Source organism: Faecalibacterium sp. IP-1-18, from assembly GCF_023347355.1.
GTDB classification, from domain to species: domain Bacteria; phylum Bacillota; class Clostridia; order Oscillospirales; family Ruminococcaceae; genus Faecalibacterium; species Faecalibacterium prausnitzii.
Window position 1 is genome coordinate 1489796 of record NZ_CP094472.1, and the last position, 229784, is coordinate 1719579.

Genomic DNA, 229784 nt, shown 5'->3' on the forward strand with positions numbered 1-229784 from the left:
CGCCCGCAAGATGGTCGAGCGTGCAAAGCCCGAAGTCTGGGACAGCCTCGAGACCGTTATCAAGGGTCACCCCGTGCTGCTGAACCGTGCACCTACCCTGCACCGTCTGGGCATTCAGGCCTTCAACCCCGTGCTGGTGGAAGGCCGTGCCGTCAAGCTGCACCCGCTGGCCTGTACCGCATTCAACGCCGACTTCGACGGCGACCAGATGGCAGTCCATCTGCCTCTGAGTGAGGATGCCTGCCGTGAAGCCAAGATGCTGATGCTGGCTTCCGGCAACCTGCTGAAACCCTCTGACGGCGCACCTGTTACCGTGCCTACGCAGGATATGATTCTGGGCAGCTACTACCTGACCACCGTCCGCGAGAACGACGAGGGCGCAGGCAAGGTGTTCCGTGATGAGAACGAGGTTCTGATGGCTTACGCCGAGCACGTCATCACCCTGCACGCGCCCATCAAGGTGCGCCGCACCATGACCATTGACGGCGTGGAGCGCACCGGTCTGGTGGATGCCACCGCCGGCCGCATCATCTTCAACAATCCCATTCCCCAGAACCTGGGCTATGTGGATCGTACCGATCCCGAGCACTGGCTGGAGTACGAGGTCAGCTTCCGCGTGACCAAAAAGACCCTGCCCGAGATCATCTCCCGCTGCATGACCCGCAACGGCACCCGCAAGTGTGCTAAGATGCTGGATGCCATCAAGGCACAGGGCTATAAGTACTCCACCCTGTCCGCTATCTCCGTGGCTGTGTGCGACGCTGTGATCCCGCCCCAGAAGCAGGAGCTGATCGCCGAGGCCGATAAGGAGATCGCCAAGGTCGGCAAGCTGTTCAACCGTGGTCTGATCTCGGATAACGAGCGTTACAACAAGACCATCGATATCTGGCAGAAGACCACCGATAAGGTCTCCAAGGCTCTGGCAGACAACCTGCCCAAGGACAACGAGATCTATATGATGGCAGACTCCGGTGCTCGTGGTTCTATGAACCAGATCAAGCAGCTGGCTGGTATGCGCGGCCTGCTGGCAAACACCGCCGGTCACACCATCGAGATGCCCATTCGTGCAAACTACCGCGAAGGTCTGAACATTCTGGAATATTTCGTTTCTGCCCGTGGTGCTCGTAAGGGTCTGGCTGATACCGCTCTGCGTACTGCCGACTCCGGTTACCTGACCCGCCGCATGGTCGATGTTTCTCAGGACGTCATCGTCCGCGAGATCGACTGCGGCACCACAGATGGCCTGTGGGTCTCTGAGATCCACGAGGGCAAGGAGAAGATCGAGAGCTTCCGCGAGCGTCTGATCGGCCGTTTTGCCGTGGGCGATGTGGTCAATCCCATCACCGGCAAGGTCATCGTGCCCGAGGGCAAGATGATCGACCTGTACGATGCCAACGAGATCGAGGCAGCCGGTATCACCCGTCTGAAAATCCGCAGCCTGCTGACCTGCCGTGCAAAGACCGGCGTCTGCGCACGCTGCTACGGTTCCGATATGGCCAACGGCGAGCCGGTCCGTCTGGGCGAGTCTGTCGGTGTTATCGCCGCAGAGTCCATCGGCGAGCCCGGTACTCAGCTGACCATGCGTACTTTCCATACCGGCGGTATCGCATCTGCCGAGGATATTACACAGGGTCTGCCCCGTGTTGAGGAGCTGTTCGAGAGCCGCCGTCCCAAGAGCATGGCCATCATGAGCGAGATCTCCGGTGTGGTCTCTCAGGACGACACCAAGAAGAACGTGGTCATCAAGGTCACCGGCAAGGACGAGAACGGTGCAGAGGAAGTCAAGAGCTACTCCATCCCGTTCACCCAGCATTCCCGCGTGATGCCCGGCGACCGTGTGGAGAAGGGCGACATCATCACCCGCGAGGGCGTGCTGTACCCGCAGGATATTCTGGCCATCAAGGGTCTGGAGGACGTGCAGAACTACCTGATCAACGAGGTCCAGAAGGTCTACCGTCTGCAGGGCGTTGAGATCAACGATAAGCATATCGAAGTCATCGTCCGTCAGATGTGCCGCAAGGTGCGCGTGACCGACTCCGGCTCCTCCAACCTGATCGGCGGTGCTCTGGCAAGCCGTCTGGAGGTGGAGAACATCAATGCCGATCTGCAGAAGCGCATTGATGCAGGCGAAGAGGGTCTGAAGCTGGTGGAGTACCAGCAGGTGCTGCTGGGCATCACCAAGGCTGCTCTGGCCAACGACTCCTTCCTGTCCGCTGCATCCTTCCAGGAGACCACCCGCGTGTTGACCGAGGCCGCCATCAAGGGTAAGGTCGACCCGCTGTCCGGTCTGAAGGAGAACGTCATCATCGGTAAGCTGATCCCCGCCGGTACCGGTCTGCCGGAGGTGCGTGAGGATCTGAAGAACCGTGAGGCTGAGCGCGATGCCGAGATCGCAGCCGAGCTGGCTGCCTCCGCACAGTAAGCGCGGCATCTGTCAGAATCTGATCCGTTAAACAAAACCGCTCCGTGGGCGAAAGCCTGCGGGGCGGTTTTTGCGTGCCAAAGGCAGCGCAGCAGGGGATGGAAAAGGCACTTTTTCTGCCAAAAACTGTCTGAAAGAAAAAATCTGGAATAAATACAAAAAAATTTGCAAAAACTGTTGACATCCGGCCGCAAAGCGGGTATTATATAACTGTTGCGCGTCCCTCATGGGGATAGTGCGGCAAAAAAGTCGGAAAATCTTCCGATGTTCATCATTAAGAAAGGAGAAACAAAATGCCTACTTTTAACCAGCTTGTACGCAAAGGCCGTGAGGTCCTGACTACCAAGAGCACCGCTCCCGCTCTGCAGAAGACTTATAACTCTCAGAAGAAGCAGTACTCTGATCTGAGCAGCCCCCAGAAGCGTGGTGTCTGCACTGCAGTTCGTACCATGACCCCCAAGAAGCCTAACTCTGCTCTGCGTAAGGTTGCTCGTGTCCGCCTCACGAATGGTATCGAGGTCACCTCTTACATTCCCGGTATCGGCCATAACCTGCAGGAGCACTCCGTCGTGCTGATCCGTGGCGGCCGTGTTAAGGACCTGCCCGGTGTGCGTTACCACATCATCCGTGGTACCCTGGATACTCAGGGTGTGGCAGGCCGTAATCAGGCCCGCTCCAAGTACGGCGCAAAGCGTCCTAAGGCCGGTGCTGCAAAGAAGTAATTGAGGACAACCGCCATAAACGGCTTTCCTTTATATAAATAACAAGTCCGCTTAAAAGCGGAGGGTAACGGTTTATGTAAGGTCAGCTCTTTGTGACACAACGGGAGTTTTATTACTTTCGAGTACCGATGATATCATTCTGTGAAGGAGGGAAGAAAGATGCCTAGAAGAGGTAACATTGCTAAGCGCGATGTCTTAGCTGATCCTATTTACAATTCCAAGATGGTCACCCGCTTGGTCAACAGCGTCATGCTGGATGGCAAGAAGGGCGTCGCTCAGAAGATCGTTTACGAAGCTTTCTCCATGATTCAGGAAAAGACCGGCAACGATCCTCTGGAGACTTTCGAGAAGGCGATGGAGAACATCATGCCCAGCCTCGAGTGCAAGACCCGCCGTGTTGGTGGCGCTAACTACCAGGTTCCCTTGGAGGTCAGCCCCGCTCGCCGCGAGACTCTGGGTCTGCGCTGGCTGACTGCCTACAGCCGCACCCGTGGTGAGAAGACCATGGCACAGCGTCTGGCTGCTGAGATCATGGATGCTGCCAACAACACTGGTAACGCCGTGAAGAAGCGTGAGGACACTCACAAGATGGCAGAAGCTAACAAGGCTTTCGCACATTTCCGTTATTGATCTGTTCTGTAGGAGGTTAATTTCATGGCTACACCCAGAGAAGTTTCTCTTCAGATGACGAGAAATATCGGCATTATGGCTCATATCGATGCCGGCAAGACGACCACTACCGAGCGTATCCTGTACTACACCGGTATCAACCATAAGATCGGTGAGGTCCACGATGGCGGTGCCACGATGGACTGGATGGTTCAGGAGCAGGAGCGTGGTATCACCATCACTTCCGCTGCTACCACCTGCTACTGGTCTCACTCCGAGACCCAGAAGGATCCGGTCGCGTTCAAGAAGAATCGTCACCGCATCAACATTATCGACACTCCGGGCCACGTGGACTTCACTGTTGAGGTCCAGCGCTCTCTGCGCGTTCTGGACGGTTCTGTGACCGTTCTGGCCGCAAAGGGTGGTGTCGAGCCTCAGTCTGAGACCGTTTGGCGTCAGGCTGATGAATACAAAGTCCCCCGTATGGTGTACGTCAACAAGATGGACACCATGGGTGCTGACTTCTTCCGCTGCATCAAGATGCTGCATGATCGTCTGCACGCCAACGGCGTGGCCATCCAGCTGCCCATCGGTCAGGAGGATACCTTCCGCGGTATCGTTGACTTGGTCGATATGAACGCTGAGGTCTACTACGACGACATGGGCAACGATATGCGTACCGAGCCCATCCCCGAGGATATGCTCGAGCAGGCTGAAGAGTACCGTAACATTCTGGTCGAGGCTGTTGCCGAGAACGACGAAGAGTTGATGGAGAAGTACCTTGAGGGCGAGGAAATCACCCGCGAGGAACTGAAGAAGGCTATCCGCAAGGAAACCATTGCAAATACTCTGGTTCCCGTTGTCTGCGGCTCTTCCTACAAGAACCGCGGTGTGCAGAAGTTGCTGGACGCTATCGTTGACTATATGCCCGCTCCTACCGATGTTGAGGACATCAAGGGTGTGAATCCTGAGACCGAAGAGCAGGAGACCCGTCCGTCTTCCGACGACGCTCCCTTCGCAGCTTTGGCTTTCAAGATCGCTACCGACCCGTTCGTTGGTAAGCTGGCATACTTTCGTGTGTACTCCGGTAAGGTTGAGGCAGGTACTACTGTTTACAACTCTGTGAAGGACAGCAAGGAGCGTATGGGTCGCATCCTGCAGATGCACTCCAACCACCGCAAGGATATCGACTGCTGCTATGCAGGTGATATTGCTGCTGTTGTCGGTCTGAAGAACACCACCACTGGTGATACTCTGTGTGATGAGAATCATCCCATCATTCTGGAGTCCATGAAGTTCCCCGAGCCCGTTATCCGCGTTGCTATCGAGCCTAAGACCAAGGCTGGCAACGAGAAGATGGGCATCGCGCTGGCAAAGCTGGCCGAAGAGGACCCGACCTTCAAGACCTACACCGATGAAGAGACCGGCCAGACCATTATTGCTGGTATGGGCGAGCTGCACCTGGAGATCATCGTTGACCGTCTGCTGCGCGAGTTCAAGGTTGAGGCAAACGTGGGCGCACCCCAGGTTGCTTACCGTGAGACCATCCGCAAGGAGGCCAACCAGGAGACCAAGTACGCACGTCAGTCCGGTGGTAAGGGCCAGTACGGTCACGTTAAGATCAAGATCGAACCCAACGAGCCCGGCAAGGGTTACGAGTTCGTCAACGCTATCGTTGGCGGCGCTATCCCGAAGGAATACATCCCTGCTATCGACAACGGTATTCAGGGTGCAATGAAGGCTGGCGTTCTGGCAGGCTATCCTGTTGTTGATGTCAAGGTCACCCTGTGGGATGGTTCTTATCATGAGGTCGACTCCTCTGAAATGGCCTTCTCCATCGCTGGCTCTATGGCATTCAAGGATGCTATGCGCAAGGCTGATCCTATCATCACCGAGCCCATCATGAAGGTTGCTGTTATCGTTCCCGATGAATATCTGGGCGATGTTATCGGTGACCTGAACGCTCGCCGTGGTCAGATCCAGGGCATGGAGGCTATGGCCGGTACCCAGCGTGTCAACGCATTTGTGCCTCTGGCTCAGATGTTCGGCTACGCTACCGACCTGCGTTCCAAGACTCAGGGTCGTGGCCAGTATGTTATGGAGCCCTCTCACTACGAGCCGGTTCCCAAGAACATTGCTGACCAGATCATTGCTGGCCGTACCAAGGGCTAAGCGCTGAAAAGCATAAGAATTTTGCCGGGGTAGTGTAACTCCGGCAAAATTTCCTGTAAAAGCACTTGATTTTACAGGGCAAATTTAGTAGAATAGCCTTGCAATGCAATGTCTGCATTTTGCAGGGTTGTTGTAACCAATATCAAAACCTAAATTAAGGGAGGATATTCCAATGGCTGAAAAGGCAAAGTTCGACCGTTCTAAGCCGCATGTTAACATCGGCACCATCGGTCACGTTGACCACGGCAAGACCACTCTGACCGCTGCTATCACCAAGTACCTGGCTCTGAAGGGTGATGCAGAGTTCATGGACTACGCTAACATCGATAAGGCTCCTGAGGAGCGCGCTCGTGGTATCACGATCAACTCCGCTCACGTTGAGTATCAGACCGAGAAGCGTCACTACGCTCACGTTGACTGCCCGGGCCATGCTGACTACGTTAAGAACATGATCACTGGTGCTGCTCAGATGGACGGCGCTATTCTGGTCGTTGCTGCTACCGATGGTCCCATGCCCCAGACCCGTGAGCACATCCTGCTGGCTCGTCAGGTCGGCGTGCCCTATATCGTTGTGTTCATGAACAAGTGCGATATGGTCGATGACGAAGAGCTGCTGGATCTGGTCGAGATGGAGATCCGTGAGCTGCTGAGCGAGTACGACTTCCCGGGCGACGACACCCCGATCATTCGTGGTTCCGCTCTGAAGGCTCTGGAGGCTCCCAACGATCCCGAGGATCCCGCTTACGCTTGCATCAAGGAACTGATGGATGCTGTTGATTCCTACATCCCCAACCCGGATCGTGAGGAGGACAAGCCCTTCCTGATGCCCATCGAGGATGTCATGACCATTTCTGGCCGTGGTACCGTTGCTACCGGTCGTGTTGAGCGTGGTATGGCCAAGGTTGGCGATGCTATGGAGATCGTCGGCATCAAGCCCGACCGTCTGAACACCACCATCACCGGTCTGGAGATGTTCCGTAAGTCTCTGGACTTCGCTGAGGCTGGCGATAACATCGGCGCTCTGCTGCGTGGTGTTGATCGTTCCCAGATCGAGCGTGGCCAGGTTCTGGCTAAGCCCGGTTCTGTGCACCCCCACAACGTCTTTGAGGCTCAGGTCTACGTCCTGACCAAGGACGAAGGCGGCCGTCACACTCCCTTCTTCTCCAACTATCGTCCTCAGTTCTACTTCCGTACCACTGACGTGACCGGCATCATCACCCTGCCCGAAGGCACCGAGATGTGCATGCCCGGCGATAACGTCATGATGCACGTTGAGCTGCTGACCCCTGTTGCTATGGAAGAGGGCCTGCGTTTCGCTATCCGTGAGGGTGGCCGTACCGTTGGTTCCGGCGTTGTTGGCAAGATCATTGAGTGATTTTGTCCTTGAACGTAAGTTCCAAGGCTAATTAGCAATTTATAAAGACCTTCCCGTTCCGGAGAGCGGGAAGGTCTTTTTGTTTATGGCAGCTGCAAACGGCTTTGTTTCACAGCTCCTTTACTGGGTCAGGGTGTTATAGCAGTCTGCAAAGGCGTGCAGAAAGGCGGTCGCTTCCTCTTCTGTGGTAAGGTGGCTCAGGCTGATGCGCCAAGAGGAAAGGGCGTTGCGCCGGTCTTGACTGACTGCAAGCACTGCGCGGGAAGGCAACCCATCGGACGAACAGGCGGATTTGACCGAGACGCACACCCCGCGTGTGTCCAACTCCCGCTGGAACACGGTACCCTTTACGCCCTGCACACTCAGGTTCAGGATATGTGGCACAGCGTTTGCCGGGCTGTTGATGCGTACTTTTGGATAGCGGGAAAGCTCTGCACGCAGCCGGTCATTCAGGCTGCGCACAGTTGCGGCGCGGGCTGGCAGCTCCGCAGTAGCCTTTTCCAAAGCCAGCGCCAGCGAGCAGGCAAGGGCTATGGTAGGTGTGCCGCTGCGGTAGGGGGTAGTGCTCTCTCCGCCGTGGATGAGGGGCGGCAGTGCCAGCCCCAGCCGCTTTACCAGCACACCGATGCCGTTGAGCCCGTAAAACTTATGGGCTGTCAGGCTCATGGTGTCCATGCCCTCAAACTGCACAGGAATTTTCCCCACAGCCTGCGTGGCGTCCACATGGAAATGGCAGTTGGGGTATGCCTTTAAAAGCTCTGCAATCTCTGCAATGGGCTGCACTACACCCAACTCGCTGTCCACGGCAGTCACAGCAACCAGAACGGTGTCCGGGCGCAGCCGCTTTTTCAGGTCTGCAAGGTCTACTGTGCCGTCCGGCAGGATGTCCAGCAGCTCCACCTCGTACCCCTGCTTTTGCAGTGCCTCCAGACTGCCGCTGACGGACGAATGCTCCAGCGGAGAAGAGAGAATGTGCCTGCCTGCCGCACCTCCCAGCGCTGCCAGCCCCTTCACGGCAAGGTTGTTGGCTTCGCTTGCACCGGAGGTATAGATGATGCCCGCAGGCGGTGCGCCCAGACAGCGGGCAATGCTGCGGGTCGCCTCGTTTATAGCAGCCTTTGCGGTAGCGCCTGCCTGATGGTGGGCATTGGCATTGCCCGGGTAGCGCCGCTCAGCTTCGCAGAAGCATTGCAGCACCTCCTCGTCCACAGGGGTGTTGGCAGAGTAATCCAGATAGAGCATAAAGCCTCCTGTAATATCAACACATTATAATGGTAGGAAATAAGAACAGGCTCTATTATAGGGCATTCCGTCCAAAAGCGCAACCCCCGCAGTCCGCAGCGCGGTGTGACAGGTAAGAAAAAGCTGTCAACACCTTGCTGGAAAGCCCAAAATCTGCTATACTTAACAAAAAGGCTGCGGCGTTGCTGCTGCCTTGCCGGAGCGGTTCCGGTTGTTGGAAAGAACACAAAAAGAAGGGGAGGAGCACAATGTTCAAGCGCGAGCGACTGCATGGCTGCTTCTTTCCCGTTTTTGTGTGGAGGTCTTGTTCCTGAAATTCAGAGGCACTGCTGTTTCAACGGCAATGCCTCTTTTTTTGGGAATAACAGGATAGGAGGTTTTCTATGAGCGAAAAGATCGATTACTCCAAGGGCGTATACGACGCCAAAAAGCTTGGCACAGGCCGGATGTTTATTCTGGGTGTGCAGCATATGTTTGCTATGTTTGGCGCAACGGTTATGGTGCCGCTGCTCACAGGCCTGAGCGTTTCCACCACTCTGCTGTGTGCCGGTCTGGGCACGCTGCTGTTCCACCTCATCACCAAAAAGAAGGTCCCGGCATTCCTCGGCTCCTCCTTTGCGTATCTGGGCGGCTTCTCCATCGTGGCTCCCATGCTGGCTGATGCCGATGGCAACCTGACCGTTGCCAACACCAAGATGCTGCCGTATGCCTGCGCTGCCATTGCATTCTCGGGTCTGGTCTATCTGGTGGCCAGCCTGCTGATCTCCACCTTTGGCATCCGCCGCATCATGAAGTTCTTCCCGCCGGTGGTCACCGGCCCCATCATTATCTCCATCGGTCTGATCCTTGCTCCCTCTGCTATCACCAACTGCCAGTCCAACTGGCTGCTGGCCTTTGTGGCACTGGGCACTGTTATCGTGTGCAACATCTGGGGCAAGGGCATGGTCAAGATCCTGCCCATCCTCATCGGTGTGCTGGTCTCCTACGCAGTGGCACTGGTCACCGGCGCAGTGGACTTCCAGAAAATCTCCGAGGCCGCCTGGCTGGGCATCCCCCTGCACAAGGAGGCTATGGGTCTGTTTGCCATTGACGGCAGCCCGGAGTTCATCAGCGCTCTGTTCACCATTATCCCCATCGCACTGGCTACCATGATGGAGCACGTTGGCGATATTGCCGCCATCAGCGCCACCGTTGGCCACAACTATATCAATGACCCAGGCCTGAACCGCACCCTGATGGGCGATGGTCTGGCCACCACCATGGCTGGTCTGCTGGGCGGCCCCGCCAACACCACCTACGGCGAGAACACCGGCGTGCTGGCACTGAGCAAGATCTACGACCCGCTGGTCATCCGCATTGCCGCTGTGCTGGCTATCATCTTGAGCTTCAGCCCCAAGTTTGAGGCCGTCATCAACACTATCCCCACCGGCATCATCGGCGGTATCAGCTTTGTGCTGTACGGAATGATCTCCGCTATCGGTGTGCGCAACGTGGTGGAGAACCGCGTGGACTTCACCAACAGCCGCAACCTGATCGTTGCCGCCGTCATTCTGGTGTGCGCACTGGGCTTTAACTCTGTGGGCGGCGTTGGCTTTACCGTTGGCAGTGTCACCATCAACCTGTCCGGTCTGGCTGTGGCTGCGATTGCAGGCATCCTGCTCAACGCTATCCTGCCCGGCAACGACTACGAGTTTGACGCTACCGCCGGTTCTGATGCTGCTACCAGCGGCAACCTGCAGGTCTGATTCCGGTAATGCGTCCAGTTTTCCATAAGGAAATTTGGGCATCCTGCCAGATTTTAATAAATAGGAATAATTCTTAAAAATATACTTGACTAACTAGGAATTATTCGCTATAATAGAGCCATGGAAAGGGAAGTACACAAAGCCCCCTTCCATGGCTCTTTCTATACCCGGCAGCGCGGCTGCCCAGCATAGAAGCAACAGGCGGGTGGTTTCCGTCCTGTATCATTTTTAACAGATCGAATGGAGGTAAATTCTTATGAAGAAATACGTTTGCACCGTTTGTGGTTATATCGCTGAGGGTGAGATCCCCGCTCAGTGCCCCGTTTGCAAGGCTTCCGCTTCCGCTTTTGTGGAAAAGACCGGCAACACCTACGTCACCGAGCATGTTGTTGGCATCGGCAAGGCAGAGGGCGTGCCGCAGGAGATCGTTGATGGTCTGCGCGCAAACTTCGAGGGCGAGTGCAGCGAGGTCGGTATGTATCTGGCTATGGCTCGCGTGGCAGAGCGTGAGGGCTACCCCGAGATCGCCGAGGCCTACAAGCGCTATGCTTACGAAGAGGCTGACCATGCATCCCGCTTTGCAGAGCTGCTGGGCGAGGTCGTGACCGACAGCACCAAGAAGAACCTGATGATGCGTGCCGAGGCCGAGTGCGGTGCCTGCGCCGGTAAGATGGATCTGGCAAAGAAGGCTAAGGCGCTGAATCTGGATGCCATCCACGATACCGTCCACGAGATGGCAAAGGATGAAGCCCGTCACGGCCGTGGCTTCGAGGGCCTGCTGAAGCGCTACTTCAACACCGAAGTCTGATAAGGGTTCCCCGGTTATCTATTCTGCCCGCTGTAAGGACAATCTGCCTTGCAGCGGGCTTTTTGCGTTCTAATTGCGGCAACGGCTTTTGGGGAAAAATGGAGCACCGGAGCGTCCGCAGACGCTCCGGTGCTCTAAAATAAAAAAGAATCTTTCCTCTGAAGATGCGCAAAGCGAATGCGGCGCGCATTCAAATCGTCCCGCTACAAAAGAGGCAGCTGCGCAGATTTTTGCGCAGCTGCCTCTTGCATTTTGTGGTGGCTGATACCCTTTACTGGATGCTGGTAACAGGGTAATCCTGTGCCTCCACGGCTTTCTTCAGCACTTCATCATCCACCTCTGCGTTCAGGGTAACGATGGCAGTACCGGCTTCATGGCTGACAACAGCCTCGTCCACCTGCGGCAGAGCCTCCAGCGCCTTCTTGACGCGGGCTTCACAGTGGGGGCACATCATGCCTTCTACGGTCAGGGTCTTTTTCATAGCGGTCTCCTCCTTTTGAGTTGTATCTTCCTCCGCTGCGGGCTGCACAAGGGCAGCGGGCAGGGCAGGGACGTGTTTGGGCGGGTGGTCACGCTTTGCGCTGTGCAGGTCAAACAGGTTCAGCCGCAAGGCGTTGCTCACCACGCAGAAGCTGGAAAGGCTCATGGCAGCTGCGCCGAACATGGGGTTCAGCGTCAGCCCCAAGGGGATGAACACACCGGCTGCCAGCGGAATGCCGATGATGTTATAGATAAACGCCCAGAACAGGTTTTCGTGGATGTTGCGCAGGGAAGCGCGGCTCAGCCGGATGGCGGCGGGCACGTCCGACAGCTTGGAGTTCATCAGTACTACGTCTGCGGCGTCAATGGCTACGTCTGTGCCTGCGCCAATGGCAATGCCGGTGTCAGCGCGGGTCAGGGCAGGGGCGTCGTTGATACCGTCACCCACCATAGCTACCTTGCCGTACTTTTGCAGCTGCCGGATGACGGCCTCCTTGCCCTCGGGCAGCACCCCGGCAATCACCTCGTCCACCCCGGCCTGTCGGCCAATGGCCTCGGCGGTGCGCTGATTATCGCCGGTCAGCATCACAACCCGGATACCCATATTTCGCAGCTCCCGGATGGCCTGCGGGCTGTCCTCCTTGATGGTATCTGCTACCGCGATAACGCCCAGCAGACGACCTGCGCCGCCAAAGAACAGGGGCGTTTTACCCTGAGCGGCCAGTGCAGCAGCCTGCGTTTGCAGCGCAGCGGGGATAGAGACCTTTGTGCCAATAAAAGCAGCGTTGCCGCCAAAAATCTCCTTACCCTCCAGCTTGGCGGTAAGGCCGTTGCCCGGCAGGGCAGTAAAATCGGTAACAGAGGGCAGCTCCAGCTGCTTTTCCTCCGCATAGGCCAGCACTGCCCGCGCCAGCGGGTGCTCGCTGCGACCCTCCAGCGCGGCTGCCAGCGTGAGCAGTTCGGTCTCGGTCACGCCTTCAGCGGGCAGAAGGTCGGTGACGGTAGGCTCGCCGCAGGTGATGGTGCCGGTCTTGTCCAGCGCCACGATGCGGGTGCGCCCGGCCTCCTCTAGCGCCGCAGCGGTCTTGAACAGGATGCCGTTCTTCGCACCAAGGCCGTTGCCCACCATAATAGCTACCGGCGTTGCCAGACCCAGCGCACAGGGGCAGCTGATGACCAGCACCGAGATGCCCCGCGCCAGCGCGTAGCCTACATCCCGCCCCAGCAGCAGCCAGACAAGGGTGGTGACCACTGCAATGCTGATGACCGCAGGCACAAAAAAGCCGGATACGGTATCTGCAATCTTTGCAATGGGTGCCTTGGTAGCAGCGGCATCGCTGACCATGCGGATGATCTGCGCCAGCGTGGTGTCCTCGCCCACGCGGGTGGCGCGGCACTGCAGATAGCCGGACTGATTAGTGGTGGCAGCGCTTACCTTATCGCCCACGGCCTTGTCTACCGGGATGCTCTCGCCGGTCAGCGCGCTCTCGTTCACGGCACTGCTGCCCTCCAGCACAATGCCGTCCACCGGGATGTTCTCGCCCGGGCGCACCACAAAGATGTCCTCCTTCTGTACCTGCTCAATGGGTACGGTCACCTCGGTGCCGTCCCGCAGCAGGGTAGCGGTCTTGGGGGCAAGCTTCATCAGGCTCTTGAGTGCATCGGTGGTCTTGCCCTTGGAGCGTGCCTCCAGCATTTTGCCCACGGTGATAAGGGTCAAAATCATGGCGGCAGACTCAAAATAGAACTCCATCATATAGTGCATGACAAGTTCTTCGTTGCCGTGCAGCTGCGCATCGGTCATGGCAAACAGGGCGTAGGTGCTCCACACAAAGCTTGCCATCGAGCCCATAGCCACCAGCGTATCCATGTTGGGGGAGCGGTGCACCAGCCCCTTGAAGCCGTTGATGAAAAACTTCTGGTTGATCACCATCACGATGCCTGCCAGCAACAGCTGTACCAGTCCCATGGCAATGTGGTTGCCGTCAAACCAGCGGGGTAGCGGCCAGCCCCACATCATGTGCCCCATGGAAAAGTACATCAGTACCAGCAAAAAGCCCAGCGAGGCGATAAGCCGCCGCTTTAGCTTGGGTGTTTCGTGGTCGGCAAGCGCATCCAGCTCTGCGCTGGTGCTGGCCGCTGCGGCGGCTTTTTTGGGGCTTGCGCCGTAACCGGCCTGCTCTACGGCACGGATAATGGCAGCATCCTCAGCGGTGCCTTCTACGCCCATGGAGTTGGTCAGCAGGCTTACCGAACAGCCGGTAACGCCCGGCACGCTCTTTACGGCCTTTTCTACCCGGGCAGAGCAGGCCGCGCAGCTCATGCCGGTAACGTTGAATTGTTCCATTGTTGTTTCTCCTTGTGGTCAGTCTGCCCGGCGGGCGGTCATTTCATCAGCTTGGGCAGCAGCCGGAGCAGCTCCTCCAGCTTTTCGTCACTGCCGGCACGCAGGTCATCCGCCACGCAGCTGCCGATGTGCTGTGCCAGCAATTCCCGGGAAAAGCTGTTCAGCGCCGCATTGGCTGCGGCCACCTGTACCAGAATGTCCACACAGTAGGCGTCCTTTTCCAACATCCCGCGGATGCCGCGCACCTGTCCTTCAATACGGTTCAGCCGGTTGAGCAGAGCTTTGTGTTCCTCCGGGCTGCGCACTTTGTGGCGGCAGCAGCAGGGGACAGCGGTATCTGCCGCAGCGTCCGCTTCCGGCGTATCAACGCAGCAGCAACAGTGCTTTTTGGTCTCTTCCATATCGGAATCGCTCCTTTCATAAACCCCCATGGGGTATATTTTCTTGCAACAGCAGTATAGCATATAATATCCGACAATTCAAGTAGGAAATGAAATATAAATAGTACAGCTGACAAAAAAATGGTTCGGAAACGCCGCAGGCGTTTCTGAACCATAAATTAAAAGATGAAATTCCGCTGAACATGGCCGGAGCGCACGCGAGAGTCATTCAAAACCGTTGCACATAAGAAAACGAGGGAAGCCCACAGGCTTTCCCTCGTTGTAAGCTCTTACTTTACTTCCAGAATGCGCGGTGCAAACAGGCTCCACATCTTGCCCCACCAGTACCAGTCGTGGGAGACGTCACCGCCCCAGATCTCCAGATGCGCGGGCATACCCTGATCCTTCAGTAGATCAGCCAATGCCTGCGTGTCGTCCAGTGCATCGCCCTCGTAGGCACCCTGACCGGCGCAGAGGATCAGGCTGTTCTCCTCAGCCTTGGCCAGCGCAGGCTTGTTGGCAATGCCGTTCTCCTGCAAATAGGAAAGGGGAGCGCAGCGCAGCACCATGTCATCGCTGTCGGTGCCCCAGAAGCGGGTCAGGTCGTAGATGCCGCCCATGCCCACAGCACCTGCAAACAGGGTGGGACGGCGCAGACGGCAGTGGACGGCGTGGTATGCGCCCAAGTCTACACCGGCAGTCCAGATCCGGGTGCCCTTTTTGGCGTTGTTCAGGGTCAGAATACGGGGAGCAAGCTCAGCGGTCAGGTAGACGAAATACTTCTCCTGCAGCTCGGCGCGGCGGCGCTGGGGCAGATCACCGTTCAAAAGGCCTTCGCCGTCCATGGCATCTGCGCAGAACAGCTGCACCTTGCCCTCGTTCAGCAGCTGGGCAATGGCGTCGGGCATTCCGTTGTTCTCCCAGTCATAAAAACGGCCGCCGCGGGCGGGCAGTGCCAGCACCGGCACACCGGCATGGCCGTACACCTTAAACTCCATCTCACGGCCAAGAACCGTGCTCCACTCTTTGTAATAGGTACCCTGGATCATAAATCAAGCACTCCTTATTTTATCATTCACCGGCCCGGGCACAGTCGCTGCGCACCGGTGCCGGATTTGGAAGCTATAATCAGACAAACTGGTTGCGCTGCGGGTCGTAATCGTAGCCCACAGTGTGCAGTTTTGCGCACAGACCGGCCTTGTCGGCCTCCAGATCTTCGCACAGCGCATCGAGATCCTTATACTGATCCCGCAGTTTCAGGTTCACCACGCTCAGCAGCATGATGGGATCAACAGGCAAAGACATTTTATTCCTCTCCTTGCGGCAAATAAAAAAGCCGGCCACTCGACAAAGTGACCGGCCACATACACCAAATTAGACAGCGCGGGTAACTTTGCCAGCGCGCAGGCAACGGGAGCATGCGTAGACATACTTGGGAGAGCCCTCCACGACCGCCTTGACACGACGGACATTCGGCTTCCAGGTACGGTTGGAACGGCGATGAGAGTGAGAGACCTTGATACCAAAGGTAACACCCTTGCCGCAGCATTCACACTTAGCCATGGTAATTGCACCTCCTACAGTGAAGTATGGAATCAAAATAATCAGCTTGACTATTTTACCAGAGTTACAAAGAAAAAGCAAGCCTTTTTTAAAATTTCTTGCAGCTTTTTGCATTCCCGGTGCTGTGGGGCTTGTGCAGGGCACAAAAAAATAGTATTATAAAGGAAGAAATTCGTTTTGACAGGAGATTTACATGACCGCACAGGCAACCTATTATATCATCCGCGCACTGGTGGCACTGGTGGCCATCCCGTTCCACGAGGCTGGCCATGCGCTGGCAGCATGGCTGCTGGGCGATGCCACCGCCAAACGCGAGGGGCGTCTTTCGCTGAACCCCTTTGCCCACTTTGACCTGCTGGGCACCCTGTGCATGGTGTTTGCAGGCGTGGGCTGGGCAAAGCCTGTGTCCACCAACCCCCGCAACTTCAAAAACCCTAAGTGGGGCATGGCGCTTACGGCACTGGCAGGCCCTGTGGCAAACCTTGTGCTGGCTTACCTTGGCATGGTGGCATGGAAGGTAATGTACTACTGGGCGCCGGTCAATAACGCTACCATTTACATTGCCATGTTCCTGCGCTATCTGGTGCTGATGAACGTCAGCCTTGCAGTGTTCAACCTGATTCCGGTGCCGCCGCTGGACGGCAGCCGCATTCTGCTGGTGGTGCTGCCGCAGCGCATCTACTTTGGCCTGATGCGGTACGAAAAATATATCATGATCGTCATGCTGGCAGCGGTTTGGGGCGGCTTTCTGGATACGCCGCTCTACTACCTGAATAACGTAGTGTGGTCGCTTTTGGGCGCAGGCACCGGGTATATTGATAAGATCGCCTACGCCGTTTATGCCAGCAGCCTTGGGGCGGTGATCTGAGTGGCAGAGGAATTGACCTTCCATCTGGAAGATTTTGACGGCCCGCTGGAATTATTGCTGGCTCTGGTGGCCAAACATAAAATGGACTTGCATAATATCCCCATCCTGCAGCTGATCGACCAGTACACCCGCACCGTGGAGCAGGCTGACCCTGACCCCGAGACCGCCAGCGCCTTCATTGAAATGGCGGCGCATCTGGTGGAGATGAAAAGCTTTCTGTTGCTGCCCCGCAGCGAAGAGGGTGAGCGCATGAAACAGGAGCTCACCGGCCAGCTCATCGAGTACGACCAGTGCCGCCGCATGGCGGCTCTGCTGCGCGCAAAAGGAGAGGCTGCTCCGGTATTCGTGCGCCGCCCCATGGAAGTGGAGTGGGATAACACCTACGCATTGCACCATGCCCCGCAGATCTTGGCGGACTACTGGCAGGCGTTGGCAGGCCGCACCAAGACCCGCCGTGTGCCCACCCAGCAGCAGTTTGAGCCGCTGGTCACCGCGCCCATGGTATCGGTCACCAGCCGGGTGGTGTACATCCTGCGCCGGATGCTGGGCGGCACCGTGGCAAAAATGGAGCAGCTGTTTTCCCGCAGCCAGAGCCGCAGCACCAACGTAGCTACCTTTCTGGCGCTGCTGGAACTGGTGCGCGGCGGACGCATCGCGCTGGACGACCGGGGAGCGTTGACCATGCGCCGCACCCGCCCGGAACGCAATAAGGAGAACCCATGAACCAGAAACAAACCCTTGCCGCCGTGGAGGCTATGCTTTTTGCCTGCGGCGACCCCATAGGTGCCGATAAGCTGGCACAGGCGGTGCAGCTGCCCCAGTCCAGCGTGGATGCCGCACTGGAGACCCTGCACACCCGCTATCAGCGGGAAGACAGCGGCCTGTGCCTGCTGCATCTGAATACCCGGTGGCAGCTGGCTACCAAGACCCAGTGGGCAGACTGTGTGCGCCGCGTGCTGGACAGCCGCCGCGCCGTACCGCTTGGCCCTGCGGCTATGGAGACCCTGACCGTCATCGCCTACAACCAGCCGGTGTCCCGCGCCTTTATTGAGCAGGTGCGCGGCGTGGATTCCTCCTCCAGCGTGTCCGGTCTGCTGGAAAAGGGGCTCATCGAGGAAGCCGGACGTCTGGATCTGCCGGGTCGCCCGGTCAGCTTCCGCACTACCGATACCTTTTTGCGTGTGTTCGGTCTGTCCAGTCTGGCAGACCTGCCGCCGGTGCATAGCGACGCACCGGCAGATGATCCGACCGAAAGTGAGGGCTGATCCATGGGCATGGTTCTTTCCGCAGTGGGCGCTTGTCTGCTGTTCGTCCTCAAGGCGGTGGGCATCCTGCTACTGATTTTGTTGGCGCTTGCAGCGCTGTTGCTGCTGTGCCCCTTCTGCGCGGATGTCTGCTGGGAAAATGATACCCTTACCGTAAAAGCCGGGGCATTGGGCATTACCTTTCCGGTGTTCCAATACCCCAAGCCTGAAGCTCCCGCCCAGCCGGAGGAGTCCAAGGGCTTTACCGGCAGGCTGAAAGCAAAATTCCGTGCATGGCGTGCAGAGCGTAAGCGCAAAAAAGCTGAAAAAAAGGCTGCGCAGCCCGCAAAGCCCAAGACCGAAAAGCCGCCCCGCCAAAAGGCAAAGATCACGCTGGATGTGATCTGCACCATGCTGCGGGGCGTGGGTACGCTGCTGCGGGCAGTGTTTGGCGCGCTCCGCTTTACAAGGATTTCGGTCTGCCTTGGTGTGCGCGGGGACGACCCCGCCGCAGCTGCCCGCAGCTACGGCAAGCTGCAAGCGTGGCTGTACCCGACCCTTGGCGTGCTGGACCATTTCTTCTTTCTGGAATTTGACCAGCTGCGCGTTCTGCCGGACTTCGGCAGCGCCCAGCCTACTGTGCAGGACAAGGTGTCCTTCCGGGTCAGCGCACAGGCGCTGTTCATCGTCATTGCCGCTGTGCGGGTACTGTACGAGTTCTGGCGTAAAAAAGTATTGGACATTTTTATTTGAAGATGATACACTAAATCTATCTCAGAATGCTTTCCGGCGGCCTGCTGCCTGCACGGATGAATAAAGGAGAGTTGTTTTATGGCAGAGCATCCTATTCAGGGCCTGATGAACGTTACGATGGAGAAAATTCACCAGATGGTGGACTCCAACACCATTATCGGCAAGCCCATCACCACCGAGGATGGCATCACCATCCTGCCGGTGTCCAAGGTGAGTTTTGGTTTCGCCTCCGGCGGTACCGATTTTAACGGCAAGAACGCTGCCAACAAGGATCTGTTTGGCGGCGGCTCCGGTGCCGGTGTCAACATTCAGCCGGTGGCATTTCTGGTCATCAAGGATGGATGCGTGCGCACCATCCAGCTGTCGGATAGCTCCAACAGCATCGACCGTGCCCTGACCATGCTGCCTGAGCTGGTGGAAAAGCTTACCACTCTGGTCAAAAAGGACGCCAAGGCACCCGCAGAGGAGCCCAAGGCAGAGTAACCTTTTATACAAATCAAGCCGCAGCCGCAGATCTTTTGGTCTGCGGTCTATATAGCCGCGCACCGTGCCCCGCAAAAGCAGGGGAGCGGTGCGCATTTTGAGCGCCGTGAGGCGCACAAGGAGTAATATTATGGCAGAAGAACGTATTCAGAAGATCATGGCCGAGCAGGGTCTGTGCTCCCGCCGCGCCGCCGAGCAGATCATTGCCGAGGGCCGCGTCAAGGTGAACGGCCACCCGGTCAAGGTGGGCGACAAAATGGACCCCAACCGTGACGTGCTCCATGTGGATGACGAGCGCATCTACATCCAAAAGAATCAGCAGTTGTATTATCTGGCGCTGTACAAGCCCCGTGGCTATGTGACCACCGCTAGCGATGAGCTGGGCCGCAAGACCGTGATGGACTTGGTCAGCGACATCCCCGCCCGCCTGTACCCGGTGGGTCGTTTGGATAAGGACAGCGAGGGTCTGCTGCTGATGACCAACGACGGTGCCTTTGCACAGGCCGTCACCCATCCGTCCGGCGGTATCTCCAAGCTGTACCGCGTTACCGTGCAGCCCCGCGCCGACGAGGCCACCATCCTCAAGCTGAGCAGCGGCGTCGTGCTGGACGACGGCACCAAGACCATGCCCTGTGCCATCAATGTGGTCACTGACGAGCCTGGCCGCACTGTGATGGAAATGACCCTGAAGGAGGGCAAGAACCGCGAGATCCGCCGAATGTGCGAGAGCGTGGGTCTTGAGGTGGTGCGCCTGAAGCGCAACGCCGAGGGCGTGGTCAAGCTGGGAATGCTCAAGCCCGGTACCTACCGCGAGCTGACTAAGGCCGAGGTGAACGGTCTGCGTGCCGCAGCGGTCAAGGGTCGTGCACAGACCCGCTCTGCTGCGCAGCAGTCCAAGGCTGCCGAGCGCCGTCCTCGCGGCCCCGTGGGCAAAAACACACCCCGGAAGCAGAAGTAAGGAGTTATCGGATCATGGAACGAGAAACTCTGAAATCCCGTCTGGGCTTTATTCTGCTTTCTGCAGGCTGTGCCATCGGCATCGGCAACGTGTGGAAGTTTCCGTATATTGCCGGGCAGGGCGGCGGCGGTGCTTTTGTACTGTTCTACCTGATTTTTCTAGTCATTCTGGGTCTGCCTATCATGACCATGGAATTCGCCGTGGGACGCGCCTCCCGCAAAAGCCCGGTGCGGGCGTATCAGGCACTGGAAAAGCCGGGGCAGAAGTGGCACATCCACGGCTACTTCACCCTCATCGGCTGCTATCTGCTGATGATGTTCTACACCACCGTGGCGGGCTGGATGCTGCACTATTTCTACATGACCGCCGTCGGCAAACTGGCGGGGCTCAACGCCGAGCAGGTGGCCGGTAAGTTTACCGAAATGCTGGCCAGCCCCGCTACTATGACCTTCTGGATGGTATTTGTGGTGGTAGTGAGCATTCTGGTGTGCGCCAAGGGTCTGCAAAGCGGTCTGGAGCGCGTGACTAAGGGCATGATGATCGCCCTGCTCCTCATTATGGTGGTGCTTGCCGTCAACAGCCTGTTCATGCCCGGGGCAAAGGAAGGCCTTTCCTTCTTCCTTGTGCCGGACTTTGCCCGGATGCAGGAGGTGGGCGTGGTCAACACACTGGTCTCCGCTATGAATCAGGCCTTCTTCACCCTGAGCCTTGGCATCGGCGCCATGTCCATCTTCGGCAGCTATATCGGCAAGGAACATTCCCTGCTGGGCGAATCTGTCCGCATTGTGGTGCTGGATACCTTTGTAGCCATCACCGCCGGTTTGATCATCTTCCCGGCCTGCTTTACCTACCATGTGGACCAGACCAGCGGCCCCAGCCTCATCTTTATCACCCTGCCCAACATCTTTGCCAATATGTCCATGGGGCGGCTGTGGGGCAGCCTGTTCTTTTTGTTCATGGCTTTTGCAGCCATGTCCACCGTGCTGGCAGTGTTCGAGAATATCATCTGCTGTGGCATGGAACTGACCGGCTGCAGCCGCAAAAAGTCCAGTCTGGTGAACCTTGTGCTCATCATCCTGCTGTCCATGCCCTGTGTGCTGGGCTATAACCTGTGGGCATGGGATGGCTTTGCAGTGTTCGGCGGTGCTGTGCTGGATGTAGAGGACTTTCTGGTCAGTAACCTGTTCCTGCCGCTGGGCAGCCTGGTATATCTGCTGTTCTGCGTTACCCGCTACGGCTGGGGCTGGCAGAACTACAAAAAAGAGGTCAACACCGGCAAGGGTCTCAAGGTGCAGGACTGGATGCGCGGCTACCTGACTTATGTGCTGCCGCTCATCGTGGTGTTCATCTTTGCATTTGGTCTCTACGACAAATTCCTTGCATAAGTGATCCCAGCGTCTGCTCCGTCTTTGATTGACGAACAGGCGGAACAAGTGTAATATAAAAGCATATAGGGCGCTTCTCCCGGCGGGAAACACTGCTATATGCTTTTTTGTATTCAAAAAGGAGGAAACACACCCATGCACATTCTGGTCTGTGACGATGATGCGGCCTTCGCTGCACAGATGGACGAGTACATCTCGGAATGGTTCCGCGCCCGGGAGATTCAGGTGCAGAGCACCGTCTGCACCAGCGGTGAGCAGCTGCTGGCTACCCCGGAGCTGGAACGCTACCAGCTGGCGTTTCTGGATGTAGACCTGAAAACCACCGACGGCATTGCACTGGGACGCAAGCTGCGGCAGGTCGCCCCGGATATCGTGCTGGTGTACATTTCGGCTTATCTGGAATTTGCCCCGCAGGGCTACACGGTCAACGCTTACCGCTACCTACTCAAGCGGGATATTGCCGCCCAGCTGCCCAGCTGTCTGGAGGATATTTTTTCCGGCATGTCCGACCTCCGAAAAACGCTGGAGGTGCACCACAACCGTACCACCAGTGAGATCCCGCTGGATCAGATCTATTATCTGGAAAGCGATCTGCGGCAGATCAACGTCTACGGCGATATCCCGCACCAGCCCATCTGCACCTTTTACGGCAAGATCGCTGATCTGCCCGCCATGCTGTACGAAAACGGCTTTTTGCAGGTAGGGCGCAGCGATGTGGTCAATCTGCAATATGTGCGCTCCATCCGCAACTATAAGGTGGAGCTGCGCAGCGGGGTAGAACTGAGCGTCAGCCGACAGTACTATACAGCCATCCGCAGCGCATGGCTGGAATGGAAGGGGCAGTTCGGCGATGAATGAAGAATTCTGGCGCTGGTATATGTACGGCCACTGGATCTGCCTTGCCCAGTGGCTCGGCTTTATCATGGTGGAATATGCTTACCTTGGCAAGGGCAGGGTAAAGCACCCTCTGGTGTGGTCCGGTGTTATAACCATGCTCACGATGACCCTCTCGGTCGTGTACAACTTTGGCTTTTTTACGCCGAGGGCAGTGGCTCTCACGATCCTTTTTCTGTTCATCACCGTCATGCTATTTGGCGGCACACCGGGTCAGAAGTTTACCGCCTGCCTGATCAACGGTACCATGTGCCTGTTGGTCGAAAACAGTATGAGGTATGTCATATCATGGATCCTGAAGTGTGAACTGCAGCAGGTCATCCAACGCGCAGACTGTCTGATCATCATAGCGGTGGCAAATATGGTGGTGGGCGCAGCTGTGGCCTTTTTGGTAGGCAAGTGGCGCAGGCGCAATGCACTGGAGCCTTTGCAGGCGCTGACCATGAGCTTTTTTCCGGGCGTGGTCGTGGTGCTGAACATCCTGCTCATGCTCACAGATAACAACAAAAGGGCCACCATGGCCACAATGGGGATGACAGTGGGGCTTACGGTGGCTGTCATGGTGCATCTGTGCATCGTGGCAATGTTCAATGATCAGGTCATGCAGCGTCGCAGCCTGCATTTTCAGGCCGAACTGGAGCAGCAGCGGGCTTCGGCTCTGCTGGATTCCTACACTGCCCAGCGCCGTCTGACCCATGAGTTCACCAACCACATCAGTGCGTTGCGTGCCTTGCTGGCACAGGGAGATGTGGGCGGTGCGCAGGACTATATTGCCGGTGTGGATAAGGCTGTGGCGGCCAGCACTACCATTATGGATACCCACAACCCGCTGTTGGACTCCATCCTGACTCGCAAGTACGAGGAGGCCACCCGGCAGGGCGTAAGCGTGTATTTTGACCTTTGCGACCTGCGGGATTTCCCGCTGAGCGGGGTGGATATGGTCACCGTGCTGGCAAATCTGCTGGATAACGCCATCTGTGCCGCAGCGCAGGCATACCCACCGGAGGTCTACGTGCGGGTGCGCAAAACGGAGGTGGAATATCTTCTCTCGGTGCGCAATCGGGTGCAACGAGATGTGGAGCTGCCGCCGGATGGGCAGCTGCCCCGCACCACCCGCAAGGAGCCCGGCCACGGCATGGGGCTTTCCAACGTGCGGGACGTTTTGCTGCGCCACGGTGCGGAGTATACCCTGAGCTGCCGGGACAATTGGTTCCGCTTTACCTGTGCGGTGCCCACCGGCAATTCATGACATCTGCACCGTCAGAATATGACAATTTTTGTGCAACAGAAGCGTAACTCTGCTATACTGTGGTCAGTAAAGGAAGCCTTCCGTGCGGACATGGTCACGTTGCGGTGGGAGGGGGGGAATACCCTTCTTTTTAAAAGCTTTGTTGCTGGATGGAAAAACAGCCTGCGGTGCGTGTAAGCAGGCTGCCTACCTTTGCTTTTTTGGGCTGTGCAGGAATGCACAGTACCTTGCTGACGGGGCTTTCTGCGGCGGACCTTTTGGGGGTTGCAGTCGATAAAGTTTCTCGATGTGTCGCAATTCCGGCGCTGCCTGCTGTACGGGAATGGCATAGGCAAGCCGGGGTATCGTGCGCTGCAAAGAGTCCCGTCAGTTTTCTTTTGCACCAAAAAGGACTGCTGTACATGGGTTTTGCCCAGTATAGCAGTCCTTTTTATCTATTAAATCATCGTATCTGCCAGTCAGCAGAAAGCCGACCCGCCGCGCGACTGTTTCGGTAGAAAACCAGCGCGGCAGCTGCGGTTTCCCTCTGCGTCCCTCCCATGAAAAAGCAGCTCAGCCAAGCCCGCAGGCTTGGCTGAGCTGCAAAACTAAAATGCAATTCCTTAAACTATGCGCAGAGCGAAGCGGAGCGCATTTAAAATCGTAAAAAGCGCAGTTACTCCGGCTTTACCTGCAGCTCCTGCTCGCAGTAGATGCAGCGGTACTTGCCGTTGGAGCTCAGCTCAAAGATCTGGTCGCACTCCTCTTCAATGCTGGAGATGCAGCGGGGGTTCTTGCAGCGTACAATGTTCACCAGACGCTTGGGGGGCTTGGGCTGCTCCTTGCGGACAGCCTTGCCGTTTTCAATAATGGTCACGCTGATGTTCGGGTCCAGATAAGCCAGCACATCCAGGTTCAGCCAGGAGGCATCGCCCTCTACCTTGATGATGTCCTTGCGGCCGCTGGCCGTCTTTTTGCTGCGGGCGTTCTGGATCAGCGCCACGCTGGCAGTGCGGTTGCCCGCAATGCCCAGCAGATCCATCAGACCAACGGCAGTACCTGCCTTGATGTGGTCGATGACAATACCGTTCTGAATCTCGTCAATATTCAACATATCAGTTCTCCTCCTTCGGTGCTTTGGGGTCTGCAAGCCCCAGCAGGGTCATGATCAGTGCCATGCGGACGTAAACGCCGTTCTGCACCTGTTCAAAATAAGCGGCGCGCGGGTCGTCGTCCACGTCCAGCGCGATCTCGTTCACACGGGGCAGGGGGTGCAGCACCGCCATGGTGGGCTTGGCCTGCGCCATCTTTTCGCGGGTCAGCACATAGCTGTTCTTCAGGCGGATATAGTCCTCCTCGTTGAAGAAGCGCTCCTTCTGCACGCGGGTCATGTACAGGATGTCCAGTTCCGGCATGGATTCCTCCAGACTGCGGGTCTCCTTGTAGGGGATGCCGTTGGCCTCCAGCACGTCGTTGATGATATAATCCGGCACCCGCAGCTCCTCCGGGCTGATCAGCACAAAGCGGATGTTCTTGCAGCGTGCCATGGTCTTGAGCAGGGAGTGGACGGTGCGGCCGAACTTCAAATCACCGCACAGGCCAATGGTCAGATCATCCAGTCTGCCCATGCGGCGGCGAATGGTCATCAGGTCGGTCAGGGTCTGGGTAGGGTGCTGGTGACCGCCGTCACCGGCGTTGATCACCGGAATGCGGGAGTAGCGGGAAGCACGCAGCGGTGCACCCTCTTTTGGGTGGCGCATGGCAACGATATCGGCATAGCAGGAAACCACCCGGATGGTGTCGGCCACGCTCTCGCCCTTGGTGGCGCTGGACACGTTCTCGCTGGGGAAGCCCAGTACATGGCCGCCCAAGTTCAGCATAGCCGCCTCAAAGGACAGGCGGGTGCGGGTGGAGGGCTCGTAGAACAAGGTGGCCAGCTTTTTGTGGTTGGCAACCTCCTGATAGGCAGCAGGGTCGGCGCAGATACGGTCGGCAAGATCAAGCAGCTGTGTGATCTCCTGCTGGGTAAGATCCAAAGGATCGATCAGATGACGCATGGACAGTATACCTCCGTTTAAAGTAGTTTGCGTAAAATGGAAAAATCAAAAAAGTTTGTGTAGTAGCTCAGCGAGCGCATCACCGGCCTGCACAAACGATTGAAACACACTTCGTCCAGCAGCAGCATGGCCTCACCCGGGGCAAGACGCATGGCTGCGCGGATGGCCTCGTCGCCGCAGCTGGCCTTCAGGTGCGCCACATTGGAGGAGATCTGCTGGTGGCACTCCTGCTCCAGGATCTCAAAGATGTCGCCGGTCAGGTCGATGCGGGTGTAGTCCCGGTTGCCGAACAGGCTGCGGGGCAGGTAGTCGATGGAGTAGATCACCGGGGTGGTATCGGCAAGGATACGCTTTTTGATGCAGATCACCTCATCGCCGACCTCCAGCGCCAGCGCGTGGGCCATCTCCTCGCCTGCACGAAGAAGCATCACCTGAATGCCGTCTGCATGGGGGTAGCTGCCAAAGCTGCGGATCAGCGGGTAGTACTCCAGCTTCTGGTCCAAGCGGCTGCGCAGCCCCAGCACAGCACGGTTCACTACCGTGCCAATACCGCGCACCCGTTCCACATAACCGGCGCGCTCCATCTCGCTCAGCGCGTCACGGATCACGGTGCGGCTTACCCCCAACTCGGTGGCAAGGTCTACCTCGGCGGGCAGGCGGTCGGCTTGGGCATAGCGCCCGTTGGTCAGCTCCTCCAGCAGGCTTGCAACAACGCGGTCACTGATCACAGCGCCGCCCAAGCGGCTGGACGATGCCAGTGCGGGATCTTTCATGGATGGTTCCTCCGTTTCCGGGCGGCAGCGCCGCCCCGAACTTCATACGAACGGGCCGGGAGGATTCCTCCACAGCCCCTTCTCTCTTATTATAGCATAATTTGACATTTAGAAAAGCGTCATTTATACTGGAATCTGCTGAAAAGTACGATTTTATTTTGGAGGGCATAGTACAGATGGACTATTTTCTGCAAAAAGTAGGCGGCCGGCCCGCCCGGCAGGCTGTCACCCTACGGCGCTGCACCCCTGCCGAGGCACCGGCGGTGTTCGCGCTGCAAAACGAAGTGCGCGCCGCCATGCCGCACCCGGAGCAGTTCGTGCCGGATACGCTGGAAAACATTACCGGTTATCTGCGCACCGGGGTGTGTATCGGTGCGTGGCAGCAGGGGCGGCTGGGGGCCTACCTCATCCTGCGCCTGTGCGGGCAGAGCAGTGAGAACTACGCTGCTTTTCTGGGCGTGCCGCAAAGTCAGTGGCAACACTGGGCCAACGCAGACAGCGCAGTAGTGCACCCGGACTGGCGGGGCAACGGCTTGCAGCGCGCCATGCTGGAAGCGGCTCTGCCGCTGCTGCCGCCGCAGATCGCCCATCTGGGGGCTACCGTCAGCCCGGACAACAGTTACAGCCTGCACAACGCACAGGCTTCCGGCTTTGTCATCCGCTGCAGCCGGGAGATGTACGGCGGCTACGACCGCTATCTGCTGGAAAAGCAGCTGTAACTCTATGCAGTTTTGGTGTACAACTATTTCGAAATGTGTTATACTATACGGTATGAATAACAGCGAAGGAAACAGGTGAAACCATGGCAGCATCTCTCGGGCAGGAATTCTGCACCCTGCGTGATACTTACATTGAAAAGCAATTCGGCCGCCTGAACGATATGCAGCGGCAGGCTGTGTTTACCACGGATGGCCCGCTGCTCATCCTTGCCGGTGCCGGCAGCGGCAAGACCACCGTGCTGGTCAACCGTATCGCCAACCTCATCCGGTTCGGCTCGGCGCACGGCTCCAAAGAAACGCCCCGCCCGGTGACCGAGGAGGACGTCAAAGCCCTGCGCACCGCCATTATGACCGGTACAGATGCCCCCAGCTGGCTGGACGGGATGCTGCGCCAGAACGCGGTGCGCAGCTGGAACGTGATGGCCATTACCTTTACCAACAAGGCAGCAGGGGAGCTGAAAGAGCGTCTGCGCCGGATGCTGGGCGGCGAGGAAGGGGACGAAGTGTTCGCCTCCACCTTCCACTCGGCCTGTGTGCGCATTCTGCGCCGCTGGGCCGAAGAGATCGGCTACCCCCGCAGCTTTACCATCTATGATACAGACGATGCCCAGCGTGTAATGAAAACCGTATATAAAGAGCTGAGCATCGATGATAAATTCCTGCCCATCAAGGCCGCCATCAACCAGATGAGCCGCTGGAAGGATCAGCTGGTCAGCCCGGAGCAGGCACTTGCAGACCACGCCAGAGACGTGAAGAGCACCCAGACCGCCCGCATCTACGCAGCTTACGAGAAAAAGCTGAAAGAGGCCGGTGCGTTCGATTTTGACGACTTGATCTACCAGACCGTGCAGCTGCTGGCTGAACACCCGGACGTGCGGGAGTTCTACCAGAACAAGTACCGCTACCTGCTGGTGGACGAGTATCAGGATACCAGCGTGGCGCAGTTCCGTCTGGTCAGCCTGCTCACCGGGCCGGAGCGCAACATCTGCGTGGTGGGCGATGACGACCAGAGCATCTACCGCTTCCGCGGCGCTACCATTGAGAACATTCTCAACTTTGAAAAACTCTATCCCGGCACCAAGACCATCCGTCTGGAGCAGAACTACCGCTCCACCTCCAATATCCTCAACGCAGCCAACTGTGTCATCCAGCACAACACCGAGCGCAAGGGCAAGACCCTTTGGACGGACAACGGCGAGGGCGATAAGGTGCAGGTGTATACCGCCGAGAATGAGCAGGACGAAGCCAGCCATATCGCGGATATCATCGGCCAGCACCTGAAGGAGGGCGGGCATCTGGCAGACCACGCCATTCTCTACCGTATGAACGCCCAGTCGGCTCCCATCGAAAGCTACTTCACCCGCGCGGGTATTCCGCATAAGATCGTGGGCGGGCAGCGCTTCAACGACCGCAAGGAGGTCAAGGACATCCACTCCTATATGTCCATTGTGGCCAACCCCCGGGACGATGTGCGGCTGCGCCGTATCATCAACGAGCCCGCCCGCAAGATCGGTGCTACCACCGTGGATGTCATTGCAGACCTTGCCGGGCAGCAGGGGGTCAGTATGCTGGATATCATCAGCCATGCAGACCAATACGCGAAACTTTCCCGCGCGGTCATGCCGCTGCTCAAGTTTTGGCAGATCTACCAGCGTTTGCAGGATTCTCTTGCCACCCGCACGCTGGACGAGTTTGCCTCCGATGTCATCGAGCTGACCGGCTACAAGGCCATGTTGGAAGCAGACGCCGCCAAGGGGCACGAGGATGCCGCCGACCGTCTGCAGAACTTGGGTCAGCTGGTGAACAATGTCAAAAACTACTGTGACCAGCACGGCGAGGAAGCCACGCTGGAGGGCTATCTGGAGGATATCGCCCTCATCAGCGATATCGACAGCTACAACGAAAGCAGCGACCAGGTGGTACTGATGACCATCCACTCTGCCAAAGGCTTGGAGTTCCCCTATGTGTTCCTCATCGGCATGGAGGAGGGCGTTTTCCCCAGCGAGATGAGCAAATACTCCGAAGCAGATCTGGAAGAGGAACGCCGTCTTGCATACGTTGGCATCACCCGTGCCAAAAAGGAACTGTACATCTCCAACAGCGTCACCCGGATGTTGTACGGCCGCACCCAGCGCAACGAGCCCAGCCGCTTTCTGCGGGAGATCGAACCGGAGTATATCGAGGAGACCCGCAGCCCTGTACTGGAACAGCGTTCCCACATGGGCGGCTGGGGCTCTGAGTACAGTGATACCGTGCCCGGTGGAGCATCCGGTTACTCCGGCCCCTCCGGTTACAGCCGCAGCAGCTACGGCGGCGGTTATGGCTCGAGTTACAGTTCGGGCAACCGCAGCGGCTACCTGAACCGGGAATATAACGCCGGCGAAAGCCGTGGTTTCGGCTCTTCTTACGGAGGAAGAAACCCTGCTTCCTCCGGTTTTGGCAGTCACTATGGCAACAGCTCCACCCAGCCGACCACAAGAAGCAGCGGATTTGGCTCCGCATATTCCGGCGGAAATGCGACAAAAAATACTGTAAAGCAAACAGCCTTTACGGTAAATTCTGCCGTGAAACCGGCGGCTTCCGGTTCAAAGCACTATGAGCCGGGCGACATCGTGGAGCACAAAGTGTTCGGCCGCGGCACGGTGCTGAAGGTAAAGCCCGCTGCCGGGGATCAGATCGTAGAGATCAACTTTGAAAAAGTTGGCATCAAGAAAACGATGGCCAATTTTGCGCCCCTGACCAAGATTACGGAGGAAGAATGACCCTATGATGACTGTTCGTTTGATCGCCCACACCCCGGAACCGGAAAAGGTGGTGGCGGCTGCCGCAAAGCTCTGCTATTCCGACGCCCACATCACCGACCTTCTGGACGGGCTGGACGAGGAAAAAACTGCAAAATTCCTGACCATGCTCAGCGACCTTGGCCATGCCAGCCCCATCGAGCACGCCAGCTTTACTTTTGGCATCGAGGGGGTCAGCCGCACCTTGCTTGCCCAGATCACCCGGCACCGCATCGCATCCTTCAGCGTGCAGAGCCAGCGCTATGTGCGTCTGGATGATTTCCGCTATGTGACGCCCCCGGAGATCGAGGCTATCCCGGAAGCAAAGGCAGCTTTCCTTGCCAGCATGGAGGAGGACGCCCAGCGTTATCTCGACCTTGCCCACAAGCTGGAGGAGGGGCACACCGCCCGCCTGATGGCTGAGGGAATGCCGGAAAAGCAGGCCCGCGCTAAGGCTTCTAAACAGGCCAACGAGGACGCCCGCTTTGTGTTGCCCAACGCCTGCGAGACCAAAATGGTGGTCACCATGAACGCCCGCAGCCTGATGAACTTCTTCCAGCTGCGCTGCTGCAACCGCGCCCAGTGGGAGATCCGGGAACTGGCCGAAAAGATGTTCGCGCTGGTGTACCCGGTGGCACCCCATATCTTTGCCAAGGCCGGCCCCGCCTGCCTGTGCGGCCCCTGCCCGGAGGGCAAGATGTGCTGCGGCAAGACCGCCGAGGTGCGCGCAAAATATGCCGCCATTAAAGAAGGTGCCGCCGTATGAGCAAGGGCAAACTGATTGTGCTGGAAGGGCTGGACGGAAGCGGCAAGGCCACACAGGCAAAGCTGCTGGCAGAGCATCTCGCCGCGCAGGGTGTGCCGGTACAAAAGATCACCTTCCCGGACTATGCCAGTGATTCCAGCGCACTGGTCAAGATGTATCTGGCCGGGCAGTTCGGCCAGCACCCGGACGATGTAAACGCCTATGCGGCTTCCAGCTTTTACGCGGTGGACCGCTATGCCAGCTATAAAACCAGCTGGGGCAGCTTTTATGAGCAGGGCGGTGTGATCATCGCCGACCGCTACACCACCTCCAACGCGGTGCACCAGTGCTCGAAGCTTCCGCAGGAGCAGTGGGAGGAATATCTGCACTGGCTGTTTGATTACGAGTTCCGTCTGCTGGGACTTCCCGCACCGGACAGGGTCATCTATTTACAGGTAGACCCGGCGGTCAGCCAGCGGCTGATGACCCAGCGCTACCACGGCGACGAAAGCAAAAAGGACGTGCACGAGAAGGATACCGCCTATCTGGCGCGCAGCCGCGCTGCTGCCGAGTTCTGTGCCCGGCATCTTGGCTGGGATACCGTGCACTGCACCAGCGGGGACGCCATGCGCAGCATTGAAGAGATCCAGCAAGAGGTGCAACAGCTTGCCCGGAAAACACTGGGCTGAACGATAAAATATGATAAGAGGGGGCATCCTGAACGATGTATCGTCTGATGCAGCCGTCTGACGAGGCGGCAGTGCTGGCTTTGTGGCAGAGCCAGCATCATGATACCGAAGATTTTGCAAAAATGGTACTGGAACGCTTTGCCGGTGTGCAGAACATTTATGTGGCCGACGAAAACGACGCCATCGTGGCGGCTGCGCTGGCTGTGCCGGTCACCCTGCAGGGGCGCACGGGCAATTACCTGTGCCTGTGCGGCGAGGGCAGTCTGCTGCTGGCGGGTCTGCTGGATACCCTGTGCGCCCACCAAAAGCTGCGGGGCGCAGGCTTTACCGTGACAGTCCCGGCAGATGCAGCACAGGCCGCTCTGCTGCAGGATAAAGGCTTTGCAAAGGCTTTTGCCCTGCGTTGCCTGCCTCGTGAGGTGAGCCGCAACCTGTGGAGCCAGGCGGAATTTGACACGGTGACGGCCAAAAAGCTGTGCGAGCTGCGGGAACAGTTCTGGAAGGATACCGTGCAGCTGAGCCCGGAGCGCATGGCGGTGGTGCTGCAGGAGCTGTACGCCCGGGGCGCTACCATCGTGTCCAACGAACATGGCTACGGCATCTACTTCCGCAAGGAGGATACCCTGTATTTTGTGGAGATGATGGCCGACAGCGACCGCGCCGCCGAGATCCTGATGGAAGCCGCCCGCGAGAAGGAAGTCATCGTGGAAAAGGCGGTCATCACGGTAGGCGCTGCCCAGCCGCTGTTTCTGGGCGAGGGCACCCGGCAGGAATACGGCATGATCCGCTTTGACGCAGAGCCTTTTGACGTAAGCGAAAGCTATCTGCGTCTGATGCTGGAAAACTGAAAAAAGGAAGGTGCGTATGGCACACAACGATACACACGCAGCCCGCAAAAAGGGCGGCGCAGGCAAAATTCTGCTGGTGGTGCTTCTGCTGCTCCTTCTGGCAGTAGGTGCAGCGGTGCACTTTGCCTACAATGAGATCCACGGCAATGGTGCACCCGGCAGCACAGAGGTGACCGTAAGCATCCCGCAGGGCAGCGGCGTAGCGGCGATCGCCAACAAGCTGAAGGAGGCGGGCGTCATCCGCTCTGCCTACCTGTTTCGCTGGTATGTGGGACAAAAGGGCGCTGCCGCAAAGCTGCAGTACGGCGATTTTGTCTTGCAGACCAGTGCGATTTCCTACGACGCGATCATTGCCACCCTTTCCCAGTACGCCAAGGCAGAAACGGTGCGGGTGACCATCCCGGAGGGCACCACGGCCATTGCCATCGCCCAAAAGATGGAATCCGCCGGTCTGTGCACCGCCGAGGAGTTTTTGAAGGAAGCCAACGAGGGCGATTTCAGCGCTTATACCTTCTGGCAGTATGTCCCGGAGGATAAGGAGGCCCCGAACCGCTTTATGAAGTGTGAGGGCTATCTTTTCCCGGAGACCTACGAGTTTTTGAAGGATGATACGGTGCATAACTATGTAGCTACCTTCTACGCCCAGTTCGATGCACAATTTACCAAGGAAATGTACGCAGCGCTCAAAAAGCAGGGAATGACCCTGCCGGAGCTTGTCACCCTTGCCTCCTTTGTGCAGGAGGAAGCGGGCAACAGTCAGGACTCCAACGTGGCGCAGGTGTTCCGCAATCGTCTGGCAGAGGGCTCGCCCTACCCCCGGCTGCAAAGCAACACCTCCAGCCATATCCAGAGCGACGCCGACAACAACTATCTCTGGAACTGGGTCGCGCCCTACTACGACGGCTGGGACAATATCCCGGAAAATATCCTTACAGCCTACGACACTTACAGCTGTATCGGCCTGCCCGCAGGCCCCATCTCGAACCCCGGCCTTGCCGCCATCAAGGCAGCGCTGGAGCCGCAGCCCGATGAGGAAGCCAAGGACGCTTACTTCTTTGTGACCGACCTCAAGGGCAATTACTACTACGCCCACACGCTGGCAGAGCACAATGCCAACTGCAAAACTGCCGCAGCTGTGAACAAAAGCCTGAAAAACTGAGGAAAGGCCGCTGCACCGTTTTTTGTGCGGCGGCCCCTTTCCGGCTAAAACTGTGATACATAAGAGAGGAACCTACAAATGTTACAGATCCCGGAACTGCTTGCCCCGGCGGGCGATGCGGAACGTCTGCGTTATGCCATCAACTACGGTGCCGATGCCGTTTACTGCGGCCTGCCGGAGTTCGGTATGCGCTCGGCTCCGGCCAATTTCACCCCGGAGCAGCTGACGGAAAGCGTCATCTACGCCCATGCCCGCGGCCGCAAGGTCTACCTGACCATGAACACCCTGCCCACCAACGAGGAGGCCGACCGTCTGCCGGAGGCCATCAAGGAGGCTGCCAAGGCCGGTGTGGATGCCTTTATTGTGGCAGACCTTGGTGTGCTGGATGCCTGCAAGACCTTTGCCCCGGACATTGACGTGCATCTTTCCACCCAGACCGGCATCACCAACTGGGCAGCCGCCCGCGCCGCCTACAAAATGGGCGCAAAGCGGGTGGTGCTGGCCCGGGAGATGACCTTGCAGGATATTGCCATCCTGCGCGATAAGACTCCACCGGAATTGGAGATCGAGGCCTTTGTGCACGGTGCGATGTGCATGAGCGTGTCCGGCCGGTGTCTGTTGTCCAACTATATGGCCGGGCGCGACGCCAACCGCGGCCAGTGCGCCCAGCCCTGCCGCTGGAAGTATTACCTGAGCGAGGAGACCCGCCCCGGCCAGCTGTACGAGATCGGCGAAAACGAGAACGGCAGCTACATCCTTAACGCCAACGATCTGTGCACCGCGCCCTTCATTGACCTGATCTGCAAGGCGGGCGTGGACAGCCTGAAGATCGAAGGCCGTGCCAAGACCTTCTACTATGTGGCCAGTGTTACCGTTGCCTACCGCAAGGCACTGGACGCCTATCTGGCCGACCCGGCAAACGATAACTTTGAACTGCCGCCGGAGGTGTACGCAGAGCTTACCCGCACCAGCCACCGGCACTACTCTCCGGGCTTCTATTTCGGCCGCGAGCAGGCCAAACAGGCCACCGACAGCGCTACCTATATCCGCGAGTGGGAGTTCGTGGGTACGGTGGACAGCTGGGAAAATGGCATCGCCCACTGCCAGCAGCGCGGCAAATGGAGCCTTGGGGATACGCTGGAGGCACTGTGCCCGGACGGACGCAGCATCCCGCTTACCCCGGAATGGATTGAAAACGAAACAGGGGAGCGGGTGGAAAGCACTCCTCACGCCATGGAAAAATACACCATGCCCACCCCGGAGCTGCCGCCCATGAGCCTGCTGCGCCGGAAAACGGTGTAACAGCGTGACAAAAAAGAAGGAATCCGACGTGAAGTATAGTGACACTTCTGGCCGCTACGCCCTTCTGGACGAACTGCGCGGGTTGGATCTGGTCAGTATGATGCTCTATCACGGCTGCTGGGATCTGGTCAATCTCTTCGGTATTCAGGCCGACTGGTATTATGGTCTGCCCGGGCATCTGTGGCAGCAGAGCATCTGTTGGGTGTTTATTCTGTTGTCCGGCTTCTGTGTGCAACTGGGGCATCATACCTTGCGCCGGGGCGCACAGGTGTTTGGGGCAGGGGCGCTTGTCACGGCAGTCACGCTGCTTTTTATGCCGGAGGACAGAGTTATCTTTGGTGTGCTGACCCTGCTGGGCAGCGCTATGCTGCTGACCGGCCTTTTGGAAAAGCCACTGCGGCACATTCCACCCGCAGCAGGGTTTGCTATCTCCGCAGTGTTGTTTGCTCTTACCCGCAATGTCTCGGCAGGCTATCTGGGTTTTGGAAGCCTGCGCCTTTGGCTGCCGCAGACACTGTATGCAAACTGCGTTACAGCGTACTTTGGCTTTTATCCGTGGTGGTTCTATTCTACGGATTATTTTGCCCTTCTGCCGTGGCTGTTTCTGTTCTGGGCGGGGTACTTTCTCTACGACGTTGTAGGGCGGCAGCGCATGGAGCCCTTGCGCCGCTCGGTCTGCCCGCCGCTTGGCTGGCTTGGGCGGCACTCGCTGCTGTTGTATCTGCTGCACCAGCCGGTCATCTACGGGGTGCTGTTGGTAGTTTTCCGCGTATTAGGCGGCTGAAATACACGCTTCATGCACTTTTGAGAAAGGCGGGATTGTTGCACCGTGCAAACATTGCACGAACGTCTTGACAAGCAGGGCAGGGCTGTGGTATCCTGTTGACGGTTAGAAGATACTAACCGCAAAATGCGTCATGAAACACGGACGCATTTTTACAGAACATGAAGTTATTCTAAACTAACTACGCAGAGAAAGAGGTAGAGTTTTATGAGCAAAGTAGCAATCGTATTCTGGAGCGCCACCGGCAACACCGAGACCATGGCAAACTGCATCGCCGAGGGCGCAGGCGCCAACGGCACCATCGTACCCTGCGCCGAGATGACCCCCGCAAAGTTGGCAGAGTTTGACGTTGTGGCCTTTGGCTGCCCGGCTATGGGTGCAGAGCAGCTGGAGGAGAGCGAGTTCGAGCCTATGTTTGCTGCGCTGGAAGGCTCTCTGAACGGCAAAAAGATCGCACTGTTCGGCTCCTACGGCTGGGGTGACGGTCAGTGGATGCGCGATTGGGCGCAGCGCGCACAGGACGACGGCGCACAGCTGTTCAGCGAGGAAGGCCTCATCTGCAACGAAACGCCCGATGATGATGTGCAGGCCGCCTGCCGTAAGCTGGGCGCAGATCTGGCTGCTTGGTAAAACCCATGTATAAACTCTTGCTCCATAGGGCAACCTATGGACAAAGAGGTGATAAACATGGAAAACATCGGCGTGACCTGTGATGTCTGCGCGTGCTGCCACAACGTGGACGGCTGCAAATGTGATCTGCCGCAGATCAAGGTGACGGAGCAGTGCAGCTGCACCACCCAGCAGGTGGAGACCCCGCACTACTGCCAGAGCTACGAGGAAAAGTAAGTTCCCCACCAACGCACAGCAGCCCCTGCCGGAGAAACCTTTCCGGCAGGGGCTGCTGTTTGTTATATGAACATTCAGCGCAGCGCCACGTTACAGGTGGCAAGGCTGCGGATCAGCGTACCAACGCTGTCCTTCATCTGGATGCCGGCAAAGCCCAGCGCAAAGGCGGCCTGCACGTTTTCCAGTCTGTCGTCGATAAATATGCATTCGCTGGCCTTCAGCTGATACTTTTTCAACAAAGCCTTGTAGATCTGCGGGTCAGGCTTATTCACCTGTACCTCGCAGGAGGCTACACCGCCGTCAAACTGAGCCAGTACGCCGCGCTCGGTCAGCAGCTCCAGCACATCCTGCGGGATGTTGCTCAGGTAATACACGCAATAGCCGTGGTTCTTCAGCCGCCGCACCAGCTCCAGCATCCGCAGACGCGGGCGCAGAATGTGCATCCAGTCGTCCAGAACGCCCTGCACCTCAAAGGCACAGCCCTCGGCACGGGCGTGCTCCAGCATTCGCTGGTTGCCGTCATAGCGGGAAAGTTTGCCTGCGTCCAGCAACTGCCACTCCTCGCTGCCAAAGGTCAGGTCGTAAACTTTCTCTTCCATTTCGGCGTTGCACAGCCGGTCTACAAGGTATGCCTTGGGGTCAAAATCCACCAGTACACCGCCGATATCAAAAATAATGCTTTTATACATAAATACTGCCTCGCTTGTATTGGATGTTTTCCAGATATTTTCCATAGTATACCACAACCGGGCGGGTGCTTTCCACCCCTTTGGCATAGAAAATGCCGCCCCGGCGTATGCTGTGACAGAAAGGGGAGAGCGCCATGACGATCCGGGAACTTTGTGAGAAGGAGGTCGTTCAGCTGGAGCAGGGGATGTGCCTTGGCCGCGCGGACGATCTGGAGCTTGACCCCGCAACGGCGCAGCTGCAAAGCTTGATTTTGCTGGGCAGACCGCGGCTTTTTGGCCTGCTGGGCCGGGACGAGAGCCTGACCATCCCGTGGCAGGAGATCGAGACCATCGGCACAGACGCAATTCTGGTGCATACTGCTGTGCCAAAAGCACCGGCAGCACCTCACGGCTTCTGGCAGCAGCTGCGGGCAAAGCTTGGTCTGTGAAAAATAGGGGAATATTTTGAAAAATAAAACTGTAATTTTTGTAAAATCATGAATGGACATTTTCGGCGAAATGACTATAATAGGCACGAAAGGCTTGTGCAAATAGCAAAGCCACTTTGGAAATAGGGTTCGGGACGTGGAAAGGGGATATCGACTATGAAAACATCCAAACCGCTGTTGACCCTGCGGATGCTCTTCCCGGCGGCAGCTTCCTTTATTGTGCTGCTGCTGGGTGAGTGGATCGCGCGCGGGTCACTGACCGCTGATACCTTTATCAGCTTTATTTTCCCCCATTTCGGGGCGTATCTGCTGGCATGGCTGCTGCTGTTTCTGGTGTGGGAGCTGCTGGACTGGGTGCTGCGCATCCCGCCGCTTGCTACGCTGGGCATGGCCGTTTTGGGCTGTGCGCCCTGCGCAGTAAACTTCTATACCATGCAGCTGCGGGGTGAGCCCTTTCTGCCGTGGGACCTGATGCAGGTGTCCGAAGCCGCCGGTGTGGCCTCTGCTGCCGGGCTCAAGCTGCAGACCAGCATGGTGGTCTCCATTGTGCTGGTGCTGGCACTGACGGTGGCAAGCTTCTTTGTTTACCGCGGGCGGCTGCGCCAGCGCTGGCTGCCAAGGCTTGCGGGCACCGGTGCCTCGGCAGCGGCGCTGTGTCTGCTGATCTTCGGCGTTTATTTACAGCCTGCAGTCACGCAGGTTTTGGGCATCACGCCGGATGCGTGGATGCAGGACCGCTACTACCGTTACTACGGTGTGCTTACCGGTTTTATGACCAACCTCACCAATTTGGAGATCGCCAAGCCCGAGGGCTACTCGGAGCAGGCAGTGGACGATATTCTGGATAACGTGGCCGAGAGTGAGAAATTCTCCACCGGCCCCATGTATGCAGGCAGCTATGCCGCCACTACCCCCAAGGAGGAGCAGGCAAAGCAGCCTACCATTATTTATGTAATGGATGAATCCTACTGGGATGTTTCGGAGCTGGAGCAGTGCGGCATTACCTTTGATACCGATGTATCGCAGAACCTTCACGCTCTGCAGCAGACCAGCGCTTACGGCAGGGCGTACAGCCCCAGCTTTGGCGGCGGCACCTGTGATGTGGAGTTTGAAGCTCTGACCGGCTACTCCGTGTCCTTCCTGCCCAGCGGCAGCAAACCCTACCAGCAGCACGTCACAAAGCCCATGTTCGCCCTGCCCAATTACCTCAAGCTCAAGGGCTACCAGACCGCTGCGGTGCACTGCTTCTGGGCAAAATACTGGAGCCGCGATAAGGCCTACCCCAACCTCGGCTTCAGCGATTTTATCAGTCTGGAGGATATGCACGGTGTGACCAAGGTGCGCAAGCACTACTGGACCAGCGGCCTTGTGACCGATGACTCCATGGCCGACCAGATCATTCAGCAGTACGAAAAGATGAGCACTTCCTCTGATAAGCCCATCTTCCTGCACGCGGTCACCATGCAGAACCATACCAATTATAATAGGGATAACTACCCGGACGACGAGCGGGTACACGTTGTATCTCATCCGGTGGGGCTCAAGAGCAGCACCGTGGGCGCGCTGGAAGATTTTGCTACCGGCATCCGGGATGCAGACGCCATGCTGGGCAAGCTGACAGCGTATTTCTCTCAGGTGGACGAGCCGGTCATTCTGGTATTCTGGGGCGACCACTATAACCCCATTGATTCCAACTACGATGTCTACACCACCACCGGCTACGCAAGCGGCTCCAGCACCGACCCCCGTCTGCACCAGACCACGCTGCTGATGTGGTCGAATTACAGCCAGCAGCAGGTGGACTTTGGCACCATTGCCGCCTACGATATCTCCCCGGTGATGATGGAACTGTTCGGGCTGGAGCAGCCGCTGTACTTCCAGTTCCTCAACCGGCAGCTGCGGGTCGCCAGCCGCAGCTGCACCCGCGGCACCACCATGAATCTGGATGGCACCACCACCCAGCAGCCCACGGAGTTCCAGCAGCGCTGGACAAACGAGCACTGGATGCTGCAATACGACCTGATGTTCGGCAAGGGATACGCCCTCAACCGTATGGGTGTTGCAGGTTTGAGCGGGATGAATACGGGCAAATAAGAGAAAAAGTAAGCATTTCTTTATACAAAACAGAGAAAACCACTTGCAACCGCATTCTTTTTGTGCTATTATAACAAAGCATTACACACGCATCACTATGCCCTTTTGTGCCCTTTTGGGTTGAGGGCAGTCCGCCGGTACCCGATGTACCGTGCAGATCACGGTGTGCGGAGGCAAAACAATATCTGGAGGTATTTTATTATGGCAGTCGTTTCTATGAAGCAGCTTCTCGAGGCAGGTGTGCACTTCGGTCACCAGACCCGCCGCTGGAACCCCAAGATGGCTAAGTACATCTTCACCGAGCGCAATGGTATCTATATCATTGACCTGCAGAAGACCGTGAAGAAGCTGGACGAGGCTTACAACTATGTGAAGGAAGTTGCAGCTGAGGGCGGCGACATCCTGTTCGTTGGCACCAAGAAGCAGGCTCAGGAGTCCATCCGTGACGAGGCTCTGCGCTGCGGCATGCACTACGTCAACGCTCGTTGGCTGGGCGGCATGATGACCAACTTCCGCACCATCCGTAAGCGTATCGACCGTATGGATCAGCTGGCTAAGATGAAGGAGAACGGCACCTTCGAGCTGCTGCCCAAGAAGGAAGTAGCTAAGCTGGAGCTGGAGATGGAGAAGCTGGACAAGTACCTGGGCGGCGTCAAGAACATGAAGACCCTGCCGAAGGCTATGTTTATCGTCGATCCTCACAAGGAGCGCATCGCTGTTGCTGAGGCCCGCAAGCTGAACATCCCCATCGTTGCTATTGTTGATACCAACTGCAACCCCGATGAGATCGACTACGTGATCCCCGGCAACGACGACGCTATCCGCGCTGTCAAGCTGATCGCCGGCGCTATGGCTGACGCTGTGCTGGAAGGCAAGCAGGGCAACCAGGAGGCCGCTCCCGCCGAGGACGCAGCAAACGCCTGATTTCCCATTCCGCAACCAATCAAATAACGTGTAAGGGAGAAAACAAAAATGGCTATTTCTGCAAAGGACGTTATGGAACTGCGCAAGCAGACCGACTGCGGCATGATGGAGTGCAAGAAGGCTCTGACCGAGGCTGACGGCAACTTCGAGAAGGCAATCGAGATCCTGCGCGAGCGTGGTCTGGCTACCGCCGCCAAGAAGGCAAGCCGCGTTGCTGCCGAGGGTATGGTCTACGCTGACTACTGCCCCGCCTGCAAGGTCGGTGTTGTCATCGAGGTCAACGCTGAGACCGACTTCGTTGCCAAGAACGACAAGTTCGTTGACTTCGTCAAGGAGGCCACCAAGGTCATCATGAAGCAGAACCCCGCTGATGTCGAGGCTCTGATGGCTTGCAAGACCGAGGCTGGCGAGACTGTTGACGAGGCTCTGAAGAACCTGATCCTGGTCATCAAGGAGAACATCAAGGTTCGCCGCTTCACCCGTTACGAGGGCGTCTGCTCTGCATACGTCCACGGCGGCGGCACCCACGGCATTCTGGTCAACTTCGAGACCACCAACGACATCGATGCAAAGGACGAGTTCGTTGCTTACGGCAAGGACATCGCTATGCAGGTCGCTGCTGCTAACCCCGGCTACGTTGACGAGGCTTCTGTCCCCGCCGAGGTCGTGGCTAAGGAGAAGGAGATCATGCTGGCTCAGATGGCTCAGGATCCCAAGACCGCTAACAAGCCTGAGGCTGTGAAGGAGAAGATGATCGAGGGCAAGATCAAGAAGTTCTTCAAGGAGAACTGCCTGGTCGATCAGGAGTTCGTCAAGGATGGCGACCTGACCGTTGCTCAGTACACCGCTAAGGTCGCTAAGGACCTGGGCGGCGAGATCAAGATTGTCAAGTTCGCCCGCTTTGTCAAGGGCGAGGGTCTGGAGAAGCGTGCTGACGACTTCGCATCTGAAGTTGCAAGCATGGTGAAGTAATTTAAACTTCCAAAGACAAAAGGGGAGCCGCAGTACCTGTAACAGGGGTCTGCGGCTCCTTTTTTATGTTTATGAAAATACAAATACCGGGCAGCCCGCAGCCTGCCCGGTATTACTGTATAAATCTTCTTACGCTTCGTCCAAAACCTCTTCGGGATCCTCAATAGCATCCTCGATGGTTTCCTCCACCTCCATCGCTTCTTCAGCGTCCGGGGCGGCAAGCAACTCCTGAATCTGATCCCGCAGCCAGAGCAGACGGTTGTCCAGTGCCTTGTCCCGTGCCAGCAGCGGCGCAATGATCTCGGGCTTGTCAGTGATCAGGTCATCCACACCCAGCTGCAGCAGCTTTTCCGCATCCTGCTGGCGGTTGATGGTCCATGCAGAGATGGTCTTACCCCGCAGATGGATCTGCTGCACCATACCGGCGGTGATAAAGGTGGATTCCACACTGAAAAAGTCTGCGGCAGGCAGGTCGTAGTAGGTGCCAACGCCCAGCGCCAGAATATACCCTGTGGTAATGTCCGGGTCCAGCTCCTTTACCTTGCACAGGGTCTCGTAGCTTTGAGAGGTGACCACGCAGTCCGCGCCGTAGTCGTATGCGTGGATCAGCCGCACCGTTTCGGCCTCCAATGTCGGCGTAAAGGTGCTGGGCTTGATCTCGATGTTCAGCTCAGTCTTGCCCTTGCACAGCGCCAGAACCTCTTCCAGCGTAGGAATATAGGAGCCCGTAAACTGCCGATGGAACCAGCGCCCGGCATCCAGCTGCTGCACCTGCGCATAGGGCAGGTCGTAGATGTTGGCGTTGCAGCCGGTGCACCGGCGCAAACTGGTGTCGTGGGTCACCACAGCTACGCCGTCAGCGGTCATCTGCACGTCCAGCTCAATGCGGGGGCTGCCGTGCTCCAGCGCGGTCTCAAAGGCGACCATGGTATTTTCTGGAGCACGGGAAGAATAGCCCCGGTGGTAGGTGATCACCGGATCGGAAAGACCCAGCACGCTTTGCAGCGGCTGTGTTTGCGGGAAAAGCAGATATACCGCCGCTACGCCGCAGGTGACCAGCGCGGCGCAGGCCATCATTCCTGCCAGCACCGTCTGTTCGCGGTGCGGAGCAGGGGATGCACTGCAAATGATCGGCTGCGCTGCATCGGACTGCCGGGTCACTTCATACAGTGCCTCTGTAAGGGTGCTCTGCGCCGCCGTCATGGCACAGTCCATGAGCATACAAAGGAACGGCAACTCGATCAGCAGTGCAGCGCGGGAAAGCGCCAGCAGGGCAGCAGTGCTGGCAAAGCCGACACCAAGGATGACACAATAGAACAGTAAAGCCCCGCACAGAAGCATCAGCCCGGTGCGCACGGCAGCGGTCAGCATCCAGCGTAGTGACAGCGCAAGCAGCTGCCCGGCGCGGCCGCGCAAAACCCGCAGGCTCTCTGCAAATGCACAGCCAAAGCTTTTGCGCTCCAGCAGAAATTTTGGCAGCACCACAAGCCCGTCCAACAGCAGTGCCAGCACAAAAAGCACCGCCAATGCAAACAGCAAGCGGTTGGCAGCGCGCGCCTTCAGCAGCCCCCAGAGATATTCCGGCACGGCAAACTGGGTCAGATGATTCGCGGCAAGAAAAAAGTTCGTCAGCGGGATCAGGGCAGCGCCATACAGCAGCAGTGGAAGATTCTGCGGCAGAAACACCCGCACAAGGCTGCAAAAGGCATCCCGGAACACCGCACCCACCCGCAGCGGCTCACCGTGCCGCACCCGCGTCAATAGCTGCAGCATCGCGGCAACCTCGTATAGGCTCCAGAAGGCTGCCAGCACCGCCAGCACGACGATGCACCCGATGATGGCAGGGGAGGCAAAGGTGCGGGAAGCGGTCTTGTTGTTGAGGTATTGTATGGGCGCAAACCGCAGTGTCAGCGCCCAGATCAGCTGCAGCGCCGGTACGAACAAGAAGTTTGTCAGCACCTTATAAAACAACAGAAAAAGCAGAAACACCCGCCCCTTTGACGAAAGCAGGGAACGAGCGGCAGCGTGCAGAGAACGGTAGGTCTGCTCCTGCTGCTGGAACTTTACGGAAATTCGCTTCAAGATAGCTTCAACCTCTTTTGCATATTTGACGGGCTTTTCGTGTGCGCTATATAGGTACAGTTTGGCAGATTGCCCGGAAATATATGATTTTTTAATATAGTGTAACATAAACGCAACGGAAAGAAAACGCAGCAGACGGGTGCAGTTTTGCCAAAAAAACCGGGAAAATTTCTACACCCACAAAATGGGCGTGTGATAGCATTTGTCCAGATAAAACGTGCAAAACGATGAATCGTTAAAAATTTGAGTATCTATAAGTGACGGATGTTGAATCGCATGGAATTTTATAGAATCCCTTGCATTTTTTTGCCAGCTTCTGTATAATGAATATAATTTTGAAAGCTCACACAGACAACCAGGAGGTCTAATTATGGCTTCAAAGATCAATAAGGGAGAAATCCTCGCCAAGTTCTTCGATGACGGGGAGTACACTGCGCTGTTTGCTGATGGTGCAGTGAGCGCTGCCTGCGGCTATGCTGCAGGTCAGCAGGCTTACGCCGTTTATCAGAATGGCGAGGCTGTCACCGTAAAGGATGTTGAAAAGAACATCAAGGTTCTGGAAATGGCTGCACAGACCGGCTGCCCGGTGGTCACCTTCTATAACTCGGTTGGTGCAAAGCTGGCCGAGGGTCTGGACGTGCTGACCGCCAGCGCAAAGCTGAATGCACAGATCGCAAAGGTCTCCGGTGTTGTTCCGCAGGTGGCCGTTGTTCTGGGTGTCTGCGGCGGCACCAGCGCTCTGAGCGCTGCCAACGCAGACGTCTGCATCATGGCCGAGGGCGCAGAGCTGTTCTTCACCGCTCCGTTCACCTCCGCAGCCAAGGGCGATAAGGTCGCCGACGCAGGCAGCGCCGCTGCTGCCGCCAAGGCAGGCGTAGCTTCCATCGTGGCTACCGATGCCGCAGAGGCTGCTGAAAAGGCTGCTCACATCGTGGGTCTGCTGCCCGCCAACAACCTGACCGGCCCGGCAATCTTCGAGTTCGAGCAGCCCACCGCTGTTCTGGCCGTCGGTGCCGAGCCCGCAAAGGCTGCTGCCGCTGTGATCGATAAGGACAGCGCTGTGGAGCTGTACGCAGGCTTTGGTAAGTCTGTTTACACCGCATTTGCAACCATCGGCGGCAACGCCGTGGGCGTTGTGGCAACCGGCAAGCAGCTGTGCCACAACTGCGTAGCCAAGGCTTCCCGCTTTGTGCGCCTGTGCGATGCCTTCAGCGTGCCTGTGGTCACCATCGTGGATACCGAGGGCTTTGTGCCCAGCGTTACCGATGACGTGGCTGGCGGCATCCGCGAGGCTGCCCGTCTGGCCGCTACCTACGCCGATGCTACCACCGCAAAGGTGGCAGTGCTGGCAGGCAAGGCTGTGGGCCCTGTGTACACCACTCTGGCTGCTGCCGACCTGCGCATTGCTGTGACCGGCTGCACCGTCAGCGCACTGGAGCCCAGCGCCGCTGTCAGCGTGTTGTATAAGGATGAGATCGATGCTTCCGACAACATCATTGCCGCCACCAAGGCTAAGACTGCTGCCTACACCGCTGAGGTGTGCAGCGCTGCCAGCGCAGTGGCCGCCGGTGCTGCCGATATGAGCTGTGATGCCGCTAATGTGCGTGCTAGCGTTGTGGCTGCACTGGAGCTGCTGAGCACCAAGCGCGCTGCCCGCCTGCCCAAGAAGCATGGCAATATGGCCCTGTAAGCGTCCGAATGTAAGTTAATTGAGTTCGATTTTGAATTGGAGGATCCTTCCATGAAGTACTACAATATTACTGTCAATGGTGTTGCTTACAGCGTTTCCGTTGAGGAAACTGCCGCAGGCGCTGCTCCTGTTGCCGCTGCTCCCGCAGCACCCGTCGCACCCAAGGCCGCTCCCGCTCCTGCAGCTGCTCCTAAGGCAGCCGCCGGTGCAGCCGGTGCTGTTGCCGTCAAGGCTCCCATGCCCGGCAACATTCTGGATGTCAAGGTCGCTGCCGGTGCTTCTGTCAAGGCCGGCGACGTGCTGGTCATCCTCGAGGCCATGAAGATGGAGAACGAGATCGTTGCTCCGCAGGATGGCACTGTGGCTTCCATCAACGTGAACAAGGGCGATACCGTCAACTCCGGTGACGTTCTGGTTTCCATGAACTAAGGAAGAGGTGACAACCATGGCAAAAAAGCCGATCAAGGTGACCGAGGTCGTCCTGCGTGATGCGCACCAGTCTTTGCTGGCTACCCGTATGACCATGGACGAGATGCGCCCCATCCTGCCCGAAATGGACAAGATCAACTACTTCTCCGTGGAGTGCTGGGGCGGTGCTACGTTCGACAGCTGCATCCGCTTCCTGGACGAGGATCCTTGGGAGCGTCTGCGCATCCTGCGCAAGGAACTGCCGCATCAGAAGCTGCAGATGCTGTTCCGCGGCCAGAATATGCTGGGCTACCGTCCCTACGCAGATGACGCTGTGGAGTACTTTGTACAGAAGTCTGTTGCCAACGGCATCGACGTCATCCGCATCTTCGATGCTCTGAACGACCCCCGCAACCTGCAGACTGCCATCAAGTCTGCCAACAAGGAAGGCGCTCATGTGCAGGGCTGCATCAGCTACACCCTGAGCCCTGTGCACAACAACGAGTACTTTGCAGCCTACGCCAAGACTTTGGAGGAGATGGGCGCAAACTCCATCTGCATCAAGGATATGGCAGGTCTGCTCACTCCCTATACCTGCTATGATCTGGTCAAGAAGCTGAAGGAGACCGTCAGCATCCCTGTGGATATCCACAGCCACTACACTGCAGGTCTGGCTTCCATGTCCATCCTCAAGGGCATCGAGGCAGGTGCCGATATCATCGATACCGCCATGAGCCCCCTGAGCCTTGGCACCAGCCATATGCCCACCGAGAGCTTGGTGGCTGCCCTGCAGGGCACCGACTACGATACCGGTCTGGATCTGAAGCAGCTGAACGTCGTGCGCGCTTACTTTGCTAAGCTGCGCGAAAAGTACATCGCCAACGGCCAGATCAGCCCCAAGAGCCTGGGCGTGGACGCCAACACCCTGCTGTATCAGGTGCCGGGTGGTATGTTCTCCAACATGCTCAAGCAGCTGAAGGATGCCGGTAAGGAAGACAAGCTGGACGAAGTGCTGGCCGAGATCCCCCGCGTTCGTGAGGATGCAGGCTACCCGCCGCTGGTCACCCCCACCAGCCAGATCGTTGGTACGCAGGCTGTGTTCAACGTCATCATGGGCGAGCGCTACAAGATGGTCACCAAGGAGTTCAAGGGTCTGGTCCACGGCGACTATGGCAAAACTCCCGCTCCCATCAAGCCCGAGTTCACCAAGAAGATCCTTGGCGATGAGCAGCCCATTACCTGCCGCTTTGCCGACACGCTGGCGCCCGAGATGGACAAGCTGAAGGCCGAGGCTGCCAAGTGGGCAACGCAGGAAGAGGACGTGCTGACCTACGCTATGTTCCCGCAGGTCGCTCCCAAGTTCTTCGATAAGCGCAATGCCAAAAAGCAGGGCGTGGACGGCGATCATGTGGACTACACCAACCAGTCCCATCCTGTCTGATAAATAAGTCCCTTTCAGGGCTGCTGCACAAAATGCTGTGCGGTAGCCCTTTTTTGTGCAGTCGGCAAAGGTGCAGGGCGCACTCTGTCGCGTAATACCGGAAAAACTTCTGCTTACACATTGACTTGCCGCCCAATACCTTTTATAATGTTTGGTATAGCCGTACAATACAACAAATGATGTGGAGGAAAATGCTATGCGAAGCATCCCGGAGCAGCGCATTGCTGAGTTTCAGGAGCAGGACTATCAACTGTATTTTGGCATTTCAAAGCTGGAATTTGACCGGATGCTCAAGGCTCTGCATGAGGCTTACCGTCAGGAGCATAAGCGCAAGACCCGCTTTACCAAGATCTCTATGATGGACAAGCTCATCCTGACCTTGATCTATCGCTACGAGTACCGCACGATGGAAAGCATTGCCAAGGAATACGAGGTTTCTCTGGATACCATTGCCGACAACATCCATTGGGTGGAGCGCACGCTGCTCAATGCAGATATCCTGCAAACCAGTGTGACCTGCGTTTATAAGACGAACTGATGTTATGACCCTGCGTGAAAACGCGGGGTTATATTTTTTACAAGGGGAAAGCTTCTGGAAAAGCGGTAACTGCCGCAGCCATGTTGTTTTGGCTGCGCAGCAGTAAAAATGAAAACTGTGTTTTTTGCACGGATGCAGTCTGCACCTTGAATTTTTCAGAAAAGAATAGTAAAATGATGCTATATGTATCGTAACATGGGCTTGTGTGCCCAAAGCGGATACCTATACAGAAAAAACGAAGTTAAACCGCAAAAGAATAGGAGCTAGTATGATCTTAAGCATGACCGGTTTCGGCAGGGGGACTGCCGTGCTCAATGGCCGCGAGATCACTGTGGAACTGCGCAGCGTGAACTCCCGCTATTTCGAGTATTCCTCCCGCATCCCGCGCACCTGCAGTTCTCTGGACAGCCGCCTGAAAAAGCAGCTCAACCAGCGGATCTCCCGCGGCAAGGTAGAGCTTAGCATGACCGTCCAGAACGTGGACGCAGCGGATACCGTGGTCGCCGTCAACATGGAGCTTGCCCGCAGCTATCAGCAGGCCATGCGGGACCTGTCCGAGCAGCTGGGGGTCAAAAATGATGTGTCCACCGCCGTTCTGACCCGCTTCCCGGATGTGCTGACCACCCGCCACGCCGATGTGGACGAGGAGCAGCTGTGGCAGGATGTGTCTGCCGTCACCGCGCAGGCGCTGGATCGCTTTGTGGAGATGCGTGCCGCCGAGGGCGCCAAGATGAAGGCAGACGTGGAAAGCCGTCTTGTGTTTCTGGAACAGTGCGTTGGCAAAGTGGAGAGCCTGAGTGCAGGCCGGGTAGAGAACTACACCAACCGCCTGTACGAGAAACTCAAGGTCATCCTGCAGGATCGCGACATCGATGACGCCCGTGTGCTGACCGAAGCCGCCATCTTTGGCGATAAGACTGCCGTGGATGAAGAAACTGTCCGTCTGCGCAGCCACATTGCCCAGTACCGCGATATCCTGCAGCTGGACGAGCCCGTGGGCCGCAAGCTGGACTTCCTGACGCAAGAGCTGAACCGCGAGACCAATACCATCGGCTCCAAGTGTCAGGATCTGGATATCACCCGTATTGTGGTGGATATGAAGGCGGAGATCGAAAAAATCCGCGAGCAGATCCAGAATCTGGAATAATATGTTGTGGAGGAGCCTATGAAACTCATCAACATCGGCTTTGGCAATATGGTCAGTGCGGGGCGTGTGGTGGCAGTCGTCAGCCCGGACTCCGCACCGGTCAAACGTCTGGTGAAGGAAGCACGCGAGCGGGGGATGCTGATCGACGCCTCTTACGGCCGCAGCACCCGGGCTGTGCTTATCATGGACTCCGATCATGTCGTGCTGTCTGCCCTTCAGCCCGAAACGGTGGCAAGCCGCGCCGCCGGGCAGGAGGGTAGAGCATCAATGGAGGAAGAAACATCTCATGGCGAATGATAAATTTCTGTTTGTAGTTTCCGGTGCAGCCGGTACTGGTAAGGACAGCGTGGTCAAGGCACTGCGCGAGGCACACCCCGAGATCGAAAAGACTGTCTCTGCCACCACACGCGCCCCGCGCCCCGGCGAGCAGGAGGGTGTGGACTACTACTACCGCACCCGCGAGCAGTTCCAGCAACTGCTGGAAAACGATCAGGTGGTGGAGCACAACTTCTATAACGGCAACTACTACGGCACCCTGAAGTCTGAGGTGGAAAAGCGGCTGGAGGCTGGTAAGGTGGTCGTGCTGGTCATTGACGTGCACGGCGCTGCCAATATCCGCCGGATGTTCCCGGGCGCTACCACCGTGTTCCTGCTGCCGCCCTCTGTGGAGGAGCTGGAGCATCGCCTGCGCGGCCGCGGCACCGAGACTGAGGAAAGCATTCAGGAGCGTCTCGCCACCGCCCGGCAGGAGCTGGCCGAGCAGGATAAGTTTACCGTAAAGCTGGTCAACAACCAGATCGAGCCCTGCGCTGCAGAGCTTTATCAGGTCATCTGTCAGCGCGCCGGGCTGCAGGGCTGAAAAATCAAGCGTTGAAGGAGTTGGACGAATGCCCAAAACGGTAGGCGTTGCCGTCAGCAATGCGACCTTCCATTTTGATAAGCTGTATACCTACGCCGTTCTGCCGGAGCACCAGAATGTGGTGCGTCTGGGCAGCATGGTACTGGTACCCTTCGGCAAGGGTAGCCGCGCCCGCATGGGTGTGGTACTGGCCTGCGATGCCGAGCCGGAGCACTCCAAGCTGAAATATCTGTTTGACGTAGCCCCGGCTTCGGCCTGCTTGACCCCGGAGCTGCTGCGGCTGGTGTATTTTTTAAAGGAACGCACCTTCTGCACCTACTACGAGGCCGTCAAGGCGGTCATTCCGTATGGTGCGCAGTATAAGCCCGCCGTGGCGGCAGACGGTGTGACCCCGGTGCTGCAAAAGCAGCTTACCCGTCACACCGAAAATGCCTATAAGCTTGTGGGCACTCTGCCGCAAAAGCCAAAGCCTACGGCAAAACAGCTGGCGGCGGTGGCGCTGCTGAGCGGCGGCCCTCGCACCCTGAACGAACTGGAGGATAAGGGCATCAGCCGCGCCGTGCTGGATAACCTGTGCACCAAGGGTGTGCTGGAATGCAGCAAGGTGAATAAGTCCATCGACCTGTACGCCTCCATCCCGCTGCGTAACGACCCCATCACCCTCACGGAGCAGCAGCAAACTGCTTACGACACGCTGCTGCCCAAGCTAGAAGATGCTGCGCCCCATTCGGCTCTGTTGTACGGCGTTACCGGCAGCGGCAAGACGCTGGTGTTTTTAAAGTTGATTTCCCGCTGTCTGGAACTTGGCCGTAAGGCGCTGGTGCTGGTGCCGGAGATCAGCCTGACCCCGCAGATGATCCTGCGGCTCAAAGGACAGTTCGGCCGCCGCGTGGCGGTGCAGCACTCTGCGCTCAACCATACCGAGCGTCTGCTGCAATGGCAGATGATCCAGGACGGCGGTGCAGATATCGTGGTTGGCACCCGCAGCGCTGTGTTTTCGCCGTTGGAAAATATCGGTCTTATCATCATTGACGAGGAGCAGGAGCACACCTACCGGTCGGAATCCGCACCGCGCTACTCCGCCCACGAGGTCGCCCGGCAGCGTGCCGCCGAAAACGGTGCCCTGCTGCTTCTGGCCAGCGCCACCCCCAGCACCGAGAGCTTCCACGCTGCACAGAACGGACGCACCCAGCTGGTGCGCCTGACCAAGCGCTACGGCGGCAACCCGCTGCCCAGCGTGCAGATCGTGGATATGCGGGCAGAGCTGGCAGCAGGCAACCCTCGGGAGATCAGCCTTGCGTTGGAGGACGCCATCCGCCGCAATCTGGAAGCGGAAAAGCAGACCATTCTTCTGCTCAACCGCCGGGGCTACCAGACCATTGCCCAGTGCGAGGACTGCCGCGAGGTGCTCAAGTGCCCCAAGTGCAGCGTGCCCATGGTGTACCACAAATCAGCGCATAAGGTGCTGTGCCACTACTGCGGCTCCCAGCAGGAGCCGCCGCCCACCCTTTGCCCGGCCTGCGGCGGCAAGCTGCAGTACCGGGGCTTTGGTACCCAGAAGGCCGAAGAGGAGCTGGCAAAGCTCTTCCCGGAGGCGCGGGTGCTGCGCATGGATCAGGACTCTACCGCCGCCAAGGACGCCCACGAAAAGCTGCTTGCCAAATTTGCAGCGCATGAATACGATATCATGGTAGGCACCCAGATGGTGGCAAAGGGTCTGGATTTTGAGGACGTGACCCTTGTGGGTGTTCTGGGCATTGATTCGCTGCTGTTTGCGCAGGGCTTCCGGGCATACGAGAACGTGTTCAGCCTGATCACACAGGTGGTGGGACGCAGCGGCCGCGCAAAAGAGCCCGGCTTTGCCATCATCCAGACCACCGACCCGGACAACCCGGTGCTCACCCTTGCCGCCGCGCAGGATTACGACGCCTTCTACGAGCAGGAGATCGCCTACCGCAAGCTTGGCTTGTATCCGCCCTTCTGCGGGCTGTGCATCATCGGCTTTGCCGGTGCAAAGGAGAACGAGGTGGCGCGTGCCGCTGCCCGTTTCTCGGCGCTTTTAGGGCAGCAGGCGGCCAAGCAGCCGGATCTGCCCCTGCGCATTCTGGGTCCTACGCCCGGCAGCATTGAAAAGATCAACGACACCTACCGCTATAAGCTTACCGTCAAGTGCCGCAACGACCGCCGTTTCCGCGACCTTGTGCGCAGCACGCTGGCACTGTATGAAAAAGAAAAACTGCCGTCTAAGGCATCGGTCGTGGTAGACCTGCACTCGGACGGAGACATCTGATAAAACTGGAGGTACCATTATGGCTATCCGTAACATTGTTAAAGAAGGCGACCCCATCCTGAACAAGGTCTGCCGCCCTGTGACCAATTTTGACGACCGTCTGGCCACCCTGCTGGACGATATGCGCGAGACTATGATCGCCGCCGACGGCGTAGGTCTGGCCGGTCCGCAGGTGGGCATGATGCGCCGCTTGTTCGTGGTGTGGGACACCACCGACGCCCCGGAGGAGATCCCCGAGGATTACGAGTACAAGTTCATTGATTTCGTCAACCCCGAGATCCTTGCTGTTTCTGAGGAGGAAGAGACGGCCTACGAGGGCTGCCTGTCCTTCCCGGGGCACAACGGCGCTGTGACCCGCCCCGTTGCCGTCAAGGTGCGTGCACAGGACCGCAACGGCGAATGGTTCGAGCTGGAAGCTGACGGCCTGCTGGGCCGCTGCATCCAGCACGAGAACGACCATCTGGACGGCATCACCATCATGGAATCCAGCGAGTACTTCTATGAGGATACCGAGGAAGGCAAAAAGGCCGCCCGCGAAGCGAAAGGAAACAACTGATGCGCATTTTGTTCATGGGCACGCCGGATATTGCTGCCGAGTGCCTGAAAGCCCTGTATGCTGCCGGGCACGACATCTGTGCCGTGTACACCCGGCGGGATAAGCCCGTCGGCCGCAAGCAGGTGCTCACCGCGCCGCCGGTCAAGGAGGTGGCTCTGGCGCACGGCACACCTGTGTTCCAGCCCCGCACCCTGCGGGACGGCAGCGAGGATGAAAACATCCGTGCCCTCGCCCCGGAGCTGATCGTGGTGGTGGCCTATGGCTGCATCCTGCCGAAGTCCGTGCTGGAAATGCCCCGCTATGGCTGCATCAACCTGCACGTTTCGCTGCTGCCGAAATATCGCGGCAGCGCCCCGGTGCAGTGGTCGGTGCTGAACGGTGACGCCGAGACCGGCGTTTCCATCATGCAGATGGACGAAGGGCTGGATACCGGCGATGTACTGTACTGTAAAAAAATCGCCATTGACCCCGAGGAGACCAGCGGCGAATTGTTTGACCGCGTTACCGCTGTGGGCGCCGAAGCTCTGTGTGAAACGATTCCTCAGATCGCTGCCGGTACTCTGACGGCTGTGCCGCAAGACCACGAAAACGCCACCCTTGCCCCCATGCTGAACAAGGAGATGGCAGAGTTCCACCTGACCGACACTGCCACCCATATCCATAACTGGGTGCGCGGCATGAACCCTTGGCCGGGCGCGTGGTTCAGCACCTCCGGCGGCAAAAAGCTTAAGGTGATGTCCTGCCGTGTGGCTACCGCTCATGGCGAAGCCCCCGGCACGGTGCTGGGCACAAAACCCCTGACCGTAGCCTGCAGCGAGGGTGCTATCCAGCTGCTGGAGGTCGTACCGGAGGGCAAAAAGCCCATGGACGGCACTGCCTTTGCAGCGGGTCGGCGCCTGAAAACGGGGGATAGCCTCTGATGGCCGCAAATCCGCGTGCGGCGGCAGTCGCCGCACTGGTACGGCAGGAGCAGGACGGTTTTTCCAATCTGGTGCTGGACGCAGAGCTCAAGCGCCAGAAGCTGGAAGGCCGGGATAAGGCTTTTGCAAGTGCCATTTTCTACACTGTGCTGGAGCATCGCGGCACGCTGGACTATATTCTGGAGCAGTTTCTGCCCAAGGGGCTGGCAAAGCTGGATGCCCCCGTGCGGGAGATTCTGCGCGCTGCACTGGCACAGGCACGCTATATGCAGGTGCCTGTCTCTGCTGCGGTGAACGAGGCGGTCAAGCTGACCCGCACCTTTAAAAAATCCAGCGCCTCCGGCCTTGTCAATGCCGTGCTGCGCAAGGCCTGCGGCTATGATCTGGACGCTGCCGTTTTTACGGGCGAGATCCAGCGCCTGATGGTGCTTGGCTCTGCCGGACTGGATGTGGCGAAATTTCTCCACAAAAATTACCCGGATGAAGCACTGGGCATCCTGACCTATCAGGCCGATGGCGGTTTGACCAGTCTGCGTGCAAACCCCCTCAAGGCCAGCGCTGCACAGCTGTGCGCGCTGCTTACAGAGCAGGGCGCAGCAGAGGTGCGGCAGGGTATTGTGCCCGGCAGCGTGCTGGCACGATTTGCCGGCAGTCCGGCAGACAACGAACTGTTCCGACAGGGCTACTACCATGTGGAGGGACAGGCCAGCCAGCTGGCAGCCCTTTGCGTGGGCGCAGCCCCCGGCGAGACGGTGCTGGACCTGTGCGCTGCCCCCGGCGGTAAGACCATTCTGCTGGCCGAGCAGATGCAGGGTACAGGAGAGCTGTACAGCTGCGATGCAGCAGAGAACCGTGTGGGGCTGATCCGCACCGCGGTAGACCGCATGGGCTTTACTGGGGTGCATACCCTTTGTAATGATGCCACCAAGCCGAACCCCGCACTGCCCATGGCAGACCGCATCCTGACGGATGTGCCTTGCAGCGGCTTGGGCATTCTGGCAAAAAAGCCAGATCTGCGCTATAAAAAGCTGGAAGCTGCCCGGCAGGCAGAACTGCTTGCCACACAGGCGGCAATTCTGGATACCGCTGCGGCGCTGCTCAAGGCGGGCGGACGGCTGGTCTATTCCACCTGCACCATCGACCCGGCAGAAAATCAGAAGCAGATCGCAGCCTTTTTACAGCGCCACCCGGAATTTGCGGTCTGCGCACCGGATGTACCGCTGCCCGCCGGAATGACGGCAGGGGAGTACGGTTGCCTTTCGGTGCCCACCCGTACCGGCATGGACGGCTTTTTCCTATGCGTGCTGCAAAAAGCCACCGGAACACAATAAGCACGACCTTTATGGGTCGTATCCTGTTATAGGAGAACAGAATGGAACAAAAACGCTGTATTTCTTCCCTGACGCTGGCAGAACTGACTGATGAACTAAAAGCGCTGGGACAGCCGGGCTTCCGGGCAAAGCAGATCTTCCACTGGGTACACCAGAAGCTGGTCACCGAGTTTTCTGCCATGACCGACCAGCCCAAGACCCTGCTGGCAAAGCTGGAAGAAACTTTTTATATCGCTGCACCGCAGATCGAGCGCCGTCAGGAGGCCAAGGACGGTACTGTGAAGTATCTGCTGCGCATGGCTGACGGCAACTGCATCGAGACCGTTGTCATGCGTTACCACTACGGCAATACCGTGTGCGTGTCCACACAGGTGGGCTGCCGCATGGGCTGCCGGTTCTGCGCCTCCACACAGGCGGGGCGTGTGCGCAACCTTGAAGCAGGCGAGATATGCTCCGAGATCTACACCGCCCAGAAGGATATCGGTGAGCGCATCTCCCATATCGTGCTCATGGGCATCGGCGAACCGCTGGATAACTTTGACGAGGTGATGCGCTTTTTGGAGAATATCACCTCGCCTGAGGGCGTCAATATCGGTATGCGCAACATCAGCCTTTCCACCTGCGGCCTTGTGCCCAAGATCGACCAGCTGGCGGAGAAAAAACTGCAGCTCACCCTTTCCATCTCGCTGCACGCACCCACCAACCAGATCCGCAGCAGTATGATGCCGGTCAACGATGCCTACCCGGTGGAGCAGCTGATCCAGACCGTGCGCCGGTATCAGGAGACCACCGGCCGCCGGGTCAGCTTTGAATATTCCATGGTGCGCGGTGTCAATGATTCTGATGTCTGCGCAAAGCAGCTGGCAGACCTGATCCGGGGCATGGGTGCGCATGTAAATCTGATCCCCATCAACCCAGTGGACGGCAGTCCGTACTCCGCTACGGATGCAGCCAATGTGCGCCGGTTCCAGCAAAAGCTTGAAAGTCTTGGCGTAAACGCTACGGTGCGCCGCCGCCTTGGCAGTGAGATCAGTGCCGCCTGCGGCCAGTTGCGCCGCGACGAAATGAACGGCAAGGCATAAATAGAGGGAGAAACCTATGAAACTTGCAGGAAAAACGGACGTGGGGCGCGTCCGGCAGGACAATCAGGATGATTACCGTGCCGGGGAACTGCCCGGCGATGCAGCATGGGCGCTGGTATGCGATGGCATGGGCGGCGCACGCGGCGGGCGGGAAGCCTCGCAGTGTGCGTGCAGCGTCATCGAGCGCTGCTTTCAGGAGCAGTACAACCAGTGCATCCCCGGCGAAGAGGAGACTTTTCTGAAAAAGGCGCTGCTCAGTGCCAACCGCTATGTGTTCCAGAAGGCACTGCGGGAGGAGTCTCTGGCCGGTATGGGCACCACCGCCGTCTGCGCTCTGGTGCGCGGCGGCAAGGCCTATCTGAGCCACGCGGGCGATTCCCGCGCCTACCTGTACCGGGACGGTAAGCTGGCGCAGCTGACCCACGACCACTCCTATGTGCAGGAGCTTGTGGATTGCGGCACCATCACGCAGGAGCAGGCAGAGCATCACCCGCAGAAAAACATCATCACCCGGGCGCTGGGCGTGGATTACCGGCTGGAGCCGGAGTTCACCACCGTAGCGCTGCAGGCAGGGGATGTTCTGCTGCTGTGCACGGACGGCCTGACCAATGCCGTACCCACAGAGCAGCTGGAGCAACTGCTGCGCAGCGGGTCTTTTTACGATCTGCCGGACGTTCTGATCCGTACCGCCAACGAAAACGGCGGCCCGGATAACATTACCGCCCTGCTGGTGGGAGTAGAGCCGATGGAGGTGCGCCATGGATAACCTGATCGGTAAAAGACTGGACGGTCTGTATGAGGTGCAGGAGCTGATCGGCTCCGGCGGCATGGCCAACGTGTATAAGGCAGTCATGCGGGGACAGAACGGCCCTGTGCCCGCCGGGACTGTGGTGGCCGTCAAGGTGCTGCGGCGGGAGTATATGCACGACCCGGATCTTGTGCGCCGCTTTAAAAACGAATCCAAGGCCATCTCACTGCTGAATCACCCCAATATCGTTAAGGTGTACGATGTCTCGGTCAACGACCATCTGCAGTATATTGTTATGGAATATGTGGACGGCATGACGTTGCGGGAGTACCTCAACGAGCGGGGCGGCAAGCTTTCCAGCCGGGAGACCGTGCACTTCATCTCCCAGATCCTCAAGGCGCTGGAGCATGCCCACGCCAACGGCGTCGTGCACCGGGATATCAAGCCCCAGAATATTATGCTGCTGGATAACGGCCAGCTGCGCATGATGGACTTCGGTATCGCCCGCATTTCCCGGGCAGATAACCAGATGCTGGCCGGCAAGGCAATGGGCAGCGTGCATTATATCAGCCCGGAGCAGGCAAAAGGAGACGAGACCGACCGCACCAGCGACATCTACTCTGTGGGCGTCATGATGTACGAGATGCTTTCCGGACATCTGCCCTTTGATGCCGATGACGTGGTTGAGGTTGCCATCAAGCAGATCTCGGACGAGCCCCGCTCGCTGCACGAACTGGCACCGGAAGTGCCCTATGCGCTGGTGGAGATCACCGAAAAGGCCATGGCAAAGCTCCCCCAGAACCGCTACCCCTCGGCACGGGCGATGCTGGAAGCACTGGACACCTATGTGCAGAACCCCTCCGTGCTGTTTGAATATCAGTATATTACAGAAGAAGCGCCCGAAAAGGTGGTGAAACGTACCATGAACCAGAACCGCGCGATCCGTCAGAACGAACAGCCCGCACCCCGCAAAAAAGGCAAGGGAAAACCGGGCAAAAAACGCCGCACTGTCTTTTTGCCGGCCTTGTTCGGCATCACCATTGCCTTTGCACTGGCCTGCATGGCACTGTGCTGGATGATCCTGAACGACTCCTCCAACCTGATGAACAACAAGGCCGATGTCACCCTTGGAGACTATATCGGCATGACCAAGGATCAGGCCATGGCCACGGATCAAATCGCATCCGGCCAGATCTCCCCGGAGTGGGAAGAAGAGTACAACAGCAACTACGCCGCCGGTTATATCTATAAGCAGTCGCCGGTATCCGGCCGCACCGTCCGCGAGGGACAAAGCGTGACTTTGACCGTTAGTCTGGGCACCCAGTATGTCACCGTGCCGGACCTGACCAACTATGTGCAGACCGATGCCGAACAGCAGCTCAAGGCACTGGGCGTTTCGGTGCTGGTCACGCAGGCTGTGGATACCTCGGTGGCTTCCGGTGCGGTCATCCGCACCGACCCTGCCGCCGGTACGCAGGTGGCGGCAGGCTCTACGGTCATCCTCTATATCAGTCGTCCGCAGGTGTCCACCACCACCAAGGTGCCCTCGCTTACCGGCATGAGCGTGGATGATGCCCGCACCCTGCTGGTGCAGAACCATCTGGGGCTTGGCAGCCAGAGTGAAGAATACAGCGACCAGCCCGCAGGTACGGTGCTCAGCCAGAACCCTGCGGCAGGTACTACCGCAAAACTGAACAGCCGCGTAAACGTTGTGGTCAGCGCGGGCGCTGCACCGGTACAGGAACCGGAGCAGCCGGGTGGCGATGGCACTACTTCCGGCACCACGGGCGAAGGTTCTACCGGCGGTGAGAGCACCGGCGGCAGCAGCGAGCCGAGCTCCAGCAGCAGCTCCACAGGCGGCGGTATTCTGGACTGGTGGTCCTCGCTGTTGGGCTGACGGAGGATATGCATGAACGGTTATATCGTAAAAGGCATTGGCGGCTTTTACTATGTAAAAACGCCGGATGGCATCGTGGAGTGCAAACCCCGCGGCATCTTCCGCAAACAGAAGATCACCCCCGTGGCAGGGGATGAGGTGACGCTGGAGACCGAGAATGACGCAGCGGTCATTGCGCAGATCGAGCCCCGCAAAAATGTTTTTGTGCGCCCGCCGGTGGCAAATCTGGATGTGCTGTTCCTTGTGGCCAGCACCACCCAGCCTACCCCCAGCACGCTGGTTCTGGATAAGCTTTCGGCCATTGCGGTGGATAAGGGCGTACAGCCGGTGGTGGTGTGTACCAAAAGCGACCTTGCCGAGGCGGATTTTCTGGCAAATGCCTATGCAAAGTCCACCCTGCCGTTTATCCGCATCGACTACGAAAGCGGTGCAGGTCTGGACGAAGTAAAGCAGTGGATCAACAGCAGATTGTGCGCTTTCTGCGGCAACTCCGGTGTGGGTAAATCCACCCTGTTGAACGCATTGCTGCCGGACGCCGCCCGCGAGACCAGCGCCATCAGCCAGAAGTTGGGACGCGGCCGCCACACAACCCGTGAGGTGACCATCTTTGAAGCCTACGGCGGACGCATTGCCGACACGCCGGGCTTTGCCAGTCTGGAGGCGAATCGTGCCGGGTTCATCCCCAAGGAGAATCTGGAGCACGCCTTCCCGGAGTTCGGGCCTTATCTGGGGCAGTGCCAGTTTACCGGCTGCTCCCACCGCAGCGAAAAAGGCTGTGCTGTGCGGGCTGCGCTGGCAGAGGGCAAACTTTCCCAGACCCGGTACGACAGCTACTGCGCCATGTACGACGAGGTAAAGGATGTCAAGGACTGGCAGCGCCCGAAAGTGTAATACGGAAGGAAGAATGAGATGTCCCGTTGTGTGATCCTTTCCGCCTGCCCGGTGCAGCCGGAATTTAAGCGCTTGCTGCGCAGCGATGATTTTATCATTGCCTGCGATGCGGGCTACCGCAACTGCGAACGGCTGGGCTGCAAGCCGGATATCATTGTAGGCGATTTTGATTCCGCTCCCTGTCCGCAGCAGAATGCGGACGATATCGTCGTTTTACCCCACGTCAAGGACGACACCGATACCGAGTATGCCGCAAAGCTCGCGGCGCAAAAGGGCTTTGACGAGGTGCTTTTGCTGGGCGCACTGGGCGGCAAGCGGGTGGAGCACACCCTTGCAAACCTGTGCACCGGCCTTGGGCTGGAGCAGCGCGGCATCCGCGCTGCCTTGCAGGACGAGCGCTCCCGCATCACCTTTGTGCTGCCGGGCGAGAGCCGCCGCTATCCCAAGGAGGAGTTCTTCTACTTCTCCGCCTTCCCCATGGAGGGACGCGCCGAGGGCGTGTATGAAAAAGGCTCCTTCTATGAGTTAGAGGATGCCGTGCTCACAGCAGGCTATCCGCTGGGCGTGAGCAACGAATATGCCGAAGGATCGGACTGCATCACCATCAGCACACGGCAGGGCGCGCTTGTGGTGGTGGAGACCATCGCAGATTAAACCTCTTCCCGGAACATTTTTGCCCGTCAGACGCTATAATGGGGTAAACATGAGCGAAAGGCGGGGTGGAGATGCAGGTAGTGGTCATTCGCAGCCCGAAAGCGCTGTGCGGCATTCTGCGCAAGCTGTTCGGCATCCGCAAAGAGAACTGAATCCAAAAAAGGCCGGTGTGTGGCAAAGCTGCTGCACACCGGCCTTTTACTGCCGGCATACCGTCGCCTGCTGCCGCATACACTCTTACGGAAACGGACAGGGAAAGGAGCACACTGCACATGGAACTGAAGATATTCCGGGACACGCTGCCGCAAGGCGGGGCAGGCTGTACCGTAAAAGCAGAACTTCCGCTGGAGACCGATATCCGTATCTCGGATGACCTGCCGCCGGTGGGTAAGCTGGTCAAGTGCTTTGTCCGCCCGGTTGTTCTGCAGCGGCAGTTGCAACCGGGCAGACTTACCTTAGAGGGCTATCTGCGCTGCACGGTGTTTTACCAGAGCGAAGCAGAAAAAGACCTGTGCCAGACCGAGCAAAAGCTGCCCTTCACCCGGCAGCTGGAACTGCCGGAGCTTACCTTTACGGCATGGACAGCCGTGGTGGAAGGGCAGACGGAGTACCTCAACACCCGCGCGGCAGACCCGCGCCGTATCGAGGTGCGGGGCGCCTATGGGCTGGTGGTCACGGTGCATACCCAGTGCAAGACCGAGGTGATCACCGCACTGGCAGATGGCGGCATCGAGCAGCAGCTGCGTACATTGCAAGGCGTGCGCAGTGTAGCTGTGCTGGATAAGCTTGTTACCTTAGAGGGAGAGCTTGTCTTTGCAAAGCCCCCCGCGGCTGTACTGGATATTACCGGCAACGCCTGTGTGGCAGAGGTAAAGCTGCTTGCCGGTAAAGCTGTTGTCAAGGGGGAACTGCGGGTGCAGTGTGCATGGCGGGCAGAAGGGGACACTGCCCTGCAAAGTCAGGCGGCGGCACTGCCCTTCCAGCAGGTAATAGATTTAGAGGGCATCACCGAGGACTGCCACTGCCTGTGTGTGGCAGAGCCGGTGGGCTTTACCCTGTCGCAGGCAGAAAGCGCCGCCGCCCAGCTGACGGCAAATGTCATGCTGCACCTGCGGGCATGGCGCAGCTATCAGCTGCAAGTGGCAGTGGATGCTTTTTCCACCCGGTTTGAAACGGAACTCACACCGCAGCCACTCGTCACAGAGCAGTTGCTCTGCACCCTGAACGATACCGCCACCGCCACAGGCTCCGGACCTCTTCCGGATGCAGGGGCGCAGCTGCGGGCCTGTTTTGTGCACTACGGCCCCCAACAGACCGTCCAAAAAGGGGAGGGCTGGGTGCTTGCCGCCAAAGCAGTGGTAACTGCCCTTGCAGAGAACACCCTCGGCGAGCTGGAAAGCTACGAAAAAACCTTGGAGGTCGCTGTCCCGCTGCCCATCACGTCGCCGGAGGGAACAGTGCTTGTGTCGGAATGCTGGTTGAGCACTGAGAACGTGCAATGTACCTGTGCGGGCGGTACGCTGGAGGCTACTATCACAGTGCGGGCAGAGGGCACGATTTTAGGCTGCACCACCAGCCCGGTCATCGGCAGCATCACCCTTGGCGACCCGCTGCCCGATACCGACCCCGAGATTGCTCTGCGTATCTACTACGCACAGGCCGGAGAGGAGGTGTTTGCAGTGGCCCGGCGGTTCCATGTAGCCCCGGCGCAGATTCTTGCGGCGAATCAGCTGGAGGAGGAACTTGCCTGTCTGCCGCAGGCACAGCGGTTGCTGATCCCGGTCACCTGAGCTGCAAACTTAACTGTACCCCTTTCCCGGATGGCACAAGCTGCCGCACCGGGGAGGGGCTTTTTTGTTCGTACTGCGTAGAAAACACAACGCAAAGAATTACTGATTAAGCCGGCAAAGGAAATTGAAAAACAGAACGAATCAACGTTATAAAATATAATGAGTATACGTTTAGTATCTTGCGCTAGTGATTAAAAATCAACATTTGATGTGTACTGATATCGATTTCAACGTACGAGAGCACTTTAAAAATACGATTTGTATTTAGCGCTTTGCAGACCATCCATGGATGTGGTATACTAAGGAAGATACAAATGCAAACGACTACCGCTCGGCTGCTGTGTCCGGTGTACAGCACTGTTTCTGCCGGGAAAGCAGCACGGCGGGCGGCAAAATGATATCGCGGGAGAGTGGAATATTTGGAACTGGAACAGGCAAAAAAGCGTGTGAAAGAACTGCGCGCAATTATTGAGAAAAACAACCGGCTTTACTACGATCAGGATGCGCCGGAGCTGGAGGATTTTGAATACGATGCCCTGACGCGGGAGTTGAAGGAACTGGAAGCACGATTTCCCCAGCTGGTCACAGCGACATCGCCCACCCAGAAGGTGGGTGGCACCGCCAGCAGCAAGCTGCCCAAGGTGACCCATGCCGTCAAGATGGAAAGTCTGCTGGATGCGTTTTCCTTTGACGAGCTGCGGGACTTTGACCGCCGCGTACGCGAGGCCGGAGTAGAGCCGGAGTATGTCGTGGAGATCAAGATCGATGGCCTTTCCTGCAGCTTGGAGTATGAGAATGGACAGCTTGTCCGCGCCTCCACCCGCGGTGACGGCGTGGTGGGTGAGGACGTCACCGCAAATGTGCGCGCCATCCGCAGCATCCCTAAGACCCTTAAAGATGCACCGGAGTTTCTGGAGGTGCGCGGCGAGGTGTATATGCCACACAAGGCCTTTCAGCACCTGTGCGCCGAGCAGGAATTGCAGGGTGCAGCACCCTTTAAAAACCCCCGCAACGCAGCAGCCGGTTCTTTGCGGCAGAAGGACGCCCGCATCACCGGCAGCCGGGGGCTTTCTATCTTTGTGTTCAATGTGCAGCAGATCCGGGGCAAGACCCTGACCAAGCACTCCGAAAGTCTGGATTACCTCAAGAGCCTTGGCCTGCCGGTATCGCCGCGCTACCATGTAGTGCGTGATATCGAGGACGCCATTGCCGAAATCGAGAACATCGGCCAGAACCGTGCAAAGCTGGATTTTGACATGGACGGTGCCGTTATCAAGGTGAACGATTTTGCGCAGCGGGAGCTGATGGGTTCCACCAACAAATTCCCGCGCTGGGCCATCGCCTTCAAATACCCGCCGGAGGTCAAGGAGACCACCCTGCGCAGCATCGAGGTGGCTGTGGGGCGCACCGGCGTGCTTACCCCCACCGCCTGCTTTGACCCGGTGTTTCTGGCAGGTACTACGGTAGCCCGCGCCACCCTCCACAACGAGGACTTCATCCGGCAGTTCGGGCTGTGCATCGGGGACACCATTCAGGTGCGCAAGGCGGGCGATATCATCCCGGAGGTCATCGGGGTCACCCATCATGCAGAGGGAGCTGAACCCTACACTATGCCCACGGTCTGTCCCTCCTGCGGTGCGCCGGTAGTGCATCTGGAGGACGAGGCTGCCCTGCGCTGCGTGAACCCGGAGTGTCCGGCACAAGCACTGCGCAATATCATCCATTTTGCCTCCCGGGATGCCATGGACATCGAAGGTCTGGGCGAGGCAGTAGCCACCCAATTGGTGGAAAAGGAACTGGTGCATTCCGCAGCAGATATCTACACGCTGACCCGGGAACAACTGCTGGAGCTGGACAAATTCAAGGAGAAAAGCGCGGACAATCTGCTGCAAGCTATTACCGCCTCCAAGCAGAACAATCTGGATAAACTTTTGTTCGGCTTTGGCATCCGCAACATCGGCGATAAGGCAGCCGCGCTGCTGGCAGAACATTTCGGCACACTGCAGGCCATCCGGGAAGCCACCGCTGAGCAGATCAGCGAAATCGACGGCTTTGGCGGCGTGATGGCGCAGAGTGTGGTGGAGTTCTTTGCCAAGGAAGGCACCACCGATCTGGTGCATCGCCTTGCAGATGCCGGGGTCAATATGCAGTGGAAGGGCGAGCCGAAGGGAGATAAACTGGCGGGCAAAACGCTGGTGGTCACCGGTACGCTGGAGACCCTCTCCCGCAACGAAGCCGAGGCGCTGATCGTGAAAAACGGCGGCAAAGCCAGTGGCTCGGTCTCCAAAAAAACGGCCTATGTGGTGGCCGGTGCAGCGGCTGGCTCCAAGCTGACCAAGGCACAGGCGCTGGGCGTGCCGGTGCTGACCGAGCAGGAATTTCTTGCTATGCTGCAGGATGCTCCGGCAGAACAGGAAACGACTTAAAGCGCCCTTTTAAATGCCGGAATACAAGTAATTTCAAAAGCTTCTGCAATGCTGTTGCAGAGGCTTTTTTGTTTGCCCGTTCCCGGTTCCCGGTTCTAATGACGCACAAAGCGCATACAATGCTAGCACAAAGCTTTCGTGGAAGGAGAAACCAAAGTGGACGAGTATTATCAGGCTGTCAGAGCCCTTCCCGCTTGGCTTGCATCGCTGCTGGCACAGCTGCCCGTACAAACGGCAGTGCGCATACAGGAGCTGCGGCTGCGCACTGGCTGTGCGGTCACATTTACCGTACAGGGGCGGCAATGCTCTGCTTCGGCACTGCCGGGCTGCCCTCCAAAGCTGGCTGCAATAAGGCTGAATGCACTGCAAATAGAAGAGATATTTCACACCCTTTGCAATGGCTCGGTGCACACCCACGAAAGGGAGCTTGCTGAGGGCTACCTGACCACTGCTGTCGGCAACCGCGTGGGCGTGGCGGGGCAGTTCGTACAGCGGGAAGGGCAGTGCATCGCTCTGCAAAAGGTCACTTCGCTCAACCTGCGGATCGCACGCAGTTGTGTTATCCCTTTGCCGCCCGCGCTGGACAAGCTGCTGGAACAGCACTTTACCGGGCTGCTGGTGGTGGGAGAGCCCGGCAGCGGCAAGACCACCCTGTTGCGCACTATCGCCCGGACGCTGGCCGAGAGGCAGCGTCTGGTGGCAGTGATAGACGAGCGGGGCGAGCTTTTCCCGCCGGAAGGGCCGCTTCCGCCGCTGGAGCGCATTGGCGGGGTGGATAAAGCCCGCGCCGTCCAGATGGCGTTGCGCACGCTGGCACCACAGGTGATCCTGCTGGACGAGTTGGGCAGTCTGGAGGAAACGATGGCACTGGAGCAGGGCTTTTTCAGCGGGGTGGATTTTATTGCCAGTATCCACGCGCCGGATGCTGCACAGGCGCAGTGCCGCCCGCAGGTGCAGGCTTTGTTGCAGCGCGGGATGCTGCGGCGGCTGGTCATCCTTGCCGGGCGGAAGACACCGGGTTGCATCCGGGAAGTGTGCGCCGTATGAGCAGCTTTCTGCACGGGCTTGGCCTGCTTTTGCTCCCGCTGTGCGGCTGGCTGGCGGGGGATGCGGTACAGGCTCAGACAACCCTGCATCTTGCTGCCTTGCAGGGCACCATCACGTTATTACAGCGCATCCGGCAGGAGATACAGTACCGCCGGGCAGACCTGCAAAGCCTCTACCGGCAGCTTTGCCGCGAGGGCCTTTTGCCACAAAATCCCGGCGGTACATTGCAGCAGTTGCCTGCACCGTGGCAGCTTTCAGCAGAGGAGCGTGCCTGCTTTGCAGAGTGCTTTAGCGGAATCGGCCGCGCAGAGACCGCACAGGAATGCGAGCGGCTGGGTTACTATACGGCGCGGTTTGAGGACTATTTACAGCAGGCACGCCGCACAGCACAGCGGCAGGCCGGTTTGCCGCACCGTCTGGGGTTGGCTGGCGGTATGATGCTGGCGCTGCTCTTTTGGTAAAAGCTGTACAGAACAAAGGAGAAACGGATGGATATCGAACTTGTGTTCAAAATTGCGGCCATCGGCATCATCGTGGCAGTACTCAATCAGCTGCTCATCCGCTCCGGGCGGGAGGATCAGGCCATGATGACCACATTGGCGGGGCTTGTGGTAGTGCTTTCCATTCTCGTCAAGCAGATCAGCACCCTGTTTGCCACCATCCGGTCTCTGTTCGCGCTATGAGCGCAGCAGTTCCGGTGCTGACTGCGCTGCTGCTGATGGCCTTTGCGGGAGTTCTATTGCAGCGGTATTCCCCGGCATTTGCGTTGCTGCTTTCGCTGGGTGCTGCGGTGTGGCTGCTGCTCCGTCTGGCACAGCCGCTGCGCGGGGTACTGCAAGCAATGGTACAGCTGGGGCAGCGCACCAATGCGCAAGCCTTTTCCTGCCTTTTGCGCAGCGCGGGCATCCTGTTGCTGGCAGATTACGTCCGCACCCTCTGCGAGGAAGCAGGAGCAGGTACTCTTGCATGGTGCGCCGGGCTGGCGGGGCGGTGTCTCGTACTGGCAGCAGTATGGCCGCTGCTGGAACAGATATTCCAGACGATCTGGGGGTTGGCAGGATGAAAAAATGCGGCCTTATCATTTGCATGGCAACGCTGGGTTTTCTGTGCAGCAAAACCGCTCTGAAAGCTGCGGCAGCAGAAGCCACACCGTGGCAAACCTATCTCGACAAGGCACCTGTACAGGCCGAGCAGTTTGCGGCAGACCCGCTTGGCACCCTTGTGCGTTTGTTTGCCGCCGAACCGGTGCAATTGCTGCGGGATACGATGCAACAATATGCCGATGTTCTGCTGTTTTTGTCGCTGGCAGCTGGACTTGCATTTCTCTTGCAGGACACTGCCGACAGAGCACTGCTGGAGCTGGCGGCTGCCGGCGGCTGCGGCGTTCTATTGTGGCAGGAGCTGGACAAGCTTGCCGCTGCCCTGTGCACCCGGATGGCCGGGTGGAAAAGTTATCTGCTGGGCTTTTTGCCGGTATACAGCGGCGTGTTGGCAGCTGGCGGTGAATGGAACGCCGGAGCGGCTGCAAACGGCTTTCTGCTCACGGTGCTGTGTTTTATCGCACAGGCGGTCACCCTCTGGCTGCAGCCGCTGCTGCGCAGCTACCTTGCCATCAGCATGGCCTGCGGCATCAGTTCCCGCAAAAGTCTGTTCGAGGGCTGCACTCTGACCGGGCGGCTGCTGCGGCAGGCCATCGGCTGGGCAGGCAAAGCGTTCGCCGCTCTGATGAGCATTCAGCGCGTAGTCACGGTGCAGCTGGATCGTTCAGCCTCCCGTCTGGGACAGCTGCTGACCGGCAGTGTGCCCATTGTAGGGCAGGCGCTGAGCAACGCGGCAGATGCAGTGCTGGCCGGGATGCAGTTGCTCAAAAGCACCCTTGGCATTGCCGCATTGCTCAGCATTGGAGCAGAATTTGCGCCCTTGTATCTCGGGCTGCTGATACATCTGCTTTTTCTGTCCTGCTGCGGCTGGCTTGCCGGGATCGGCGGGCTGGAGTATTGCCATAAGCTGCTGCAATGCTTTGCCGAAGCCGTGCGCTGCATGGCGGCTGTTACGGCCTTGTTTTTTATGTTGTTTGTGGTGGGCATCGCACTGCTGATGCTGACAGGGGGTGGTTAGATGCAGGCATTTCAGCGGGCCGCGGCAGTATTCTGCATGGCGTGCATCGGGGCGGAGCTGGTCAGTTTTTTTGCTGGGCAAAGCTGGGCAGGCCGGTGCATAAAAGCCGCAGCCGGGTTATATATTTTAGCAGTCCTTCTTGCGCAGCTGCCACGGCTGCCGGGCAAGGTTTTGACCGCTTTTTCAGGGAGCACAGCCCCGGCGGTCCTGTCTGCGATGCAGTCGGATACATTGGAAACGGATATCCTGACCGAGACAGAGACCCGGTTGGCGGAGTACTGTACCGCACAGTGCCGCCAGCAGTTCGGGCTTGATGCCAGCGTGACGGTCACGCTGGAAAAAGCCGGGCAGCAGGTCGTGGTAAAAAAGGTTGTTGCTGCCTTCCCGGCGGGCTGTACCGCCGCCCAAAAGCAGGCAGCGCTTAGCTTTTTGCAGCAGACACTGGGCACCGCTCCCACGGCAGCGGAGGGGAGCACACCGTGAAGAAGAATGAATTGCTTTCCGCTTTACGCTCTTTGCAAAACAACAAAAACCGCACCGCGCTGGCGGTGACGGTCGGCGTGATGGCAATGTTGCTGCTTTTGCTGTCGGAACTTTTACCCAGCGGCAACACGCAGAAAACCGCGGCATCTACTGTCCGGACTGCTGCCGTCAGCCAGTACCAGACCCAACTGGAGCAGCAGCTGGAAGAGCTTATCAGCCAATTGCAGGGGGCAGGACGCACCACGGTCATGGTCACCCTGACCACCGGAGAGGAGACTATCTATGCAGTAGATACCCAGACCGGAGATCTGCAACAGCAGGAGAAGCACGTTCTTTTACAGGATGGGTCTGCGCTGGCCGAGACTACCTATCTGCCGCAGGTCTGCGGGGTTGCCGTGCTGTGTGAGGGCGGGGGAGATGTCCGGGTTGCAGCCCGCATTACTGAGCTGCTGCATTCGCTGTTGGATCTGCCCGCGAACCGCATCTGCGTGGAGCAACGCAAGTGCTGAGCTGCTGCTTTGATCGAGTACCAAAACTATTTACCCAAAAACAAAGGAGGAAGCGTTTTATGAGAGCACTTTCCAGAAACACCCGCAGGGTCACCGCCCTGACACTGGCGGCGGCGCTGGTCATTGCCGTCTACTTAAACTGGCAGTATGCCCGGGCAGACATTACTCCGCAGACAGAGGACGACACCCTCATGGTCTCGGCAGAGCCAGTGGAGGCAGAAGCGGAGACTGCCATCACGGATGCGCTGCCCACAGAGGCGGAGGCCGCCTCCGGTGTCAATAAAAATTATGGCGAAGCACAGCTTGTCAGCGTAGCAAACGACAGCGGCACCCGCTTTTTTGAACAGGCTCGGCTCAAGCGGGAAAAGGCACACGACGAAGCGATGGATACCCTGCAAAAGAGCCTGAAGTCCTCCTCCCTGACAGCGGAGGAGAAAAAGGAGTACACCGCACAAATGGCGGCAGGGCTGGAGGATCTGAACGCAGAAAACGAGATCGAAACGCTGGTGCGCGCCAAGGGCTTTGCGGATTGCCTGTGCTTTTTGCAAGCAGGGCGGGCAGACCTGACCGTGATGACAGCGGGTGAGCCGCTCACGGCGGCGCAGGTGGCACAGATCCGGGATGTGGTGATGAACAAAAGCAGCGTGACCGCCCAGAATATCACGGTGGTGGAGGTAAAGTAAGCACTCTTTATCTATGCGGATATCCCGGCGGCGCAGGCGCAGCTTTTCTTGCAGGCAGAAAGCCGTATGCGCTGCCGGGATGCCATTCTATGCTGATTTCCATCTTCTTTTCCAAACAAGTATTGAAATTACCCCCGCATTGATGGTATAATAACTCTATCAAAAATGAATGCTGCGCGCCTTTATGCACTGTACAAGGGCGCGTTTGAACACAAAAGGCAGGCACGGCAGACCGGTTTCAGGGTTTTGAAACCGCTGCAGGAGCAGCCTTTGGATGGAGGACAGCACAATGGATTTACAGAACATGGATCTTCAGGGCGGCAGCCTTCAGATTTCGACCGAGGTCGTGGGTAAGATTGCCCGCTGCGCCGCACTGGAAGTGGACGGCGTTGCCGAGGTGTCCTGCGGCGTGCAGAATAAAAAGCTGAAAAGCCTGCTGGAATCTGCCAGTATCCAGCCGCCTGTGGTGGTTGAGATGCGGGACGGCACGGCCAGCATCACTCTGCACCTGATGATGCAGTTCGGCGCACGGATTCCCTCTGTGGCTGAAAAAGTACAGGAGAACGTCAAGTCTGCCGTGCAGAACATGACCAATGTGACGGTTAGCCGCGTGGATCTGGTCATTGCAGGCCTTGCCGAAGCGCAGTAACAAATTCAGCAAAAAATCATATCAGAAACGATCCTCCTCCCGGTACGCCCGGCGGGGAGGGTTTGTATTGCGAAAGGAACATTATGGAAAACATTCTGCCCCGTAGAGAAGCCCGTGAAAACGCCTTTTTGCTGGCATTTTCGCAGACCTTTGGTGACATTCCTCTGGCCGAGGCACTGTCCAACCACGCTGAGAACGACGAGGAGCATCCCGTGGACGCCTTCAGCCGTCTGTTGCTGAACGCCTACTACGATCATTCCGCAGAGGTGGATGACGAGATCCGCTCCCATCTGCGCAACTGGACTATGGAGCGTCTGCCCCGCGTCAGCCTGACTGTGCTGCGTCTGGCCGTGGCCGAGATGCTGTTCGGCGGCGAGAACAAGCCCGGCGTTGCCATCAATGAGGCTGTGGAGCTGACCAAGAAGTACGGCGCGGGCGAGGACTACCAATTTGTGAATGGCCTGCTGGGTGCTGTGGCACGCGACCACGGCCTGAGTGATGAAGCCGTCGCGGAGTCGGCTGAACAGTGAGCCGTTATACGCTCGGGGTCGATACAAGCAACTATGCAACCTCTCTGGCAGTTTTTGATACAGCCGGGGAGGTTGTTTGTGCAAAAAAGCGCTTTTTGCCGGTAAAAGCCGGGCAGCTTGGTCTCCGGCAAAGCGATGCACTGTTCCATCATACAGCAGCTCTGCCGGAGATGCTGCAGGAGCTGGCGCAGGAATTCGACCTGACAAAAATAGATGCCGTAGGTGTTTCGCAAAAGCCGCGCCCGGTAGAGGGCAGCTATATGCCCTGTTTTCTGGCTGGTGTCAGTGCGGCGACCGCCTTTGCGGCGGCACGGGACATTCCGCTGATCCACACTACCCATCAGCAGGGTCACGCTGCTGCGGCGCTGTATGCCGCAAAGGGTGAGGCACTGTTCTCCCAGAAGGTGCTTTTGTTCCATATCTCCGGCGGCACCACGGATCTTTTACTGTGCGATCAGGTGCGTGCTATCACCACCCTTGGCACCAGTACCGATCTGTACGCCGGTCAGGCGGTGGACCGCGTGGGCGTGCGGCTGGGCTTTGGCTTCCCCGCAGGGGCAGAGGTCTCCCGCCTTGCTGCGCAGTGCGCCGAGGATATCCGGCCTAAGTCCAGCGTAAAGGGGCTGCAATGCAGCCTTTCTGGGCTGGAAAATCAGTGTAACGCCCTGCTTGCGGCCGGAAAAGCACCGGAATACGTTTGCAAGTACTGCTTGCTCTGCGTGGCAGATACCGTTGTCCGCATGACAAAGGCTGCACAGAAGGAATACCCCGGTCTGCCGGTGGTCTGCGCCGGTGGTGTGATGAGCAGCGATATCATCCGCACATGGGTGCAGCAGCGTTTGCCGCAGGTCTATTTTGTGCCAGGGCAGTATTCAAGTGATAATGCCATCGGCGTATCCATTCTTGCTGCGCGGGAGGCCGGTCTATGGCTGATGTGATCTCGGTATCCGATCTGAATCATTATGTCAAAACGCTGCTGGATGTCAACGATGGGTTGTTCGATCTGGCCCTGCGGGGTGAGATCGCAAATTTTGTGCAGAACGCCCGCAGCGGGCACTGCTACTTTTCTCTGCGGGACGATGCCTGCAGCGTAAAGGCGGTGATGTTCCGCACCGATGCCCGCCGTCTGGCGTTTCGCCCGGAGGAGGGGATGCGGGTCGTGGTACGCTGCCGCGCTACCCTCTACGAGCGGGACGGTGCGTTTCAGGTCTATGTAAACGAGATGTTTCCGGATGGTCTGGGCGCGGCACAGCTTGCGCTGGAGCAGCTGAAGGCCCGGTTGGAAAAGGAAGGCCTGTTTGACCCGGTATACAAAAAGCCGCTGCCTGCATACCCCGAATGTATTGGTGTCGTCACCAGCAAAACCGGAGCGGCGCTGCAGGATATCCGCAACGTGATCAGCCGCCGCTGGCCGTCCGTTCGGCTGCTGCTGTGCCCGGTAACGGTGCAGGGCTTTGAGGCTGCCCGGCAGATCGCCGCAGCCATCCGCACGCTGGATCAGAGCGGGAAGGTGGACGAGATTATCGTAGCCCGGGGCGGCGGCAGCAGGGAAGACCTGTGGGTGTTCAACGCTGAGGAGATCGCCCGGGCGGCATTTCGCTGCAAAACGCCACTGATCAGTGCCATCGGGCACGAGATCGACTACACCATTCTGGACTTTGTAGCCGACCAGCGTGCTCCCACACCGTCCGCTGCCGCAGAGCTTGCGGTGCCGGATCGGGAGGAACAGCAGCGCATTTTTGAAAATATTGAAGAAAATATTCACAAAAATATACAAAAACGGCTTGCGTTGTGCTATAATGGTCTAGAGCAATACAACTTTTTGTTGGAGCAGAGCGCGCCGAGCAAAATCTTACAGCAGTATTCAAGCCGCCTGCAACAGGTGCAGCAGGCCATTCAGGCACAACAAAAAACGCGTATGAATGACAAAAATATGCAGTTTCAACACGCAGCTGCACTGGCTGCATCGCTGGATCCATATCGTGTGCTGGCCCGTGGCTATGCCCTTGTGACCGATACAAAAGGGAAGGTCTGCACCGTGGAGCAGCTGCAGCCGGAGCAGCCCATCTGTGTGCGCAGTCGGCAATATCAGGCACGATGCCGTGTGGAAACGGTGGAGGAGATCAATGAGAGCACCCAAAAGCTTTGAAGAAGGAATGGATCGGCTGAACACGATCCTTGCACAGATGCAGCAGGAGGACACCTCGCTGGCAGATTCCGTCAAGCTGTATGCGGAAGCTGCCTCCCTGATGCAGTACTGCCATGCAACGTTGGAAAAGACGTCGTTGCAGATCGAGGAAATCAATGCAAAGATTGCCGAGACCGTGGACACCCCGCAGGAGCAGGAGGAAGAATAATGGAATATAAGGCGCAATATCAGGAATATCTGCTGCAGGCTACGGCTGCGCTGGATGCTGCCAGCGCCCGTTTTCTGCCCGAGGAATCGGAAGTATGCAGAGCTGCCCGTTACAGCTTGCTGGGCGGTGGAAAGCGCATCCGCGCGATTCTGACGCTCAGTGTCTGCGATATGCTGGGCGGCGAGATGCAGGTTGCCGCACAGTTCGCGGCAGCTGTGGAGATGCTGCATTGCTACTCGTTGATCCATGATGATCTGCCTTGCATGGACAACGATGATCTGCGCCGGGGACGTCCCTCTTGCCATAAGGCCTTCAGCGAGTCCACGGCAATGCTGGCCGGTGACGTGCTGCTGACCGAGGCTTTTGAGGTGATTGCAAACGCCTCCGCTACGCCGCAGATCTGCGTGGCAGCCGCCCGTGCGCTGGGCGCGGGTGCAGGCAGCCGCGGTATGGTCTACGGGCAGGAGCTGGATCTGAAATATGAAGCGCTAGCGGCCACCGAGGAGCAGCTGCGCCTCATTCACCGCAACAAGACTGGTGCACTGATCAATGCCGCCGTCCAGATGGGCGCTGCCGCAGCCGGTGCAACACCGCAGCAGTGCAAGATACTGGCCTCCTACGCATACGGGCTGGGGTTGGTGTTCCAGATCGTGGACGATGTGCTGGACGTTACCAGCACCCCGGAACAGCTGGGCAAACCCATCGGCAGCGACAGCGAAAACGGCAAGACCACTTTTGTTACCCTGTATGGAACCGACGGCGCAATGGTGCTGGCGCAAAAGCTGAACGAGCAGATCTGCAATGATCTGCAGCAGCATTTTGGTGCAAAGGCAGCTTTTTTGCAGCAGCTGGCTCAGCAGCTTCTGGTGCGCAAAAACTAAAGAAAAAGGAATACAGATATGCAGTTTATTCAAAATATCTTATCAGCCAATCAGATCTTGACCGCATCGCTTCTTAGCTGGTTCATTGCACAGGTGCTAAAGACCATCATCAACTTTATTCTGCTGGGTAAGTTCCAGTTAGAGCGGATGTGGGGCGATGGTGGTATGCCCAGCGCACACAGCGCGACCGTCTGCGCCATGGCTATTGTTACCGGACGCAGCGCCGGGGTCGCCTCGCCGATTTTTGCGGTGGCCTGTGTGGTGGCTATCATCACCATGCACGATGCCATGGGCGTCCGGCACGAGACTGGTGAACAGGCAAAGGTGCTGAACCAGATGATTGCCCAGTGGATCGATGTAAGCGAGAAAAACGCTCCCTTTTTGCAGAATATGCACCTGAAGGAAATGGTCGGCCACACGCCGCTGCAAGTCGTGGCGGGCGTACTGCTCGGCTCCCTGGTAGGCTTTCTGTTCCCGGTCGTGTAAAAGGCGGCAGAGACGCCCAAAGTACAAACACATAAAGGATGTGTGAATATGGAATCGTTGTTGCTGGATAAGATCGATCAGCCCAGCGATCTTAAAAAGCTGAATGCGCAGCAGGTGGAAAAACTTTGCGCAGAGATACGGCATTTTATGCTGGAAAATATCTCCAAGACAGGTGGCCATCTGGCCTCTAATCTTGGCACCGTAGAGCTGACCGTGGCGCTGCACCGTGTGCTGGAAACGCCCAAGGATAAGATCGTTTTTGATGTGGGGCATCAGTGCTACACCCACAAACTGCTTACCGGACGCCGGAAACAGTTTGACCATTTGCGGCAGCTGGATGGCATTTCCGGCTTTCCAAATCCTCACGAAAGTGTGCACGATGCCTTTATTGCCGGACACGGCAATACGGCGCTTTCACTCGCTATTGGTATGGCTTGGGCCAAAAAGATCAAGCATGAGCCCGGGCTTGTGGTGGCGGTGATCGGCGATGGCGCTTTTACCGGCGGCATGGTGTATGAGGGGATGAACAATATCGGCGGGCTGGACAACCTGCTCGTGATCTTGAACGATAACAAGATGTCCATCTCTAAAAATGTCGGTGCACTGGCACGATATCTGACCCATCTGCGCACAACTACGGCGTATTATGATGCCAAGGATAATGTACGCAGTTTTCTGGACGGTGTGCCATTGATTGGTACGCCGATGAAAAAATCGCTGATCGGCGCAAAAACGCTGGTACGCCGCGCTATGTACCACTCCACTATGTTTGAGGATATGGGCTTTGAATACATCGGCCCGGTGGATGGCCACAACGTGGAGGAGCTGGAACGCACCTTGCGCTCGATCTACCAGCGGCCGGGTCCCCATTTTTTGCATATTGTGACCAAAAAGGGTAAAGGTTATCAGCCGGCAGAGATGAACCCAGGAAACTATCACGGTGTATCTGCTTTTGACCCGGACGGAATGCCGGACCCGGAGGTTGCGCCGAAGGAATCCTTCTCCACTGTTTTCGGCAAACTGCTGGTGCAGGAGGGAACACAAAACCCGAAGCTCTGCGCAATCACCGCTGCCATGAAGTACGGTACCGGACTGCAATTCTTTGCCCATCGTCACCCGCAGCGCTTTTTTGATGTGGGCATGGCGGAGCAGCATGCTGTCACCTTTGCGGCCGGTCTTGCCAGTCAGGGAATGCTGCCGGTGGTGTGCATCTACTCCACCTTCCTGCAGCGCTCCTATGACCAGATCATCCACGATGTCAACCTGTTGAAGGAGAATGTGGTCTTTGCCATCGACCGCGCCGGCTTTGTCCCTGCAGACGGCGAGACCCATCAGGGCATCTATGATGCAGCCTTCCTCAGCCAGATCGGCATCCCGGTCTATGCACCCTCCAATTACGAGGAACTGCAATACTGGCTGCACTATTTGCTGCAGGACACGGTCTCCGGCCCTCGAGCCATCCGCTACCCCCGCGGCGGCGAGAGTGCAAAACTGGCGCAGTATCCCTGCACAAAGCGGGAATACGACTTTTTGTATGAAACGCCCGGGGCAGAGATTCTTCTGGTCAGCTATGCGGACGAACTGGAGGACATATTGGAGGCCGCCAATCAATTGAACGCTGCATCGCAGAATGCAGACGTTCTGAGGCTTGTAAAGCTATACCCCTTTACAGATAAACTTATCGATACTGTGTCGAAATATAAAATCGTACTGTTTGCAGAAGAATGTGTTGCAGCTGGTGGTATTGGTGAACATCTGGCATATGCTTTGCAGCAAAAAGGCTGGAACGGCCGCTTTTTACACTGCGCTGTCCACACGGCCTGCCTGCCGCACGCGACTGTTCCGCAGATCAAGCAGTGCACCGGTCTGGACGCTGCGGATCTTGTGCAGGCAGTCCGGTCTGCCCTCACGAAAGGAGAAAACGAGCTGTGAAAATTCGGTTGGATCAATATCTTGTGCAGAACGGCCTTGTGCAGAGCCGGGAGCGCGCCAAGGCTCTGATCATGGCCGGTGTGGTTTTTGTCAACCAGCAAAAGGTGGACAAGGCCGGCGAGATGATCAAGGAGGACGCTGTGGTCGAGGTTCGCGGCCACGATATCGGCTATGTCAGCCGCGGCGGCTTAAAGCTGGAAAAGGCCATGAAGTGCTTCCCGCTTACCCCCAACGGCAAGGTCTGCATGGACATCGGTGCATCTACCGGCGGCTTTACCGACTGTATGCTGCAAAATGGTGCCGTGAAGGTGTATGCCGTAGATGTTGGCTACGGTCAGCTGGCATGGAGCCTGCGGACGGATGCGCGCGTGGTGAATATGGAGCGCACGAACATCCGCTATGTCACGCCGGAGGATCTTGCAGAGCCCATTGAATTTTTCAGTGTGGATGTTTCCTTTATTTCTCTGCATCACATCTTCCCGGTGGCACAGCGCATCACCACCCCGGACGCCATGGGCGTCTGTCTGGTGAAGCCGCAGTTCGAGGCAGGCCGCGAGAAGGTAGGCAAAAACGGCGTGGTGCGTGACCCTGCCGTGCATCGTGAGGTGTTGCACAATGCCATGTCTTATGCTGCGGAAAACGGCTTTGTAGTGCGCGGGTTGGATTACAGCCCGGTCAAAGGGCCGGAAGGCAATATCGAGTACCTGATGTTTGTGCAGAAGAGCGACCAGCCCGCAGTGCTGGACGACGAAGCCGCCGCACAGGTGGTGGCAGCAAGCCACACCACGCTGGATCGCTGAGACTTCAACTGTCAGCAAAGGAGAAACCGGTATGACGATCTACATTTCGCCCAATCCGGGCAAGACCTCTGCCAGCGAAATCGCGCTGCGTGCGGCGCAGATCCTGCTGACCCACGGCGCAGCTGTACTGATGAGCGATGCTCTGCGGGAAAGCTGCAACACGGCAGGGGTCATTTACCTGCCGCTGGAGCGGTGTCTGAAGCGTGCTGACGTGATCCTGACCATTGGCGGGGACGGTACCATCTTGCACGAAGCGAATCTTTCGCTCCGGTACGCAAAGCCCATCCTCGGCATCAATCTGGGACGCTGCGGCTTTCTGGCTACCTGCGAGATCGGCGAAATGGAAACGAAGCTGGCCGCTGTGGCGCGGGGCGATTTCCAGCTGGACAACCGGATGCTTTTATACGCCCGGGTGCTTGGTCAGGACGGCTGGGAGGGGCACGCCCTCAATGATGTGGTCGTGACCAAGGGACGCCTGCAACAGGCCATCGACTTCAGCATTTACTGCGATGATATTCTGGTAGAGCACTACCGGGGCGATGGCGTTATCGTGGCGACCCCCACCGGCTCTACGGCCTACTCGCTGGCAGCCGGCGGCCCGATTCTGGATTCTCAGACCAAGGGCGTCGTGGTGACCCCCATCTGTCCCCACAGTCTGGCCAGTCCGGCCATGGTATTTGCGCAGGAGCGCAAGCTGAACGTCTGTGTGGGGCAGGTAGCAGACGATGAAGTATTTATCAGCTGTGACGGCGGTACGGGCTACCCCCTCAAGGCGGGTGCCACCGCAGAGATCCGCCTGTCCGATCAGAACGTCAAGCTTATTACCTTTGGGCGGGCAGACCAGTTTCAGGCCATTGACCAGAAACTGCGCAAAAGACAATAACACGGGAGGCGATTTTTAAGATGGCACGCAGCCGCAAAGAAGATACAAAAACAAAAGCGGAACGTTTGCAGACGATCCTACGTCTTGTGCAGGAGCATCCCATCAGCCGACAGGAGGTGCTGCTGGAGCACCTGCGGAACGAAGGCTTTGAGGTAACGCAGGCCACCGTTTCCCGCGATATCCGGGAGCTGTGCCTTGTAAAGGCAGCCACCACCGAGGGCTACCGCTATGTTTCCAGCCGGAACGAAAGCTTCAATCCCAAGACTCAAGGGCGCTTTGAGACCATCTTCCACGAGTCCGTTCTGGGGGTAGATTACGCCGGACATGTTGTGTTGGTAAAATGCTATTCCGGCATGGCCAATGCTGCCTGCGAGGTTTTTGACGCTTTACAGTGGAAAAACGTTGTCGGTACTCTTTCCGGTGATGACACCTTTTTAATTGTTGCGCGCTCGGAGCGCGATGCTAAAACCATTTGTTCGGAGCTGACCCGTTATGTGGGGCAGAGATGACGGTAGGAGAACGAAGCCATGCTGAGCAGCCTGCAAATTGAAAATGTTGCCGTGATCCAGAAGGCAGAGGTGCACTTTGAACCGGGGCTGAATGTGCTGACCGGCGAGACCGGTGCGGGCAAATCCATCTTGATCGACTCCATCAATGCGATCCTTGGCAACCGCACCTCTAAGGACTTGGTGCGTACCGGGGCTGCAAAGGCGGTGATCCGCGCCGCCTTTGAGCAGGTGCCGCCTGCTGTGCTGGATAAGCTGGAGCAGTCCGGCTACGAGCGCTCCGAAGCACTGCTGCTCAGCCGTGAGATCACCGCCGAGGGCAAGAGCAGCTGCCGCATCAACGGAATGCCGGCTACGGCAGCCGTTCTGCGGGAGCTGTGCGGCGGTCTGATCAACATCAACGGCCAGCACGATTCGGTGGGTCTGCTCAACCCGGCGCATCATCTGGGCATTTTGGACGATTATGCGCAAAACCGCACTGTTTTTCAGGAGTACTATGCCCTGTACCGGGAGCTGGTGCGGGTCAAGCGGGAGCTGGATGCCCTGATCACTGACGAGGCCGAAAAGCAGCGCAAGATCGACCTGTTGCAGTATCAGGTGCAGGAGATCGAGGATGCCGGGCTGACTGCCGGTGAGGAGCAGGCGCTGGAAAACCGCCGGAAAGTGCTGTCCAATGCGTCTGCCATCCGGGATCGTCTGGCGCAGAGCTATGCGCTACTTTCCGGCAGTGATGATGCCGCAGGCGCTGTGGATCTTCTGGGGGAAGCCTCCAACGCGGTGGATGCCGCTGCGCAGTTAGACCCTGCGCTTACAGCCGCCGCCGGGCAGCTGCTGGACTTATACTATAACGCCAAGGATGTGGCCGCAGATCTGATCGGGCGGCTGGACACCTACGACACCAACGATGCAGAACTGGACGAGGTGGAGCAGCGACTGGATCTTTTGTACCGACTGAAGCGCAAATACGGCAGCACAGTGGAGGACGTGATCGCTTTCGGGCAAAAGGCCCGGGAAGAGCTGGATAACATTCAGCATTCCCAGCAGCGCTATGATGCATTGCAGGCAGAAAAGCTGCGTCTTTACACAAAAGCGCGGGAAAAGGCAGAGGTTCTGACCCAGACCCGACTGAAGGCCTTTGAGGAACTGAACACCCGCATTTCCGGCACGCTGGACTTTTTGAATATGCCGGGTGTACGTATGACCTTGCGGCATACCCGCGGTCCGCTGGCCAGCCATGGACAGGACAGCGTTGAATTCTACATCTCAACAAACCCCGGTGAAGCACCCAAGCCGCTGGCCAAGATCGCATCCGGCGGCGAGCTGAGTCGCATCACCCTTGCAATCAAGAATGCAATGGCCGATAAGGACGCCGTGCCTACCGTGATCTACGATGAAATCGACAGCGGTGTGTCCGGCAAGGCTGCCGGACGCATCGGCGAGGTGCTGCGTCAGAGTGCGCAAGGGCATCAGATCCTGTGCATCACCCATACGGCGCAGATTGCAGCACTGGCTGATTGTCATCTGCTCATCCAGAAAAATGTGTCCAACGAGCGCACCTATACCGAGATCCATCCGTTGGATGAAAATGGCCGTGTAGAGGCCTTGGCGCGCCTCATCTCCGGCGACCACGTTACCGAGCTTTCCCGCGCCAATGCACGGGAAATGCTGCAGGAGCGCAAGCACGGCGGATGATGCAGCGGAATGCATTTTTGCAGAAAGGACAGCTCTTGACAAGGCGGCGGTCTTGTGATAGAGTAGACAATGTTAATGGCGATGAAGGGAACAAGTACCCTGAAGTGTTCTGTCCAGAGAAGTCCCGGTTGGTGCAAGGGATCACAGAACGGCAGGGGAAATACCTCCCGGAGCCGCAGGCTGAATGCGTAAGGCTAGTAGGCTGTGCCGCGTGCGAGCGTTAAAGACGCAGGAGTGTCGCTCTACTCTGGGGTGCGCACTCGTAAGGCCGTTTCCGTGAGGAAACGGCAAACAGAGGTGGTACCGCGAAGTTATATCGCCCTCTGCCAAATTCATTTTTGGCAGAGGGCGTTTTTTGTTTCCTCTGCCCCAAAAACAGGAGGTTTTTTCCATGACGCTGTACGAAGAACTGAAAGCCCGTGGTCTGGTAGCCCAGATCACCGATGAGGAGATCATTGACCTGATCAACAACGGCAAGGCTACTTTTTACATCGGCTTTGACTGCACTGCCGACAGCCTGACTGCCGGCCATTTTCTGGCGCTGACCCTGATGAAGCGCCTGCAGCTGGCTGGCAACAAGCCCATCGCCCTGATTGGCGGCGGCACTACCATGATCGGCGACCCCTCCGGCCGCACCGATATGCGCAAGATGCTGACCAAGGACGATATCGCCCATAATGCGGCTTGCTTTAAGAAGCAGATGGAGAAGTTCATCGATTTCTCCGAGGGCAAGGCTCTGATGCTGAACAACGCCGACTGGCTGTTGGACCTGAACTATGTTGAGCTGCTGCGCGAGGTGGGCGCCTGTTTCTCCGTGAACAATATGCTGCGCGCCGAGTGCTATAAGCAGCGCATGGAGAAGGGCCTGTCCTTCCTGGAATTCAACTACATGATCATGCAGAGCTACGACTTCTACTACATGTTCCAGCACTACGGCTGCAATATGCAGTTTGGCGGCGACGACCAGTGGAGCAATATGCTGGGTGGCACCGAGCTGATCCGCCGCAAGCTGGGTAAGGATGCCTACGCTATGACCGTGACCTTGCTGACCGACTCTCAGGGCAAGAAGATGGGCAAGACCGCCGGCAACGCTGTCTGGCTGGACCCCAACAAGACCAGTCCCTTCGAGTTCTACCAGTACTGGCGCAATGTGGGCGATGCCGATGTGATGAAGTGCATCCGTATGCTCACCTTCCTGCCGCTGGAGCAGATCGACGAGATGAGCACTTGGCAGGATCAGCGCCTGAACGAGGCCAAGGAGATTCTTGCCTACGAGATGACCAGCATGGTGCATGGCAAGGAAGAGGCCGAAAAGGCTCAGAATGCTGCCCGCGCACTGTTCAGTGGCAACGCAATGGATACCGAGCACATGCCCAGCACCCAGCTGACCGAGGCTGATCTGACGGACGGTGCCATCGGCATTCTGACCCTGATGGTCAAGGCCGGTCTGGCTGCTTCCAACGGCGAGGCTCGCCGTCTGGTAGTACAGGGCGGTGTGTTGGCAGACGGCGAAAAAGTCGCTGCTCCCACTGTCAGCTTTACCGCAGAACAGTTGGCCAAGGGCATCGTCATTAAGAAGGGCAAAAAGATCTACCACAAGGTAACGCTGTAAAAAGCATTATAAAATTTATGGGCCAGAAACGTCCGTAGGCGTTTCTGGCCCATTTTTTACATTTTAGCGCGCAACAGCTGCTGTCCGGCAGTCACCCGGCCGGAGAGCAAAGGCTCTATCCGTGCAAACCGGCTGCTGTTGGTCACGATCACGGGGGTGGTCAGCGTGTAGCCTGCCGCTGCAATGGCCTGCATATCGAACCGGAAGAGCAGCTGGCCCTTCTGCACATGGTCTCCAGTCTGTACAAATAGCTCATAGCCCTTACCCTTCAGCTCCACGGTGTCCATGCCAACATGAATGAGTACCTCCATGCCGTTGTCGCACAGCAAACTGATGGCATGATGGGTCTTGGCGATCTTTTTCACGATGCCGTCTGCGGGTGCTACCACCTCGCCGCAGCTGGGCTCAATAGCGCAGCCCTTGCCCAGCACCTCACTGGAGAACACAGGGTCCTTGATCCGGGTCAGTGCGCGGATACGTCCTGAGACCGGTGCATAGAGCAACTGCCCGCTGTCCGCAGGCGCAGCTTCCATTGCTGGGTCATCAGGGGCAAATAGCGCACTTTTCTCAAAATGTGCCAGCAGTCGCTGCCGGATGCTGTGCATAAGAGTAGCAGGTTCTTTCATTCCGTTTTTCCTTCTTTCGGCAGAGGAGCCGCCGTGGCGGTGTTTTTCTTGTCTCTACGCATTTCGCAAAAACAGGGCCGAAAGGGAAGCTGTCCCCTCGGCCCCGGCTTATGCTTTTACAGCTCGTATGCCTTTTTCAGTGCCTCATAGGCGGCGTCCTCGTTTTCCGCGTGGACGAGCAGAGAAATATCCAGATCGCTGGTGGTGATCAGCAGCACCTCAATACCGGCCATAGCCAGCGCATTCAGCGCCCGCGCAGCCACACCGCAGCTGGTGACCATATCCTCGCCGAACAGGTTCAGCTTGGAGTAACCCACACTGATCAGAGGAGAAGCCTTGGCGTCCTTATCCAGATTTGCTGCCGAGATTGCTTTCATCACCAGCGGCAAATCGCTGCTGGATGCGGTAAAGCTAAAATCAATGGTGGTGCCGTGGGGAGCGCTCTGGCTGATCATATCCACCACCACGCCGGTCTCTGCAAAGATATCCAGATACCGGGACAGACTGTTGCCCCGGAACACTACGTCCTGCACGCTGATCATCATCAGGTCGGTCTCGATATTGATCTTCGATACTCCGTACATAAAAAGTCCTCCGTTCTGCCCGGGTTGCCGGACAACGCTCAATCATTTCACATTTTTATGTAAGTGCTAAAAAGGATGCACTGATATTATTTTGCGCGATTTTTTGTATCCTGTCAAGGCTGAAATCAGAATAATTTGCCCGCACACCATGCGCTGCCGCCAATTCCTGCGTGTAATCGCGCAAAAGGTAGGTGCGCACATTGGTTTTTCCGGCATCATAATGGGTCACGGTGGGGTGCAGCTGCGGCGCAAGCACTTCACACTGCACCGAGCCGTTCGGCTGGGTGGTCTTTTGCAGCTGCAAGGTCAGGATCGCACCCACCAACTGATCCGGGTGGCTCTGGGTGCTGAGGAAATTGCCCAGCGAGAAGGCGACAAAACTTCTCCGCCCGTCCGCTGCGGTCAGCCACTGGGCATCCTGCAGCACATGCGGATGGGTGCCCACGATGACATCTGCGCCCCAGTCTGCCAGATTCTGCGCCAGTGTGCGCTGACTGTCCACGACGGCGTGGCTGTTCTCTACGCCCCAGTGCACTCCCACCACCACAAAATCTGCCTGCTGACGCGCCAAGCGCACCTGATGCTCGATCACATCGGTCTGGCTGGTGTAGATGACATTGGCTGTCATATTCTTGTTCTGGCGGATGCCGTTGGTGTGCTCAGTATAGGAGAGATAGGCGATGGTCACACCATTGACGGTTTGCAGCGGGATACGGTCGTAGTCCTCTTCGCCGCACCACAGACCGGTGGTGACTACATCCTCCGGCATGGACTCCCAGAATTGCAGAGTAGCCGCAATGCCGGACGCGCCCTTATCATAGGTGTGGTTATTGGACAGGCTGAACACCCGCACCCCGGCACGGTACAGCGCCCGCGCACAGTCGCCGGGGGTGGAAAAGCATGGGTAGGTGGAGGGTGCAAGGGTGTCGCTGCAAAGGGTCTCCTGATTGATCCAGTTCACATCCTGTTTCGCATAGAAAGGAGCGATGTGCTCATAGCAGTAATCAAAGCTGTACTTTCCGTCTTCGCCTGCCCGGCGGGCGGCCTGATTATAAATGGGTGAATGGATCAGGTTATCTCCTGTTGCGGAAAACCGGATGGTTTCCACCACAGGCTGCGGTTCAGGTTCCGGCTCGGGGGTCACAACAGATGAAGTAGGGGATAACACCTCCTCCGGCGGCTCGACGCCGCCCACCGGTACATCTTCTCCCGGCAGCCTTGTCCAGATCCCCAGACACAATGCTATCACGCTCACAGCCAGAACCGACAGCACCACCGCCTGGAGCGTTTGTTTTTGGCCGCGCTTACGGGCAGCCGGACGCCGCCGCTTTAAAGGCTCCTGCTTCATCGTTCACCTCTTCTCCCAGCGTATGCCGGGGCAGCTCGTTTTTCAGAAGGCGGCGATCAGGTCGCCCATATCGTACAGACCCGGCTCTTTTTTTGCCAGATAGACCGCAGCATTCACTGCACCGTTGGCAAAGATGCTGCGGGAATAGGCGGTATGCCGCAGGGTGATCACCTCGTCCGGGCCGCAGAACAGCACCTCGTGGTCGCCCACGATGCTACCGCCGCGCACAGAGCTGATGCCGATCTCCTTCGGGTCACGCTTCTGGCGCACGGAGGAACGGTCGTACACATAGTGGTACGCGCCGTTATTTTCCTCGTTGATGGCGTCGGCCAGCATCAGTGCCGTTCCGCTGGGGGCATCCAGTTTGTTGTGGTGATGCTGCTCCACGATCTCGATATCATAGTTGATACCCAGCACAGCAGAGGCGCGCTTGCACAGCTCTGCCAGTACATTAATGCCCATAGACATATTGGCGCTCTTGAATACCGGAACGCTGCGGGACAGCTGCACTACCTTCAGCTGCAGCTCTTCAGAAAGGCCGGTGGTGCACACCACGATGGGCAGCTTGTGGGTCTGGCAGTAGGGCAATGCCTTTTCCACTGCGGCAGGGGAACTGAAGTCGATGATCACATCGCCCTTGCCGTTCAGCTTTTCCAGACTGTCGTAGACCGGAATGCCGTTTTGCTCGCCGTCCTTCATATCAATACCGGCCACCACACAGCAGTCCTCCCGCTGTGCGATCATATCGCACAGCACATGGCCCATGCGGCCGCCAATACCCTGAATCACGATCTCTGTCATTGCTGTTTCCTCATTTCTATAATATGGCAGAATGCCCGGAAGCTGAAGATCCCGGGCATTCTGTACGCTGTTGTTATTCCTTGATCAGACCTGCAGCCAGCAGAGCCTGCTCGATCTTTGCCTTGTGGGCATCGCTGGGCTCTACCAGCGGCAGACGGCATTCGCCTGCGTTCCAGCCCAGCACGTTCATGGCATACTTGACCGGAATGGGGTTCACCTCGCAGAACAGAGCCTCCTCCAGCGGCAGCATTTCCAGCTGCAAAGCGCAGGCCTTGGCGGTATCTCTGTCAAAGAAAGCCTGACAGCAGTTATGCACCAGTTCCGGCGCAACATTGGACACCACGCTGATGACGCCCTTGCCGCCCAGTGCCAGCAGGGGAACCACCTGATCGTCGTTACCGGAGTAAATGTTCAGCGCATCACCGCACAGTGCAGCCACCTTGGCCACCTGAGAAATGTTGCCGGAGGCCTCCTTGATGCCGTTGATGAGCGGGTGCTTGCTCAGCTCCAGAGCAGTCTCGGGTGCAATGTTCAGACCCGTGCGGGAGGGTACATTGTACAGGATGACCGGGATGCCGCCGGCCTCAGCCATGGCGGTAAAGTGCGCCACCAGACCGGCCTGCGAGGTCTTGTTGTAGTAGGGGGTGACCATCAGCAGGGCATCGGCACCGCAGGCGGCAGACTTTGCTGCCAGTGCGCAGCCGTGGTCGGTATCGTTCGAACCGGCACCGGCAATGACCGGTACGCGGTGATTGACCGTATCCACGGTGAACTTGATGGCGGCCAGCTGCTCCTCGTCGGTCATGGTAGAACACTCGCCGGTGGTGCCGCAGATGATGATGGCATCGGTGTGGCGGGCGATCTGATCCTCGATAATGCGGCCCAACTCGTCAAAGTTGATGCTTCCGTCCTCGTACATCGGGGTGATGATAGCAACACCCGCACCGGTAAAGACAGGCTTCTTCATAGTAAAAAACTCCTTTGCTGCGTGTATCGCGCAAAAATTCAGGCATTAGTCCATATAGCCCTTTGCTGCCAGCAGCTCGGCCAGCAGCACAGCACCGCCGGCAGCACCGCGCAGGGTGTTGTGGCTCATGCAGGCAAACTTGTAATCAAACAGGGTGTCCTCCCGCAGACGGCCGATGCACACTGCCATACCGTTTTCGGTGTTGCGATCCAGCTTGGGCTGCGGACGATCCGGCTCAGTAAAGTAGTGCAGGAACTGCTTGGGAGCGCTGGGCAGGTTCAGTTCCTGTGCAGGGCCGCGGAAGTTCGCCCAAGCTTCCAACATCTGCTCCTTGGTGGGCTTTTTGTCAAAGCTTACGAACACGGCTGCGGTGTGGCCGTCCGAAACAGGCACACGGAAGCACTGTGCAGTGATGACCGGCTTCTCGGCATTGACGATCTGGTCGCCCTCAATGTGGCCCCACAGCTTCAGCGGCTCGCGCTCGCTCTTTTCCTCCTCGCCGCCGATGTAGGGGATCACGTTGTCCACGATCTCAGGCATCCGGTCAAAGGTCTTACCAGCACCGGAAATGGCCTGATAGGTGCACACCAGCGCCTTGCTCACGCCAAAGTCCTTCATCAGGGGATGCAGGGCAGGCACATAGCTCTGCAGGCTGCAATTGGACTTGACGGCGATGAAACCGCGCTTGGTGCCCAGACGCTTGCGCTGGGCAGGGATGATCTCGATATGGTCGGCATTGATCTCAGGTACCACCATGGGAACGTCCGGGGTGAAACGATGGGCACTGTTATTGGAGACCACCGGGCACTCTGCCTTGGCGTATGCTTCCTCCAGTGCTTTGATCTCGTCCTTGGGCATATTGACAGCGCAGAAAACAAAATCCACCTGCGAAGCAACTTCCTCTACCTTGGAAGCGTCCAGAACGGTCATCTTCTTCACGCTCTCCGGCATGGGAGTAGTCATGGCCCAGCGGGAGCCCACTGCATCCTCATAGCTTTTGCCCGCACTGCGGCCGGATGCAGCCAGCACGGTCAGTTTGAACCAGGGATGATTCTCCAGCAGAGTCACAAAACGCTGACCCACCATGCCAGTTGCGCCTACGATACCCACTTTATACTGTCTATCCATTTCCAGCACCTTTCCTTTCAAAAAAACAAACAGCAAATCTTATCATTGTGCACAACACGGCTTGCAAACCGGACAGCGATGCAATATAATAGATACTGTTTATACAGATTCTATAATATCATTGATACGTTGTCCGTGTCAATCATCGGAAAGGCAAATGCACAGTATGTTAAAAAAAGATTTTTGGTATGATTTACCCAAAGAGCTCATTGCACAGGAACCTGCGTCCCCGCGGGATGCGGCACGGCTGATGGTTCTGAGCCAAAAGGACGACAGCATCCAGCACAAGGTGTTCCGCGACCTGCCGGAATTTCTGGAGCCGGGGGATCTTTTGGTGGTGAATAATTCCAAGGTTCTGCCCGCCCGCATCGTGGGCGTCAAGCAACCTACCGGTGCCGTATGCGAGTTGCTGCTGCTGCGGCAGGTGAAGGGCGACCAGTGGGAGTGCCTGGCAAAGCCCGGCAAGCGGATGCAGCCCGGCACAAAGGTAAGCTTTGGCGACGGCAGCCTGACCGCTGTGGTGGACGAGACCATGGAGGACGGCAACAAGTACGTTACATTCTATTATGATACCGAAACGCTTTATGAAAAGCTGGATGAATTTGGCAAGATGCCGCTGCCGCCCTACATCACAAAGCAGCTGGAGGATCAGAGCCAGTACCAGACCGTCTATGCCAAGGAGCTGGGCAGCGCAGCTGCTCCCACCGCCGGGCTGCACTTTACCCCGGAGCTGATGGACACCATCCGCGCCATGGGGGTCGGCATTGCCGAGGTCACCCTGCACGTTGGTCTGGGCACCTTCCGACCTGTGCAGGAGGACGAGATCTCCGACCATAAGATGCACAGCGAGTGGTACTCCATCAGCGAGGAGACCGCCCGGCGCATCCGCGAGACCAAGGCCGCAGGCCACCGGGTCATCGCTGTGGGCACTACCAGCTGCCGCACACTGGAGGCTGCCGCTGCCAAGTACGGCGAGATCAAGGCTTGCAGCGGCAACACCTCCATCTTCCTGTACCCGGGGGTGAAGTTCAACTGCATCGACGGTCTGATCACCAACTTCCATCTGCCGGAGAGCACCCTGATCATGTTGGTGTCCGCCCTGTACGGCTACGAAAAGACCATGCACGCCTATGAGGTAGCTGTGGCAGAGAAGTACCGTTTCTTCTCCTTTGGCGATGCTATGCTGATAGTCTGATACAAAATTCGCGCTTTTTGCGATATTTGTATGTGAAAGGTAAGGATGCGATCTGCATCCGCCGCTCCCTTTACAATTACGGCAGACCGCTGCTGTGATCATTCTGATAACTTGCAGGCTCGTGGCCTGCATCGAGGCTGCACGGCTGTTTTCCGTGCGCAGAAAGGAACGAATAATCATGCCTTCTTTGACGACTTACACCCTGCTCAAGCAGGAGCACAGCGCCCGGCGGGGCGAGTTCAAAACCGTGCACGGCACGGTGCAGACCCCTGCCTTCCAGAACGTTGCCACCGCTGGTGCCATCAAGGGCGGCCTGTCGGCGCAGGATCTGAAGGATATCGGCGCGCAGGTCATGCTGTGCAACACCTACCATCTGCATCTGCGTCCCGGCGACAAGCTGGTAGCGGATATGGGCGGCCTGCACAAGTTTACCCGCTGGAACGGGCCTATCCTGACCGACAGCGGCGGATTTCAGGTGTTCAGTCTGGCAAAGCTGCGCAAGATCACCGAGGAGGGCGTGACCTTCGCCTCCCATCTGGACGGGCACCGCATCTTTATGGGGCCCGAGGAGAGCATGCAGATTCAGGCAAATCTGGGCTCTACCATCGCCATGGCCTTTGATGAGTGCGTAGAGAACCCCGCCCAGCACGATTACTCCAAGGACAGCTGCGAACGCACCACCCGCTGGCTGAAGCGCTGCAAGGCCGAAATGGCACGCCTGAAGCACGAGGGTATCTCGGTCAACCCGGATCAGCTTCTGTTCGGCATCAATCAGGGCTGTACCTATGCAGACCTGCGCGTGGAGCACATGAAGCAGATTGCAGAGCTGGAGTTGGACGGCTACGCCATCGGCGGTCTGGCTGTGGGCGAGCCCACCGAAGTGATGTATGAGATGATCAGTCAGGTGGAACCGCACATGCCCAAGGACAAGATCCGCTATCTGATGGGTGTCGGCACTCCCGGCAACATCATCGAGGCCGTAGCCCGTGGTGTGGATTTGTTTGACTGCGTTATGCCCAGCCGCAATGCCCGCCACGGCCACCTGAATACATGGAGCGGCATCATTAACATCAAGAATGCCAAGTATGAGCGGGACGAGCGTCCCATTGATCCCGCCTGCGGCTGCCCGGTGTGCCGCAACTATTCCCGCGCCTACATCCGGCACCTGCTCAAGGCAGATGAGATGTTGGGTATGCGCCTGACCGTGATGCACAATCTGTGGTTCTACAATCATCTGATGGAACGTATCCGGGACGAACTGGATGCCGGCACCTTTACCGCCTTCCATGACAGATACGTTAAACTTCTGGATACCCGAATTTAAACTTTAGCCTTGCAACAAGGCTGATAAGAGGGTATAATAGCATTATCTGAATTTTTGAGAGGAGATTTTGCCCCATGCAATTTCTGACTACCACGTCCGAAGGCTATATCAGCCTGTTCTTCACGCTGGCACTGATGCTGGTCCTGCTGTACTTCATGATCTACCGTCCTCAGAAGAAGCAGGAAAAGAAGGATGCCGCTATGCGCAGCAGTCTGGAGATCGGCGATCAGGTCACCACCATCGGTGGTGTCATTGGCCGCGTTGTCGCCATCAAGGATGACACCTTTGTTCTGGAGACCGGCGCTGACCGCGTGAAGATCCGCTTCACCAAGTCTGCGATCTCTTCGGTCGAAAAGCTGAACATGGACAAGGCTCCTGCCGACAAGAAGTAAGCGTTTACACCGTGCATACATGAACCGCCTCCCTGCATAGACTATGTGCAGGGAGGCGGTTTTGTTATGTCTGAGTCTCGAGGTTTCCCGGCGGAGCTTCTTTCGTTTCTGCTTTTCGGGGTGCTGGGGGTAGCTGTAACGGCGGCAGCTTTGGCATGTTTTGCGCAGCTGATGGCCGGGCAGGGCTGCTCCGGCAGTGTAGTGCCGATACTTGCCACAACAGCCGTGTGCATGGGCAGCCTGCTGTGTGCACTGACGGCAGCGTTTCGTAAAAAGGCGCGCGGTCTGCTGACCGGACTGCTCCAAAGTACATTTCTGGCAGTGCCGCTGGCGCTTTCTGCTATATGGAACGGCACAGCCGCTGAGCCTGCTGTGGTATGCCGCCTTCTGGCGGTGCTACTCTGCGGTTGCATTGGTGGGCTTCTTGGAGTCACCCTGCGCAGTCGCAGACACACGCTTCGTTGATCGATCCGGCAAATCGAATCCATCAGAGGGAGAAAACAGCGTATGTGGATCTATGAACAGACAAAATCAGAAGAAAACTTTTCTTTGCTGCCGCAGACGGTCGGCCTACCGGTGCAAACAGCAGAGTCTGCCCTTCCGCCTGTACCGGCACAGGCAGCTGAACCGGCAGAGCAATTGACGCAAAAAGAGCCCTGCATCCCGGCAAAGCGCCACGCCACCCAGGATTGCTGGCTGCTAGCTGCGGCGTTTCTGGTGGGGTGTACGGCAGCCGGTGTATTGCAGGCCGTATGCGATGCCCGGCAGACAGAACTGCTGCAGTATTATCTGGAAGCGTGGCAAAGGCTGTTTGCGCCGGGCAGTATGCAAGGAGCGGTACAGCTTTTCGGCATGGAATACCTGACACTCGGCCTTGTGGTCAGCCTATTTCTGGTATTGGGGCTGTCTGCCCTTGGCCCTGTAATGATCTTTGGCAATATGATGTTGTACGGCTTGGGCAGCGGGCTGCTTATGGTACAGCTATGCACAGCTGGTGGGTGGAAAGCAATACTTCCGGCGCTGCTATGGACAGGCTTACCGGCGGCAGCAGCAAGCGGTTGTCTGTGCTTTTTCGGGGCCTGCGCTTTGCAGGTCAGCAGCCGAATCCACGCATATTCTTTCCGCAAGCATCCCGGCGGACAAGCCCGCCCCGGGGTGCAGGCACTGCTGGGGCAGTATCTGCTGACCATGGTGGTGCTGCTGCCGCTTTGCGGTGCAGCGGCAGGACTTTCGTATTTGGGCAGCCGCCTGTAAATGGCATCCTTTTCTTGCGGGTTTTGGCGCAGTGTGTTACAATAACAAAAGACCATAATAAATGAGGGACAGACATGAAACTAAAATCCGTCTATGTATGCTCCAATTGCGGAGAGACAAGCCCCCGCTGGATGGGGCGATGCCCCAGCTGCGGCAGCTGGAATACCATGAACGAGGATGTTGTTGCTGAAGCGCCAAAGGCGGGGACTCCTGCCGCCCGTCAGGCTGCCGCGGCTCGTCAGGAGGGCGTGACCACCCTGACCGCCCGGCGGCTGTCAGAGATCAGCACCACGGAGGAAAAAAGCCGCATCCTGACCGGTATCTCGGAGCTGGACCGCGTATTGGGCGGCGGTATCGTGCTGGGCGGTGTAGTTCTTTTGAGCGGTGAGCCTGGCGTGGGTAAATCCACTATGCTGTTACAGCTGTGCGGTGCCATCTCCAATCAGCACAGCGTGCTGTATATCACTGGCGAGGAGTCTGTCCGGCAGGTCAAGCTGCGGGCAGCGCGGCTGAAGGTACCGCAGGATAACATCTTTCTGGCGGCGGAAAATGACGTGGATGAGATCTGCGGTCTGATCGAAAAAGAAAAGCCGGACCTTGTGGTCATTGACTCCATCCAGACCATGCGCTGCATGGATATCTCGTCCTCGTCCGGCACGGTCAGTCAGGTGAAGGAGAGTGCCGCCCGGCTGCTGGCGGTAGCCAAAAAGCAGGAGATTCCCATGTTTATCGTGGGTCATGTGAACAAGGACGGCGCAATTGCAGGCCCCAAGGTCATGGAACATATCGTGGATACGGTGCTCTACTTTGAGGGCGACAAGATGCTGCCGTACCGCATTCTGCGGGCAGCCAAAAACCGCTATGGCTCCACCAATGAGCTGGGAATGTTCGATATGACCGGCACAGGGCTTGCCGAGATCGAAAATCCCTCCCAGATGCTGCTGGAAGGACGTCCGCTGGGGGTTTCCGGCAACTGCGTGGCCTGCACCATGGAGGGCAGTCGTCCCATCCTGAGCGAGATACAGGCACTTGCCACCAAGACGAATTTTCCGGCACCCCGTCGCGCCTGCAGCGGATACGACTATAACCGCATGAACCTTTTGATCGCCGTGCTGGAAAAGCGGGCAGGGTACTTCTTTGGCAATCTGGATGTCTATGTCAATATAGTGGGCGGCATTGCACTGCGGGATACCGCCTGCGACCTTGCAGTCTGCCTGAGCATGGTCTCCTCGCTGCTGGACCGCCCGGTCAGCGATAAGCTTATCGCCATTGGTGAGGTAGGTCTGGGCGGGGAAGTGCGCAGTGTGCCCAATCTGGAACAGCGCCTGCACGAGGCTGAGCGTATCGGCTTTGAGCGGGCTGTTATCCCAAAGCACAGCCTTGCACACCTGAATGCCGCAGATTATCCCGGCATGAAGCTGGTCGGTGCAGCGTATATCGCAGATGCCATCAATGCGCTAAAAAATGACCGCCTGTGATGAAACGAGGAACCTATGTCGATTTATCTGGACGAAAGAAACCCCGGCAAACACGCACCCTTTGAGGATGCCGCGCCGGATATTGTAGAATATGTGCGTTATCTTGAAGTGATCGCCGGCAAAAGTGCCAATACGGCGTTCAGTTATTACTGTGACCTGCGCTCCTTCAGCCGCTTTATGAAGCGCCGCCGCGGGCTTGTGGCCACGGATGCAGAATTCAAAGAGATCGATCCCAAGGGGCTGGATACGGCCTTCTGGGGCAGCATAACAAAAGAGGATATCTACGAATATCTGTATTTTCTGAACCGGGAGTGCGGCAACAAAAAATCCTCTACCGCCCGGCGGTTGGCCAGTCTGCACGGCTTTTATGATTATCTGGTCAATCAGGTCAACCGCTTATCCGAGGACCCTACGGCGGCCATCCGCCCGCCCAAACAGGATAAGGTCTTGCCCAAGTACCTGACGGCAGAGCAATCCATTTCGCTTTTGGAGAGCACCCAGACCCAGAGCGATTTCCCGGAGCGGGATTATTGCATGGTGGTGCTGTTCCTCAACTGCGGTATGCGTCTTGCAGAGCTGGTAGGCATGGACCTTGGAGACATCGATTTAGAGCAGCGTCAGATCCGCCTGTTCGGCAAAGGCCATAAAGAGCGTATGGTCTACCTGAATGATGCCTGCGTGGAGGCACTGCAACTATATCTGCGCAAGCGCAACACCATGGAGGGACTTTCACCCAAGGAAAAAGCGGTGTTTATTACCCGTATGCGCAAGGAACGTATTTCGAACCGCAGAGTAGAACAGCTGATCTCCGGTGCAATGAAGGCTGCGGGGCTGAAGGGCTTTTCCACCCATAAGCTGCGGCACACCGCCGCAACGCTGATGTATCAGACCGGCAATGTGGATATCCTTACCCTCAAGCAGCTTCTGGGGCACAGCAGTGTGGGAACAACACAAATTTATACGCACTTACAAGAATTTCAGGTGCGCTCTGCCATTGAGGAAAACCCGCTGGGCAAGGTACTACCCATCAATGCTGCAAAAGCAAGTTTGGATACAACAGATGCAGCAGGGGAGACATCTGTTGAAAATGACCCAGCGGGAGAGGACGCTTCTGAGCCGTCCGGCCCTATGGCGGCCTTTGAGGGCGCTGCACAGGATGGCTTCCGGGCAGATATCTCGGCAATGTCCAACGAAGAAACCAACGATTCATAGATCGATACTTAAACCTGCACAAAACGTCTGAGACGATTCAAAGACCTATGGCGCGATCCGGCTTGACCGGATAACGTCATGGGTCTTTATAATTTACATTATAAGCAGTCAGCAGCAATACATACAGGAGCATCCATAGAAACGCGCAACGTAATGTCTACACAAAAACAAATGTTATAAAGCAAGCACCTAGATGCTTACTGGATGCTTACTGGAATAAAATGAATTACAAATGAACCGATGCAGCAGCACATAACACAGGAAGCATCTGTAAGCATGAGACAAATAAAACCATAAAATATGATAAAAATTGCAGAATGTGCAGAACGGCTGAACTAAGCCCGAAAATGAGCCAGCTGAGGCTGGAACGCCAAAAATCCGGGAAATGGGCATTTTTCACTTCCCTAAGTTTCGCATAACGTGCATTATACGAAACATGTACAATTAAAAAGAGAAGCTGCCCTTCTCTCTTTCTGTCAGATTTTCGGCAGCTTCTGTGGATGCTATTCAGTTTACACATGCCCGCTTCTGCGCCGCTGGACGTATTACCAGCATGTTCAAGCGTTCAACTTATGCCTGCAGTATCGTTTCTTTTCCTTTGGTGGTGCGATGTTCATTTCACCGGTAGCGGTTCTGTGCCGAAGTATGTACAGATGGCTTCGTAATAAATGCGTGCCACAGTCTTGCAGCCCTGTTCACTGCCAAAATGCTCCACATCCTCATCGTTCGTCACAAAACACTGCTCTGCCAACACTGCCGGACAATCCACATCCTCCAGCAGCGTAAAGCTGCGCTCAGGCCGAACCTGCGTGTAGGTATTCTCCACCAGCTGCTTCTGGTCGTTTTCCAGATAATAAATGTAACGCACTCCCCCTCGCCCGCGCAGCCTTGCGCCGATGCTCTGCATTCCACCGGCCAGCAGTTTTGCAAAATAAAAACTTTCCTGATGCCATGTACGCCCGGGCACTGCCGGATAGCATTCAAACCCGGCTGCCGTAGAGCCATTGGCTGCGGAGTTGCCGTGGATGGACAGCAGCAGCTGCGGGCTTTGAGCGCTGGCTACGGCTGCACGCTGGGCAGGCGTGGCGGTTGCATCAAAGCTTTCCCGGGTCTGCAGCGGAATGTAATTCGGGTCCTGCTCTAACCACTGAAGCAGCGCAGCAGCCGTTGCTGCTGTGACCTGTTTTTCCTCGACTACTCCCCTTGCGCCTGGGTCGTTGCCGCCATGTCCGGCGTCCACTGCCACACGGTACGGCGGGTCGCCCACCACAGGGCGAAAGTCCTCCGCTGAGACTGAGACTGCGGATTCTGCGGGTGCGTTCAGTTCCAGCGCCGCCTTCCATAAAAACAGGCCGAAACAGAGCATCAGTGCCGCAAAAACAAACAGCAAACCGTGTAAAAACCGGTTCCTCATTTTGCAGCGGTGCGTTTTACGTTTGCTATGTTTATTTACTGGTCTGCGCTGACTGGTTGGCATAAAGTTTTACTTCCTGTTCGTTTTACATTTATAATACGAGTATACTCGCCTTTTCCCTGCACTGCAACAAAAAAAGACTGCCAATTTTTCAAAAGGCAGTCCTTTGGGGTTATTTCAGTTCTACAACCGTCACGCCGCTTTCGCCTTCGCCGTAACGGCCAAGACGGAAGCTTTTTACCATGCGGTTGCCGCGCAGATGCTTATGGATGGCGGTGCGCAGTGCGCCGGTGCCGTTGCCATGGATCAGATAAACCACCGTCTGTCCGTTCAGGATGGCGCGGTCAATAAAGGAATCCACCTCCGACAGTGCCTCATCCACCGTAAGTCCCAGCAGATTGCACTCCATTTTGGCGGTGCGCTGTACGCGCTCTACCCTGCCGTTGGGACGGTTGGTATCGCCGGTCAGGCGGGAATACCGCTGCTGCGCCTTTGTCTTAGGCGCAGTGGATTCTTTTACCAGCTTTTCCGGCTGCTTCAGGCCCTTGAGGGGCACCTTAGTCTTGATGATACCGGCACGCACCAGAACATCGCCGTTTTTGTCTGGCAGCGCCAGAACGGTGGCCAGCTGGTTCAATTCTGCAATGCAGACCTCCTGTCCCACCTTTACATCCTTCAGCGGTACAAACTCCTTGACGGGGTTATGCACCACCTCCGTACCGGCAAACAGCTTTTCGGTCTCCTTTTTGGCAATTTCGCGGGCACGCTGCGCCTTCTGCTGGGCGCTCATGCGCTCGTCCTTTTGCAGCTGGCGCAGTTCATCGGTCAGTGCGTAGGCCTGCGTTTCCACCTGCTGTGCCAGCGTGCGCGCCTTGGCACGGGCAGCTTCCAATTCATTTTCGCCCTGCTGGATCAGTTCATCCCGCTTTTTGCGGGCTGCTTCCAGCTGATGGGAAGCTTCGTTGCGCAGCTGCTCCACTTCGTTCTGACTTTCCTTCAGCTGCAGCTTCAAGTCGTCCAGCTGACCCAGAACCGCATCCAGACGCTTATCCTCGGCAGACAGATGCTGCTGAGCCGCTTCAATGACGCGGCTGGGGATGCCCAGCTTTTCGCTGATCAGGAATGCGTTGGATTTGCCCGGTACGCCCACACTCAGCTTATAGGTGGGACGCAGGGTCTCCAGATCAAACTCGCAACTGGCGTTGACCACACCCTTAGTCTCCAGTGCAAAAACCTTCAGTTCCGCATAGTGGGTGGTCGCCATCAGCAGCACACCACGGCGGCGCAACTCCTCAATGATGGCAACTGCCAGCGCGGCGCCCTCGGCGGGATCGGTACCGGCACCCAGCTCGTCCAGCAGCACAAGGGTGTGCGGCATAGCCAGTTCCAGAATACCGGTGATTTTTTTCATGTGGCCGGAGAAGGTGGAAAGGCTCTGCTCAATGCTCTGTTCGTCGCCGATATCCACCAGAAATTCATCAAACACACAGATCTCGCTGCGCTCGTCAGCAGGAATCAAAAAACCGCACTGTGCCATGGCGCACAGCAGACCGGCGGTTTTCAGGGTGACCGTCTTACCGCCGGTGTTCGGGCCGGTGATGATAAGGGAATCGTATTCCCCGCCCAGTGCAATATCCACAGGAACACACTTTTGCGGATCGATCAGCGGGTGGCGGGCACGGATCAGATTAAAGGAAGAATCCGTCCGCACAGCGGGCTTGAAGGCCTTCAACTCCAGTGCAAGCCGCGCCTTTGCCAGCAGGATGTCGATTTCCAGCATGGCCTTGTAGCTGTACTGGAACTGCGGCTCAATGGCGGCCACCTGTGCGGTAAAGGCCACCAAAATGCGCTCGATCTCCTGTGCCTCCTGTGCGCGGTACTGCAGAATGCGGGCGTTTGCCTCCACCACAGCCTGCGGTTCCACGAACACCGTAGCGCCCGTAGAGGATACATCGTGGATGATACCGCTCACCTCGCCGCGGTATTCGCTCTTGACCGGCACAACATACCGGCCGTTGCGCATGGAAACCACACTCTCCTGCAGGTATTTGGAGGTGTCCATATTGCGCACCATGCTTTCCAGCCGGTCGCGGATGCTGTTTTCGGTGGCGCGGATCTTTTTGCGCAGCTCTGCCAGCGTGCGGGAGGCGGTATCCGCCATGGCATCCGGTGCCAGAATGGCGCTGGAGATCTGCTGCTCAAGGCCTGGCTCCGGTGCCAGCGCGTAAAACAGATCATCGGTCGGCAGCGCGTCATGCTCAGAGGAGCCGTACCAGCTGGTCAGGTGCTGAAAATTGCGCAGCGCACCGGCCACCATCAGCAGTTCGCCCATGGAAAGCACGCCGCCCTTTACGGCACGGGCGGCAAGCTGACTGACCCCCTCTACCCCGCCAAAGCGCGGCGAGCCGTTTTTAATCAGCAGGGTGTTGATGGCGTCCGTCTGCTCCAGTGCGTAGCGCACCTCGTCCGGGTCGCACTGCGGCTCAATGGCCAGCAGCATAGCACGGGCTTCCTTGCATACGCAGCCCTCCGCTGCACGCGCAATGATCTTATCCAGTTCTAATGTTTTTAAGTAGCTTGTTTCCATACTGTTCCTTTTTGGTCAGGGCAGCACGCTTTTCAAAAAGGCATAGCTTTTCAGCGGCTTATCCAGATGCGTCAGAGCATAGTTTTCAGCCACTGCGGAAAGCTTTTCCAGACTGCCCACAGAGATCTTGAATGCAAATATTTTTTTGTCCTCTACCAAGCAGATGTGGCGCAGTGCAAACAGCGCAGCCTTGTCCAGATTGCAGTTCTTGCCTGCCTTTGCCGCACAGGACGCACAGAGCAGATGCCCTTCCTGTGCGTCCAGATAAAAGGCATCTCCTTCATCGTAGGTGCCACAGTCCCGGCAGCAGACAATCTGCGGCATAAAGCCGCACTCACTCATGGTGCGCAGCTCAAATACTGCCTTGATCACCCGCAGGTCGGTGCGGTGCTCGTTGATCATATACAGACTGTTCAGCACCAGACGCAGCTCCCGGGCTGCTTCCTCTCCGGTAGGCGAAAGCGCAGCGGCCAATTCGGTAAGATACATGGCAAGGCTTACCCCTTCAATGGAGGAGGAAATGCCATGGAAGATGTTCTGCACATCGGCTTCCCGCACGGTATACATATTGCGTCCGGGCACCAGTGTAAACTCCGAATAGCAGAACAGCCCGCAGGCACTGAACAGCTTGCTTTTCAGCCGCAGGCTGTTTGCAGCCATTGCTGTGATCACGCCCAGTTTCGGGGTAAGGATCGTCAAAATGCGGTCTGCTTCTCTATAACGGGTCTCCTTCAGTACCAGACCCATGGTCACAAATGGTTCCATCGTCCGTTTCTCCTGCCGGATGCTCGGCGGGCAGCTGCACCAGTTGTTTGTAGTCGAGATAACGGAGAATGTTCCCCGTGCAGGCAAAGGCCTGCCAGCTTGCAGCAGCATCCATCTTCAGCACTCCTTCCCTTTTCTGTGCACAGGCTGCTTTTGTTATAGTGTCAGCCTGATTCTAGCACAGCATACAAGGGAAAACTGTCCTGCTTTGGCATCACTCAGCGGTTGGAGGAATTCTGCTTAAAGCCGAAGTTATTCAGCAAAAATTCGTTATCCCGCCAGTCGGATTTTACCTTGACCCAGCACTGCAGATTGACCCGGCAGCCCAAAAACTCCTCGCAGTCAGCACGGGCAGCGCTGGCGATTTTTTTGAGCATGGCACCACCCTTGCCGATGACCATGCCCTTGTGGCTCTCCCGCTCGCAGTAGATGTTCACATCAATGTCGATCAGGTCTGTGCCCGGGCGCTCCTTGAAGCGCTCCACCACTACCGCAATGCCGTGCGGAATCTCGTCCCGCATAAAGAGCAGTGCCTTTTCGCGGATGACCTCAGCCACCAATTCTTTTTCCGGCATATCGGTATAGGCGTCATCATCAAAGTAATGGGGGCCTTCCACGGCATAGCGGCTCAAGGCATCGAACAGTTCCTCACTGCCTTCCTTATTGCGCACACTGATGGTGTAAATCTCATCGAACACGCCCAGCGCCTTCAGCTCTGCCTTGCGGGTTTCCAAATCGGCAGGTTCTTTAACAAGGTCGGTCTTATTAATGACTGCAATGGCCGGGCCGCTGCGGTGCAGCGCCTCCACAAGTGCCATCTCAGATTCGTTCAGCGCGCCGTAAGGCTCGAACAGCATCATGGAAACATCCACATCCGCAATGGAATCGCTGGCGGTCTTATCCATGCGCTTGCCCAGCTTGTTGTGGGCTTTGTGCACACCGGGGGTGTCCAGCAGCACATATTGCAGCGGCCCCCGGGTGATCACGCCGGTAATGCGGGTGCGGGTAGTCTGGGGCTTAGAGGTGACGATAGCCACTTTCTCGCCGACCAAGAGGTTCGTCAGGCTGGATTTGCCCACGTTCGGCCGTCCGATGACAGCAACGAATACAGAGGAGGTGTCGTAATGCTCCTGAACGGGTGTTGTAGTACTCAAAGCGAACTCCTGTCTTGTTTTTATGTTCTGGGATATCATTCCGTATAGCTGACCGTGCGGGGCAGACCCAGCTGCAGCAGCACAGCCTCTTCTTTTTCGCGCATACGCATGGCCTCCAGACCGCCGTTTTCGTGGTCGTAGCCCAGCAGATGCAGCATGGAGTGAACGGTCAAAAAGGCTACCTCCCGCTGCAGCGGATGCCCATACAGATTGGCCTGCTCCATGGCGCGCTCCATGCTGATGACGATATCGCCCAGCATCATGCAGCCGTTATTCTCGTCGATATCGTACTTGCCGTTCTCGCCCAGAGGAAAGCTCAGCACATCGGTGGGCATGGGCTTATTGCGGTATTGGTTGTTCAGCTCGGCAATGGCAGCGTTGTCCACAAAGGTAACGCTGATCTCGGCGGGACGGTCGAAATGCTCATATTCCAGCACGGCATTGCAGGCACGGCGGATCAGAATGCGGAGCCCGGAGGGCACCTTAACAGCTTTCTGGGAGTTGGTGATCAAAACTTTATTGGACATATCGGTCCACTCCTTTCAGGGATTTATTTAAAATTCTTATTGTTTTCTTTATTTTCCGCATCGGCAGCCGGATGTGCGGCACGCTCGTAAGCCTTTACGATCTCCTGCACCAACCGGTGACGCACAACGTCTTTATCGGTAAAGTAGCATTGTGCAATGCCGTTCACATCCTTCAGCACCTTCAGCGCGTCCACCAGACCGCTGCGGGTGCTGCCCGGTAGATCGATCTGGGTCACATCGCCGGTAACGACCACCTTAGAGCCTACGCCCATACGGGTAAGGAACATTTTCATCTGCTCCGGGGTAGTGTTCTGCGCCTCGTCCAGAATGATAAAGGAATCATCCAGTGTGCGCCCGCGCATATAAGCCAGCGGGGCGACCTCAATGATCTGCTTTTCCACCAGACGCTCGTAGGTCTCTGCGCCCAGCATATCAAACAGGCCGTCGTACAGCGGCCGCAGATAGGGGTCTACCTTCTGCTGCAGGTCACCGGGCAGAAAGCCCAGCTTCTCCCCTGCCTCCACCGCCGGGCGGGTCAAGATGATGCGGGATACCTCCTTGGCCTTGAAGGCTTTCACCGCCATGGCAACGGCCAGATAGGTCTTGCCGGTACCCGCCGGGCCGACACCGAAGGTAATGGCATTGGAGCGGATGGCGCTCAGGTATTCCTTCTGTCCCAGCGTTTTGGGGCGGATTGGGCGTCCCTTGACCGTGACGGTAACAAAGTCCTCGGTCAGCTCCTTTACCCGCTTCTCTGCGCCATCATGCGCCAGACTGATGCAGTAGTGCACAGTCTGATCTTCCAGCGGGGTGCGGTTCTCGATCAGAAGAAGCATTCCCTCCACGGCGCGGTTCGCTGCCGCCACATTGGCAGGCTCGCCGGAAATGCGAAGCTGTGTGCCGCGGCAGACAGCGGTAACAGAAAACTCTTTTTCCAACAAGCGAATATTCCGGTCACAGTTGCCAAAAACAGCCGCTGCGATCTCTACACTATCCAGTTCAATACACTTTTCCGCCATGGAGCTCCTCCCGAATTGCAGAATTTGATAACTATATTGTACCACCAAAATCTTCAGAAGAAAACTATGAAAAGTGCACAAAATATTTTCCTGCATTCCATCGGTTTTTCCATACGAACTGCGTTTTAAAGCTTTTTGATGGCCTTTTTCTGAAAACGCTTGACAAAGTATATCGGGAGACGATATACTTTAAACGCAATATATCGGCTGACGATATAAAGACGTCCGATAGAATCCATGGAGTATTTCAGTATGGAAAACCTTGCATTGACCGAATCGACCTATTATATCCTGTTGTCTCTTTACCATCCGCAGCACGGCTATGGCATCATGCAGCAGACGGAGCAGCTTTCCGGTGGCAGAGTCCATCTTGCCGCCGGGACACTGTACGGAGCATTGACCTCCCTGTGTGAAAAAGGCTGGATCCGTCCCCTGCCCGCTGAGAGCGGCAGCCGCAAAAAGGAATATCAGCTTACCGCAGAGGGCGTACAGGTCTTAAAGCACGAGCTTGCCCGTTTGCAGCAGCTTGTGGCAAATGGTGAGAGCATCCTGAAGGAGGAAACCTTATGAGGGAAAAGAAAACCGTTTTCAAGCTTTTCTTTGTGTGGGATTTTGAAAAAGAAGAGCGCTGGCTGAACGAGATGGCGCAGGAGGGCTGGGTACTGGACAATACCGGTTTTTCCTTTTACACCTTTGTGCGCTGCGAACCGGGCGAATATATCATCCGCTTGGAGATGAACCCCAGCAGCGATTACCGCGCCTTTGTAAAGGAACTGGGTGCAGAATATATCGGCGGCTGTGTCAACTGGGTGTACTTCCGTCGGAAAGCGGAGCTTGGCAGCTTTGAGCTGCTCTCGGATATTGACTCCCGTCTGACGCATCTGAGCCGCATCGACCGGATGCTTTCCCTGATCTGTCTGGCAAACCTGATCCTTGGCATAACGAACTCTTTGAATCAGGCTCGCTACGGCTGGCTGAACCTGTTGTGCGCAGCAATGCTCTCCTATGCACTGGGGCGTATCCACGGCATGAAAGCAGCGCTGGAAAAGCAACGCAGTTTGCACGAATGATTTGTCAATCCCTTCTTCGCCACAACTGCAGAGAAAAAAGAGGCGTATCTTTGGATAAAAAGACCATAGCAAACCGTTCTCCATCGTGATACAATAGCAAGCGTTGTGTGCCGCCGCCCGGCGGCCGTTTGGACTGCTTGAACACAAAGGAGAAGGAACCATGGAACAGCTTTTTTTGATGCCCGGTGAAGAACGATACGAGCGCTTCAAGGATGGCAATGGTGTTCCTAAGGTGCACTACTCCTACTGCTCTATGCGCGGTGCCTTCTTTGACTGCGAGAGCCGCAGCTTAGAGGAAGCCCAGCGTCTGTGCGAAAACTGGCTTGTAGGACAGGATCGCTGCTACCGCAACTAACATAGAACCTTAAAACCCCTGCCGTATTTGCAGACCTTTCCGCAAAACGGCAGGGGTTATTTTTATATAGGTTTTACTGCCACACCTGCGCACAGACAAGTTCCAGTACACTGCCGGCAATACAGCGAGATTTATCTGAGATCAGGAAACAGTTGGAAAGCTCCTCCCGCCGGGGGTCGATATCCGCAATCTTAAAGCCCGGCGTAACCGGATAGCCGCTGCGCAGCAATCCGCGCAGAATGCCGGGAATCTGTGCTGTGACCGGGATTTCTGCCCCCTCCGGGGTGCGGATGGTGGCAATAGTCTCACCCTTCTCTACTAAATCGCCGATTTTACGCACATTCATAAAAACACCGGCGGCCTGTGCATGGATCACCCGCTCTGCACCGTACCCGCCAATGACGCCGGGAATGCCGGTATTGGGGATAGCGCTCCCCTCCCGGATGATCCGGCCAAGCCGGTGGCCGCGCTTGGTTTCTACCACGGCATCTACGTCCTGCCCGGCTACAAAGCCGGGGCCAAGGGCAATAGTCAACGGTGCCATATCCCGGCTGGTGCCAAGGTTGCGCTTGGCCAGAATGGCATCCACTACGACCTCCGGCTTTGCCCGGGCAATACAGGCCCCCTCTGGGTCAACGAGCACCGGAACAGCGCCCTGCGCCCAGACGGACTGTGCCTGTTCCAATGCTTCAATGCGGACAGCGCGCAGACCCTCAACAGTGGCTTCGCCTTCATACACTGCTTCACACAGAGCTACCTGACGGCGGATGGCTGCGGGCTGTGTCGTTTCCAATACCAGCACTCGCAGCCCGGCGCTACACAACCGGTGGATGGTACCGGTGGCAAGGTCGCCGCCGCCGCGCACGATAATTAGGGCGTCCTTTTTCATTTTATTTCCTCCCCGGAGAAAAGTGTCTGCAATAGCACCTCCATGGAGCCGCCACAGGCAGCAATGGCTGTGTCCTCGTTTTTGCCGTCAGCCGAAAGCTGTAAGCATTGCAAGGCGGGCACAGCCTGTGCTAACAGCTTCTGAGCCGCCTGTACCGTGTAATGCTCCATAATGCCGCCGCCCACACTGCCCACTATACTGCCATCGGGCAGAACGAGCATTTTTGCGCCCACATCCCGCGGGGTGGAGCCGTGCCGCGCAATAATAGTAGCCAGTACCGCCGGGGTATGGGCTTTTTCTGCCTGCACCATCGCATCCAGCAATGCGACGGGATAGCCCTCGGTCTGGGGGCGGGCATTTTTGACCTGCACGATCTGCGCCAGAATGGAAAGCGCGATCTCCGCAGCCGTCTGTGCGCCAATGGCAAGGCCGATGGGTGCGCAGAGTGCATCGATCCGCTGGCTGTCCAGACCGTTCTCCAACAGCTGATGGCGCACCAATGCGGCACGGCCTCGGCTGCCCATCATGCCCACATAGGCCGCAGGCTTTTGCAGAATCCGGGTAAGGCAGTCCAGATCAAAGACGTGGGAGCGGGTCAGCACCGCAAAATAGGTCTCCGCCCCGCCGGGCACACCCTGAAGCGCCTGCGCAAAGGGAGCGCAGAGCACGGTATCCGCTCCGGCGGCGCGCAGCTGCTGAGCAAATTCCTCCCGATCATCTATGGCAAGCACTGGTATGCCGAGAAGCTTTGCCTGCTTTACAAGGGCAGCAGCAACATGACCGCCGCCGCAGACCACCAGCTGCGGCACCGCACCAAAGCGCTCAGCAAATACCCGCTGACCTTCCAGTGTAAGAAAGCCCGTAGCGGTACAGGCCTGCAGGACGGCAAGCTGACGCTGCAAAAGTTCGGCACTCTGGGTCTGCCACAGGGCGTCTCCGTCCCGCAGCAGCAGCTGACTGCCTGCCTCTGCGCCTTCCAGCACGGTAGCCAGCGTATAGCTGCCGGTCTGGTTTGTACTTTGCAGAACGTCTGCAAGCGTTTGTCTGTTCATTGGTGTTTCTCTCCCTTAATTATTGCTCCACAGGTGTTACCTTATCAAACTGTGTCTGATCCAGTTCTGCCTGCCAGCTTTGCCAGTCCTCCGGCAGCATACGCCATGCAAGCCCGCACCCTGCCGAGATCTCACGCGGCAGCGGGATCAGCCGCCCGGGCACCTGCCGGGCATTGCATTGCTTTTCCCACTCCATAGCCTCTAAGGTGGTGCGGAAGGAAAGCACGATATAGCTTCGTTTTACTCGCATAAAATCTCCCGCGCAAGTGCACAGACTGCCTGCGCTGCCTGCTGTACCTCCTGCTCCGTATTGAAATGGGAAAAGCTGAACCGTACCACGCCCTGCTCCACAGTGCCAAGGGCCTTGTGCATCAGCGGAGCACAGTGCGCTCCGGCACGCACGCAGATGCCGTAGTCCTCCCACAAGATATCTGCCACCCGGGCAGAATCCTCCTGTGCGATGTTCAGCGCCACAATGGGCGCACGAGGCTGCATAGCCATATCACCATACACTGTTACGCCCGGCGCAGTACGCACCTGCTCATAAAACAGGCGGGCAAGGGCGGCTTCCCGGGCAGCAAGGTTTTCTACGCCCTGCTCCAACAGCCAGCGCACCCCGGCGCAAAGCCCCGCAAGGCCGTGCACGTTCAGCGTGCCAGCCTCCAGTGCGGTGGGCATCTGCAAGGGGTGCATTTCGTCAAAGCTGTGCACGCCGCTGCCGCCCACAAGGAGCGGCGCAACGCGCAGGCTGGGGCGCACATAAGCTCCGCCGGTGCCCTGCGGCCCCAGAAGTGCCTTGTGGCCGGTAAAGCAGAGGGCATCAATGCCCAGCTGCTGCACATCAATGGGCTGTGCACCGGCAGTCTGAGCAGCATCTACGATGAACAGCAGACCGTGCCGGTGGGCAAAGTCCGCTGCGCGGGCAAGGTCGGTGCCATTGCCGGTCACGTTGGAAGCCCCTGTCACCACCAGTGCACGGGTCGTGGGGTGCAGCAGCGTTTCCCACTGGTCGTAACAAAGCTGTGCAGCTGCATCCACCCCGGTAAAAGAGACCTCTACCCCCTGTGCCCGCAGCCGGTACAGCGGACGCAGAACAGAATTATGCTCGCATACCGTTGTGATGACATGGTCGCCTGGATGCAGCACGCCGTTCAGTACTGTGTTCAGCGCCATGGTCGCATTGGCGGCAAAAAAGATGCAGGAAGGGTCCGGCACATGGAAAAGTTCTGCCAGCGCCAGACGGGTGTCCAGCACGATCCGTGCGGCGTGAAGGGTGGGCTCGTGTGCGCCGCGCCCGGGGTTGCCTGCCGTGTGCAGTGCCTCCAGAATAGCCTGTTCCACCTGCGGCGGTTTATGCAGAGTGGTGGCCGCGTTATCCAGATAGATCACGGTTTTACCACGTTTCCGGCCTGCGTCAGCTTTTCGGCAATGGTGTACATATTGGTCACGCTGCCCACAGCCAGCTTCTCGGTAAGGCCGTAAAAGTTCAGACAGGTACCGCAGGTCAGGATCTCTACGCCCTGTGCTTCCAGCGCCTTGAGATCTTCCAGCATGGCAGAGCCTTCACAGGTTAGCGCTGCGCCGCCGTTATAGAACAGAATGGTCTTAGGCAGCTTATCCTGCTGGGTCAGCGCAAATACAAAGGCCTTGAGCAGGGTCTTGCCCAGTTCCTCGCTGCCATCGCCCATAACGGCAGCGGAAATAGCCACCACCGTATCAGTGCGGGCATCAGAGGTGCAGACAGGAGCATCTTCTGCTGGGGCGCTTACTACTTCGCCCAGCGTGAACAGCACACGGTATTTGCGCTCTTCCAGCTTTTCAGCGCTGTACTGATAACCCTTTTGCTGTGCCATCTTGGTCAGGTTTTGCACAGCGATCTCGTTGTCCACCAGTACCTCCACCTGTCCCGCGCCCTGCAGCTCGGAAATGGCCTTTTTCGCTTTGACGACAGGCAGCGGGCAGGCATCGCCCAGTGCATCCACTTTGATAAATTCAGCCATGCTGATTACTCCTCTCATTTGTCTGTTACGGTGATCTCAATTTCCTGCTTGGGCAGGATCTCTCCCACGATGCTCGCGGGCAGACCTGCGGCGCGCAGTTCCTGTTCCAGTGTTGCTGCATCTGCCGGGTCTACTGCAAATAGCAGCCCGCCGGAGGTCTGCGGGTCGAACAGGACTTCCTCCATGGCGAAGCTTACGTTTTTAAACCGGACGAACGGCCCGGTGTGGTTGCGGTTGCGCTGCCCGGCGGCGGTGTACAAAAACGCATCGGCTGCTTTTTGGGCGCCCGGAAGCACCGGCACTGCATCCGCATGGATGATGCAGGAAAGCTTGCCGCCCATCATCTCATGCAGATGGCCGAGAAAGCTGAAGCCGGTCACGTCCGTAGCGGCATGGACGCGGTATTTGCGGCTGATCTCTGCCGCTGTTTTGTTCAGAGTGGTCATGGAGCGGATGGCGGCTTCCATCTCCTCCGGGGCGGCTTCGCCCACACGGTCTGCCGTGCACAGCAGCCCCACACCCAAAGCCTTGGTCAATACCAGCTTGTCGCCCGGCATACCGGTGTCGTTCGTATACATCCGTTGCGGGTCTACAAGGCCGGTTACAGAAAGACCGTATTTCACCCCGCTGTCTGCAATGGAATGCCCGCCTGCAAGGCTGCCGCCGGCTTCTGCCACCTTTTCAGCACCGCCGCGCAAAATCTCGCCCAGCACATTCAAGTCCATATCCTCCGGAAAACAGACCAGATTTAAGGCAGTTTTTACCTCGCCGCCCATGGCGTAGACATCGCTCAGGGCGTTTGTGGCTGCGATCTGCCCAAAGGTATAGGGGTCGTCCACCATCGGCGGAAAAAAGTCCACAGTCTGCACCAGTGCAATGTTGTCCGTAATGCGGTAGACTGCGGCATCATCCCGGCTGTCATAGCCGACCAGAAGATCCGGGTCTTTTTCGCCCCGGGGCAGCTTTTCCAGAATACGGCTCAGCACCCCGGCACCCAGCTTTGCGGTGCAGCCGCCGCCGGTACAGAACACGATCTTATCTTCCTTGCTCATGCACGTTCTTCCTCTTCAAAATGCGTCAGCACGCACTTTATACCATGCTGACGCAAAAGCTGTTGTATCTGTATGCCCTGCTGCTGCAATTCCGGCGTGTCGGCCTGATTGAGTACAGCGTAAAACTGTCGGTCGCCCACCGCCTTGCGACCACCCTGCGTGCTTGCAAGCAGCTGTGCCAGCACAGGGGGCGTAAGAGGTGCATCCGGCGCAGCCGCTAAAAACTGCGGACGGATGGTATCGTAGCGGAAGCAGACCTCCCGCAAGGGCCTATCCAGCGCCGAAAGCCCTGCCAGCGCCAAAACGATATCGCTTTGGGGCAGCAGCACCGGCTCGTGCGCCGCCGGGACCTTGCAGGGGTAGTGCTTTGCCCCGTCCGCCTCAATGAATACCGCATCTGTCTGTGCCATCCGGCGCAAAAGCTGCGGCTGCGGCAAAGTCAGCTTTCCGTTTTCAGCCGGGATTCCGATCACTGCATAGTGACCCGCTTGCCATAAGGCGGTAAGCGCTGTGTCATCCGGTGCATAGCAGGCTGCCGGTTGCCGGATGTGGGTAGTCGTGGTCACAAGCACCTGCCATCCCTTGCGGGCACAGTGGTCTGCCATGGCATACAGCAGGGTCGTTTTTCCCCCGCCGCCTACCAGAGAAACGATATGCCCTTTCTCTGCCAGAAACGGAAGCTCTTTTTCGTTCAGCATCTGCTATTACTGCTTGGCTGCAACTGCCATTGCGATCTGCTCCGGGGTAATGGGCAGCTCGTAGAAGCGGGTGCCGATGGCGTTGTAGATGGCGTCCGAGATGGCGGGCAGCGGCGTATTGATGACCACCTCACCGATGGACTTTGCGCCAAAGGGGCCGTTGGGCTCGTAGCTGTTCTCAAATTCCACATGGATGTGGCCGATATCGTTGCGGGCAGGGATCTTATACTGGAACAGAGAGTTCTCTTCCGGGTATCCGTTTCTGTCGTAGGTGATGTTCTCGGTCAGGGTCATACCGATGCCCTGCAAAATACCGCCCTCTGCCTGCACACGGGTCAGGTTGGGGTTGATGGGGGTGCCGCAGTCCACGCAGGCGTCAAATTCCAGCACCTTCACCTCGCCGGTCTCGGTATCCACCTCTATCTCGGCAGCACCCACCATATACGGCGGCGGCGACAAGGGCGAGGTGTGGGTCTCGGTAAATTCCAGCGGGATCTTATGGCCGAACTGGGAAGCAAAGGCGATCTCGGACAGAGTCTTTTGGCGGGTGGGGTCGGCGCTTTCAAACACGACCTTGCCGTCAAACTCCACGGCATCCGCCGGGCATTCCAGCAGCTCTGCGCCCAGCTTGCAGATCTGTTCCCGCAGCTTCAGTGCACACTTTTCGGTGGCCTTGCCGGTGACATAGGTGGTGCTGGAAGCATAGGAGCCGGAATCGTAGGGCGAAGAATCCGTATCCGCGCCAAAGACGGTAATGTTATCCAGCGGGCAATCCAGCACCTCGGCGGCGATCTGTGCCAGCGTGGTGTCGCAGCCGGTGCCCATATCGGCAGCGCCGATCATCAGGGTATAGAACCCGTCATCGTTCAGTTTGAGGGTAGCGCTGCCCACGTCCATGCCGGAAATACCGGAGCCCTGCATGGCCATACCCATGCCCACGGCACGGATCTTACCGTTGCCCATATCCCGGGCAGGATATTTGTGCTCCCAGTCGATCATCTCGCGCACCTTGAGCACGCACCGGTCCAATGCGCAGCTGGTATTTACCGCGCCGTAATAGGCGGGCATCACATCGCCCTCCTGCACGGTGTTCTTCAGGCGCAGTGCAATGGGGTCCATGTTCAGCTTGTGTGCCAGCTCGTTGACCGCAGATTCCACCGCAAACAGACCCTGCGTAGCACCATAGCCGCGGTATGCACCAGCAGACATATGGTTGGTATATACCACATCGCTGACAAAGCGGAAGGCCTCGGCCTTGCCGTACAGCGGGATGGATTTGTGACCAGACAGACCCACAGTAGTGGGGCCATGCTCGCCGTAAGCGCCGGTGTTGGACAGAGTGTACAGGTCGATGCCCTTCACGATGCCGTCTCTGGTAGCTCCCAGACGGACGTGCATCTCCATCTCGTGGCGCGGCGAAGAGGCCGTCTGGCTTTCCACCCGGCTGAAGATGAGCTTGGAAGGCTTTTTGGTCATCCACGTCACAAAGGCCGGGTACACCTCGCTGACAGCGGTCTGCTTTGCGCCAAAACCGCCGCCGATGCGGGGCTTGGAGACACGCACCATGGATTTGGGGATATGCAGTGCATTGGCGATGTTGCGGCGGGCATGGAAAACGATCTGGGTAGAGCTGAGCACATTCAGCCGCCCGTAAGTATCAATGGAGCAATAGGTGCGGAAGGTCTCCATCATGGCCTGCTGGCAGGCCTTGGTGTGGTACACATGGTCGATGACCACATCACATCCGGCCAACACAGCGTCAATATCGCCGCTGCCGCACGCATCGTGGGCGCAGAGGTTGCGCTTGTTGTCGGCACCCACGGGGGCAAGGCTTTCCCAGTTGTCCTCCGGGTGCACAAGGATGGGGTTGTCCTTTGCGGTGTGGAAATCCAGAACAGCTTCCAGCACCTCGTAGTCTACTTTGATAAGCTTGAGCGCCTTATCTACGCACTTTTCATCTTTACCGGCTACGATAGCCACCACATCTCCCACAAAGCGGACGTGGCGGTCAATAAGCAGACGGTCGTAGGGGCTGGCCTCCGGGTAGGTCTGGCCGGCCTGTGTGTAGCGGCGGGCATCCTGCGGCACATCCTCCCAAGTGAAGATGGCTTCGATGCCGGGCACCTTTTTGGCAACAGCGGTGTTGATGCTGCGGACGATGGCGTTTGCATGGGGCGAGCGCAGCAGCTTGACGATCAGACAGTCCTGCGGGATGATATCATCCATATAAACAGGCTGGCCGGTGACCAGCTGCATCGCGTCTTTTTTGCGGAACGGTTTGTTGACGGTTTTCACTGTGCGCCCTCCTTCTGCTTTTTCCATGCCAGAAAGTTCATGATGCCGCGCAGCTGGCCTTCGTAGCCGGAGCAGCGGCACAGGTTTCCGGCAAGGTATTCCTTCACCTGCTCTTCAGTGGGGTACGGCTGCTCCCGGAACAGAGCCAGCGCGTTCATGATAAAGCCCGGGTTGCAGAAGCCGCACTGCTCTGCGCCCTGATCTGCGATAAAGGCACCAAACTCAGCAGCCTCTTCCTGCAAGCCCTCCAGCGTGGTGATTTTATGCCCATCGGCACGGGCTGCCAGCACGGAGCAGGACAGCACAGGCTTATCGTCCATAAACACGGTGCACAGACCGCAGTTGGAGGTCTCGCAGCCGCGCTTGACGCTCTTGCAGCCGTGTGCGCGGACAAAATCGATCAAAAGCATATCCGGGGCGATCTCCTCGGATACCCGGACACCGTTCAATGTAAGTGTGATCTGCATTTACTTTTCCTCCTGCATTTTACGCTGTTCCAGTTCCAGCACCGCGCGCTTTGTCAGCACGCCTGCCAGATGCCTGCGGTACTCGGCGCTGCCGCGCATATTGGAGCCGGTAACGATCTGCGCCTTTATGCTTTCCGCAAACTGTGCGGCAAGCTGTTCTGCCGCAAGGGCAGGCTCTGCCGGGAGCTCGAACCGCACAGCGCGCAGCGGACGCGCACCAATGGCGATGCGGTAATCTCCGGTCTCCAACCGGGCAGCGGCGCAGGTCAGCACCGGAATATCGGTCTGACTGTTGCGCACCGACTGGTAATAGAGCTGCATCGGTGTCTTTTTTACGATCAGCCGCACCAGAACATCCCGGTCATAGGGGCGCTGGGCATATTCATGCAGCGGCAGGATACCGCCTTTGTACAGCTCTACATCACAGTCCATGGCTAGGAACATGGTCAGCACATCCGAAAAACCGAACCGGCTGTAAATGCTGCCGCCCACGGTCGCCAGATTGCGCAGCTGTACGCCCACGATATGGCGCACAGTCTCCCGCATAGCACCATGAGTATAGGCGGCAAGCCCCGGATGCTTTTCCAGCTGGCGCAGGGTGACCATAGCGCCGATGGAAAAGCTGTCCTCGGTCTCCTCAATGGTATCCAGTCCCAGACCGGAAAGGTCGATGGCGGTGCCGACATTGATGGTTTCCATCTTCAGCCAGATCATGCCGCCCAAAATGCGGTTTGGTTTTTTCTGGTTCAGCTGCCACGCTTCCTCCAGACTTTCTGCCCGCTTATATTCTCGGATCGTCATCATGTGCAGTACCTCTCTTTTCTATCGCTGCGATATCTCTTCTTTTATTTTAGCACAGCTTTCGGTATAATACTATTATAAAATGCTGCTGAAGGAGTGTTTTTGTATGAAGAAGTCGCTTACGGTCGGCTGTGTGATCATGGCTTCCGGGCTGAGCCGCCGGTTTGGCGCAAATAAACTGCTGGCAGATTTTTGCGGCCAGCCTATGCTCTGCCGGGCTTTTGCCGCCACTGCCACACCCGGTATCGCTGCCCGCATCGTGGTGACCCGCTCGGAAGATGTACAGGCACTGTGCAGGACGCAGGGCGTCCCGGTGCTGCTGCACAGCTTGCCCGGCCGCAATGATACCGTTCGGCTGGGGCTTTCGGCGCTGCTGGAGCAGCTGCCGGAGCTTAGCGGCTGTATGTTTCTGCCCGGGGATCAGCCCCTGCTGCGCCGGGAGACGGTAGAAGCCATGACAAAGCGCTTTTGCCACGAACAGACATCCCCGGCAGAATGGCAAAAAGAAACAGAACGGGAGATCTTCCGTCTGGGTGCCGTGGCCGATAACGACCCGACACCTCTTGTTGGAAGTCCCGTTCTGTTTGAAAGCAGTTTTTTTTCGGAACTGCTCACCCTGCCGGAAAACAAAGGCGGCAACGTACTGCTCAAAAAGTACCCTGCGCAGGTACGCACGGTCTGTATTGCAGCCCCTATGGAGCTGCTGGATGCAGACACCCCGGAGGTGTTGCAGCAGCTGGAAGTCCTTGCCCGGCAAAAAGGCTAAAGCTTACTCTGCCATATCGTTCTTGGGCAGCAGCACGTTCAGCAGAATCGCCACAAAGGCGGCCGGAACGATACCGGACTCGCCACAGATCAGCTGGAGAGCCTGCGGTGCCTGTGCCAGAATGCCGCTGTTGGCACCCATGCCGTAGCCCACGCCCAGTGCCACGGACACGATGGTCAGGTGGCGCGGGGTCATCTTTTCCTTGGTAATCAGCTGGATGCCGCTGACCACGATGGAAGAGAACATCATAACGGCAGCACCGCCCAGAACGGCCTGCGGCATGATGGAGATCAGCGCGCCCAGCTTGGGAATCAGGCCGCAGAGGATCAGGAACACAGCGCCGGAAGCCAGTGCCATGCGGTTGACCACCTTGGTCATGGCCACCAGACCCACGTTCTGGCTGAAAGAGGTGTTGGGCAGCACGCCGAACAGTGCGGCAAAGGTAGAGCCGAGACCATCACAGATGACGCCGCCGGACAGCTCCTTATCAGAGGGCTCACGGTTCATGCCGCCCTCCATCACGCCAGAGATATCGCCCACCGTCTCCACTGCGGTGACGATGAACATGATCAGCACCGGCAGGATCGCACGGGCGTCAAATACCACCTTGACCGGCATCAGCTTGGGCACTGCGAACCAGGAAGCCTGCGCCACCTTACTCCAGTTGAGCACCCATGCCTTGGTGAACTCTACGCCATCAGCAGTCACGCCAGTGGTGGGCAGTACCAGCCCCATGATGAAAGCAACCACATAACCGGCCAGAATGCCGATAAGGATGGCGGAGGAGCTGAGGAAACCGGTGGTCCAGTGCTTGAAGAACAAGATGACCACCAGCACGAACAGTGCCAGCAGCAGGTTCTCCACAGAGCCGAAGTCCTTGGCCTTGTTGCCACCGCCGAAGGAGTTGATACCTACCGAAATCAGCGAAAGACCGATGGAAAGCACCACCGTGCCGGTGACCACCGGCGGGAAGAACTTGCGCAGCGGCTTCAGGAAAAAGCCCAGCACGCTTTCAAAAATACCGCCGATGATGGATGCGCCCATAATCGCGCCATAGGCCAGCACACCGCCGCCCATCGTGCCCACAACGCTGTTGAACACGCCAATAAAGCCGGAACTGGTACCCATGATAATAGGTACTGCGCCGCCCACGGGTCCGATGGTGAACAGCTGCACCAGCGTGACGATACCTGCCACGAACATGGCGCTCTGCAGCAGGGTGACCTGCAGGTCTGCAAACTCGCCGCCTGCAATGCCGCAGGCGCTGGTGATGATCAGCAGCGGGGTCAGGTTGCCCACGAACATGGCGCAGACGTGCTGCAAGCCCAGCGGAATGGCCTGCCGCAGGGACATTTTGGCTTCAAACTGATAAGCCGCTTCTTCAAGCTTGACTTCCTTCAAAAATTCCACTCTCCTCAAGGTTTTAAAGGTTTATGCGGTTCGGATGCTTTGCAAAAAAGCGAAAACATTATAGCAAAATGCAGATAAGATGTAAAATAAGTATGACTTTTTTACATGAAGAAATGCTGCATCCTATAAGCGAACTTTTCTCCGGCAGATAAGCAAAAAAGCAGGGTTTCCGTATGATTTGTCCCACCCTGTCGGGCTGGCAGCATACAGAATCCCCTGCTTTTTTCGTGCTTTTCTCTGTTTTTTGTGCGATACGGAAAAATTTGATTCTCTGAGGTCAGCGCAATCCATAATCCCGCAGACAACGCGTAAGACCGGTCTGTGTGGTGTCAAATACGATGCCCTGCGCCCGCAGCTTGCTGCAATCCATTGCAAGATTCCGTGCCCAGTCGGCTTCCTGAAGATCGACCGTGATCCCCAGTGTCTTAGCAAACTGCCGGGCGGTCAACACCATATTTTCAGCGTTCTCACTGCCGAAGTTATAGACCCCGCCGGGCAGGGTCAGGGCAGGCTCCAGCAGCGCCACCGCCTGACGGACATAGGTGATGCCCCGGAAATCCTGGACAGAAAAGCGGAGAGATTCTCCCCGCTGTGCCGCACGCAAAAGGTTCAGCAGCAGGTTGCCCCGGATGGGCAGCCGGTAGCCCGGCAGGTCGTACATCCATGTGGCGCGCAGCAACACGGCGCTCGGGCAGAGCGCCTGCACCTGCTGCTCCATTTCCAGCTTGCCCTGCCCATACACATTGGCAGGCTGCAGCGGAATGGTTTCCGGCAGTGGACCGGACTGCTCTACACCGGCATAGACCTGATCCGAGCTGAAAGCCACCAGCTTTGCGTCTGTTTCCGCTGCGGCACGGGCAAGCCAGACCGGCAGCTCCACATTGGCGCGGTAAGCCTGCTCCGGGTGGTCGGCGCAGTAACCGGTATCCGAAATAGCTGCGGTATGCAGAATGACATCCGGGCGCCGCTGAAAAATAGCCTGCCGCACGGCATCCTCCCCTGCTGCTGCCAAAAAGCCTTTGGGAAAGGCGCACAGCTCGTAACGCCCCGCCCATTGCTGCATCACGCGGGATCCTACAAAGCCGCCGGCACCGGTTACAAGGATCTTTTTCATTTTGTTCTCCTGTTATAAGATTTCAGATGAAAAATTCCAGCACGAACACCACGGCACAGCAGCCCGCAGCCACCTGAAACAGACTTGCGCCAAACCATGCGGCGGCAATGCCGACTACCAGTGCAACAGCACCTGCTGCCGGGCTCTGCGTTGCCTGAATGATGGCCGGGAAGGTCATCACAGCCAGCGTTACATAGGGCACATAGTACAAAAACGACTGGATGAAGCGGTTTTTGATCGGTTTGCGGATCAGCGTCAGCGGCAGGATGCGGATGGCATAGGACACCAGCGCCATGACCGCAATATAGATATAATTGTTATGCGTCATCTTCGTTTTCCTCCTGCCTGACCGGGAACAGCACCGCTGCTGCACCGGAGATCGCCACTGTCAAAAGGATGGTGCGGGTGCCTTCGGAGAGTGCCGAGATGCCCGGCAGATAGCTGCACAGAAAACTCAGCGCAAAGCTGATGACGACCAGCACCGCAACGATCCGATCCTTGCGGGCCGGCGGGATGATGATGGCCAGAAACATTCCGTAAAGTGCCACGCTCAGGGCGCTGACTACCCGCAGCGGCAGCAGGTTGCCCGCTATAATGCCCAGCGCCGTACCACAAGCCCAAGCCGGCGCTGCCAGCAGGATAGCGCCATAGGTATAGTACGGGTTCAGGTTGCCCGGGCGGGCGATAGTAATGCCGAACAGTTCGTCCGTGACATCATAGCCGATGAGCAGCCGATGCCAGAAGGGCGTTTCCGGAGCAAAGCGCTGTGCCAGTGCACAGCTCATCAGCAGATACCGCGCATTGGCGATTAAAGTAATGACCGCCACCTCAAAATAGGTGGCGTTTGCCATGATCAACGCAAATGCGGCATATTCTCCTGCGGAGGCATTGTTCAGCAGGCTGACAAGAAACCCCTGAAACGGCGTAAAACCCGCCTTGCGCGCCGCGATGCCCAACGAAAACGATACCGCAAAATAGCCCAGTGCAATGGGCACACCGTCCCGCATTCCGTCACAGAACACCTTGCGGCTGAACTGATCTGCCCTTCCTGTTAGGACGAGCTGCGGCTCCAAAAGCCTCTGCTTCGATTCCATAGTTGATACTTCCCCTTTCCTATTTTGTAAACAGTGGATTCTATTATACTCCCCTGCAGGCAGAGAAGAAAGGGTTTTCGGGCTTTTTTGTGTAAAATACTACGGTCAAAATGCTTAGAGTTTGCGCTGATATAGGAACCACTTTGAATGTTACGGCTTGTTTGATCGTGCTGGAAGATAAAAACACCCCGGAGGTTCCGTTTTCACGGACCCCTCCGGGGTGATGGCGCTATTGGGAATTACTCGAGCTCGATAGTTGCAGGCGGCTTACCGGTGCAATCGTAGAACACACGATTGACGTGCTTAACTTCGTTAACGATGCGGCTGGTGACAGTGCCCAGAACATCCCACGGCATATCATAGCTTTCTGCGGTCATGAAGTCGGTGGTGGTCACGGCGCGCAGCGCAACGGCGTAATCGTAGGTACGCTCGTCGCCCATAACGCCGACGCTGTGCATATTGGTCAGTGCAGCGTAATACTGGCTAATCTCCTTATCCAGACCGGCCTTGGCAATCTCCTCGCGCCAGATGGCGTCAGCGTCCTGCACGATAGCGACCTTCTCGGGGGTTACCTCGCCGATGATGCGGATGCCCAGACCGGGGCCGGGGAACGGCTGACGGCTGACCAGATACTCAGGCAGACCCAGCTCACGGCCGGCCTGACGAACCTCGTCCTTGAACAGGTTACGCAGAGGCTCCACCAGTTCCTTGAAGTCCACGGTATCGGGCAGACCGCCCACGTTGTGGTGACTCTTGATGACGGTGGACTCGCCGCCCAGACCGCTCTCCACCACGTCGGGGTAAATAGTGCCCTGTGCAAGGAAGTCTACCTTGCCGATCTTCTTGGCCTCTTCCTCAAACACGCGGATGAACTCTTCGCCGATGATCTTGCGCTTGCGCTCCGGCTCGGTGACGCCCTTCAGCTTGCTGAAGTAACGGTCGCGGGCATCCACACAGATGAAGTTGATGTCAAAGCCGTTGGCATTGCCCGGGCCAAAGACAGAGCAGACCTCTTCCTTTTCGTTCTTGCGCAGCAGACCGTGATCCACGAACACGCAGGTCAGCTGCTTGCCGATGGCCTTTGCCAGCATAGCGGCCAGCACGGAGGAATCCACGCCGCCGGACAGGGCGCACAGCACCTTGCCCTCGCCGATGCGCTCCCGCAGAGCCTTAACGTTGTTCTCTACAAAGGAATCCATCTTCCAGTCGCCGGAGCAGCCGCAGACGTTGTACACAAAGTTGCGCAGCATCTTCTTGCCCTCGGCGGTGTGCAGCACCTCCGGATGGAACTGCACCGCATACAGACCCTTTTCGGCATTTTCAACGGCTGCCACAGGGCAGTTTGCAGTGTGGGCAGTGATCTGGAAGCCGGGAGCCGCCTGCTCGATGTAGTCGTTGTGGCTCATCCAGCAGATGGTAGAGGGCTGTACATCGGTGAACAGCTTGCTCTCGGTGTTCACGAACACCTCGGTCTTGCCATACTCACGCTCGGGAGCGCGGCAGACATGACCGCCCAGCAGGTGCATCATCAGCTGGCTGCCGTAGCAGATGCCCAGTACGGGCACGCCCCAGCTGAAGATCTCGGGGTCGATGGTGGGAGAGTCCTCCAGATAAACGCTGTTGGGGCCGCCGGTGAAGATGATGCCCTTGGGATTCTTGGCCTTGATGACCGAAAGATCGGTTTTATAGGAATAGATCTCGCAGTAGACATTATTTTCTCGGACGCGGCGGGCAATCAGCTGATTGTACTGTCCGCCAAAGTCCAGCACGATGACAGTTTCATGCTGCATGATGTTTTCCTCCATTTTTAAGTGTGTTTCTACAGATAATTTTAGTATAGCACATCTCACAACAAAAAGCGACAGTTTTTGTGAAGTTTTCTGTCATTTCATTCTGCGGATCGGATGTCGCAGCACGGTTTTCAGCTTCTCCGGTGCGGTGCGGCGTGGATCTCCCAGATAGATCTCGTGATGGAAACGTGTGTCTGAAAAATCCGGGCAATATCCCTGTTCCGCTGCAAACGCATCCAGCTGCCGCAGGGTCCCCGGCTCGGTATCATAGGAGCCGATGTGCATACACTGCACGCACAGACCTTCATCATAGGTGAAAAATTCCACCTTAGAAAAGTCTTTTTTCTTTTTGGTAGTGGCCTCCTGCACTGCCCAGTCAAATTCGGCACGGGTGACAAATTCCGGCAGACGGATCATAGAGGTCCAGATAAAGGTCTCCTTGTTGGAAAAATCCACACCCTCTGCCCCGGGCTGATGCCACAGTCCCTCCAGCGGCGGAACACAACATATTCGAAATAGCCGTCTATCTTATGGCTGCCCTTATAACTCATTTTGATAGTAAATGCAATGCCGTACAGCAACTCCAGCGCTGCTTTGTATTCCCTTGCCGGGTCGTTGGGGTCGCCCTTGCCCTGCACCGCAGCAAAATTCATCGCAGGAACGGTGATGATTTGCGGTTTCTTCGGCGGGAGATAGAACTCTTTATATTCTTTCTTGTAGTCAAATGGCATCCTTCTTTTCCCCTTCCAGCAGCACGCGCTGCTTCTTTTTGCTGAAGCTGCCCAGCACCAGACGATAAGATTTTTCCAGCATCTCCCGCAGCAATGCGTCCGGCACATTTCCCTCTGCTTTTACGGAGTTCCAATGCACCTTATTCATATAATAGCCCGGAATGATATCTTCATACTGTCGGCGCAGAAAATCGCCCTCGGCGGGGTCCAGCTTGCAAGTAATATACACCGGCTTTCCCGTGGCATCATCCAGACAGACGGCTGCAAACATTTTGCCACCGATGTGGTATCTTATCCAGTTCCACTCTGCCTGTAAGTCTTTGGTAACGCCAGACTTTTGAAGAAGCTCTGTGTCGATCCAGCAGTATTTCATGGCAGCACCTCCGTTTTTCTCAGTATAACTGATTTGGAGGCACTTGTAAACGAAAAGTTGTTGGTTTTTACTTATAATACGTCAATTCTGAAAAATCGGTAGCAAAAAGAGCCATCCGCTCAGAAAACCTGAGAGAATGGCTCTTGCATTAAATGTTATGATCAGATGGAAATGGTGTTGCACACGTCCACCAGCACGGGGTCAAGACTCTTGGTCATTTCCAAAGCCTCGTCCACGGGGTAGTCCACCAGCTTCTCACCCTTCATGCCGACGATGCGGTTATACTTGCCCTGCTCCAGCAGGCAGACAGCCTGATAACCCATGGCAGAAGCATTCACGCGGTCGCGCAGGGTGGGAGAACCGCCACGCTGCACATGACCCAGAATGGTTGCGCGGGAATCGATACCGGTACGTGCCTGGATCTCGTTGGCGATCTCCTGTGCATGACCCACGCCCTCGGCCACAATGATGATAAAGTGACGCTTGCCGGTCTTCTGGGTCTCGGCGATCTTATCCAGAATGTCGCGCTGCATATCGAATTCCTTCTCGGGCAGCAGCACAGCCATAGCGCCGGAGGCGATGGCCACATTCAGAGCGATGTAACCGGCGTTGCGGCCCATGACCTCGACCACACTGCAGCGGTCGTGGCTCTGGGTGGTGTCGCGCAGCTTGTCGATCATTTCCAGCGCGGTGTTCATGGCGGTATCGTAGCCGATGGTGTAATCGGTGCAGCCGATATCGTTATCAATGGTGCCGGGCAGGCCGATCATGGGGATGCCGCGGTGTGCCAGTGCGCGGGCACCGCGGTAGGAGCCGTCGCCGCCGATAACGACCAGCGCATCAATGCCCAGCTCGCGGCACTTTTCAGCGCCCTTATCCTGACCTTCCTTGGTCTTGAACTCCAGGCAGCGTGCCGTATACAGAATGGTGCCGCCAGCAGAGATGATGTTAGAAACGCTGCGCAGGTTCATTTCAAAGCACTCGCCGTTCAGCAGGCCGTTATAGCCGCGCTGAATGCCGATCATACGGAAGCCCTTATGCAGGCCGGTGCGTACCACAGCGCGCACAGCAGCGTTCATGCCGGGAGCATCACCACCGCTTGTAAGCACGCCAATCGTTTTGATTTGCTTTTCCATACGAGAGATTCCCTCCAATTTACAGTTCAGTTCTTCATTTACCCTTTTGCCTGTACCCTCTTCTTCCAGAAACAGGCCAGTTGCTTTGCAACAGCTTTGATTCGCCTTTAATGATTATAGCACACCATCCAGACAAATTTCAATAGGGTTTTGAGACTTTATGCAATTCCATGCGGTGCAAAATAATGACGGTACATCGCATTATTTTTGCAATTTGTACCACTTGGAAAAATTGAAATCGTCCCATGCAGTGCCATTCGTGCACAAATATGTCATTTTGTTGCAACGTTTTCTGTGCCCAGCAGCCGCTCCAGCTCTTTGAAGAAGAGCGGATGCCCGGAAGTGTACAGCCGGCGCGGTGCGGCCAGCTTCTGCTTGGTATCTTCCAGATACAGGATCACCGGGATATCGCCATCAAAGATCTCCAGCAGGTTCACCACTTTATCGTACTGGGGGCAGCTGCGGGACGGCAGACGGATGAATACCCGCCGGGCAGCTGTTTTGACAGGGTCCGGGCGGCCTTTATCCAAGCGGGTCGGGTCGTAGCTGTCAATGGGCAGAATGCTGTCTGCCAGCAGCTTGGAGGCTTCATCCTCCCGCACGGAAAGCCGGCCATCGATGACCACAACAGCGTTTTCCTGAATGGCATCCCGGAACCTGTCCAGCACCTTGGGGAACACGATCACCTCCATGGTGCCGGTCAGATCCTCCACACTGGTAAAGGCCATCATGCTGTTGGATTTTGTCGTCATCATGCGGTTTTTGACTACTGCACACACGATACGCACCTTTTCGCCGTCCTGCACATGGGCATCCTCGCCGGTGAGGTCTTTGATGGTGTGGGAGCCGATGCGGGCAGATTTTTCCCGGTAAGCGTCCAGCGGATGGCCGGACAGGTACAGGCCGCTGACCTCTTTTTCTTGTTGCAGCAGCTCGGCAGGGGTGTACTCTGCCAAGGGGCGGATCTCGTAGACGTCCTCCTGCGGGCTTTGCTGCACTTCCCCGCTCATCACGGAGAACAGATCCAACTGTCCTTCCAGATTGCGGCGAGAGTCGGTCTCGATACTCTTGAGGATGCCCTCTACCGCCTCCACCATGCTGTGACGGTTGGAGCCGAAGCAGTCAAAGGCACCGGCTTTGATCAGGCTTTCCACCGCGCGGCGGTTCAACTCACTGCCGTGCATCCGCTTGCAGAAATCATAAAGGCTTGTGTAGGGCTTTTCCTTACGCTCGGTGACTGCGTTTTCGATGAGGTTGCGGCCTACGTTTTTCACGGCGTTCAGCCCAAAACGGATCTGACCGTTATCATCAGCGGTAAAGCCGCCGTTGGAAATATTTACATCCGGCGGCAGCACCTTGATGCCCAAACGGGCGCACTCGCCGGAATACTCAATGACCTTATCCGTATTATCCAGCACACTGGTCAGCAATGCTGCCATGAACTGGCTGGGGTAATGGCGCTTGAGGTAAGCGGTCTGGAAAGCCACATAGGCGTAGCAGGCCGCATGGCTCTTGTTGAAGGCGTAGGACGCAAAGCTGGACATCTCGTCGTAGATCTGGTTTGCCACCTGCTCCGGGATACCGTTGGCAACGCAGCCGGGGCATTCGTGGCCGGGCTCGGTGCAGCCGTGCACAAAATGTTCCCGCTCGGCTTCCATGACGGCGTGCTTCTTTTTGCTCATGGCGCGGCGAACGTTATCTGCCTGTCCGAAGGAGAAGCCCGCCAGTTCCCGGAAGATCTGCATGACCTGCTCCTGATAGACGATGCAGCCGTTGGTCACATCCAGAATGTGTGCCAGCTGCGGAGTCTTGTAGCTGATCTTGTCCGGCTCGTGCCGATTGCGCAGATAGGTGGGAATGGAGTCCATGGGGCCCGGGCGGTACAGACTGATCAGAGCGATGACATCTTCAAGGTTCTGGGGCTGCAACCCCACAAGCACCTGCTTCATGCCGGAGGATTCCAGCTGGAACACACCCTCGGTATCGCCCTGCCCCAGCATTTTGTAGGTATCCGGGTCGTCATAGTCCAGATCACGGATGGAGAACTCCGGGTGCTGCTTTTGTACCGCAACCTCCGCATCTCGGATGACAGTCAGGGTGCGCAGACCCAGAAAGTCCATCTTCAAAAGACCCAGCTCTTCGATCTCGGTCATGTTGAACTGAGTCACCGGCAGGCCGTCGTTGGTGGCAAGCGGCAGATAATAATCCGTCGGTTCCGGCGTAATAACCACGCCCGCCGCGTGGGTGGAGGCGTGCCGGGGCATTCCCTCCACCTTCAGTGCGGTGTCGATGAGTTCGGTCACCTGCGGGTCGGTATCGTAGAGCTTTTTCAGCTCGCTGGAAACCTCCAACGCCCGCTTGAGGGTCATCTTCAGTTCCATGGGCACAAGCTTTGCTACCACGTCCACCTGCTGGTATGGAATACCCATCACACGGCCCACGTCCCGGATGGCGTTGCGGGCTGCCATGGTACCAAAGGTGACGATCTGCGCCACATGATCCGCACCGTATTTGCGGTTGACGTAGTCGATGACCTCCTGTCGGCGCTCGTAGCAGAAGTCCACATCGAAATCCGGCATACTGACGCGCTCAGGGTTCAAAAAGCGCTCGAAGATCAGGTTATAGCGGATGGGGTCGATATCCGTGATGCCCACGCAGTAGGCAGCAATACTGCCCGCGCCGGAGCCGCGTCCCGGCCCCACCGGGATGCCCTGACTTTTTGCAAAATTGATATAGTCCCACACGATGAGGTAGTAGTTGGTATACCCCATGGTCTTGACCACGCTGATCTCGTATTTCAGGCGGTCGATGTTGGCCTGCGGCACGTCCGGGCCGTAGCGGCGCTCCAAGCCGTCCCAGCAGAGCTTTTCAAAGTAGGCCTGATTATCCATGCCGTCCGGGGCTTTGTAGTAAGGGATCTTGGTGTGACCGAACTCAAAGTCAAAATTGCACTGCTCGGCAATCTTTGCCGTATTGGCGCAGGCTTCCGGTACCATGGAGAACAGCTCGTACATCTCGTCTGTGGTCTTGACGTAGAATTCATCAGTCTGGAACTCCATGCGGTCGGCATCCTGAATGGTCTTGCCGGTCTGGATGCACAGCAGGATGCTCTGCATCTTGGCGTCCTCTTTGCGTAGATAATGGGCGTCGTTGGTGGCTGCCATGGGGATGCCAGTCTCCCGGGAAAGCTTGATGAGCTGCGGCAGAACGGTGGAATCCTCTTTCAGGCCGTGATCCTGCAATTCGATGTAGTAATTCTCTGCACCGAATAGATCCCGGTACCACAGCGCAGTCGCCTTTGCGCGCTCGTAGTCCCCTGCCAGAATGGCCTGCGGGATCTCGCCTGCAAGACAGGCCGAAAGGCAGATCAGTCCCTCATGGTATTGCTCCAAAAGCTGCTTATCCACACGGGGCTTGGAGTAAAAGCCCTCCACAAAACCGGCAGAGACCATTTTGATCAGGTTCTTATAGCCGGTCTCGTTTTTGCACAGTAAAATCAGGTGGTTATTGCCGTCTATTTTATTTACCTTATCAAAGCGGGTGCGGGTGGCAACATACACTTCGCAGCCGATGATGGGCTTGATGCCCGCCTTTTTAGCGGCTTTATAAAACTGCACACAACCGTACATTACGCCGTGGTCGGTGCAGGCAATAGCGGTCTGTCCGCATTCCTTCACCCGCTCCATCAGCTGGTCGATGCGGCAGGCACCATCCAAAAGGCTGTATTCCGTATGGATATGCAAATGGGCAAAGGGATGGGTATTTGCGGTGGGTTCACTCATTGTACGGCCTCCTGTCCCTCCTGCTGGCGCTGGCGCAGATTTTCCGCCAGTGCTTCCAGTTTTTTCATCCGGTGTGATAAGCCGGATTTGCTCACTGCCGGGTCAAAGCAGCCGCACAGCGCGGTAAGCGAAAGATCCGGGTATTGCAGACGCTTGGCTGCTGCCTGCTGCAATACCTCCGGCAAAGTTTCCAGCGCGTGCTGCTCCTGCAAATAGCGGATGGCTTTCAGGGTCTGGGCATTCGCCCGCGCGGTTTTGCCAAGGTTTGCGGTATCGCAGTTGGTCTGCCGGTTGGTCTGGTTGCGTACCTGTTTGAACGCCTTGAGCACACTGATCTGGGTCGCGGCATCCGCAGCGCCCATAAAGCGGAGCAGCCGCTCCACATTGGCACCGGTCTTGACGTAGATCAGGTTCACGCCGTTGCGGCGGGTGCGGTGGGGCGCAAACTCGTGCTCAGCCAGCAGCGCTTCAAAATCCCGGGCGAGGTTCGTCCGGGAGGTGAGAAATTCCAGATTATATTCCTTTTGCGGGTCGGTGACCGTGCCGCTGCACAAAAAGGCCATGGCGATATAGGCACTGACGCAGGTCTGGCAACGGATGAGCCCGGGGTCGATCTGCAAGCTGGTCTCCCTGCCGGTGGTGCCGAACAGTTCATGCAGGCGGGTGACCTGCTCCGCATCGCGGATATTGAACTCGTACAGCACACCGCTGACGCGGGGCTTTTCCAGGATCTCGCCCCGGATGCCGCAGCGGGCAAACAGCTGCTGCGCCAGCTGCACCGTATGGGGTTGCTCGGTTTGCAGCACAAGGCCGCGGGCATCAAAGTATTTGGCAAAGCAGGCAATGCCATAGGCAGCTGCACGCACACAGCATTCCTTGGTGGGGCTGCGCTGCGCGATTTCCTCCCGCGCACTGGATGCAAAACTCATAGTATTTCCTCTGTTTTCAGCGCACGGCATCCCGGTGCTGCACCCCGGGCTCGTAGCCCAGAGAGGTGCAGTATTCCGCAAGCTTGCGTGCGAATGTGATGGAGCGGTGCTTGCCGCCTGTGCAGCCCACCGCAATGGTCAGCTGGCTTTTGCCTTCCTTGACATAGAGCGGCAGGGCGTACTGCAAAAAGTTCTCGTACCGGCGCAGCAGCTCCTGTGCTTCGGGGTAGCCCATGACAAAATCTACCACTTCCTGATCCAGTCCGGTCTTGTGCTTCAGTTCCGGCACATAGAAGGGGTTTGGCAGGCAGCGCACATCCAGCACAAGGTCGGCCTCCGGCGGCAAACCAAACTTGAACCCGAAGGACATAATGGTGAGACGCATGGCATTTTTTGCCCCGCCGTTTTTCATGAACAAATCGCAGATACGCTCTTTATTCTGGGAGGTGGAGAGCAGACCGGTATTGATGGTATAGTTTGCGCGTTCCTTTAAGGGCTGTAAGATCTGCCGCTCCTTCAAAAAGGCATCCCGGGTAGAGATGCCCTCTGCAATGCTGATGGGGTGGCGGCGGCGGGTCTCGCTGTAACGGCGCATCAACACATCGTCCGGCGCATCCAGAAACAGAATCTTATAGGGTGTTTTCTGCTCGTCCAGCTGCTGCAGGGCAGTCTCGATCTGTTCCCTGCTGCGGCAGCCGCGCACGTCCATGGAAAGCGCCACCCGCTCCAGCTGGTTGTCGCCCGCCTTGGAAAACGCCGTAATGCTGGGCAGCAGCCCCGCCGGGACGTTATCGATGCAGAAAAACCCGATATCCTCCAGCGCATTCATAGCCACAGACTTTCCTGCGCCGGAAAGTCCGCTGACGATCAACAGCTCCATCTGTGTTCCACACTCCCTCTATTTGCGCAGTTCAGCGGACTACGCGGATCTCTTTTTCCAGATCATAACCGGTCTTTTCCTTTACGATGGTGCGTACTTCTTCGCACAGCGCCAGCACGTCTGCGCAGGTGGCGCCGCCAAGGTTCACCACAAAGCCGCAGTGCTTCTCGCTGACGGCGGCACCGCCGTGTCGGTAGCCCCGCAGACCGCACTGGTCAATGAGGGCTGCGGCAAAAGCGCCCACCGGGCGCTTGAAGGTACTGCCTGCGCTGGGCTTATCCAGCGGCTGCTTATCCAGCCGCTTTGCCATCAGCTCGTCCATCTTTGCGCGGATAACCTCCGGCTCGCCCGGAGTCAGGGCAAACTGCGCCGAGAGGATACAGCCGCCGTTTTCTTCAAAAATGCTGTGGCGGTAGCGCAGGTCAAGTTCTGCTGCCGCCGCTTCTTTTACTTCGCCCTCGGCGGTAAGGTACTGCACCGTGGTCAGCACATCCTTCATCTCGCCGCCGTAGGCTCCGGCGTTCATGTAGACTGCGCCGCCCACCGTACCGGGGATGCCGTAAGCAAATTCCAGTCCGGTCAGGCCGTGTTCCAGCGCCGTTTTGCACAGCGCCGAAAGCCGCACGCCCGCCCCGGCGGTGAGTTGTGTGCCGTGCACCTCCACGGTGTCCTGCATGGAGGAAATATCCAGCACCACGCCGTTGTAGCCCTCGTCGGCAAACAGGATATTGCTGCCGTTGCCCAGCAAATAGTACCGGACGCCCTGCGCTTTGCATAGTGCAACAGCACGGCAAAGCTGTGCCCGATCTGCCGGCTGCACGAACAGCCGCGCCGGGCCGCCGATCTTAAAAGTACAGTGCGCTGCCAGCGGCTCGTTTTCTTTATAAGCAATGCCTGCTGCGGTCAGCAGCTGCTTGAGTTGTTCCATAGGGTCAGGCTCCTTTTTTATCGGGAAAATCAGTCCATTTTGTCATCCAGTCCCAGCCGGATCAGCAGCTCCTTGGCTGCGTTGTAGCCCATCTTCTTCTGGCGGTTATTGATGGCTGCAGTCTCCAGCACCACAGCCAGATTACGGCCGGGAGAGACCGGGATGCTGGTGCTGGGAATGCTGACGCCCAGAATGTCGTAGTATTCACTTTCCAGACCGGTGCGCTGGTAGTTCTTGGTGGGGTCCCACGCTTCCAGCTGCACCACCAGATCCAGACTTTCGCTCAGCTTGACAGCGCCTACGCCGTACACGCGGGCCACATTGACGATGCCGATGCCGCGCAGCTCGATGAAGTGGCGGATATTTTCCGGGGCAGTGCCCATGATCTGACGGTTGGACACCTTGCGCAGCTCCACGGCATCATCTGCCACCAGACGGTGGCCGCGCTTGACCAACTCAATGGCCAGCTCGCTTTTGCCGATGCCGCTGTCGCCAAGGATCAGGATGCCTTCGCCGTACACCTCCACCAGCACGCCGTGCCGGGTGATGCGGGGCGCAAGCTCCAGATTCAGTACGCTGATCAGGCTGCCCATCAAAGTGCAGGTAGTCTCGTTGGAACGCAGCAGGGCAACCGCGTGCTTCTGCGCCAGTTCCTGCATCTCCGGGAAGGGCGCCAGCTCCTCGCTGCGGCAGACGATGACCGCCGGGGGCTGCTGCCGGAACAGCTGCTCCAGCGCTTCGTAGCGCTTTTCTGCCGTCAGACCGGACAGAAAGTTCATCTCTGCCAGACCCATGATCTGCAGGCGAAGCTTATCAAAGTAATCATAATAGCCCGCCAGAAACAGACCCGGGCGGTTGACCTCGGCGATCTCTACGCTGATCTCATCCAGCGCCCGGGGGGTGTATACCACTTCCATGCTGACGCGGTCGGTCAGCGTTTTAAGCGAAACATTGAACGTACCCATCCTGGTTCCTCCTGTATCCTTTTGCCGCGCTGTGCTGCGGGCATTCTTATTCATATTATAATAAAATTCGGCGGCAAATACAACGCCCGGGGCGCTGTTTTTGTACCCACGGCGGGAAACCGACGCTGCATCGCAGCGTGTGCACAGGATTTTTACATTTTTCTTACTTTACATGGGTTTTACATTTCGGCGATTTCAGATTTTACATTGTTTTTCTATACTTAAAGCACAGGAGAAAAACACGTCAAGAAAAGTGAGGAAAACACTTATGACCATTTTTAATGTCTTTTCGCTGCTGGGAGGTCTGGCCCTGTTTTTGTTCGGTATGGACATCATGGGCAAGGCACTGGAAAAGCAGGCCGGCGGTCAGCTGCAGAAAATTCTCAGCAAGCTGACCGATAATCCCCTCAAGGGCTTTTTTCTGGGTCTGTGCGTAACCGCCGTGATCCAGAGCTCCAGCGCTACCACCGTTATGGTGGTGGGCTTTGTCAACAGCGGCATCATGGAGCTGCATCAGGCCATTGGCGTGATCATGGGCAGCAACGTGGGCACTACCGTGACCAGCTGGATTTTGAGCCTTTCCGGTTTGCAGGGCGACAGCCTGCTCGTCCAGCTGCTCAAGCCCACTTCTTTTAGCCCGGTGCTTGCATTTATCGGCATTTTGCTGTATATGTGTAAGAGTGAGAAGAAAAAGGGCGTGGGCACCATCCTCATCGGCTTTGCTGTGCTGATGACCGGCATGACCACCATGTCCAACGCGGTGCTGCCCCTGCAAAACGAGGCATGGTTCACCAGCCTGTTCACCCGCTTCTCCAACCCCCTGCTGGGCGTTCTGGTGGGCGCACTGGTCACCGGCATCATCCAGAGCTCCAGCGCCAGCGTGGGCATCCTGCAGGCGCTGAGCGCCACCGGCGTCATCACCTACGGCAGTGCCATCCCCATCATCATGGGTCAGAACATCGGTACCTGTGTGACCGCACTGCTGTCCTCGGTGGGTGCGAATAAGAACGCCCGCCGGGCTGCCATGGTGCACCTGTACTTCAACATTATCGGTGTGACCATCTTTCTGTTCGGGTTCTACGGACTCAACGCCGTCTGCCACTTTGCCTTTGTGAATACCACCATCGAGGCTTGGGGCATTGCAATCGTGCACTCGGTGTTCAACATTCTGGCCACCGTCATTCTGCTGCCCTTTGCCACCGGGCTGGAAAAGCTGGCCATCCTGACCATTCCCGATTCCCCGGAAAAAGAGGAGTTTGCGCTGCTGGATGACCGTCTGCTGAACACCCCCGCCGTGGCTGTGGAGCGTGCTCGCGCCGCTACCGCTGAAATGGCCGAGCTTGCCCGGGTGGGCGTGGTGCAGGCCATGAGCCTGACCCACGAATGGAACGACGAACTTGCCCAGAAGGTGCGGGACGAGGAGTGCCGGGTGGACCGGTACGAGGACGCACTGGGCACTTATCTGGTCAAGCTGTCCGGCCGGGAACTGAACCACACCGACAGCCAGAGCGTGAACACCCTGCTGCACACCATCAGTGATTTTGAGCGTATCAGCGACCATTCCGTCAACCTGCTGGAATCTGCCGAGGAGATGCACCAGAAGGAGATTCACTTCTCCAAGGATGCACAGGAGGAGCTGCAGGTTCTGGAGGATGCGGTGCAGGACACCCTGAGCCGCACCACCGATGCTTTCCGCAAGGGAGATCTGCACCTTGCCTCCAAGGTGGAGCCGCTGGAGGCCGTGGTCAACGAGCTGGTGCGTGCCATTAAGGCGCGACACGTTGCCCGCCTGCAGGCCGGCAGCTGCTCTATTGAGTACGGCTTTGTGCTGGACGATCTGCTGACCAACTACGAGCGTGTGTGCGACCATTGCAGCAACGTGGCAGTTGCGCAGATCGAGGTTGCACAGGACAGCTTTGATACCCACGCTTATCTGAACGATCTGCGCCACGGCAACGACACCAAGGAAAGTGAAGAATTCCACCGCCGTCTGGGCCGCTACCGTGAGCGGTATCTGTTCCCGGACGGACAGACTGCTGAGGAGAACTGAGTTATGATCTATATCGTAGAGGACGATGCTTCTATCCGGGAGCTGGAGCAGTATGCCCTGCAATCCAACGGCTACGAGGTGCAGGGCTTTGAAAGCGCCGAGCCCTTCTGGCAGGCCATGCGCACTGCCGAGCCGGAGCTGGTGATCTTAGACGTGATGCTGCCCGGCGAGGACGGCTTTTCCATCCTGAAAAAGCTGCGCAACACCCCTTCCCTGCGTAGGCTGCCAATCATTATGGTCACTGCAAAATCCAGCGAGCTGGACACCGTGCGCGGGCTGGACTGCGGCGCGGATGACTACATTGCAAAGCCTTTCGGCATTATGGAATTTCTCAGCCGGGTGCGTGTGGCGCTGCGGCGCTCTGCCCCGGAGGTAAGACCGGACGTGCTGGCCTTTCATGAAATTCAGCTGGATAACGCCCGCCACAGCGTTACGGTAAACAGCACCCCTGTGGAGCTGACCTACAAGGAATACTGCCTGCTGCGTCTGCTGCTGGAAAACACCAGTCTGGTGGTGACCCGCGAGACCATTTTGCAGGTAGTGTGGGGCACCGACATCTCGGTGGAAAGCCGTACCGTGGATATGCACATCCGCACCCTGCGCAAAAAGCTGGGCGATGCGGGGCGTTACATCTGCACTGTGCGCAAGGTGGGCTACAAGCTGACCGATGAGGAGGCCGAAGAAGAATGAAGCTGCGCAGCATGGAAGAAAAGATCAGCTACCGGTTGTTCCTGATGGGCTTTCTGGGGCTTATATTCACCGCAGTGCTGTGCATTTTTGTGTTCCATAAGGCCTTTACGGCGCAGGCATGGTCGGCTTTGGAGCGCGAGACCGACCTTGTGCGCGCCGGGTACGAGCAGACCGGAGACCCCACACAGCTGAGTGCCTTTGTGACCGATGATCTGCGCGTGACGCTGATCAGTCAGGACGGCAGCGTGCTGTTTGAATCTGCCACCGACCAGCCCATGGAGAACCATCTGACCCGCCCGGAGATCCGCGATGCCATTGCAAACGGCGAGGGTCGGGACATTCGCGATTCCCAGACCATGGGCTACGAGACCTATTACTATGCGCTCCGGCTTTCCGGCGGGGATGTGCTGCGCGTGGCACAGGACGCCGAGACCGTGTGGTCCATCTATGATGCCACTATCCCGGCCATCGTGCTGAGCTGCGTGGCGCTGATGCTGGCTGCTGCGGTGCTGGCCGCCCTGCTGACCAAAGCACTGGTACAGCCGGTGCTGAACATGACTGAGGATCTGGATCACATTCAGGAAAATGTGCCCTACCGGGAACTGATCCCCTTTGCAGAGAGCATCCACTCCGACCGCATTCTGCGAGAAAACAACGAGAAAATGCGGCAGGAGTTTACTGCCAATGTCAGCCATGAGCTCAAGACCCCGCTGACCAGCATTTCCGGCTATGCAGAGTTGATTGAGACCGGCATTGCAAAGCCGGAGGATGTGCCGGATTTCGGCCGCAAGATCCACAGCGAGGCCACCCGCATGATCCAGCTGGTCAACGATATTTTGCAGCTTTCCAAGTTGGACACTGTAAGCGAGACCGGGGACACCCCCGTAATGGAAACGGTAGACCTTTTGGAGGTTGCCAAGGAGTGTGTGGAGCGCCAGAAACTGAACGCCCGCCGCGCCTATATCTCCCTGACTTATCTGGGCGAGAGCGCCCCGGTGCTTGGCAGCCGCGCGCTGCTGGATGAACTGTGCCAGAATCTGTGCGACAACGCCATCCGCTACAACCGCCCGGGCGGTAAGGTACAAATCATCACCACCTGCAACCGGGACGGACACTGCTCCCTGACCGTGGCCGACAACGGCATCGGCATCCCGCGGGAAGCTCAGGCCAGCGTGTTCGAGCGCTTCTACCGGGTGGACAAGAGCCGTAGCAAGGCCACCGGCGGCACCGGGCTTGGGCTTGCCATCGTCAAGCACATTGCCCGCATCCACAACGCCCGCATCAAACTGGAAAGTCAGGTGGACGTTGGCACCACCATTACCGTCACCTTTCCTACTGCCTCTTAATACAGCATGAAATGCACGTCTGTCCGCCATTGCGGGCAGGCGTTTTTTGTTGGGTCAAAGCTTGCGCCGCTGCCGCTCCGCAGCGCTGCCCGGGCTTGCAGGTGCAGCACATCCACGCCCTGCTGCCAGCAGCTTTGCAAAAGTGCGGTGCACTGCGCCGCAAGCTGTTGCCGCTGCGCCTGCGTGGGCAATGGGCTGTGGGCAGCGCGTTGACAGTCCAGCCGCACAAGCACCTGCGCCTTTTGCAAGGTGACTGAAACGATGCAGCGCCGGATGCCGATGCGCTCCCCTTCCAGCCAGAGCTGCCGGGTGCCGCCCTGCCCGGTAAGCAGCCGGTAGACCTCGGCCTGCTCCGAGGACAAGGGCGTATCGCCCGCTACGGTGTGCAGAACACCGCCCTCCTGTATCGTTATCTCTTCCGCGTTCCACCGGAGAATGGGCAGAAGCCCCGGCTCTGTATGCTGATACAGCCGGGGTGCGGTGGGTGCTGCGGCCTTTATTTGTGCCATCAGAGCATCCGGCAGGGCGGCCCGTGTGGCAAGGTGGCCTGTCTCTCCTTCTGCGCAAAGCAGCCTTGCCGCCGTGCGTCCGCAGCCGCGCCGCAGCACCAGCTGCTCGTACTCTGTTAGTAATGGCTCTTCCGCTTTTGGCAGCAGCAGATAATCACACAGGCGGTAGCTTGCGGTTTGGGGCAGTGCCTGCTCTGCCGCAGCCAGCGCCTGTTCCATCGTTTGCCCCTCTGCCTGCACAAACTGTAACGCGGCAGAGGCTTCGGCGGCATCGGCGGCGGCCTGCGGTGCCTGATAGAGCAGCCCTGCCTGATACCCCTGCCCTGTCTGTGAAAGATACACCGCCCGCACCATGCTTTTCTCGGTGCTTTCGCAGCGCAGGAATAAAAGGCACCATCCTGTTAGAAGCAAATACAGCATCGGTTTGCAAGATTTCTGTTTTCTCATGGTTGCACCTCGGCTTCCGGCTGCTGCCAGAGCAAGCGGATAGCGGCACACAGCATGGCTGCCCGGTAGACAGCGCACAGCAGCCACAGCAGCAAAAGCAGCGCATCCATGCGGGAAAAGCTGCCGCTACTCCACGCCCGCAGCAACTCCAGCCGGGGGTAGGTTTCGCTGCCAAACAGCAAAGCACTGCCCAGCAAAGCCGCAGCCTGCACCGCAAAGCCCCATACCGGCAGCCAGACCGTGCGGCGGGCAGACCGTGCACTGCACAGAAGGGCTCCTGCAAAATATTCAGCGTAGACCGGTATGTCCCAGTTTGCTGCAGTCGGCTGTGCCGGGGTAAACAGCCGGTACCAGTGCAGCTGCCCTGCAAGCCCCAACAGGCAGACCACGCCGCCCACAGCGGCAAACCACCACAGCACCCGCGCCGAAGCGTTCCAGCTTGCAGGAGGGACAGCCCACCCCGCCCAGAGCAGCAGCGGCAGAAAGCCCAGCAGCGCCATGGAGGAAAACTCTGCCGTGCACAGCCCTTGTGCCTGCACGAGGGTGTGCATCAGTTCCATAAAAAGCCCAGCTGTCAGTGCCAGCCGCACCGCAAGGGAGGGCGCTTTGTTCTGCAACATTGCCACTGCCAGCGCCGAAAGGATGCACAGGCACACCGCGCTGACCACGCCCAGCCACAGCGCCCGGCGCACCGGAACGCTTTGCGGGATGCCGTCTGCCAGCGCTGCAGTTACCAAACTGAGGGTCAACGCCGCCGGGGTAAAACGTTCTGTTTGCTGCTTCATGACCGCCGTTTCCCCCTCTCCCGCTTTTGCCAGATATTGAACCCCTGCCGGGACAGCTGCCGGTAGTTGCGGCGCAGAACGCCGTCCTCGGAAAGCGGCTGCTGCGGGAAGGGGTGCGGCGCAAGATACGGCACACCCAATGCTTCGGTGCTGACGAGGCTGAGCAAAAAGCCGAAAAACGCTGCTGCCAGTCCCACTGGTCCGGCAAGCCCTGCCAACAGCACCGTGCCGATGCGCAGCAGGGTGGCAGGCTCGTACAGACCCGGGGTGACAAAGACTGCAATGGCCGTGATGCTGGCCACAAAGATGACCGGGGTGCTCATAAGCCCGGTGGCAATGGCGGCATCGCCAATGATGAGCGCCGACACCAGACTGACCGAGTGCCCCAGCGACTGCGGCATCCGCAGCCCGGCCTCCCGGATAATCTCTAAGAGTAGGATCACCAGCAGCATCTCGGCAAACAGGGGCAGCGGGGTGGCCTTTTCGGCTGCTTCGATCTTATACAGCAGCTGCGGGGGCAGCAGCTCCGGCAGATGCACCGCCACGCACACAAAGACCCCCGGCAAAAACACCGTAAGGTAGAAAGAAAAGTACTTCAGCACCCGCAGAAAAGAGGAAAACACCGCTGTGGAAGCGTAATCGTCCAGACACTCGAACTGCTCGCTGAACAAAGCGGGCAGCACCAGCGCCGAGGGGCTGCCGTTGACCAAAATTACCAGCTTGCCCTCGCAGAGCTTTGCGGCGGCGACCGCCGGGCGCTCGGTGTAGTGTACCGGGGTGAACAGCCGCGCCTTGCCGGGCAGCAGCCACGGCACGAAATAACTGGAATCCAGCAGCAGTTCCGGCCTTGCGCTTTGCAAAATGGCGCGCACCCGCTGTACCATGGCGGGGTCTGCACGGTCCTTGCAGTAGCAAAGAGCATACTCTGTATTGCAGCAGGTGTGCGCCTGTGCGGCCTCCTGCATAAGGGTATCGGTACGGACAAGGCGGCGCAGAAGGCTCAGATTCACCCGCAGAAGGTCGGTAAAGCCTTCCCTGCTGCCGCGCAGATTGCCCTCGGCGGATGGCTCTTCCACGGAGCGGAATTTGAGCCCCTGCACTGAAAAAACAATACCACTGCTGCAGCCCTCTAAAAGCAGCACCGCCATGCCCGCCGTCAGCCGCGCTACGAGCTGCGACATATCCTGCACCGGAGTGCTCTCGGCCGGAAACGCCGAGCCGTGCAGGATATGCGCATAAGCTTGCGTACCAGTAAGCCGGACAGAAGCAGACTGCCGCCCGGCGGCGTCCAGCAAGAGTTCCCAGAGTGAATCGAGACTTGCCATGCCGTCAAACATTACGATGCACCCTGGGCAGCCATACAAAACGATCTTCTTCGCATAATAATCTGCCGATTTGCCAAACCTAGCATCAAGCGCGGACAGGTTTTCCGCAAGGCTTTGCGAAAGCTGCTGCACATCCATCACTCCTTTGTGTGTGCAGTATGCCCGCTTTGCCGCAGCGGAATACGCCGCGCACACCACCATGGAGGGTTTGTGCATGAAACTGCTGCTTTGCCGCACTATTATTTTGTATCTCTGCGTTTTGTTTGCCATGCGGCTGATGGGCAAGCGTCAGCTGGGAGAGCTGCAGCCGGAGGAGCTGGTATCCACCATCCTGATCTCTAATCTGGCGTCCATCTCCATTGAATCGGAGGATGTCCCCATCACCGCCAGCCTCATCCCGCTGTTCCTCATTGCGGCACTGGAGCTGCTGGGGTCGGTGGTGAGTTTCCGCAGCCAGAAGTTCTTCAATTTTCTCTCCGGGCGTCCCAAAACGGTCATTCTGGACGGAAAGATCGACCAGAACGCTTTGCGGATGCTGCGGCTGACCACCGCCGACCTGATGGAGGCGCTGCGCGGCAAGGATATCTTTGACCCGCGCAAGGTGTCCTATGCCGTAATTGAAACAAACGGCACACTGTCGGCGGCGCTGCGCCCGGAGCAGGAAGCAGCCACCCTCTCCGATTTACAGTTGAAAGTACAGCAGACACAGGCCACCATCCCCTTTGTGCTGGACGGGCAGGTACTGGAGGATAATCTGCGCTGGTGCGGCAAGGACCGTGCGTGGCTGGAACGCACCGCCACGGCAAACACGGTGCTGCCACAGGAGATCTTACTGCTTATCGGCAACGAGACCGAGGACTATTTTCTGCTGAAGAAGGAAGGCCGTCAGCCGGGAGGAAAAGGATGAAGCGGATCTATGCGTGTATCCTGATTGTGGCGGCGCTGCTGGCAGTATCCCTTTACAGTAGCGGACGGGTGCAGGGTTTTGCACAGGATATCTCGGCTGACTTGGACTGCGCCCTTGAGGCTGTACGGCAGAAGGACTTCCCCACCGCGCGGCAGGCGCTTGCCGAGGGTGCAGAGCTGTGCGACACCATGCGGGAGACTATGAGCCATCTGCTGCGCACGGCCGACTACACGGAGCTGGAAGCGGCACTGCGGGCGGCAGATGGATACCTTGAGCAGCAAGCCACAGAGGATGCGCTGGGTGAGTTGCGCCGCGCACAGGTGGAGGTGGAGCGGCTGGAATGGCTTGCCCGGCGGCTGGTATAAGATGAGCAAAAAAGGACACTGCACAGTGTTTCGTGCAGTGTCCTTTTTAAGTTATAGTTTACTGATTTTCCTTGTGGTCGCCCACAAGCTTTTTCAGTTCGTTAAGGAAGCTTTCCACATCCGCAAACTGGCGGTAGACCGAAGCGAAGCGGATATAGGCCACCTCGTCGATCTTTTTCAGTTCCTCCATGGTCAGCTCGCCAATGCGCACACTGGGGATCTCGCGGTCGTAGGAGCTGAACAGGGACTGCTCGATGCTGCTGACAGCACGTTCCAGCGTTTCGTAGCTGACGGGACGCTTGGCACAGGCGCGCAACATGGCGTTGAACAGCTTCTGCCGGTCAAAGGGTTCGCGGGAGTTATCCTTTTTGATGACCACCAGCGGCACTGTTTCCACCACCTCGTAGGTGGTAAAGCGCATGTGGCAGTTCAGGCACTCGCGGCGGCGGCGGATGCGCTCGTTATCTTCCGTGGGGCGGGAGTCGATCACCTTGGATTCCTCCGCACCGCAATAAGGGCACTTCATCTTTTGTTCCTCCGCCTCAGTTCTTCTTTTTGCTGCGCTCGCTCCACAGCACCCATGCCGAGGTGGAAACGCACAGAGAGGTGTACACACCGCTGATCATACCCATCATCAGCGGGAATGCAAAGGTAAAGATGCTGCCCAGACCGTAGAGCTTTGCCACGATGCACATCACACCCAGTGCCATCACGGTGGTGATGGTGGTGATCAGGGTACGGCGGGCAGACTGATTGACCGACTGGTTGACCAGCTCCTCAAAGCTGCCCTTTTTGCCCATGAGAGCGCGGTTCTCACGGATACGGTCGTACACCACAACGGTATCGTTGATGGAGTAGCCGAGGATGGTGAGCATGGCGGCGATAAAGTTGCCGTCCAGTGCGGTGCGCAGCAGCACAAAGGTGCCAAACACCACCATCAGGTCGTTGACCAGCGCCAGCACTGCCATCATACCGCCGGTCAGACCGCCGATGTTCTTGAAACGCAGGGCGATATACAGCAGAATGAGCACCAGTGCAAACACCACAGCCACCAGACTCTTCTGCAGGAACTTGGTGCCCATGGCTGCGCTGACGTTGCTCAGAGACAGCTGGGCAAACTGGTTGTCCGGGTAGTTCTCATTCAAGGAATCCAGCAGGTTCTCCACCTGCTCGGTGGTCACGGTCTCGGTGCCGGGCATGGAGATCTTCAGGGTCTGGTCGCCGGTGGCCACATTCTCGCCGGTCTGCAGGGTCAGGCCGGTGTTTTCCAGCGCCGCAGCAGCGGTCTTTTGCACAGCGGCTTGGTCAAAGCCGCCCTCGTAGGACAGGGTGATCATAGCACCGCCGGTAAACTCGGTATCCAGATGCACACCGAACACCGCGGCGCACAGCAGGATAACTGCCATCAGGCAGGCAGAGAAGGTCAGGAACTTTTTGCGCAGGGATACGAAATCCACCGGCTTCTTTTCGGCCTTCTCCTGCCCGGGCTTTGCAGCGCCGTACAGCCACGGATTGCGCAGTGCCTTGATGGCGGCTGCGCCGCGGATCATAACACGGGTAGCGAACACACCGAACACAAAGTTCAGCAGCACGCCGGTGAGCAGCGTATAGCCGAAGGCGTAGATGGTGCCTGCGGTAGAGGGGCCGAAGGCAAAGAATACAAAATGCAGCGCCTTAGCAAACAGGCCATCCGAGGGGCCGAAGGCGCCCATGAGCACGATGGCCACGATGACGATGGTCACGTTGCCGTCAATGATAGGGGTCAGGCCGCGGGCAAAGCCGCTTTTCAGTGCGCCGTCCAGAGATTTACCGTTTTTCAGCTCCTCCTTGATGCGCTCGGCGGTAATAACGTTGGCATCCACGCCCATGCCGATGGCCAGAATAATACCTGCAATACCGGGCAAGGTCAGGGTAAAGCTTTCAAACACCGGGAAGTAGCCGGACACAAAGGCCAGCGTAGCCGCCACCTGACCGGCCAACGCGATGCAGGCCAGAAAGCCCGGCAGACGGTACAGCACCGTCATGAACACCACAATGAGGGCAAAGGCGATCAGGCCTGCCAGCACCATGGCACCAAGGCTGTTTTCGCCCAGACTGGGGCTCACGGTGGAGTAGCTGTCTACGCTCAGGGCAAAGGGCAGCGCGCCGGAGTTGATCTGGCGTGCCATCTTGACCACGGCATCCTGCGTAAAGGGATTGGACGCCGAGCTGGTGATGATGGCCTGTCCGTCGGTAATGGCGGTGTTGACGGTGGCCGTGCTTACGTTTTCATCGTCCAGCCAGATGCTGATGCTGCCCTTATCGGCGGCCAGCTTGGTGGTGGCATCGCCAAAGGCCTTGGCACCCTCGGTGGTGAACTTGAGGGCAACGTAATACTCAGAGCTGCCGCCGTTGCTCACAGCACCGTACTGTGCCGAAGCACTTTCGACCATGGAGCCGTCCAAAATCAGCTCGCCGTCCTTGCTGGCTCCCTCGCGGAAGGTCAGGTAGGCGGTGGTGCCGATCTCCTGAATGGCAGACTCGGGGTCAAAATCCGTCTCGCCGGACTGCCACGGAAACTCCAGAATCAGACTGTCGGAGTTGTTGTCCACATACAGCTCGTAGTCGGTCACGTTCAACGCGACCAGACGGTTCTCGATGACCAGACGGGCGGCATCCAGCTGCTCGTCCGTGGCATCATAGCCATCCGAGGGCACAAAGGTGACGTTGACGCCGCCTTTGATATCCACACCAAAGCGGATATCCTTTGCACCTTTGATATAGGTGGTGGTCACATCGCCGTATTTTGCCGCCACGCCAAAAAAGGCGGTGTAAACAAACACAACGATCAGCAGCGCGGTAACGACCAGCTGCCATGCTTTGCCTTTTGTTTTCATAAGTCGGGAACCTCCAAAAGCGGCGGCTGTGCAGCCGCAGCCGTTTTTGTTGTGAACCGCAAGTTTTGCCGACGGTTCCTCTCCTCACAGAGCAGCCGTCGTGCCGACCTTTCTGTGATAAAACTCCCCTGCCAGCCCTGCAAAGAGCCCCGCAGAGGAGAATATACAAATTATTTTAAGCCTTAAGCCATATCAGCCAGCAGCTTTTCCACAACAGCCAGACGCACGCAGACGCACAGCAATTCGGAAGCGGTCTCCACCTCGTCCAGACTGGGGTAAGTGGGGGCGATGCGCAGATGAGAATCCTGCGGATCCTTGTGGTACGGGTAAGCAGAGCCTGCACCGGTCAGCACCAGACCTGCGTTCTTGCACAGTTCCGCCACGCGCTTAGCGCAGCCGGGCATGACATACAGGCTGATAAAGTAGCCGCCCTTGGGGTTGGTCCAGTGGGCAATATCGCCGCAGGGGGTGAGGTTGGCGGCAAAAGCGGTCTTGACGGCATCGAAGCAGGGCACCAGACGGCGGCGGTGCTTTGCCATGTGTGCCAGAACGCCCTCCTTGTTCTTCAGGAAGCGGACGTGGCGCAGCTGGTTCATCTTATCGTAGCTGATGATCATCACTGAAAAGCGCTTGCACATATACTTCATGCTGTTGTCGCTGCAGGCAATGGCAGAAACACCGGCACCCGGGAAGGTGATCTTGCTGGTGGAGGTGAACATGAACACGCGGTCCTGCGTGCCGTACTTCTTGCTCACGTTCAGCAGCACGGGGGTCTCAATGATCTCCTCGGTCAAGTGGTGGACGATGTAGGCCTCATCCCAGAAGATCTTGAAATCCGGGGCGGCGGTCTTCATCTTGGCAAAGCGCTCGATGGTCTCATCACTGTAAGTGTAGCCATCGGGGTTGGAGTACTGCGGCACGCACCAGATGCCCTTGATGGTATCATCCTCTGCTACCAGCTTTTCCACAACGTCCATATCGGGGCCGTTGGGGGTCATGGGCACGCTGATGAGCTCAAAGCCGAACTCCTCGGTGATAGCAAAGTGACGGTCATAGCCGGGCACCGGGCAGAGGAACTTGCGCTTTTCCACCTGAGACCAAGGGCAGGGAGACTCCGGGAAGCCGAACACATAGCCGATGTTGATGAGGTTATACATCAGCTGCAGGCTGGAGTTGCCGCCCACGAATACCTCGTTGGGCTTTACGCCGAACACATCTGCAAACAGGGCGCGTGCCTCGCTCAGACCCTCCAGCTCGCCGTAGTTGCGGGCGTCGGTGCCTGCATCCGTGGTGTAGTCGGTCATCTTCAACAGGTCCATTGCCAGATCCATCTGGTGGGGGCCGGGCTTGCCGCGTGCCATGTTCAGCTTCAGACCCTTTGCCTGAAACTCTTTATAAGCCTGTTCCAGCGCTGCCTTTTCAGCGGTCAGCGCATCGCGATCCATCTCGTGATAATTTGCCATTAAAAACACACTCCTTTATAGTACTCTTCCTGTTACCCAATACTATGGCTCGTCTTTTGCGGTATGCCCCTGCCAGAGAGCACATGCCGCACGATCCACACTTTGCTATTATAGTACATTTTCCTGTCAGAAACAAGAATTTGAAAGCAAAAAGCCCTGCCAAAAGCAAAAAGCTTTCGAAACAGGGCTTTTAGGCAGGAACACTCCCCTGCTGTGCGGCGATACCGTCAGCTGAGAGCGGCCTGATTTTTATAGCGTTTGCGCACGGCACCGTATTCCAGATGTGCCTCGCCGCCCTCCACGGTGTCCTCATCCACGGTCACGCGGATGATGGTGGCATCGCTGGGCACCTCGTACATGATGGGCAGCAGAATGCTTTCCATCACGCTGCGCAGACCACGGGCACCGGTCTTGCGCTCGATGGTCTTGCGGGCAATGGCGTGCAAAGCTTCGTCCGTGAAGGTAAGCTCCACGTTATCCATGCCCAGCAGCTCTTTATACTGCTTGACCAGACTGTTGCGGGGCTCCTTGAGCACGCGCACCAGCGCATCCTCGTCCAGATCATCCAGCACGGTGATGACCGGCAGACGGCCGATCAGCTCCGGGATCAGGCCGAACTTGACCAGATCGTGGGGCTCTACCTTGCGCAGCAATGCGCGCTCAGCCTCGGTGGAGTTATCCTTCAGCGCACTGCCGAAGCCCAGCGCGGACTTATCGGTGCGGCGCAGGATATACTTGTCCAGACCGTCAAAGGCACCGCCGCAGATGAACAGGATGTTGGTGGTGTCGATCTGGATGAACTCCTGCTGCGGGTGCTTGCGGCCGCCCTGCGGCGGCACGTTGCTGACAGTGCCTTCCAAGATCTTCAACAGTGCCTGCTGTACGCCCTCGCCGCCCACATCGCGGGTGATGGAGGGGTTTTCGCTCTTGCGGGTGATCTTGTCGATCTCATCAATGTAGATGATGCCGATCTGTGCCTTCTGCACATCAAAATCTGCCGCCTGGATCAGCTTGAGCAGAATGTTCTCCACGTCCTCGCCCACATAACCGGCCTCGGTAAGGGTGGTGGCATCCGCAATGGCGAAGGGCACGCCCAGCATCTTGGCCAGTGTCTGCGCCAGCAGGGTCTTGCCCACGCCGGAGGGACCCAGCAGCAGCACGTTGGACTTTTGCAGCTCCACATCGCCGCCCTTGCCGCTGAGGATACGCTTATAGTGGTTGTAGACCGAAACGGACAGCACACGCTTTGCCTCGTCCTGACCGATGACATACTGATCCAGGCCTTCCTTGATCTCGGCCGGGGTCATGATGTTGATATCCAGATCTGCAGCAGCGGGCTGGACATGGGCGCGGTTTGCGTTGCCGCGAGCCGGACGGGCGCTTTTGGGCTGATCCGGCTTGTCAGAGAGCAGATCGTGGCACAGGCCGATGCACTCGCTGCAGATATTGACCCCGGGGCCAATGATCATGCGCTCCACTTCGTCCTGATGCTTGCCGCAAAAGCTGCAAACCAGATCCTTTTCGTTTTTGCCGGAATTGTTATTTGCCATAGCTGTTTTTCCTTATCCTGGATAGATTATAGCGGTTTACCGGTGGGCAATGACCTCATCGATCAGGCCGTATTCCTTTGCCTGCTGCGCGGTAAGGTAGTTGTCGCGCTCGGTGTCCTGCTGGATCTTTTCCAGCGGCTGGCCGGTGTACTCGCTGAGCATCCGGTTCATCTTATCGCGGATATAGACCATGTGCTCGGCATGGATCTTGATATCCGTGGTCTGGCCGGAAAGGCCGCCGCCCTGACCGCCGATCAGCGGCTGGTGGATCATGATCTCGGCGTTGGGCAGGGCAAAGCGCTTACCCTTGGTGCCGCTTGCCAGCAGGAATGCGCCCATAGAGGCAGCCATGCCCATGCAGATGGTGGAAACATCGCACTTGATATACTGCATGGTGTCATGAATGGCCATACCGGCGCTGATGGAACCGCCGGGGCTGTTGATATACAGGCTGATGTCCTTATCCGGGTCCTGCCCTTCCAGATACAGCAGCTGTGCCACCACAAGGCTTGCGGTGGTATCGTTGACATCCTCGCTCAGCACGATGATGCGATCGTTCAGCAGACGAGAGAAAATATCGTAGGAACGCTCTCCGTGCGCCGACTGCTCGACAACGTAAGGAACAAAACTCATAAAGTTCGCCTCCTGAAATGGTTTAAGTTTATTGGCAAAATTGACCGATACGGGTCCCCTGTAAAGTTCAGCCGTACCGGTCAATTTTAACAACCTTTGATAAAACGCCTGCGGCGCTTTACAGGGCCCGGCACTGATTACTCAGCGTCAGCAGCCTTCTCAGCCTCTGCGGGCTTCACCACGATGTTAGCGTGGCTCTTGATGAAGTCGATGGCCTTGGTGCGAGCCAGATCCTGCTTCAGATCCTCGAGGTTGATCAGCTCACGAACCTTGTCCTCTTCCATCTTGTACTGGTCAGCAATGCGCTTGATCTCGGCATTGATCTCGTCCTCGGAAGCCTCGATGTGCTCAGCAGCGGCAACAGCCTCCAGAGCCAGACCGATCTTGACCTGCTTCTCAGCCTGCGGCATGAAAGCGGCACGGAACTGCTCCATGGACTGACCCATATACTTCAGGTAGTCCTCCAGACGCAGACCCTGCTGCTCCACACGGAAAGCAAAGTCGTTGACCATCTCGTCCATGCGGACATCGTACATAGCCTGAGGGATCTCGCCCTCCATGCTCTCGATGACCTGATCGACCAGAGCATTCTCGACAGCCAGATCGTCCTGCTTGTCCAGCTGCTCCTGATTGTTCTTGCGGATGGAAGCCTTGAACTCGTCCAGAGTGTCGTACTCGGAGCAGTCCTTTGCCAGCTCGTCATCCAGAGCGGGCAGCTCCTTGTACTTGACCTCGTGCAGCTTGATCTTAAAGACAGCAGCCTTGCCAGCCAGCTCAGCAGCCTGATACTCGGTGGGGAAGGTGACGTTCACGTCGAACTCCTCGCCGGCAGAGTGGCCAACGACCTGCTCCTCAAAGCCGGGGATGAAGCTGCCGCTGCCCAGAGTCAGGTTGTAGTGCTCAGCCTTGCCGCCCTCGAATGCGACGCCGTCCACAAAGCCCTCGAAGTCGATATCAGCGATATCGCCATTCTGAGCAGCGCCCTCACGGGTCAGCTCACGGGCGTTGCGCTCCTGCACACGCTTCAGCTCAGCGTCCACAGCCTCGTCGGTAACAGTATGGACAGTCTTTTCCACGGTCAGACCGTTGTAGCTGCCAACCTTGATTTCGGGCTTCACGGCGACCTTAACGGTCAGGGTAGCGCCCTCTGCCTCGCTGGCAGAATCCACGGTGACCTCGGGACGGCCCACGGGCTCCACACCGGCTTCCTTAGCGGCAGCCTCAAAAGCCTCCGGGAACAGCTCGTTGATGGCGTCGTAGGTAAAGACGTCTGCGCCGTACATCTTCTCGATCAGAGCCTTGGGGGCCTTGCCCTTGCGGAAGCCCTGCACAGGGTACTTCTTGCCCTCTTTTTTGAAAACATCGGCAACAGCCTTCTTGAAGGCCTCTGCGTCGATGGAGAACTGCAGTTCTGCCATGCTCTTCTCGAGCTTTTCACACTTGATGAGATTCATTTGTTTATCCTCCACTCAAATATTCTATTGCTCAGGGCAGGAAGTTTTTGCCCGGGGCAACCGCGCACCACGTCCTTGCTGTATGCACACGGAATGCGGGGACGCGCGCGCTCAATTGGGTGCAACAATCGCGTCAAAACTTATTATAGCACGCTCTGGACACAATTGCCATACCAAATTTTTAAATTTTGTCGTTTTTGCCCTTTTATACCGCTGTCAATTGATGCGGTAGGGGCAAAAACGCAGGCCGTCGGCACTTACCAGCTTGTACCGGATGCCTTCCACCTCGCCCTGTACGGCGAACCGGATGGCGTTGCCGTGCAGATGCCCATAGAAGCAGGTCCTGATGCCAAACTCCTTCAGGGTAGCTACGATCTCTGGGGCGCTGGTGCCGGTGTAGACCGGCGGATAGTGCAGGAACACCAGCTTTTCCAGCCCGGGCTCCGCTGCCTGCAAGCTCATGCGCAGACGGCCGATCTCGCGGTTCATCACCTTTTCATCGTGGGGCTCGCCCACATCAAACAGCCAACCGCGGGTGCCGCAGATGGCGTACCCCTCCACGCTGTAAGAATTATTATGCAGGATATGCAGGGTATCGAAGCCCTCGGCCTTGAGGTAGGCGTTCATCTTGTTGGCGGTGGACCACCAGTAATCGTGGTTGCCCTTCATGATGATCTTCTGTCCGGGCAGCTGCTGCAAAAAGGCGAAATCCTTGCGGGTATCGGTCAGGCGCATGGCCCAGCTGATATCCCCCGCCAGCACGATGGTATCCTGCGGGGTGATGAGCTTGCGCCAGTTTTTCTCCAGCCGGTCCACATAATCGTTCCAGCCGGGAAATATATCCATCGGCTTGGATGCGCCCAGAGAAAGATGGGGGTCGCCAAGCACAAAAAGTGCCATAGTCTGTTTACTCCTGTTCTGTCTGTCCGCAGAAGCTTATGCCTGATAGCCCAGCGCCACCTCAGCAATCTGTGCCGGGGCAATGACGGTATCAAAGCGCTCCGGCTTGCTGCGCAGAGCGGCAAGGCTTGCCGGTGCGGCGTGACCGGTGGCAGCCTCCAGCTGCTGCATGGCTTCAAAATCGTTTTCCGGGGCGGTTTTGCCCAGTGCGCTCAGCACGCTGCGGGGGAACTTGAAGGGCGATGCGGTGGAAAGCACCACCATGGGCACGCCCTGCCGCTTTTTCTGTGCAGCCACATGGAAGGCCACGGCGGTGTGGGTATCGCACAGGTAGCCGTCCTTTTCGTAGCGGGAACGGATCTCCCCTGCCACCTCGGCCTCGCTGCTCCAGCCGCAGGAGAAGGTCTCCTGAATAGCTGCCAGCGTCTCGGGACGGACGGTATAGCTGCCGGTTGCAGCCAGCTGCTGCATAAAGCCCGCCACCTCGGCATCGCTGCCGGTCACATGGTACAGCAGGCGCTCCAGATTGGAGGACACCAGAATGTCCATGCTGGGCGAGGTGGTCTTGAAGAACTCCCGCTTTGCGGTGTAAGTACCGGTGGTGAGGAAATCGGTCAGCACGTTGTTCTCGTTGGAAGCGCAGACCAGCTTGCCCACAGGCAGACCCATCTGCTTTGCGTAATAACCGGCGAGGATATCGCCAAAGTTGCCGGTGGGCACACAGAAGTCCACCTCGTCACCGAAGGTGATCTTGCCTGCCTTGAGCAGCTGGGCGTAGGCGGCAAAATAGTAGACGATCTGCGGCACAAGACGGCCCCCGTTGATGGAGTTTGCGCTGGAAAGACGGATGTTGCGCTGTTCCAGTTCGGCAGCGATGGCCTTATCGCCGAACACCTTCTTTACGCCGGTCTGGGCATCGTCGAAGTTGCCGCGCACAGCGTATACCGCCACATTAGCGCCCTCCTGCGTTGCCATCTGCAAACGCTGGATCTCGCTGGTGCCGCCGGTGGGGTAGAACACAGCGATCTCCACACCGGGGATATCATGGTAGCCGTCCAGCGCAGCCTTGCCGGTATCGCCGCTGGTAGCCACAAGGATCAGGGTCTTTTCGGTGCGTCCCAGATTCTTTTTGGCTTCCACCAGCAGCTTGGGCATCAGCTGCAGGGCGTAATCTTTAAAGGCGCAGGTCGGGCCGTGCCACAGCTCGAGGGCATAGGTGTCCCCCTCCACCGGGGCAAGATAGCCTGCCTTACCGCCGAAAGCAGCGCCGTAGGTGCTGCGGGTAGCGTCGGTCAGGAAAGCGGGGTCGTAATCGGTCAGGTACTCCCGCACAACGGCGGCTGCCAGCGCGGGGTAGTCCAGCCCGCACAGAGCTTTTACATCCACCTGCGGAAAACTTTCCGGCACAAACAGACCGCCTTCATCGGACAGTCCCTGTGCAATTGCCTGAGAAGAGGTTACTTTGCGGTTCTGATCTCTGGTACTGAAAAACTGCATGGTCATCGCTCCTTTTCGCCACGGAACGTGCCGGGCACGTTCCCGGTTGTACGGCAAAACCCTCGTTCTGCCGCATACTTCCCACCGGTGCCACGGTTTCTGCCTAAGGTTTGCAGAGAAAGGCACCCTTTATAATATGTACCATCCAGCGCCCGCTGTCAAGAGGAACTACCTCTGCAACGTCAAAACGCACCGGTTCTTCGCTTTGGCCGGTCTGCTGCAGATACCTTTGTGCAGCGCAGATCAGCCGGTGCTGCTTGGTCGGGTCTACGGCGGCAGCGGGCCGTTGCAGCATCCCTTGGCTGCGGGTCTTTACCTCGCAGATGACGATGGTGCCGTCCGGCTCCCGCAGCACAAGATCCAGCTCTCCCATGCGGGTATGATAGTTATGCGCCAGCAGCTGCGCGCTCTGCTTCTGATACCAGCGGGCAGCGGCAGCTTCTCCCCTGCGGCCGGTCTCGGCGCGGTTCATTTACCGCTCTCCGGCCAGTAGCCCTGCTTTTTGAGGAAGCTGCGGCGGTAGAACGGCTGGATGCCGTACTGCGCGATCAGCTCATAGTGCAGCTTTGTGGGGTAGCCCTTGTGCTTTGCCAGCTGATACTGCGGGTACTGCTTATCCAGTTCCAGCATATAGCGGTCACGGCTGACCTTGGCCAGCACCGAGGCTGCGCCGATGCTGGCGCTGGTGGCATCGCCCTTGACCACCGGCTGTGCCGGGATCTGCAAGCCTGCGGGGGTGCGGTTTCCGTCAACCAGCACCAGATTGGGCACGATGTCCAGCTGCTCCACCGCCTGCTGCATCCCGTCCATGGTGGCGTTCAGAATGTTTTCCCGGTCAATGACCTCCGGCCCCACAAAAACGATGCGGTAGGCCAGCGCTTTTTCGCAGATCTCATCAAACAGTGCTTCGCGCTTTTTCTCGGTCAGCTTTTTGGAATCGTTGATGCCGTACACCGGGTTTTCCGGGTCCAGAATACAGGCCGCTACGCACACAGGGCCGCAAAGCGGGCCGCGCCCAGCCTCGTCCACACCGGCAAAGCAGCCGTACTGGCTGCGCACCTCGGCGTCAAAGGCGTACAGCGGCGCCGAGATCTCCTCATCCGAGCGGCGCTTCATTCCTCGTCCTCCTCGGCAAAATCGGTCAGGTCATCCCGCTGCGGCGGGCGCTCCAGAGAGATACGTCCCCACTTGCAGGCGCGGAACTCGTCCACCAGCATGATGGCGCAGCGCTCGGTGTTCACCTCGCCGCCGCGCACCAGCAGCCCGCGCTTGCGGCCGATGGCTTCCAGCAGCTCGTAGGGCGGCAGTGCCAGCGTTTCGGCATCCAGCTTGTAGCGCTGTGCCACAAGGTCAGGATAGTTGCGGCGCACCTCGTCCAGCAGGTTCATGGCCAATTCTTCCACATCCAGAATATCGTCCTTGATGGAGCCGATAAAGGCCAGATTGGAGGCGATGGTCTTGGAATCGAACTTTTTCCACAGCACGCCGGGCATATCCAGCAGATCAAACTTTTCGGTGCTGACCCACTGCTTGCCCTTGGTCACGCCGGGGCGGTCTGCCGCCTTGGCGCGGGCAGAGCCTGCAAAGGTGTTGATAAAGGTGGATTTGCCCACGTTGGGGATGCCGCACAGCATCACCTGCGTCTTGGCACCGCCCATGCCGCGGTTCTGGCGGCGCTCCAGCAGGCCGGAAAGTTCCTTTTCAATGGCCACCTTCACGGCGTTTGCGCCGCCCTTCTGCTTGGCGCTGATGGCCACGCAGCCTGCATCTGCAGCGTGGAAGTAGCGGATCCACTCCTCAGTCACAGCCGGGTCGGCAAGGTCGGCCTTGTTCAGCGCATAGAGCTTTGGCTTGCGGTCGGTGATGCGCTCGATCTCCGGGTTCAGGCTGGAAAGCGGAATGCGCGCATCCAGCAGCACAAGGCTGGCATCAACGTGCTGGATTTCCTGCTCCATCATGCGCAGAGTCTTGGTCATGTGGCCCGGGAACCACTGAATATTGTACTGGTTTGCAAACCGGGTATCCATTTCGTTCATTTTACCACCCCAAAATCTGTAAAGGGCATAAAGCACAGCAGCACCTTGCCCAGAATATCACGCTCGTCAATGCAGCCGACATAGGAGGAGCGGCTGTCCAGCGATTCGTTGCGGTTGTCCCCCATCACAAACAGAGTGCCCTCCGGCACCGTGAACGGGAACTGCACATCGTAGCCCAGATAGGTAGGGGCTGCAATGTAGTCCTCCTGTAAAAGTTCGCCGTTCACCGTGACCGTACCGGCGTCGTAGTCGATGCTGATGGTGTCGCCGCCCTTGGCGATGATCCGCTTGACCAACGGCTTACCGTAGACGGTGTAGCTGTCCACGATAACCACATCGCCCCGCTGCGGGGTGTAGCCTGCCGCCCAGACAATGAGCTTATCGCCGTGGGTCAGGGTGGGCACCATAGAGCGCCCGTCCACCTGAATGATGCGGAAGAAAAACGAAAAGATCAGTACCAGCACCAGCGCTGCGGAGATGAGCGCTTCGTACCATTCCAGTATGCCCTGTCCGCGCACTGCGGGGGCAGACTGCTGCTGTTTTTCCATAGCTTAGCCACCAGCCTTTCCTGATTTTACACATACGCCCGGGCTTTGAAAAAGAAAAAAGGGACAACAAGTTGTCCCTTTTCTCCCGGTTTCAAATCGGGGATGATCAAATATCGCTCTTGACCTTGGCAGCCTTGCCCGTACGGCCACGCAGATAGAACAGCTTTGCGCGGCGAACCTTGCCCTTGCGGACAACAGTGACCTTCTCAACGAAGGGGCTGTTGACGGGGAAGACACGCTCGATGCCGACACCGTAAGCCACGCGGCGAACGGTGAAGGTCTCTGCAACGCCGCCGTGCTTCTTAGCAATGACAGTGCCCTCAAAGGCCTGAATGCGCTCACGGTCGCCGTCCTTGATACGAACATCAACGCGGACGGTATCGCCAACGTTGAACTGAGGCTTTTCAGCCTTGATGCTGCCTTCAGAAATAATCTTCAGTGCGTCCATTTTTGAATCCTCCATTTGTTTTTAGACGTTCATGCACGGCATAGCCGTCAGAGGACCGCCCGTTTAATGATAAATACTTGTCATTAACCCCGCTGTGGTCTCAGCGGACACTAACGCCCTAATAGGATAGCACAAAACCGGCTTGAATGCAAGCAATTTGGCGAAAAATCTTGCAAAAATTTTCTGTTTTGCCTGATAGACGGACTTTTGCGCCGCTTCAGGCAAACAGCTGCCGGTCTGCCGTCAAAAATTTGGTGCGCAGGATATTGGCGCTTGCGGCGGGCAGGCCGAACTTTTCTTCCAGAAAACCGGTGAGCAGCGAGGGGTTCAGGTTCAGCTCCTGCGCGGCGGGCAGGCAAAGTTCCAGCTGCACAGTGTCCCCCAGTGCGGTATAGCGCAGCTGCGGGATATGCTCTTTAAGGTCTATGATCTTTTTGCCGCGCTTGCTGTGCTTTTCCACAGGGGCTGTTTCCAGCGCGTTATACTGTTCCAGCACCGCAGCGGCAGCCGCCGGGTAGCTGATGCGGTAACAGGCAAAGGCGATGCTGTCCGCCTTCATCTCCACCGGAGCTACCCGGGTAACATGGATACCGGCGGGCATGATGGCGTTGAGGGCGGTCTGCCACTGGGCAAAATCCGGGGCTTCCGCCTCGGTCTTAACGTCCACGCACTCGCACTCGCTCTCCTGCCCCAGCGAGAGCGGACAGGCAAAGGTCATGTAGATATGGGGGTTAAAGCCAAGCGTATGCCACACCGGCAGACCGCTGCGCTTGAGCACCCGCTGCATCACCCGCTGCAAGTCCAGCAGGGAGATATAGGAGGCTTCATTTTTCTTTTCAAACGAGATTCTGACTGTAATCAAAGCAGGGACCTCCTAACAGATGGTTGGCACCGCAGGCGTTGCAGGCACGGTTGCAGGGCGGGGTGGTCTGGGCAGCCAGAGCCTTGTTGTACTCCCGCACCAGATACTCGTGGGTGATGCCGTAGTCCATGTGCGACCACGGGGTCACTTCGTCCAGCGCGATGGGGCGCTGGCAGTAGAAGGCGGGGTCGATACCCAGATCTGCAAAGGTCTGCATCCAGGTATCGTACTTGAAGCACTCTTCCCAGCCATCGAAGTAGCAGCCGCGCTTATAAGCCTCCACGATGACCGGGGCAAGGCGGCGGTCGCCCTTGGCGAACACGCCCTCCAAAAAGCTGGTGGTACTGTCGTGGTAGTTCACCTTGATCTTGCGGCTGTGCACGCTTTCCAGCAGGTGCTTCTGTTTGGCCTGCAGGGTCTCGGCGGTATCCATGGGCACGAACTGGAAGGGGGTGTGGGGCTTGGGCACAAAGCAGGCGCAGCTGATGGTCACCTGCACGCCGCGTCCCTTGGCGTGGTTCGTGTTCTTGTAGTAGAGGTCTACCACCTTCTGGGCGGTCTCGGCAATGCCCTCGATATCCTCCATGGTCTCGGTGGGCAGACCCATCATGAAGTAGAGCTTGACCGAAGTGTAGCCCGCATTGAAAGCGATGGTGCAGGTCTTTTCGATCTCATCCCAAGTGACGTTTTTATTGATGACGTTGCGCAGACGCTGAGTACCGGCCTCGGCGGCAAAGGTCAGTCCGCTCTTGCGCACCTTGGTTGTTTTTTCGATGAGGCTCTGGGAGAAGTTGTCCACACGCAGGGAGGGCAGCGACAGGCTGACGTGCTCCTTGGGTGCCCACTCGTTCAGATCATCCAGCAGCTCTTCCAGCTGACCGTGGTCGGAGGTGGAAAGGCTGGAAAGGCTCAGTTCCTCGTAACCGGTGTTGGCACACAGATCCTGTGCTGCCTTGTTCAGCAAACTGGCATCGCGCTGGCGCATGGGGCGGTACAGAAAGCCCGCCTGACAGAACCGGCAGCCGCGCACGCAGCCGCGCAGCACCTCGATGCTGGCACGATCCTGAATAGCACCCACCATGGGCACCACAAAGTTGGTGGGCGGGGCGAACTGGTTCAGATCCTTGATGATGGCCTTGGTGATGCGCGCCGGAATGCCCGGCTCGTTGGGGGTGATGGCCTTTACTCTGCCGTCCTCGTGGTAGGTGACATCGTAGAAAGCCGGGATGTACACGCCCGGGATCTTTGCAATGTTGAGCAGCAGCTGCTTTTTGGAGATGCCCTCCTTTTTCGCCTTTTCGATCTCGGCGCAGATGGCGGGCAGCTGGTTCTCGCCCTCGCCCAGCTGGATAACGTCAAAGAAATCCGCGATAGGCTCTGCGTTGCAGGCGCAGGGGCCGCCCGCTACGATCAGCGGCCAGCGGTCGTCACGGTCTTTGGAATAGAACGGGATGCCAGCCAAGTCCAGCATGGCAAGGATATTGGTGTAGGAAAGCTCGTACTGCAAGGTAAAGCCCACGGCGTCAAAGGCCGTGAGGGGATCTTTGCTCTCCATGGTGTACAGCGGCAGCTGCAGGCGCTCCATCTCCGCCTTCATATCCAGCCAAGGCATAAAGGCGCGCTCGCACCACCAGTTCTCGTGGCTGTTGAGCAGTTCGTACAGGATCTTTTCGCCCAGAAAGGACATTCCCACCTCGTAGGTATCCGGGAAGCAGAAGGCAAAGCGCACATCCACCATGTCCTTTTCTTTATAGATACTGCCGGGCTCGCCGCCGGTATAGCGTCCGGGCTTCTGCACCCGTCCCAGCGCTTCTTTCAGTTTGGGATCAAACATCGGGTCCTCCATAAACAATCCGTTTTTTGCGTTCTTTTTATTTTACCCCAAATGTGCCGGTTTTGCAATCGTTTCCGGCGGTTTGTGCATACTTTCCGTGTTTTTGCTGCCACAGCGCCCCTGCGCACGCTGCCATCTGTGCGCCGTCCAGCGGCGGTACCGGCAGCAGATTGAACAGCCCGGTCAGCAGATTCGCCGCCCAGAACGCGCTGCCTCGGATAGTGACAGTCTGCGCAAGACGCACCGCCCATACCCCGGCAAGGGCAAAATTGACTGCGGGCCCGGCGGCAGCAAGCACGAACCTCTGGAGTGGGGAGAACCGCTCCCCTGCCGTACGCATACAAAAACCGGTCATGGTCACCTCGATGACCGGCAGACGCCTTTGCTGGATGCAGTAGACAAGGATGTGCCCCAGCTCGTGCAAAACAGCCGCCAGCAGTCCCAGCCGCAGAAAGCCACTGGCATCAAAGTAGAGCAGCAGGTACACCACACCGCACAGCAGCACCGGGTCCCGGAATACAAGCTTCCCCACCCGCAGCCGGTTCACGGGGCATTCTCCAACAGGGCGGCGGGGTCGCAGGCAGCGCCCTGCTGCCACAGTTCCAGATGCAGGTGCGCACCGGTGGCGCGGCCTGTCTGCCCTACTGTGCCCAGCGTCTGCCCGGCCTGCACCACCTCTCCCGGGCGGACATAGAGGTATTGCAGGTGTGCGTAGCGGGTCTCGCAGCCATCCGGGTGCAGGATGCGCAGATGGTTGCCGTAGCTTGGGCTGTATGCCGCCGCAGTCACTACCCCGCCCTGCACCGCTTGCACTGCCGTGCCCGCCGCGCAGGCAAGATCAAGTCCCCGATGGAACGCAGACTTGCCGGTAAAGGGGTCTGTCCGCGCGCCGTAGGCGTCCGAGACGCGCCACGCCGTGGTATCCAGCGGAAAGCAGTGCTTTTGCGTGTTCCGGGCAGCCTGCACCGGCAAAGCTGCCAGCAGACAGAGTGCCAGCCCTGCCAACACAAGTGCCATGATACCCCACCGCCGTCTGCGTATTTTTGCTGCCTGTCCGCTCCGTTTTACCCGCATACGCCCGCCCTCCTATCCTGAAAAGTGTATGCACAAGCGGCAGACAGGAGAACACAAACAAAAAAGCAGAGCCGCCGCACAAATCTCTGCGCAGCAGCTCCGGTTTTGGTTTACATGATTTTACAGCTCAGCGCCGGAAAAAGTTCCCGATGCGTTCCAGCAGGCTCTTTTTCTTGGGCGCGGTGACAGCAGGCTTTGCAGCCGGGCGGGGTGCAGCGGGCGTTTTCGGCGCGGGCTGCGCAGCGCGGGGCTTGTTGTTCAGCATCTGTTCCAGTGCCTCGTAGTGGTCGGGCTGCTGCGCCGCCGGGGCGGCATTCTCTGCCTTTTCCGGTGCGGGTTGGAACACATGGGGCAGCTCCTGTTTGAGCTGTTCGACGGTGACTTCCTGACAGACTGCCGCCGATTTTTCCGTTTCCGGGGCGGAGGTGGTGCACTTCCACGGCTCGGGGCGCTGCCAGTCGTTGCGCAGCAGCTCGTACATACCCATCTGGCCGTTGACCAGCGGCTCACCCTCGGCGGGCTTCACCTTCTGATAGCTGCCGCTGGCATCCATGACCCGGGCGTTGACGTTATCCCGCAGCTGCAGCTGAAGGATATCGGTGAGCTTTTGCACCAGAACAGGATCCTCCACCCGCACGCCGACCTCCACGCGGCACTCAGTATTACGGGTGAGGAAGTCACCGGAAGCAATGTAGATGCGGGTGTGGGTGCCATCAAAGAAGCTGTAAATGCGGCCATGCTCCAGATACCGTCCCACCAGACTGCGGATGTGCAGATTCTCAGTCTTGCCGGGCACCTCTGCGCGCACGCAGCAGATGCCGCGCACGATCATATCAATGCGCACCCCGGCGCAGCTGGCTTCCTGCAATTTCAGGATGATATCCCGGTCGCTGATGGAGTTGTTTTTCAGGATCATGGAAGCCGGGCGACCCATGCGGGCGGCAGCGATAACGTGATCCATCTCGTCCAGCAGCACGCTTTTGAAGCGCAGCGGGGCCACCAGCATCTTGTCGCTTTCCTCGGTGAGCTGCTGCACGGCCAGATTGCGGAACACCTTGGAGGCTTCCTCACCAATGCGCTCGTCTGCGGTGATGAAGGAATAATCCGTATACAGTTCGCTGGTTTTTTCGTTGTAGTTGCCGGTACCGATCTGGGTGATGTAGGAGTAACCCTCTGCGCCCTTGCGGGTGATGAGGGTCAGTTTGGAGTGCACCTTGTAGTCCTCGAAGCCGTAGATGACGGTACAGCCGGCGCTTTCCAGCTGCTTGGACCAGTCGATGTTGTTCTGCTCGTCAAAGCGGGCGCGCAGCTCTACCAGCGCCACCACTTCCTTGCCGTTTTCGGCTGCTTCCATCAGCGCCTGCACGATCTGGGACTCCCGCGCCATGCGGTAGAGGGTCATCTTGATGGAGATGACGTCCGGGTCCTGTGCGGCCTTTTTGAGCATGGCGATAAAGGGGCGGATGGACTGGTACGGGTAGCTGAGCAGCACGTCATGCTTCTGTACCTCGGCAGCCAGATCATAATCCGGCGGCGGCAGCATGGGGCGCGCGGGGGTGTAGAACAGTGCCGGGTGACCCTCGGCCTCCATGCGGCCGGAAAGCTTGAAGAAGAAGCTCAGATCCAGCGGGCTCTTTTGCAAGAACACCCGCTTGCGGGTCAGTTCCAGACGGCTGCACAGCAGCCGCTCCACCTCCGGTGCGGGGGCGGGAGTGATCTGCAAACGGACAGCGGCCAGCTTGCGGCGGCGCCGGAGCAGCTCGGTCATGATCTCACGGTAATCGATATCGTGATCCATCATGCCCTCTTTTACGTCGATATCTGCGTTGCGGGTGACCCGGAACAGGCATTTTTCCTGAATAGAATCCTTGCCGAAGATGCTGGACGCATAGTGCAGTACCAGCTCCTCAGTGAGGGCAAACTGCACAGCGCCGTCCTTTTTGATGAAGTGCAGCCGCTCCATCTGGCTGGAGATGGGCACGATGCCAAGGCTCTGCTCCTGCGTGTGCTTTTCCTTGAGCAGCACGCCAAGATAGATCTCCTTGTTGCGCAAAAACGGGAACGGGTGGCGGTTATCCACGATCTGCGGGCTGAGGATGGGGAATAGCTCGGACTGGAAGTATTTTTTCCAGAGATGCTCTTCCTCCTTGGTCAGGTGGTCGAAATCCACCTTATGGTAGGCGTTCTCTGCCAAATTTTCCAGCGCTTTTGCGTAGAATTTATCGCATTCTTCTTGCAGCTGCGCCGTTTTGGGCATAATGGCGGCAAGCTGCTCGGCGGCAGTCATGTTGGTCTTGTTTTCCCGCTTTTCCTTTTTGGTCTTGCTCTGCTCAAGGTTTGCGCGCTCCTGCAAGGAGCCCACGCGCACCATGAAAAACTCGTCCAGATTGGAGCCGTAAATTGCCAGAAACTTGATCCGCTCGCCCAGCGGGACATTCTTGTCCTTGCCCAGCGCCAGAACGCGGCGGTTGAAATCCAGCCAGCTCAGTTCGCGGTTGATAAAGATCGATTCGTCACTCATAACAATAAATCTCCGTATTTCCTCTTTGACCAAGGCAGCAAGCGGGCTACACCCTAGCGGACATACGCCTGCCCTGCCCATGAATCCACCATTGCTTGGGTAATGCCCGGCACCTGTGCCGCATCCTCCACCTGTGCAAACGGGCCGTGCTGCGCCCGGTAGTCCAGAATGGCCTGTGCATTGTGGGGGCCGACACCGGGCAGGGTGCACAAAGCGTCTGCATCGGCTGTGTTCAGTTCCACCTGCGTATACGCTGCCAGCTCCTTTGTGTCCGGCAGTGTCTGCGGCGTTTGCGCTTGCAGCGGCACTGCAAACCGGAACGCCAGCACAGCACAGACCCCTGCGGCGGCAAGACACAGCAGCAGGAACAGCTCCTCGCGGCGTTTTTTGTTTTGCATAGGCTTCTTCTCCCATTCTACCTGATTTTTTGCTAAAAAGAAAGCCCTCTGCAGAAAAATTGCAGAGGACCTTGCATAAGTTTTACACAGATTTTTCAGCGGCACGCACCATGCGGTACAAAACCTCCACGGCAGCGCCACCGGCGGCATCCGTCAGGGTGACCTGCCCGGCGGCAAGGCGCAGTTCTGCCGGGGCATCGGCGGCCACTGCGCTGTGCTCCACAGCCTGCACCAGTTCCAGCATGGGCTGACCGCCCGCCAGCGCCAGAACCTGCTCTGCACCCACCTGCGCCATGGTGCAGACGGTGTCCAGCATTTCCCGTCCGGAGATCCGCTTGGGGGTGAGGACAAGGGTGTCCGGGGCAATGCGCTCACCCAGCAGGGCAACACGATCCCCGATGGCCTTTTCTGCCAACGAGATCAGGGGCACAGACTTGCTGTCCTGATACAGCAACACCCGCAGCACCTGCTCGGGGTGGATATCGGCGGCGTTCGCCAGCAGATACGGAGTCCACTCCCGCCGCAGATGGCGCTCCAGTGCATTGCTCATGCGCAGCACCCGGGTGGTGCCGTCCTGCATCTGCACGGCAACGCCCACACCGGGGGTATCCGGCAGGCAGGCAAAAAGCTCCTGCTGCTGGGCAAAGCTGCACAGAGGCACCCGGTTGCCGTCGGCATAGTGGTAGGCCATGGTGCCGCCGCACACCAGCGCAGGCGCAGCCAGACGCACGCTGCCCAAAATAGAGCGCACGGCACGCGGAGAGCGCTGCGAAAAAACGGTCAGTCTGCCGCCGCGGCTGCTGAACAGCTGCAAAACGTCCCGCACCACCTGGGTCAGATTGCCATCCTCGCCCAGCAGCAGGTTATCCAGATCACAGAGCACCAGAGTGGATGCCAGAGAATCGTTCATGTGTTTTTCCTCCTGAGTGTTGCGAGAAAATGGGTAAAATAGTCCGGCAGCTCGGAATCAAACCGCAGCTGCTCCCCGGTGATGGGGTGGACAAAACCCAGCGTTTTGGCGTGCAGACACTGCCCGTGCAGGCTGGTGATGCAGTTGTGGGGGCCGTACACCGGGTCCCCTGCCACCGGGTGGTGAATGGAGGCCATGTGTACACGGATCTGATGGGTGCGGCCGGTCTTTAGGCGACATTCCAGCAGGGTGAACTCCCCCAGCCGCTCCAGCACCTTATAGCCGGTGTAGGCATACTTGGTGTGGGGCTCATTTGCCGGGTAGACCGCCATTTTTTTGCGGTCGGTCTTGCTGCGGCCGAGGTTTGCTTCCACAAAGCCCTCGTCCTGCGCAAAGCCGCCGTAAACTACCGTCTGGTAGGCGCGCTCCACGCTGTGCACTGCCATCTGCTGGGAAAGGCCGATGTGGGTGGCGTCGTCCTTTGCCACCACCAGCAGGCCGCTGGTGTCTTTATCAATGCGGTGGACGATGCCGGGACGGATCTCACCGCCAATGCCGGAAAGGCTGCCCTTGCAGTGCCACAGCAGGGCGTTGACCAGCGTGCCGTCCTGGTTGCCGGGTGCGGGGTGCACCACCATGCCCTTGGGCTTGTTGACCACCAGCAGATGGGAGTCCTCGTAGACGATCTCCAGCGGAATATCCTGCGGCACGGCCTCGATGGGCTTTGCGTCCGGGATCTCCAGCAGCACGGTGTCCCCTGCCTTGAGCTTCAGGCTTTTGGCCACAGTCTTGCCGTTGCACTGCACATGCCCCTCGGCCACCAGCGCCTGCAGCGCCGAGCGGGACAGGCCGGTGTCCTCGCCGCTGAGAAAGCGGTCGATACGCTGACCGGCAGTCTCCTGCTCTACGATAAATTCACGCTGTTCCATAATTTACTGCTCCTTGGAAGCGGCGTCATCGGCGTGCACTTCGTCCAAAAAGATCACCAGCACCCACAGTGCCACGCCCACGCAAACGCAGATATCTGCAAAATTGAACACGGCAAAGCGCATGAACAGCAGGTTGATGTAATCCACCACCTCGCCGTTGAGCACACGGTCGATCAGGTTGCCGATGCCGCCGCCCAGCACCAGCACCAGCGCTGCCTGCTGCAGGCGCTTGCCGCGGCTGCGGAAAAACAGGCCATAGGCGACCGCCAGCAGCGCCGCGCTTGTGGCGATGATCAGGAACAGCTGCTTGCCGCTGAGCAGGCTGAAGGCCATGCCCTGATTGAGCACAAACCGCAGCTCCACCACATGGGGGATGAGCGGCATAGCGCCTACCGGCTGCAAAACCTGCACCGCCCACAGTTTGATCAGCTGGTCGATGCCGACCAGTGCCGCCACAGCCGCCAGATTGAAGAGTACAAATGCCATTAGCTACCTCGTTTCTGTTATAAAAAACGGCGCTCCCCGTTCAAGGGAGCGCCGCCCTTTTTACAAAACAGATTTGTATTGATGCGGGACGCTTATGCTTCCACAACGCTGGCGCAGCGTGCGCACAGGGTGGGGTGTGCGGGGTGGCTGCCGATGGAAGCAGAGTACTTCCAGCAGCGCTCGCACTTGTCGCCGGTGGCGTGTGCAGCTGCAACGCCCAAGCCCTCGACAGCGCTGGCAGCGCCGCCCTCGCCCTTGACCAGCTCCACATGGGAGACGATCATCAGGTCGGCCAGCTCGTCCATGGGGATGCTGTTCAGCAGGTCATAGACGGCATCGCTGCAGTACAGGGTGACGGAGGCCTCCAGAGAAGCACCAATGAGCTTTTCAGCACGGGCCTGCTCCAGCACCTTCTTGACCTCGTCGCGCACAGCGATCAGCTGTGCCCACTTTGCCTTGAAGGCATCGTCGGCGGCGTACTGGCCAGCCTTGGGCATCTGCTCGAACACCACATACTTGTTCATGCCCTCGGTCTTGGGCATGAAGTCCCAGATCTCCTGACTGGTGAAGCACAGGATGGGGGCAATGATCTTGTCCAGCGCAACAAGGATCTTGTACATAGTGGTCTGGGCGGCCTTGCGGGCGGTGCCGTTGGTGCAGTACAGACGATCCTTGGTGACGTCCAGATAGAAGTTGGACATGGCCACCACGCAGAAGTTGTACACAGCGTGGTAGACCTTATTGAAGTCGTACACAGCGTAGCCTGCGTTGGTGTTGACGATCAGGTCATCCAGCGCAGCCAGTGCCCAGCGGTCGATATCCTGCAGCTGGTCGTCTGCCACACAATCGGTGTTGGGGTCAAAGCCGTCCAGATTGCCCAGAATAAAGCGGGCGGTGTTGCGGATCTTACGGTAAGCCTCGCTGAGCTGCTTGAAGATGTTCTTACCGGCGCGCACGTCCACGGTGTAGTCGGAAGAAGCCACCCACAGACGGATGATGTCTGCGCCGTAGTCCTTGATGATCTCGCTGGGCTCCACGCCGTTACCGGCGCTCTTGTGCATCTGCTTGCCCTGCTCGTCCACCACCCAGCCGTGGCACAGCACGGACTTATAGGGTGCGCAGCCCTTGCTTGCAACGCTGGTCAGCAGGCTGGACTGGAACCAGCCGCGGAACTGGTCGCCGCCTTCCATATACATATCGGCGGGGAAACGCAGCTCGGGACGCTCATCCAGCACGGCAGCATGGGTGGAGCCGGAGTCAAACCAGACGTCCATGATGTCGGTGTCCTTCTCCCACTCGGAAGCGCCGCACTTCTCGCACACTTCGCCTGCGGGGATGATCTGCTCGGCATCGTACTTATACCATGCGTCAGAGCCTTCCTTGCGGAACAGGGCGCTGACAGCCTTGATGGTAGCATCGGTGATGTGGTAGGTGCCGCACTTCTTGCAGTAGAAGGCGGGGATAGGCACGCCCCAAGTGCGCTGGCGGCTGATGCACCAGTCGTTACGGTCGCGCACCATGCCGGTCATGCGGTCATGGCCCCAATCCGGCATCCAGGTGACGGTATCAATTGCCTTGTACACGTCCTCGCGGAACTTGGCAATGGAGCAGAACCACTGCTCGGTAGCGCGGAAGATGATGGGATGATGGCAGCGCCAGCAGTGGGGGTACTGGTGCTTGATGTGCACCTGACCCATCACAGCGCCGGAAGCAGTCAGGTCGGCCAGAATGGTCTTGTTGGCTGCCCACACGCGCTGACCAGCGTACTTGCCGGCCAGCTCGGTCAGATAACCGCCGTCATCCACGGGCACCGTGATGGGCACCTGCGGATACTTCTGGCAGACGTTGAAGTCGTCCACGCCGTGGCCGCCTGCGGTGTGCACGCAGCCGGAACCGCTTTCCAGCGTGACGTGGTCGCCCAGAATGACCCAGCCCTCCTTGGGCAGGTAGACGTGGTTGTAGCGCATCAGCTCGAACTCAGCGCCGGAAACAGGCTCGCCCACGATCTCGTAGTTCTCGATGTGGCAGGCGTCCATGACGCTCTTGACCAGCTCGGTGGCCATGATGTGGTACTCCTCGCCGATCTTGACGAAGGAATACTCGAACTGACCGTTCAGGCAGATAGCCTCGTTGGCGGGCAGGGTCCAGGTGGTGGTGGTCCAGATGACGAAGTAGGTCTTATCCATGGGGATGCCGTACTTTGCCAGCACACCGTTGGGATCCTGCGAGACGTGGAAGCGCACAAAGATAGAATCGCAGTCGTCCTCACCGTACTCGATCTCGGCTTCTGCCAGCGCGGTGCGGCAGTCCGGGCACCAGTACACGGGCTTGAGGCCCTTGTAGATGTAGCCCTTCTTGGCCATCTCGCCAAAGATCTCGATCTGACGCGCTTCAAACTCAGGCTTCAGGGTCAGGTAGGGGTGCTCGAAGTCACCGATAACGCCCAGACGCTTGAACTGGTCGCTCATGATGTCGATATGCTCAGTGGCAAACTTTTCACAGATCTGACGCAGCTCCAGCTTGGAGATGTCCTTCTTCTTGTCACCCACCGAGGACAGAGCCTTCAGCTCAATGGGCAGGCCGTGGGTATCAAAGCCGGGCACATAGGGAGCCTGATAGCCCTCCATGTTCTTTTCGCGGATGATGATATCCTTGATGATCTTGTTCAGGGCGGTGCCCATGTGGATGTTGCCGTTTGCATACGGAGGGCCGTCGTGCAGAATGAACTGGGGCTTGCCCTCGTTGTGCTTCATGAGCTGGTTGTACAGGTCGTTGTCGTCCCAGTCTTTGAGCATGACCGGTTCCTTTTTGGGCAGACCGGCGCGCATCTCAAACAGGGTCTTGGGCAGATTCAACGTGCTGTCGTACTGCGATTTGTTCTTAGCCAATGGTTTACACTCTCCTCTATTTTTGCGTTGGGTGCCTTACTCGCTGAACTTTACGCCCTGAAAAGCGTCGTAGTCCGGCTCGTCCGGCTTCATATCAGCAGGAGGCGGGTCCAGCTTGAGCTGGCTTTCGTCCTTTGCCCAGAAATCCTCGCTGCTGTCAGCCGCCTTGTCGTCATCGGCAGGGGCGGCAGGTTCGGTGGTTTCGGTCATTTCGGCAGGTTGCTCGGCCGGAGCTGCTGCAGCGTCGGCTGCGGGGGCAGCATCAGGCTGTGCGGCGGGCTGCTCTGCGGCAGTCTCCTGCGCAGGCTCTGCGTCCTGTGCGGGGGCGTCCTGTGCAGCTTCCTTGGTTTCCTTCTGGAACTCCGGCAGACGGCTCAAAGACTCCACATGGCTGCGGTACAAATTGAGCACATCGGCCTTGAAGCGTGTGACCTCCAGACGGACGCGGTCGTACTCCCGTTCCTCCGCCATACGCTTCTCATTAGCTTCGTTCTCGATCTCGTCTGCGCGGTCGCTTGCCTTTTGCAGCAGCTCGTTGGCATCGCGGATGATATCGTCGCCCCGCAGATTTGCGCGGTGGATGATCTCCTCAGCCTTCTGGTTTGCTTCGCGGATCACGTTTTCGCCCATGCGCTGAGCATTGATCAGCGCACTCTTGAGCATATCGCCGTCAGCCTCAAAGCTTTGCAGCTCGCCCTTGAGCTTCTGGTTCTCTGCGGTCAGATCTGCGATCTGCTTGCGCAGCTGCTCTGCCTGCGCATCGTTCTGCTGCAGCTGCTCCTCGACCTTGTCCAGAAAACGGTCCACGTCCTCTGTACGGTAGCCGCGGAGGTTTTTTTCAAATTGTACAGAGCGGACATCCTGCGGAGTCAGCATAGTCATTTCCTCCCATAGCTTTTAATATTGAAAGAACTCAATGATCGAACGATCTTTTTTACTTTTCCCGGGCAATGCGGTCAGCCGGAAGCGGCCCTTGCCGCGCACGGTGAACACATCCTGCTCGTATACGGGGGCATGGGGCTTTTCTACCGGCAGATGGTTGATCTCTACCCTGCCCGCTTCGATCAGCTCCGCAGCAGTACCGCGGCTGACGTGCAGCATGGCAGAAAGCACCGCGTCCAGCCGCAGGGAGGACACGGTGGCAGTGAGCAGCTGCCGCTCCGGCGCCGGGAAAGCCGGGATCTCTTCCGGCTCCAAAAGACGGGTGGACACCTCGGTGCGCCCCGCCTGGCACAGCTCCCGGCAGATAAGCTTTGCCGCCGGCTCCAGCGCGAACACATAGGCTGTGCCCGGCGCATCGGCGGGCAGCAGGATATCGCCCAGTGCTTCGCGCTTGAGGGCAAGCCCCATCAGGCTGCCCAGATAGTCCTTGTGCGCCGGAAGCGCCGCACCGGGCAGCGCCCGGCACTGCAGCTGTACGCAGCGCACCGGACACTCGCCGTAGCTGTACTCCGGTTCCAGACAAAGCACCCGGCGCTCGGCTTCGGGCCAGCCGCCGTCAAAACGCCAGCCGTCCCGCACACCGGCACGCCCCAGTGCCGCCCGGGCAAGATCCTGTTCCCGGTCGCTGAGGAATGCAGAGCACCGGGCTATGCCGCGGGAAAAAGCCGCATCGGCAAGATCCTCGATATGCCGCATAAGGTAGCGTTCCTCATCATTGCGGGCGGGCACAAAACCCCGCACCGCACCGGTTGCCGGATCAATAGAATGCGCCATTGTTCTCCAGCTCGTCCAGCAGATCGCCCATGATATCTACGTTGTACGGGGTAATGATAAAGGTGCTGTTGGCTACGCGCTTGATCTGGCCGTTGTTGGCATAGGCCACGCCGGACAAAAAGTCTACCAGACGGCGGGAGACCTCCTTGTTGGTGGACTCCAGGTTCAGCACCACGGTACGCTTGTTGTTCAGATGGTCGGCAATGGTGCTGGCATCCTCGAACCGCTCGGGCTTGACCAGAACCACCTTGAGCTGGGTGGTGGCATGGATGTTGACCACCTTGTTCTTCTTGCTGGTGCCCTCGGCAGGCTCCTCGGTCTCTTCGTCCATCCCGATGCCAACGCCGCTGTTGTTGTTCACCATCTGGGGGCCGTCATCGATGTACTGGTCCTCGTACTCGTCCCCTTCGCCCATCAGGCCCTTCTTAATGCTATCCAGCAAAGACATAATTATCTGCTCCTTTCATTCGGGCAGCGCCCGGCTGCCTGGCGTTCTTTGCAAAAAGAATGCAAATAGCTTTTACTATTATCTGATTTTTTTCAGCAGATGTCAATAACTACAAAAGTTTTCCGTCATATAAATTTTGTCCGGAGACGATTATTTCGTCATAAAGCCTTACCTGACTGACAGAACCGTCCGTTCCCTTGGGCAAAACAAGGATGTAATCGTCTTCCGAGATCAGCGGATGGTCGGCATCCACCGGGTCAATCTTGCAGAAACGGGCGATGTTGCCGTACTTGACGTACACGCCGGGAATATAGTTTTCGCCCTGCGTCTCGGCCTCGGTGCCGTCCTCCTTGAGGTAGTGCACCGCTGCGGCGGGAACCCGCAGGCCGGTGCTCTCGCCGGTGCTGATGCGTGCGCGGGCGTGGTTGAGGCACAGCACATCGCCGTTGATGGAGTTGCATTGCAGCACAAAGCGGGCAATATCCTGCTCTGCATCAATGGTCACCTCGGCGACAGTGGCGCGCAAGGCAGCATCGCTCTGGCCGGGGAAGCTGATTTCCACCGCCGTGCGCAGGGGCTTACCGTCCGCGCCCAGCAGCTTTTCGGCCTGCTTTGCGGAGCACACCCCGGCGTACTGCCAGCTGAACCCGGCCACCAGCTTACCTACACAGCCATCCAGCGGCATCTCGGGGTCAGAGTCCAGATAGGCTTTAAGCTGCTCCGGGCTCTGCGCCAGAATGTCCGCAGCACCGGCATTCAGCCGTCCGCTGCTGGCAGCTCGGACAAAGTAGCCGGTAGTGGGGGCGGCGATCTGGGTGGGGTTGCCCAGCTGTGCCTGCACGGTCTGTGCCTGCTGGGCAAGCAGCGCGATCTGATCCGCAAAGCCGGCGGTATCGCCGGTGGTGATCCACAGCTTGTTCTGCGCCAGCAAATAGGCATCGGTGCTTTCGTCCACATCGCTGTATTGGGCGGTGTCCAGTGCGTCCAGCAGGTCATACAGCGCACCGGAGCGCTCCTTGAGCAAGCCGTCCAGCTGGGTGGCTGCGGTGTTCTGGGAGCGCTGCAACAGGTCAATCTGGCTGGTGAGCTGGGTCAGCTGCTGGCGCAGCACCGCCTGATTGGCATCGGTATACAGCTCTGCAACGGCAGTGCCTGCCGACACCCGCTCGCCGTCCGCAACAAGGTAACCCAGATTGCCGCTGCCGGAAATGCAGGTCTCGTCAAACAGCAGCACGCCGTCCGCTTCAATGGTATCGGAGATGGTGATGGGCAGCGCCGTTTCGTAGACGTTCTGGGGGAAAAGGATGTGCGCCGCCTGCCAGCAGACATACGCTGCCGCCGCCAGCAAAAAGGTGGCCAGCACAGCCGCCAGCGTGGTAAGCGCAGAAAACTTGTGGCGCGGTTCCTGAGGGGTTTCCGGCATAAGGATCATCCTTTCAATAAAAAGTCTTGGGTCAGGCGCAAAGCGGTCTGTCGCACGTCCGCCGCCCCGGCGTCCAGCCATGTAACCCCGTCCATGTGGCGGAACCATGTCAGCTGGCGCTTGGCGTAGTTGCGGGAGGCCTGTTTGAGCTTTTCAGTGCAGACCTCAAGCGTGGCGGTCTGCTGGAAATACGGAAAAAAATCTTTATAGCCGATGGCCTGTGCGGCGGTGCGGAAGGCTTCGCGGTTATGCCAGACGTATTCTGCCTCGGCCAAAAGCCCGGCCTCCAGCATTTTGTCCACCCGCAGGTCGATGCGGCGGTACAGCGCTGCGCGGTCCGGGAAATCCAGCCCCAGCACAAGGCTGCGGTAGGGGCGCTCCGGCGGCAGCGAATCGGCCTTTTGTTCGCTGAGACGCTTGCCAGTGGCGCGGTAGTGTTCCAGCGCCCGCAGCACCCGTACCTTATTATTGGGGTGGATGGCAGCGGCGGCTTCCGGGTCCACGGCTTGCAGTTTTGCGTACATGGCTTCCGGGCCGTTGGCTTCCAGTTCAGCGGTCAGCTGCTCGCGCAGACCATCCGGGGCTTTTTCGGCGGTGAAGCGCACCCCGTACAAAAGGCTCTGCACATACAGTCCGGTGCCGCCTACCAGCAGCGGCAGATGCCCCCGGGCAGTGATATCCTGGATATACTCCCCTGCCAGCGCGGTGAAATCCGCCACGCTGAAGGTCTTTTCCGGGGTGAGGATGTCCACGCCGTGGTGCGGGATGCCGCAGGTCTCCTGCGGGGTGACCTTAGCGGTGCCCACATCCAGACCTTTGTAGATCTGCATGGAGTCGGCACTGATGACCTCGCCGGAGAACTGCTGCGCCAGCGCAACGCCCAGCGCGGTCTTGCCGGTGGCGGTGGGGCCTACCACAGCCACCACGGCAGGTTTTGCATTATACGATGCGTCCAAACTGCTTTTCCAACTCCTTTCGGGTAAGCTTGAGCACGCAGGGACGGCCATGGGGGCAGAAGGGCGGCACCTCGCCGGAGAGAATCTTCTCGGCCAGTGCCATCAGCTCCTGCGGGGAGGACTTATCCCCCGCCTTGATGGCGGCGCGGCAGGAGATGGAGTGCAGCACCCACTCGGTGTGCTCGTTCAGCGCGTCCCGGCTGCCCTTGAGCAGGCGGTCGGCGATCTCTACCAATAGATCCTCGGCATTCTGCGGCTCTACGTCCGCAGGCACAGCGCGCAATAGCACCGTACTGCCGCCAAAGTCCGCCACATCCAGCCCGGCGTTTTCCAGCAGGGGCTGATTTTCCAGCAGCGCCTGCTTTTCCTCTGCAGAGAGGTCGATGGCGGCGGGCTGCAACAACAGCTGGCTGGGCACGTTGCCGTAGTTCGCGGCCAGCTTTTCGTACAGCTGACGCTCGTGGGCGGCGTGCTTATCGATCAGACACAGCTCGTCTCCCCGCTCCGCCAGAATATAGGTGCGGAAAACCTCGCCCACATACCGCAGCGGCTCTTCCCCCTGCGGTACATCAAAGCCCAGCTGTTCCGGCTGCTCGGACTGCACCGGCTCCTCCGGCTGATAGGGCACCGTTGCAGCTTCGATCTCCGGGGCGGCAGGCACGGTGTTCCATGCTGCCATATGATCCAGCGGCGGGTCGGCTGCGGCGTCCGTCTCCGGGCGCACATCCAGCTGTGTTTCAGCAGCAGCAGCCCGGAAGGGCTGCGGTGCGGTCTGGACTTTTGTTGCATCTGCTTTTTCCGGGCTGTGGAGGGTGACCACCGGGTCCAGAATGTCCTCTGCGGGGGCAGACTGCCGCCACGAAGGCACAGCCGCCGCGCGGGCAGGCGGTGCGGGCTGTACCGGCGGGGTGTCTGCCGTAAAAGACGGGGTTTTCACCGGTGCAGCGGCAGGGCGCGGCGGCTGCGGGGCTTGCCAGCGCTGCGCGGGCAGCGTGCCGGGGTCTGCCTGACCCGGAATGACGGCGGAAAGTCCTGTAAAGTGATTATTCTTTACAGCATTTTCACTCTGAGTATCGTTTTCTTTTTCAGTTTTCTCTTTTTCGTCCGCTTCAAAGGTAAAGCGGCGTTCCCCGGTGCCGGGCTGTGCCAGCGCCAGCTTGACCGCATGGTAAACAACATCGAACACGTCATTTTCCCGGGCAAAGCGGGCTTCGATCTTTGCAGGGTGGACATTGACGTCCACAAGGTCGGTGGGCATTTCCAGCAGCAAGATGCCGCCCGGGAACTTGCCCTGCATGGTCGTTCCCTTAAAGGCCATCTCCATGCCCGCCATGATGGTGCGGTTGCGCACATAGCGGCCATTGATGTAGAAATGCTGCATACTGCGGCTGGCGCGGCAGCTCTTGGGCGGGGTGATCAAGCCGGTAACCCGGTACAGCCCTTCCTCGAAGTGCACCTCGATGAGGTCGCGGCTGAACTCCCGCCCCAGCACCGCGTAGGCGGCGCTGCGCAGCTGACCATCGCCGGGGGTGACGTATTGCAGCTTGCCTTCCCGGATGAACTTGACACTGACCTCCGGGTGGCTGAGCGCCACATGACCCACGTTATCTGCCACAAAGGTGCCCTCGCTGGAGTCCTTTTTGAGGAACTTCATGCGGGCGGGGGTGTTGTAGAACAGGTCCTGCACCCGGATGGTGGTGCCCACAGCACGGGCGGCAGGCTCCCTGCCCTGCTCCTCACCGCCGGAGATGCGGTAGCAGGTGGCAAACTCGTCCACCTCGGTGCGGGTGAGCAGCTCTACCCGCGCCACGCTGGCAATGGAAGCCAGTGCTTCACCCCTGAAGCCCAGTGTGTGGATGCTGTTCAGGTCATCCGGCTTTTCAATTTTGCTGGTGGCGTGGCGGATGAAAGCCGTTGGGATATACTCAGCATCAATACCGGTGCCGTTATCGCTGATCTCGATCAGCTTTACGCCGCCGGACTCGATGCTTACGGTGACCTGCGTTGCACCGGCGTCGATGGAGTTTTCCAAAAGCTCCTTGACCACCGATGCGGGGCGCTCCACCACCTCACCGGCGGCGATCAGCTCCGCGGTATGCTTATCCAGAACATGGATGACTGCCATGGTCTTTTCCCTCCCCTGTGGTTGATTTTTGCGGTCAGCCGTTCAGGCTGCCCTTGAGGGTCTTTTTCAGCTCGTACAAAAAGTTCAGCGCTTCAATGGGAGTAAGCGTTTCCACATCCACAGCCTCCAGTTTTTCCATCATTTCGCTGGGCACTGCCGGGGAATTGTACTCCTGCAAGGCGTCAAAATCCATCTGCTCTACCTTGTTTTTGGGCGCAGAGGCCTCCAGCGTACGCAGCACTTCGTGGGCGCGGCGGGTCACGCTGCCGGGCAGACCGGCCAGCTTTGCCACCTCGATGCCGTAGCTGTCGTCGGCGGGGCCGCGCACGATGCGCCGCAGGAAGGTGATGTCCTCGCCGCGCTTTTTGACCGCAATATTGTAGTTTTTTACGCCCTCTACGGTGCCTTCCAGCTCGGTCAGCTCGTGGTAATGGGTGGCGAACAGGGTCTTGCAGCCCAGCCCCTTGGCGGGGTCTGCGATATGCTCCACCACGGCGCGGGCGATGCTCATGCCGTCAAAGGTGGAGGTGCCGCGGCCGATCTCATCCAGCACCACAAGACTTTTGGCAGTGGCATTTTTCAGGATCTCCGCTACCTCGGTCATCTCCACCATAAAGGTAGACTGACCTGCGGCAAGGTCGTCCGAGGCACCGATGCGGGTGAAGATGGCGTCCACCACGCCCACATGACAGCTGGCTGCCGGTACAAAGGAACCGATCTGCGCCATCAGGGCAATCAGCGCATTCTGACGCATATAGGTAGATTTACCCGCCATGTTGGGGCCGGTGATGATCAGGCAGCGGTCGGTGGTGCAGTTGAGGGTGGTATCGTTGGGCACGAACATACTGCCCTTGAGCACCTGCTCCACCACCGGGTGACGCCCCTCGGTGATGGTCAGCACATCGCTGTCGTCCACCACGGGGCGGCAGTAGTTGTTTTCCGCAGCCACCTGCGCCAGCGCAGCCAGCACATCCAGCTGTGCAATAGCGTTGGCGGTGCGCTGGATGCGGTCCAGTTGGGCACCGATGCTCTCCAGCAACTCATCAAACAGGCGGCGCTCCAGCGAGATGAGCCGCTCGTGCGCGCCAAGGATCTTGCTTTCCAGCTCCTTCAGCTCCTGCGTGATGTAACGCTCGCCGGAGGTGAGGGTCTGCTTGCGGATGTAAGTCTCCGGCACAAGGTTTTTGTAGGAGTTGCTCACCTCGATGAAGTAGCCGAACACATGATTATAGCCTATTTTCAGCTTGGGGATGCCGGTCTCCTGCCGCAGACGGGCTTCCAGCTGCGCCAGCACGCCCTTGGTGTTATCGCGGATGGAGCGTAGCTCGTCCACCTCGGCATGGTAACCCTTGGCGATGACGCCGCCATCCTTGAGGGTGGAGGGTGCCTCCGGGTCTACTGCGGCATAAATGCGCGCCTTGATATCCTCCAGCGGATCGATACTTGCGGCCAGCTCGGCAAGCTCCGGGCAGCTGCAGCCCTCAGCCTGCTTGCGCAGGCCGGGCAGACGATCGCAGGTCTGGGCAAGGGTGTAGATCTCCTTGGGGGTTGCAGAGCCGTACACCGTGCGGGTCATCAGGCGCTCCATGTCCGCGATGTAGTGCAATTCTTCGGTCAGGTCGCCGCGCACCATAGTCTGACGCACCAGCGCCTCCACAGCGTTCAGGCGGTGGTTGATGAGCTGGCTGGAAATAAGCGGCTGCTCGATCCAGCTGCGCAGCATCCGCTTACCCATGGCGGTGCTGGTCTTATCCAGCACCCACAGCAGGGTGCCGCGCTTTTCGCGCCCGCGCAGGGTCTCGGTCAGCTCAAGGTTTGCCCGGGTGACAGGCGAAAGCCGCATGAACTGGGCTTCGTTGTAAGTAATGACGTTCTTTAACCGCTCCACACCCTTGATCTGGGTATCGTGCAGGTATTCCAGCAGCGCAGCCATGGCAAAGCGCACAAGGCCCTCGGCGACCATGCCGGTGGTCTGCGGCCAGTCGCGGCCAAACTGTTCTTCCAGTGCAGAAGCCACCAGCCCCGGCGCATAGCGCTCGTCCTCGACCAGTTCCACCGAGCAGCTCATGTTCTTTTTGATGTAGGCGGTCACCTCGCGGCAGTCCAGCAGGCCGGGGTTCAGCAGCACCTCGCTGGGGTGGTAGCGGCACAGCTCGGTAATGACCGCCGGGGCGATCTTATCCGCCGTCAGTTCGGTGATATGCGCCGTACCGGTGGAAACGTCCGCAAAGCACAGGCCCGCCTTTTTGCCCTTGAGGTACAGGCTGGCAATGTAGTTGTTGCGGTCGTCCTGCAGCATGCTGCTTTCAATGACCGTACCGGGGGTGACCACCCGGATGATGTCCCGCTTGACAAGGCCTTTCGCCTTGGCGGGGTCCTCTACCTGCTCACAGATGGCCACCTTATAGCCCTTAGCGATCAGGCGCGCCACATAGCCCTCGTAGCTGTGGAAGGGCACGCCGCACATAGGGGCGCGCTCCGCAAGGCCGCACTGCTTGCCGGTAAGGGTAAGATCCAGCTCCCGGGACGCCGTGACGGCATCGTCGAAGAACATCTCGTAAAAATCGCCGATGCGGTAAAAAAGAATTTCGTCCTTGTGTTGATTTTTGATCTCAAGATACTGCTGCATCATGGGCGAAAGCTCTGCCATGGTTTTTCCTCTTTCCCTTGTATGGTTCCGTCAGCCGGTTTGCGGGCTGTAACCGCCGGTGCAAACAAAACGCGGTCTGTGTTGCACAGCCGCGTTCCGGTCAAAAAAGTTTGCTCAGTGGCAGCCGCCGCAGGTGGAACAGCTGCCGGTGCAGGAGGCAGAAGGCTCCTGCACGGTCATGGGGTCGCCGCCGTTCATGGCGGTGTTGATGATGGCGTCGATATAGTTGACCAGGTTCTCGCACTCGCGCTTGGCCTCGTTGTATGCCACCATGCCCTCGTTGCCCATGATCTGGCCGTAGAGGCTGTTCACCTTCTCGTTCAGTTCAGCGATGCGGGCGTCATCGCGCTCGTTCTTGCCGATCTCGTTGTTCAGGTCCATGCGGGCCAGATTGAACTCGCCGATCAGGTTCTGCAGTTCCTCATCCTTGTCGTTTGCCTTGCGGGCCTGATCCAGAATGACGTAGCGGGGGTCGGTCTGCAGTGCCATAGCGGCACGCTTGAAAAGATCAATGCAATCCATGATTGGGTTCTCCTTGTTGTTTTTATTCTTTCTGGGGCAGTTTGCCCCGGAATCACTTTTTTATGCTTCCAGCTCGCCCAGCAGCACGGTGGCGCGGGCACCGGTAAGATGTACAGTCGCGTAGCTGCCCAGCAGTGCCGGGTCGGCGGCAAACTCCACGGTCAGGTTATTGTCCAACCGGCCGGAAAGGGTGCCTTCATTACGCCCGAAGCCTTCCACCAATACCCGGACGGTCTGCCCCACCTGCGCCTTGACCAGCGCCATGGCGATCTCGTCCTGCGTAGCCAGCAGGCGGGTCATGCGGTCGGTCTTTTCCTTGCGGGGGGTGGGGTCCGGCATTTCGGCAGCCTTAGTGCCGGTGCGCTTGGAATAGATAAAGGTGAACAGCTGCATATAGCCCACCTTGCGCACCAGCTCCAGCGTTTTTACAAAGTCCTCCTCGGTCTCGCCGGGGAAACCCACGATGATATCGCTGGAGAAGGTGATGCCGGGCACGGTCTTGCGGGCGTAGTCGATGAGCTCCAGATACTGTTCCACCGTATAGTGGCGGTTCATCTGCTGCAAAAGCCGGTCGGAGCCACACTGCACCGGCAGATGCAGGTGCTTGCACAGCTTCGGCTGGGCGGCGATGGTATCAATGAGCTTATGGCTGGCGTCCTTGGGGTGGCTGGTCATAAAGCGGATGTGGTAATCGCCGGGCACGGTGCACAGCAGGTTGAGCAGGTCGGAGAAATCGATCTGCTCCTCCAGCCCCTTACCGTAGCTGTTCACGTTCTGCCCCAGCAGGGTGATCTCCTTATAGCCCGCTTCCACAAGGTCGCGGAACTCGGCAAGGATATCGCCGGGCTTGCGGCTCTTCTCGCGGCCGCGGACGTAGGGCACGATGCAGTAGGTGCAGAAGTTATCGCAGCCGTACATGATGGGCAGCCATGCGCGGAACTCGCTCTCGCGCCGGATGGGGATGTTCTCCACGATGACCGGACGCTGTGCGGGGTCCAGCAGCACCCTCTTATGCTTTTGCAGTTTCTGGGCGATCAGCTGCGGCAGGGTGTCGATGCCGTCCACGCCGAACACCAGATCCACATAGGGGTAGCTCTTGCGCAGCTTTTCCACAACGTGTTTCTGGTTGGCCATGCAGCCGCACAGTCCGATGATGAGGCCGGGCTTTTTTTCCTTAAGGCCCTTCAGCGCGCCCACGTTGCCGAACACCCGCTGCTCGGCGTGCTCACGCACGGCGCAGGTGTTGAACAAGATCAGGTCGGCATCCTCGGGCTTATCGCACAGGCCGTAGCCGATATCCACCAGCACGCCTTTAATGCGCTCGCCGTCGTTGACGTTCTGCTGACAGCCGTAGCTGTGCACAAAGGCCAGCGGCGGGGTGTCGTAGGTCTGCCGCACCAGCTCGGCGGCAACGGTATTATGTTCAAAGTTAATGTATTCCAAGCAAACCATCCTTCTCCGCCGGGCAGGGTAGCCCCGTGCGGCGAAACTCTATTTTCTGCCATTCTATAAAAGACACTCTTTAGTATACCCTGTTTGGCCGCTGCGGGCAAGAGGAAACACGCAAATTTTATGCCTGTTTAGCCGCTGCCGCCTCTGCATCCTGCCTGCGGCAGCACTCTTCGCACACGCCCAGCAGCACCACGGCACAATCCTGCACCCTGCCCTTCTGGTTTTTGACCAGCTCCATCACCTGTTTTCCGTCCACCTCTGCATCGGTGACGCCGCCGCAGACGGTGCAGTACAAATGGCTGTGCCACGGCAGGGTGTGGTCAAAGCGGTCCGCCTTGCCGGGAATGGACACCCGGCGCACCCGCCCGGCTTCCACCAGACTGTTCAGGTTGCGGTATACGGTGCCAAGGCTCAGATTCGGGCACTCCTGCGCGGCTTTATCGTAGATTTCTTCCGCAGTCGGGTGGTCGCACAGCTGCTGCACCGTCTGCATGACAAGCTCCCGCTGTTTTGAGTAACGCATATCCATCCTCCTTTTTCACACGGTTCAGACGTTTTCTTCCCCTTTGATCTTTGCCCAGTACGCCCGGGCGGCCTGTTCGGTCTTGTTGTCGCCAAAGGTGTAGTACTTGGTATCCTTCAGCACATCCGGCAGATACTGCTGCTGTACCCAGTGGTTGGCGTAGCTGTGGGCGTATTTGTAGTTCTGCCCCTTTACCAGCGCATCCTCGCCGTCAAAGTGCTTGTTTTGCAGCTGGCGCGGGATGGGCCCGGTGCGCCCGGCCTGTACATCCGCAATGGCTGCGTTGATGGCATCGTGGGCGCTGTTGGATTTGGGGCTGGTGGCCACCAGAATGACTGCATCCGCAAGGGGCAGACGCGCCTCCGGCAGACCCACCATGTTGGCGGCATCCACCGCCGCCTTGACGATGGGGATGATCTGCGGATAGGCAAGCCCCACATCCTCGCAGGCGCACACCATCAACCGGCGGCAGGCAGAGGGCAGGTCTCCTGCTTCCAGCAGACGTGCCAGATAGTGCAGCGCCGCGTCCGGGTCGGAGCCGCGCATGGACTTCTGGTAGGCAGACACGATGTCGTAGTGGTCGTCGCCCTCCCGGTCGTAGCGCATGGCGGTGCGGCGGGTGACCTGCCGGATCATATCTAAGGTAATGCGTTTTTCTCCGTTTTCCACCGACGCTGCCGTGACCGCAAAGTCCAGACAGCCCAGTGCCTTGCGCAGATCGCCCCCGGCGCTTTCGGCCAGATAGGCGCAGGCGTCCTCGTCCATGCATACCGGCACCTGTTCCCCTTCGGAAAGGCGCTGCACGGCGTTGCGTACCCCGCGCTCCACGTCCGCTGCGGCAAGGGGCTTGAACTCAAACACCGTGCAGCGGGAAAGCAGCGCGTTATAGATGTAGAAATAGGGGTTCTCGGTGGTGGAGGCGATCAGGGTGACGCTGCCGTCCTCGATACATTCCAAAAGGCTCTGCTGCTGCTTTTTATTCAGATACTGGATCTCGTCCAGATACAGCAGAATGCCGCCCGCCGCTGCCAGCGTGCCGATATCCTTGAGCACTGCCTTGATATCCCCGGTGCCGCAGGAGGTGCCGTTGAGCTTGTGCAGGGTCATGCCGCTGTTCTCGGCAATAATGCGTGCCACCGTGGTCTTTCCGGTGCCGGAGGGGCCGTAAAAGATCATGTTGGGAATGCGCCCGCTCTCGATGGTGCGGCGGAACACCCGCCCCGGAGCCAGCAGATGCTGCTGCCCGCACACATCCGCCAGCGTTTTGGGACGCAGGCGCTGCGCAAGTGGTTCATTCATGGTGGTTTCTCCTTTCCTGCCCGCAAGGCACTTTTTATATAGTATAGCGCATTTAGAAAAGGAGGACAAGGCCTTTTCTGAAAATCATTCTCAGATAATGCCCTGCAAACATTTACAAATCCTGTCAAACATGGTATGATTCAGGTATTCCCTTTTAAAGGAGGTTTGTCCCATGCCGGTACGAAAAAAAGCCCCGGAGGATCTTACCGCAAAAAAAGCGCTGGCGCTGGAGGTCATCCGGCGTCTCAAGGCCGAATACCCGGATGCTGGTTGCACCTTGGACTACGACCACGCATGGCAGCTGCTGGTCAGCGTGCGGCTGGCCGCCCAGTGCACGGATGCCCGGGTGAACATTGTGGTGGAGGAGTTGTTTGCCAAATACCCCAGCGTGGCGGCGTTGGCTGCCGCCGAGCCGGAGGACATTGAAGCCATCGTCAAGCCCTGCGGGCTGGGACACTCCAAGGCGCGGGATATCTCGGCTTGTATGCGGATGCTGCGGGACAAGTACGACTGCCGTGTGCCCAATACCTTTGAGGAGTTGCTCGCTTTGCCCGGCGTAGGGCGCAAGAGCGCAAACCTCATCATGGGGGATGTGTTCGGCAAGCCCGCCATCGTTACCGACACCCACTGCATCCGGCTGTGCAATAAGATTGGCCTTGTGGACGGCATTAAGGAGCCGCAAAAGGTGGAGATGGCGCTATGGAAGATCATCCCGCCGGAGGAAGGCAGCGACCTTTGCCACCGCTTTGTGATGCATGGCCGTGCGGTGTGCAACGCCCGCAAGCCGGAATGCGAAAAATGCTGTTTGAAAGACATCTGCCGCACCGCCCGCGAAGCCGCCGGGCAGCAGGCAGAGCCATAATTTTTAAGGAGGTATAAACTATGATCACTTTAACGATTTTGCTCATCATTGCCCTGCTATGTGTGCTGGTGGGCTGCCTGACCGGCCTGCTGACGCTGGTAGGTGTGCTGGCTTCCCTTTTTGTGGGCGTGCTGGTGGGTGCGCTGGCCGGATATCTGGCCGGGCGCTTTATGGGCACGGAAACTTCCCTTGGCCGCAACATCCTGATGGGCGTGCTGGGCAGCTTTGTGGGCGAGTTTTTGTTCGGCCTGCTGGGCATCCACGCCTCCGGCAGCTTTTCTTCCTTTGCCATTTCGGTGATCGGTGCCTGCATCTGCATCTGGGTCGGCCAGAAGATCTCCAAGTAAGTTTTTTGGATCAATACGCCGCCGCATTCTGCTGCCGGAGTTTCCGGGCAGGGTGCGGCGGCTTTGCTTTTCCGTACAAACAAAACCCCCGAAAACCGGCTTCACAAGCCAACTTTCGGGGGTTTTTCTTTGGAGCTACTGACCTGATTCGAACAGGCGACCTGCTCATTACGAGTGAGCTGCTCTACCAGCTGAGCCACAGTAGCACATTGCACATCTGCTGCAACAGGCAATATTTTACCATATTTCTACGGTGCTGTCAAGGCCGGATTTCCTGTAAGCGGGGCAGCTTTTGCAGAGTGTTTCACAAAAAGTTGTTGCATTTTAGCCCGGCGGCTTTATAATAGAATTGATTGCGCAAAAGGCCGCGCCTTTTGCCGGAAAGGACGAGCTGCACCATGATTTTTGTTCCCCTGCTGCACTACTTTTTGTGCAAGAATGATTACAGCGGCAACGAGGCCGGGCTGCGCTACCGGCTTACCCCGGGCAAGCGCACCGTGCCGGACCCGGACGGCGGCGCGGATGCCACCAAGGAGGAAAAGATCCTCACAGTGGACTACTGGCCCGCGCCTTGGACGATCGACAAGACCGACCCCGCCCTGCGCCGCCGGGAGGTATTTCCGCTTACGGACGAAGGGCGTGCCGCCGCTGCGCAGTATCTGAAGGACGCCTACGAGGCCGAGCCGGAGCGCTGGAACAACTGCCCGGACATGATGGACTGCGACCCCTGGGAGCCGCCTGCCGAGTCGGATACTGCCAACGAATAAACCGAACGAGGAAACCATGATCTACCGTTTGAAAGAACTGAAGGGCGATACCATCGCCGTGCCGCAGCTGGTGTTCTCCAAGCTGGGCATTGCCGAAGAATACAATGTGCGGGTGGCGTTGTATGTGCTGGCCACCGGCGTGACCGACCCGGACAAGATCTGCGCCGACCTCAAGCTGCGCAGCCGCATCAGCGCAGAGAGCGCGCTGGCGTTCTGGGCAGGTGCGGGGCTTTTGGAGCGCTACGAAGAAAACGCCGCACCGGGCGCAGAGCCCAGCGCCCCTGCCCCTATGCGCTGGGCGGAGATCGCCGCCGCCAGCCGCACCGACCCTATGATCTCCAGCCTGATCGACTGCGGACAGACCAGCTTTGCCCGTCCACTGACTCACACCGAGATGGAAAAGCTGGTGAACCTGTATGTGCAGGAGGGCTTTGCGCCCGAGACCGTGATGCTGTGCGTAGCTTATGTGGCCAGCCGGGGCAAGCGCACCATGGCCGCTGTGACCCATGAGCTGAAGGTCTGGCGCGCTGAGGGCGTGGAGACCGGCGAGCAGGCCGATGCCCACTTAAAGCTGCTGGCGCTGCGCCAGAGCCGCGAGGAATACGTCAGCAGCCTGCTGCAGATCACCCCCGAGGAGCTGACGCTGGGCGGGCGCAAGGCCATTGCGCGCTGGTACGAGGTGTACGGCTACGATGACGCCATGGTGCAGGAAGCCGCCGTACAGGCCGGCCCCAAGCGGGATCTGTGGTACTGGAACAGCATTCTGAAAACATGGAACGCCAAGGGTCTGCGCAGCATCCACGATGTGCGTGGCCCAGTGGCTGCAGCCGGAGCAAGCCGAAATATCCGGGTGGACCGCGCTGCACCCAGCGGAAACGATATCCTGAAAAACGCCACCCGCCGCCGTTCTCTTATCAAGAAACCGGAGTAAGGAGCCTTTATGCGTACCAAAAACGAATTGTATCAGCAGGCACTGCGCACCGTAGCCATGCGGCGTCAGACCGCCCGCGCCTTAGCGCAGGATGCACAGGCCGAGGCCGAAGCTGCCATCCCCGGGCTGCGCCACGCCGAGGAGGAAGTGCGTGTGCGGGGCATCCGCTGCGCCATTGCCGGAGCCTCCGGCAAGGACCGCACCGAGACTGCTGCTGCCCTTGCGGCGGCAAAGCAGAAGCTGACTGCCCTGTTGGCCGCAAGCGGACGCCCTGCGGATGCACTGGAGCCAAAGTTTACCTGCAAGCGGTGTGAGGACACCGGCGCGGTGGACGGCCGCACCTGCGATTGTGTGCGCCGGGTAATGCAGCAGCTGCGCCGGAAGGAGATCGAGGAGCTGTCCAGCCTGTCCATCTCCAGCTTTGACACCATGCAGCTGGACTACTACCCCAACACGGTGGACAAAGCGCTGGGCGAGAGCGTGCGCAGCTATATGGCCAGAGTTTTGGCTGACCTGCGGGATTACGCCGCGGACTTCTCCCCTGCCACCCGCGAAAGCCTGCTGCTGGTGGGCAATGCAGGGCTGGGCAAGACTCATGCCGCCCTTGCCATTGCCGGTGAGGTGCTGCGGCAGAACTATGATGTGATCTATGTCTCCTGCCCGGACTTTTTCGGCAAGCTGGAAGCGCTACATTTCGGCACCGACCCCGGCGGCGAGGAGGAGACCTTGTTCCAGATTGCCTGCAACGCTGACCTGCTGATTTTGGACGATCTGGGCACCGAGTTCAATTCCAGCTTTTTCCTGACGAATCTGTACAGCTTGCTGAATAACCGCTTGGGCGCAAAGCTGCCTACCATTGTCACCACTAATATCACGGACGGCGCACTGCTGGAAAAGCTGTATACGGAGAAGATTTCCAGCCGCCTTGCGGCCTTTGTGCAGATCCAGTTTCTGGGCAGTGACATCCGGGTACAGAAAGCCGCCGAATAAGTCGTTTCATTTCTGCCGGATCCGTCCATCTTTCGAGAGAAACAATTGCAAAACAAATGCGCAGCACCGCGTAAATAAAAAGCCATCTGCCGCAGCATGACCAGGGGCGAAACCCTTGGAATCAGCTGTTGCAGATGGCTTTATTTTGCGGCAAATCAGAACTCTAATGCAGGGCTCACCTCGTTGCGGCGCTGTGCCTGCACGATGCAGTCTTTTTCCGGCACGACACCGGCTGCACCCAAGGTAGTGAACACGGTCTGCAAGGCAAGGTTGGGCGTGTTATTCTCCTGCGAGAGATGGCACAGGGCGAACTTTTTACAGCCGCTCTGGATGAGCTCCAGAAGCTTTGCGGAGCACTCGTCGTTGGAAAGGTGTCCTCGCACGCTCTCGATGCGGGCGCGCAGATAGTAGGGGTAGGGCCCGCTGCGCAGCATGTGCAGGTCGTAGTTGCTTTCCAGCGCCACAAGGTCGCAGCCGGAAAGCGCCTCGTGCACCGGTGGGGTCAGGGTGCCAAGGTCGGTGGCGATGGTCATGGTCTTATCGTCCGGGGTGTGGATGCGGTAGCCCACGCAGGGCACATCGTGGCTGGTGGGGAAGGACTGCACCCCGAAGCAGCCGATGTCCTCTTCCCTGCCCTCCAGCGTGTTCAGCTCACAGTTGGCGGGCACGATATCGTTGGCATCCAGAAAATCCAGCGTAGCCGCTGCGCCGTACACCGGCAGCGGGTTCTTTTTCAGGAAGGTGGAAAGCCCCTTGACGTGGTCGCTGTGCTCGTGGGTGACAAGGATGCCCGCACAATCGCTGACGGCTAGTCCCAGCGATTTGAGCGCTGCCGTGGTGGTGCGTACACCCTTGCCCATATCCACGATGAGGTACTGCGCACCGCAGCGCACCACGCTGCTGTTGCCGGAGGAGCCGGAATACAATGAAATGAACTCTGCCATGAAAACCTCTTATGTTACCACCTGAAAACAGCCCGCCGCACAGAACTTACGGCAGGCTGTTTGTTTTGTTGTTTGTGTTACAGGGCCTGTTCCAGCGCAGCGGGCATCCGCTCCACCTTGCTGATATCAGCGCCCAGACCGCGCAGCTTTTCCACGATATTCTCGTAGCCGCGCTCGATATGACCGATCTCCTCGATCTCGCTGGTGCCGTCAGCCATCAGAGCAGCCACCACCATGGCGGCACCGGCACGCAGGTCGGAAGCGCGCAGCGGTGCGGGGCTGAGCTTTTCTACGCCCTCAAACACAGCCACCTGACCATCCACCTGTACGCTGGCACCCATCTTGCGCAGCTCGTCCACATAGCGGAAGCGGTTGTCCCACACGCTCTCGGTGATGGTGCTGGTGCCCTTAGCCACGCTCAGCAGCACACCCATCAGGGGCTGCATATCGGTGGGGAAGCCGGGGTGCGGCATGGTGTTGATCTTCAGCGGCAGAATATCGCCGGTACGGGATACCCGCACAGCGTCGTCAAATTCTTCCACAGTGATCCCTGCACGGCGCAGCTTGGCCGTGATGGGCTCCAAATGCTTGGGGGTAACATTCTTGATGAGCACATCGCCGCCGGTGGCCGCGGCAGCGACCATATAGCTGCCGGCTTCGATCTGATCCGGGATGATGCTGTAAGTGCAGCCGTGCATCTTTTCCACACCGCGCACCTTGATAACATCGGTACCGGCACCGCGCACATCTGCGCCACACATATTCAAAAAGTTTGCCAGATCCACCACATGGGGCTCCTTGGCGCAGTTTTCCAGAATGGTCTGCCCCTTGGCCATGACCGCAGAGAGCATACCGTTCATGGTAGCGCCCACGCTGACCTTATCAAAGAAGATATGGGCACCGGTCAGCTCCTGCTTGGTGCGCACGGTGATCATGCCGTAATCCACGCTGTCCTCTGCGCCCAGTGCACTGAACACCTTCAGGTGCTGGTCGATGGGGCGGGGGCCCAGATTGCAGCCGCCGGGCATGGCCACCTGTGCCTTGCCGAAGCGGGAGAGCAGTGCGCCAAGGAAGTAGTAGCTGGCGCGCATCTGGCGGGACAGATCGTCCGGCACATTGGTAGTGACCAGATGCCGCGTATCGATCTCGTAGGTGTTGCGGTTGAGCATCTTCACCTGTGCACCAAGGGTGCTCAGAATCTTGAGGCTGACCGACACATCGCTGATATCGGGCAGATTTTCGATCACGCAGACATCCGCTGCCAGAATGGTGGCAGGCAGAATGCCCACAGCCGCATTTTTTGCGCCGGAAATGGTCACTTCTCCGTGCAGGGGCTTACCGCCGGTAATAACAAATTTCTCCACTTTTATGATCTCCTTGTCAAAGGCCTGTGCCACAGGCCTGTTAAGGCTACTGAAAGCATTCCATCTCGTTACTTGTACTGCCGGGGTGTACAGATTCACCAACACCGGGGCAGATTTATAACTATCCTATTATACACTACTTCCACAAAAAAGCAAAGCCCGATTTGTATCTGTTTCATTATTTTCTGTTTTGCCCAGATTACACGCGGATATTCCAATAATTTATTGAATTTTTCATCAATTTTGACGAATACCGACCCAAATTTCACCCTTTGGCGATATCACCAAACGTGATCCTCGCACCGCGCCTCCGGGATCCAGCCCAGCTGATAGGCTGTTACCAATTGCTTCAGGTCGTGCACTCGTTCCCGCAGCACCTCGCCCTCGTCCGTATCTTCCACGAGGATGCGATGATTTTCAGTCTCCAGAATGTTCTTCTGGGACAGGATATCCAAGTTCTCCCGCACCGCCTTCTCTGCGCTTTCAAAAGGCTGATGGGTGCGCAGGGACATGGTGCGGCTGGAATACACCAGCGTATACCCGGCAATGCCGGTCTTTTCGTGGTAGGCGCGGCAGAACCCGCCGTCGATGACCACCAGCCGTCCCCCTCCCTTGATGGGACTTTCGCCGTTTTTCTCCTGCACCGGCACATGGCCGTTGACGATATGGCTCGTGCCCGGCAATCCGAACTCTGCCAGAATGCGGCGGCAGGCGGCTTCGTCGTTGTACCAGCTATAATAGGGGTCCTTGACCTCCGTATGGGTGGCGGGGTCTGCGATATACAGCCGCTCGAAGGTAGTCATGGCGCTGCGGCCAAACAGGGGTGAAAGCTTGCCGCACCACAGATACCACAGAAAATCCTGTCCACTCTGGCGGGCGGCGCTGCCCTCTGCCCCGTAGTAGCCACGGCGGGCGCGGGCGTCGCAGTAATCCATCAGGGCACGGCCGGAGTAGCGGCGTCCCTCAAACTGCTCCACCGCAAAGCCGCCCTTCGTGTTCATAGGCACAGCGCCGTGGTAGAGCAGATTGCCGTTCTCAATGTGGTACACGCTGCCCTTGGCGTACAAAAATTCAATGTGCTGCTGTAACCTTTCGCTCTGCCGGAAAGACTGCACCAGCTTGCGCAGCACCAGCTGCTCGTCCGGGTTCAGCTTTGCGGGGTCTGCCGGGTCTACCGTGGGGAAAGAGGTGTCCCGCAAAGGATAGCTCTTCTCCCCCACCTGCACGGTGTGGGCGTCCCAGTCGATGCGGCGCAGATAGTCCCGCCCCTGCATCTGGAAATCCGGGTTGCGGTCGATGACCTGACATTCCAACTTGAACATGAGGATGGAGATGGCCTTGTGCATCACGGCGCAGCGGTGGAGCATTCCCTCCGTATAGGGGCCGCGGGCGGCATCCGTGTGGGGCATCCAGATGGAAAGGTCGTCCTCGCCGTAGAACTGCTCCGCCATGCGCTGCAAGTGCCGCAGATTGATGCCGTAGCAGTCCTCCAGCATCCCGTGGTTGTGGTAGGCAAGCGTAGTCTTAAGTACGGTGCAGATGCAGATGGGACTGCCGGCGGCAGCACCCATCCACACCACGTCATGGTTGCCCCACTGGATATCTACATTGTGATGACGCATCAACAGATCCAGAATAATGTCCGGGCGGGGGCCGCGGTCAAACAGGTCGCCCACGATATGCAGTTTATCCACCGCCAGATGCTTGATGAGCTCGCACAGCCGCACGATAAAGCGGTCGGCGCGGCCATTCTCGATGATGCTGCCCACGATCTGGCCGTAGTACAGGTCTTTATCGTGATCCTCAAAGTGGGCATGGAGCAGCTCGTCCAGAATATAGCCGCAGCTGGAGGGCAGACAGCCGCGCACATGGTCGCGGGTGTGCTTGGAGGACACCAGGCGGCAGATATCGATCAGCTGGAGAAGGGTCTGGGTGTACCACTGCTCCAGTGCATCCTCGGTAGTGCAGCGTGCTTTAAGCTGAGGCAGCTTTTCGGTGGGATAATAGATCAGGGTGGCAAGCTCGGCACGGGCTGCTTCCGGCATGGTGTCACCCAGCACGGCATCCACCTTTTCCCGGATGACACCGGAGGCAGAGTTCAGGATGTGCACAAAGGCCTCGTTCTCGCCGTGCAGGTCGCTCATAAAGTGCTCGGTGCCCTTGGGCAGCTTGAGCAGCGCCTGTGTGCTGATAATCTCGCTGGCAGCTGCCGCCTGCGAGGGGTAATCTCTGGCCAGCAGGGTCAGATATTTCAGATTATCGCGAATCTCATCGGTTTCGGTGCGCATGGTCTCCTCCATCATAACGCATTCCTTGCCCTGCAAAGATGTTGCGTTTTTTGTATTATCGTTTCTCTGTATTTCAGTATAGCACGAATGGCACCAAAAGTGGTATACTGAATACGAAAATTTTAAGCAAAGGACTTTGGATATTATGCCGAAAACCATTTCCATCCCCTCCCGCTGCACCCTCTGCCCCCGCCGCTGCGGTGCTGACCGTGCCGCCGGGCGCACCGGCTTCTGCGGGGCGGGCGCTACGCTAAAAGCTGCCCGCGCTGCCCTGCACCACTGGGAGGAGCCCTGCATCAGCGGCACAAGGGGCAGCGGCACGGTGTTCTTTTCCGGCTGCACCCTCAAGTGCTGCTTCTGCCAGAACTACCCCATCAGTGCCGAGGGGCTGGGGAAAGAGATCACCGTGGAGCACTTGGCCGAGATCTTTTTGAATTTACAGGCGCAGGGCGCGCACAACATCAATCTGGTCACCCCCGGGCAGTGGCAGCCGTGGATCATTGCCGCGCTGGACATTGCCCGCACCAAAGGGCTGCGTCTGCCCATCGTGTGCAACACCGGCGGCTACGAGACCGTGGAAAGCGTAGAGGCTTGGCGCGGGTACATCGACATCTGGCTGGCTGATTTAAAATATGTGTCCTCTGCCCTTTCCGCAGAGCTTTCCGCCGCGCCGGACTATTTTGCCGAGGCAAAGCCTGCCATCGAGGCCATGATGGCGCAGGCCGGACATCCGGTATTCGATGCGGACGGCATCCTGCAAAAGGGGGTCATTTTGCGTCATCTGGCGCTGCCGGGTCATGTGAAGGACAGCTTTGCCGTGCTAGACCAGATGGCTGCATGGAACGATGCCGACCCCGGGTGCTTTCTGCCCAGCGTCATGAGCCAGTACACCCCCTTCTACAAGGCCGCAGAGCACGGCATCGGGCGACGCATCACTACCTACGAATACCGCCGAGTGGTGAACTACGCCATGGACAAGGGGCTTGTGCAGGGCTATATGCAGCAGAAGAGCAGCGCCAAGGAGGAATACACCCCCAGCTTTGACCTGACCGGAGTGTAATTCTGCGGCAGAGCAGCCTTTTCAGCAACTTTACCAAATTTTCGGTCTTATTTTCTCTTGCTTGCGCGTGCAAACGCTTGCATTCTGTCCGGGAACGCACTATAATGGATACAACGATGTGTTAATAGTTGCGGGTTTCCGCAATGTCATCAGGAGGAGCTTTATGGAACATTTCAATCCGATCCTTGGCAGCGAGCCCAATGGCCAGAAGTTCATCACCTGCGGTGAGATCATGCTGCGCCTGACCCCGCCGAACTACGAAAAGATCCGCATGGCATCGGCCTTTGAGGCCAGTTACGGCGGCAGCGAGGCCAACATTGCGCTGGCGCTGGCAAACCTTGGCGTGGACAGCACCTTTTTCAGCGTAGTACCCAACAACAGTCTGGGCAAGAGCGCTGTGCGCTGGCTGCGCTCCAACGATGTGCACTGCACCCCCATGATCCTGACCGAGCCGGACGAGACCCCTTCTAACCGTCTGGGTACTTATTATCTGGAGACCGGCTACGGCATCCGCGCATCCAAGGTCATCTACGACCGCAAGCACAGTGCCATTACCGAGTACGATTTCTCTCAGGTGGATCTAGACGCTCTGCTGGAGGGCTACGACTGGCTGCACCTCAGCGGCATTACCCCGGCACTGGCACCCAACTGCCGCAGCCTGATCCTTGATATGCTGAAGGTTGCCAAGAAGAAGGGCCTGACCGTGAGCTTTGACGGCAACTTCCGCTCCACCCTGTGGACCTGGGAGGAAGCACGAGACTTCTGCACCGAGTGCCTGCCCTACGTGGATGTGCTGCTGGGCATTGAGCCCTACCACCTGTGGAAGGACGAAAACGACCACAGCAAGGGCGACTGGAAGGACGGCGTGCCCCTGCAGCCCAGCTACGAGCAGCAGGACGAGATCTTCCAGCGGTTTATCGAGCGCTACCCCAACCTGAAGTGCATCGCCCGCCATGTGCGCTACGCCCACAGCGGCAGTGAAAACAGCCTGAAGGCCTTTATGTGGTACGAGGGTCACACCTTCGAGAGCAAACTGTACACCTTTAACATTCTGGACCGCGTGGGCGGCGGCGACGCCTTTGCCAGCGGCCTGATCTACGCCATGCTGCACAACTACAAAGCCATGGATATGATCAACTTTGCAGTGGCCAGCAGCGCCATCAAACACACCATCCACGGCGATGCCAACATCACCGATGATGTGAGCACCATCCGCAACCTGATGAACATGAACTACGATATCAAGCGGTAAGCCGCATACAGCAACAGGCTCCCTGCCATTGGCAGGGAGCCTGTTTTTTGCATTGCAATCGCGGGATAAAAAAGGGCGCTCCAACCGTAAGCGGATGGAACGTCCTTCTGTTCTTGCTTAGTTGGACAAGATCATGCGGTCATTTGCAAACTCGCCGCCGCTGGCGATCTGGAACTTGGCCAGCAGGTCGGAGACGTGCAGCTTCTGCTTTTCCTCCCCTGCCACGTCGTAGATGATGTGACCCTCGTGCATCATGATGAGGCGGTTGCCGTATTTGATGGCATCCTTCATGTTGTGGGTGATCATCATGGTGGTCAGATGGTTCTCCTCCACGATGCGTGCCGAGAGGGTGAGCACCTTCAGAGCCGTTTTGGGGTCCAGTGCAGCGGTGTGCTCGTCCAGCAGCAGAAGCTTCGGCTTGTTCATGGTAGCCATCAGCAGGGTCAGCGCCTGCCGCTGACCGCCGGAAAGCAGTCCCACGCGGGCAGTCAGTCGATCCTCAAGACCCAGATCAAGGGTCTTAAGCAGTTCACGGTACTGCTCCCGCTCTGCCTTGGTGATGCCGATGCGCAGGGTGCGGCGCTTGCCGCGCCGGGCTGCCAGCGCCAGATTTTCCTCGATCTGCATGGTGGCGGCAGTGCCGGTCATGGGGTCTTGGAACACGCGGCCAATGTAAGCGGCGCGCTGATGCTCGCTCAGGCGGGTAACGTCCACGCCGTCAATGAGGATCTTGCCCTCGTCCACCGGCCACACACCGGCAACGGCATTCAGCATGGTGGATTTTCCTGCGCCGTTGCCGCCGATGACGGTAACGAAATCGCCCTCGTTCAGCTTCAGGTTCAGACCGTTCAGGGCAGTTTTCTGGTTCACCGTACCCGCATTGAAGGTTTTGGAAACATTTTGGATCTCAAGCATTTTTTGCGTCCTCCTTTGCCTTTTTGACCGGCTTCGAGAAGTATTTGCCCTTCCAGTACGGCACGGCAAGGAACACTGCCACCACGGAGGCACTGAGCAGCTTGAGCAGGTTTGCATCAAAGCCCAGTGTCAGCACCAGCTGAATGACGATATAATAGATGATCGCGCCGATGGAAACAGAGGCCAGCTTGAGGGCAAAGTTATGGAAGATGCGGCTAAACACGGCCTCGCCAATGATGACGGCAGCCAGACCGATGACGATGGCACCGCGTCCCATGCCCACATCTGCAAAGCCCTGATACTGGCTGAGCAGCGCACCGGACAAAGCCACCAGCGCATTGGAAACGGCCAGACCCAGCACGATGTTGAAGTTGGTGTTGATGCCCTGTGCGCGGGACATGGCAGGGTTAGAGCCGGTAGCGCGGATGCCGCAGCCCAGCTCCGTGCCGAAGAACCAGTACAGCACCCCAATAACAACCGCCGTAGCAAGGATGACCATGATGATGGGGTTGTGCAGGGCAAATTCCTTGACCCAGCGCAGGGAGATGAGCAGTCCGTATTTGTCCACATTGATGGACTGGTTGGCCTTGCCCATGATCTTCAGGTTGATGGAATACAGTGCCAGCTGGGTCAGAATACCGGCCAGAATGGCGGGAATGCCCATAAAGGTGTGCAGCAGGCCGGTAACAAGGCCGGTAGCAAGGCCGGCCAGCACAGCCACCAGCAATGCTGCCCAGACATTCATACCGGAAAGCAGGCACATGACGCACACCGCGCCGCCGGTGCCAAAGCTACCGTCCACGGTCAGGTCGGCAACATCCAAAATACGGTAGGTCAGGTACACGCCAATGGCCATGATACCCCAGATAAGCCCCTGCGCACAGGCACCCGGTAAAGCGCCCGGCAGGTTTGCAAGTCTTGCAATGATCTCCAAAACAATTTCCTCCTAAACGTTACACTTTTTTATCTCCCGCTTTGATACGGGAAAGCGGAGAAGAGCAAGAATTCACTCTTCTCCGCTATTTTTCTATTGTTCCAGTTTTGCTGTTATCAGGCTTCGATCTCTACATAGCCTTCCGGTACGGTCAGGCCAAGGTCATCGCAGACAGCCTTGTTGTACTTTTTGGTCACATCGGTGTACTCGATGGGCATGGTGGAGATATCACTCTCACCGTTCAGGATCTTGACTGCCATCTCACCGGTGGTGTATCCCAAGTCGTAGTAGCTGATAGACAGGGTGGCCACGCCGCAGCCGGAGCAGATACCCTCCTCACCAGCGAACACAGGCTTTTTAGCCGGGCGGCAGATGCCGTCCACGATGCCGGTATTGGCGGCAACGGTGTTATCGGTGGGCACATACAGTGCATCGTTCTCGTCTGCAGCCTTCTGGCAGACGGAGGACAGGTCGTTGGAATCCGAGAAAGCGTACTGGGTAGCAGTCACGCCCTTGGCCTCCAGGTACTTCTGTACTTCGTCTACCTGATACTGGCTGTTGGCCTCGGCAGAGCAGTACAGCAGACCAACCTTCTTGACCTCGGGCATCCACTCCACGATCATGTCTGCCTGCTGATCCAGCGGTGCCAGATCGGAGGTGCCGGAGACGTTGCCGCCCACGGTGCCGGAGAAATTGTCCAGACCCAGTGCCACGCCGTACTCGGTAACGGAAGTGCCCAGAATGGGGATGGTGTTGGTAGCAGCCTGTGCAGCCTGCAAAGCAGGGGTAGCATTTGCCATAATCAGTGCCACGCCGGAGGAAACAAAGCCGTTAGCAATGGTGGCGCAGGTAGCGGAATCGCCCTGTGCATTCTGGAAGTCGAAGGTGACGTTCTCGCCAAAGGAAGCGGTCAGCGCATCCTCAAAGCCCTGCGTAGCGGCATCCAGTGCAGCGTGCTGCACCAGCTGGCAGATGCCAACGGTGAATTTTTCGCCGTTGGCAGCGGCAGCGACCGATGCAGAAGCAACCGTGGAGGACGCTGCCGCAGAAGATGCGGAGGAAGAACCGCCGCAGGCGGAAAGGGCAGCTGCTGCACCGCAGGCAGCGGCTGCAGTCAGGAAGGAACGACGAGTGATTTTACGCATATTGATGATCTCCTCTATCTCCAGCCCTTGCAGCCAACAGGACGCCGCACTCCGGGCCGATATTGTAAGCGGATCAAACAAGGTTCGCTTTACACTCGTGAAGTATATCACAGAATCGCTGGCAAAACAATCCACTTTTGCCTGAAAACGGCCTTAATTATCGATTCAAGTAAAGTCATCTATCAATTATTTCGAACTATTATTTCGTTTTTTCTGATACTCCGTCAGTTTGTGCAGTTCCGTGTCCAGCGTTTGCAGGTTTGCTTCCAGCTGCGGCAGATAGTCCTGTGCATAATCGTAACCAAAATACAGCGCCTGCCAGAGCTTCGCCTGCATCCGGCGCACCAGCACCGGGCTGAGCACTGCCTCCAGCTGCTCCACGGTATCTTCCAGCGCCATGCAGGTCTGCGCCCAGCGCACGTCAATGGCTTCCCGGGCGGGCACATCGTAGCGGGCAAGGTAATCCTGCACCTTTGCTTCGATCACCTGCCCGCCGCAGCCGGTGGGCTGCAAAAAATAGTGCACCTCCCCTGCCCGGCTGATCTCCTGCGCCAGCGGATACAGCGCACACACCAGCGGCTCAGCCTCATGGATGGCGCAGTGGTTTTCGGTCAGAAAGGGGCAGTTGTTGCGGTTTTCCTTCACCGGGGCAAGCCGCAGCACCGGCAAATGGCTCACCCTGCCAATGCTGCTGCGGCAATAACCCCGGGCTACGATCTGCGGCGGCAGACGCAGCCGGGCAGCAATACGCCACAAGTCATACCCGGACAGCACGATATCCTCCCGCCCGCGGCAGCAGTTGCCGCAGCCCGCACAGGCAAAGCGGAATTGTGCATCCCGTTCCAGCAGCGGCATGGCATCGGTACGGGTAAAATCCACCTGTCCGCACAGATCAATGGCTTCGTCTCGCATAGTCAAACATCCTTTTCCATGATAGAATGTCCCTATTGTACCGCCGGAGCACCCGGTTTGCAAGGCGAGCCCTGTGTAGCGCGGTTATTTTTTATCCGCTAGTTTCCGGTACACATGCACTGCATCGCGGATATTGTACTGCTCCGTCCCGTGGTCTCCGGGCGCGGCAAGCGTAACAAGGATGTACTCTTTTCCGTTCACGGTGGCAAGGCTGGCCAGACACAGCCCTGCGGCGGCGGTATACCCTGTTTTGCCGCCTTCGATCCGCGTTCCCGTCGGAAGCTCCGTTCCGTCCAGCTTGCCCAGCAGTGTGCTGGTCAGCGAAACGCCTTCCGGGTGCTGTGCAGTCGCCGTAGTGGTGTAGTGCTCGGTTGTAAAAATTGTGCGGAAGGTCGTATTGTGCAGCGCTGCCTGCAAGAGCTTTGCCATATCTGCCGCGCTGGAATAGTGCTCAGTGTCGGTCAGGCCGGTCGCATTTGTAAAATGGGTGTTCTTCATGCCAAGCTCTGCGGCCTTTTGGTTCATCAGCGCGGCAAAGTTTTCTTCACTGCCGCTTACCAGCTGCGCCAGCGCCTCACAGCATTCTGCGCCGGAGGGCAGCATCGCACCATAGAGCAGGTCACGCACCGTGACAGTCTCATCGGGTACAAAGCCCGCCATAGATGCTTTTTCGGTCTGTAAGGCTGGAAAAATATCCTCCGGCAGTGTTACCTGTTTATCCAGATCGGGCTCAGTCTCAATGGCCAGCAGTACAGTCATCATTTTTGTCAGGGAAGCCGGTGCAGTACGCTCGTCAGCACGTTTCTGCGCCAGTACCCGCCCGCTTTGGGCGTCCAGTAAGATCGCGTGTCGGCTGGCAGTATCTAGCAGAACGTTCTGCCGCAGAAATAGCACCAGCAGTACAAGCAGTGCCGCCAGAATACATAGCCGCCGACAGCGGCGGTGGAATCGTTTCATGATCAATCGCATCCTTTTTGCAAAATTGTAAAGCGCTTTCACCTTGTAACACGAGGCAAAAGCGCTTTTTCCTGCAAATTTGCGGCTATGTGTTTTTATGTTCATGTAACAAAAAAAGCCCAGAGACTTTCATCTCAGAGCTTTTTGTTAAGTCGGCGACTACCTAATAAGGTATGCGGCTCCGTCGCACTGTTATGCACAGTGCAGCGAAGTCGCTTTTTGCTTTATATGCGAGCACTCAGACGCGAATCTTTTCCATATCTCCAGAAATGTACCGCATACAGCCCCGCACCCAGAAGCAGGCAAAAGACCGAATAGCTAAGAATCGGAAGCCGCAGCAGTACAATCTTACCCGCGATCTGGGTAAAGAACCAGCCCGTTCCATATAAAATCACGATATAAAGCACCAGCCATGCAGCATACTTCAGCCAATTCTCTCGCGGCGGAAAGCCTACCTGCTCCATCATCCGGCGGAAAAGTACGCAAAACGCCGCCACTGCAACAACAAGCTGCATCAGATACCCTACGGATAGTTCAAAAACCCAATTTCCAATTACCGGATAGAGCAGCAAGCCTTCCACGCCCCACCCAAAAAAGAAATACAGCGGTGCAACATACCAGAAGTAATCTCCGGCTCTCAGTGTTTTCAAGCTTGGCTTGACCTCTTCCACAAAGGTCTTTGCGTCCGAAATCGAATGAAACAGTTCCTGATTTTCCTTGTTGGCTTGGATTGCAATATCAAGCAAATCGCTGCGCACAAGTTCGATACCACAGAAGTCCCAGCTGACCCGGCGAAGATAACGAATCACTTCTTTAAGCTGCTCCTGACTTTTTTCAGTCAGCAACTCGGTACGCATCCGGTTTGTTTTTCGCAATACAAAATACTTATTCATCTGGCTCCTCCTTAAAAATTTTTTCCACCAGCTGGCAGAGCTGGCTCCAATCCTGCCGAAACTCAAGAAGCGCCCGCCGCCCTTCTTCCGTTACAATGTAATATTTTCGGCTCGGTCCCTTGGGGGAAGGTCTGCGCTCCACCGTGACCTTTCCCTGTTGCTCCAAGCGCAATAGCAGCGGATAGAGCGTGCTCTCGCTCAAGTCAGAAAATCCGACCTGTTTCAGATGCATCACGATCTCATAGCCATAGGTCGGCTCTTGAGCAATCAATTTCAGGACACAATATTCCAGAACGCCTTTTAAAAGCTGTGCATTGTTTTCCATAAGACCTCCTTCCTGCTAGTATGTAATGCGTAGTAGTTTATCTATATTGTATTACATAGTAGTGTTCTTGTCAAGGCCTGACATATTAGCATTACGACCAAAAATCACGCTATATTTTTATGCAACAAAAAAGCCCTGAGACTTTCATCTCAGAGCTCTTTGTTAAGTCGGCGACTACCTATTTTCACAAGCCGTTTCCAGCTAACTATCTTCGGCACAAGTAAGCTTAACTTCTGTGTTCGGAATGGGAACAGGTGGAACCTTACCGTCATCGACACCGACCGATTTGACTGAATCAGTATAGCACATTTCTGTGTATCTGTCCAGCATTTCTTAGAAGGACGTGCCTTCAAAACTGAATAATCACTGCTAACATTTTTTCGTTGACTTAAAAGTCTCAAGCGAATTGTGGTCAAGCCCTCGACCTATTAGTACACGCTTGCTGAATGGATCGCTCCACTTACACATCGTGCCTATCAACCTTGTAGTCTTCAAGGGGTCTTACTTGTTTGAAACAATGGGATATCTTATCTTTGGGTCGGCTTCACGCTTAGATGCTTTCAGCGTTTATCCGATCCGTACATAGTTGCCCAGCTATGCCCTTGGCAGAACAACTGGTGCGCCAGAGGTACGTCCGCTCCGGTCCTCTCGTACTAGGAACAGCTCCCATCAAATATCCTGCGCCCACGACAGATAGGGACCGAACTGTCTCACGACGTTCTGAACCCAGCTCGCGTACCGCTTTAATTGGCGAACAGCCAAACCCTTGGGACCGAATACAGCCCCAGGATGCGATGAGCCGACATCGAGGTGCCAAACCTCCCCGTCGATGTGGACTCTTGGGGGAGATCAGCCTGTTATCCCCAGGGTAACTTTTATCCGTTGAGCGATGGCATTTCCACTCACATACCACCGGATCACTAACTCCAACTTTCGTTACTGCTCGACCCGTCAGTCTCGCAGTTAGGCTCGCTTCTGCGTTTGCACTCTTTTGCTTGATTTCCGTTCAAGCTGAGCGAACCTTTGAACGCCTCCGTTACTCTTTAGGAGGCGACCGCCCCAGTCAAACTGCCCACCTAACAATGTCCCCCGCCTTGATTCAAAGGCGCAGGTTAGAATTCCAATATCGCAAGGATGGTATCCCAACGGCCACTCCACAAATGCCAAAGCACTTGTTTCCCTGTGTCCCATCTATCCTGTGCATGCAACATCGAAACCCAATATTAGGCTACAGTAAAGCTCCATGGGGTCTTTCCGTCTTGTCGCGGGTAACCGGCATCTTCACCGGTACTACAATTTCGCCGGGCGGGCTGTCGAGACAGTGCCCAAATCATTACGCCTTTCATGCGGGTCAGAACTTACCTGACAAGGAATTTCGCTACCTTAGGACCGTTATAGTTACGGCCGCCGTTCACTGGGGCTTCGATTCAATGCTTGCACATCTCCTCTTAACCTTCCAGCACCGGGCAGGCGTCAGCTCGTATACGTCATCTTTCGATTTAGCACAAACCTGTGTTTTTGGTAAACAGTTGCTTGGGCCGATTCTCTGCGGCTCCATCTCTGGAGCACCCCTTCTCCCGAAGTTACGGGGTCAATTTGCCGAGTTCCTTAACAACCCTTCTCCCGTTGGCCTTAGAATCTTCTTCCTACCTACCTGTGTCGGTTTGCGGTACGGGCACCGCAGAAATACACACAGCTTTTCTCGCCATCTTCCATCCCGGACTTCGGTACTAACTTCCCTCGATCGCTACCGGAACCAACACCCGGCTCCGAGACTTCAAATGTGTCCCTGTGCTTAACTCTTTTGGTGGTGACGGAATCTCTACCGTCTGTGCATCGGCTACGCCGTTAGGCCTCACCTTAGCTCCCGACTAACCTGGAGCGGACGAACCTTCCTCCAGAAACCTGAGGCTTTCGGCCATGCAGATTCTCACTGCATTCGCGCTACTCATTCCGGCATTCTCACTTCTATACACTCCACAGCCGCTTGCGCTACTGTTTCACCGCGTATACAACGCTCCCCTACCCAATACATTGCTGTATTGCCTAAGCTTCGGTGTCAGGTTTAGCCCCGTTAAATTCTCCGCGCAAAGACGCTCGACCAGTGAGCTATTACGCACTCTTTGAATGTGTGGCTGCTTCTGAGCCAACATCCTGGTTGTCTACGTATCTTCACATCGTTTTCCACTTAACCTGACTTTGGGACCTTAGCTGTAGATCTGGGCTGTTTCCCTTTTGACAATGACATTTATCTGACACTGTCTGACTCCCAAGCATCAATACTCTGGCATTCTGAGTTTGATAAGCTTCGCTAACCTCTCGGCCGCTAGGCTATTCAGTGCTTTACCTCCAGGTATCTAACTTGAGGCTAGTCCTAAAACTATTTCGGGGAGAACCAGCTATCTCCGGGTTCGATTGGAATTTCTCCGCTACCCACAGTTCATCCGCCGCCTTTTCAACGGAGGTCGGTTCGGTCCTCCATGGAATTTTACTTCCACTTCAACCTGACCATGGGTAGGTCACCCGGTTTCGGGCCCATTGTATGCAACTTAACGCCCTTTTCAAACTCGCTTTCGCTTCGGCTCCAGACCTTAAGTCCTTAACCTTGCTGCATACAATCGCTCGCCGGACCGTTCTACAAAAAGTACCCTATCACACATTGACGTGCTCTAGGTGCTTGTAGGCACAGGGTTTCAGGTTCTTTTTCACTCCCCTCCCGGGGTGCTTTTCACCTTTCCTTCACAGTACTATACGCTATCGGTCACTGGGTAGTATTTAGGGTTGGAGGGTGGTCCCCCCGTATTCCGACCAGGTTTCACGTGTCTGGCCGTACTCTGGAACTCGCTCAGCTCTTGTCGTTTTCACCTACGTGGTTCTCACACTCTCTGACCGGCCTTCCCATGCCGTTCGGTTAACAACTTAAGTCCTAAATGCGGTCCGTACCCCGGAAGTATTTCTACTTCCGGTTTGCCCTCTTCCGCGTTCGCTCGCCACTACTTACGGAATCTCGTTTGATGTCTCTTCCTCGCCCTACTTAGATGTTTCAGTTCAGGCGGTTCCCTCGATATACCTATTTTTAAGTTCAGTATAACGTACCTGAGTATGAACCCAGGTGAGTTTCCTCATTCAGAAATCTCCGGATCAATGCTTATTTGCAGCTCCCCGAAGCTTATCGCAGCTTATCACGTCTTTCATCGGCTCCCAGTGCCAAGGCATTCGCCCTGCGCCCTTGTTCGCTTGACCTTTCAAACGTTCTTTAAGAACATTTGGTATCCTCTTGATTCTCTCTTGCCAACGAAGATTATTGTTACCCTTCCTTTTGAAATTGTAATATTTCTTAAAAAAGAACTTACTATAATCTTTGTTTCGCAGTTATTATTCAGTTTTCAAGGTACGTCTTTGAGTGTCCTTTTCAGGGCCCTCAAAATCGAACAATATCTACTTAAACTTTAACTTGTCACCTGTTCCAATGACCGACCATCTTAGATGCTCTGTCATTGCCTGACTCCTTAGAAAGGAGGTGATCCAGCCGCAGGTTCTCCTACGGCTACCTTGTTACGACTTCACCCCAATCACCAGTTTTACCTTCGGCGGCGTCCTCCTTGCGGTTAGACTACCGACTTCGGGTCCCCCCGGCTCTCATGGTGTGACGGGCGGTGTGTACAAGGCCCGGGAACGTATTCACCGCAGCATGCTGATCTGCGATTACTAGCAATTCCGACTTCGTGCAGGCGAGTTGCAGCCTGCAGTCCGAACTGGGACGTTGTTTCTGAGTTTTGCTCCACCTCGCGGTCTTGCTTCTCTTTGTTTAACGCCATTGTAGTACGTGTGTAGCCCAAGTCATAAAGGGCATGATGATTTGACGTCATCCCCACCTTCCTCCGTTTTGTCAACGGCAGTCTGGCCAGAGTCCTCTTGCGTAGTAACTGACCATAAGGGTTGCGCTCGTTGCGGGACTTAACCCAACATCTCACGACACGAGCTGACGACAACCATGCACCACCTGTCTCTGCGTCCCGAAGGAAAAACATATTTCTATGTCCGTCGCAGGATGTCAAGACTTGGTAAGGTTCTTCGCGTTGCGTCGAATTAAACCACATACTCCACTGCTTGTGCGGGCCCCCGTCAATTCCTTTGAGTTTCAACCTTGCGGTCGTACTCCCCAGGTGGATTACTTATTGTGTTAACTGCGGCACTGAAGGGGTCAATCCTCCAACACCTAGTAATCATCGTTTACAGTGTGGACTACCAGGGTATCTAATCCTGTTTGCTACCCACACTTTCGAGCCTCAGCGTCAGTTGGTGCCCAGTAGGCCGCCTTCGCCACTGGTGTTCCTCCCGATATCTACGCATTCCACCGCTACACCGGGAATTCCGCCTACCTCTGCACTACTCAAGAAAAACAGTTTTGAAAGCAGTTCATGGGTTGAGCCCATGGATTTCACTTCCAACTTGTCTTCCCGCCTGCGCTCCCTTTACACCCAGTAATTCCGGACAACGCTTGTGACCTACGTTTTACCGCGGCTGCTGGCACGTAGTTAGCCGTCACTTCCTTGTTGAGTACCGTCATTATCTTCCTCAACAACAGGAGTTTACAATCCGAAGACCTTCTTCCTCCACGCGGCGTCGCTGCATCAGGGTTTCCCCCATTGTGCAATATTCCCCACTGCTGCCTCCCGTAGGAGTCTGGGCCGTGTCTCAGTCCCAATGTGGCCGTTCAACCTCTCAGTCCGGCTACCGATCGTCGCCTTGGTGGGCCATTACCTCACCAACTAGCTAATCGGACGCGAGGCCATCTCAAAGCGGATTGCTCCTTTTCCCTCTACCCGATGCCGGGTCGTGGGCTTATGCGGTATTAGCAGTCGTTTCCAACTGTTGTCCCCCTCTTTGAGGCAGGTTCCTCACGCGTTACTCACCCGTTCGCCACTCGCTTGAGAAAGTAAACCTCCTCTCGCTCGTTCGACTTGCATGTGTTAGGCGCGCCGCCAGCGTTCGTCCTGAGCCAGGATCAAACTCTTTATAAATGATATTTATCACTTAAAAGTGTTAAATCTTGTTTCGCTCAGCACGCAATCGCTTGCGTCCTGTGTGAATTACTTTTGTTTGGAATTGTTTACCGTGTTTTTCCAACACGAAAATAGGTTCCGTTACAAGTTCTTTCGATATTGTTCAATTTTCAAGGTCCTGTGCGCCGCAGCCTTGCGGCTGACGACTTGATTATTTTACCACAGAAGTGGTTTTTTGTCAAGCACTTTTTTTGAGAAGCTTTTGAACTTTTCTGAACTTGGAGCGCTTCAGGTTTCTCGGTATCAGCCGGAACTTTTCAGCGTCTATTGGTTCTTTTCAAGGGCTTCCTGCTGAGCTTTCAGAAGTCATTCTTTTGTCTCAGCGCTTGGCGCTCAAGTATAATACCACACCCCGGGACAGTTGTCAACACTTTTTGACATCTTTTTTGAAAGAAAATTGAGTTTGCTTCACTTATATTGTACTCACCCCCTCTTCTCCATGTAAAAAGGCCGTCCATGCATTGCACAGACGGCCTTTGTTCTATATATAAATACTTATATAATATGCTTTTAGCGGATTTCGATACCCAGCTTGAACTTCAGGTTGCCGAGGATCTTCTTGACCACGCGCTCCACTTCCTCAGCAGAGACTTCCTTCTTGGGATCAGACAGGGACAGGCTAAAGGCCATGCTCTTTTTGCCATCGCCAAGGTTTGCGCCGCGATAGATATCGAACAGCTTGACCTCGCTGACCAGCGGGCTGGCCTTGCGGATGGTCTCCTCGATCTCGCCGCAGGATACAGCCTCGCCGCAGACTAGAGCCAAGTCGCGCTTAACAGGTGCATAAGGGCTGAGAGGCTTATAGCGCAGCTCGCCCTCTACGCAGGACATCAGAGCCTCGTAGTCCAGCTCGCCCAGATAGATGTTCTGGCTGTCCTTCTGCTCCTTGGCGATCTCCAGCTCTGCGTTGATCTCGTTGGCCAGCTTGCCGAACACGCCCAGACGCTTACCGTTGCAGTACACGGCGGCGCTGATGCCGGGGTGCAGCCATGCGGCGGTCTCGCGCTGATAATCAAAGGTCAGGCCAAAACCGGCTGCCAGTGCTTCCAGCGCGCCCTTGACGGTGAAGAAGTCCTCCTCGGGGCCGAAGGCACCGATGCAGAGAGTCTGACGCTCGTGGGGGTGCTCATTGATAGGCAGCTCCTTGGCCAGATAGACCGGTGCCATCTCGAACAGGCGACCCTCGGCGTTGCCCTTTTTCAGGTTGTCCACGATGACGTTCAGCATGGAGGGGGTCAGCAGGGTGCGCATGATGGACAGGTTCTCGCTGATGGGGTTCAGGATACGGATAGCCTTACGGGCTTCGTCCTCGGCGGGGATATGAAGCATATCCAGCTCGGCGTTGGAGTAGAAGGCCAGCGTGGAGGCCTCGTAGAAGCCCTGTGCAGCCAGCAGACGCTTGGTCTTGAGCTGCTGCTTCTGGTCGTAGTTCAGGCCGCCGTTGGTAACGGAGGCAGTGTTCAGGAAGGTGGGCACGATATGGTCGTAGCCGTACTCACGGATGACCTCCTCGGCCAGATCCGGGAAGCTTTCCACGTCATCACGGTACAGGGGTGCGGACACGTCCCAGCTGCCATCGGCCTGCACATCCACGGTGAACTCCAGACGCTGCAGGATGTCGATCATGGTCTGGTCGGGCACGGTGATGCCCAGCACGCCGCAGATCTTTGCCGGGGTGGCGACGATGTGCTTGCGCTCCAGCGGACGGCCATCGGTCAGGTCGTATTCCAGCGTGGTGATATCACCGCAATCCAGCTGCTGGATCAGGTGCAGAGCGCGTGCCAGACCCAGCTGCGGAGAATAGCGATCCACGCCCTTCTCGTAGCGGGCAGAGGAATCGCTGTTCTGACCCAGTGCACGGCTGGTCTTACGCACGCTGTCGCGGGCAAAAGTAGCGCACTCGAACAGCAGGCTGGTGGTGTTATCGTCCATGCCGGAGTTTGCGCCGCCCATGATACCGGCCAGTGCTACCGGCTTTTCAGCATCACAGATGACCAGATTGTTGGGGTTCAAGGTGAACTCCTTCTCGTCCAGCGTGACGATCTTTTCGCCCTCGTGGGCGCGGCGCACATCAATGGTGCGGCCGGCGACCTTGTTCAGGTCAAAGGCGTGCATGGGCTGACCCATTTCCAGCAAGGTGTGGTTGGTGATATCCACCACGTTGCTGATGGAGCGCAGGCCGCACAGTGCCAGATGGCGCTTCATCCAGCGGGGAGACTCGCCCATGCGGATGTTGCGGACATAGTGTGCCATGTAGCGGGGGCACAGCTCCGGTGCCTCCACCTTGACGGTGATGGGAGCGTCCGGCTCGCAGACAGCCTTGTAGTCCATGGCGGGCATGTGCAGGGGCTTGCCCAGAACCGCAGCCACCTCGCGGGCAATGCCCAGAACGGACTGGCAGTCCGGGCGGTTGGCGGTGATAGAGATATCAAAGATGTAGTCGTCCAGACCCACCACGGGGGCGATGTCGGTGCCGGGGACAGAATCCTCGGGCAGAATGAGCAGGCCGTAGACCTCAGAGCCTGGGAACAAGTCGTCGTTCAGACCCAGTTCTGCGCCGGAGCACAGCATACCGTTGGACTCCACGCCCTGCATCTTGCGAGCCTTGATGGTGATGCCGCCGGGCAGGGTGGAGCCATCCAGTGCGGTAGGCACGCAATCGCCCAGCTTCATGTTGGCGGCACCGGTGCTGATGCGGATCTCGTGGCCGTAAGCGCCGCAGTCCACCACACACTTGGTCAGGTGGGTGCCCTCCTGCTTTTCCATCTCCACGATCTTGCCGACGACCACCTTGCTGATGCCGGCATCCAGCGGGATGAGCTCTTCTACCTCGAAGCCGCAGGAGAACAGCTTCTCCTCCAGCTCCTGTGCGGTGACATCGATATCAACGAATTCTTTTAACCAACTGAAAGGTACTTTCATTGTTTGTTCTCTCCCCTCTTATTCGTGGAACTGCTTGAGGAACTGCAGATTGTTCTCGAACATCAGACCGATGTTGTTGATGCCATACTTCAGCATGGCGATACGCTCGATGCCAATGCCGAAGGCGAAGCCGGAGTACTCGTCCGGGTCAATGTTGCAGTTTTCCAGCACCTTGCGGTTGACAACGCCGCCGCCCAGCACCTCGATCCAGCCGGTGTGCTTGCACAGAGGGCAGCCCTTGCCGTGGCACTCGAAGCAGCTTACGTCCACCTCCACGCTGGGCTCGGTGAACGGGAAGTAGGAGGGACGCAGGCGGGTGCGGGTGTCGGCGCCGAACAGCTTCTGCACGAAGGTGTTCAGTGCGCCCTGCAGGTCGCCCAGGGTGATGCCCTTGTCCACGACCAGACCTTCCATCTGGTGGAACATGGGGCTGTGGGTAGCGTCCGAGTCGGAGCGGAACACACGGCCGGGCATCAGGATCTTGATGGGCGGCTTCTGAACGTCCATGGTGCGGATCTGGCCGCCGGAAGTCTGGGTACGCAGCAGGAACTCCTCCGACAGGTAGAAGGTGTCCTGCATGTCGCGTGCCGGGTGATCCTTGGGCACGTTCAGGCGGGTAAAGTTGTGGTCATCGTCCTCGATCTCCGGGAAGGTGCCCACCGAAAAGCCCATGCCGGAGAACACGTCGATGATCTGGTTGGTGATCAGGGTCAGCGGGTGCAGGCCGCCCATGGGGCGGGTCTTGGCGGGCAGGGTGATGTCCACCGTCTCGGCGGCGTTGCGGGCAGCAAGCTCTGCCTGCTTCACGGTCTCGGCGGCGGCATCGTAGTCTGCCTGCACCTTCTGCTTGAGTTCGTTGATGATCTTGCCCATGGCGGGGCGCTCTTCCGGCGCAACGGTGCGCAGATTCTTCATCAGGGCAGGGATCTTGCCGTTTTTGCTGAGGTATTCCTGCCAGAAGGAAGCCAGCGTCTCCTTGCTGGACACCTGACCAAGGCTTTCAGCGGCCTGCTTGGCCAGCTCATCGATCATTGCTTGCATGGATTTTCTCTCCTTTATTCTTTGTGTTCATGGAGCGGGGTATAACAAAAAAGCCCCGTCCCCTGCCCGACTGCTCAGGCAAAAGGGACGAAGCTATAACCATTTCTGCTCCGCGGTACCACCCGGTTTCCGTCTGCACAAAGGCAGACGGCGCTCAAACGCCGTAACGGGGCGCAACCGTTCTGTGCTAATAGATGCACCCGCATCGTTCGCGCAGACCGCTCGGGAGCGAACTTCAGCCTCTGCCGCACATGGAAGCCCTTTCAGCCGGTGAAGCTTCTCTCTTTGCCGTGCAGACAGCGCCTACTCTCTCCGTCGCTGCGTTTGGTAATATGATAACCAAGAGTTATGTTACCACATTTTGCGGCGGTTTGCAAGCCGCAGAGCAGTTTTTGTTTGCCGGAACTGCATTTTGCGCCTTCTTCTCGGTCAGGCGGCAGGCCTCGCACGCTGTGATGCAGCACACCGCGAACACCAGCAGGGCGCAATCTGTCGGCACCCGCTGCATGGGCACCACACGGGCGCACAAAGTATTGAAGCTTTCCACAGCGCTCTGCGGTAAGCCCAGATAAAACAGCGCCAGCGAAAGCGGCAGATGCAACAGTCTGCCCCACAGCAAGGAGCGAAGCGAGACCTCCGGCGGGCAGAGGGTGCGCACCTGCAGCAGCACCGAAGCGCCCTGCACGCTGAGCGCGGCACAGCACAGCCCGCTTGCCCACAAACCGGTGCGGGCGGCGTAGTCGCAGCCGGAGCACACTTCCAGCAGCATGGCGGGAAAGGGTGCAAACACTGCGGGCAGCAGCAGCCCGCAGCCTGCCGCCAACAGGCGAAAATACAGCACAAAGCCGCACAATTTCAGGTAGGTCACCGCTGCTTGCGCAAGGATAGTGTCGAGCGCCGGCGGCGGTTCAGTTTGCGCGGCAGCGGGCGGCGCGGGCAAAGGCTCCGGTATGCCGCGAACACGGCAGAGCAGCGCAGCCGTCAGCCAGCCTGCCAGTACCTGTGCGGCAAACAGACACACCCCCGCCGTACGGCTGCCCAGCAGCTGCTCCCCAACCGTCAGAATAACAAAGGATGGCCCGGAGCAGATGCAGGCGGGCAGCAGAGCCGAAGCCTCCTGCGAGGTCAGTTCCCTGCTGCGGACTGCCTCGGCAGTGGCAGCGGCAGCAGGGGCAAAGCCGCCCACAAGGCCGATGAGCAGCACACTGCCCGCGCTGCGGCTGCGCAGGCCGATACAGCGTACCACCGGCCAGAGCAGCACACCCAACACCTCGCCCGCGCCGCTGCGCATGATAAGCGCCGACACCACCAGAAACGGAAACAGCGACACCAGCAGCGGCCCGCCGCAGAGCGCAAGACCCTGCCGGAAGGCTTCCGCGCAGGTCTGCGGCGCGGCAAACACTAGTGCCGCCGTAGCTGCACCCAGCAAAAAAAGCCCCGGATGCAGCGGTTTGCAGCTTTTACTCATAAGCACGCCCTCCCCCTCCATATATATGGAAGCATGGGCTGTGCAATGTACAAAGCGCGGGACGGGAGGGACAACGATGGCCAGAGCACACCACGACCGGCGCACCCCGGGCGACTGGCTGCGCGGACTGTTCCGACAGCCGCCGCCCGGGTTTTACAGCCGCCCTGCCGTATACCTGAGCGGCGACCGGATGGAGATCGAGCATTTTTGCACGGTGTTATTCTTTGATGAAAACAGGCTGTGTCTGCGGCTGGCGAAGGGGCGGTTCACGGTATACGGCAGCGGACTACGCATCTGCACCCTGACCGCCGCACGGCTGACGGTGCAGGGGCAGTTTTTGCGCACCGATTTTTCCGATGAATAGGAGGCCATCATGGAAGCTGCAAGCCTTTGGGCGGGGGTGCGCTTTACCGCCCGGAACGGCAGCCCCGAGGCACTTTTGACCGATGCCGCCGGACAAGGGCTGCATTTATACGGTGTTTTTTCCCTGCCCGGCGGCTTTTACGGCCATTGCGCAGCATGGCAGTACCGACGGCTGGCCGCACTTGCCCGGCACAGGCGGGTGCGGCTGCGGGTGGAAAAGCGGAAAGGACTGTATTTTTTGCTGCGCCCGCTGCTGCGGCGCAAAGGGCTATGGACCGGGCTTGTCGCTTGGGGGCTGGTACTGGTCTGGCTGCAAGGGCTTATATGGGCGGTGGACTACGGCAGCCTGACTACCGGACAGCGGGCGCGGGCGGGTGCGGTGCTGCGCAGCTGCGGCTTGCAGCCCGGCACTGCCGTAACCGAGGAGCTGCTGCGCACCGGAGAGTACTCCCTGCTGGAAAGCGGCGAGTTCTCGTGGGCAAGCCTGAATTTTGAAAAAGGACGGCTTGTGGTGGAGGCCGCCCCTGCCCGTGCACGGCCTGAGATCGCCGCAGGCACCCTGCACGGGCTGCGGGCAAAGTGCAAGGGAACGGTGCTGCGTACAAATCTTGCCAGCGGCACCATGCTGGTAGCCCCCGGGCAGACCGTGGAGGCCGGGCAGGGGTTGATCGGCACGGCACGCAGCGAGCGGGACGGCACCTTGATCTTTGCCCCGGCGGCAGGCACAGTGGTGGCGCAGCTGGAGTGGCAGACAGACCAGAGCGTTCCGCTGGCAGAGACGATGTCGCAGCTGACCGGCGAAAACAAAACAAATTACCGGCTGTTTTTCGCGGGGCACTCTGCCGCGCTTTCCCCCTTTGCACCCGATAGGGATGGGCTGTGCCGCACCCGGCATCTGCAATTAGAGGTTTTTGGTCTGCCCCTGCCCTGCGCGGTGGAGGAGACCACCTATTACGGGCAGCAGCAAAAAACGATGTACCGCACCGAGGCACAGGCGCTTACGCTGGCGCGGCTGCAAGGGCTGCGGGCACTGCACGAGGCTTTCCCGGATGCCGACATCCTCGCCCGCCGGGAGGAATGCACCGTGCAGGAGGATACCCTGCATTACAATGCCGTGTATACTGTGGCGGCAGATATCTGCACATAACAAAAGGCGGACGATTTGGAATGGTCTCCGCTTTGCTCTGACCATATTCAGCGGAAAGATTATTGTTTATTTACAGGTCTGGAAAATCTGCGGATTTTCCAGACCTGTCTTTTCACGAGAGGGGGCGAGAGGGAAAACTTCAGCTATAAAAGCAACTTGCTTCGGAAACGCAAAAGCAAAAAAGGCGGCTGCACACAACTGCGCAGCCGCCTTTTGAAAAGCGGATTTTTTATTGTATGGGATGTTCGGCTTCAGCGGCCTGTGCAGCCTGTGCATCGTACTCGGCAAGCAGGGCGTTCAGGTCGTACTGGTACTTGCTGTGGCAGAAGTGGCACACCACCTCACAGTTGAGGTCCTCGTCCCGCATCCGCACAAGTTCGGCACGGCCAAGGCTGAGCAGCATTTCCTTGGTGCGCTCGGCGCTGCAATCGCATTGGTACTGCACCGTGCGCTCGTCCAGCACGTTGGGGGTAAAGCCGGCCAGTGCCAGCTGCATCATGTCCTCGGGGGTCTTGCCCGCATGGAGCAGCTCGGTGACAGAGGGCATGGCGCTGATGTTCTTTTCCAGCTGGTCGATTTCAGCATCGGTAGCGCCGGGCAGCAGCTGTACCATAAAACCACCGGCGCAGAGAATGGACAAGTCTTTGTCCACCAGCACGCCCAGCGCCATCACGGTAGGCACCTGCTCGCTGTACGCATAGTAGCTGGTCAGATCCTCAGCGATCTCGCCGGACACCAGCGGCACCTGCCCCACCGTGGGCTCCTTTTGCAGGCGGTTATCCCGGATAACGGTCAGCACGCCGTCCTTGCCCACGGCAGTGCCCACGTCCAAGTGGCCGTTGGCTTTGGCGGGCAGCTCCACCAGCGGATTGTCAATGCAGCCCTTCACGTTGCCGGTGCCGTCGGTGCAGGCAATGAGCACGCCGGCAGGGCCGCCGCCCGCCACACGCAGGGTGATGCGGTCGCGGTCATCCTTGAGCATGGAGCCCATCAGGGTAGCACCCGTGAGCAGACGACCCAGTGCCGCGCTGCAGGTGGCGCTTGTGGTGTGAAGCTTTTCTGCTTTACGGACAATATCGGTGGAATCCACACCGCAGAACACGACACCGCCGTTTTCGGACAGGCCGCGGATCAGGTTTGCCATAGGTTATTCCTCCAGTTGTGTATACTGTTTTGTTGCGCAGAAGAAGTAGCGCTGGCTTTCCTCGGTCAGCGGGCCGAAAGTCTCGCCATCGCAGACGCTTTCCAGTGCAAAGCCGTGCTTTTCCAGCGCCGCACGGATGGTAGCCAGATCATAGGTATACTCGCAGAATTCCTCGTGGAAATGCTCGCCGGTCTCGTGATAATCAATGTCCACCGTGATCTCCACCTTGCGGTCGGCGGCGTTATAGTGGTTGTGCCACACGCAGGCGGCATCCTCTTCCTCAAAGGTGAATTCGTTATCGCCCAGAACCTTCCGGTGCTTATAGGGGGTGTTCATATCAAACAGGAACACCCCGCCCTTTTCCATAAAAAAGCCTGCGTTGGCAATGGCGGTATCCAGATCCGGGATGTGGTTGAAGGTATCAAAGGTGGATACCGCCGCCCGGATGGTGCCGTAGAGATCCAGCTTGAGCAGGTCCTGCCGTAGCAGCAGCAAACGACCGGAAAGTCCCAGCTGCTCGGCCTTATCCCGCACCACGCAGAGCATCTCCTCCGACTGGTCGATGCCGATCATATCGTAGCCCGCCTGCGTCAGCATCAGGGTCAGTTCCCCGGTGCCGCAGCCAAGGTCGGCCACAATGCCGTCGTGGATGCCGTGAGCTTCCAGCTTTGTATGGATCTGGCTGTACAGGGCATCGTAGTCCGCCTCGCCGTTGAATTCATCGTAAAAATAGGCAAATTCGTTGTAAGCCATGGCGTTACTCCGCTTCCTCGTTTTCCGCAGCCACTGCGGCGTTGAGCACCGCCTGCAGCTCCGGGATGCCGTAGCCGTTTTCGCCGCTGGTCAGCACCACCTTCTGGCAGCCGTAGGGGCGGCAGATGTTTTCAAAGTCCTCCTGCGTTTTGGCAAGCTGGCTCTTTTTCAGCTTGTCCGCCTTGGTCAGCGCCACCACATAGGGGATGCGGTGGTAGTGCAGATAGCGTAGCATCTGTAAATCGTCTGCGCTGGGGGCGTGGCGGCAGTCCAGCAGCTGCACCAGCAGGGTGTGGTGGCGGGGTGCCTCGAAGTAGCTGTTGATGAGGTCGTCCCAGCGCTCGCGGTCGGCGTTGCTCACCTTGGCGTAGCCGTAGCCCGGCAGGTCCACAAAGTAGCAGTCGTCCACCGAATAGAAATTGATGGTAGCCGTTTTGCCCGGCGTACTGGACACGCGCGCCAGATTTTTGCGGCTGCACAACTTGTTGATCAGGCTGGATTTGCCCACGTTGGAGCGCCCCGAAAAGCTCAGTTCAGGGCGGTCGCTCTCGGGCAGCTGGCTGGAAATGCCATAGCTGGCAATAAAATCAGCTTTATTGAAGATCATGGCGTGTTCCTTTCTGGTATTTCAGCAGACAGCGCCCGGCTGGTTCTTCTCAGGCGCGGCGGGGATGCGGCTTTCCCCTGCTTTGGACTTTTTGGTGCGGGGGCGGCCTGCGGTGCTCTTTGCTGCCTTCGGCTTAAGCAGGGCGGCAGCCAGCACCTGCGAGAGGTTCTGCATGGGCAGGAAGGTCAGATTCTTCTTGACCTCCTCGTCCACGTCGTAAAGATCAGGCTCGTTGTCCTTGGGGATGAGCACGGTCTTCATGCCCTCGCGGTAAGCAGCCATGCTCTTTTCCCGCAGACCGCCGATGGGCAGCACATTGCCGTGCAGGGTGATCTCGCCGGTCATGGCCACATCGCCGCGCACCGGTACGCCGGACAGGCAGGACACCAGTGCCGTGGTCAGGGTGACGCCGGCAGAAGGGCCATCCTTGGGCACAGCACCCTCCGGGGCGTGGATGTGCAGGTCGCACTTCTTCAGCCGCTCGGGGTCGATGCCGTATTCCTCGGCGTGGACGCGCACCCAAGTGACTGCCAACTGTGCGCTCTCCTTCATCACATCGCCCAGAGAGCCGGTGACCGTGATCTTGCCGGTGCCGTTGTCCATGACCTGCACCTCAATGGGCAGGGTCTCGCCGCCTACGCTGGTCCATGCCAGACCGTTGGCGATGCCCACGGCGTTGGTGCGGTTGAGGAAGTCCGGCTTGACGATGCGGGGGCCCAGCAGTTCCTCCAGCATGGCGGCAGTCACCGCCACGCTTTCCACCTCGCCGGAAGCGATCTTGCGGGCGCACTTGCGCAGCACGCTGGTGATGGTACGCTCCAGATTACGCACACCGGCCTCGCGGGTGTACCCGTCGATGATGCCGTAGAGTGCGCTCTGGTTCATGGTGACCTTGCCGGTCAGGCCGCAGGCCTTGAGCTGCTTGGGCAGCAAATGTTTGCGGGCAATGTTGTATTTTTCCACGCGGGTATAGCTGGGCAGCTCAATGACGTCCATGCGGTCCCGCAGCGGGCCGGGGATGCTGCCCAAGTCGTTGGCGGTGGTAATAAAGAGCACATGGCTCAGATCAAACGGGATATCGATGAAATGATCGTTGAAGGTGCTGTTCTGCTCCGGGTCCAGCGCTTCCAGCAGCGCAGCCGCCGGGTCGCCCCGGAAGTCCCCTGCCAGCTTGTCGATCTCGTCCAGCAGCATCAGGGGGTTGGAGGACTTAGCGGTGATCATGGCGCTGATGATCTTGCCGGGCATAGCACCGATGTAGGTGCGGCGATGACCGCGGATCTCGGCTTCGTCCCGCACGCCGCCCAGACTGATGCGCACATATTTGCGGCCAAGGCTTTCGGCGATGGAGCGCGCAATACTGGTCTTGCCAACGCCCGGAGGGCCTACCAGACAGATGATCTGTGCCTTCACGTCCGGTGCCAGCTTGCGCACGGCCAGCATTTCCAGAATGCGGTCCTTGACCTTTTTCAGGCCGTAGTGGTCCCGATCCAAAATCTGCTGGGCGCGGTGGATATCCAGATCATCCACGGTCATGGTGTTCCACGGCAGATCCAGACAGGTATCCAGATAGGTACGGATGACCGTGGCTTCCTGATTGCTGCTCTGCATCCGGGACAGGCGGTCTACCTCCTTGAGCAGTTTTTTCTCGCTGTCCTCGGCAAGGTGCAGCTCCCGGATCTTGCGGCGGTAATCATCGGCTTCAGCGTGGGTATCGTCCCCCTCGCCCAGCTCATCGTTGATGATGTGCAACTGCTCGTGCAGGTAGTAATCGCGCTGGTTCTTGTCCATGGACTCGTTGACCTTTTCCGCGATCTCCTTTTCGATCTTCATCACCTGACATTCACGGCGCAGCATCTCCACAAGGCGCTGCAAACGGCCGTTGAGGGTGTTCTCGTTCATCACAGCCTGCTTGTCCTCATAGCGGAACAAGAGGTTTGCTGGCATATACTCGGTGAGGAACATGGGGTCATCGCTGGAAACGATGGTGAACACCACGTCCTTGGCAAGGCGCGGGTTCATACCCAGATATTCGTCAAAGCCGGTCTTGAGGGCGCGGAGCAGCGCCTCGGTCTCCACAGCCTCTTCGGGCTTTGCAGCACGTACCGGAGCAGAGCGCACGGCAGACAGCAGAAAATCGCCGGTGGTATCCAGCTCGGTCAACTTGGCGCGGTACTTGCCCTCTACCAGCACCTTGACCAGTTCGTCCGACACGCGCAGCACCTGCTTGACCTCAGCTACTACGCCGTAGGTGTACAGGTCCTGCTGGGTGGGCTCGCTGGTCTCCATCTCTTTCTGGGCTACCAGAAATACGTTGGAGTTGTTGGCCATGGCCCACTCCACAGCGGCAATGCTCTTTTCCCGCCCGACTTCAAAATGAACAAGGTTGTTGGGGAACACCACCAGCCCGCGCAGTGCGATGGTGGGCAGATGGAGCTCCTTCCGCTCGACCTTGATGGTAACTTTTTCAGACATATACAAACACCTCCCGACTGCCGCTCAAGTTCCCATGCTGCGGCAGCTCTATCCTTTGGGGTCATTTTGATAAAAATACAGTTGTTTCCTTATTATACAGATTTCCGGCCAAAATGCAACTGCCCTGCCGAAATGGTCGGTCATTCGGGGCGGTTTTCGTGGGTGTTGAAGCCCATTTTGCCCAGCGCGGGCAGCAGCGCCCGCAGCGTGACCGAGGTGAGCGCACCCATGACAAGCCCCAGCACCAGCATGACCGGCGCGTAGTACAGCGACAAGGACGAGGAGATGATGACCCCTGCGCCCAGCAGCTGCCCCACGTTATGCGCCAGTGCGCCGCAGACCGACAGGATGAACCATGTGGGCCGCACCGGCAGAAGATAGTACAGCACCCACATCACCGCAAGGGACAAAAGCCCACCGCACAGCGAGAGAAAGCCCGCCGTGAAGCCGGACACCAGAAAGACGAACAATGCCTTGAGTATATCCAGCACCAGCGCCTGCCGGGGACCCATGAAGAACAACGCGTACATGACCACGATGTTGGCAAGCCCCAGCTTCATGCCCGGCAAAAGCCCCGGGATGACCAGCGTGCCTTCAATGAAGGAAAGCGCCATGGCCAGCGCAAACAACAGACCGGACAGGGCGATGTGCCGCGTTTTTTGATAGTTGCGGTGATTTTTAGGCATAGAGGATACGCTCCTTTATTCTTCGGGCTGCTGCGTCTGCTCGTAGGCTTCCTGCTCTTCCATAGCGGCTTCCCATGCGGCAAAAAGCTCTTCCTGATGGAAGCGCAGGTCGCTCAGCTCATCGCTTTTCTGGCGCAGCAGGTCGGGGTCGTTGTAAACCTCCGGGGAGTTGATCTCGTTGTCCAGCTCCACCTCGCGTGCACCGCAGGCCTCCATCTCGTCCTCACAGGCCTTGATCTTGGCGCGCAGCTCGGCGCGGCGGCGGCGCTGTTCCTTGCCGTAGCCGGTCTTGGCAGGCTCGGCAGCTTTCTGGGCGGCCTGCGCCGGGGCGGCACGACCCATCAGGGCATCGTAGCTGGGGTAAAGCACCGCCTTGCCGTCCTCAAGGTAGAGGATGGGACAGGCCAGACTGTTCATCAGGTGACGGTCGTGGGTGACCAGCAGCAGGGTGCCGGTGTAGGCCATCAGTGCTTCAGTCAGGTTTTCGCGGGTATAGATGTCCAAGTGGTTGGTAGGCTCGTCCAGAAACAGCAGGTTCGGCCGTTCCAGCACGATCTCTGCAAAACGCAGGCGCGCCAGCTCACCGCCGGACAATGCCTCGCAGGGCTTGAACACGGTATCGCCCCGGAAGCCCAGCTTCGCAAGGTGGCTGCGTACTTCCAGCTCGGTCATGCGAGGGTACTTGTTCCAGATGACATCAATGACCCTGCCCTGCCCCAGACGGTTCTGCTGCTGGGCAAAGATGCTAGGACGTGCTCCGGTGCCCAGCCGCACCATGCCGCCGGAGGGGCGGCGCTTGCCATCCAGCACCTGCATCAGGGTGGATTTGCCCGCACCGTTGGGACCGGCAATGATAAGCCGCTGCCCGCGGCAGACCGTATAGGTAAAGGGTTCCAGCAAGGTGCGCTCCCCGATCTTGATGCTGAGGTTTTTCAGCATCACCAGTTCATTCCACGGTTCTACGTCATATTCAAAGCGGAACTTCAGTTGGTTGGTCTCGTCCTTGGGCGCCTCGGTGATCTCCAGCTTTTCCAGCTGCCTGCGGCGGCTCTGTGCCATTTTGGTGGTGGAGGCGCGCACAAGGTTGCGGTCCACATAGTCCTGCAGCTTTTCAGCCAGTGCCACGTCGGCATCGTGCTGCTTCTGGCGCAGGGCATCGGCGGCTTCCTTCTGGGGCAGATAGGCCGAGAAGTTGCCCTTGTAGGTGGTCATGGTCTGGAAGGACACCTCCCAGATCTTTGTACAGACATTATCGAGGAAATAGCGGTCGTGGCTGACCACCAGCACCGCACCGGAGTAGCCCTTGAGATAGTTTTCCAGCCATTCCATGGTGGCAAAGTCCAAGTGGTTGGTGGGCTCGTCCAGAATGAGGACATCGGGCTTTTCCAGCAGCAACTTTGCCAAGCGCAGCCGCGTCAGCTCGCCGCCGGAGAGCACTGCAATGTTCTTTTGCCATGTATCCTGTGCAAAACCCATGCCGGACAGCACCTTTTTGATGTTCACGTCCATGTTGTAGCCGTCGGCGGCATCCACGATATTCTGCAGGGCATCATGCTGTGCCAGCAGGTCGGCGTTATCGGGCTGGGTAGCCATGCGGCGTTCCAAGATCTGCATCTGCGCCATGGCATCCAGCACCGGGGCAAAAGTGGCGCGCATCTCGCCGTAGATATCCAGCGTGGCGTCCAGCTTTGCGTTCTGCTCCAGATAGCCCAGTGTTACCCCGTGGGTCACGCTGAACTCGCCCTCGTAGTCCTGATATTCGCCGGTAAGGATCTTGAGCAGAGTGGTCTTGCCTGCACCGTTCTGTCCCACAATGCCGATGCGATCTTCCCGCTCGACACTGGCGGTCACATCGTGCAGCACCACCTTTTCGCCAAAGGTCTTACCCAGTTTTTCCAAATGTATCAGCATAATTTTGTTCCGTTATCCGTTTTTTCAAGTTTCAGCACTGGTGGCGGCGGTTCTTCAGGCCAACGTTGGCCAGTTCCTCCTGCTCCATCACCAGCGGATACAGTTCCTCCAGACTGGCGATCTCGTAGGTGGGGATCACCTTACCGGGGTTCTCAGCGTGGTTGGGGTTATACCAACAGGTATCCAGCCCGGCGTTGCTGCCGCCCTGAACATCGCTGGCCAAGCTGTCGCCCACCATCAGAACGTGCTCCCGGTTCTCCACGCCCAGTGCGCGCAGAGCCGCATCAAAGATGCGGGCATTGGGCTTTTCGCAGCCCATTTTCTCAGAGATGAACACGTCCTCCATAAAGTTCATCACGCCGCTTTCCGCCAGACGGCGGGTCTGCACCATCTGGGCACCGTTACTGACGATAGCCAGCGTTGCCACCTCGGAAAGCTCCCGCAGCACGTCCAAAACCTCGGCGCTCATCAAGTCCGGGTGGGTGGACAGCTGCTCCAGATAGAAGCGGTTCATCTCCACGCCGTCACCGGCGGCATCGATGGTCTTTAAGAAGCGGCTGAACCGCTCGCTGAACAGCTTTTCGCGGCGGATCTGGCCTTTTTCCAGCTGCCGCCACAGCTCCTCGTTGATGGTGCGGTAGGTCTGCACGGTCTCGGCGTCCGGCTCGATGCCGTAGTTCACCAGCGTTTCGGCCAGCGCCTTGTTTTCCGCTGCGTCAAAGTTGAGCAGCGTATTGTCTGCATCGAACAGGATGCAATAATATTTTGCCATAGTATCTCACTTTCTTTTCAGCATTTCCCACTTTGGTGTATCAACAGGGAGAAGCCAGCCCCACCCCCGGCAGAGCTGGCTTCCCATTATTCAGAAACGATCTCATACGCAGACAGGTCTGTTTGTGCCGGGGTGTTGTCCGGACACATTGTTTTACCCTCGCAGGGCGTCAGACCACATTTCTGCATTTCTTCCTCCAGTGCGCTGTTATCCACGTTTTCCCAGTCGGTATCGTAGTAATCCACGCTGCCGTCGGTCACGTCATACTCGCCGGGCAGGGCGGGCGTGCGCATCGCTTCCCAGTACATAAGGCTCCACCTTCCTCTCCCGCCAGCCTATGCGGCGCAAGGAGGAAATGTGCCCTTAGTTGGCAGCTTCCTTGCTGGCGCTTACCTCGGTTTTGGAGGAAGCGGGCTTTTCCTCTTTAGAAGAGGCTGGTTTTTCCTCCTTGGAAGAGGAACTGCTCTGCGAAGAAGAGACGGGCTTTTCTTCCTTAGAAGATGCCGCAGAAGAGGCAGGCTTCTCCACCTTGGAGGAGCTGCCAGCGCTTTCAGAAGTACCGTTCGAGGAGGAAGAAGCGGGCTTCTCCTCCTTGGAGGAAGCGGGTTTCTCTTCCTTGGAAGAGGCCGGTTTTTCTTCCTTAGAGGAGGACGTTTCTTCCTTGGAGGATGCAGGCTTATCCTCCTTAGAGGAAGCGCTGGAGCTGCTGGAACTGCTGGAGCTGCTGGTGCTGCCGGACGTTCCACCGCTGACCGTAAGTTCCAGCTTGTTGCTGGTGACGGTGCAGTCATTATAGCTGGCGGTGGCATACACCCGGAAGGTGCCGCCCACCATGGAGGGGTCTACCTCGCCCTTTACGGTGGTCTTACCGGCAGCCTGTGTTACCTCGCTGCCGTTGACATACCAGCGGATGCTGGAAGCATCCAGATACTTGCCCTTGAGGGTTGCCTTAAAGGTATAGGAATCCCCCAGCCCAGCCTTACCGCTGCTGCTGACCTGGATAGAGGCTGCTGCAAACACAGCGGTCACATCCACGTTCTGGTCAAAATTGGTATCAGTGCGGGTGCGCTTGGTCACGCCATCGCTCCACTTGACGAACACATAGCCGTCCTCCGGCACAGCGGTCACCTTAACGCTCTGGGCGGCGCTGGTCACCTTGACGGTAAGAGACTTGCCGCTCTCGTCGCCGCAGGTCAGGGAGCCGCCGCCGGTTTTGTCCACACGATAGTCCGCCTGATACTCCGTTTTTTCCTCAACAACAGAGGAGGAGACCGCCTCCGAGCTGCTGGGTGCCTCCACCGCAGAGCTGGGCTTGGCGGTATACTCGGCGCGGGTGGGGATATTATTGGTATCCGGGCGGCGATCCTCGGTCTCGTAGGCGTGGGTGCGCAGATACTTCAGCAGCACCTTCAGGCCTGCGGGCTTGAGGTGGATATCCCCGCTCTGGTAGTAATCGACATTGCCGTAGCCGTTGGCGTCCTTCAGTGCCTCGGCAGAGTTGAGGAACTTGACGCCCAGCTGCTCGCACATGGTCAGCAGCGCCATGTTGAAATCATCAATACGGGTCTGGTCCATGTTGGGGTAGTTGGAGTGGTTGGACGGGACCGGCGGCACCGTGTTGACGATGATATCGGTATAGGGATAGCTGGCCTGAATGGCCTGTACCAGCGCGGTGTAGTTGCTGATAAAGTCCTCGGTATTCATGCCGTTGTCGTTGGTGCCCAGCATAATGACCACCCGGCGGGGCTTCATTTTGGCCACCGCCTGCGCAATGGTGTAGCGGTTATCGTCCCGCTTAAAGGTAACGATGCCCTCGTTCAGGGCGGCACTGGTGCCAATGCCTTCCTTGGCGCAGAACTGCTGCAGCGAGATCAGACCGTTGGCGTACAAACGCACCGTGTTGGAATCGCCGATAAAAAGGGTCTGCTCCTGATAGGCGTCACCAGCATCAGCAGTCCCGGTGAGCAGCGCGCTGGAAGTCTCGTTGATCTGGTAGTGGTCGGAGATATCCTCCTCCCCTTCCGGAGCGGGCGCGGGGGTAATAATGGAAGAATCCCCCGGCTGCTCCGTCGGGTTCTTGCCCCGCTTGAGCATAGTAAGGGTGATGCCGATGGTCAGCAGCGCCGCCAGTGCACACACGATGCACACCAGCACCGCCTGCTTCTGCATCGGGGTCAGTGCCTTGTTCTCCTGTTGATTATTGCTTCTCATATTCTATCCATTCTCCTTCCGAAGGAATGAAACTTCCTGTCATACCCGGGCTGCCAGCAGCCGGTCGGTAAGGTCGGCGCAGCTTTCGGCCAGCAGCACCGGATGGAAAGCTTCCAGCTCTTCCCGGCTGCCGTAGCCGTACAGCACACCGGCAGCATCCAGACCGCAGTCGGCAGCGCCCCGCATATCATCGTTGCGGTCGCCCACCATCAGCACCCGCTTGCCCTGCAAGGCGGGCTGGCTGAGCACATAACGCACGACCTCGGTCTTGGTGTCCCGGCTCTCGTCCATGGAGGCACCGCCGATAAAATCAAAATACTGCGCCAGACCCTGCTCCTCCAAAATAGGGGTGACCACCTTGGTGGGCTTGGAGGTGGCGGTGCACAAAATAAAACCAGCCTGCTTCAGGGTTTGCAGCATCTGCAGAACGCCCGGGAACACAGCACACTCGTGGCTGCCCTTCACCGCATAGCTCGTGCGGTAAAGGTCGGTGGCCTTTTCGATCAGCGCCGGGTCGGTGAAGTGCTCACCGAAGCTTTTGCGCAGCGGCGGGCCCAGATACCGGCGCAGGTTTACGCCGGATACATCCACACCCATGGTGCAGAAAACCTCTTGCAATGTATGAATGATACCGGGGGCCGAATCGATCAGCGTCCCGTCCACATCAAATAGGATCGCATCATAATGCAGCAATATTTTATTCCTCGCTTTCATGGTGATACATCCAATAGTATAGCACAGATTTGATACATCAGCAATTCCAACAAAAGATTTTTCTGTCTCTTATGCAGGATTTTCATAAAAAGGGAGGCTGCTGCACCCTGTTTTGTGCAGCAGCCTCCCTTGCGGCAGAACGATTCAGAGCAATGTCGGGCAGCCTGCGGGCTGCCCGACATTGCATTTTCACGGGTTAGATTGCAGTAAAGATCGTCCCACGCAAAAAACATTACTGCGCAGGTGATGGGCAGCCGCTGTCCCCCGGGACATAGAGGTTGTTGGAAACGAACTCCAGCTTATCCTTGAGCACCAGCTCAAGGTTTGCGACGGCGTGCACCATGTTGGTGGCGGAGTCGTTCACTTCCAGCAGCTTGCAAAGATCCAGACCGTCCAGATCCATGGCTTTCTGCATCTTCCGGCTTTCGGCACACAAAATGTGGCTGAGCGCCGTTTCCTGCAAGGCAATGCTTTCCATCAGGTCCACAACAGCCTGATCCAAGCTGACCTTGGGCATCTCCGGACACTGAGAACGGGCACAGGGGGTATCGATCATCATAGGGCAAAACCTTCCTTTCCGGTCGTGTGCCCTATCCTATGCTGCGGCGGGTACGGCTGTTACTGCTTTTCTGCCTGTGCGCGCACCTTCTCGATGGTGTCGCGGTAGCCGCCGGAACCGTACTGGATGCAGCGGTTGATGCGGCTGATGGTGGCGGTGCTAATCTCCACCGCCTTGACGATCTGCTCATAGGTGGCACCGTCCAGCAGCAGCTTTGCGGCCTGCAGGCGCTGCGCCATATCCGAGATCTCCTTTACAGTGCACAGATCCTCAAAAAAGGCGTAGCACTCTTCCCGGCTCTCCAGACTGAGGATAGCGTCAAACAGTGCATCCGTCGTCTCGTTTCTTCTGGAATTTTTTTCAGCCATTGTTTTTCTCCTTATTATAACAGCGGCGACAGCATGCAAAGCAGCCGGTGCTGCCGCGCGGAATATTCTGCACGCTATTACTTTAGCACTTCAAAGTGTGAAAGTCAAGACCTGTGGGTGAATGGTTTTCAATTAAGAGCGTATTCAGTTTTATTCTCTTCACACATGAAAGAAAATCACCTAAAAATTATTCCCAGAAAATGGCTTGAATTGGCGTATCCTCTGAACTTGTTACAGAAATATTGACAATTGATGAAAACGGGAATAAAGTAGGACACAATCATTCAGCAAATGCAAGGAACAGGACATGATCTTCTGCATCACCCTCTTTCAGCGAGCCGCTTCTCGGGTGAAAAAGCGGCAGTCAGGAGCAGAGGACCCTCGCCTGCGAGCAGCCTGTGTGAACCGGGTTTTGTGCCCCCAAGTAGCATGGTGCCGTCCAGCCCACGTTATCGGGCAGCATGGTCAGTATACCATGCGTGGGAGAGTGGCTGTTTTAACACAGCAAGCGAAGTGGTACCGCGGAGTATTGCTCCTGCCCTGGCAGGCGGGAGCAGAAGCCTTCGTCTTCGGAGTGTGGCCGGAAAGCCCGGTCATGTGCTGAGGACGAAGGTTTTTTACGCTCCGGGGAAGCGCTTTGCCGGACGGCATCCTATCGTTCCGAACCTGTTGCGGAGTGAAAAAAGGAAAGAGGTAGAAAACTATGAATACGCTGGTCATCGTATTGATCGCAGCGGTGTGCCTGTTTGGCGCTTATGTGCTTTACGGCCGCTGGCTGGCTAACAAATGGGGCATCGACCCCGCAGCCAAGACTCCGGCTGTCGTCCACGAGGATGGCCGGGACTATGTGCCCACCAATGGCTGGACGGTGTTTGCCCACCAGTTCAGCTCCATCGCTGGTGCAGGCCCTGTCACCGGTGCCATTCAGGCCGCAGCCTTCGGCTGGCTGCCGGTGCTGTTGTGGGTGCTGCTGGGCGGCATCTTCTTCGGCGCTGTTACCGACTTTGGCGCTCTGTATGCTTCCGTTAAGAACGACGGCAAGAGCATGGGTATGCTGATTGAAAAGTACATCGGCAAGACCGGCCGCAAGCTGTTCCTGCTGTTCTGCTGGCTGTTCTGCGGCATCGTGATTGCCGCTTTTGCGGACATGGTTGCCGGCACCTTCAATGCCTTCGGCGCAGACGGCGCAATGGTTGAGGCTGCCAAGACCAACGGCGCTGCCGGCATGGTGTCCATCATGTTCATGGTGTTCGCCGTTATCTTTGGCCTGCTGCAGAAAAAGTTCAGCTTCTCCGGCTGGAAGGAAAGCGTTATCAGCATCGTGTTCATCGTGCTGTCCTTTGTCATCGGCGCAAACCTGCCCCTGATCCTGGGCAAGGCCGCTTGGAGCTACATCACCTTTGTGTACATCTTCTTTGCTGCTGTGCTGCCCATGTGGCTGCTCAAGCAGCCCCGTGACCACATGACCACCTTTATGTTCGTGGCCATGATTGTGGGTGCTGTGGTTGGCCTGCTGGTGGCACACCCCACCATGAATCTGCCTGTGTTCACCGGCTTTACCAACGAAAAGCTGGGCACCATGTTCCCCATCCTGTTCGTCACCGTGGCCTGCGGTGCAGTTTCCGGTTTCCACAGCCTTGTTTCCTCCGGTACTTCCTCCAAGACCGTTGAGAACGAGAAGGATATGCTGAAGGTCGGCTACGGTGCCATGATCCTTGAAAGCCTGTTGGCTGTTCTGGCTCTGTGCGTTGCCGGTGCTGCCGCAGCTGCCGACGGTACCCCTGCTGCCGGTACTCCGTTCCAGATCTTCAGCCGCGGCGTTGCCGGTTTCTTTGAGATGTTCGGTGTGCCCGCCTACGCTGCTACCGTGTTCATGACCATGTGCGTTTCCGCACTGGCACTGACCAGTCTGGATGCCGTGGCCCGTATTGGCCGCATGAGCTTCCAGGAGCTGTTCAGCGTGGACGACATGGAGCACGCTGAGGGCTGGCGCAAGCTGTTCTGCAATGTGTACTTCTCCACCTTCATCACGCTGGTGTTCGGCTTTATCCTGACCAAGATCGGCTACGCCAACATCTGGCCTCTGTTCGGTTCTGCCAACCAGCTGCTGAGCGCACTGGTGCTGGCTACCCTGTGCGTGTTCCTGAAGGTGACCGGCCGCAGCAACAAGATGCTGTTCCCCCCGCTGATCATCATGCTGTGCGTCACCTTTACCGCACTGGTGCAGCGCCTGATCGCTATGGTCAAGGCCATCAGCACTGCCGCTTCTGTTACCATTCCTGCCGGTGAGACCACTTGGGGCGCTGTGTTTATCGCAAACGGCCTGCAGCTGATCCTTGCCGTGCTGCTGATCGTGCTGGGCCTGAACATTGTGTTCCACTCCTTCTCCGCTTACAAGAAGGCTGAGCACAACAGCGAGGCAAACGTCTGATTCTTCCATTCACAATCCTGTTTTCAATAAACAAAACGCCGCTGACGATGCACAAAGCCGTCAGCGGCGTTTTGTTGTGGAAGCGTATTTTATATATGTAAGCCCGGAAAATCTGCGGATTTTCCGGGCTTACATTTTCACAGACTGAGGAAAAGAGAAACGGCCTATTATAAATGACAGCTTTCCCAGCTTTGCAGAGCGGCCAGCTGGGTCTCAGTATGGAACCAGTGTTCCCCGCCCTCCAGAATGGTCAGGTGCGCCCTGGTCTGCTGCCGGAACTGCTCCATGGCGGTGTGCCCGGTAAGGGGGTCTGTATCAGCATAGAGCACCTGTGTAGGCACTTTCCAGTGCAGCGGGTGCTCCCGCACCCAGCACAGATACGGCCACGAAAGCGTCTCCCCAAAGTCTGTGGGGATCTCCCCTGCCGCGCGCAGCTGCTCCTCCGTTACCCCTGCCTGCTGCATCAGGGCAAGGATCAGCTTTTCCATATCCACCACCGGGGAGACAAGCAGCGCCTTCTCCGGTTTTTGCGTCTGCAACGCCTGCATAGCAAACCACGCCCCGATGCTGACCCCATACACTCGGATATGCTTCCACACCGGCTGCATCCGGGCATAGACCGTTTGCAGTTCCCGGGTGACCACCCACGGCACCAGCTTTTCCAGGCTGTTTTTTCGGGTGCCGTGCTCCGGCAGGTCGACAGCCAGCACCTGCCAGCCTGCCGGGCAGGCTGTACGGGCAAAGCGGGCAGCCTCGGCTGCGCTGCCGTTTTTGCCATAGACATAGAGATAGACCTTACGGCTGCGCTTGCCGTACAGGACAGCCGGGACACCTGCAACCTCAAGCTTGATTTTTTCCATAACGGCTCCCTCCTGTTTTGGGGTGTTTTGCGCCCTGTTTTTCTCTATGATAGCACAAGCAGCAGCCAAACACAAACAGGAAAAAACTAATGCTAACACGATTTTGAATGGCCTCCGCTGCCGCTCTGGCCATTGTTCAAGGAAAGTATATTTTAATATTTGAGATTCTGAAACGCCTGCGGGCGTTTCAGAACCTCTTTTTCACAGAAGGGGTCGTAACTGGAAACGGCTGCTGTAACCTCTTACGTCCTCTCCCGTGAAAATGGGATGACGGAGCATCCGCAGACGCTCCGTTATCCCAAAATAATAAATCATAATTCCGCTGAATATGGCCAAAGCGCAGCGGAGGCCATTTGAAATCGTCCTGCACAAAAAGAGCCACCGCACAAGGCTGTGCGATGGCTCTTGAGATAGTGTTTCAGGTTTTGCTTAGCCGAAGATGTTGATCAGGATACCAGCAGCAACGGCAGAACCGATAACGCCGGCCACGTTGGGGCCCATGGCGTGCATCAGCAGGAAGTTGGAGGGGTTCTCGCTCTGGCCGACCTTCTGGGAAACACGAGCGGCCATAGGCACGGCGGAAACGCCGGCAGAACCGATCAGGGGGTTCACCTGACCGCCGGTCAGCTTGTACATGACCTTGCCACACAGCACACCGGCTGCGGTGCCGAAGGAGAAGGCGATCAGACCCAGCACGATGATGAACAGAGTGCGGGTGTTCAGGAAGGTGTTTGCACTGGTGGTGCAGCCCACAGACAGAGCCAGGAAGATGGTGATGATGTTCATCAGCTCATTACCGGCGGTCTTCTGGATACGATCCACAACGCCGCACTCCTTCATCAGGTTGCCCAGCATCAGCATACCGACCAGAACGGCGGCATCCGGCACGATGAGGGAAACGATGATAGCGACCATAATGGGGAAGATGATCCTCTCGGTCTTGGAGACGGTGCGCAGCTGCTTCATGACCACAGAGCGCTCCTTGGAGGTGGTCAATGCCTTCATGATGGGCGGCTGAATAACGGGCACCAGTGCCATGTAGCTGTACGCTGCCACAGCGATGCTGCCCAGCAGCTCAGGTGCCAGACGGGAGGTAACGAAGATAGCGGTCGGGCCGTCGGCACCGCCGATGATGGAGATGGCAGCGGACTGCTTCTGGGTGAAGTCCACCAGACCGGTAGCGGCCAGCAGACGGGCGCCCATGTAAGTACCGAAGATACCGAACTGTGCGGCAGCGCCCAGCAGCAGGCTCTTGGGGTTGGAGATCAGGGGTGCAAAGTCGGTCATGGTGCCGATACCGAGGAAGATCAGCGGCGGGTAGATGCCCAGCTTAACACCCATGTAGAGCATATCGGCCAGACCGCCGTTGTTCAGGATCTCGACCCACATGGGGTGCTCCAGACCGTCACCAACGAAGTACTGCATGTGGATGATGCCGCTGCCGGGGAGGTTGGCAAGGATCATACCAAAGGCCATGGGCAGCAGGATCAGGGGTTCGAACTCCTTGACGATGGCGAGGTACAGCAGAAAGCAGCCCACGCAGATCATCACGGCGTACAGCCAGCCGCCGGGCTGGCCAAACTGTGCAAAGCCGGAACTTTGGAAAATACCGACCAGAGTATCAATAAACTGTGTCATGCTCTTCCTCCTGTGTTAAAACGGGGCCGTGGTGTCGTTCACGCCGGCCTTGCCCCAGCCATTTTTGCCACGACGCACTGCCTTAAGGGTGTACTTGCCGTTGCCCATTGCATGGATAGCAGCCATAATGGCGGCCACCACATCACCGGGGATGCCCTCCTCTACCTGAGGAGCAGGCGCAGCCTGCTGTACCGGAGCGGCAGCGGGCTTTGCGGCAGGTGCCTGTGCAGCAGTCTTGGCGGCCTTCTTCTTGGCATTCATCGAGTCGAAGATCTTGCCCTCCAGCGTGATGATAGCCATCAGCAGCACGAGGATCAGGAACACCAGCACGATACCAGTAATGGTAACGACCACATCGAAACCTAAGTCCATGGTTTTTCCTCCTGTTTGTTGGATACTGCAAGCGATACAACATCGTTAGCAGAAAATCAATTTGGGTATAGTATACCGTATTTTGCCATTCATTTCAACAAAAATTAACAAATTTTATTTTTGCTGCTTTGTGATATGACATGGACAAAACGAACCAAGCTTAGCGGCGGCCGATGCGCGGGGTGGCATCCGTAAAGCCGGTTTCCAGCTTATCACCGATGGAAAGGCTCTGTGCCGTGCCCAGTGCAACACAGTTTACGGGGTCTGGCGAGACGGTGACCTCCACCTTTAGTTCCTGGCTCAGATATTCGGTCAGGCCGTGCAGCTGGGCACCGCCGCCGGTCAGCATAACGCCGTTACGGTAGATATCACCTGCCAGTTCGGGCGGGGTCTTTTCCAGCACCTGATGGGCTGCGGTGCCGATCTGCTCGCTGAGCATCATCACCGGCTCGTACAGATCATCGGTGGAAACGGTCACGCGCACCGGCAGACCGGTAAGCAGGCTGCGACCCTTGATCTCCATGCTCTCGTGGAAATCGGTCTTTTGGGGGCAGCAGGCAACGTGCTTTTTCAGTTCCTCGGCGGTGCGCTGGCCGATGGCGATGCTGTATTTGTTGCGGACGTGCTTGAGAATCTCCTCATCATAGTGGTTACCGGCCACGCGCACACTGGTGGCCTTGACCTTGCCGCCAAGGCTCAGCACGGCGATATCCGTGGTGCCGCCGCCGATATCAATGATCATACGGCCGTCCGGCAGGGTGATGTCGATGCCGGAGCCGAGAGCAGCGGCAATGGGCTCATCGATCAGGTACACCTGACGGGCACCGGCTGCCACCACAGCCTCCACCACGGCATCGCTCTCAATGCCGGTAATGGCGGCGGGCACGCACACTGCCACCCGGGGCTTGACCATGTGGGAGCTGTACACCTGCTTGACAAAGCGGCAGATCAGCTCCCGGGTCATGGTGTGGTCGCTGATGACGCCATCCTTCAGCGGGAAGATGGCGGAGATATAGTTGGGCGTGCGTCCCACCATGGCCAGTGCCTTGTCGCCGGCCTCCAACACGGTGTTCTTGCGGGTATCCATTGCCACAACGCTGGGCTGGTTGAGCACTACGCCCTTGCCCTCCTGCGCGATGATGATGGTAGTAGTACCAAGGTCGATGCCGATATCATTCTGTGCCATAATTGCCTGAATCCTTTCTCTGCGTTCCTCTATCATGTATGTAACGCCCGCAGCGGCGGGCAAAAAACAAAGACTGCTTTAGTATAACATAGTTGCGGCAAAAAGTATACAAGCTTTGCCGCTGTTCTGCGCGGTTTTATCAGGGGCTTTCCCCTTCTGTGCTGAGCTGCTCCGACGGCTGTCCGGCCTGCAGCAGAGCGCACAGGCCGCTGTAACGCAGATTCTGCCGGATGTTGCTCATCATGCTGTTCACCACGTCCCTGCGGCCCGCCACAACGCACAGCCTGCGCGCGCGGGTGACACCGGTGTAGAACAAGTTGCGGTAGCACAGCCTTGGCGGCACCTGTGCCACCGGCAGGATCACCGCCGGGAACTCACTGCCCTGACTTTTGTGCACCGTGATGGCGTAGGCGATCTCCAGTTCGTTCAGGTTTTCTGCCGGGTAGAGCAGCCGCCGGTCGTCCATACGCACCACCATGGAGCGCTCCCGCAGGTTGATGCTTTCCACGATACCGATATCGCCGTTGTAGGCACCTACGCCCTGCTCACCGCCGATGCGGTTCCAGACGATCTCGTAGTTGTTACGCACCTGCATCACCTTGTCCCCCACCCGGAACACCCGGGCGGCGCTTTGCAGCTGGGGCTTGCCTTTCTGGGGCGGGTTGAGCAGGTTTTGCAGCTCCACGTTCAGCGCCTGCGTGCCGGTAGGGCCAAGCTTTGTGGGACACAGCACCTGAATATCCCGGATGGGGTCAAAGCCGTAGCTCCGGGGCAACCGGGTGGTAACAAGGTCGCACACCAGACGCTGCGCAGCCTCGCCGTCCGTTTCCAGGAAGAAGAAGTCGTCGGTCTTGCTGCCCTTTTGCAGCGGCTCGCCGGAGATGATATGGTGCGCGTTTTCCACGATGAGACTGCGTTTTGCCTGCCGGAAGATCTCGTTCAGGCAGACAGTTGGCACGCAGCCGGAGCGGATGACCTCGCTGAGGATGTTGCCCGCGCCTACGCTGGGCAGCTGGTCGGCATCGCCTACCATAATAATACGGCAGGTGTAGCGCAGTGCCGCAATGAGTGCCTGAAACAGCTTGACGTCCACCATGCTCATCTCATCCAGAATGACCACGTCACACTTGAGCAGATTTTTGTCGTTGTGGATAAAGCTGACCACGCCGCCGGTGTAGTCCACCTCCAACAGACGGTGGATGGTGCTGGCCTTGCGGCCGGTCAGCTCGCTGAGCCGCTTGGCAGCGCGTCCGGTGGGGGCGCACAGGGCTACCCGCTCGGCCTGATTTTCCAGCAACTGCAAAATGGCGTTGACGGTGGTGGTCTTGCCGGTGCCGGGGCCGCCGGTGAGCACAAGGCAGTTCTCGGTCATAGCCTTGCGGATGGCTTCCCTTTGCAGAGGAGCATAGGCAAACCCTTGGGTCAGCTCTAAGATCTGAATGTTTTTATCCAGCTCCCGCACGGTATTTTTGCCGCGCTTTGCCAGCAGATTCAGCCGGTCGGCAATGTCCTGCTCCGCAGCCAGCAAATCCGGCAAGTAGATATAGGGCACGGCATCGAACATTTTCACGGCCAGTTCTTCCGTTTCGATGCAGTGATCCAGTGCACGGGCCAGCTTTTCCGGCGGCTGATGGATGAAGTTGGAGGCGGTCGTCAGCAGCTGTGCCCGGGGCAGACAGGTGTGGCCGTTGCCCGCATTATGGCGCAAAGTGCGCAGCAGGGCAGCCTCCAGCCGCTGGGCACAGTCCCCTTCCATGTGGTAATACTGGGCGATGCTGTCCGCATGGCGGAAGTCCAGCTGCAGCGGCTCGCCGCACAGCAGATAGGGGTTTGACGCGATGGCCTGCATCGCCCCCACGCCAAAGGCCTTGAACACCTCCATGGCCTTGCGGGGGCTGATCTCGAACTGCGCCAGATAGGCGATGAGCTCCCGCATGCCGAACATCCGCTTGAACTCCTGCTGGATGCGATCGGCTTTATCCGGCGAGATACCCGGGATCTTGGTCAGCCGGGCGGGGTCGTTGGCGATGACCTCCAGCGCCTCGGCACCAAACATATCAATGATCTTATCCGCAGTTTTTGCCCCGATATATGGCAGGGAGCGGCTGGCCAGAAAGGCGTACACCGCTTCCAGATCCTTGGGCATATCGGTTTCGCATTCCTGCGCGTGGAACTGGCGGCCATAGGTGGCGTGGTTTTCGTATCGGCCGCGGCAGATGACGCTTTCCCCTGCGTGTAGCTCGCCTACGATGCCGCAGACCACCGTGAGCACCCCGCCGCCGGAGATTTCGAACACCACATAGCCGTTATCCTCGTTCTCGTAGATGATATCCTCCACGACGCCTTCAATCTGTTCCAACTGCTCGTCCACCAATTCCACCTCCTTTTGCACAGATATTATAAGTATAGCCCTTTTGGCGGGATTTGTAAATTGTAGAATCCGTAAAATACCCCGGCGGCTCTCGCCTTTTTCCGGCGGTTGTGCTATACTGGGCGCAAACACTACGTCACGAAATGAGGAGCAACAATGGAGATCATCATTCATCAGGCCATTCTGCACGTTCTGGATACCACCATGGATGCGCCGGTGCTCAGCGGCGGGCCCATGGAGCTGACCGCCGAAAAAAACGCCTACCTGCAAAATCACATTGAAAAGCTGCTGGCCAGCGACGACATCCGCCAGTGCCGCCCGCTGCCGGATTCAGCCTTTAAAAATGAGCTGGAGCACAATCAGGACTTTGTGGATCTTTCCTGCCGCATTGCCGGGGTGCTGTTCGACTATATGCACGCCCACACCACCATCCCCGGGGCAGACCTTGCCGTGGTGGATTTTACCCGGGACGGCGCGCCTTGGCTGGGCATTCTGAAGCTGAACTACAAAAACGGCTACACCCACTATACGGAAACCGTAGAGGGTGCCCCGGTGAACTCCATCATCCAGCAGCGCGCCTGCCTGCCTACCCAGAGCGGCAAGGTGGAGGAGGGTGCACTGGTTGACCTGACCGATTACTCCATGCGGCTGCTGGAAAAGAAGTACGATATTGACGGTCACAAGGAGTTTTATCTTTCCACCGTGGTGTTCCAGTACACCACCGCCCAGCCGGAAAAGAAAAAACTGCAGGCCATTCAGGAAGCCGCCGTGCAGGCTGTGCAGGAGAACTACGCCGAGACGCCCCATGTGGAGGCACAGGTGGCCATGATGATCGCCAATCAGGCCGCCGACAACGACAATCAGGTGTCCATCCAGCAGGTGCGCCAGCAGCTGGAAGAGGAATATCCTCTCGCCGCCGTGCCCTTTGACGACTATGTAGAAAAGAGCGATGTCCTTGACAGCGCCGCCCAGCCGGTGACCGTGACCCCCGCCCGCATCCGCCGGATGGAGAGCCGCAGCCTGCGCACCGCCAACGGCATCGAGGTAAAGATCCCCACGGAGTTATTGAACGCCGAATCGGAGGTAGAATTCCTGCACGCCGATGACGGCAGCATTTCCCTGCTGATCAAAAATGTCATTTTGTAAGCCGTAACTGCAAAATCTTGCAAAACCCTGCGTTTAGCCTTGCTATCCGCAGGGTTTTGTGCTATATCTGTGTTGTATCTTTCGTGGTATACGCGTTACGACCCAGAGGAGGAAATTTTATGGAACTGGCTCTCATCACCGCGCAGCAGGTCGCGGTCTTGTTCCTGCTGATCGGCACAGGCATGGTGGCGGTCAAAACCGGCGTGCTCAAGCTGGAAAACAAACAGGCGCTTTCCAATCTGCTGGTGTACATCATCGTACCGGCCATGGTGGTAAACTCTTACCGCATGGAGTTCAGCACCCAGATCCTGCATAATCTGCTGGCGGCTTTTGGCATGAGTGTCCTGTCCGTGCTGCTGGGCACCGTGATCACCCTGCTGCTCACGGCACACAAGACCGGCAGCCGGATGCCCATTTTCCGGTTTGCCTGCATTTTTTCCAACGCAGCGTACATGGGCTTCCCGCTTATTTCGGCGCTGTTCGGCTCCGAAGGTCTTCTGTATGCCAGTGCCTACGTCACCGTGTTCAACATTCTGCTGTGGACGCTGGGTTATGGCCTTGTCAGCGGCGGTTCCAGCGTAAAAGAGGTTGCCCGCAGTCTGGTGCGCACCCCGGTGCTGTACGCCATTGTGGTGGGGCTGGGCATCTATCTGCTGCAGATTCCCCTGCCTGCCCTGATCACCCAGCCGCTGGAGCTGCTGGCCGGGGTGAACACCCCGCTGTCCATGCTCATCACCGGTATGCTGATTGCTGCCGGTGACGTGCGCAGCATCGTGACCGACAAGCACATCTGGAAGCTTGCCTCCGTGCGTATGCTGCTGATCCCGGCGGCTACGCTGGCACTGTTCGGGGTGCTGGGCTTCCACGGCACTGCTGCACAGGTGGTCACGCTGCTGGAATGCTGCCCGGCTGCCGCCATCACCTCGGTATTTGCGGTGCAGTTCGGCCACGATGAGCACTTTGCCGCCGGAAGCGTGGTGCTGACTACCCTGCTCAGCATCGTCACCCTGCCGCTTTGTGCGCTCATTATTACTATGGTGATGTAAGACGCTGCGCGGCGGTGCCATATTTATATTGTAAGAAGAGCCGCCGTGCATCGTGTTGTACAGCGGCTCTTTGCTTTGGCAAGCGGAGAACATTTTCGACCATTGCCACACAAAACAAAAAAGCCATCGCTTTTGCATTTCTGCATCAACGATGGCTTCGTATTGGAGCGGCCGACGAGGCTCGAACTCGCTACCTCCACCTTGGCAAGGTGGCGCTCTACCAGATGAGCTACGGCCGCATATCCGGTGCATTTATCCCTGCACCCTCCCACTCTTATTTCAAGCGGGGTCCCCACAAAAATTTGCGAAGCAAAGTTTTGTGGGGAAAAGGAGAAAATCTGGTATTCATCACAGAAGTCTTGCTTGCAAGACTTCCCGATGAATGACAGGATTTTCGACGTGGTGCCTCCGATCGGAATCGAACCAATGACACGGGGATTTTCAGTCCCCTGCTCTACCGACTGAGCTACAGAGGCAAATACGACCCGGATCGGGCTCGAACCGACGACCCCCAGCGTGACAGGCTGGTGCTCTAACCAACTGAGCTACCGGGCCATATGGTGGAAGTTAACGGGCTCGAACCGCTGACCCTCTGCTTGTAAGGCAGATGCTCTCCCAGCTGAGCTAAACTTCCACATATGGAGCGGCCGACGAGGCTCGAACTCGCTACCTCCACCTTGGCAAGGTGGCGCTCTACCAGATGAGCTACGGCCGCACATTCCATTTGTTTTTGCCGGTCTGTTGTCCGGCGACGTTGGTTATTATACCGCACACTCCGGCAGTTGTCAACCACAAAATTACATTTTTTCAAAAAAGAATGTCTTTTAACTCTGGTACGTTCTTTTTATTTTGTGTGCAGCACCACATCCCCCCTTTTCACCTCGTTTCGCACGGCTGTGTGCACAAGCAAAATACAGTTGCTTTCTATTTCACAAACTATTATAATAAAGAGGACGCTTTGTCAAACGGAAAGCTGCACCCGCGCGGGTGCAGCTTCCATTTATAGAAAAGAAAAAGGAATTGCCAGCAAAAAGGAGCTAACGCAATGTATAAGATCACTGAAAAGGTCGCGCTGAACCCCACCGTGACAAAGATGGTCATCGAAGCCCCGCTGATCGCCAAAAAGGCAAAGCCGGGTCAGTTCATCATTGTACGTCCGTTTGAGGACAGCGAGCGTATCCCCCTGACCGTGGCCGGTTACGACCGCGAAAAGGGCACTGTGGATATCATTTTCCAGATCGTGGGCGGTACCACCATGGAACTGAATAGCCTGAATGCAGGCGATTGTGTCCACGATTTTGTCGGCCCGCTGGGCCGCGCCACCGAGACCGAGGGTCTGAAGAAGGTGTGCGTCGTGGGCGGCGGCGTAGGCTGCGCCATTGCACTGCCCATTGCCAAGGAGCTGCACGATCAGGGCTGCGTGGTGCACAGCGTAGTCGGCTTCCGCAATAAGGATCTGCTGATTCTTGAGGACGAGTTCAACGCCTGCAGCGACGAGCTGCGCATCATGACCGATGACGGCAGCTACGGCACCAAGGGCGTGGTCACCGCTGCACTGGACGAGCTGGTGGCTGCCGGCAACCAGTACGATCTGGTCATCACCATCGGCCCGCTGATCATGATGAAGTTTGTGGTCAAGACCTGCCAGAAGCACGGCCTGAAGAGCATCGTTTCCATGAACCCCATTATGATCGACGGCACCGGCATGTGTGGCGGCTGCCGCCTAACCGTGGGCGGTCAGACCAAGTTTGCCTGCGTGGACGGCCCGGACTTTGACGGCGATCTGGTGGATTTTGACGAGGCAATGGCGCGCGGCACCATGTACCGTCCGTTTGAGGCACACGCCCGTGAGGCAGCCTGCAACCTGTTCAAGACTCAGGAGGGAATGTAAAATGGCTTTCAATATGGATCCCAAAAAGTGCCCCATGCCCACGCAGGACCCCAACGTCCGCAACAAAAACTTTAAGGAAGTTGCTCTGGGCTACACCGCCGAGATGGCTGTGAACGAGGCCAAGCGCTGCATCGGCTGCAAGAACAAGCCCTGCCAGTCCGGCTGCCCCGTGGGCATCGATATCCCGGAGTTCATCGCCCATGTGGCCGAGGGCGACTTTGAGGCCGCCTATCAGGTGATCAACCGCTCCTCTTCCCTGCCTGCCGTCTGTGGTCGTGTCTGCCCGCAGGAGAGCCAGTGCGAGGGCAAGTGCACCCGCGGCATCAAGAACGAGCCGGTGGCTATTGGCCGTCTGGAGCGCTTTGTGGCCGACTGGCACCGCGAGAACGTGCACACCGCACCCATCGTACCCGAATGGAACGGCCATAAGGTTGCCGTCATCGGCGCTGGCCCTGCCGGCCTGACCGCCGCCGGTGATCTGGCAAAGCTGGGCTACAAGGTGACCGTTTACGAGGCTCTGCACGTTGCAGGCGGTGTGCTGATGTACGGCATCCCTGAGTTCCGTCTGCCCAAGGCCATCGTCCAGCAGGAGATCGACGGCCTGAAGAAGATGGGCGTGGATTTTGAGTGCAACATGGTCATCGGCAAAGTGCTGACCATTGACGAGCTGATGGGCGAGTACGGCTACGAGGCTGTGTTCGTAGGCTCCGGCGCCGGTCTGCCCCGCTTCATGAACATCCCCGGCGAGAGCCTGAAGGGTGTGTACTCTGCCAATGAGTTTTTGACCCGCTCCAATCTGATGAAAGCTTACCTGCCCACCAGCAAGACCCCCATCCGCACCGGCAAGAAGGTCGCTGTTGTGGGCGGCGGCAATGTGGCCATGGACGCTGCCCGCAGCGCCCTGCGTCTGGGTGCCGAGAGCGTGTACATCGTCTACCGCCGCGGCATGGCTGAGCTGCCCGCCCGTAAGGAAGAGGTGGAGCACGCCGAGGAAGAGGGCATCATCTTCAAGACCCTGTGCAACCCCGTTGCCATCCACCCGGACGAGGACGGCTTTGTACACTCCATGACCTGCATCGAGATGGAACTGGGTGAGCCGGATGCTTCCGGCCGCCGCCGTCCCATTGAAAAGCAGGGCAGCGAGTTTG

Annotated in this window: 212 protein-coding genes, 6 tRNA genes, 3 rRNA genes, 1 pseudogene and 1 other annotated feature (2 of these 223 running past the window's edge); of the genes and pseudogenes, 100 read left to right on the forward strand and 122 right to left on the reverse strand. The window is 57.8% G+C overall.

Going from position 1 to position 229784, the window contains the following annotated elements; translation table 11 throughout:
• From rpoC to tuf, 5 genes are all read left to right on the forward strand, one after another.
• On the forward strand, positions 1 to 2422 hold the 3' portion of the coding sequence (gene rpoC / locus MTP43_RS07065) for a DNA-directed RNA polymerase subunit beta' (protein ID WP_005926184.1). Its footprint begins 1151 nt before the window's first position; only the last 2422 of its 3573 coding nucleotides appear in the window; its start codon lies beyond the left edge, outside the window; its stop codon occupies positions 2420 to 2422.
• 293 nt (positions 2423 to 2715) lie between these two features.
• Positions 2716 to 3144, forward strand: coding sequence for a 30S ribosomal protein S12 (gene rpsL / locus MTP43_RS07070; protein WP_005926182.1), 429 nt, complete (start codon positions 2716 to 2718; stop codon positions 3142 to 3144).
• A gap of 159 nt (positions 3145 to 3303) precedes the next feature.
• Positions 3304 to 3774: a 30S ribosomal protein S7 gene (gene rpsG, locus MTP43_RS07075; RefSeq protein ID WP_005926179.1), complete on the forward strand. Its 471-nt coding sequence runs from the start codon at positions 3304 to 3306 to the stop codon at positions 3772 to 3774.
• Positions 3775 to 3798: 24 nt separating this feature from the next.
• Positions 3799 to 5925: an elongation factor G gene (fusA, locus tag MTP43_RS07080; protein WP_117526198.1), complete on the forward strand. Its 2127-nt coding sequence runs from the start codon at positions 3799 to 3801 to the stop codon at positions 5923 to 5925.
• 172 nt (positions 5926 to 6097) lie between these two features.
• Entirely contained in the window at positions 6098 to 7300 is a 1203-nt protein-coding gene (tuf, locus tag MTP43_RS07085; protein ID WP_005926172.1) for an elongation factor Tu, read from the forward strand.
• Between the two features lie 120 nt (positions 7301 to 7420).
• On the opposite strand, the gene MTP43_RS07090 is transcribed toward tuf, so the two are convergent.
• Positions 7421 to 8542 carry a cysteine desulfurase family protein gene (locus MTP43_RS07090; RefSeq protein ID WP_097783905.1) on the reverse strand — a complete coding sequence of 374 codons (1122 nt, stop codon included), beginning with the start codon at positions 8540 to 8542 and terminating at the stop codon, positions 7421 to 7423.
• Positions 8543 to 8925: 383 nt separating this feature from the next.
• Between MTP43_RS07090 and MTP43_RS07095 the strand changes: the two genes are divergently transcribed.
• On the forward strand, positions 8926 to 10287 hold the full coding sequence (locus MTP43_RS07095; protein WP_097783906.1) for a uracil-xanthine permease family protein: 1362 nt from the start codon (positions 8926 to 8928) through the stop codon (positions 10285 to 10287).
• Between the two features lie 256 nt (positions 10288 to 10543).
• Positions 10544 to 11095, forward strand: a complete 552-nt coding sequence (locus MTP43_RS07100; protein ID WP_249235182.1) for a ferritin family protein — start codon at positions 10544 to 10546, stop codon at positions 11093 to 11095.
• A 271-nt stretch (positions 11096 to 11366) separates the two neighbouring features.
• Here MTP43_RS07100 and MTP43_RS07105 read toward each other — a convergent pair whose 3' ends face one another.
• From MTP43_RS07105 to rpmB, 5 genes are all read right to left on the reverse strand, one after another.
• A complete protein-coding gene (locus MTP43_RS07105) occupies positions 11367 to 13922 on the reverse strand; it encodes a heavy metal translocating P-type ATPase (protein WP_015538453.1) in 2556 nt (851 codons plus the stop codon).
• A gap of 38 nt (positions 13923 to 13960) precedes the next feature.
• Positions 13961 to 14323: a metal-sensing transcriptional repressor gene (locus MTP43_RS07110; protein WP_015538454.1), complete on the reverse strand. Its 363-nt coding sequence runs from the start codon at positions 14321 to 14323 to the stop codon at positions 13961 to 13963.
• A gap of 269 nt (positions 14324 to 14592) precedes the next feature.
• On the reverse strand, positions 14593 to 15351 hold the full coding sequence (locus MTP43_RS07115) for an esterase family protein (protein WP_154251451.1): 759 nt from the start codon (positions 15349 to 15351) through the stop codon (positions 14593 to 14595).
• Between the two features lie 79 nt (positions 15352 to 15430).
• Complete coding sequence (locus tag MTP43_RS07120; RefSeq protein ID WP_113991862.1) at positions 15431 to 15607, reverse strand: DUF4250 domain-containing protein; 177 nt, start codon at positions 15605 to 15607, stop codon at positions 15431 to 15433.
• A gap of 69 nt (positions 15608 to 15676) precedes the next feature.
• Positions 15677 to 15865 carry a 50S ribosomal protein L28 gene (gene rpmB / locus MTP43_RS07125; protein WP_080545321.1) on the reverse strand — a complete coding sequence of 63 codons (189 nt, stop codon included), beginning with the start codon at positions 15863 to 15865 and terminating at the stop codon, positions 15677 to 15679.
• Between the two features lie 193 nt (positions 15866 to 16058).
• Here rpmB and MTP43_RS07130 point away from each other — a divergent pair, with 193 nt between their 5' ends.
• From MTP43_RS07130 to MTP43_RS07170, 9 genes are all read left to right on the forward strand, one after another.
• Positions 16059 to 16733 carry a site-2 protease family protein gene (locus MTP43_RS07130; RefSeq protein WP_215675422.1) on the forward strand — a complete coding sequence of 225 codons (675 nt, stop codon included), beginning with the start codon at positions 16059 to 16061 and terminating at the stop codon, positions 16731 to 16733.
• Entirely contained in the window at positions 16734 to 17456 is a 723-nt protein-coding gene (locus MTP43_RS07135; RefSeq protein WP_097783908.1) for a segregation and condensation protein A, read from the forward strand.
• The gene (gene scpB / locus MTP43_RS07140) at positions 17453 to 17998 is read left to right on the forward strand and encodes an SMC-Scp complex subunit ScpB (RefSeq protein ID WP_015538457.1); all 546 of its coding nucleotides are present in this window, start codon (positions 17453 to 17455) and stop codon (positions 17996 to 17998) included. The genes MTP43_RS07135 and scpB overlap by 4 nt, the downstream gene beginning before the upstream one ends.
• 3 nt (positions 17999 to 18001) lie before the next feature.
• Positions 18002 to 18730 carry a DUF2953 domain-containing protein gene (locus tag MTP43_RS07145; protein WP_249235183.1) on the forward strand — a complete coding sequence of 243 codons (729 nt, stop codon included), beginning with the start codon at positions 18002 to 18004 and terminating at the stop codon, positions 18728 to 18730.
• Positions 18731 to 18808: 78 nt separating this feature from the next.
• The gene (gene ytfJ, locus MTP43_RS07150; RefSeq protein ID WP_005926114.1) at positions 18809 to 19213 is read left to right on the forward strand and encodes a GerW family sporulation protein; all 405 of its coding nucleotides are present in this window, start codon (positions 18809 to 18811) and stop codon (positions 19211 to 19213) included.
• A 130-nt stretch (positions 19214 to 19343) separates the two neighbouring features.
• Positions 19344 to 20171, forward strand: a complete 828-nt coding sequence (locus tag MTP43_RS07155; protein WP_015538460.1) for a pseudouridine synthase — start codon at positions 19344 to 19346, stop codon at positions 20169 to 20171.
• Between the two features lie 14 nt (positions 20172 to 20185).
• Positions 20186 to 21556, forward strand: a complete 1371-nt coding sequence (locus tag MTP43_RS07160) for a sodium-dependent transporter (protein WP_005926109.1) — start codon at positions 20186 to 20188, stop codon at positions 21554 to 21556.
• Positions 21557 to 21691: 135 nt separating this feature from the next.
• Positions 21692 to 22414 (forward strand): LytR/AlgR family response regulator transcription factor, encoded by a 723-nt coding sequence (locus MTP43_RS07165; RefSeq protein WP_015538461.1) that lies wholly within the window; start codon positions 21692 to 21694, stop codon positions 22412 to 22414.
• Entirely contained in the window at positions 22407 to 23699 is a 1293-nt protein-coding gene (locus MTP43_RS07170) for a sensor histidine kinase (RefSeq protein WP_117526196.1), read from the forward strand. The genes MTP43_RS07165 and MTP43_RS07170 overlap by 8 nt, the downstream gene beginning before the upstream one ends.
• A 655-nt stretch (positions 23700 to 24354) precedes the next feature.
• On the opposite strand, the gene MTP43_RS07175 is transcribed toward MTP43_RS07170, so the two are convergent.
• The 3 genes from MTP43_RS07175 to MTP43_RS07185 are packed head-to-tail and all read right to left on the reverse strand — an operon-like array spanning position 24355 to position 26508.
• The gene (locus tag MTP43_RS07175; RefSeq protein WP_005926098.1) at positions 24355 to 24792 is read right to left on the reverse strand and encodes an aspartate carbamoyltransferase regulatory subunit; all 438 of its coding nucleotides are present in this window, start codon (positions 24790 to 24792) and stop codon (positions 24355 to 24357) included.
• A gap of 1 nt (position 24793) precedes the next feature.
• The gene (gene pyrB / locus MTP43_RS07180; protein WP_005926096.1) at positions 24794 to 25735 is read right to left on the reverse strand and encodes an aspartate carbamoyltransferase; all 942 of its coding nucleotides are present in this window, start codon (positions 25733 to 25735) and stop codon (positions 24794 to 24796) included.
• A 17-nt stretch (positions 25736 to 25752) separates the two neighbouring features.
• Complete coding sequence (locus tag MTP43_RS07185; protein ID WP_005926093.1) at positions 25753 to 26508, reverse strand: GntR family transcriptional regulator; 756 nt, start codon at positions 26506 to 26508, stop codon at positions 25753 to 25755.
• 176 nt (positions 26509 to 26684) lie between these two features.
• Here MTP43_RS07185 and MTP43_RS07190 point away from each other — a divergent pair, with 176 nt between their 5' ends.
• The 10 genes from MTP43_RS07190 (at position 26685) to MTP43_RS07235 (ending at position 36380) form a co-directional block, all read left to right on the forward strand.
• Complete coding sequence (locus tag MTP43_RS07190; RefSeq protein ID WP_044960617.1) at positions 26685 to 27227, forward strand: GNAT family N-acetyltransferase; 543 nt, start codon at positions 26685 to 26687, stop codon at positions 27225 to 27227.
• Positions 27228 to 27310: 83 nt separating this feature from the next.
• The gene (locus MTP43_RS07195; protein WP_005926087.1) at positions 27311 to 29989 is read left to right on the forward strand and encodes an ATP-dependent helicase; all 2679 of its coding nucleotides are present in this window, start codon (positions 27311 to 27313) and stop codon (positions 29987 to 29989) included.
• Between the two features lie 4 nt (positions 29990 to 29993).
• Positions 29994 to 30773 (forward strand): FAD-dependent thymidylate synthase, encoded by a 780-nt coding sequence (gene thyX / locus MTP43_RS07200; protein WP_005926085.1) that lies wholly within the window; start codon positions 29994 to 29996, stop codon positions 30771 to 30773.
• A complete protein-coding gene (locus MTP43_RS07205) occupies positions 30770 to 31441 on the forward strand; it encodes a dTMP kinase (protein ID WP_005926082.1) in 672 nt (223 codons plus the stop codon). Before thyX ends, MTP43_RS07205 begins: the two co-directional genes overlap by 4 nt.
• Before the next feature lie 35 nt (positions 31442 to 31476).
• Positions 31477 to 32289 carry a hypothetical protein gene (locus MTP43_RS07210; protein WP_005926080.1) on the forward strand — a complete coding sequence of 271 codons (813 nt, stop codon included), beginning with the start codon at positions 31477 to 31479 and terminating at the stop codon, positions 32287 to 32289.
• Positions 32290 to 32305: 16 nt separating this feature from the next.
• Entirely contained in the window at positions 32306 to 33448 is a 1143-nt protein-coding gene (gene mltG / locus MTP43_RS07215) for an endolytic transglycosylase MltG (protein ID WP_015538467.1), read from the forward strand.
• 78 nt (positions 33449 to 33526) lie between these two features.
• A complete protein-coding gene (locus MTP43_RS07220; RefSeq protein ID WP_015538468.1) occupies positions 33527 to 34750 on the forward strand; it encodes a peptidase U32 family protein in 1224 nt (407 codons plus the stop codon).
• 28 nt (positions 34751 to 34778) lie between these two features.
• Positions 34779 to 35534: a heparan-alpha-glucosaminide N-acetyltransferase gene (locus tag MTP43_RS07225; protein ID WP_223451580.1), complete on the forward strand. Its 756-nt coding sequence runs from the start codon at positions 34779 to 34781 to the stop codon at positions 35532 to 35534.
• Positions 35535 to 35741: 207 nt separating this feature from the next.
• A complete protein-coding gene (locus MTP43_RS07230; RefSeq protein ID WP_015538469.1) occupies positions 35742 to 36164 on the forward strand; it encodes a flavodoxin in 423 nt (140 codons plus the stop codon).
• A 57-nt stretch (positions 36165 to 36221) separates the two neighbouring features.
• A complete protein-coding gene (locus MTP43_RS07235) occupies positions 36222 to 36380 on the forward strand; it encodes a hypothetical protein (RefSeq protein WP_015538470.1) in 159 nt (52 codons plus the stop codon).
• A gap of 74 nt (positions 36381 to 36454) precedes the next feature.
• Here MTP43_RS07235 and MTP43_RS07240 read toward each other — a convergent pair whose 3' ends face one another.
• Positions 36455 to 37069 carry an HAD family hydrolase gene (locus tag MTP43_RS07240; protein WP_015538471.1) on the reverse strand — a complete coding sequence of 205 codons (615 nt, stop codon included), beginning with the start codon at positions 37067 to 37069 and terminating at the stop codon, positions 36455 to 36457.
• A 134-nt stretch (positions 37070 to 37203) separates the two neighbouring features.
• Here MTP43_RS07240 and MTP43_RS07245 point away from each other — a divergent pair, with 134 nt between their 5' ends.
• The 4 genes from MTP43_RS07245 to tsf all read left to right on the forward strand — a co-directional run bounded on the left by MTP43_RS07245 (position 37204) and on the right by tsf (position 41487).
• The gene (locus tag MTP43_RS07245; RefSeq protein WP_005926053.1) at positions 37204 to 37497 is read left to right on the forward strand and encodes a PRC-barrel domain-containing protein; all 294 of its coding nucleotides are present in this window, start codon (positions 37204 to 37206) and stop codon (positions 37495 to 37497) included.
• A gap of 156 nt (positions 37498 to 37653) precedes the next feature.
• A complete protein-coding gene (locus MTP43_RS07250; RefSeq protein ID WP_015538472.1) occupies positions 37654 to 39591 on the forward strand; it encodes an LTA synthase family protein in 1938 nt (645 codons plus the stop codon).
• Positions 39592 to 39792: 201 nt separating this feature from the next.
• The gene (rpsB, locus tag MTP43_RS07255; protein WP_015538473.1) at positions 39793 to 40515 is read left to right on the forward strand and encodes a 30S ribosomal protein S2; all 723 of its coding nucleotides are present in this window, start codon (positions 39793 to 39795) and stop codon (positions 40513 to 40515) included.
• A gap of 48 nt (positions 40516 to 40563) precedes the next feature.
• Positions 40564 to 41487 (forward strand): translation elongation factor Ts, encoded by a 924-nt coding sequence (gene tsf, locus MTP43_RS07260; RefSeq protein WP_112089849.1) that lies wholly within the window; start codon positions 40564 to 40566, stop codon positions 41485 to 41487.
• 129 nt (positions 41488 to 41616) lie between these two features.
• On the opposite strand, the gene MTP43_RS07265 is transcribed toward tsf, so the two are convergent.
• Positions 41617 to 43569: a glycerophosphodiester phosphodiesterase family protein gene (locus MTP43_RS07265; protein WP_242983879.1), complete on the reverse strand. Its 1953-nt coding sequence runs from the start codon at positions 43567 to 43569 to the stop codon at positions 41617 to 41619.
• A 370-nt stretch (positions 43570 to 43939) separates the two neighbouring features.
• Between MTP43_RS07265 and MTP43_RS07270 the strand changes: the two genes are divergently transcribed.
• From MTP43_RS07270 to tyrS, 40 genes are all read left to right on the forward strand, one after another.
• A complete protein-coding gene (locus MTP43_RS07270; RefSeq protein ID WP_113621044.1) occupies positions 43940 to 45259 on the forward strand; it encodes a carboxyl transferase domain-containing protein in 1320 nt (439 codons plus the stop codon).
• Positions 45260 to 45310: 51 nt separating this feature from the next.
• Positions 45311 to 45688 (forward strand): biotin/lipoyl-containing protein, encoded by a 378-nt coding sequence (locus MTP43_RS07275; RefSeq protein ID WP_005926031.1) that lies wholly within the window; start codon positions 45311 to 45313, stop codon positions 45686 to 45688.
• Between the two features lie 16 nt (positions 45689 to 45704).
• Entirely contained in the window at positions 45705 to 47108 is a 1404-nt protein-coding gene (locus tag MTP43_RS07280) for an oxaloacetate decarboxylase subunit alpha (protein WP_005926028.1), read from the forward strand.
• 196 nt (positions 47109 to 47304) lie between these two features.
• Positions 47305 to 47646 carry a DDE transposase family protein gene (locus MTP43_RS07285; protein ID WP_015538476.1) on the forward strand — a complete coding sequence of 114 codons (342 nt, stop codon included), beginning with the start codon at positions 47305 to 47307 and terminating at the stop codon, positions 47644 to 47646.
• 268 nt (positions 47647 to 47914) lie between these two features.
• Positions 47915 to 48793 carry a YicC/YloC family endoribonuclease gene (locus tag MTP43_RS07290; protein WP_015538477.1) on the forward strand — a complete coding sequence of 293 codons (879 nt, stop codon included), beginning with the start codon at positions 47915 to 47917 and terminating at the stop codon, positions 48791 to 48793.
• An 18-nt stretch (positions 48794 to 48811) separates the two neighbouring features.
• Positions 48812 to 49090, forward strand: coding sequence for a DUF370 domain-containing protein (locus tag MTP43_RS07295; protein ID WP_015538478.1), 279 nt, complete (start codon positions 48812 to 48814; stop codon positions 49088 to 49090).
• Positions 49080 to 49652 (forward strand): guanylate kinase, encoded by a 573-nt coding sequence (gene gmk, locus MTP43_RS07300; protein WP_005926010.1) that lies wholly within the window; start codon positions 49080 to 49082, stop codon positions 49650 to 49652. The genes MTP43_RS07295 and gmk overlap by 11 nt, the downstream gene beginning before the upstream one ends.
• 28 nt (positions 49653 to 49680) lie before the next feature.
• Complete coding sequence (priA, locus tag MTP43_RS07305; RefSeq protein WP_015538479.1) at positions 49681 to 51942, forward strand: replication restart helicase PriA; 2262 nt, start codon at positions 49681 to 49683, stop codon at positions 51940 to 51942.
• A gap of 19 nt (positions 51943 to 51961) precedes the next feature.
• Positions 51962 to 52498, forward strand: coding sequence for a peptide deformylase (gene def, locus MTP43_RS07310; RefSeq protein WP_005926004.1), 537 nt, complete (start codon positions 51962 to 51964; stop codon positions 52496 to 52498).
• Complete coding sequence (gene fmt, locus MTP43_RS07315) at positions 52498 to 53418, forward strand: methionyl-tRNA formyltransferase (protein ID WP_015538480.1); 921 nt, start codon at positions 52498 to 52500, stop codon at positions 53416 to 53418. Before def ends, fmt begins: the two co-directional genes overlap by 1 nt.
• A complete protein-coding gene (gene rsmB / locus MTP43_RS07320) occupies positions 53418 to 54749 on the forward strand; it encodes a 16S rRNA (cytosine(967)-C(5))-methyltransferase RsmB (RefSeq protein ID WP_015538481.1) in 1332 nt (443 codons plus the stop codon). Before fmt ends, rsmB begins: the two co-directional genes overlap by 1 nt.
• Before the next feature lie 41 nt (positions 54750 to 54790).
• On the forward strand, positions 54791 to 55831 hold the full coding sequence (rlmN, locus tag MTP43_RS07325; RefSeq protein WP_005925998.1) for a 23S rRNA (adenine(2503)-C(2))-methyltransferase RlmN: 1041 nt from the start codon (positions 54791 to 54793) through the stop codon (positions 55829 to 55831).
• A 16-nt stretch (positions 55832 to 55847) separates the two neighbouring features.
• Positions 55848 to 56597: a Stp1/IreP family PP2C-type Ser/Thr phosphatase gene (locus tag MTP43_RS07330; protein ID WP_005925995.1), complete on the forward strand. Its 750-nt coding sequence runs from the start codon at positions 55848 to 55850 to the stop codon at positions 56595 to 56597.
• Entirely contained in the window at positions 56590 to 58476 is a 1887-nt protein-coding gene (gene pknB / locus MTP43_RS07335; RefSeq protein WP_005925992.1) for a Stk1 family PASTA domain-containing Ser/Thr kinase, read from the forward strand. Before MTP43_RS07330 ends, pknB begins: the two co-directional genes overlap by 8 nt.
• 12 nt (positions 58477 to 58488) lie before the next feature.
• The gene (rsgA, locus tag MTP43_RS07340; protein WP_005925989.1) at positions 58489 to 59367 is read left to right on the forward strand and encodes a ribosome small subunit-dependent GTPase A; all 879 of its coding nucleotides are present in this window, start codon (positions 58489 to 58491) and stop codon (positions 59365 to 59367) included.
• 18 nt (positions 59368 to 59385) lie between these two features.
• Positions 59386 to 60021 (forward strand): thiamine diphosphokinase, encoded by a 636-nt coding sequence (locus MTP43_RS07345; protein WP_005925986.1) that lies wholly within the window; start codon positions 59386 to 59388, stop codon positions 60019 to 60021.
• 71 nt (positions 60022 to 60092) lie between these two features.
• Complete coding sequence (gene spoVM / locus MTP43_RS14505; protein ID WP_015538484.1) at positions 60093 to 60173, forward strand: stage V sporulation protein SpoVM; 81 nt, start codon at positions 60093 to 60095, stop codon at positions 60171 to 60173.
• A 120-nt stretch (positions 60174 to 60293) separates the two neighbouring features.
• A complete protein-coding gene (locus tag MTP43_RS07350; protein WP_097786285.1) occupies positions 60294 to 61811 on the forward strand; it encodes a DUF3794 domain-containing protein in 1518 nt (505 codons plus the stop codon).
• Positions 61812 to 62221: 410 nt separating this feature from the next.
• On the forward strand, positions 62222 to 64237 hold the full coding sequence (gene ligA, locus MTP43_RS07355; protein WP_112120742.1) for an NAD-dependent DNA ligase LigA: 2016 nt from the start codon (positions 62222 to 62224) through the stop codon (positions 64235 to 64237).
• Between the two features lie 156 nt (positions 64238 to 64393).
• Entirely contained in the window at positions 64394 to 65284 is an 891-nt protein-coding gene (locus MTP43_RS07360) for an ATPase, T2SS/T4P/T4SS family (protein WP_238057062.1), read from the forward strand.
• On the forward strand, positions 65281 to 65745 hold the full coding sequence (locus tag MTP43_RS07365) for a hypothetical protein (RefSeq protein WP_015538486.1): 465 nt from the start codon (positions 65281 to 65283) through the stop codon (positions 65743 to 65745). The genes MTP43_RS07360 and MTP43_RS07365 overlap by 4 nt, the downstream gene beginning before the upstream one ends.
• A 27-nt stretch (positions 65746 to 65772) precedes the next feature.
• Entirely contained in the window at positions 65773 to 65967 is a 195-nt protein-coding gene (gene spoIIIAC / locus MTP43_RS07370; RefSeq protein ID WP_005925971.1) for a stage III sporulation protein AC, read from the forward strand.
• Positions 65964 to 66347: a SpoIIIAC/SpoIIIAD family protein gene (locus tag MTP43_RS07375; RefSeq protein ID WP_097783932.1), complete on the forward strand. Its 384-nt coding sequence runs from the start codon at positions 65964 to 65966 to the stop codon at positions 66345 to 66347. Before spoIIIAC ends, MTP43_RS07375 begins: the two co-directional genes overlap by 4 nt.
• Positions 66344 to 67402: a stage III sporulation protein AE gene (locus MTP43_RS07380; RefSeq protein WP_015538487.1), complete on the forward strand. Its 1059-nt coding sequence runs from the start codon at positions 66344 to 66346 to the stop codon at positions 67400 to 67402. Before MTP43_RS07375 ends, MTP43_RS07380 begins: the two co-directional genes overlap by 4 nt.
• Before the next feature lie 216 nt (positions 67403 to 67618).
• Entirely contained in the window at positions 67619 to 67885 is a 267-nt protein-coding gene (locus MTP43_RS07385; RefSeq protein WP_223474343.1) for a hypothetical protein, read from the forward strand.
• Entirely contained in the window at positions 67882 to 68394 is a 513-nt protein-coding gene (locus MTP43_RS07390; RefSeq protein ID WP_097783933.1) for a stage III sporulation protein AG, read from the forward strand. The genes MTP43_RS07385 and MTP43_RS07390 overlap by 4 nt, the downstream gene beginning before the upstream one ends.
• 59 nt (positions 68395 to 68453) lie before the next feature.
• Entirely contained in the window at positions 68454 to 69077 is a 624-nt protein-coding gene (locus tag MTP43_RS07395) for a SpoIIIAH-like family protein (protein ID WP_015538489.1), read from the forward strand.
• A 274-nt stretch (positions 69078 to 69351) separates the two neighbouring features.
• The gene (locus MTP43_RS07400) at positions 69352 to 69726 is read left to right on the forward strand and encodes an Asp23/Gls24 family envelope stress response protein (protein WP_005925945.1); all 375 of its coding nucleotides are present in this window, start codon (positions 69352 to 69354) and stop codon (positions 69724 to 69726) included.
• Between the two features lie 83 nt (positions 69727 to 69809).
• Complete coding sequence (gene nusB, locus MTP43_RS07405; protein WP_005925942.1) at positions 69810 to 70256, forward strand: transcription antitermination factor NusB; 447 nt, start codon at positions 69810 to 69812, stop codon at positions 70254 to 70256.
• Between the two features lie 95 nt (positions 70257 to 70351).
• Complete coding sequence (locus tag MTP43_RS07410) at positions 70352 to 71194, forward strand: glycoprotease (protein WP_223451564.1); 843 nt, start codon at positions 70352 to 70354, stop codon at positions 71192 to 71194.
• Positions 71182 to 72405, forward strand: coding sequence for an exodeoxyribonuclease VII large subunit (gene xseA / locus MTP43_RS07415; protein WP_005925936.1), 1224 nt, complete (start codon positions 71182 to 71184; stop codon positions 72403 to 72405). The genes MTP43_RS07410 and xseA overlap by 13 nt, the downstream gene beginning before the upstream one ends.
• Positions 72383 to 72613: an exodeoxyribonuclease VII small subunit gene (gene xseB / locus MTP43_RS07420; RefSeq protein WP_223451562.1), complete on the forward strand. Its 231-nt coding sequence runs from the start codon at positions 72383 to 72385 to the stop codon at positions 72611 to 72613. Before xseA ends, xseB begins: the two co-directional genes overlap by 23 nt.
• Positions 72613 to 73494: a polyprenyl synthetase family protein gene (locus MTP43_RS07425; RefSeq protein WP_005925931.1), complete on the forward strand. Its 882-nt coding sequence runs from the start codon at positions 72613 to 72615 to the stop codon at positions 73492 to 73494. The genes xseB and MTP43_RS07425 overlap by 1 nt, the downstream gene beginning before the upstream one ends.
• A gap of 18 nt (positions 73495 to 73512) precedes the next feature.
• Positions 73513 to 73980, forward strand: coding sequence for a divergent PAP2 family protein (locus tag MTP43_RS07430; RefSeq protein ID WP_015538490.1), 468 nt, complete (start codon positions 73513 to 73515; stop codon positions 73978 to 73980).
• A gap of 48 nt (positions 73981 to 74028) precedes the next feature.
• Positions 74029 to 75912: a 1-deoxy-D-xylulose-5-phosphate synthase gene (gene dxs, locus MTP43_RS07435; RefSeq protein WP_015538491.1), complete on the forward strand. Its 1884-nt coding sequence runs from the start codon at positions 74029 to 74031 to the stop codon at positions 75910 to 75912.
• Positions 75909 to 76712 (forward strand): TlyA family RNA methyltransferase, encoded by an 804-nt coding sequence (locus MTP43_RS07440; RefSeq protein ID WP_097783934.1) that lies wholly within the window; start codon positions 75909 to 75911, stop codon positions 76710 to 76712. Before dxs ends, MTP43_RS07440 begins: the two co-directional genes overlap by 4 nt.
• A 31-nt stretch (positions 76713 to 76743) precedes the next feature.
• Positions 76744 to 77595, forward strand: a complete 852-nt coding sequence (locus MTP43_RS07445; RefSeq protein WP_005925919.1) for an NAD(+)/NADH kinase — start codon at positions 76744 to 76746, stop codon at positions 77593 to 77595.
• Positions 77596 to 77615: 20 nt separating this feature from the next.
• On the forward strand, positions 77616 to 78104 hold the full coding sequence (locus tag MTP43_RS07450; protein WP_005925916.1) for an arginine repressor: 489 nt from the start codon (positions 77616 to 77618) through the stop codon (positions 78102 to 78104).
• Between the two features lie 18 nt (positions 78105 to 78122).
• The gene (gene recN, locus MTP43_RS07455) at positions 78123 to 79793 is read left to right on the forward strand and encodes a DNA repair protein RecN (protein ID WP_015538492.1); all 1671 of its coding nucleotides are present in this window, start codon (positions 78123 to 78125) and stop codon (positions 79791 to 79793) included.
• A 72-nt stretch (positions 79794 to 79865) separates the two neighbouring features.
• Positions 79866 to 80120, forward strand: a binding site (T-box leader).
• A gap of 64 nt (positions 80121 to 80184) precedes the next feature.
• Complete coding sequence (gene tyrS, locus MTP43_RS07460; protein ID WP_015538493.1) at positions 80185 to 81405, forward strand: tyrosine--tRNA ligase; 1221 nt, start codon at positions 80185 to 80187, stop codon at positions 81403 to 81405.
• Between the two features lie 56 nt (positions 81406 to 81461).
• Here the strand turns inward: tyrS and MTP43_RS07465 are convergent, their stop codons facing one another.
• From MTP43_RS07465 to asd, 6 genes are all read right to left on the reverse strand, one after another.
• The gene (locus tag MTP43_RS07465) at positions 81462 to 82031 is read right to left on the reverse strand and encodes a PTS sugar transporter subunit IIA (protein WP_015538494.1); all 570 of its coding nucleotides are present in this window, start codon (positions 82029 to 82031) and stop codon (positions 81462 to 81464) included.
• Positions 82032 to 82147: 116 nt separating this feature from the next.
• Positions 82148 to 82615: an ACT domain-containing protein gene (locus tag MTP43_RS07470; protein WP_005925901.1), complete on the reverse strand. Its 468-nt coding sequence runs from the start codon at positions 82613 to 82615 to the stop codon at positions 82148 to 82150.
• 55 nt (positions 82616 to 82670) lie between these two features.
• Entirely contained in the window at positions 82671 to 83963 is a 1293-nt protein-coding gene (locus MTP43_RS07475) for a CapA family protein (protein ID WP_015538495.1), read from the reverse strand.
• A gap of 42 nt (positions 83964 to 84005) precedes the next feature.
• Entirely contained in the window at positions 84006 to 84764 is a 759-nt protein-coding gene (dapB, locus tag MTP43_RS07480) for a 4-hydroxy-tetrahydrodipicolinate reductase (protein WP_015538496.1), read from the reverse strand.
• A gap of 73 nt (positions 84765 to 84837) precedes the next feature.
• Positions 84838 to 85731: a 4-hydroxy-tetrahydrodipicolinate synthase gene (gene dapA, locus MTP43_RS07485; protein ID WP_015538497.1), complete on the reverse strand. Its 894-nt coding sequence runs from the start codon at positions 85729 to 85731 to the stop codon at positions 84838 to 84840.
• Positions 85732 to 85776: 45 nt separating this feature from the next.
• Positions 85777 to 86859: an aspartate-semialdehyde dehydrogenase gene (gene asd / locus MTP43_RS07490; protein WP_015538498.1), complete on the reverse strand. Its 1083-nt coding sequence runs from the start codon at positions 86857 to 86859 to the stop codon at positions 85777 to 85779.
• A 166-nt stretch (positions 86860 to 87025) separates the two neighbouring features.
• On the opposite strand from asd, the gene queA reads away from it, so the two are divergent.
• The 7 genes from queA to MTP43_RS07525 all read left to right on the forward strand — a co-directional run bounded on the left by queA (position 87026) and on the right by MTP43_RS07525 (position 93714).
• On the forward strand, positions 87026 to 88054 hold the full coding sequence (queA, locus tag MTP43_RS07495; protein ID WP_015538499.1) for a tRNA preQ1(34) S-adenosylmethionine ribosyltransferase-isomerase QueA: 1029 nt from the start codon (positions 87026 to 87028) through the stop codon (positions 88052 to 88054).
• Between the two features lie 178 nt (positions 88055 to 88232).
• The gene (tgt, locus tag MTP43_RS07500; protein ID WP_015538500.1) at positions 88233 to 89378 is read left to right on the forward strand and encodes a tRNA guanosine(34) transglycosylase Tgt; all 1146 of its coding nucleotides are present in this window, start codon (positions 88233 to 88235) and stop codon (positions 89376 to 89378) included.
• A 74-nt stretch (positions 89379 to 89452) separates the two neighbouring features.
• Positions 89453 to 89770 (forward strand): preprotein translocase subunit YajC, encoded by a 318-nt coding sequence (yajC, locus tag MTP43_RS07505; protein ID WP_005925879.1) that lies wholly within the window; start codon positions 89453 to 89455, stop codon positions 89768 to 89770.
• Between the two features lie 66 nt (positions 89771 to 89836).
• On the forward strand, positions 89837 to 90235 hold the full coding sequence (locus MTP43_RS07510; protein ID WP_005925876.1) for a TIGR04086 family membrane protein: 399 nt from the start codon (positions 89837 to 89839) through the stop codon (positions 90233 to 90235).
• A 42-nt stretch (positions 90236 to 90277) separates the two neighbouring features.
• Complete coding sequence (locus MTP43_RS07515; RefSeq protein WP_015538501.1) at positions 90278 to 91024, forward strand: hypothetical protein; 747 nt, start codon at positions 90278 to 90280, stop codon at positions 91022 to 91024.
• Positions 91025 to 91155: 131 nt separating this feature from the next.
• Entirely contained in the window at positions 91156 to 92502 is a 1347-nt protein-coding gene (gene radA / locus MTP43_RS07520; RefSeq protein ID WP_015538502.1) for a DNA repair protein RadA, read from the forward strand.
• 15 nt (positions 92503 to 92517) lie between these two features.
• Positions 92518 to 93714, forward strand: a complete 1197-nt coding sequence (locus MTP43_RS07525; RefSeq protein WP_015538503.1) for a tyrosine-type recombinase/integrase — start codon at positions 92518 to 92520, stop codon at positions 93712 to 93714.
• Between the two features lie 613 nt (positions 93715 to 94327).
• Here the strand turns inward: MTP43_RS07525 and MTP43_RS07530 are convergent.
• The 6 genes from MTP43_RS07530 to MTP43_RS07555 form a co-directional block, all read right to left on the reverse strand.
• Positions 94328 to 95104, reverse strand: a complete 777-nt coding sequence (locus MTP43_RS07530) for an N-acetylmuramoyl-L-alanine amidase family protein (RefSeq protein WP_238057061.1) — start codon at positions 95102 to 95104, stop codon at positions 94328 to 94330.
• Between the two features lie 196 nt (positions 95105 to 95300).
• Positions 95301 to 97715: an endonuclease MutS2 gene (locus MTP43_RS07535; RefSeq protein WP_015538504.1), complete on the reverse strand. Its 2415-nt coding sequence runs from the start codon at positions 97713 to 97715 to the stop codon at positions 95301 to 95303.
• Positions 97716 to 97730: 15 nt separating this feature from the next.
• Positions 97731 to 98480: a DNA repair protein RecO gene (gene recO, locus MTP43_RS07540; protein ID WP_015538505.1), complete on the reverse strand. Its 750-nt coding sequence runs from the start codon at positions 98478 to 98480 to the stop codon at positions 97731 to 97733.
• A gap of 218 nt (positions 98481 to 98698) precedes the next feature.
• A complete protein-coding gene (gene era, locus MTP43_RS07545; protein WP_005925851.1) occupies positions 98699 to 99673 on the reverse strand; it encodes a GTPase Era in 975 nt (324 codons plus the stop codon).
• Positions 99670 to 100161, reverse strand: a complete 492-nt coding sequence (ybeY, locus tag MTP43_RS07550; protein WP_005925846.1) for an rRNA maturation RNase YbeY — start codon at positions 100159 to 100161, stop codon at positions 99670 to 99672. Before ybeY ends, era begins: the two co-directional genes overlap by 4 nt.
• A 23-nt stretch (positions 100162 to 100184) precedes the next feature.
• Entirely contained in the window at positions 100185 to 101180 is a 996-nt protein-coding gene (locus MTP43_RS07555) for a PhoH family protein (protein WP_044960604.1), read from the reverse strand.
• Positions 101181 to 101432: 252 nt separating this feature from the next.
• On the opposite strand from MTP43_RS07555, the gene MTP43_RS07560 reads away from it, so the two are divergent.
• The 3 genes from MTP43_RS07560 (at position 101433) to MTP43_RS07570 (ending at position 102605) form a co-directional block, all read left to right on the forward strand.
• Complete coding sequence (locus tag MTP43_RS07560; protein ID WP_015538506.1) at positions 101433 to 101750, forward strand: PadR family transcriptional regulator; 318 nt, start codon at positions 101433 to 101435, stop codon at positions 101748 to 101750.
• Complete coding sequence (locus MTP43_RS07565) at positions 101747 to 102250, forward strand: DUF2812 domain-containing protein (RefSeq protein WP_015538507.1); 504 nt, start codon at positions 101747 to 101749, stop codon at positions 102248 to 102250. The genes MTP43_RS07560 and MTP43_RS07565 overlap by 4 nt, the downstream gene beginning before the upstream one ends.
• 160 nt (positions 102251 to 102410) lie before the next feature.
• Positions 102411 to 102605, forward strand: coding sequence for a DUF3873 family protein (locus MTP43_RS07570; protein ID WP_015538508.1), 195 nt, complete (start codon positions 102411 to 102413; stop codon positions 102603 to 102605).
• 73 nt (positions 102606 to 102678) lie between these two features.
• Here MTP43_RS07570 and yqeB read toward each other — a convergent pair whose 3' ends face one another.
• From yqeB to MTP43_RS07620, 10 genes are read right to left on the reverse strand one after another with little or no spacing between them, the layout of a single operon-like run.
• Positions 102679 to 103494, reverse strand: a complete 816-nt coding sequence (yqeB, locus tag MTP43_RS07575; protein ID WP_005925826.1) for a selenium-dependent molybdenum cofactor biosynthesis protein YqeB — start codon at positions 103492 to 103494, stop codon at positions 102679 to 102681.
• Positions 103491 to 104546: an XdhC/CoxI family protein gene (locus MTP43_RS07580; RefSeq protein ID WP_249234725.1), complete on the reverse strand. Its 1056-nt coding sequence runs from the start codon at positions 104544 to 104546 to the stop codon at positions 103491 to 103493. Before MTP43_RS07580 ends, yqeB begins: the two co-directional genes overlap by 4 nt.
• A gap of 19 nt (positions 104547 to 104565) precedes the next feature.
• A complete protein-coding gene (locus MTP43_RS07585; RefSeq protein WP_015538510.1) occupies positions 104566 to 104796 on the reverse strand; it encodes a DUF3343 domain-containing protein in 231 nt (76 codons plus the stop codon).
• A complete protein-coding gene (locus MTP43_RS07590; protein ID WP_112120734.1) occupies positions 104787 to 105935 on the reverse strand; it encodes an aminotransferase class V-fold PLP-dependent enzyme in 1149 nt (382 codons plus the stop codon). Before MTP43_RS07590 ends, MTP43_RS07585 begins: the two co-directional genes overlap by 10 nt.
• On the reverse strand, positions 105932 to 106546 hold the full coding sequence (gene yedF, locus MTP43_RS07595) for a sulfurtransferase-like selenium metabolism protein YedF (RefSeq protein WP_044960602.1): 615 nt from the start codon (positions 106544 to 106546) through the stop codon (positions 105932 to 105934). The genes MTP43_RS07590 and yedF overlap by 4 nt, the downstream gene beginning before the upstream one ends.
• Positions 106547 to 106560: 14 nt before the next feature.
• Positions 106561 to 107598 (reverse strand): selenide, water dikinase SelD, encoded by a 1038-nt coding sequence (gene selD, locus MTP43_RS07600; protein ID WP_112120732.1) that lies wholly within the window; start codon positions 107596 to 107598, stop codon positions 106561 to 106563.
• Positions 107595 to 108296, reverse strand: a complete 702-nt coding sequence (gene yqeC, locus MTP43_RS07605) for a selenium cofactor biosynthesis protein YqeC (RefSeq protein WP_113621054.1) — start codon at positions 108294 to 108296, stop codon at positions 107595 to 107597. The genes selD and yqeC overlap by 4 nt, the downstream gene beginning before the upstream one ends.
• Before the next feature lie 6 nt (positions 108297 to 108302).
• Positions 108303 to 110591, reverse strand: a complete 2289-nt coding sequence (locus MTP43_RS07610; protein ID WP_113621055.1) for a xanthine dehydrogenase family protein molybdopterin-binding subunit — start codon at positions 110589 to 110591, stop codon at positions 108303 to 108305.
• The gene (locus tag MTP43_RS07615; protein ID WP_113621056.1) at positions 110588 to 111058 is read right to left on the reverse strand and encodes a (2Fe-2S)-binding protein; all 471 of its coding nucleotides are present in this window, start codon (positions 111056 to 111058) and stop codon (positions 110588 to 110590) included. The genes MTP43_RS07610 and MTP43_RS07615 overlap by 4 nt, the downstream gene beginning before the upstream one ends.
• On the reverse strand, positions 111059 to 111862 hold the full coding sequence (locus tag MTP43_RS07620; protein ID WP_113621057.1) for an FAD binding domain-containing protein: 804 nt from the start codon (positions 111860 to 111862) through the stop codon (positions 111059 to 111061).
• Positions 111863 to 111965: 103 nt separating this feature from the next.
• Here MTP43_RS07620 and MTP43_RS07625 point away from each other — a divergent pair, with 103 nt between their 5' ends.
• A complete protein-coding gene (locus MTP43_RS07625; RefSeq protein ID WP_113621058.1) occupies positions 111966 to 112625 on the forward strand; it encodes a nucleotidyltransferase family protein in 660 nt (219 codons plus the stop codon).
• A 3-nt stretch (positions 112626 to 112628) separates the two neighbouring features.
• On the opposite strand, the gene MTP43_RS07630 is transcribed toward MTP43_RS07625, so the two are convergent.
• The 13 genes and pseudogenes from MTP43_RS07630 to hprK all read right to left on the reverse strand — a co-directional run bounded on the left by MTP43_RS07630 (position 112629) and on the right by hprK (position 127757).
• Positions 112629 to 113978, reverse strand: a complete 1350-nt coding sequence (locus tag MTP43_RS07630; protein WP_173016267.1) for a uracil-xanthine permease family protein — start codon at positions 113976 to 113978, stop codon at positions 112629 to 112631.
• A gap of 334 nt (positions 113979 to 114312) precedes the next feature.
• Positions 114313 to 115149, reverse strand: coding sequence for an SDR family oxidoreductase (locus MTP43_RS07635; protein WP_113621060.1), 837 nt, complete (start codon positions 115147 to 115149; stop codon positions 114313 to 114315).
• A gap of 22 nt (positions 115150 to 115171) precedes the next feature.
• Positions 115172 to 115477 carry an AzlD domain-containing protein gene (locus tag MTP43_RS07640; protein ID WP_005925791.1) on the reverse strand — a complete coding sequence of 102 codons (306 nt, stop codon included), beginning with the start codon at positions 115475 to 115477 and terminating at the stop codon, positions 115172 to 115174.
• A complete protein-coding gene (locus MTP43_RS07645; RefSeq protein ID WP_113621061.1) occupies positions 115467 to 116243 on the reverse strand; it encodes an AzlC family ABC transporter permease in 777 nt (258 codons plus the stop codon). The genes MTP43_RS07640 and MTP43_RS07645 overlap by 11 nt, the downstream gene beginning before the upstream one ends.
• A 239-nt stretch (positions 116244 to 116482) precedes the next feature.
• Entirely contained in the window at positions 116483 to 118033 is a 1551-nt protein-coding gene (gene guaA / locus MTP43_RS07650; RefSeq protein ID WP_097783949.1) for a glutamine-hydrolyzing GMP synthase, read from the reverse strand.
• A gap of 93 nt (positions 118034 to 118126) precedes the next feature.
• Positions 118127 to 118764, reverse strand: a pseudogene (locus tag MTP43_RS07655) (GyrI-like domain-containing protein).
• Positions 118754 to 119137 (reverse strand): MmcQ/YjbR family DNA-binding protein, encoded by a 384-nt coding sequence (locus MTP43_RS07660; protein WP_097783950.1) that lies wholly within the window; start codon positions 119135 to 119137, stop codon positions 118754 to 118756. The pseudogene MTP43_RS07655 and the gene MTP43_RS07660 overlap by 11 nt, the downstream one beginning before the upstream one ends.
• 161 nt (positions 119138 to 119298) lie before the next feature.
• Positions 119299 to 120273: a 6-phosphofructokinase gene (pfkA, locus tag MTP43_RS07665; protein ID WP_005925738.1), complete on the reverse strand. Its 975-nt coding sequence runs from the start codon at positions 120271 to 120273 to the stop codon at positions 119299 to 119301.
• 272 nt (positions 120274 to 120545) lie between these two features.
• Positions 120546 to 124055, reverse strand: coding sequence for a DNA polymerase III subunit alpha (locus MTP43_RS07670; protein ID WP_113621070.1), 3510 nt, complete (start codon positions 124053 to 124055; stop codon positions 120546 to 120548).
• Positions 124052 to 124984 carry a DNA-binding protein WhiA gene (gene whiA, locus MTP43_RS07675; protein WP_097786311.1) on the reverse strand — a complete coding sequence of 311 codons (933 nt, stop codon included), beginning with the start codon at positions 124982 to 124984 and terminating at the stop codon, positions 124052 to 124054. Before whiA ends, MTP43_RS07670 begins: the two co-directional genes overlap by 4 nt.
• Before the next feature lie 16 nt (positions 124985 to 125000).
• Entirely contained in the window at positions 125001 to 125864 is an 864-nt protein-coding gene (gene rapZ / locus MTP43_RS07680; protein ID WP_113621071.1) for an RNase adapter RapZ, read from the reverse strand.
• Between the two features lie 31 nt (positions 125865 to 125895).
• Positions 125896 to 126792, reverse strand: a complete 897-nt coding sequence (murB, locus tag MTP43_RS07685) for a UDP-N-acetylmuramate dehydrogenase (RefSeq protein WP_015538537.1) — start codon at positions 126790 to 126792, stop codon at positions 125896 to 125898.
• A 29-nt stretch (positions 126793 to 126821) separates the two neighbouring features.
• Positions 126822 to 127757: an HPr(Ser) kinase/phosphatase gene (hprK, locus tag MTP43_RS07690; protein ID WP_015538538.1), complete on the reverse strand. Its 936-nt coding sequence runs from the start codon at positions 127755 to 127757 to the stop codon at positions 126822 to 126824.
• Between the two features lie 268 nt (positions 127758 to 128025).
• Here hprK and MTP43_RS07695 point away from each other — a divergent pair, with 268 nt between their 5' ends.
• The 3 genes from MTP43_RS07695 to MTP43_RS07705 are packed head-to-tail and all read left to right on the forward strand — an operon-like array spanning position 128026 to position 131843.
• Complete coding sequence (locus MTP43_RS07695; protein ID WP_015538539.1) at positions 128026 to 129807, forward strand: Na/Pi cotransporter family protein; 1782 nt, start codon at positions 128026 to 128028, stop codon at positions 129805 to 129807.
• Positions 129808 to 129810: 3 nt separating this feature from the next.
• Complete coding sequence (locus tag MTP43_RS07700; protein WP_005925707.1) at positions 129811 to 130497, forward strand: response regulator transcription factor; 687 nt, start codon at positions 129811 to 129813, stop codon at positions 130495 to 130497.
• Complete coding sequence (locus tag MTP43_RS07705) at positions 130494 to 131843, forward strand: sensor histidine kinase (protein WP_005925704.1); 1350 nt, start codon at positions 130494 to 130496, stop codon at positions 131841 to 131843. The genes MTP43_RS07700 and MTP43_RS07705 overlap by 4 nt, the downstream gene beginning before the upstream one ends.
• Here the strand turns inward: MTP43_RS07705 and MTP43_RS07710 are convergent.
• The 3 genes from MTP43_RS07710 to MTP43_RS07720 are packed head-to-tail and all read right to left on the reverse strand — an operon-like array spanning position 131840 to position 135125.
• The gene (locus MTP43_RS07710; RefSeq protein ID WP_005925701.1) at positions 131840 to 132799 is read right to left on the reverse strand and encodes a hypothetical protein; all 960 of its coding nucleotides are present in this window, start codon (positions 132797 to 132799) and stop codon (positions 131840 to 131842) included. The genes MTP43_RS07705 and MTP43_RS07710 overlap by 4 nt on opposite strands.
• Positions 132796 to 133584 carry a hypothetical protein gene (locus MTP43_RS07715; protein WP_005925698.1) on the reverse strand — a complete coding sequence of 263 codons (789 nt, stop codon included), beginning with the start codon at positions 133582 to 133584 and terminating at the stop codon, positions 132796 to 132798. The genes MTP43_RS07710 and MTP43_RS07715 overlap by 4 nt, the downstream gene beginning before the upstream one ends.
• The gene (locus MTP43_RS07720; protein ID WP_113621074.1) at positions 133581 to 135125 is read right to left on the reverse strand and encodes a spore germination protein; all 1545 of its coding nucleotides are present in this window, start codon (positions 135123 to 135125) and stop codon (positions 133581 to 133583) included. The genes MTP43_RS07715 and MTP43_RS07720 overlap by 4 nt, the downstream gene beginning before the upstream one ends.
• Between MTP43_RS07720 and MTP43_RS07725 the strand changes: the two genes are divergently transcribed.
• Together MTP43_RS07725 and MTP43_RS07730 are read left to right on the forward strand one after the other, a co-directional pair.
• Positions 135124 to 135816 carry a DUF421 domain-containing protein gene (locus MTP43_RS07725; protein ID WP_117526173.1) on the forward strand — a complete coding sequence of 231 codons (693 nt, stop codon included), beginning with the start codon at positions 135124 to 135126 and terminating at the stop codon, positions 135814 to 135816. The genes MTP43_RS07720 and MTP43_RS07725 overlap by 2 nt on opposite strands.
• Positions 135813 to 136181 carry a DUF4363 family protein gene (locus MTP43_RS07730; protein ID WP_005925691.1) on the forward strand — a complete coding sequence of 123 codons (369 nt, stop codon included), beginning with the start codon at positions 135813 to 135815 and terminating at the stop codon, positions 136179 to 136181. The genes MTP43_RS07725 and MTP43_RS07730 overlap by 4 nt, the downstream gene beginning before the upstream one ends.
• A gap of 58 nt (positions 136182 to 136239) precedes the next feature.
• Here the strand turns inward: MTP43_RS07730 and nrdR are convergent, their stop codons facing one another.
• The 34 genes from nrdR to MTP43_RS07900 form a co-directional block, all read right to left on the reverse strand.
• Positions 136240 to 136707, reverse strand: a complete 468-nt coding sequence (gene nrdR / locus MTP43_RS07735; RefSeq protein ID WP_117526172.1) for a transcriptional regulator NrdR — start codon at positions 136705 to 136707, stop codon at positions 136240 to 136242.
• A gap of 16 nt (positions 136708 to 136723) precedes the next feature.
• A complete protein-coding gene (gene secF, locus MTP43_RS07740; protein ID WP_117526171.1) occupies positions 136724 to 139057 on the reverse strand; it encodes a protein translocase subunit SecF in 2334 nt (777 codons plus the stop codon).
• Positions 139058 to 139239: 182 nt separating this feature from the next.
• Entirely contained in the window at positions 139240 to 140520 is a 1281-nt protein-coding gene (locus MTP43_RS07745) for an aminotransferase (protein WP_005925678.1), read from the reverse strand.
• Between the two features lie 227 nt (positions 140521 to 140747).
• On the reverse strand, positions 140748 to 142070 hold the full coding sequence (gene clpX, locus MTP43_RS07750) for an ATP-dependent Clp protease ATP-binding subunit ClpX (RefSeq protein WP_005925672.1): 1323 nt from the start codon (positions 142068 to 142070) through the stop codon (positions 140748 to 140750).
• Between the two features lie 36 nt (positions 142071 to 142106).
• Positions 142107 to 142703, reverse strand: coding sequence for an ATP-dependent Clp endopeptidase proteolytic subunit ClpP (gene clpP / locus MTP43_RS07755; RefSeq protein ID WP_015538544.1), 597 nt, complete (start codon positions 142701 to 142703; stop codon positions 142107 to 142109).
• Positions 142704 to 142840: 137 nt separating this feature from the next.
• The gene (gene tig / locus MTP43_RS07760) at positions 142841 to 144157 is read right to left on the reverse strand and encodes a trigger factor (protein WP_005925667.1); all 1317 of its coding nucleotides are present in this window, start codon (positions 144155 to 144157) and stop codon (positions 142841 to 142843) included.
• Between the two features lie 216 nt (positions 144158 to 144373).
• Entirely contained in the window at positions 144374 to 145057 is a 684-nt protein-coding gene (locus MTP43_RS07765) for a metallophosphoesterase (RefSeq protein WP_005925664.1), read from the reverse strand.
• 36 nt (positions 145058 to 145093) lie between these two features.
• Complete coding sequence (gene thrC, locus MTP43_RS07770) at positions 145094 to 146560, reverse strand: threonine synthase (RefSeq protein ID WP_117526170.1); 1467 nt, start codon at positions 146558 to 146560, stop codon at positions 145094 to 145096.
• A 97-nt stretch (positions 146561 to 146657) separates the two neighbouring features.
• Complete coding sequence (locus MTP43_RS07775) at positions 146658 to 147026, reverse strand: YraN family protein (protein WP_154265465.1); 369 nt, start codon at positions 147024 to 147026, stop codon at positions 146658 to 146660.
• On the reverse strand, positions 147023 to 147670 hold the full coding sequence (locus MTP43_RS07780) for a ribonuclease HII (RefSeq protein ID WP_154265464.1): 648 nt from the start codon (positions 147668 to 147670) through the stop codon (positions 147023 to 147025). Before MTP43_RS07780 ends, MTP43_RS07775 begins: the two co-directional genes overlap by 4 nt.
• Positions 147667 to 148590, reverse strand: a complete 924-nt coding sequence (gene ylqF / locus MTP43_RS07785) for a ribosome biogenesis GTPase YlqF (RefSeq protein ID WP_113621082.1) — start codon at positions 148588 to 148590, stop codon at positions 147667 to 147669. Before ylqF ends, MTP43_RS07780 begins: the two co-directional genes overlap by 4 nt.
• Complete coding sequence (gene lepB / locus MTP43_RS07790; protein ID WP_055184269.1) at positions 148587 to 149138, reverse strand: signal peptidase I; 552 nt, start codon at positions 149136 to 149138, stop codon at positions 148587 to 148589. The genes ylqF and lepB overlap by 4 nt, the downstream gene beginning before the upstream one ends.
• 106 nt (positions 149139 to 149244) lie before the next feature.
• Positions 149245 to 149586, reverse strand: coding sequence for a 50S ribosomal protein L19 (rplS, locus tag MTP43_RS07795; protein WP_015538550.1), 342 nt, complete (start codon positions 149584 to 149586; stop codon positions 149245 to 149247).
• Positions 149587 to 149803: 217 nt separating this feature from the next.
• Positions 149804 to 150448 carry a TIGR03936 family radical SAM-associated protein gene (locus MTP43_RS07800; RefSeq protein ID WP_113621083.1) on the reverse strand — a complete coding sequence of 215 codons (645 nt, stop codon included), beginning with the start codon at positions 150446 to 150448 and terminating at the stop codon, positions 149804 to 149806.
• Positions 150423 to 152282 carry a TIGR03960 family B12-binding radical SAM protein gene (locus MTP43_RS07805; protein ID WP_113621084.1) on the reverse strand — a complete coding sequence of 620 codons (1860 nt, stop codon included), beginning with the start codon at positions 152280 to 152282 and terminating at the stop codon, positions 150423 to 150425. Before MTP43_RS07805 ends, MTP43_RS07800 begins: the two co-directional genes overlap by 26 nt.
• A 37-nt stretch (positions 152283 to 152319) precedes the next feature.
• Positions 152320 to 152829, reverse strand: a complete 510-nt coding sequence (locus MTP43_RS07810; protein ID WP_113621085.1) for a metalloprotease — start codon at positions 152827 to 152829, stop codon at positions 152320 to 152322.
• Entirely contained in the window at positions 152826 to 153356 is a 531-nt protein-coding gene (locus tag MTP43_RS07815) for a M23 family metallopeptidase (RefSeq protein ID WP_113621086.1), read from the reverse strand. Before MTP43_RS07815 ends, MTP43_RS07810 begins: the two co-directional genes overlap by 4 nt.
• Positions 153357 to 153483: 127 nt before the next feature.
• Positions 153484 to 155877, reverse strand: coding sequence for a polyphosphate kinase 1 (ppk1, locus tag MTP43_RS07820; RefSeq protein ID WP_113621087.1), 2394 nt, complete (start codon positions 155875 to 155877; stop codon positions 153484 to 153486).
• A 53-nt stretch (positions 155878 to 155930) separates the two neighbouring features.
• Positions 155931 to 156275, reverse strand: coding sequence for a ComEA family DNA-binding protein (locus MTP43_RS07825; protein WP_044960583.1), 345 nt, complete (start codon positions 156273 to 156275; stop codon positions 155931 to 155933).
• 82 nt (positions 156276 to 156357) lie between these two features.
• Positions 156358 to 157185: an HAD hydrolase family protein gene (locus MTP43_RS07830; protein WP_154263831.1), complete on the reverse strand. Its 828-nt coding sequence runs from the start codon at positions 157183 to 157185 to the stop codon at positions 156358 to 156360.
• Positions 157182 to 158114: an RluA family pseudouridine synthase gene (locus tag MTP43_RS07835; protein WP_015538556.1), complete on the reverse strand. Its 933-nt coding sequence runs from the start codon at positions 158112 to 158114 to the stop codon at positions 157182 to 157184. Before MTP43_RS07835 ends, MTP43_RS07830 begins: the two co-directional genes overlap by 4 nt.
• Positions 158115 to 158117: 3 nt before the next feature.
• Complete coding sequence (gene lspA / locus MTP43_RS07840; RefSeq protein ID WP_015538557.1) at positions 158118 to 158600, reverse strand: signal peptidase II; 483 nt, start codon at positions 158598 to 158600, stop codon at positions 158118 to 158120.
• Between the two features lie 92 nt (positions 158601 to 158692).
• Positions 158693 to 161488 carry an isoleucine--tRNA ligase gene (gene ileS / locus MTP43_RS07845; RefSeq protein WP_330221009.1) on the reverse strand — a complete coding sequence of 932 codons (2796 nt, stop codon included), beginning with the start codon at positions 161486 to 161488 and terminating at the stop codon, positions 158693 to 158695.
• A 36-nt stretch (positions 161489 to 161524) separates the two neighbouring features.
• Positions 161525 to 162370 carry a DivIVA domain-containing protein gene (locus MTP43_RS07850; RefSeq protein WP_249234726.1) on the reverse strand — a complete coding sequence of 282 codons (846 nt, stop codon included), beginning with the start codon at positions 162368 to 162370 and terminating at the stop codon, positions 161525 to 161527.
• A 15-nt stretch (positions 162371 to 162385) separates the two neighbouring features.
• On the reverse strand, positions 162386 to 163204 hold the full coding sequence (locus MTP43_RS07855; RefSeq protein ID WP_113621092.1) for a YlmH family RNA-binding protein: 819 nt from the start codon (positions 163202 to 163204) through the stop codon (positions 162386 to 162388).
• Positions 163188 to 163652, reverse strand: coding sequence for a cell division protein SepF (locus MTP43_RS07860; RefSeq protein ID WP_005925611.1), 465 nt, complete (start codon positions 163650 to 163652; stop codon positions 163188 to 163190). The genes MTP43_RS07855 and MTP43_RS07860 overlap by 17 nt, the downstream gene beginning before the upstream one ends.
• Before the next feature lie 109 nt (positions 163653 to 163761).
• Complete coding sequence (locus MTP43_RS07865) at positions 163762 to 165075, reverse strand: HlyD family efflux transporter periplasmic adaptor subunit (protein WP_238057102.1); 1314 nt, start codon at positions 165073 to 165075, stop codon at positions 163762 to 163764.
• Between the two features lie 5 nt (positions 165076 to 165080).
• A complete protein-coding gene (gene miaA, locus MTP43_RS07870; RefSeq protein ID WP_113621666.1) occupies positions 165081 to 166001 on the reverse strand; it encodes a tRNA (adenosine(37)-N6)-dimethylallyltransferase MiaA in 921 nt (306 codons plus the stop codon).
• A gap of 13 nt (positions 166002 to 166014) precedes the next feature.
• Entirely contained in the window at positions 166015 to 168156 is a 2142-nt protein-coding gene (mutL, locus tag MTP43_RS07875; protein WP_015538561.1) for a DNA mismatch repair endonuclease MutL, read from the reverse strand.
• Between the two features lie 34 nt (positions 168157 to 168190).
• Positions 168191 to 170806, reverse strand: a complete 2616-nt coding sequence (gene mutS, locus MTP43_RS07880; RefSeq protein WP_249234727.1) for a DNA mismatch repair protein MutS — start codon at positions 170804 to 170806, stop codon at positions 168191 to 168193.
• 114 nt (positions 170807 to 170920) lie between these two features.
• Complete coding sequence (locus MTP43_RS07885; RefSeq protein ID WP_005925591.1) at positions 170921 to 171328, reverse strand: YlbF family regulator; 408 nt, start codon at positions 171326 to 171328, stop codon at positions 170921 to 170923.
• Between the two features lie 60 nt (positions 171329 to 171388).
• Positions 171389 to 172780, reverse strand: coding sequence for a tRNA (N6-isopentenyl adenosine(37)-C2)-methylthiotransferase MiaB (gene miaB / locus MTP43_RS07890; RefSeq protein ID WP_113621094.1), 1392 nt, complete (start codon positions 172778 to 172780; stop codon positions 171389 to 171391).
• 118 nt (positions 172781 to 172898) lie between these two features.
• Positions 172899 to 173303 carry a Fur family transcriptional regulator gene (locus MTP43_RS07895; RefSeq protein ID WP_015538563.1) on the reverse strand — a complete coding sequence of 135 codons (405 nt, stop codon included), beginning with the start codon at positions 173301 to 173303 and terminating at the stop codon, positions 172899 to 172901.
• Between the two features lie 24 nt (positions 173304 to 173327).
• Positions 173328 to 174602, reverse strand: coding sequence for a replication-associated recombination protein A (locus MTP43_RS07900; protein WP_249234728.1), 1275 nt, complete (start codon positions 174600 to 174602; stop codon positions 173328 to 173330).
• Between the two features lie 172 nt (positions 174603 to 174774).
• Between MTP43_RS07900 and MTP43_RS07905 the strand changes: the two genes are divergently transcribed.
• Together MTP43_RS07905 and MTP43_RS07910 are read left to right on the forward strand one after the other, a co-directional pair.
• On the forward strand, positions 174775 to 175464 hold the full coding sequence (locus MTP43_RS07905) for an endonuclease III domain-containing protein (protein ID WP_015538565.1): 690 nt from the start codon (positions 174775 to 174777) through the stop codon (positions 175462 to 175464).
• A gap of 20 nt (positions 175465 to 175484) precedes the next feature.
• On the forward strand, positions 175485 to 175811 hold the full coding sequence (locus MTP43_RS07910; RefSeq protein WP_005925570.1) for a GlsB/YeaQ/YmgE family stress response membrane protein: 327 nt from the start codon (positions 175485 to 175487) through the stop codon (positions 175809 to 175811).
• A 130-nt stretch (positions 175812 to 175941) separates the two neighbouring features.
• Here the strand turns inward: MTP43_RS07910 and MTP43_RS07915 are convergent.
• A tRNA-Thr gene (locus MTP43_RS07915) sits at positions 175942 to 176017 on the reverse strand.
• A 192-nt stretch (positions 176018 to 176209) separates the two neighbouring features.
• Between MTP43_RS07915 and MTP43_RS07920 the strand changes: the two genes are divergently transcribed.
• Genes MTP43_RS07920 through MTP43_RS07930 form a run of 3 tightly spaced genes read left to right on the forward strand, consistent with a single transcriptional unit; the run spans position 176210 to position 178499 of the window.
• A complete protein-coding gene (locus MTP43_RS07920) occupies positions 176210 to 176578 on the forward strand; it encodes a hypothetical protein (RefSeq protein WP_005925567.1) in 369 nt (122 codons plus the stop codon).
• Between the two features lie 16 nt (positions 176579 to 176594).
• The gene (locus MTP43_RS07925) at positions 176595 to 177509 is read left to right on the forward strand and encodes a DnaD domain-containing protein (protein WP_005925564.1); all 915 of its coding nucleotides are present in this window, start codon (positions 176595 to 176597) and stop codon (positions 177507 to 177509) included.
• A 9-nt stretch (positions 177510 to 177518) separates the two neighbouring features.
• Positions 177519 to 178499, forward strand: coding sequence for an ATP-binding protein (locus tag MTP43_RS07930; RefSeq protein WP_005925561.1), 981 nt, complete (start codon positions 177519 to 177521; stop codon positions 178497 to 178499).
• Between the two features lie 155 nt (positions 178500 to 178654).
• On the opposite strand, the gene MTP43_RS07935 is transcribed toward MTP43_RS07930, so the two are convergent.
• The 3 genes from MTP43_RS07935 to MTP43_RS07945 form a co-directional block, all read right to left on the reverse strand.
• Entirely contained in the window at positions 178655 to 179443 is a 789-nt protein-coding gene (locus MTP43_RS07935; RefSeq protein ID WP_113621096.1) for an MBL fold metallo-hydrolase, read from the reverse strand.
• A 77-nt stretch (positions 179444 to 179520) separates the two neighbouring features.
• A complete protein-coding gene (locus tag MTP43_RS07940; RefSeq protein ID WP_044960577.1) occupies positions 179521 to 180807 on the reverse strand; it encodes a UDP-N-acetylglucosamine 1-carboxyvinyltransferase in 1287 nt (428 codons plus the stop codon).
• A 281-nt stretch (positions 180808 to 181088) separates the two neighbouring features.
• Entirely contained in the window at positions 181089 to 183107 is a 2019-nt protein-coding gene (locus tag MTP43_RS07945) for a fructose-1,6-bisphosphatase (RefSeq protein WP_249235191.1), read from the reverse strand.
• Between the two features lie 133 nt (positions 183108 to 183240).
• Here MTP43_RS07945 and MTP43_RS07950 point away from each other — a divergent pair, with 133 nt between their 5' ends.
• Both MTP43_RS07950 and MTP43_RS07955 read left to right on the forward strand, forming a co-directional pair.
• On the forward strand, positions 183241 to 184155 hold the full coding sequence (locus tag MTP43_RS07950; protein WP_005925551.1) for a 4Fe-4S cluster-binding domain-containing protein: 915 nt from the start codon (positions 183241 to 183243) through the stop codon (positions 184153 to 184155).
• Between the two features lie 163 nt (positions 184156 to 184318).
• Positions 184319 to 185407 (forward strand): sugar kinase, encoded by a 1089-nt coding sequence (locus tag MTP43_RS07955; protein WP_015538573.1) that lies wholly within the window; start codon positions 184319 to 184321, stop codon positions 185405 to 185407.
• Between the two features lie 117 nt (positions 185408 to 185524).
• Here MTP43_RS07955 and MTP43_RS07960 read toward each other — a convergent pair whose 3' ends face one another.
• The 13 genes from MTP43_RS07960 to MTP43_RS08020 form a co-directional block, all read right to left on the reverse strand.
• Entirely contained in the window at positions 185525 to 186322 is a 798-nt protein-coding gene (locus tag MTP43_RS07960) for an ABC transporter ATP-binding protein (protein WP_005925547.1), read from the reverse strand.
• On the reverse strand, positions 186315 to 187256 hold the full coding sequence (locus MTP43_RS07965; RefSeq protein WP_097780424.1) for an ABC transporter permease: 942 nt from the start codon (positions 187254 to 187256) through the stop codon (positions 186315 to 186317). The genes MTP43_RS07960 and MTP43_RS07965 overlap by 8 nt, the downstream gene beginning before the upstream one ends.
• A 116-nt stretch (positions 187257 to 187372) precedes the next feature.
• Positions 187373 to 188401 carry an ABC transporter substrate-binding protein gene (locus MTP43_RS07970; protein ID WP_129872155.1) on the reverse strand — a complete coding sequence of 343 codons (1029 nt, stop codon included), beginning with the start codon at positions 188399 to 188401 and terminating at the stop codon, positions 187373 to 187375.
• Between the two features lie 186 nt (positions 188402 to 188587).
• Positions 188588 to 189313 carry a YkgJ family cysteine cluster protein gene (locus MTP43_RS07975; protein WP_129872156.1) on the reverse strand — a complete coding sequence of 242 codons (726 nt, stop codon included), beginning with the start codon at positions 189311 to 189313 and terminating at the stop codon, positions 188588 to 188590.
• 84 nt (positions 189314 to 189397) lie between these two features.
• Positions 189398 to 190270, reverse strand: coding sequence for a D-alanyl-D-alanine carboxypeptidase family protein (locus MTP43_RS07980; RefSeq protein WP_015538577.1), 873 nt, complete (start codon positions 190268 to 190270; stop codon positions 189398 to 189400).
• Between the two features lie 224 nt (positions 190271 to 190494).
• Positions 190495 to 191163, reverse strand: a complete 669-nt coding sequence (locus MTP43_RS07985; RefSeq protein WP_015538578.1) for a hypothetical protein — start codon at positions 191161 to 191163, stop codon at positions 190495 to 190497.
• Positions 191156 to 191488: a PadR family transcriptional regulator gene (locus MTP43_RS07990; protein ID WP_015538579.1), complete on the reverse strand. Its 333-nt coding sequence runs from the start codon at positions 191486 to 191488 to the stop codon at positions 191156 to 191158. Before MTP43_RS07990 ends, MTP43_RS07985 begins: the two co-directional genes overlap by 8 nt.
• Positions 191489 to 191653: 165 nt before the next feature.
• A 5S ribosomal RNA gene (gene rrf, locus MTP43_RS07995) occupies positions 191654 to 191770 on the reverse strand.
• A 126-nt stretch (positions 191771 to 191896) separates the two neighbouring features.
• Positions 191897 to 194731 (reverse strand): 23S ribosomal RNA (locus MTP43_RS08000).
• A 270-nt stretch (positions 194732 to 195001) separates the two neighbouring features.
• Positions 195002 to 196512, reverse strand: a 16S ribosomal RNA gene (locus tag MTP43_RS08005).
• The 16S, 23S and 5S rRNA genes sit together here, the layout of an rRNA operon.
• 552 nt (positions 196513 to 197064) lie before the next feature.
• On the reverse strand, positions 197065 to 199476 hold the full coding sequence (gene pheT / locus MTP43_RS08010; protein ID WP_005924040.1) for a phenylalanine--tRNA ligase subunit beta: 2412 nt from the start codon (positions 199474 to 199476) through the stop codon (positions 197065 to 197067).
• Between the two features lie 18 nt (positions 199477 to 199494).
• The gene (gene pheS / locus MTP43_RS08015) at positions 199495 to 200517 is read right to left on the reverse strand and encodes a phenylalanine--tRNA ligase subunit alpha (protein ID WP_005924038.1); all 1023 of its coding nucleotides are present in this window, start codon (positions 200515 to 200517) and stop codon (positions 199495 to 199497) included.
• A 346-nt stretch (positions 200518 to 200863) separates the two neighbouring features.
• The gene (locus MTP43_RS08020) at positions 200864 to 201985 is read right to left on the reverse strand and encodes a hypothetical protein (RefSeq protein ID WP_044960299.1); all 1122 of its coding nucleotides are present in this window, start codon (positions 201983 to 201985) and stop codon (positions 200864 to 200866) included.
• Between the two features lie 76 nt (positions 201986 to 202061).
• Between MTP43_RS08020 and MTP43_RS08025 the strand changes: the two genes are divergently transcribed.
• The gene (locus MTP43_RS08025; protein WP_015538114.1) at positions 202062 to 202349 is read left to right on the forward strand and encodes a YabP/YqfC family sporulation protein; all 288 of its coding nucleotides are present in this window, start codon (positions 202062 to 202064) and stop codon (positions 202347 to 202349) included.
• 9 nt (positions 202350 to 202358) lie between these two features.
• Positions 202359 to 203495, forward strand: coding sequence for a sporulation protein YqfD (locus tag MTP43_RS08030; protein WP_005924027.1), 1137 nt, complete (start codon positions 202359 to 202361; stop codon positions 203493 to 203495).
• A gap of 229 nt (positions 203496 to 203724) precedes the next feature.
• Here MTP43_RS08030 and hslO read toward each other — a convergent pair whose 3' ends face one another.
• From hslO to MTP43_RS08090, 12 genes are all read right to left on the reverse strand, one after another.
• Positions 203725 to 204639, reverse strand: a complete 915-nt coding sequence (gene hslO / locus MTP43_RS08035) for an Hsp33 family molecular chaperone HslO (protein WP_005924025.1) — start codon at positions 204637 to 204639, stop codon at positions 203725 to 203727.
• Between the two features lie 3 nt (positions 204640 to 204642).
• The gene (locus tag MTP43_RS08040; protein ID WP_005924023.1) at positions 204643 to 205392 is read right to left on the reverse strand and encodes a class I SAM-dependent DNA methyltransferase; all 750 of its coding nucleotides are present in this window, start codon (positions 205390 to 205392) and stop codon (positions 204643 to 204645) included.
• A gap of 4 nt (positions 205393 to 205396) precedes the next feature.
• Positions 205397 to 205999 (reverse strand): ribosome biogenesis GTP-binding protein YihA/YsxC, encoded by a 603-nt coding sequence (gene yihA / locus MTP43_RS08045; RefSeq protein ID WP_005924021.1) that lies wholly within the window; start codon positions 205997 to 205999, stop codon positions 205397 to 205399.
• Positions 206000 to 206020: 21 nt separating this feature from the next.
• The gene (lon, locus tag MTP43_RS08050) at positions 206021 to 208474 is read right to left on the reverse strand and encodes an endopeptidase La (RefSeq protein ID WP_005924018.1); all 2454 of its coding nucleotides are present in this window, start codon (positions 208472 to 208474) and stop codon (positions 206021 to 206023) included.
• A gap of 140 nt (positions 208475 to 208614) precedes the next feature.
• Positions 208615 to 209160, reverse strand: a complete 546-nt coding sequence (locus tag MTP43_RS08055; RefSeq protein ID WP_113621100.1) for a Gx transporter family protein — start codon at positions 209158 to 209160, stop codon at positions 208615 to 208617.
• A 15-nt stretch (positions 209161 to 209175) separates the two neighbouring features.
• The gene (locus MTP43_RS08060; protein ID WP_113621101.1) at positions 209176 to 211071 is read right to left on the reverse strand and encodes an ABC-F family ATP-binding cassette domain-containing protein; all 1896 of its coding nucleotides are present in this window, start codon (positions 211069 to 211071) and stop codon (positions 209176 to 209178) included.
• Between the two features lie 31 nt (positions 211072 to 211102).
• On the reverse strand, positions 211103 to 211843 hold the full coding sequence (locus MTP43_RS08065) for a YjjG family noncanonical pyrimidine nucleotidase (RefSeq protein WP_117526264.1): 741 nt from the start codon (positions 211841 to 211843) through the stop codon (positions 211103 to 211105).
• A gap of 86 nt (positions 211844 to 211929) precedes the next feature.
• The gene (locus tag MTP43_RS08070) at positions 211930 to 212151 is read right to left on the reverse strand and encodes a hypothetical protein (protein ID WP_005924002.1); all 222 of its coding nucleotides are present in this window, start codon (positions 212149 to 212151) and stop codon (positions 211930 to 211932) included.
• Positions 212152 to 212206: 55 nt separating this feature from the next.
• Positions 212207 to 214054, reverse strand: a complete 1848-nt coding sequence (locus MTP43_RS08075) for an SGNH/GDSL hydrolase family protein (protein ID WP_005923999.1) — start codon at positions 214052 to 214054, stop codon at positions 212207 to 212209.
• Between the two features lie 39 nt (positions 214055 to 214093).
• Positions 214094 to 214768 (reverse strand): HAD-IA family hydrolase, encoded by a 675-nt coding sequence (locus MTP43_RS08080; RefSeq protein ID WP_005923995.1) that lies wholly within the window; start codon positions 214766 to 214768, stop codon positions 214094 to 214096.
• Positions 214769 to 215000: 232 nt separating this feature from the next.
• Positions 215001 to 215327 carry a hypothetical protein gene (locus MTP43_RS08085; RefSeq protein ID WP_005923990.1) on the reverse strand — a complete coding sequence of 109 codons (327 nt, stop codon included), beginning with the start codon at positions 215325 to 215327 and terminating at the stop codon, positions 215001 to 215003.
• 59 nt (positions 215328 to 215386) lie between these two features.
• A complete protein-coding gene (locus MTP43_RS08090) occupies positions 215387 to 215695 on the reverse strand; it encodes a YerC/YecD family TrpR-related protein (RefSeq protein ID WP_005923988.1) in 309 nt (102 codons plus the stop codon).
• Positions 215696 to 216398: 703 nt separating this feature from the next.
• Here MTP43_RS08090 and MTP43_RS08095 point away from each other — a divergent pair.
• Positions 216399 to 218126: a carbon starvation CstA family protein gene (locus MTP43_RS08095; protein WP_113621105.1), complete on the forward strand. Its 1728-nt coding sequence runs from the start codon at positions 216399 to 216401 to the stop codon at positions 218124 to 218126.
• A gap of 167 nt (positions 218127 to 218293) precedes the next feature.
• On the opposite strand, the gene MTP43_RS08100 is transcribed toward MTP43_RS08095, so the two are convergent.
• From MTP43_RS08100 to recD2, 5 genes are all read right to left on the reverse strand, one after another.
• Positions 218294 to 218986 carry an alpha/beta hydrolase gene (locus tag MTP43_RS08100; protein WP_113621106.1) on the reverse strand — a complete coding sequence of 231 codons (693 nt, stop codon included), beginning with the start codon at positions 218984 to 218986 and terminating at the stop codon, positions 218294 to 218296.
• Positions 218987 to 219415: 429 nt separating this feature from the next.
• Entirely contained in the window at positions 219416 to 220624 is a 1209-nt protein-coding gene (locus tag MTP43_RS08105; protein WP_005923974.1) for a sodium ion-translocating decarboxylase subunit beta, read from the reverse strand.
• 15 nt (positions 220625 to 220639) lie between these two features.
• The gene (locus MTP43_RS08110; protein ID WP_005923971.1) at positions 220640 to 220996 is read right to left on the reverse strand and encodes an OadG family transporter subunit; all 357 of its coding nucleotides are present in this window, start codon (positions 220994 to 220996) and stop codon (positions 220640 to 220642) included.
• A 160-nt stretch (positions 220997 to 221156) separates the two neighbouring features.
• On the reverse strand, positions 221157 to 222182 hold the full coding sequence (locus MTP43_RS08115; RefSeq protein ID WP_015538108.1) for a rod shape-determining protein: 1026 nt from the start codon (positions 222180 to 222182) through the stop codon (positions 221157 to 221159).
• A 139-nt stretch (positions 222183 to 222321) separates the two neighbouring features.
• Positions 222322 to 224553 carry an SF1B family DNA helicase RecD2 gene (recD2, locus tag MTP43_RS08120; protein WP_242993090.1) on the reverse strand — a complete coding sequence of 744 codons (2232 nt, stop codon included), beginning with the start codon at positions 224551 to 224553 and terminating at the stop codon, positions 222322 to 222324.
• 156 nt (positions 224554 to 224709) lie between these two features.
• Here recD2 and MTP43_RS08125 point away from each other — a divergent pair, with 156 nt between their 5' ends.
• Both MTP43_RS08125 and MTP43_RS08130 read left to right on the forward strand, forming a co-directional pair.
• Positions 224710 to 225699: a nucleoid-associated protein gene (locus MTP43_RS08125; protein WP_005923963.1), complete on the forward strand. Its 990-nt coding sequence runs from the start codon at positions 224710 to 224712 to the stop codon at positions 225697 to 225699.
• 119 nt (positions 225700 to 225818) lie between these two features.
• A complete protein-coding gene (locus MTP43_RS08130) occupies positions 225819 to 226745 on the forward strand; it encodes an AEC family transporter (protein ID WP_005923961.1) in 927 nt (308 codons plus the stop codon).
• Between the two features lie 163 nt (positions 226746 to 226908).
• Here the strand turns inward: MTP43_RS08130 and MTP43_RS08135 are convergent.
• The 5 genes from MTP43_RS08135 to MTP43_RS08155 all read right to left on the reverse strand — a co-directional run bounded on the left by MTP43_RS08135 (position 226909) and on the right by MTP43_RS08155 (position 227460).
• Positions 226909 to 226984: transfer RNA gene (locus tag MTP43_RS08135), tRNA-Gly, on the reverse strand.
• Between the two features lie 161 nt (positions 226985 to 227145).
• Positions 227146 to 227221 (reverse strand) — tRNA-Phe (locus MTP43_RS08140).
• A 5-nt stretch (positions 227222 to 227226) separates the two neighbouring features.
• Positions 227227 to 227300, reverse strand: a tRNA-Asp gene (locus MTP43_RS08145).
• 3 nt (positions 227301 to 227303) lie between these two features.
• Positions 227304 to 227379: transfer RNA gene (locus MTP43_RS08150), tRNA-Val, on the reverse strand.
• Between the two features lie 5 nt (positions 227380 to 227384).
• Positions 227385 to 227460, reverse strand: a tRNA-Gly gene (locus MTP43_RS08155).
• Between the two features lie 330 nt (positions 227461 to 227790).
• Here MTP43_RS08155 and MTP43_RS08160 point away from each other — a divergent pair.
• Positions 227791 to 228636 carry a sulfide/dihydroorotate dehydrogenase-like FAD/NAD-binding protein gene (locus tag MTP43_RS08160; RefSeq protein WP_005923953.1) on the forward strand — a complete coding sequence of 282 codons (846 nt, stop codon included), beginning with the start codon at positions 227791 to 227793 and terminating at the stop codon, positions 228634 to 228636.
• Between the two features lies 1 nt (position 228637).
• A protein-coding gene (gltA, locus tag MTP43_RS08165) for an NADPH-dependent glutamate synthase (RefSeq protein WP_097783643.1) crosses the window boundary here: on the forward strand, positions 228638 to 229784 show its 5' portion. Its footprint extends 248 nt past the window's final position; only the first 1147 of its 1395 coding nucleotides appear in the window; the start codon lies at positions 228638 to 228640; the stop codon falls past the right edge of the window.

Excerpts from the sequence above, each read along its gene's own strand:
- MTP43_RS07380 (WP_015538487.1), top strand. The coding sequence starts at position 66,344 with ATGAAAAAATGCGGCCTTATCATTTGCATGGCAACGCTGGGTTTTCTG.
- rpmB (WP_080545321.1), bottom strand. The coding sequence starts at position 15,865 with ATGGCTAAGTGTGAATGCTGCGGCAAGGGTGTTACCTTTGGTATCAAG.
- MTP43_RS07585 (WP_015538510.1), bottom strand. The coding sequence starts at position 104,796 with ATGCGAGTAAAACGAAGCTATATCGTGCTTTCCTTCCGCACCACCTTA.
- murB (WP_015538537.1), bottom strand. The coding sequence starts at position 126,792 with ATGGAACAACTCAAGCAGCTGCTGACCGCAGCAGGCATTGCTTATAAA.
- MTP43_RS07910 (WP_005925570.1), top strand. The coding sequence starts at position 175,485 with ATGATCACTTTAACGATTTTGCTCATCATTGCCCTGCTATGTGTGCTG.
- tuf (WP_005926172.1), top strand. The coding sequence starts at position 6,098 with ATGGCTGAAAAGGCAAAGTTCGACCGTTCTAAGCCGCATGTTAACATC.
- dapA (WP_015538497.1), bottom strand. The coding sequence starts at position 85,731 with ATGAAGAAGCCTGTCTTTACCGGTGCGGGTGTTGCTATCATCACCCCG.
- MTP43_RS08065 (WP_117526264.1), bottom strand. The coding sequence starts at position 211,843 with ATGGCAAAATATTATTGCATCCTGTTCGATGCAGACAATACGCTGCTC.
- MTP43_RS07185 (WP_005926093.1), bottom strand. The coding sequence starts at position 26,508 with ATGAAAGATCCCGCACTGGCATCGTCCAGCCGCTTGGGCGGCGCTGTG.
- pfkA (WP_005925738.1), bottom strand. The coding sequence starts at position 120,273 with ATGGAAAAGCAAATCAAAACGATTGGCGTGCTTACAAGCGGTGGTGAT.
- MTP43_RS07830 (WP_154263831.1), bottom strand. The coding sequence starts at position 157,185 with ATGAACGATTCTCTGGCATCCACTCTGGTGCTCTGTGATCTGGATAAC.
- pyrB (WP_005926096.1), bottom strand. The coding sequence starts at position 25,735 with ATGCGTCATCTGATCGATCCTTTGGATCTTACCCAGCAGGAGATCACA.
- MTP43_RS07925 (WP_005925564.1), top strand. The coding sequence starts at position 176,595 with ATGATCTACCGTTTGAAAGAACTGAAGGGCGATACCATCGCCGTGCCG.
- MTP43_RS07525 (WP_015538503.1), top strand. The coding sequence starts at position 92,518 with ATGTCGATTTATCTGGACGAAAGAAACCCCGGCAAACACGCACCCTTT.
- MTP43_RS07295 (WP_015538478.1), top strand. The coding sequence starts at position 48,812 with ATGAAACTCATCAACATCGGCTTTGGCAATATGGTCAGTGCGGGGCGT.
- lepB (WP_055184269.1), bottom strand. The coding sequence starts at position 149,138 with ATGGAAAAACAGCAGCAGTCTGCCCCCGCAGTGCGCGGACAGGGCATA.
- rplS (WP_015538550.1), bottom strand. The coding sequence starts at position 149,586 with ATGGACGCACTGAAGATTATTTCTGAAGGCAGCATCAAGGCTGAAAAG.
- MTP43_RS07900 (WP_249234728.1), bottom strand. The coding sequence starts at position 174,602 with ATGAATGAACCACTTGCGCAGCGCCTGCGTCCCAAAACGCTGGCGGAT.
- MTP43_RS07660 (WP_097783950.1), bottom strand. The coding sequence starts at position 119,137 with ATGAAATACTGCTGGATCGACACAGAGCTTCTTCAAAAGTCTGGCGTT.
- MTP43_RS07615 (WP_113621056.1), bottom strand. The coding sequence starts at position 111,058 with ATGCAGATCACACTTACATTGAACGGTGTCCGGGTATCCGAGGAGATC.
- MTP43_RS07205 (WP_005926082.1), top strand. The coding sequence starts at position 30,770 with ATGAGCAAGGGCAAACTGATTGTGCTGGAAGGGCTGGACGGAAGCGGC.
- MTP43_RS07240 (WP_015538471.1), bottom strand. The coding sequence starts at position 37,069 with ATGTATAAAAGCATTATTTTTGATATCGGCGGTGTACTGGTGGATTTT.
- rpsL (WP_005926182.1), top strand. The coding sequence starts at position 2,716 with ATGCCTACTTTTAACCAGCTTGTACGCAAAGGCCGTGAGGTCCTGACT.
- MTP43_RS07280 (WP_005926028.1), top strand. The coding sequence starts at position 45,705 with ATGGCAAAAAAGCCGATCAAGGTGACCGAGGTCGTCCTGCGTGATGCG.
- tyrS (WP_015538493.1), top strand. The coding sequence starts at position 80,185 with ATGACGCTGTACGAAGAACTGAAAGCCCGTGGTCTGGTAGCCCAGATC.
- MTP43_RS07850 (WP_249234726.1), bottom strand. The coding sequence starts at position 162,370 with ATGACTATGCTGACTCCGCAGGATGTCCGCTCTGTACAATTTGAAAAA.
- rlmN (WP_005925998.1), top strand. The coding sequence starts at position 54,791 with ATGGAACAAAAACGCTGTATTTCTTCCCTGACGCTGGCAGAACTGACT.
- MTP43_RS07815 (WP_113621086.1), bottom strand. The coding sequence starts at position 153,356 with ATGCGGGTAAAACGGAGCGGACAGGCAGCAAAAATACGCAGACGGCGG.
- MTP43_RS07765 (WP_005925664.1), bottom strand. The coding sequence starts at position 145,057 with ATGGCACTTTTTGTGCTTGGCGACCCCCATCTTTCTCTGGGCGCATCC.
- MTP43_RS07705 (WP_005925704.1), top strand. The coding sequence starts at position 130,494 with ATGAAGCTGCGCAGCATGGAAGAAAAGATCAGCTACCGGTTGTTCCTG.
- MTP43_RS08080 (WP_005923995.1), bottom strand. The coding sequence starts at position 214,768 with ATGAAAGCGAGGAATAAAATATTGCTGCATTATGATGCGATCCTATTT.
- MTP43_RS07725 (WP_117526173.1), top strand. The coding sequence starts at position 135,124 with ATGAAACTGCTGCTTTGCCGCACTATTATTTTGTATCTCTGCGTTTTG.
- MTP43_RS07980 (WP_015538577.1), bottom strand. The coding sequence starts at position 190,270 with ATGAAACGATTCCACCGCCGCTGTCGGCGGCTATGTATTCTGGCGGCA.
- MTP43_RS07930 (WP_005925561.1), top strand. The coding sequence starts at position 177,519 with ATGCGTACCAAAAACGAATTGTATCAGCAGGCACTGCGCACCGTAGCC.
- MTP43_RS08040 (WP_005924023.1), bottom strand. The coding sequence starts at position 205,392 with ATGGCTTACAACGAATTTGCCTATTTTTACGATGAATTCAACGGCGAG.
- MTP43_RS08110 (WP_005923971.1), bottom strand. The coding sequence starts at position 220,996 with ATGGACTTAGGTTTCGATGTGGTCGTTACCATTACTGGTATCGTGCTG.
- MTP43_RS08055 (WP_113621100.1), bottom strand. The coding sequence starts at position 209,160 with ATGCCTAAAAATCACCGCAACTATCAAAAAACGCGGCACATCGCCCTG.
- yajC (WP_005925879.1), top strand. The coding sequence starts at position 89,453 with ATGCAATTTCTGACTACCACGTCCGAAGGCTATATCAGCCTGTTCTTC.
- MTP43_RS07955 (WP_015538573.1), top strand. The coding sequence starts at position 184,319 with ATGGAACATTTCAATCCGATCCTTGGCAGCGAGCCCAATGGCCAGAAG.
- MTP43_RS07345 (WP_005925986.1), top strand. The coding sequence starts at position 59,386 with ATGTCCCGTTGTGTGATCCTTTCCGCCTGCCCGGTGCAGCCGGAATTT.
- MTP43_RS07190 (WP_044960617.1), top strand. The coding sequence starts at position 26,685 with ATGGACTATTTTCTGCAAAAAGTAGGCGGCCGGCCCGCCCGGCAGGCT.
- rpsG (WP_005926179.1), top strand. The coding sequence starts at position 3,304 with ATGCCTAGAAGAGGTAACATTGCTAAGCGCGATGTCTTAGCTGATCCT.
- MTP43_RS07105 (WP_015538453.1), bottom strand. The coding sequence starts at position 13,922 with ATGGAACAATTCAACGTTACCGGCATGAGCTGCGCGGCCTGCTCTGCC.
- rpsB (WP_015538473.1), top strand. The coding sequence starts at position 39,793 with ATGGCAGTCGTTTCTATGAAGCAGCTTCTCGAGGCAGGTGTGCACTTC.
- MTP43_RS07950 (WP_005925551.1), top strand. The coding sequence starts at position 183,241 with ATGCCGAAAACCATTTCCATCCCCTCCCGCTGCACCCTCTGCCCCCGC.
- MTP43_RS07245 (WP_005926053.1), top strand. The coding sequence starts at position 37,204 with ATGACGATCCGGGAACTTTGTGAGAAGGAGGTCGTTCAGCTGGAGCAG.
- MTP43_RS07775 (WP_154265465.1), bottom strand. The coding sequence starts at position 147,026 with ATGAACCGCGCCGAGACCGGCCGCAGGGGAGAAGCTGCCGCTGCCCGC.
- MTP43_RS07385 (WP_223474343.1), top strand. The coding sequence starts at position 67,619 with ATGCAGTCGGATACATTGGAAACGGATATCCTGACCGAGACAGAGACC.
- MTP43_RS07960 (WP_005925547.1), bottom strand. The coding sequence starts at position 186,322 with ATGCTTGAGATCCAAAATGTTTCCAAAACCTTCAATGCGGGTACGGTG.
- yihA (WP_005924021.1), bottom strand. The coding sequence starts at position 205,999 with ATGATCTTCAATAAAGCTGATTTTATTGCCAGCTATGGCATTTCCAGC.
- MTP43_RS07945 (WP_249235191.1), bottom strand. The coding sequence starts at position 183,107 with ATGGAGGAGACCATGCGCACCGAAACCGATGAGATTCGCGATAATCTG.
- ppk1 (WP_113621087.1), bottom strand. The coding sequence starts at position 155,877 with ATGAGTGACGAATCGATCTTTATCAACCGCGAACTGAGCTGGCTGGAT.
- dapB (WP_015538496.1), bottom strand. The coding sequence starts at position 84,764 with ATGACAGAGATCGTGATTCAGGGTATTGGCGGCCGCATGGGCCATGTG.
- MTP43_RS07350 (WP_097786285.1), top strand. The coding sequence starts at position 60,294 with ATGGAACTGAAGATATTCCGGGACACGCTGCCGCAAGGCGGGGCAGGC.
- MTP43_RS07835 (WP_015538556.1), bottom strand. The coding sequence starts at position 158,114 with ATGGAACAGCGTGAATTTATCGTAGAGCAGGAGACTGCCGGTCAGCGT.
- MTP43_RS07635 (WP_113621060.1), bottom strand. The coding sequence starts at position 115,149 with ATGAAAAAGATCCTTGTAACCGGTGCCGGCGGCTTTGTAGGATCCCGC.
- MTP43_RS07445 (WP_005925919.1), top strand. The coding sequence starts at position 76,744 with ATGACGATCTACATTTCGCCCAATCCGGGCAAGACCTCTGCCAGCGAA.
- selD (WP_112120732.1), bottom strand. The coding sequence starts at position 107,598 with ATGAGCAAGGAAGATAAGATCGTGTTCTGTACCGGCGGCGGCTGCACC.
- MTP43_RS07695 (WP_015538539.1), top strand. The coding sequence starts at position 128,026 with ATGACCATTTTTAATGTCTTTTCGCTGCTGGGAGGTCTGGCCCTGTTT.
- MTP43_RS07425 (WP_005925931.1), top strand. The coding sequence starts at position 72,613 with ATGGAATATAAGGCGCAATATCAGGAATATCTGCTGCAGGCTACGGCT.
- queA (WP_015538499.1), top strand. The coding sequence starts at position 87,026 with ATGTTAAAAAAAGATTTTTGGTATGATTTACCCAAAGAGCTCATTGCA.
- MTP43_RS07580 (WP_249234725.1), bottom strand. The coding sequence starts at position 104,546 with ATGAACAGACAAACGCTTGCAGACGTTCTGCAAAGTACAAACCAGACC.
- priA (WP_015538479.1), top strand. The coding sequence starts at position 49,681 with ATGCCCAAAACGGTAGGCGTTGCCGTCAGCAATGCGACCTTCCATTTT.
- MTP43_RS07885 (WP_005925591.1), bottom strand. The coding sequence starts at position 171,328 with ATGGATTGCATTGATCTTTTCAAGCGTGCCGCTATGGCACTGCAGACC.
- MTP43_RS07920 (WP_005925567.1), top strand. The coding sequence starts at position 176,210 with ATGATTTTTGTTCCCCTGCTGCACTACTTTTTGTGCAAGAATGATTAC.
- asd (WP_015538498.1), bottom strand. The coding sequence starts at position 86,859 with ATGGATAGACAGTATAAAGTGGGTATCGTAGGCGCAACTGGCATGGTG.
- MTP43_RS08025 (WP_015538114.1), top strand. The coding sequence starts at position 202,062 with ATGGCCAGAGCACACCACGACCGGCGCACCCCGGGCGACTGGCTGCGC.
- ytfJ (WP_005926114.1), top strand. The coding sequence starts at position 18,809 with ATGGCAGAGCATCCTATTCAGGGCCTGATGAACGTTACGATGGAGAAA.
- MTP43_RS07465 (WP_015538494.1), bottom strand. The coding sequence starts at position 82,031 with ATGAAAGAACCTGCTACTCTTATGCACAGCATCCGGCAGCGACTGCTG.
- rapZ (WP_113621071.1), bottom strand. The coding sequence starts at position 125,864 with ATGGAGCTGTTGATCGTCAGCGGACTTTCCGGCGCAGGAAAGTCTGTG.
- MTP43_RS07095 (WP_097783906.1), top strand. The coding sequence starts at position 8,926 with ATGAGCGAAAAGATCGATTACTCCAAGGGCGTATACGACGCCAAAAAG.
- xseB (WP_223451562.1), top strand. The coding sequence starts at position 72,383 with ATGAGAGCACCCAAAAGCTTTGAAGAAGGAATGGATCGGCTGAACACG.
- MTP43_RS07670 (WP_113621070.1), bottom strand. The coding sequence starts at position 124,055 with ATGAGTGAACCCACCGCAAATACCCATCCCTTTGCCCATTTGCATATC.
- MTP43_RS07235 (WP_015538470.1), top strand. The coding sequence starts at position 36,222 with ATGGAAAACATCGGCGTGACCTGTGATGTCTGCGCGTGCTGCCACAAC.
- MTP43_RS07470 (WP_005925901.1), bottom strand. The coding sequence starts at position 82,615 with ATGTACGGAGTATCGAAGATCAATATCGAGACCGACCTGATGATGATC.
- MTP43_RS07220 (WP_015538468.1), top strand. The coding sequence starts at position 33,527 with ATGTTACAGATCCCGGAACTGCTTGCCCCGGCGGGCGATGCGGAACGT.
- miaB (WP_113621094.1), bottom strand. The coding sequence starts at position 172,780 with ATGGTTTGCTTGGAATACATTAACTTTGAACATAATACCGTTGCCGCC.
- MTP43_RS07715 (WP_005925698.1), bottom strand. The coding sequence starts at position 133,584 with ATGAAGCAGCAAACAGAACGTTTTACCCCGGCGGCGTTGACCCTCAGT.
- MTP43_RS07985 (WP_015538578.1), bottom strand. The coding sequence starts at position 191,163 with ATGAATAAGTATTTTGTATTGCGAAAAACAAACCGGATGCGTACCGAG.
- MTP43_RS07620 (WP_113621057.1), bottom strand. The coding sequence starts at position 111,862 with ATGATGACGATCCGAGAATATAAGCGGGCAGAAAGTCTGGAGGAAGCG.
- mutS (WP_249234727.1), bottom strand. The coding sequence starts at position 170,806 with ATGGCAGAGCTTTCGCCCATGATGCAGCAGTATCTTGAGATCAAAAAT.
- spoVM (WP_015538484.1), top strand. The coding sequence starts at position 60,093 with ATGCAGGTAGTGGTCATTCGCAGCCCGAAAGCGCTGTGCGGCATTCTG.
- MTP43_RS07515 (WP_015538501.1), top strand. The coding sequence starts at position 90,278 with ATGTGGATCTATGAACAGACAAAATCAGAAGAAAACTTTTCTTTGCTG.
- recN (WP_015538492.1), top strand. The coding sequence starts at position 78,123 with ATGCTGAGCAGCCTGCAAATTGAAAATGTTGCCGTGATCCAGAAGGCA.
- MTP43_RS08030 (WP_005924027.1), top strand. The coding sequence starts at position 202,359 with ATGGAAGCTGCAAGCCTTTGGGCGGGGGTGCGCTTTACCGCCCGGAAC.
- MTP43_RS07210 (WP_005926080.1), top strand. The coding sequence starts at position 31,477 with ATGTATCGTCTGATGCAGCCGTCTGACGAGGCGGCAGTGCTGGCTTTG.
- tgt (WP_015538500.1), top strand. The coding sequence starts at position 88,233 with ATGCCTTCTTTGACGACTTACACCCTGCTCAAGCAGGAGCACAGCGCC.
- MTP43_RS07130 (WP_215675422.1), top strand. The coding sequence starts at position 16,059 with ATGACCGCACAGGCAACCTATTATATCATCCGCGCACTGGTGGCACTG.
- MTP43_RS07195 (WP_005926087.1), top strand. The coding sequence starts at position 27,311 with ATGGCAGCATCTCTCGGGCAGGAATTCTGCACCCTGCGTGATACTTAC.
- MTP43_RS07175 (WP_005926098.1), bottom strand. The coding sequence starts at position 24,792 with ATGTTGAATATTGACGAGATTCAGAACGGTATTGTCATCGACCACATC.
- MTP43_RS07700 (WP_005925707.1), top strand. The coding sequence starts at position 129,811 with ATGATCTATATCGTAGAGGACGATGCTTCTATCCGGGAGCTGGAGCAG.
- recO (WP_015538505.1), bottom strand. The coding sequence starts at position 98,480 with ATGGAACCATTTGTGACCATGGGTCTGGTACTGAAGGAGACCCGTTAT.
- MTP43_RS07155 (WP_015538460.1), top strand. The coding sequence starts at position 19,344 with ATGGCAGAAGAACGTATTCAGAAGATCATGGCCGAGCAGGGTCTGTGC.
- MTP43_RS07555 (WP_044960604.1), bottom strand. The coding sequence starts at position 101,180 with ATGGCGGAAAAGTGTATTGAACTGGATAGTGTAGAGATCGCAGCGGCT.
- fusA (WP_117526198.1), top strand. The coding sequence starts at position 3,799 with ATGGCTACACCCAGAGAAGTTTCTCTTCAGATGACGAGAAATATCGGC.
- MTP43_RS08125 (WP_005923963.1), top strand. The coding sequence starts at position 224,710 with ATGGAGATCATCATTCATCAGGCCATTCTGCACGTTCTGGATACCACC.
- whiA (WP_097786311.1), bottom strand. The coding sequence starts at position 124,984 with ATGAGTTTTGCATCCAGTGCGCGGGAGGAAATCGCGCAGCGCAGCCCC.
- MTP43_RS07570 (WP_015538508.1), top strand. The coding sequence starts at position 102,411 with ATGGAACAGCTTTTTTTGATGCCCGGTGAAGAACGATACGAGCGCTTC.
- MTP43_RS08095 (WP_113621105.1), top strand. The coding sequence starts at position 216,399 with ATGAATACGCTGGTCATCGTATTGATCGCAGCGGTGTGCCTGTTTGGC.
- MTP43_RS07805 (WP_113621084.1), bottom strand. The coding sequence starts at position 152,282 with ATGTTTGATCCCAAACTGAAAGAAGCGCTGGGACGGGTGCAGAAGCCC.
- MTP43_RS07895 (WP_015538563.1), bottom strand. The coding sequence starts at position 173,303 with ATGCGTTACTCAAAACAGCGGGAGCTTGTCATGCAGACGGTGCAGCAG.
- MTP43_RS08070 (WP_005924002.1), bottom strand. The coding sequence starts at position 212,151 with ATGTACTGGGAAGCGATGCGCACGCCCGCCCTGCCCGGCGAGTATGAC.
- MTP43_RS07975 (WP_129872156.1), bottom strand. The coding sequence starts at position 189,313 with ATGCGAGACGAAGCCATTGATCTGTGCGGACAGGTGGATTTTACCCGT.
- MTP43_RS07745 (WP_005925678.1), bottom strand. The coding sequence starts at position 140,520 with ATGGCAAATTATCACGAGATGGATCGCGATGCGCTGACCGCTGAAAAG.
- MTP43_RS07145 (WP_249235183.1), top strand. The coding sequence starts at position 18,002 with ATGGGCATGGTTCTTTCCGCAGTGGGCGCTTGTCTGCTGTTCGTCCTC.
- MTP43_RS07250 (WP_015538472.1), top strand. The coding sequence starts at position 37,654 with ATGAAAACATCCAAACCGCTGTTGACCCTGCGGATGCTCTTCCCGGCG.
- MTP43_RS07230 (WP_015538469.1), top strand. The coding sequence starts at position 35,742 with ATGAGCAAAGTAGCAATCGTATTCTGGAGCGCCACCGGCAACACCGAG.
- nusB (WP_005925942.1), top strand. The coding sequence starts at position 69,810 with ATGGAAAACATTCTGCCCCGTAGAGAAGCCCGTGAAAACGCCTTTTTG.
- MTP43_RS07110 (WP_015538454.1), bottom strand. The coding sequence starts at position 14,323 with ATGGAAGAGACCAAAAAGCACTGTTGCTGCTGCGTTGATACGCCGGAA.
- MTP43_RS08085 (WP_005923990.1), bottom strand. The coding sequence starts at position 215,327 with ATGATGATCGATACCCCCTGTGCCCGTTCTCAGTGTCCGGAGATGCCC.
- MTP43_RS07720 (WP_113621074.1), bottom strand. The coding sequence starts at position 135,125 with ATGCACAAACCCTCCATGGTGGTGTGCGCGGCGTATTCCGCTGCGGCA.
- MTP43_RS07970 (WP_129872155.1), bottom strand. The coding sequence starts at position 188,401 with ATGCGTAAAATCACTCGTCGTTCCTTCCTGACTGCAGCCGCTGCCTGC.
- MTP43_RS07170 (WP_117526196.1), top strand. The coding sequence starts at position 22,407 with ATGAATGAAGAATTCTGGCGCTGGTATATGTACGGCCACTGGATCTGC.
- MTP43_RS07565 (WP_015538507.1), top strand. The coding sequence starts at position 101,747 with ATGAGGGAAAAGAAAACCGTTTTCAAGCTTTTCTTTGTGTGGGATTTT.
- MTP43_RS07090 (WP_097783905.1), bottom strand. The coding sequence starts at position 8,542 with ATGCTCTATCTGGATTACTCTGCCAACACCCCTGTGGACGAGGAGGTG.
- hprK (WP_015538538.1), bottom strand. The coding sequence starts at position 127,757 with ATGGGTACGTTCAATGTTTCGCTTAAAACGCTGACCGACCGCGTCAGC.
- MTP43_RS07475 (WP_015538495.1), bottom strand. The coding sequence starts at position 83,963 with ATGAAGCAGGAGCCTTTAAAGCGGCGGCGTCCGGCTGCCCGTAAGCGC.
- MTP43_RS08115 (WP_015538108.1), bottom strand. The coding sequence starts at position 222,182 with ATGGCACAGAATGATATCGGCATCGACCTTGGTACTACTACCATCATC.
- MTP43_RS07290 (WP_015538477.1), top strand. The coding sequence starts at position 47,915 with ATGATCTTAAGCATGACCGGTTTCGGCAGGGGGACTGCCGTGCTCAAT.
- MTP43_RS08075 (WP_005923999.1), bottom strand. The coding sequence starts at position 214,054 with ATGAGAAGCAATAATCAACAGGAGAACAAGGCACTGACCCCGATGCAG.
- MTP43_RS07935 (WP_113621096.1), bottom strand. The coding sequence starts at position 179,443 with ATGGCAGAGTTCATTTCATTGTATTCCGGCTCCTCCGGCAACAGCAGC.
- MTP43_RS07645 (WP_113621061.1), bottom strand. The coding sequence starts at position 116,243 with ATGGAATCGAAGCAGAGGCTTTTGGAGCCGCAGCTCGTCCTAACAGGA.
- lspA (WP_015538557.1), bottom strand. The coding sequence starts at position 158,600 with ATGGCATTTGTACTCTTCAATCTGGCGGCTGTGGCGGCACTGGTCGGC.
- MTP43_RS07120 (WP_113991862.1), bottom strand. The coding sequence starts at position 15,607 with ATGTCTTTGCCTGTTGATCCCATCATGCTGCTGAGCGTGGTGAACCTG.
- MTP43_RS07640 (WP_005925791.1), bottom strand. The coding sequence starts at position 115,477 with ATGACGCATAACAATTATATCTATATTGCGGTCATGGCGCTGGTGTCC.
- MTP43_RS07535 (WP_015538504.1), bottom strand. The coding sequence starts at position 97,715 with ATGGAAACAAGCTACTTAAAAACATTAGAACTGGATAAGATCATTGCG.
- hslO (WP_005924025.1), bottom strand. The coding sequence starts at position 204,639 with ATGGCAAACCTGATCCGCGGCCTGTCCGAAAACGGCGGTGTCGTGTTC.
- MTP43_RS07160 (WP_005926109.1), top strand. The coding sequence starts at position 20,186 with ATGGAACGAGAAACTCTGAAATCCCGTCTGGGCTTTATTCTGCTTTCT.
- MTP43_RS07630 (WP_173016267.1), bottom strand. The coding sequence starts at position 113,978 with ATGTCCCTGCGGCAGGCCATTCCGCTGGGCTTGCAGCACGTCTGCGCC.
- xseA (WP_005925936.1), top strand. The coding sequence starts at position 71,182 with ATGGCTGATGTGATCTCGGTATCCGATCTGAATCATTATGTCAAAACG.
- thyX (WP_005926085.1), top strand. The coding sequence starts at position 29,994 with ATGATGACTGTTCGTTTGATCGCCCACACCCCGGAACCGGAAAAGGTG.
- clpP (WP_015538544.1), bottom strand. The coding sequence starts at position 142,703 with ATGAGTTTTGTTCCTTACGTTGTCGAGCAGTCGGCGCACGGAGAGCGT.
- pheS (WP_005924038.1), bottom strand. The coding sequence starts at position 200,517 with ATGCAAGCAATGATCGATGAGCTGGCCAAGCAGGCCGCTGAAAGCCTT.
- MTP43_RS08160 (WP_005923953.1), top strand. The coding sequence starts at position 227,791 with ATGTATAAGATCACTGAAAAGGTCGCGCTGAACCCCACCGTGACAAAG.
- radA (WP_015538502.1), top strand. The coding sequence starts at position 91,156 with ATGGGGCGATGCCCCAGCTGCGGCAGCTGGAATACCATGAACGAGGAT.
- MTP43_RS07165 (WP_015538461.1), top strand. The coding sequence starts at position 21,692 with ATGCACATTCTGGTCTGTGACGATGATGCGGCCTTCGCTGCACAGATG.
- MTP43_RS08100 (WP_113621106.1), bottom strand. The coding sequence starts at position 218,986 with ATGGAAAAAATCAAGCTTGAGGTTGCAGGTGTCCCGGCTGTCCTGTAC.
- scpB (WP_015538457.1), top strand. The coding sequence starts at position 17,453 with ATGAACCAGAAACAAACCCTTGCCGCCGTGGAGGCTATGCTTTTTGCC.
- MTP43_RS08130 (WP_005923961.1), top strand. The coding sequence starts at position 225,819 with ATGGAACTGGCTCTCATCACCGCGCAGCAGGTCGCGGTCTTGTTCCTG.
- MTP43_RS07430 (WP_015538490.1), top strand. The coding sequence starts at position 73,513 with ATGCAGTTTATTCAAAATATCTTATCAGCCAATCAGATCTTGACCGCA.
- rsmB (WP_015538481.1), top strand. The coding sequence starts at position 53,418 with ATGGCCGCAAATCCGCGTGCGGCGGCAGTCGCCGCACTGGTACGGCAG.
- def (WP_005926004.1), top strand. The coding sequence starts at position 51,962 with ATGGCTATCCGTAACATTGTTAAAGAAGGCGACCCCATCCTGAACAAG.
- MTP43_RS07330 (WP_005925995.1), top strand. The coding sequence starts at position 55,848 with ATGAAACTTGCAGGAAAAACGGACGTGGGGCGCGTCCGGCAGGACAAT.
- MTP43_RS07780 (WP_154265464.1), bottom strand. The coding sequence starts at position 147,670 with ATGAAGCGCCGCTCGGATGAGGAGATCTCGGCGCCGCTGTACGCCTTT.
- MTP43_RS07400 (WP_005925945.1), top strand. The coding sequence starts at position 69,352 with ATGGAGGACAGCACAATGGATTTACAGAACATGGATCTTCAGGGCGGC.
- yedF (WP_044960602.1), bottom strand. The coding sequence starts at position 106,546 with ATGGCTGAATTTATCAAAGTGGATGCACTGGGCGATGCCTGCCCGCTG.
- dxs (WP_015538491.1), top strand. The coding sequence starts at position 74,029 with ATGGAATCGTTGTTGCTGGATAAGATCGATCAGCCCAGCGATCTTAAA.
- tsf (WP_112089849.1), top strand. The coding sequence starts at position 40,564 with ATGGCTATTTCTGCAAAGGACGTTATGGAACTGCGCAAGCAGACCGAC.
- tig (WP_005925667.1), bottom strand. The coding sequence starts at position 144,157 with ATGAATCTCATCAAGTGTGAAAAGCTCGAGAAGAGCATGGCAGAACTG.
- MTP43_RS07730 (WP_005925691.1), top strand. The coding sequence starts at position 135,813 with ATGAAGCGGATCTATGCGTGTATCCTGATTGTGGCGGCGCTGCTGGCA.
- thrC (WP_117526170.1), bottom strand. The coding sequence starts at position 146,560 with ATGACCATGCAGTTTTTCAGTACCAGAGATCAGAACCGCAAAGTAACC.
- MTP43_RS08020 (WP_044960299.1), bottom strand. The coding sequence starts at position 201,985 with ATGAGTAAAAGCTGCAAACCGCTGCATCCGGGGCTTTTTTTGCTGGGT.
- mutL (WP_015538561.1), bottom strand. The coding sequence starts at position 168,156 with ATGGCAGTCATCCATGTTCTGGATAAGCATACCGCGGAGCTGATCGCC.
- MTP43_RS07560 (WP_015538506.1), top strand. The coding sequence starts at position 101,433 with ATGGAAAACCTTGCATTGACCGAATCGACCTATTATATCCTGTTGTCT.
- fmt (WP_015538480.1), top strand. The coding sequence starts at position 52,498 with ATGCGCATTTTGTTCATGGGCACGCCGGATATTGCTGCCGAGTGCCTG.
- MTP43_RS07100 (WP_249235182.1), top strand. The coding sequence starts at position 10,544 with ATGAAGAAATACGTTTGCACCGTTTGTGGTTATATCGCTGAGGGTGAG.
- MTP43_RS07825 (WP_044960583.1), bottom strand. The coding sequence starts at position 156,275 with ATGCAAAACAAAAAACGCCGCGAGGAGCTGTTCCTGCTGCTGTGTCTT.
- nrdR (WP_117526172.1), bottom strand. The coding sequence starts at position 136,707 with ATGAAGTGCCCTTATTGCGGTGCGGAGGAATCCAAGGTGATCGACTCC.
- pheT (WP_005924040.1), bottom strand. The coding sequence starts at position 199,476 with ATGAAAGTACCTTTCAGTTGGTTAAAAGAATTCGTTGATATCGATGTC.
- MTP43_RS07855 (WP_113621092.1), bottom strand. The coding sequence starts at position 163,204 with ATGGCGCATTCTATTGATCCGGCAACCGGTGCGGTGCGGGGTTTTGTG.
- MTP43_RS07450 (WP_005925916.1), top strand. The coding sequence starts at position 77,616 with ATGGCACGCAGCCGCAAAGAAGATACAAAAACAAAAGCGGAACGTTTG.
- yqeB (WP_005925826.1), bottom strand. The coding sequence starts at position 103,494 with ATGAAAAAGGACGCCCTAATTATCGTGCGCGGCGGCGGCGACCTTGCC.
- MTP43_RS07270 (WP_113621044.1), top strand. The coding sequence starts at position 43,940 with ATGGCTTCAAAGATCAATAAGGGAGAAATCCTCGCCAAGTTCTTCGAT.
- ybeY (WP_005925846.1), bottom strand. The coding sequence starts at position 100,161 with ATGTCCAATAAAGTTTTGATCACCAACTCCCAGAAAGCTGTTAAGGTG.
- MTP43_RS07860 (WP_005925611.1), bottom strand. The coding sequence starts at position 163,652 with ATGTCTTTGCTGGATAGCATTAAGAAGGGCCTGATGGGCGAAGGGGAC.
- MTP43_RS07710 (WP_005925701.1), bottom strand. The coding sequence starts at position 132,799 with ATGAGAAAACAGAAATCTTGCAAACCGATGCTGTATTTGCTTCTAACA.
- secF (WP_117526171.1), bottom strand. The coding sequence starts at position 139,057 with ATGAAAACAAAAGGCAAAGCATGGCAGCTGGTCGTTACCGCGCTGCTG.
- MTP43_RS07905 (WP_015538565.1), top strand. The coding sequence starts at position 174,775 with ATGCCGGTACGAAAAAAAGCCCCGGAGGATCTTACCGCAAAAAAAGCG.
- mltG (WP_015538467.1), top strand. The coding sequence starts at position 32,306 with ATGGCACACAACGATACACACGCAGCCCGCAAAAAGGGCGGCGCAGGC.
- MTP43_RS07115 (WP_154251451.1), bottom strand. The coding sequence starts at position 15,351 with ATGATCCAGGGTACCTATTACAAAGAGTGGAGCACGGTTCTTGGCCGT.
- era (WP_005925851.1), bottom strand. The coding sequence starts at position 99,673 with ATGATATCCCAGAACATAAAAACAAGACAGGAGTTCGCTTTGAGTACT.
- guaA (WP_097783949.1), bottom strand. The coding sequence starts at position 118,033 with ATGCAGCATGAAACTGTCATCGTGCTGGACTTTGGCGGACAGTACAAT.
- MTP43_RS07865 (WP_238057102.1), bottom strand. The coding sequence starts at position 165,075 with ATGCCGGAAACCCCTCAGGAACCGCGCCACAAGTTTTCTGCGCTTACC.
- gmk (WP_005926010.1), top strand. The coding sequence starts at position 49,080 with ATGGCGAATGATAAATTTCTGTTTGTAGTTTCCGGTGCAGCCGGTACT.
- clpX (WP_005925672.1), bottom strand. The coding sequence starts at position 142,070 with ATGGCAAATAACAATTCCGGCAAAAACGAAAAGGATCTGGTTTGCAGC.
- MTP43_RS08105 (WP_005923974.1), bottom strand. The coding sequence starts at position 220,624 with ATGACACAGTTTATTGATACTCTGGTCGGTATTTTCCAAAGTTCCGGC.
- rsgA (WP_005925989.1), top strand. The coding sequence starts at position 58,489 with ATGAACGGTTATATCGTAAAAGGCATTGGCGGCTTTTACTATGTAAAA.
- MTP43_RS08090 (WP_005923988.1), bottom strand. The coding sequence starts at position 215,695 with ATGGCTGAAAAAAATTCCAGAAGAAACGAGACGACGGATGCACTGTTT.
- yqeC (WP_113621054.1), bottom strand. The coding sequence starts at position 108,296 with ATGCTGAACGAAAAAGAGCTTCCGTTTCTGGCAGAGAAAGGGCATATC.
- MTP43_RS07990 (WP_015538579.1), bottom strand. The coding sequence starts at position 191,488 with ATGGAAAACAATGCACAGCTTTTAAAAGGCGTTCTGGAATATTGTGTC.
- ylqF (WP_113621082.1), bottom strand. The coding sequence starts at position 148,590 with ATGAACGAAATGGATACCCGGTTTGCAAACCAGTACAATATTCAGTGG.
- MTP43_RS07285 (WP_015538476.1), top strand. The coding sequence starts at position 47,305 with ATGCGAAGCATCCCGGAGCAGCGCATTGCTGAGTTTCAGGAGCAGGAC.
- MTP43_RS07510 (WP_005925876.1), top strand. The coding sequence starts at position 89,837 with ATGTCTGAGTCTCGAGGTTTCCCGGCGGAGCTTCTTTCGTTTCTGCTT.
- pknB (WP_005925992.1), top strand. The coding sequence starts at position 56,590 with ATGGATAACCTGATCGGTAAAAGACTGGACGGTCTGTATGAGGTGCAG.
- MTP43_RS07275 (WP_005926031.1), top strand. The coding sequence starts at position 45,311 with ATGAAGTACTACAATATTACTGTCAATGGTGTTGCTTACAGCGTTTCC.
- lon (WP_005924018.1), bottom strand. The coding sequence starts at position 208,474 with ATGTCTGAAAAAGTTACCATCAAGGTCGAGCGGAAGGAGCTCCATCTG.
- MTP43_RS07625 (WP_113621058.1), top strand. The coding sequence starts at position 111,966 with ATGAAGAAGTCGCTTACGGTCGGCTGTGTGATCATGGCTTCCGGGCTG.
- MTP43_RS07395 (WP_015538489.1), top strand. The coding sequence starts at position 68,454 with ATGAGAGCACTTTCCAGAAACACCCGCAGGGTCACCGCCCTGACACTG.
- spoIIIAC (WP_005925971.1), top strand. The coding sequence starts at position 65,773 with ATGGATATCGAACTTGTGTTCAAAATTGCGGCCATCGGCATCATCGTG.
- MTP43_RS07375 (WP_097783932.1), top strand. The coding sequence starts at position 65,964 with ATGAGCGCAGCAGTTCCGGTGCTGACTGCGCTGCTGCTGATGGCCTTT.
- MTP43_RS08060 (WP_113621101.1), bottom strand. The coding sequence starts at position 211,071 with ATGCTGATACATTTGGAAAAACTGGGTAAGACCTTTGGCGAAAAGGTG.
- MTP43_RS07365 (WP_015538486.1), top strand. The coding sequence starts at position 65,281 with ATGAGCAGCTTTCTGCACGGGCTTGGCCTGCTTTTGCTCCCGCTGTGC.